The organism is Roseburia sp. AF15-21, from assembly GCF_003479505.1.
GTDB lineage: Bacteria > Bacillota > Clostridia > Lachnospirales > Lachnospiraceae > Roseburia_C > Roseburia_C amylophila.
The window spans coordinates 115343-346028 of sequence record NZ_QUHG01000002.1 but is presented as its reverse complement, the minus strand read 5'-3'; the positions used below and the strand labels follow the sequence as shown (position 1 = coordinate 346028).

Annotated in this window: 236 protein-coding genes, 1 other RNA gene and 4 pseudogenes (2 of these 241 cut by a window edge); 19 read left to right on the top strand and 222 right to left on the bottom strand. The window is 41.5% G+C overall.

Annotated features, from left to right (window positions below; all coding sequences use genetic code 11):
- From DWW33_RS04710 to truA, 12 genes are all read right to left on the bottom strand, one after another.
- Nucleotides 1–585 carry the 5' portion of a CPBP family intramembrane glutamic endopeptidase gene (locus DWW33_RS04710; protein ID WP_158577454.1) on the bottom strand. It extends 159 nt beyond the left edge of the window, so the window shows 585 of its 744 coding nt (coding positions 1–585); it begins with the start codon at nucleotides 583–585; its stop codon lies beyond the left edge, outside the window.
- A complete protein-coding gene (gene folK, locus DWW33_RS16200; RefSeq protein WP_330419796.1) occupies nucleotides 572–2035 on the bottom strand; it encodes a 2-amino-4-hydroxy-6-hydroxymethyldihydropteridine diphosphokinase in 1464 nt (487 codons plus the stop codon). Before folK ends, DWW33_RS04710 begins: the two co-directional genes overlap by 14 nt.
- On the bottom strand, nucleotides 2028–2846 hold the full coding sequence (gene folP, locus DWW33_RS04700) for a dihydropteroate synthase (protein WP_117840851.1): 819 nt from the start codon (nucleotides 2844–2846) through the stop codon (nucleotides 2028–2030). The genes folK and folP overlap by 8 nt, the downstream gene beginning before the upstream one ends.
- Nucleotides 2847–2912: 66 nt before the next feature.
- Nucleotides 2913–3419, bottom strand: a complete 507-nt coding sequence (locus tag DWW33_RS04695; RefSeq protein WP_118638948.1) for an HD domain-containing protein — start codon at nucleotides 3417–3419, stop codon at nucleotides 2913–2915.
- 13 nt (nucleotides 3420–3432) lie between these two features.
- The gene (gene folE / locus DWW33_RS04690; RefSeq protein WP_118638947.1) at nucleotides 3433–3987 is read right to left on the bottom strand and encodes a GTP cyclohydrolase I FolE; all 555 of its coding nucleotides are present in this window, start codon (nucleotides 3985–3987) and stop codon (nucleotides 3433–3435) included.
- Nucleotides 3977–5299 carry a bifunctional folylpolyglutamate synthase/dihydrofolate synthase gene (locus tag DWW33_RS04685; RefSeq protein WP_118638946.1) on the bottom strand — a complete coding sequence of 441 codons (1323 nt, stop codon included), beginning with the start codon at nucleotides 5297–5299 and terminating at the stop codon, nucleotides 3977–3979. Before DWW33_RS04685 ends, folE begins: the two co-directional genes overlap by 11 nt.
- A gap of 1 nt (nucleotide 5300) precedes the next feature.
- Nucleotides 5301–7538, bottom strand: coding sequence for a DNA gyrase/topoisomerase IV subunit A (locus DWW33_RS04680; protein ID WP_117698168.1), 2238 nt, complete (start codon nucleotides 7536–7538; stop codon nucleotides 5301–5303).
- A gap of 95 nt (nucleotides 7539–7633) precedes the next feature.
- The gene (locus DWW33_RS04675; RefSeq protein ID WP_117840847.1) at nucleotides 7634–9556 is read right to left on the bottom strand and encodes a DNA gyrase/topoisomerase IV subunit B; all 1923 of its coding nucleotides are present in this window, start codon (nucleotides 9554–9556) and stop codon (nucleotides 7634–7636) included.
- A 479-nt stretch (nucleotides 9557–10035) separates the two neighbouring features.
- Nucleotides 10036–11145 (bottom strand): DUF1002 domain-containing protein, encoded by a 1110-nt coding sequence (locus DWW33_RS04670; RefSeq protein WP_243088534.1) that lies wholly within the window; start codon nucleotides 11143–11145, stop codon nucleotides 10036–10038.
- Nucleotides 11146–11159: 14 nt separating this feature from the next.
- Nucleotides 11160–12098, bottom strand: coding sequence for an alpha/beta fold hydrolase (locus tag DWW33_RS04665; protein WP_118638944.1), 939 nt, complete (start codon nucleotides 12096–12098; stop codon nucleotides 11160–11162).
- A gap of 122 nt (nucleotides 12099–12220) precedes the next feature.
- On the bottom strand, nucleotides 12221–13981 hold the full coding sequence (gene recJ, locus DWW33_RS04660; protein WP_118638943.1) for a single-stranded-DNA-specific exonuclease RecJ: 1761 nt from the start codon (nucleotides 13979–13981) through the stop codon (nucleotides 12221–12223).
- Between the two features lie 19 nt (nucleotides 13982–14000).
- The gene (gene truA / locus DWW33_RS04655) at nucleotides 14001–14738 is read right to left on the bottom strand and encodes a tRNA pseudouridine(38-40) synthase TruA (protein ID WP_199650724.1); all 738 of its coding nucleotides are present in this window, start codon (nucleotides 14736–14738) and stop codon (nucleotides 14001–14003) included.
- A 92-nt stretch (nucleotides 14739–14830) separates the two neighbouring features.
- Here truA and DWW33_RS04650 point away from each other — a divergent pair, with 92 nt between their 5' ends.
- Nucleotides 14831–15778: a SpoIID/LytB domain-containing protein gene (locus DWW33_RS04650; protein WP_118638941.1), complete on the top strand. Its 948-nt coding sequence runs from the start codon at nucleotides 14831–14833 to the stop codon at nucleotides 15776–15778.
- A gap of 60 nt (nucleotides 15779–15838) precedes the next feature.
- Here DWW33_RS04650 and DWW33_RS04645 read toward each other — a convergent pair whose 3' ends face one another.
- From DWW33_RS04645 to DWW33_RS15630, 14 genes are all read right to left on the bottom strand, one after another.
- Nucleotides 15839–16018: a hypothetical protein gene (locus tag DWW33_RS04645; RefSeq protein ID WP_118638940.1), complete on the bottom strand. Its 180-nt coding sequence runs from the start codon at nucleotides 16016–16018 to the stop codon at nucleotides 15839–15841.
- A gap of 468 nt (nucleotides 16019–16486) precedes the next feature.
- On the bottom strand, nucleotides 16487–16717 hold the full coding sequence (locus DWW33_RS04640) for a hypothetical protein (protein WP_118638939.1): 231 nt from the start codon (nucleotides 16715–16717) through the stop codon (nucleotides 16487–16489).
- 34 nt (nucleotides 16718–16751) lie between these two features.
- A complete protein-coding gene (locus tag DWW33_RS16120; protein ID WP_256385583.1) occupies nucleotides 16752–16874 on the bottom strand; it encodes a hypothetical protein in 123 nt (40 codons plus the stop codon).
- A gap of 94 nt (nucleotides 16875–16968) precedes the next feature.
- Entirely contained in the window at nucleotides 16969–17211 is a 243-nt protein-coding gene (locus DWW33_RS04635; RefSeq protein ID WP_242994192.1) for a hypothetical protein, read from the bottom strand.
- Nucleotides 17212–17226: 15 nt separating this feature from the next.
- Complete coding sequence (locus DWW33_RS04630; RefSeq protein WP_118087314.1) at nucleotides 17227–17529, bottom strand: hypothetical protein; 303 nt, start codon at nucleotides 17527–17529, stop codon at nucleotides 17227–17229.
- Nucleotides 17530–17800: 271 nt separating this feature from the next.
- Nucleotides 17801–18034, bottom strand: coding sequence for a hypothetical protein (locus DWW33_RS04625; protein WP_118638938.1), 234 nt, complete (start codon nucleotides 18032–18034; stop codon nucleotides 17801–17803).
- A 199-nt stretch (nucleotides 18035–18233) separates the two neighbouring features.
- On the bottom strand, nucleotides 18234–18455 hold the full coding sequence (locus DWW33_RS04620; RefSeq protein WP_118172743.1) for a hypothetical protein: 222 nt from the start codon (nucleotides 18453–18455) through the stop codon (nucleotides 18234–18236).
- A 50-nt stretch (nucleotides 18456–18505) separates the two neighbouring features.
- Entirely contained in the window at nucleotides 18506–18808 is a 303-nt protein-coding gene (locus DWW33_RS04615) for a hypothetical protein (RefSeq protein ID WP_118638937.1), read from the bottom strand.
- A 157-nt stretch (nucleotides 18809–18965) separates the two neighbouring features.
- The gene (locus DWW33_RS04610; protein ID WP_243088532.1) at nucleotides 18966–19214 is read right to left on the bottom strand and encodes a hypothetical protein; all 249 of its coding nucleotides are present in this window, start codon (nucleotides 19212–19214) and stop codon (nucleotides 18966–18968) included.
- Between the two features lie 110 nt (nucleotides 19215–19324).
- Entirely contained in the window at nucleotides 19325–19552 is a 228-nt protein-coding gene (locus tag DWW33_RS04605) for a hypothetical protein (RefSeq protein ID WP_118638935.1), read from the bottom strand.
- Between the two features lie 113 nt (nucleotides 19553–19665).
- The gene (locus DWW33_RS04600; protein ID WP_118638934.1) at nucleotides 19666–19962 is read right to left on the bottom strand and encodes a Txe/YoeB family addiction module toxin; all 297 of its coding nucleotides are present in this window, start codon (nucleotides 19960–19962) and stop codon (nucleotides 19666–19668) included.
- A 4-nt stretch (nucleotides 19963–19966) separates the two neighbouring features.
- Nucleotides 19967–20215 carry a type II toxin-antitoxin system Phd/YefM family antitoxin gene (locus DWW33_RS04595; RefSeq protein ID WP_118087307.1) on the bottom strand — a complete coding sequence of 83 codons (249 nt, stop codon included), beginning with the start codon at nucleotides 20213–20215 and terminating at the stop codon, nucleotides 19967–19969.
- A 333-nt stretch (nucleotides 20216–20548) separates the two neighbouring features.
- Nucleotides 20549–20875 (bottom strand): hypothetical protein, encoded by a 327-nt coding sequence (locus DWW33_RS04590; RefSeq protein WP_118638933.1) that lies wholly within the window; start codon nucleotides 20873–20875, stop codon nucleotides 20549–20551.
- 159 nt (nucleotides 20876–21034) lie between these two features.
- Complete coding sequence (locus tag DWW33_RS15630; RefSeq protein WP_158577452.1) at nucleotides 21035–21181, bottom strand: hypothetical protein; 147 nt, start codon at nucleotides 21179–21181, stop codon at nucleotides 21035–21037.
- A 100-nt stretch (nucleotides 21182–21281) separates the two neighbouring features.
- On the opposite strand from DWW33_RS15630, the gene DWW33_RS04585 reads away from it, so the two are divergent.
- From DWW33_RS04585 to DWW33_RS04575, 3 genes and pseudogenes are all read left to right on the top strand, one after another.
- Nucleotides 21282–22790 (top strand): recombinase family protein, encoded by a 1509-nt coding sequence (locus tag DWW33_RS04585; RefSeq protein ID WP_243088530.1) that lies wholly within the window; start codon nucleotides 21282–21284, stop codon nucleotides 22788–22790.
- A 27-nt stretch (nucleotides 22791–22817) separates the two neighbouring features.
- A pseudogene (locus DWW33_RS04580) lies at nucleotides 22818–23231 on the top strand (peptidoglycan-binding protein); the annotation flags it as partial.
- Between the two features lie 110 nt (nucleotides 23232–23341).
- Nucleotides 23342–23848 (top strand): flavin reductase, encoded by a 507-nt coding sequence (locus DWW33_RS04575; RefSeq protein WP_118638932.1) that lies wholly within the window; start codon nucleotides 23342–23344, stop codon nucleotides 23846–23848.
- A 178-nt stretch (nucleotides 23849–24026) separates the two neighbouring features.
- Here DWW33_RS04575 and DWW33_RS04570 read toward each other — a convergent pair whose 3' ends face one another.
- From DWW33_RS04570 to nifJ, 50 genes are all read right to left on the bottom strand, one after another.
- Nucleotides 24027–24683 carry a FadR/GntR family transcriptional regulator gene (locus DWW33_RS04570; protein WP_118638931.1) on the bottom strand — a complete coding sequence of 219 codons (657 nt, stop codon included), beginning with the start codon at nucleotides 24681–24683 and terminating at the stop codon, nucleotides 24027–24029.
- A gap of 46 nt (nucleotides 24684–24729) precedes the next feature.
- Entirely contained in the window at nucleotides 24730–25422 is a 693-nt protein-coding gene (locus DWW33_RS04565) for an LrgB family protein (RefSeq protein WP_022242483.1), read from the bottom strand.
- Entirely contained in the window at nucleotides 25415–25780 is a 366-nt protein-coding gene (locus DWW33_RS04560; protein ID WP_117698178.1) for a CidA/LrgA family protein, read from the bottom strand. Before DWW33_RS04560 ends, DWW33_RS04565 begins: the two co-directional genes overlap by 8 nt.
- An 83-nt stretch (nucleotides 25781–25863) precedes the next feature.
- Nucleotides 25864–26694: a delta-lactam-biosynthetic de-N-acetylase gene (locus DWW33_RS04555; protein ID WP_118638930.1), complete on the bottom strand. Its 831-nt coding sequence runs from the start codon at nucleotides 26692–26694 to the stop codon at nucleotides 25864–25866.
- Nucleotides 26695–26774: 80 nt separating this feature from the next.
- Nucleotides 26775–28082, bottom strand: a complete 1308-nt coding sequence (locus DWW33_RS04550) for an O-acetylhomoserine aminocarboxypropyltransferase/cysteine synthase family protein (RefSeq protein WP_022242480.1) — start codon at nucleotides 28080–28082, stop codon at nucleotides 26775–26777.
- A gap of 74 nt (nucleotides 28083–28156) precedes the next feature.
- Nucleotides 28157–29089, bottom strand: a complete 933-nt coding sequence (gene cysK / locus DWW33_RS04545) for a cysteine synthase A (RefSeq protein WP_118172750.1) — start codon at nucleotides 29087–29089, stop codon at nucleotides 28157–28159.
- A gap of 154 nt (nucleotides 29090–29243) precedes the next feature.
- Nucleotides 29244–29678 carry an RrF2 family transcriptional regulator gene (locus tag DWW33_RS04540; RefSeq protein ID WP_117698181.1) on the bottom strand — a complete coding sequence of 145 codons (435 nt, stop codon included), beginning with the start codon at nucleotides 29676–29678 and terminating at the stop codon, nucleotides 29244–29246.
- A gap of 78 nt (nucleotides 29679–29756) precedes the next feature.
- Complete coding sequence (nifU, locus tag DWW33_RS04535; protein WP_022242477.1) at nucleotides 29757–30194, bottom strand: Fe-S cluster assembly scaffold protein NifU; 438 nt, start codon at nucleotides 30192–30194, stop codon at nucleotides 29757–29759.
- A 24-nt stretch (nucleotides 30195–30218) separates the two neighbouring features.
- Complete coding sequence (gene nifS / locus DWW33_RS04530) at nucleotides 30219–31397, bottom strand: cysteine desulfurase NifS (protein WP_118638929.1); 1179 nt, start codon at nucleotides 31395–31397, stop codon at nucleotides 30219–30221.
- Nucleotides 31398–31651: 254 nt separating this feature from the next.
- Nucleotides 31652–36226, bottom strand: a complete 4575-nt coding sequence (locus DWW33_RS04525) for an alpha-amylase family glycosyl hydrolase (protein ID WP_243088528.1) — start codon at nucleotides 36224–36226, stop codon at nucleotides 31652–31654.
- Between the two features lie 307 nt (nucleotides 36227–36533).
- On the bottom strand, nucleotides 36534–37604 hold the full coding sequence (locus DWW33_RS04520) for a PucR family transcriptional regulator (RefSeq protein ID WP_117840832.1): 1071 nt from the start codon (nucleotides 37602–37604) through the stop codon (nucleotides 36534–36536).
- Nucleotides 37605–37842: 238 nt separating this feature from the next.
- On the bottom strand, nucleotides 37843–38955 hold the full coding sequence (locus DWW33_RS04515) for an ABC transporter ATP-binding protein (RefSeq protein ID WP_117698184.1): 1113 nt from the start codon (nucleotides 38953–38955) through the stop codon (nucleotides 37843–37845).
- A 229-nt stretch (nucleotides 38956–39184) separates the two neighbouring features.
- Nucleotides 39185–39826: a phosphoribosyltransferase gene (locus DWW33_RS04510; protein ID WP_022242471.1), complete on the bottom strand. Its 642-nt coding sequence runs from the start codon at nucleotides 39824–39826 to the stop codon at nucleotides 39185–39187.
- 24 nt (nucleotides 39827–39850) lie between these two features.
- Nucleotides 39851–40285, bottom strand: a complete 435-nt coding sequence (locus tag DWW33_RS04505) for a dUTP diphosphatase (RefSeq protein ID WP_117698185.1) — start codon at nucleotides 40283–40285, stop codon at nucleotides 39851–39853.
- A gap of 22 nt (nucleotides 40286–40307) precedes the next feature.
- Nucleotides 40308–41318, bottom strand: a complete 1011-nt coding sequence (locus DWW33_RS04500; protein WP_118638928.1) for an NAD(P)H-dependent glycerol-3-phosphate dehydrogenase — start codon at nucleotides 41316–41318, stop codon at nucleotides 40308–40310.
- Between the two features lie 15 nt (nucleotides 41319–41333).
- A complete protein-coding gene (plsY, locus tag DWW33_RS04495) occupies nucleotides 41334–41990 on the bottom strand; it encodes a glycerol-3-phosphate 1-O-acyltransferase PlsY (protein ID WP_022242468.1) in 657 nt (218 codons plus the stop codon).
- A 4-nt stretch (nucleotides 41991–41994) separates the two neighbouring features.
- The gene (gene der, locus DWW33_RS04490; protein WP_118638927.1) at nucleotides 41995–43317 is read right to left on the bottom strand and encodes a ribosome biogenesis GTPase Der; all 1323 of its coding nucleotides are present in this window, start codon (nucleotides 43315–43317) and stop codon (nucleotides 41995–41997) included.
- A complete protein-coding gene (locus DWW33_RS04485; RefSeq protein WP_022242466.1) occupies nucleotides 43310–44638 on the bottom strand; it encodes a DUF512 domain-containing protein in 1329 nt (442 codons plus the stop codon). The genes der and DWW33_RS04485 overlap by 8 nt, the downstream gene beginning before the upstream one ends.
- Before the next feature lie 89 nt (nucleotides 44639–44727).
- Nucleotides 44728–46641 carry an ABC transporter permease gene (locus DWW33_RS04480; protein WP_118638926.1) on the bottom strand — a complete coding sequence of 638 codons (1914 nt, stop codon included), beginning with the start codon at nucleotides 46639–46641 and terminating at the stop codon, nucleotides 44728–44730.
- Nucleotides 46616–47515, bottom strand: a complete 900-nt coding sequence (locus DWW33_RS04475) for an ABC transporter ATP-binding protein (protein WP_117946676.1) — start codon at nucleotides 47513–47515, stop codon at nucleotides 46616–46618. Before DWW33_RS04475 ends, DWW33_RS04480 begins: the two co-directional genes overlap by 26 nt.
- On the bottom strand, nucleotides 47499–47885 hold the full coding sequence (locus DWW33_RS04470) for a GntR family transcriptional regulator (RefSeq protein ID WP_117840827.1): 387 nt from the start codon (nucleotides 47883–47885) through the stop codon (nucleotides 47499–47501). The genes DWW33_RS04475 and DWW33_RS04470 overlap by 17 nt, the downstream gene beginning before the upstream one ends.
- A gap of 250 nt (nucleotides 47886–48135) precedes the next feature.
- A complete protein-coding gene (locus tag DWW33_RS16115; protein WP_117840826.1) occupies nucleotides 48136–48717 on the bottom strand; it encodes a methyl-accepting chemotaxis protein in 582 nt (193 codons plus the stop codon).
- A gap of 85 nt (nucleotides 48718–48802) precedes the next feature.
- On the bottom strand, nucleotides 48803–49663 hold the full coding sequence (gene pgeF / locus DWW33_RS04460; protein WP_117840825.1) for a peptidoglycan editing factor PgeF: 861 nt from the start codon (nucleotides 49661–49663) through the stop codon (nucleotides 48803–48805).
- Between the two features lie 114 nt (nucleotides 49664–49777).
- On the bottom strand, nucleotides 49778–50137 hold the full coding sequence (locus DWW33_RS04455) for a YraN family protein (protein WP_022242460.1): 360 nt from the start codon (nucleotides 50135–50137) through the stop codon (nucleotides 49778–49780).
- An 83-nt stretch (nucleotides 50138–50220) separates the two neighbouring features.
- Nucleotides 50221–50547 carry an EscU/YscU/HrcU family type III secretion system export apparatus switch protein gene (locus DWW33_RS04450; RefSeq protein WP_117946678.1) on the bottom strand — a complete coding sequence of 109 codons (327 nt, stop codon included), beginning with the start codon at nucleotides 50545–50547 and terminating at the stop codon, nucleotides 50221–50223.
- A 3-nt stretch (nucleotides 50548–50550) separates the two neighbouring features.
- The gene (fliK, locus tag DWW33_RS04445; protein WP_158577451.1) at nucleotides 50551–52263 is read right to left on the bottom strand and encodes a flagellar hook-length control protein FliK; all 1713 of its coding nucleotides are present in this window, start codon (nucleotides 52261–52263) and stop codon (nucleotides 50551–50553) included.
- Between the two features lie 38 nt (nucleotides 52264–52301).
- The gene (locus DWW33_RS04440) at nucleotides 52302–53072 is read right to left on the bottom strand and encodes a ribonuclease HII (protein ID WP_118056879.1); all 771 of its coding nucleotides are present in this window, start codon (nucleotides 53070–53072) and stop codon (nucleotides 52302–52304) included.
- Nucleotides 53073–53107: 35 nt separating this feature from the next.
- Nucleotides 53108–53671: a signal peptidase I gene (lepB, locus tag DWW33_RS04435; protein WP_117840820.1), complete on the bottom strand. Its 564-nt coding sequence runs from the start codon at nucleotides 53669–53671 to the stop codon at nucleotides 53108–53110.
- Nucleotides 53672–53719: 48 nt separating this feature from the next.
- Nucleotides 53720–54571: a ribosome biogenesis GTPase YlqF gene (gene ylqF / locus DWW33_RS04430; RefSeq protein WP_022242455.1), complete on the bottom strand. Its 852-nt coding sequence runs from the start codon at nucleotides 54569–54571 to the stop codon at nucleotides 53720–53722.
- A 30-nt stretch (nucleotides 54572–54601) separates the two neighbouring features.
- Nucleotides 54602–55189 carry a signal peptidase I gene (gene lepB, locus DWW33_RS04425; RefSeq protein WP_199650041.1) on the bottom strand — a complete coding sequence of 196 codons (588 nt, stop codon included), beginning with the start codon at nucleotides 55187–55189 and terminating at the stop codon, nucleotides 54602–54604.
- A 225-nt stretch (nucleotides 55190–55414) separates the two neighbouring features.
- Nucleotides 55415–55768 (bottom strand): 50S ribosomal protein L19, encoded by a 354-nt coding sequence (gene rplS / locus DWW33_RS04420; RefSeq protein ID WP_118638924.1) that lies wholly within the window; start codon nucleotides 55766–55768, stop codon nucleotides 55415–55417.
- A gap of 115 nt (nucleotides 55769–55883) precedes the next feature.
- Nucleotides 55884–56939: a type IV pilus twitching motility protein PilT gene (locus DWW33_RS04415; protein ID WP_118056880.1), complete on the bottom strand. Its 1056-nt coding sequence runs from the start codon at nucleotides 56937–56939 to the stop codon at nucleotides 55884–55886.
- A 19-nt stretch (nucleotides 56940–56958) separates the two neighbouring features.
- Complete coding sequence (locus DWW33_RS04410) at nucleotides 56959–57450, bottom strand: hypothetical protein (RefSeq protein WP_117840816.1); 492 nt, start codon at nucleotides 57448–57450, stop codon at nucleotides 56959–56961.
- On the bottom strand, nucleotides 57443–57898 hold the full coding sequence (locus DWW33_RS04405; RefSeq protein WP_117698197.1) for a hypothetical protein: 456 nt from the start codon (nucleotides 57896–57898) through the stop codon (nucleotides 57443–57445). Before DWW33_RS04405 ends, DWW33_RS04410 begins: the two co-directional genes overlap by 8 nt.
- 10 nt (nucleotides 57899–57908) lie before the next feature.
- Nucleotides 57909–58397: a DUF4860 domain-containing protein gene (locus DWW33_RS04400; protein WP_158552059.1), complete on the bottom strand. Its 489-nt coding sequence runs from the start codon at nucleotides 58395–58397 to the stop codon at nucleotides 57909–57911.
- Between the two features lie 17 nt (nucleotides 58398–58414).
- Nucleotides 58415–58762 carry a hypothetical protein gene (locus DWW33_RS04395; protein WP_118087290.1) on the bottom strand — a complete coding sequence of 116 codons (348 nt, stop codon included), beginning with the start codon at nucleotides 58760–58762 and terminating at the stop codon, nucleotides 58415–58417.
- Nucleotides 58763–58775: 13 nt separating this feature from the next.
- Nucleotides 58776–59828 (bottom strand): type II secretion system F family protein, encoded by a 1053-nt coding sequence (locus DWW33_RS04390; RefSeq protein WP_118638923.1) that lies wholly within the window; start codon nucleotides 59826–59828, stop codon nucleotides 58776–58778.
- 15 nt (nucleotides 59829–59843) lie between these two features.
- Nucleotides 59844–60815, bottom strand: coding sequence for a transglutaminase-like domain-containing protein (locus DWW33_RS04385; RefSeq protein ID WP_242994184.1), 972 nt, complete (start codon nucleotides 60813–60815; stop codon nucleotides 59844–59846).
- Between the two features lie 10 nt (nucleotides 60816–60825).
- A complete protein-coding gene (locus tag DWW33_RS04380; RefSeq protein WP_242994182.1) occupies nucleotides 60826–61302 on the bottom strand; it encodes a signal peptidase I in 477 nt (158 codons plus the stop codon).
- Nucleotide 61303: 1 nt separating this feature from the next.
- A complete protein-coding gene (locus DWW33_RS04375) occupies nucleotides 61304–62383 on the bottom strand; it encodes a MucBP domain-containing protein (protein WP_199534924.1) in 1080 nt (359 codons plus the stop codon).
- Nucleotides 62384–62386: 3 nt separating this feature from the next.
- The gene (locus DWW33_RS04370) at nucleotides 62387–63145 is read right to left on the bottom strand and encodes a hypothetical protein (RefSeq protein WP_022242443.1); all 759 of its coding nucleotides are present in this window, start codon (nucleotides 63143–63145) and stop codon (nucleotides 62387–62389) included.
- A 13-nt stretch (nucleotides 63146–63158) separates the two neighbouring features.
- A complete protein-coding gene (locus tag DWW33_RS04365; protein ID WP_118638922.1) occupies nucleotides 63159–63938 on the bottom strand; it encodes a hypothetical protein in 780 nt (259 codons plus the stop codon).
- Nucleotides 63935–64459, bottom strand: coding sequence for a hypothetical protein (locus DWW33_RS04360; RefSeq protein WP_117698204.1), 525 nt, complete (start codon nucleotides 64457–64459; stop codon nucleotides 63935–63937). Before DWW33_RS04360 ends, DWW33_RS04365 begins: the two co-directional genes overlap by 4 nt.
- Nucleotides 64460–64477: 18 nt before the next feature.
- On the bottom strand, nucleotides 64478–65452 hold the full coding sequence (locus DWW33_RS04355) for a DUF5979 domain-containing protein (protein WP_117698205.1): 975 nt from the start codon (nucleotides 65450–65452) through the stop codon (nucleotides 64478–64480).
- The gene (locus DWW33_RS04350) at nucleotides 65449–66345 is read right to left on the bottom strand and encodes a class C sortase (protein WP_118638921.1); all 897 of its coding nucleotides are present in this window, start codon (nucleotides 66343–66345) and stop codon (nucleotides 65449–65451) included. Before DWW33_RS04350 ends, DWW33_RS04355 begins: the two co-directional genes overlap by 4 nt.
- A gap of 3 nt (nucleotides 66346–66348) precedes the next feature.
- The gene (locus tag DWW33_RS04345) at nucleotides 66349–67197 is read right to left on the bottom strand and encodes a class C sortase (protein WP_117840807.1); all 849 of its coding nucleotides are present in this window, start codon (nucleotides 67195–67197) and stop codon (nucleotides 66349–66351) included.
- 121 nt (nucleotides 67198–67318) lie between these two features.
- Complete coding sequence (locus DWW33_RS04340; RefSeq protein ID WP_118638920.1) at nucleotides 67319–68785, bottom strand: isopeptide-forming domain-containing fimbrial protein; 1467 nt, start codon at nucleotides 68783–68785, stop codon at nucleotides 67319–67321.
- Nucleotides 68786–68851: 66 nt separating this feature from the next.
- Nucleotides 68852–73870: an LPXTG cell wall anchor domain-containing protein gene (locus DWW33_RS04335; protein WP_118638919.1), complete on the bottom strand. Its 5019-nt coding sequence runs from the start codon at nucleotides 73868–73870 to the stop codon at nucleotides 68852–68854.
- A 14-nt stretch (nucleotides 73871–73884) separates the two neighbouring features.
- Complete coding sequence (gene lepB / locus DWW33_RS04330) at nucleotides 73885–74559, bottom strand: signal peptidase I (RefSeq protein ID WP_242995096.1); 675 nt, start codon at nucleotides 74557–74559, stop codon at nucleotides 73885–73887.
- 284 nt (nucleotides 74560–74843) lie between these two features.
- Nucleotides 74844–78389 carry a pyruvate:ferredoxin (flavodoxin) oxidoreductase gene (gene nifJ / locus DWW33_RS04325; protein ID WP_118638918.1) on the bottom strand — a complete coding sequence of 1182 codons (3546 nt, stop codon included), beginning with the start codon at nucleotides 78387–78389 and terminating at the stop codon, nucleotides 74844–74846.
- A 228-nt stretch (nucleotides 78390–78617) separates the two neighbouring features.
- Between nifJ and DWW33_RS04320 the strand changes: the two genes are divergently transcribed.
- Nucleotides 78618–80258: an ABC-F family ATP-binding cassette domain-containing protein gene (locus DWW33_RS04320; RefSeq protein WP_022242433.1), complete on the top strand. Its 1641-nt coding sequence runs from the start codon at nucleotides 78618–78620 to the stop codon at nucleotides 80256–80258.
- Nucleotides 80259–80423: 165 nt separating this feature from the next.
- On the opposite strand, the gene DWW33_RS04315 is transcribed toward DWW33_RS04320, so the two are convergent.
- The 27 genes from DWW33_RS04315 to DWW33_RS04185 all read right to left on the bottom strand — a co-directional run bounded on the left by DWW33_RS04315 (nucleotide 80424) and on the right by DWW33_RS04185 (nucleotide 107549).
- A complete protein-coding gene (locus tag DWW33_RS04315; RefSeq protein WP_118638917.1) occupies nucleotides 80424–81194 on the bottom strand; it encodes a flagellar filament capping protein FliD in 771 nt (256 codons plus the stop codon).
- Nucleotides 81195–82003: 809 nt separating this feature from the next.
- Complete coding sequence (locus tag DWW33_RS04310) at nucleotides 82004–82693, bottom strand: uracil-DNA glycosylase (protein WP_117946708.1); 690 nt, start codon at nucleotides 82691–82693, stop codon at nucleotides 82004–82006.
- A gap of 4 nt (nucleotides 82694–82697) precedes the next feature.
- On the bottom strand, nucleotides 82698–83459 hold the full coding sequence (gene hisF / locus DWW33_RS04305) for an imidazole glycerol phosphate synthase subunit HisF (protein WP_022242430.1): 762 nt from the start codon (nucleotides 83457–83459) through the stop codon (nucleotides 82698–82700).
- On the bottom strand, nucleotides 83459–84079 hold the full coding sequence (gene hisH, locus DWW33_RS04300; RefSeq protein WP_117698210.1) for an imidazole glycerol phosphate synthase subunit HisH: 621 nt from the start codon (nucleotides 84077–84079) through the stop codon (nucleotides 83459–83461). The genes hisF and hisH overlap by 1 nt, the downstream gene beginning before the upstream one ends.
- 148 nt (nucleotides 84080–84227) lie before the next feature.
- A complete protein-coding gene (locus DWW33_RS04295; protein WP_118638916.1) occupies nucleotides 84228–85469 on the bottom strand; it encodes a tyrosine-type recombinase/integrase in 1242 nt (413 codons plus the stop codon).
- Between the two features lie 80 nt (nucleotides 85470–85549).
- A complete protein-coding gene (locus DWW33_RS04290) occupies nucleotides 85550–85804 on the bottom strand; it encodes an excisionase (protein WP_158577450.1) in 255 nt (84 codons plus the stop codon).
- A 301-nt stretch (nucleotides 85805–86105) separates the two neighbouring features.
- Nucleotides 86106–91610: a phage tail tape measure protein gene (locus DWW33_RS04285; protein ID WP_118638914.1), complete on the bottom strand. Its 5505-nt coding sequence runs from the start codon at nucleotides 91608–91610 to the stop codon at nucleotides 86106–86108.
- Between the two features lie 16 nt (nucleotides 91611–91626).
- Nucleotides 91627–92088: a hypothetical protein gene (locus tag DWW33_RS04280; RefSeq protein ID WP_118638913.1), complete on the bottom strand. Its 462-nt coding sequence runs from the start codon at nucleotides 92086–92088 to the stop codon at nucleotides 91627–91629.
- On the bottom strand, nucleotides 92088–92588 hold the full coding sequence (locus tag DWW33_RS04275) for a hypothetical protein (RefSeq protein ID WP_118638912.1): 501 nt from the start codon (nucleotides 92586–92588) through the stop codon (nucleotides 92088–92090). Before DWW33_RS04275 ends, DWW33_RS04280 begins: the two co-directional genes overlap by 1 nt.
- On the bottom strand, nucleotides 92588–92770 hold the full coding sequence (locus tag DWW33_RS04270; protein WP_118638911.1) for a hypothetical protein: 183 nt from the start codon (nucleotides 92768–92770) through the stop codon (nucleotides 92588–92590). The genes DWW33_RS04275 and DWW33_RS04270 overlap by 1 nt, the downstream gene beginning before the upstream one ends.
- A 74-nt stretch (nucleotides 92771–92844) precedes the next feature.
- Complete coding sequence (locus DWW33_RS15785) at nucleotides 92845–93021, bottom strand: hypothetical protein (protein ID WP_199650701.1); 177 nt, start codon at nucleotides 93019–93021, stop codon at nucleotides 92845–92847.
- A 181-nt stretch (nucleotides 93022–93202) separates the two neighbouring features.
- Nucleotides 93203–93430 (bottom strand): hypothetical protein, encoded by a 228-nt coding sequence (locus DWW33_RS04265; RefSeq protein ID WP_118638910.1) that lies wholly within the window; start codon nucleotides 93428–93430, stop codon nucleotides 93203–93205.
- A complete protein-coding gene (locus DWW33_RS04260) occupies nucleotides 93431–94591 on the bottom strand; it encodes a hypothetical protein (RefSeq protein ID WP_118638909.1) in 1161 nt (386 codons plus the stop codon). It abuts the gene before it with no gap.
- Nucleotides 94592–94934: 343 nt separating this feature from the next.
- A complete protein-coding gene (locus DWW33_RS04255) occupies nucleotides 94935–95132 on the bottom strand; it encodes a hypothetical protein (RefSeq protein ID WP_118638908.1) in 198 nt (65 codons plus the stop codon).
- 150 nt (nucleotides 95133–95282) lie between these two features.
- The gene (locus DWW33_RS04250; RefSeq protein ID WP_158577449.1) at nucleotides 95283–98411 is read right to left on the bottom strand and encodes an RNA dependent RNA polymerase; all 3129 of its coding nucleotides are present in this window, start codon (nucleotides 98409–98411) and stop codon (nucleotides 95283–95285) included.
- A gap of 107 nt (nucleotides 98412–98518) precedes the next feature.
- Entirely contained in the window at nucleotides 98519–98968 is a 450-nt protein-coding gene (locus DWW33_RS04245) for a hypothetical protein (RefSeq protein ID WP_118638906.1), read from the bottom strand.
- 970 nt (nucleotides 98969–99938) lie between these two features.
- Nucleotides 99939–100265: a hypothetical protein gene (locus DWW33_RS04235; protein ID WP_147404701.1), complete on the bottom strand. Its 327-nt coding sequence runs from the start codon at nucleotides 100263–100265 to the stop codon at nucleotides 99939–99941.
- A gap of 157 nt (nucleotides 100266–100422) precedes the next feature.
- Nucleotides 100423–100731, bottom strand: coding sequence for a hypothetical protein (locus DWW33_RS04230; protein WP_118638903.1), 309 nt, complete (start codon nucleotides 100729–100731; stop codon nucleotides 100423–100425).
- Nucleotides 100732–100979: 248 nt separating this feature from the next.
- Nucleotides 100980–101324: a hypothetical protein gene (locus DWW33_RS04225; protein WP_118638902.1), complete on the bottom strand. Its 345-nt coding sequence runs from the start codon at nucleotides 101322–101324 to the stop codon at nucleotides 100980–100982.
- A gap of 178 nt (nucleotides 101325–101502) precedes the next feature.
- A complete protein-coding gene (locus tag DWW33_RS04220) occupies nucleotides 101503–103041 on the bottom strand; it encodes a hypothetical protein (RefSeq protein ID WP_118638901.1) in 1539 nt (512 codons plus the stop codon).
- A gap of 39 nt (nucleotides 103042–103080) precedes the next feature.
- The gene (locus tag DWW33_RS04215; RefSeq protein ID WP_118638900.1) at nucleotides 103081–103626 is read right to left on the bottom strand and encodes a hypothetical protein; all 546 of its coding nucleotides are present in this window, start codon (nucleotides 103624–103626) and stop codon (nucleotides 103081–103083) included.
- A gap of 26 nt (nucleotides 103627–103652) precedes the next feature.
- The gene (locus tag DWW33_RS04210; protein ID WP_118638899.1) at nucleotides 103653–104060 is read right to left on the bottom strand and encodes a hypothetical protein; all 408 of its coding nucleotides are present in this window, start codon (nucleotides 104058–104060) and stop codon (nucleotides 103653–103655) included.
- Nucleotides 104061–104241: 181 nt separating this feature from the next.
- Nucleotides 104242–104592 carry a hypothetical protein gene (locus DWW33_RS04205; RefSeq protein ID WP_147404700.1) on the bottom strand — a complete coding sequence of 117 codons (351 nt, stop codon included), beginning with the start codon at nucleotides 104590–104592 and terminating at the stop codon, nucleotides 104242–104244.
- Nucleotides 104593–104653: 61 nt separating this feature from the next.
- Nucleotides 104654–105166, bottom strand: coding sequence for a hypothetical protein (locus DWW33_RS04200; protein ID WP_118638897.1), 513 nt, complete (start codon nucleotides 105164–105166; stop codon nucleotides 104654–104656).
- Nucleotides 105167–105729: 563 nt separating this feature from the next.
- Nucleotides 105730–106146: a hypothetical protein gene (locus tag DWW33_RS04195; RefSeq protein WP_118638896.1), complete on the bottom strand. Its 417-nt coding sequence runs from the start codon at nucleotides 106144–106146 to the stop codon at nucleotides 105730–105732.
- 94 nt (nucleotides 106147–106240) lie between these two features.
- Nucleotides 106241–107290: a tubulin-like doman-containing protein gene (locus DWW33_RS04190; protein ID WP_118638895.1), complete on the bottom strand. Its 1050-nt coding sequence runs from the start codon at nucleotides 107288–107290 to the stop codon at nucleotides 106241–106243.
- On the bottom strand, nucleotides 107283–107549 hold the full coding sequence (locus DWW33_RS04185) for a hypothetical protein (RefSeq protein ID WP_118638894.1): 267 nt from the start codon (nucleotides 107547–107549) through the stop codon (nucleotides 107283–107285). The genes DWW33_RS04190 and DWW33_RS04185 overlap by 8 nt, the downstream gene beginning before the upstream one ends.
- A 557-nt stretch (nucleotides 107550–108106) precedes the next feature.
- Between DWW33_RS04185 and DWW33_RS04180 the strand changes: the two genes are divergently transcribed.
- Complete coding sequence (locus tag DWW33_RS04180) at nucleotides 108107–108775, top strand: helix-turn-helix domain-containing protein (RefSeq protein WP_118638893.1); 669 nt, start codon at nucleotides 108107–108109, stop codon at nucleotides 108773–108775.
- Between the two features lie 216 nt (nucleotides 108776–108991).
- On the opposite strand, the gene DWW33_RS04175 is transcribed toward DWW33_RS04180, so the two are convergent.
- The 12 genes from DWW33_RS04175 to DWW33_RS04115 form a co-directional block, all read right to left on the bottom strand.
- Entirely contained in the window at nucleotides 108992–109444 is a 453-nt protein-coding gene (locus tag DWW33_RS04175) for a hypothetical protein (protein ID WP_118638892.1), read from the bottom strand.
- A 493-nt stretch (nucleotides 109445–109937) separates the two neighbouring features.
- On the bottom strand, nucleotides 109938–110747 hold the full coding sequence (locus tag DWW33_RS04170; RefSeq protein ID WP_118638891.1) for a hypothetical protein: 810 nt from the start codon (nucleotides 110745–110747) through the stop codon (nucleotides 109938–109940).
- 827 nt (nucleotides 110748–111574) lie between these two features.
- Nucleotides 111575–111760 carry a hypothetical protein gene (locus DWW33_RS04165; protein WP_118638890.1) on the bottom strand — a complete coding sequence of 62 codons (186 nt, stop codon included), beginning with the start codon at nucleotides 111758–111760 and terminating at the stop codon, nucleotides 111575–111577.
- Nucleotides 111760–112134: a hypothetical protein gene (locus DWW33_RS04160; protein ID WP_118638889.1), complete on the bottom strand. Its 375-nt coding sequence runs from the start codon at nucleotides 112132–112134 to the stop codon at nucleotides 111760–111762. Before DWW33_RS04160 ends, DWW33_RS04165 begins: the two co-directional genes overlap by 1 nt.
- The gene (locus DWW33_RS04155) at nucleotides 112131–112352 is read right to left on the bottom strand and encodes a hypothetical protein (protein WP_118638888.1); all 222 of its coding nucleotides are present in this window, start codon (nucleotides 112350–112352) and stop codon (nucleotides 112131–112133) included. The genes DWW33_RS04160 and DWW33_RS04155 overlap by 4 nt, the downstream gene beginning before the upstream one ends.
- Before the next feature lie 29 nt (nucleotides 112353–112381).
- The gene (locus DWW33_RS04150) at nucleotides 112382–113044 is read right to left on the bottom strand and encodes a recombinase family protein (RefSeq protein WP_243088525.1); all 663 of its coding nucleotides are present in this window, start codon (nucleotides 113042–113044) and stop codon (nucleotides 112382–112384) included.
- Between the two features lie 873 nt (nucleotides 113045–113917).
- On the bottom strand, nucleotides 113918–114151 hold the full coding sequence (locus DWW33_RS04140) for a helix-turn-helix domain-containing protein (RefSeq protein ID WP_243088524.1): 234 nt from the start codon (nucleotides 114149–114151) through the stop codon (nucleotides 113918–113920).
- Between the two features lie 176 nt (nucleotides 114152–114327).
- Nucleotides 114328–114726 (bottom strand): DUF3846 domain-containing protein, encoded by a 399-nt coding sequence (locus DWW33_RS04135; RefSeq protein ID WP_147404699.1) that lies wholly within the window; start codon nucleotides 114724–114726, stop codon nucleotides 114328–114330.
- 16 nt (nucleotides 114727–114742) lie between these two features.
- A complete protein-coding gene (locus DWW33_RS04130; RefSeq protein ID WP_158577448.1) occupies nucleotides 114743–115279 on the bottom strand; it encodes an ECF-type sigma factor in 537 nt (178 codons plus the stop codon).
- 78 nt (nucleotides 115280–115357) lie between these two features.
- Nucleotides 115358–115756 carry a hypothetical protein gene (locus tag DWW33_RS04125; RefSeq protein ID WP_118638883.1) on the bottom strand — a complete coding sequence of 133 codons (399 nt, stop codon included), beginning with the start codon at nucleotides 115754–115756 and terminating at the stop codon, nucleotides 115358–115360.
- 52 nt (nucleotides 115757–115808) lie between these two features.
- On the bottom strand, nucleotides 115809–115994 hold the full coding sequence (locus DWW33_RS04120) for a hypothetical protein (RefSeq protein WP_118638882.1): 186 nt from the start codon (nucleotides 115992–115994) through the stop codon (nucleotides 115809–115811).
- 63 nt (nucleotides 115995–116057) lie between these two features.
- Nucleotides 116058–116339 (bottom strand): hypothetical protein, encoded by a 282-nt coding sequence (locus tag DWW33_RS04115; RefSeq protein WP_118638881.1) that lies wholly within the window; start codon nucleotides 116337–116339, stop codon nucleotides 116058–116060.
- A 315-nt stretch (nucleotides 116340–116654) separates the two neighbouring features.
- Here DWW33_RS04115 and DWW33_RS04110 point away from each other — a divergent pair, with 315 nt between their 5' ends.
- From DWW33_RS04110 to DWW33_RS04085, 6 genes are read left to right on the top strand one after another with little or no spacing between them, the layout of a single operon-like run.
- Nucleotides 116655–116903: a hypothetical protein gene (locus tag DWW33_RS04110; RefSeq protein WP_118638880.1), complete on the top strand. Its 249-nt coding sequence runs from the start codon at nucleotides 116655–116657 to the stop codon at nucleotides 116901–116903.
- A 15-nt stretch (nucleotides 116904–116918) separates the two neighbouring features.
- On the top strand, nucleotides 116919–117122 hold the full coding sequence (locus DWW33_RS04105; protein ID WP_118638879.1) for a hypothetical protein: 204 nt from the start codon (nucleotides 116919–116921) through the stop codon (nucleotides 117120–117122).
- A 2-nt stretch (nucleotides 117123–117124) separates the two neighbouring features.
- Nucleotides 117125–117349: a hypothetical protein gene (locus DWW33_RS04100; protein WP_118638878.1), complete on the top strand. Its 225-nt coding sequence runs from the start codon at nucleotides 117125–117127 to the stop codon at nucleotides 117347–117349.
- A gap of 22 nt (nucleotides 117350–117371) precedes the next feature.
- A complete protein-coding gene (locus DWW33_RS04095; protein ID WP_118638877.1) occupies nucleotides 117372–117593 on the top strand; it encodes a hypothetical protein in 222 nt (73 codons plus the stop codon).
- Nucleotides 117594–117612: 19 nt separating this feature from the next.
- Nucleotides 117613–117894: a hypothetical protein gene (locus DWW33_RS04090; RefSeq protein ID WP_118638876.1), complete on the top strand. Its 282-nt coding sequence runs from the start codon at nucleotides 117613–117615 to the stop codon at nucleotides 117892–117894.
- 15 nt (nucleotides 117895–117909) lie between these two features.
- Nucleotides 117910–118185, top strand: coding sequence for a helix-turn-helix transcriptional regulator (locus tag DWW33_RS04085; protein ID WP_118638875.1), 276 nt, complete (start codon nucleotides 117910–117912; stop codon nucleotides 118183–118185).
- A gap of 321 nt (nucleotides 118186–118506) precedes the next feature.
- On the opposite strand, the gene DWW33_RS04080 is transcribed toward DWW33_RS04085, so the two are convergent.
- The 25 genes from DWW33_RS04080 to DWW33_RS03960 form a co-directional block, all read right to left on the bottom strand.
- On the bottom strand, nucleotides 118507–119103 hold the full coding sequence (locus DWW33_RS04080) for a hypothetical protein (RefSeq protein WP_118638874.1): 597 nt from the start codon (nucleotides 119101–119103) through the stop codon (nucleotides 118507–118509).
- On the bottom strand, nucleotides 119103–119288 hold the full coding sequence (locus DWW33_RS04075; RefSeq protein WP_118638873.1) for a hypothetical protein: 186 nt from the start codon (nucleotides 119286–119288) through the stop codon (nucleotides 119103–119105). The genes DWW33_RS04080 and DWW33_RS04075 overlap by 1 nt, the downstream gene beginning before the upstream one ends.
- A 216-nt stretch (nucleotides 119289–119504) precedes the next feature.
- Nucleotides 119505–120782, bottom strand: coding sequence for a hypothetical protein (locus DWW33_RS04070; protein ID WP_118638872.1), 1278 nt, complete (start codon nucleotides 120780–120782; stop codon nucleotides 119505–119507).
- Between the two features lie 221 nt (nucleotides 120783–121003).
- The gene (locus DWW33_RS04065) at nucleotides 121004–121306 is read right to left on the bottom strand and encodes an HU family DNA-binding protein (protein WP_118638871.1); all 303 of its coding nucleotides are present in this window, start codon (nucleotides 121304–121306) and stop codon (nucleotides 121004–121006) included.
- Nucleotides 121303–121518, bottom strand: a complete 216-nt coding sequence (locus DWW33_RS04060) for a cold-shock protein (RefSeq protein WP_118638870.1) — start codon at nucleotides 121516–121518, stop codon at nucleotides 121303–121305. Before DWW33_RS04060 ends, DWW33_RS04065 begins: the two co-directional genes overlap by 4 nt.
- Nucleotides 121519–121901: 383 nt before the next feature.
- Entirely contained in the window at nucleotides 121902–123551 is a 1650-nt protein-coding gene (locus tag DWW33_RS04055) for a hypothetical protein (protein WP_117698211.1), read from the bottom strand.
- Between the two features lie 135 nt (nucleotides 123552–123686).
- Nucleotides 123687–124592 carry a chemotaxis protein gene (locus DWW33_RS04050; RefSeq protein ID WP_117698212.1) on the bottom strand — a complete coding sequence of 302 codons (906 nt, stop codon included), beginning with the start codon at nucleotides 124590–124592 and terminating at the stop codon, nucleotides 123687–123689.
- Between the two features lie 111 nt (nucleotides 124593–124703).
- Nucleotides 124704–125417, bottom strand: a complete 714-nt coding sequence (locus DWW33_RS04045; protein ID WP_117698213.1) for a DUF4352 domain-containing protein — start codon at nucleotides 125415–125417, stop codon at nucleotides 124704–124706.
- 51 nt (nucleotides 125418–125468) lie between these two features.
- The gene (locus tag DWW33_RS04040; protein WP_118638869.1) at nucleotides 125469–127007 is read right to left on the bottom strand and encodes a sensor histidine kinase; all 1539 of its coding nucleotides are present in this window, start codon (nucleotides 127005–127007) and stop codon (nucleotides 125469–125471) included.
- A 22-nt stretch (nucleotides 127008–127029) separates the two neighbouring features.
- Complete coding sequence (locus tag DWW33_RS04035; protein ID WP_118056893.1) at nucleotides 127030–127716, bottom strand: response regulator transcription factor; 687 nt, start codon at nucleotides 127714–127716, stop codon at nucleotides 127030–127032.
- A 68-nt stretch (nucleotides 127717–127784) separates the two neighbouring features.
- Nucleotides 127785–128372 carry a hypothetical protein gene (locus DWW33_RS04030; protein ID WP_022242423.1) on the bottom strand — a complete coding sequence of 196 codons (588 nt, stop codon included), beginning with the start codon at nucleotides 128370–128372 and terminating at the stop codon, nucleotides 127785–127787.
- Between the two features lie 15 nt (nucleotides 128373–128387).
- Nucleotides 128388–129713 carry an enhanced serine sensitivity protein SseB gene (locus DWW33_RS04025; RefSeq protein WP_118638868.1) on the bottom strand — a complete coding sequence of 442 codons (1326 nt, stop codon included), beginning with the start codon at nucleotides 129711–129713 and terminating at the stop codon, nucleotides 128388–128390.
- A 111-nt stretch (nucleotides 129714–129824) separates the two neighbouring features.
- Nucleotides 129825–130343 carry an anaerobic ribonucleoside-triphosphate reductase activating protein gene (gene nrdG / locus DWW33_RS04020; protein ID WP_117698216.1) on the bottom strand — a complete coding sequence of 173 codons (519 nt, stop codon included), beginning with the start codon at nucleotides 130341–130343 and terminating at the stop codon, nucleotides 129825–129827.
- Between the two features lie 18 nt (nucleotides 130344–130361).
- Nucleotides 130362–132524 carry an anaerobic ribonucleoside-triphosphate reductase gene (gene nrdD, locus DWW33_RS04015; protein ID WP_022242420.1) on the bottom strand — a complete coding sequence of 721 codons (2163 nt, stop codon included), beginning with the start codon at nucleotides 132522–132524 and terminating at the stop codon, nucleotides 130362–130364.
- Nucleotides 132525–132958: 434 nt separating this feature from the next.
- Nucleotides 132959–134176 (bottom strand): iron-containing alcohol dehydrogenase, encoded by a 1218-nt coding sequence (locus tag DWW33_RS04010; RefSeq protein WP_118638867.1) that lies wholly within the window; start codon nucleotides 134174–134176, stop codon nucleotides 132959–132961.
- A 131-nt stretch (nucleotides 134177–134307) separates the two neighbouring features.
- Complete coding sequence (locus tag DWW33_RS04005; RefSeq protein ID WP_243088522.1) at nucleotides 134308–135450, bottom strand: LCP family protein; 1143 nt, start codon at nucleotides 135448–135450, stop codon at nucleotides 134308–134310.
- A gap of 164 nt (nucleotides 135451–135614) precedes the next feature.
- The gene (locus DWW33_RS04000) at nucleotides 135615–136832 is read right to left on the bottom strand and encodes an RNA polymerase sigma factor (RefSeq protein WP_118638865.1); all 1218 of its coding nucleotides are present in this window, start codon (nucleotides 136830–136832) and stop codon (nucleotides 135615–135617) included.
- A gap of 222 nt (nucleotides 136833–137054) precedes the next feature.
- Nucleotides 137055–137957, bottom strand: coding sequence for a CAP domain-containing protein (locus DWW33_RS03995; protein WP_118638864.1), 903 nt, complete (start codon nucleotides 137955–137957; stop codon nucleotides 137055–137057).
- Nucleotides 137954–138094 (bottom strand): hypothetical protein, encoded by a 141-nt coding sequence (locus tag DWW33_RS15625; RefSeq protein ID WP_156454685.1) that lies wholly within the window; start codon nucleotides 138092–138094, stop codon nucleotides 137954–137956. Before DWW33_RS15625 ends, DWW33_RS03995 begins: the two co-directional genes overlap by 4 nt.
- 270 nt (nucleotides 138095–138364) lie before the next feature.
- On the bottom strand, nucleotides 138365–140038 hold the full coding sequence (locus tag DWW33_RS03990) for a recombinase family protein (RefSeq protein ID WP_002604471.1): 1674 nt from the start codon (nucleotides 140036–140038) through the stop codon (nucleotides 138365–138367).
- A 77-nt stretch (nucleotides 140039–140115) separates the two neighbouring features.
- A complete protein-coding gene (locus DWW33_RS03985) occupies nucleotides 140116–140289 on the bottom strand; it encodes a transposon-encoded TnpW family protein (protein ID WP_002604472.1) in 174 nt (57 codons plus the stop codon).
- Between the two features lie 458 nt (nucleotides 140290–140747).
- Nucleotides 140748–140990: a helix-turn-helix domain-containing protein gene (locus tag DWW33_RS03975; protein WP_002604473.1), complete on the bottom strand. Its 243-nt coding sequence runs from the start codon at nucleotides 140988–140990 to the stop codon at nucleotides 140748–140750.
- On the bottom strand, nucleotides 140974–141411 hold the full coding sequence (locus DWW33_RS03970) for a sigma-70 family RNA polymerase sigma factor (RefSeq protein WP_002604474.1): 438 nt from the start codon (nucleotides 141409–141411) through the stop codon (nucleotides 140974–140976). The genes DWW33_RS03975 and DWW33_RS03970 overlap by 17 nt, the downstream gene beginning before the upstream one ends.
- 473 nt (nucleotides 141412–141884) lie before the next feature.
- Complete coding sequence (gene rlmN / locus DWW33_RS03965; protein WP_002584956.1) at nucleotides 141885–142868, bottom strand: 23S rRNA (adenine(2503)-C(2))-methyltransferase RlmN; 984 nt, start codon at nucleotides 142866–142868, stop codon at nucleotides 141885–141887.
- 16 nt (nucleotides 142869–142884) lie between these two features.
- Nucleotides 142885–143070 carry a cysteine-rich KTR domain-containing protein gene (locus DWW33_RS03960; protein ID WP_003431289.1) on the bottom strand — a complete coding sequence of 62 codons (186 nt, stop codon included), beginning with the start codon at nucleotides 143068–143070 and terminating at the stop codon, nucleotides 142885–142887.
- Nucleotides 143071–143468: 398 nt separating this feature from the next.
- Here DWW33_RS03960 and DWW33_RS03955 point away from each other — a divergent pair, with 398 nt between their 5' ends.
- The 3 genes from DWW33_RS03955 (at nucleotide 143469) to DWW33_RS03945 (ending at nucleotide 145651) form a co-directional block, all read left to right on the top strand.
- Nucleotides 143469–143825, top strand: a complete 357-nt coding sequence (locus tag DWW33_RS03955) for a helix-turn-helix transcriptional regulator (RefSeq protein ID WP_002584957.1) — start codon at nucleotides 143469–143471, stop codon at nucleotides 143823–143825.
- 201 nt (nucleotides 143826–144026) lie between these two features.
- Entirely contained in the window at nucleotides 144027–144356 is a 330-nt protein-coding gene (locus DWW33_RS03950; protein ID WP_002584958.1) for a plasmid mobilization protein, read from the top strand.
- On the top strand, nucleotides 144317–145651 hold the full coding sequence (locus DWW33_RS03945; RefSeq protein ID WP_118638863.1) for a relaxase/mobilization nuclease domain-containing protein: 1335 nt from the start codon (nucleotides 144317–144319) through the stop codon (nucleotides 145649–145651). Before DWW33_RS03950 ends, DWW33_RS03945 begins: the two co-directional genes overlap by 40 nt.
- A gap of 201 nt (nucleotides 145652–145852) precedes the next feature.
- On the opposite strand, the gene DWW33_RS03940 is transcribed toward DWW33_RS03945, so the two are convergent.
- From DWW33_RS03940 to DWW33_RS03850, 18 genes and pseudogenes are all read right to left on the bottom strand, one after another.
- Nucleotides 145853–146062, bottom strand: coding sequence for a transposon-transfer assisting family protein (locus DWW33_RS03940; protein ID WP_002584960.1), 210 nt, complete (start codon nucleotides 146060–146062; stop codon nucleotides 145853–145855).
- 4 nt (nucleotides 146063–146066) lie between these two features.
- Nucleotides 146067–149417 carry a YodL domain-containing protein gene (locus tag DWW33_RS03935; RefSeq protein WP_117471272.1) on the bottom strand — a complete coding sequence of 1117 codons (3351 nt, stop codon included), beginning with the start codon at nucleotides 149415–149417 and terminating at the stop codon, nucleotides 146067–146069.
- 125 nt (nucleotides 149418–149542) lie between these two features.
- A complete protein-coding gene (locus tag DWW33_RS03930; RefSeq protein ID WP_002584962.1) occupies nucleotides 149543–149911 on the bottom strand; it encodes a cysteine-rich VLP domain-containing protein in 369 nt (122 codons plus the stop codon).
- Nucleotides 149908–150573: pseudogene (locus DWW33_RS03925) on the bottom strand (DNA topoisomerase); the annotation flags it as partial. The pseudogene DWW33_RS03925 and the gene DWW33_RS03930, both read right to left, overlap by 4 nt.
- Nucleotides 150574–150614: 41 nt before the next feature.
- Nucleotides 150615–150812 carry a hypothetical protein gene (locus DWW33_RS03920; protein WP_005335835.1) on the bottom strand — a complete coding sequence of 66 codons (198 nt, stop codon included), beginning with the start codon at nucleotides 150810–150812 and terminating at the stop codon, nucleotides 150615–150617.
- A 247-nt stretch (nucleotides 150813–151059) separates the two neighbouring features.
- A complete protein-coding gene (locus DWW33_RS03910; RefSeq protein ID WP_044930255.1) occupies nucleotides 151060–152436 on the bottom strand; it encodes a virulence-associated E family protein in 1377 nt (458 codons plus the stop codon).
- Nucleotides 152348–152986 (bottom strand): CHC2 zinc finger domain-containing protein, encoded by a 639-nt coding sequence (locus tag DWW33_RS03905; RefSeq protein WP_008371567.1) that lies wholly within the window; start codon nucleotides 152984–152986, stop codon nucleotides 152348–152350. The genes DWW33_RS03910 and DWW33_RS03905 overlap by 89 nt, the downstream gene beginning before the upstream one ends.
- Before the next feature lie 62 nt (nucleotides 152987–153048).
- The gene (locus DWW33_RS03900) at nucleotides 153049–154584 is read right to left on the bottom strand and encodes a serine/arginine repetitive matrix protein 2 (protein ID WP_178105369.1); all 1536 of its coding nucleotides are present in this window, start codon (nucleotides 154582–154584) and stop codon (nucleotides 153049–153051) included.
- 84 nt (nucleotides 154585–154668) lie between these two features.
- Nucleotides 154669–155418, bottom strand: a complete 750-nt coding sequence (locus DWW33_RS03895) for a hypothetical protein (RefSeq protein ID WP_019161659.1) — start codon at nucleotides 155416–155418, stop codon at nucleotides 154669–154671.
- Between the two features lie 283 nt (nucleotides 155419–155701).
- Nucleotides 155702–156271, bottom strand: a complete 570-nt coding sequence (locus DWW33_RS03890) for a DUF6560 family protein (protein ID WP_235837120.1) — start codon at nucleotides 156269–156271, stop codon at nucleotides 155702–155704.
- Nucleotides 156272–156661: 390 nt separating this feature from the next.
- Nucleotides 156662–157309 (bottom strand): hypothetical protein, encoded by a 648-nt coding sequence (locus tag DWW33_RS03885; protein ID WP_117460720.1) that lies wholly within the window; start codon nucleotides 157307–157309, stop codon nucleotides 156662–156664.
- A gap of 245 nt (nucleotides 157310–157554) precedes the next feature.
- A complete protein-coding gene (locus DWW33_RS03880; RefSeq protein WP_117460719.1) occupies nucleotides 157555–157845 on the bottom strand; it encodes a molecular chaperone in 291 nt (96 codons plus the stop codon).
- Nucleotides 157823–158071 (bottom strand): ferredoxin, encoded by a 249-nt coding sequence (locus DWW33_RS03875; protein WP_117460718.1) that lies wholly within the window; start codon nucleotides 158069–158071, stop codon nucleotides 157823–157825. The genes DWW33_RS03880 and DWW33_RS03875 overlap by 23 nt, the downstream gene beginning before the upstream one ends.
- Nucleotides 158072–158180: 109 nt before the next feature.
- Nucleotides 158181–158564, bottom strand: a complete 384-nt coding sequence (locus DWW33_RS03870) for a TnpV protein (RefSeq protein ID WP_003864567.1) — start codon at nucleotides 158562–158564, stop codon at nucleotides 158181–158183.
- Nucleotides 158561–160483, bottom strand: coding sequence for a recombinase family protein (locus DWW33_RS03865; RefSeq protein WP_117460717.1), 1923 nt, complete (start codon nucleotides 160481–160483; stop codon nucleotides 158561–158563). The genes DWW33_RS03870 and DWW33_RS03865 overlap by 4 nt, the downstream gene beginning before the upstream one ends.
- Nucleotides 160480–161949, bottom strand: a complete 1470-nt coding sequence (locus DWW33_RS03860) for a DNA topoisomerase (protein ID WP_330419801.1) — start codon at nucleotides 161947–161949, stop codon at nucleotides 160480–160482. The genes DWW33_RS03865 and DWW33_RS03860 overlap by 4 nt, the downstream gene beginning before the upstream one ends.
- 12 nt (nucleotides 161950–161961) lie before the next feature.
- A complete protein-coding gene (locus DWW33_RS03855; protein ID WP_081017347.1) occupies nucleotides 161962–162087 on the bottom strand; it encodes a DUF3789 domain-containing protein in 126 nt (41 codons plus the stop codon).
- A gap of 65 nt (nucleotides 162088–162152) precedes the next feature.
- Nucleotides 162153–162662, bottom strand: a complete 510-nt coding sequence (locus DWW33_RS03850; RefSeq protein ID WP_055158503.1) for an SLOG family protein — start codon at nucleotides 162660–162662, stop codon at nucleotides 162153–162155.
- A gap of 149 nt (nucleotides 162663–162811) precedes the next feature.
- On the opposite strand from DWW33_RS03850, the gene DWW33_RS03845 reads away from it, so the two are divergent.
- Complete coding sequence (locus tag DWW33_RS03845) at nucleotides 162812–163126, top strand: helix-turn-helix domain-containing protein (protein ID WP_005361112.1); 315 nt, start codon at nucleotides 162812–162814, stop codon at nucleotides 163124–163126.
- Between the two features lie 119 nt (nucleotides 163127–163245).
- On the opposite strand, the gene DWW33_RS03840 is transcribed toward DWW33_RS03845, so the two are convergent.
- From DWW33_RS03840 to DWW33_RS03710, 26 genes and pseudogenes are all read right to left on the bottom strand, one after another.
- The gene (locus DWW33_RS03840; RefSeq protein WP_055158506.1) at nucleotides 163246–163659 is read right to left on the bottom strand and encodes a dUTP diphosphatase; all 414 of its coding nucleotides are present in this window, start codon (nucleotides 163657–163659) and stop codon (nucleotides 163246–163248) included.
- Nucleotides 163656–164423 carry an FAD-dependent thymidylate synthase gene (locus DWW33_RS03835; protein ID WP_256385584.1) on the bottom strand — a complete coding sequence of 256 codons (768 nt, stop codon included), beginning with the start codon at nucleotides 164421–164423 and terminating at the stop codon, nucleotides 163656–163658. The genes DWW33_RS03840 and DWW33_RS03835 overlap by 4 nt, the downstream gene beginning before the upstream one ends.
- Nucleotides 164419–164736 (bottom strand): hypothetical protein, encoded by a 318-nt coding sequence (locus DWW33_RS03830; protein WP_055158538.1) that lies wholly within the window; start codon nucleotides 164734–164736, stop codon nucleotides 164419–164421. The genes DWW33_RS03835 and DWW33_RS03830 overlap by 5 nt, the downstream gene beginning before the upstream one ends.
- 83 nt (nucleotides 164737–164819) lie before the next feature.
- Complete coding sequence (locus tag DWW33_RS03825; protein ID WP_055158508.1) at nucleotides 164820–165818, bottom strand: nucleotidyl transferase AbiEii/AbiGii toxin family protein; 999 nt, start codon at nucleotides 165816–165818, stop codon at nucleotides 164820–164822.
- A complete protein-coding gene (locus DWW33_RS03820; protein WP_055158509.1) occupies nucleotides 165815–166432 on the bottom strand; it encodes a DUF6088 family protein in 618 nt (205 codons plus the stop codon). The genes DWW33_RS03825 and DWW33_RS03820 overlap by 4 nt, the downstream gene beginning before the upstream one ends.
- 181 nt (nucleotides 166433–166613) lie before the next feature.
- Entirely contained in the window at nucleotides 166614–167096 is a 483-nt protein-coding gene (locus DWW33_RS03815; RefSeq protein ID WP_015542949.1) for a hypothetical protein, read from the bottom strand.
- Between the two features lie 62 nt (nucleotides 167097–167158).
- A complete protein-coding gene (gene srtB, locus DWW33_RS03810) occupies nucleotides 167159–171967 on the bottom strand; it encodes a class B sortase (RefSeq protein ID WP_334294600.1) in 4809 nt (1602 codons plus the stop codon).
- 141 nt (nucleotides 171968–172108) lie between these two features.
- A complete protein-coding gene (locus DWW33_RS03805; RefSeq protein WP_055158513.1) occupies nucleotides 172109–173221 on the bottom strand; it encodes a DUF4366 domain-containing protein in 1113 nt (370 codons plus the stop codon).
- Complete coding sequence (locus DWW33_RS03800) at nucleotides 173211–173456, bottom strand: DUF4315 family protein (RefSeq protein ID WP_025577937.1); 246 nt, start codon at nucleotides 173454–173456, stop codon at nucleotides 173211–173213. The genes DWW33_RS03805 and DWW33_RS03800 overlap by 11 nt, the downstream gene beginning before the upstream one ends.
- 18 nt (nucleotides 173457–173474) lie before the next feature.
- The gene (locus DWW33_RS03795; protein WP_118375179.1) at nucleotides 173475–176153 is read right to left on the bottom strand and encodes a CD1108 family mobile element protein; all 2679 of its coding nucleotides are present in this window, start codon (nucleotides 176151–176153) and stop codon (nucleotides 173475–173477) included.
- A gap of 33 nt (nucleotides 176154–176186) precedes the next feature.
- On the bottom strand, nucleotides 176187–178622 hold the full coding sequence (locus tag DWW33_RS03790) for a VirB4-like conjugal transfer ATPase, CD1110 family (protein ID WP_373130278.1): 2436 nt from the start codon (nucleotides 178620–178622) through the stop codon (nucleotides 176187–176189).
- Nucleotides 178561–178995 carry a PrgI family protein gene (locus DWW33_RS03785; RefSeq protein WP_005361092.1) on the bottom strand — a complete coding sequence of 145 codons (435 nt, stop codon included), beginning with the start codon at nucleotides 178993–178995 and terminating at the stop codon, nucleotides 178561–178563. The genes DWW33_RS03790 and DWW33_RS03785 overlap by 62 nt, the downstream gene beginning before the upstream one ends.
- Before the next feature lie 36 nt (nucleotides 178996–179031).
- A complete protein-coding gene (locus tag DWW33_RS03780; protein WP_235695189.1) occupies nucleotides 179032–179772 on the bottom strand; it encodes a hypothetical protein in 741 nt (246 codons plus the stop codon).
- A 2-nt stretch (nucleotides 179773–179774) separates the two neighbouring features.
- Nucleotides 179775–180332 (bottom strand): MT-A70 family methyltransferase, encoded by a 558-nt coding sequence (locus tag DWW33_RS03775; protein WP_005361089.1) that lies wholly within the window; start codon nucleotides 180330–180332, stop codon nucleotides 179775–179777.
- The gene (locus DWW33_RS03770) at nucleotides 180332–180784 is read right to left on the bottom strand and encodes a SpoVG family protein (RefSeq protein WP_005361086.1); all 453 of its coding nucleotides are present in this window, start codon (nucleotides 180782–180784) and stop codon (nucleotides 180332–180334) included. The genes DWW33_RS03775 and DWW33_RS03770 overlap by 1 nt, the downstream gene beginning before the upstream one ends.
- A gap of 38 nt (nucleotides 180785–180822) precedes the next feature.
- A complete protein-coding gene (locus DWW33_RS03765; RefSeq protein ID WP_005361084.1) occupies nucleotides 180823–181686 on the bottom strand; it encodes a VirB6/TrbL-like conjugal transfer protein, CD1112 family in 864 nt (287 codons plus the stop codon).
- A gap of 10 nt (nucleotides 181687–181696) precedes the next feature.
- Nucleotides 181697–181780, bottom strand: a pseudogene (locus DWW33_RS03760) (Maff2 family mobile element protein); the annotation flags it as partial.
- Nucleotides 181781–181870: 90 nt separating this feature from the next.
- Nucleotides 181871–183541, bottom strand: a complete 1671-nt coding sequence (locus DWW33_RS03755; protein ID WP_118638861.1) for a recombinase family protein — start codon at nucleotides 183539–183541, stop codon at nucleotides 181871–181873.
- Nucleotides 183542–183739, bottom strand: coding sequence for a hypothetical protein (locus tag DWW33_RS03750; RefSeq protein ID WP_003020324.1), 198 nt, complete (start codon nucleotides 183737–183739; stop codon nucleotides 183542–183544).
- Between the two features lie 241 nt (nucleotides 183740–183980).
- Nucleotides 183981–185318: a virulence-associated E family protein gene (locus tag DWW33_RS03740; protein WP_003500111.1), complete on the bottom strand. Its 1338-nt coding sequence runs from the start codon at nucleotides 185316–185318 to the stop codon at nucleotides 183981–183983.
- Nucleotides 185287–185931, bottom strand: coding sequence for a CHC2 zinc finger domain-containing protein (locus DWW33_RS03735; protein WP_117452249.1), 645 nt, complete (start codon nucleotides 185929–185931; stop codon nucleotides 185287–185289). Before DWW33_RS03735 ends, DWW33_RS03740 begins: the two co-directional genes overlap by 32 nt.
- A gap of 64 nt (nucleotides 185932–185995) precedes the next feature.
- The gene (gene mobQ, locus DWW33_RS03730; protein ID WP_118638860.1) at nucleotides 185996–187570 is read right to left on the bottom strand and encodes a MobQ family relaxase; all 1575 of its coding nucleotides are present in this window, start codon (nucleotides 187568–187570) and stop codon (nucleotides 185996–185998) included.
- 186 nt (nucleotides 187571–187756) lie between these two features.
- Complete coding sequence (locus tag DWW33_RS03725) at nucleotides 187757–188095, bottom strand: helix-turn-helix domain-containing protein (protein WP_003509323.1); 339 nt, start codon at nucleotides 188093–188095, stop codon at nucleotides 187757–187759.
- Nucleotides 188096–188620: 525 nt separating this feature from the next.
- The gene (locus DWW33_RS03720; protein WP_005927679.1) at nucleotides 188621–188917 is read right to left on the bottom strand and encodes a DUF3847 domain-containing protein; all 297 of its coding nucleotides are present in this window, start codon (nucleotides 188915–188917) and stop codon (nucleotides 188621–188623) included.
- Complete coding sequence (locus tag DWW33_RS03715; RefSeq protein ID WP_005927681.1) at nucleotides 188910–189251, bottom strand: DeoR family transcriptional regulator; 342 nt, start codon at nucleotides 189249–189251, stop codon at nucleotides 188910–188912. Before DWW33_RS03715 ends, DWW33_RS03720 begins: the two co-directional genes overlap by 8 nt.
- Nucleotides 189248–189436, bottom strand: coding sequence for a hypothetical protein (locus DWW33_RS03710; RefSeq protein ID WP_005927683.1), 189 nt, complete (start codon nucleotides 189434–189436; stop codon nucleotides 189248–189250). Before DWW33_RS03710 ends, DWW33_RS03715 begins: the two co-directional genes overlap by 4 nt.
- A 483-nt stretch (nucleotides 189437–189919) precedes the next feature.
- Here DWW33_RS03710 and DWW33_RS03700 point away from each other — a divergent pair, with 483 nt between their 5' ends.
- Complete coding sequence (locus DWW33_RS03700; RefSeq protein ID WP_005924756.1) at nucleotides 189920–190726, top strand: helix-turn-helix domain-containing protein; 807 nt, start codon at nucleotides 189920–189922, stop codon at nucleotides 190724–190726.
- A gap of 61 nt (nucleotides 190727–190787) precedes the next feature.
- Here DWW33_RS03700 and DWW33_RS03695 read toward each other — a convergent pair whose 3' ends face one another.
- The 16 genes from DWW33_RS03695 to DWW33_RS03620 form a co-directional block, all read right to left on the bottom strand.
- Complete coding sequence (locus DWW33_RS03695) at nucleotides 190788–191750, bottom strand: DUF3658 domain-containing protein (protein ID WP_005927687.1); 963 nt, start codon at nucleotides 191748–191750, stop codon at nucleotides 190788–190790.
- 29 nt (nucleotides 191751–191779) lie between these two features.
- Nucleotides 191780–192157: a TnpV protein gene (locus tag DWW33_RS03690; protein WP_005927690.1), complete on the bottom strand. Its 378-nt coding sequence runs from the start codon at nucleotides 192155–192157 to the stop codon at nucleotides 191780–191782.
- A complete protein-coding gene (locus DWW33_RS03685) occupies nucleotides 192117–192389 on the bottom strand; it encodes a helix-turn-helix domain-containing protein (RefSeq protein WP_118638859.1) in 273 nt (90 codons plus the stop codon). Before DWW33_RS03685 ends, DWW33_RS03690 begins: the two co-directional genes overlap by 41 nt.
- 154 nt (nucleotides 192390–192543) lie before the next feature.
- Nucleotides 192544–192702: a Maff2 family mobile element protein gene (locus DWW33_RS03680; protein WP_055156893.1), complete on the bottom strand. Its 159-nt coding sequence runs from the start codon at nucleotides 192700–192702 to the stop codon at nucleotides 192544–192546.
- A 244-nt stretch (nucleotides 192703–192946) separates the two neighbouring features.
- The gene (locus tag DWW33_RS03675) at nucleotides 192947–194791 is read right to left on the bottom strand and encodes a VirD4-like conjugal transfer protein, CD1115 family (protein WP_005361076.1); all 1845 of its coding nucleotides are present in this window, start codon (nucleotides 194789–194791) and stop codon (nucleotides 192947–192949) included.
- The gene (locus DWW33_RS03670; RefSeq protein ID WP_005361074.1) at nucleotides 194788–195264 is read right to left on the bottom strand and encodes a PcfB family protein; all 477 of its coding nucleotides are present in this window, start codon (nucleotides 195262–195264) and stop codon (nucleotides 194788–194790) included. Before DWW33_RS03670 ends, DWW33_RS03675 begins: the two co-directional genes overlap by 4 nt.
- 45 nt (nucleotides 195265–195309) lie before the next feature.
- Entirely contained in the window at nucleotides 195310–196125 is an 816-nt protein-coding gene (locus DWW33_RS03665) for a hypothetical protein (protein WP_005361071.1), read from the bottom strand.
- A gap of 17 nt (nucleotides 196126–196142) precedes the next feature.
- A complete protein-coding gene (locus DWW33_RS03660; RefSeq protein ID WP_005361068.1) occupies nucleotides 196143–196559 on the bottom strand; it encodes a DUF3846 domain-containing protein in 417 nt (138 codons plus the stop codon).
- Nucleotides 196556–197386, bottom strand: a complete 831-nt coding sequence (locus DWW33_RS03655) for a hypothetical protein (RefSeq protein WP_118285559.1) — start codon at nucleotides 197384–197386, stop codon at nucleotides 196556–196558. The genes DWW33_RS03660 and DWW33_RS03655 overlap by 4 nt, the downstream gene beginning before the upstream one ends.
- 18 nt (nucleotides 197387–197404) lie before the next feature.
- Nucleotides 197405–199333 (bottom strand): LPD1 domain-containing protein, encoded by a 1929-nt coding sequence (locus tag DWW33_RS03650; RefSeq protein ID WP_243088541.1) that lies wholly within the window; start codon nucleotides 199331–199333, stop codon nucleotides 197405–197407.
- A 126-nt stretch (nucleotides 199334–199459) separates the two neighbouring features.
- Entirely contained in the window at nucleotides 199460–200362 is a 903-nt protein-coding gene (locus tag DWW33_RS03645) for a hypothetical protein (RefSeq protein WP_040446567.1), read from the bottom strand.
- 82 nt (nucleotides 200363–200444) lie between these two features.
- Complete coding sequence (locus DWW33_RS03640) at nucleotides 200445–200726, bottom strand: helix-turn-helix domain-containing protein (RefSeq protein WP_005361060.1); 282 nt, start codon at nucleotides 200724–200726, stop codon at nucleotides 200445–200447.
- Nucleotides 200727–200758: 32 nt separating this feature from the next.
- Complete coding sequence (locus DWW33_RS03635; protein WP_005361058.1) at nucleotides 200759–200983, bottom strand: hypothetical protein; 225 nt, start codon at nucleotides 200981–200983, stop codon at nucleotides 200759–200761.
- Nucleotides 200984–200996: 13 nt separating this feature from the next.
- Nucleotides 200997–201977, bottom strand: coding sequence for a DUF3991 domain-containing protein (locus DWW33_RS03630; protein WP_067536870.1), 981 nt, complete (start codon nucleotides 201975–201977; stop codon nucleotides 200997–200999).
- A gap of 77 nt (nucleotides 201978–202054) precedes the next feature.
- Nucleotides 202055–202927 (bottom strand): DUF6017 domain-containing protein, encoded by an 873-nt coding sequence (locus tag DWW33_RS03625; RefSeq protein ID WP_005361053.1) that lies wholly within the window; start codon nucleotides 202925–202927, stop codon nucleotides 202055–202057.
- A 29-nt stretch (nucleotides 202928–202956) separates the two neighbouring features.
- Nucleotides 202957–203478, bottom strand: coding sequence for a DUF5720 family protein (locus DWW33_RS03620; RefSeq protein WP_005361050.1), 522 nt, complete (start codon nucleotides 203476–203478; stop codon nucleotides 202957–202959).
- A gap of 257 nt (nucleotides 203479–203735) precedes the next feature.
- Here DWW33_RS03620 and DWW33_RS03615 point away from each other — a divergent pair.
- Nucleotides 203736–203906: pseudogene (locus DWW33_RS03615) on the top strand (tyrosine-type recombinase/integrase); the annotation flags it as partial.
- 293 nt (nucleotides 203907–204199) lie between these two features.
- Here DWW33_RS03615 and ssrA read toward each other — a convergent pair.
- The 19 genes from ssrA to gap form a co-directional block, all read right to left on the bottom strand.
- Nucleotides 204200–204543, bottom strand: a transfer-messenger RNA (tmRNA) gene (gene ssrA / locus DWW33_RS03610).
- A gap of 102 nt (nucleotides 204544–204645) precedes the next feature.
- Entirely contained in the window at nucleotides 204646–205113 is a 468-nt protein-coding gene (gene smpB / locus DWW33_RS03605; protein ID WP_022242388.1) for an SsrA-binding protein SmpB, read from the bottom strand.
- Nucleotides 205094–207259 carry a ribonuclease R gene (rnr, locus tag DWW33_RS03600; RefSeq protein WP_118638857.1) on the bottom strand — a complete coding sequence of 722 codons (2166 nt, stop codon included), beginning with the start codon at nucleotides 207257–207259 and terminating at the stop codon, nucleotides 205094–205096. Before rnr ends, smpB begins: the two co-directional genes overlap by 20 nt.
- Before the next feature lie 199 nt (nucleotides 207260–207458).
- Nucleotides 207459–207698, bottom strand: coding sequence for a preprotein translocase subunit SecG (secG, locus tag DWW33_RS03595; RefSeq protein WP_117696942.1), 240 nt, complete (start codon nucleotides 207696–207698; stop codon nucleotides 207459–207461).
- A gap of 113 nt (nucleotides 207699–207811) precedes the next feature.
- Nucleotides 207812–209077 carry a phosphopyruvate hydratase gene (eno, locus tag DWW33_RS03590; protein WP_118638856.1) on the bottom strand — a complete coding sequence of 422 codons (1266 nt, stop codon included), beginning with the start codon at nucleotides 209075–209077 and terminating at the stop codon, nucleotides 207812–207814.
- An 84-nt stretch (nucleotides 209078–209161) separates the two neighbouring features.
- Nucleotides 209162–210595, bottom strand: a complete 1434-nt coding sequence (purB, locus tag DWW33_RS03585) for an adenylosuccinate lyase (RefSeq protein WP_022242392.1) — start codon at nucleotides 210593–210595, stop codon at nucleotides 209162–209164.
- A gap of 180 nt (nucleotides 210596–210775) precedes the next feature.
- Complete coding sequence (gene purF / locus DWW33_RS03580) at nucleotides 210776–212221, bottom strand: amidophosphoribosyltransferase (RefSeq protein WP_117840787.1); 1446 nt, start codon at nucleotides 212219–212221, stop codon at nucleotides 210776–210778.
- A 21-nt stretch (nucleotides 212222–212242) separates the two neighbouring features.
- On the bottom strand, nucleotides 212243–213115 hold the full coding sequence (locus tag DWW33_RS03575; protein ID WP_117696937.1) for a phosphoribosylaminoimidazolesuccinocarboxamide synthase: 873 nt from the start codon (nucleotides 213113–213115) through the stop codon (nucleotides 212243–212245).
- A 379-nt stretch (nucleotides 213116–213494) separates the two neighbouring features.
- Nucleotides 213495–215036 carry a 2,3-bisphosphoglycerate-independent phosphoglycerate mutase gene (gene gpmI, locus DWW33_RS03570; protein WP_118638855.1) on the bottom strand — a complete coding sequence of 514 codons (1542 nt, stop codon included), beginning with the start codon at nucleotides 215034–215036 and terminating at the stop codon, nucleotides 213495–213497.
- Nucleotides 215037–215076: 40 nt separating this feature from the next.
- Nucleotides 215077–216519 carry a CapA family protein gene (locus tag DWW33_RS03565; RefSeq protein ID WP_118638854.1) on the bottom strand — a complete coding sequence of 481 codons (1443 nt, stop codon included), beginning with the start codon at nucleotides 216517–216519 and terminating at the stop codon, nucleotides 215077–215079.
- Nucleotides 216520–216877: 358 nt separating this feature from the next.
- A complete protein-coding gene (gene sufU / locus DWW33_RS03560; RefSeq protein ID WP_022242397.1) occupies nucleotides 216878–217306 on the bottom strand; it encodes a Fe-S cluster assembly sulfur transfer protein SufU in 429 nt (142 codons plus the stop codon).
- Complete coding sequence (locus DWW33_RS03555) at nucleotides 217296–218507, bottom strand: aminotransferase class V-fold PLP-dependent enzyme (RefSeq protein WP_118638853.1); 1212 nt, start codon at nucleotides 218505–218507, stop codon at nucleotides 217296–217298. Before DWW33_RS03555 ends, sufU begins: the two co-directional genes overlap by 11 nt.
- 1 nt (nucleotide 218508) lies before the next feature.
- A complete protein-coding gene (locus DWW33_RS03550; RefSeq protein WP_117840782.1) occupies nucleotides 218509–219585 on the bottom strand; it encodes a SufB/SufD family protein in 1077 nt (358 codons plus the stop codon).
- 21 nt (nucleotides 219586–219606) lie between these two features.
- On the bottom strand, nucleotides 219607–221013 hold the full coding sequence (gene sufB / locus DWW33_RS03545; protein WP_117840781.1) for a Fe-S cluster assembly protein SufB: 1407 nt from the start codon (nucleotides 221011–221013) through the stop codon (nucleotides 219607–219609).
- A 12-nt stretch (nucleotides 221014–221025) separates the two neighbouring features.
- Nucleotides 221026–221769, bottom strand: coding sequence for a Fe-S cluster assembly ATPase SufC (gene sufC / locus DWW33_RS03540; RefSeq protein WP_117840780.1), 744 nt, complete (start codon nucleotides 221767–221769; stop codon nucleotides 221026–221028).
- 17 nt (nucleotides 221770–221786) lie between these two features.
- Nucleotides 221787–222227 (bottom strand): RrF2 family transcriptional regulator, encoded by a 441-nt coding sequence (locus tag DWW33_RS03535; RefSeq protein ID WP_117696912.1) that lies wholly within the window; start codon nucleotides 222225–222227, stop codon nucleotides 221787–221789.
- A 203-nt stretch (nucleotides 222228–222430) separates the two neighbouring features.
- A complete protein-coding gene (tpiA, locus tag DWW33_RS03530; RefSeq protein WP_022242403.1) occupies nucleotides 222431–223183 on the bottom strand; it encodes a triose-phosphate isomerase in 753 nt (250 codons plus the stop codon).
- 66 nt (nucleotides 223184–223249) lie between these two features.
- Entirely contained in the window at nucleotides 223250–224461 is a 1212-nt protein-coding gene (locus DWW33_RS03525; protein WP_022242404.1) for a phosphoglycerate kinase, read from the bottom strand.
- 181 nt (nucleotides 224462–224642) lie between these two features.
- Nucleotides 224643–225659: a type I glyceraldehyde-3-phosphate dehydrogenase gene (gene gap, locus DWW33_RS03520; protein WP_022242405.1), complete on the bottom strand. Its 1017-nt coding sequence runs from the start codon at nucleotides 225657–225659 to the stop codon at nucleotides 224643–224645.
- Between the two features lie 850 nt (nucleotides 225660–226509).
- On the opposite strand from gap, the gene DWW33_RS03515 reads away from it, so the two are divergent.
- On the top strand, nucleotides 226510–227322 hold the full coding sequence (locus DWW33_RS03515; RefSeq protein WP_118638852.1) for a histidinol-phosphatase HisJ family protein: 813 nt from the start codon (nucleotides 226510–226512) through the stop codon (nucleotides 227320–227322).
- A gap of 219 nt (nucleotides 227323–227541) precedes the next feature.
- On the opposite strand, the gene DWW33_RS03510 is transcribed toward DWW33_RS03515, so the two are convergent.
- The 3 genes in view from DWW33_RS03510 to DWW33_RS03500 are tightly spaced (at most 19 nt apart) and all read right to left on the bottom strand, a layout consistent with a single transcriptional unit that may run on beyond the window.
- On the bottom strand, nucleotides 227542–228354 hold the full coding sequence (locus DWW33_RS03510) for an HAD family hydrolase (RefSeq protein WP_117840778.1): 813 nt from the start codon (nucleotides 228352–228354) through the stop codon (nucleotides 227542–227544).
- Nucleotides 228354–229967, bottom strand: coding sequence for a phosphoenolpyruvate--protein phosphotransferase (ptsP, locus tag DWW33_RS03505; protein WP_118639001.1), 1614 nt, complete (start codon nucleotides 229965–229967; stop codon nucleotides 228354–228356). Before ptsP ends, DWW33_RS03510 begins: the two co-directional genes overlap by 1 nt.
- A 19-nt stretch (nucleotides 229968–229986) precedes the next feature.
- Nucleotides 229987–230686, bottom strand: partial view of a glycoside hydrolase family 1 protein gene (locus DWW33_RS03500; protein WP_022242409.1) — the end only. The gene runs 737 nt beyond the window's last position; the window shows 700 of its 1437 coding nt (coding positions 738–1437); its start codon lies off the right edge, out of view; it ends in the stop codon at nucleotides 229987–229989.

Sequence of the window (230686 nt, the reverse complement as noted above, 5' to 3'; positions counted from 1 at the left end):
GGCTGCCATGGCTGCGCCAAGCCCTTCCTGTTCCATGATGACTGCCAGCAAGAGTCCTACCGCTGTGGCATATAAGAACTGCACCAGATTAAAATGCATGGCTCCAAATATTACTGCCGATAATACAATTGCTGTCTTCACTCCCAAAAGCGCTTTCAAACGCTGGTAAACGATGCCGCGGTAAAGAAGTTCCTCTAAGAACGGAATTATGATACAGGTTCCAAGTATTTCCAATGCCAGGCTGCTGCCGTAAAATGCAGCACTTACTTCCTGATAGCTCTGCGATGTTTCTTTTAAGCCGGTATATCCGATAAGATTATTTAACACTACACCAAATAAGCCTGCGGCTGCTGCAAATAAAAAGGTTCGTAGCAGATTTGCCATTTTCCCGCCATCCTCTTTCCGATAGAAAGCATAGATAAAGGGAAATGCTATCACCGTTGCAATAATCTGATAAATCATATAATTTTCATTGGTCATTGCATGGATGATATTTAACACAAACATCACAACGTTGGTTACTACAAAATAAATACCAATGGGATAAATCACTTCCCAGATGCGAAGTAGCTTATAATCTTTCAATATATTCTGCCGCCTCCTCAATACTGTCACAGATTGCTTTTGCACCAGCCTCCTGCAACTCTTCTTTCGTTCCGAATCCATAAGTGATGCCGATGCAGTCCATATGTGCTTCTTTGGCTCCTGATACATCAAATCTGGTATCTCCAATCAATACTGCCTCGGTAGTATCATAAATATGCATCCGCTTTATCGTTTCCTGCAACACCTCATATTTGCTGTCTATTCTGCCATCCATTGTGGCTCCCACCACTTCATCAAAATAGGAGAGGATGTGGAAATGCTCCAAAATACGCCGGCAGGATTCTTCCGGCTTGCTGGATGCCAGTCCGATACGATAGCCTTTTCGCTTGAGAGATTTCAAAGCATCCTCAACACCATCAAAAAGGCTGCATTCAAAGATACCGGTTGGATGATAGCGTTCCCGGTACTTGGCTACTGCCGCTACTGCGGTCTCTTCATCCATGCCATAATGTTCCATAAAAGTATTTTTAAGTGGCGGTCCGATAAAGAATTCAAGCTTATCTGCATCCGGTTCGTCAATACCATATGCCTTTAGGGCATACTGGGCACACTTTGTTATTCCTTCCTTGGAATTGGTAATGGTTCCATCCAAATCAAATAAAACAATGTCTTTTCTGCCCTTCAGTTCCTGTTTCATCTGAAGCACCGTCTTTTTTAACACCGGATGCCAGAGATATGGTGCGATTTCACATAGCGGTTCTAACACAAACAGGCGGTTTGCCATATCAATATGCGGAATCGTAAGTTCCGGGGTAGATATCACTTCATCATCATAAAATAAAATATCAAGGTCTATCGTTCTTGAGCCCCAGCGCATCTTACGCTCCCGGTTGCCATGAGCTTCTATGGCATGAAGCTTCTCCAATAATTCTTCCGGTGTATACAGGGTTCGAAGTTCCAGACATCCATTAAAAAATGCGCCTTCTGCCACGCCGCCATAAGGTTCTGTCTCGAGGATATCAGATACCTTTCCTACCTTGCAGTCTTCTAAATTCCGCAGTTCTTCAACGGCATCTTCAATATATTTTTTCCGGTCACCCATATTCGAGCCAAAGGCAAGATATACCTTATGCCAGCCCCGTTCTATTTCCACCGCCACATCTGATAAAGGCAGTCCCACCGGTGCCCATGGTTTATGTATGGAAAATTTTAATTTCTGAATCAATGGAAAATGCAATAACACTGCCCGTGCTGTCTGCTCTGCTGCAGCTTCAATCAGCTTATAGGTATGTGTCGTCAGAAATTCTGTTACAAAATGGCTGACTTCTCCATAATTTACCGATTCTGTCAAATCATCCGAATATCCTGCTTTTCTGGTTGGTAAATAAAGTTCCATATTGATTAGAAACTTCTGTCCAAGCTTTGTCTCCTCCGGGAACACTCCATGATTTGCAAATAGTTCAAGATTTTCTATGATAATCTTATCCATGTAATCCTCCATCCCTGATTGCTTCTGCCATCTTAATTGCCTCTGCATTGGCACGCACATTGTGTACGCGGACAAATCCGCAATGTGCCCATACGGCATAAGCACTGGTTACTGCTGTGGCTGTATCGCGTTCCTTTGCCGGAACATCCAGCGTCAGACCGATTACCGACTTCCGGGATGTGCCAAGCAGCACCGGATAGCCCAGTTCATTCAGTTCTCCCACGCATCGGATAGCTTCTAAATTATTCTCATAAGTCTTGCCAAATCCTACACCCGGGTCTGTCATAATACCATCTTCACGAATCCCCGCTTCCTTTGCAAGACGTAATGTTTCCCGTAAATCATTTTTCATATCTTCCATAAAGTTCTTATAATCTGCTTCGTTGCGGTTGTGCATCAGACAGCATGCGGCATCATATTTTGCAATCACGCCAGCCATTTTATCATCTGCTTTCAGTCCCCAGATGTCATTTAAAAGATGTGCTCCTGCCGCAAGGTTAGCCTCTGCCACCTTACTTTTATAGGTATCTACGGAAACCGGCACATCAAAACGGCTTACAATTGCTTCTACCACCGGAACAGTACGCTCAATTTCTTCTTCATCAGAAATCTTTGTATAACCCGGTCTTGTGGATTCTCCACCCACATCGATGATATCTGCTCCCTGTTCCATCATTTCTTCTACATGCTTTAATGCAAGGTCTAACTGGTTATAACTTCCCCCATCCGAAAAAGAATCCGGTGTTACATTTAAGATTCCCATTACATAAGTATGATTTGCTGTGTCAAATGTCCGATTGCCTATTCTCATTTTTCTTCTCCTTTTATGCTGTCTGTAGAACCTGCTACCAACAGCTTCTTGCGGATGCCTGGCAGCTTAAAACCAGGTCTCCGGTTTATTTTTCTCTTTTTCACTCCACTTGCAGCTGTCTGCTGCTTCACAGGCAAAGCACATACGGGATGCCTTATCCGCCCATTTCATAAGCTGTGTAAATGCTGTCTGCCATAATTTCTCCCCGTGCAGCTCACTGCAGGTCTCCCTGCGGTGAGCCAGAATTGCCTGGCAGATGATAGCTCCTTTTTCCTTCGGATAGCCTATAGTCGCAAAAATCTCTCCTGCAAATTCGGCAGATGCCGCTGCATGAGAGATTCCCTGTTCATATTCTTTCATACGACCGATATCATGAAGCAGGGCATAAAGATATATCATCTCTTCATCCAAACCAAGCTGCTCCTTTAAATTGCGAATCTGTGCCAGCCGTGCCACATCCATAAAATGTTCCATATTATGTCTGCAATAGATTCTGTCCGCTTCCAGACGGGCAATTTTCTTTACGTTTTCCCGGTATTGCTCCTGATGCAAAAGTCTTACTACATATTCCATTTCATCACCATATCTAACGCACCATCTGGAAAAATTTATTTACCAGACGCTCATCCTCATTAAAGATTCCACGGGTTACATATGTTACTGTTTTACTGCCCGGTTTCTTGATTCCGCGCATGGTCATGCACATATGCTCTGCTTCCATCATAACCATAACACCCTTCGGTTTTAACTGTTCCATCAGTGCATCTGCCACCTGTGCCGTAAGCTGCTCCTGAATCTGAAGCCGTCTTGCATAGATTTCCACGGTTCTTGCCAGCTTGCTGATGCCGACTACTTCTCCATTTGGAATATAAGCAACGTGGGCTTTTCCATAAAATGGCAGCATGTGGTGTTCACATGTGGAATAAAATGTAATATCTTTTTCCAGTACCATCTCATTGTTGCTGGCATGAAATCTTTTCTTTAAAGGCTCTGCGGCATCCATGTCCATTCCGCCAAAGATTTCTTCATACATCCGTGCAATACGATCCGGAGTCTCAAGTAAGCCCTCCCGGTTCACATCTTCGCCAATGCCTTCTAATATCAGCCGTACTCCTGCTTCCACTTTCTCTTTATCTATCATTCTTCTGTCCTTCCCGATACTGTATGACAGCCTGCTTTGCCTCTGCAAGATATGACAGGGAGCCAAATATCAGCACCACATCTTCTCTCGAGCTCTCAGCAATTGCATGTCTTACCGCATCTTCAATCAAAGGTTCTGTTATTACTGTTTGATAGCCTGCTGCCTTCGCTTCCTCCGCCAGCTTCTCTGCCGGAAGTGCCCTGCCATTATGCGGCGTTACCACATATACAGTTTCCGAATAAGGACGCATTATCTTTAAAATCTTCTCATGCGCCTTATCAGCAAGCACCCCTATTATATAGGTTATCTTACGATTTGTAAAACAGTTTTCCAGCGTTTTTGCAAGTTGCAGTGCTGCGCCCTCATTATGGGCACCATCCAGAATGCATAATGGTTCCTCTAAAACACGTTCAAAACGTCCATTCCAGCAGACCTTCTGAAAGCCATTTTGTATCACAGATAAGGTAAGCTGCGGAAATGTTTTCTCTTTCAATACTTCTATTACTTTAAGCGCACAGGCTGCATTGGCTGCCTGATAGGCTCCGGTCAGCGGAAGCTTTATCTTCCACTGTGAATTATTTTCTCTTACATAATCAAACTGCATTCCATTCATATCATACAAAAGATTTCTTATGGCATCCTTCCTCGGCTGGTACAGCTGTGCTTTAAGCCGCTCTGCCTCCTTGACAAGAACCTCTTTCACAACATCTTCCTGCCAGGCAGATACCACCGGGCAGTTCTCTTTTATGATTCCAGCCTTTGCAGATGCAATCTCTGATAACGTATTTCCCAGGAACTGCATATGATCCATGCTGATAGAAGTAATGACACTGCAAATGGGATGGGTAATCAGATTGGTTGCATCCTCTCTTCCCCCCATGCCGGTTTCCAATAACACCACATCACAGGCTTCTTCTTTAAAGTATAAAAACGCTGCTGCAGTCTCTACCTCAAAGGAGGTTGGATGCGGAAGTCCTTTTTCTGTCAGTGTAAGACAGGCTGTCTTTACTTTTTCCATCAAGGCAGCGTATGCTTCTTCGGAAACTGCTTTTCCGTTTATCTGCCAGATTTCCCGATAGGAAAAGACTGCCGGGGAACTATATCTGCCTACCTTTAAGCCGGCTTCTTCCAATACTGCCTGAAGCATTGCTCCAACGGAACCTTTTCCGTTAGTTCCTGCAATGTGAATAATAGATAAGTCTTCCTGCACATTGCCCAATTCTTTCATCAGTGCCCGGATACTGTCCAGTCCTAATATACTGCCATATTTTTTTGTTTCTTCTACAAATGCAAGTGCCTGCTGATATGTCAATTTATTTCTTTACTCCTTTGGTTGCACGGTTTCCAATATGAAGCCGGTTCAATGCAATTTCTTTATCTTTTACCATGACCACTGGCGGTTCTTCCTCACCCAGTGCATAGATGTTGGTCAGTTCATCCCCTGCTGCAAGCTTCATTCCGCAGACTCCGATTGCCCCCTTCTTCTTCTCAGGAATCGTATCTGCTGCGATCCTAAGGAACATGTCCTTTGCCGACTGCATAACAATAGTCATATTTTCTTCTACCGGTGCTACGAATATAACTGCATCATCATCTGCAAGCTTCGTGGCAGCTGTGGTACGTTTTGCTACGTCAAATTCTTTTCCATCCACCTGTTTTAACATGGCTGTCTTCGTTCCAAATAAAAGCTTCTGCGTACACAGTGCTGCCAGATCCGTGATATAAATCAACTGCTCTTTAGAGCTGTCATAATTACTTACATTATCAATCGGCTGTCCCTTGTCACGGAATTTTCCAAACGGCAAATCGACCACCTTCAGCAGATGCATCTGGCCGGTATTGGTAAAGATACAGATTTTTCCGGTATTCATACAATGAAGTACATAACGGTTCTCGCTGTCTGCTGCTTCTTTGTTACGCTCATAAGCCGCCACATCAATGGTCTTCGCATAGCCAAAACGATCCATCAAGAAGACTACTTCCATCTCTTCCATCTTCTTTTCTTCATAAACGGCAGCTTCCACATTGTCGATATGGGTACGGCGTTTTCTGGAATAGTTTTTCTTAAGACCATCCAATTCCTTCATAATTACCTTCGCCATTGTACTGCGGTTGGTAAGAATATCTTCGTATTCTGCGATATTCTTTAATGTGGTATTATGCTCATCCATCAATGCTTCCACTTCCAGACCAATCAGCTTATAGAGGCGCATCTCTAAAATTGCTGTTGCCTGACGTTCTGTAAAGTTTAACTTTGAAGCTTTCTTTTCGGATTCTTTTGTCTTGAATTTAATATTTTCTGTTACACCGTTCATCAGGCAGTTTTTCGCATCCTTGATATTACGGCTTCCTCTTAAGATTTCAATTATTAAATCAATAACATCGCAGGCACGGATTAAACCTTCCTGAATCTCTTTCTTGTCCAGTTCCTTTGCCAGTAATGTCTTATATTTTCTGGTAGCAAGCTCATACTGGAACTTTACATGGTGACGGATAATCGGAACCAGTCCCAGAGTCTCCGGTCTTCCGTCTGCTACTGCCAGCATATTGACTCCAAAAGTATCTTCTAATTTTGTCTTCTTATAAAGGAGATTGCAAAGATTCTGTGCATCTGCTCCTTTTCGAAGTTCGATAACAATGCGGATTCCCTCTTTGGATGACTGATTGGAAATATCCACAATATCATTTGTCTTCTTGGTCTCCACCAGACTGTAGACATCATTTAAAAATTTTCCAATATTGGCTCCAATCATGGTGTATGGAATTTCCGTAATAATCAGGCGCTCTTTTCCGCCTTTTACTGCTTCAATTTCTACTTTTCCACGAACCTTAATCTTACCGATTCCAGTCTCATAAATGGAAAGCAATTCGTCCTGGTTGGTCACAATTCCACCGGTCGGGAAATCCGGTCCCTTGATGTATTTCATCATCTCTTCCGTTGTAATATCCGGATTCTTCATATATGCTTTGACACCATCAATGACTTCACCAAAATTATGTGGTGGAATGCTGGTTGCCATACCAACGGCAATACCTTCTGCTCCATTTACCAAAAGGTTTGGCACCTTTACCGGAAGTACTTCCGGCTCTTTTTCTGTTTCGTCAAAGTTTGGCACAAAATCTACCACATCTTTATCCAGATCTGCCAGATATGCTTCCTGTGTTATCTTCTGCAGACGCGCCTCGGTATATCGCATCGCAGCCGCTCCGTCTCCTTCAATGGAACCAAAGTTACCATGACCATCTACCAGTGGCAGTCCCTTCTTAAATTCCTGTGCCATTACCACCAGTGCATCATAAATGGAGCTGTCACCATGCGGATGATATTTACCCATGGTATCTCCCACGATACGGGCACATTTACGATAAGGTTTATCATAACGGATGCCAAGTTCGTGCATATCATAAAGTGTTCTTCGCTGTACCGGCTTCAGACCATCTCTGACATCCGGCAATGCTCTTGCGATAATAACGCTCATGGCATAATCGATATAAGATTTCTGCATTACTTCCGAATACTCGGTGCGGATAATCTGTTCTTTCGTTTCCATAATCTATCCAATTCCTTCCTGATTTTCTGCTTCTATCATTTCCCATACATCCATAAAAATATGCTGTCAGCAATTCCTTACGGATTCATAGAAATTTATATGTCAAGTTCTGCGTCCTTTGCATTATCATAGATGAATTTACGACGCGGCGGTACATCTGTTCCCATCAGCATCTCTGTTACATCCGATGCCATTCTGGCATCTTCGATTTCTACCTGTTTTAACATTCTTGTTTCCGGATTTAAGGTTGTCTCCCAAAGCTGCTGTGCGTCCATCTCTCCAAGACCTTTGTAACGCTGCAGTGTAAAGGAGCCTTTGTGCGTCTTACGGTAGCGGGCAAGGGCGGCATCATCATAAAGATATTCCTCTTCTCCCTTAGTTGGCATCGCCTTATACAAAGGCGGCATCGCAATATAGACATGTCCTTCGTAAATCAGTTCCGGCATAAACCGGTAAAACAAAGTCAGAAGCAGCGTTGAAATATGTGCTCCATCCACATCCGCATCTGCCATGATAATTATCTTATCATAACGAAGCTTGCTGATATCAAAGTCATTTCCATATCCTTCGGAAAATCCGCAGCCAAATGCATAAATCATGGTTTTTATCTCTGCATTAGCCAATACTTTATCAATACTTGCTTTCTCTACATTTAATATCTTTCCACGAATCGGAAGAATCGCCTGGAACATTCGGTTTCTTGCAGTCTTAGCAGAACCACCCGCAGAATCTCCCTCAACGATAAAGATTTCACATTTGGAGGCATCACGGCTTTCGCAGTTGGCCAGTTTTCCATTGGAATCAAAGGAGAATTTCTGCTTGGTTAAAAGATTGGTTTTCGCTTTCTCTTCTGTCTTACGGATTTTTGCTGCTTTTTCTGCACATCCGATAATTGCCTTTAAAGTATCCAGGTTACGGTCAAAGTACATCTGAATTTCATCATTGGTTACTTTTCCGGTGGCTCTTGCCGCATCCTGGTTATCAAGCTTGGTTTTCGTCTGCCCCTCAAATCTTGGGTCCGGATGTTTCACAGAAATAACGGCAGTCATTCCATTTCTTACGTCTGTTCCGGTAAAGTTTGCATCCTTTTCTTTTAAGATGCCAAGCTCTCTTGCATAGGAATTAATCACCTGGGTAAAGGTTGTCTTAAAACCGGTCAGATGGGTTCCGCCCTCTGCATTGTAAATATTATTACAGAAGCCCAGCACATTCTCATGGAATTCTGTTGTATACTGGAATGCCACTTCAACAGAAATGCCCTCAGATTCTCCTTTATAATAAATGACATCATGGAGACATTCATTATTCTGATTCATCTCTTTTACAAATCCAATGATTCCATCCGGCTCATGATATTCAATATGTTCTACTTCTTCCCCACGTCTATCTTCATAAATAATAGTTAAAGCAGGATTTAAATATGCAGTCTCATGGAGACGGCTCTTTACTTCATCCTCTTTAAATCTTGTCTTTTCAAAGATTTCCGGATCCGGCAGGAAATTAATCTTTGTTCCGGTCTTTTTCGTCTTTCCAATTGTCGGCAGCAGTCCGTTTACCAGCTCTACCGTTGGCACGCCACGCTCATAGCGGTCATGATGCACATAACCATCTCTGCTTATTTCTACATCCATATAAGTAGAAAGTGCATTTACAACAGAGGAACCTACTCCATGAAGACCACCGCTGGTCTTATATGCTGCATTATCAAATTTTCCGCCGGCATGCAGAGTAGAAAATACCACACGGGCTGCCGATACGCCCTTCTTATGCATTCCCACCGGAATTCCCCGTCCGTTATCTTCTACGGTACAGGAGCCATCTGCCTCTAATGTAACACGGATGGTATCACATACACCAGCAAGATGCTCATCTACCGAGTTATCCACGATTTCATATATTAAATGGTTCAATCCTTTTCTTGAGACGCTTCCAATATACATTCCCGGTCTCTTCCGGACAGCTTCCAGTCCTTCCAGTACGGAAATACTGCTTGCATCATATGTTTCCTGTTTTGCCATTGTTCCATTCCTTTCTTTCTAAAAACTGCTTCAAAAGAAGCCCTGCGGCTAGTATAACACATGGAGATTTTTTTGGCAAACATGTGTTTTCTATTTTGTTTGATCAGGAAGGAAATGGGCTTCTCATATATTTTATTTGGCAAATTGGTCAAAAGCATATCTATTTGTTCCACTGTATGCAAATAAGATGTTCTAAATGTACCTGATTAAATATAGAAATATCACGCAACCGTCCTAAACGAGCCATCCGGGCTCTTTAGGACTCATTCTGACATTCATGTCAGAATGTTGCTGTATCATGGCAGGTACATTAAGAACTTCTAATTTGCTTCCAAAGTCACAAATAGATATGTTTTTGTACAATTTTGCCATATCCAAAATTTGATTTCTCCATTTGGCACCTGATCTTTCAAAAAAAACAACTACCGGGTGAACCGGTAGTTGTCTGAAATCTCTTTTATAAAATTGTCCTGTCTTATTTAATTGAACAGATTCTTAAAGAAATCTGCAATAGAGGAAAACAGGTTGGAGAAAAAGCTTCCTATCTTATCAAAGATGCCGTCTGCACCAAGGTTTTCAATCTTGTCATAAATGGATTTCGCCTGATTTACAAGACTGTCTACATCAAGATCCAGATTGCCAATCTTCTTTAACAGGTCTAATAACTGCTCTTTCTGCTCTTCTGTCAGTGCAACATCAAATTTATCTGCTGCTTCATCAATGGCATCACGGATACTTGCATCATCCGTAAGATTGTTTTCTGCCATCTGCTGTTTTAAGTATGCAACCAGTCCTTCTACGGATTCTGCATCTGCACCAGTGCTGCTCTCTAACTGTCCGGTTAAAACCAGCTCATTTAATGCAGTATCTACATTTTCCTGTGGAAGTTCTTTTCCGGTAATCTCCTGGTATGCCTTAAACACACCTACCAGAGCTGCTGTTCCGGAAATATTCTGTGGTCCTGCAACAATTATATCCGCATCTTCAATTCCGGCTGTTACCAGTGCATTCTTATACATACCAACTGTACAGTATGAAATATTCTTGGTGGAAATATTGATTCCATTTCCTTTATCTTTCTTTACGATTACTACAGAAGACCAGGATTTACTTCCAATCTGTGAAGATGGAATATATGCATCCAGATACTGGTGTTCTTCGGAATTGTTTACTGTAACTACATCATAATTATCAAGCTGTGCAGGATCAATGCCCATCAGACTTAATACTGTATTCTTCTGCTCCTCAGACAGATCAGCACCCAGTGCCAGATATGGTTTATCGCTTTCTTTGATCACGACATTGTCATCTGCCTTATCTTCTGCCGCTGCCGGATTATCTGCAGCTGCTCCACTTTCCGGAGTGCCGGCTGCTGCTCCACTTTCCGGAGTGCCGGCTGCTGCTCCATTATCTGTATTGGCTGCTGCATCGGAACCGTTGTTCTCTCCGCCTGCTGCAGTACCATTTTCCGATGATGTCTCTGTCGACAGTGTTCCTGTCACTTCTGCTGCGGATGCCTGAAATGGCACTCCAAGAAACAGCATACATGCCAATCCCATTCCCATTATTTTTTTGATATGTTTTTTCATTTTTTCCTCCTTTTTCAGGCAAGGTGAACATTCATCCATGCCAGAATATCATGATATACAACATCACGGTCTGTCTCATTTAAGATTTCGTGACGGTCGTTGTCATATAATTTCCAGGTAATATCCTCTTTGCCGGCTGCGTCAAATTTATTATATACCTTCTTTACGCCGCTACCGCAGCCTCCCACCGGATCCATTGCTCCCGATACAAAGAATAACGGAAGACTCTTTGGAACTGCTTCAATATTTTCCTGCTGGTTGTCAAAAAGAACTGCCTCAAACAGTCCCATATAAGCATTTACCGTAAATACAAACGTACATTTCGGGTCTGCATAATAGGTTTTTACTATTTCTTCATCCTTGGTCAGCCAGCTATTGGAAGCATCTTTTCCTGTCAGGTCAAACTGATGATAGTATTTATCATAAGATAATTTCTGCAATAATTTACTTCTGTGATGCCAGCCGAAAAATGCTGCCTGCAGCTTTGCAATAAACATGGCAAGCTTTGTGGTATTGTCCGGAATACAGCCGGTTCCCATAATTATAGCACCGGTAAGCCCCTCTCCATGTATCGCCAGATATTTCCGAAGCATATAAGAACCCATGCTGTGTCCTAACATAAAATAAGGCACACCCGGATGCTCTTTCCGTGTTATCTCCCTGAGTGTATGCATATCGGCAACCACCGTATCGCTGGGATGCTCTGCAAAATATCCCCATTCATCCTTAGATACAACGGATTCACCGTGTCCGATATGGTCATGTCCTACCACCAGAAAACCATTGTCATTTAAAAATTCTGCAAAAGCCCGGTAGCGCTCAATATATTCCACCATACCATGTGTTATCTGTAAAACTGCACGATACTTTCCATCTTCCGGAGTCCATCGTACTGCATGAACTGTGGTTCGTCCATCTGCGGAAGGGAAAGAAAATACTTCCTCTTTCGTCATATAATATACCCCCTGTATGTTATAAATCCCTTATATTTTACAATGATTCTGCACTTTTTACAACCGATGCGTCCTGCAAAAACCATAATACTCTATTAAATTTTTCTTAAATCCCTAAAGTTTTACCTAAAACGCCGTATTATTGCCTGTACACTTTCTCTTCCACTGTAAGTGTCCACTGCCGGCTCATAAACGGCTGCAAACTGTATGCTGTTTTCTTTTCCATGCATAGCTGCATCCACTTCTTCACTGCCAAACTTTTCACTGAGAAATGTAAGAAATTTTTCCACTTCTCCAAAATAGACTCCTGCCACCGGATTCCCCTTTGAATCCAACAAATGAAGCTTTAACACATTCCGGTTTACGCCCACTATACCGGCTCTTGTAATCTTAATATTACGGTCTGCAAATACCGGTCTGGTATTGGACTTTCCGCAAGGCTCCAGCACACTTAACTGCCGGATGGTATCTACCGTAAAATAGGACATCGGAAGCACCGCATCCAGCCTTACCACCTCTGCCATATCTTCTTCAGAAAGTTCTGCCTTCTGATTAAGCTGTTCCCGCAATTTATCAATATCTTCTTCCCGCATGGAAAGTCCTGCTGCCATAGGATGTCCGCCATATTTTGTAAACAGCTCCGCCACTTCCGTCATTTTATCAAACATGGAATAGGCTTCGATGGAACGACCGGAGCCTTTGACTCCTTCTTCTCCTCTGGTCAGTACAAATACCGGTCTCTGATAGGCTTCCCGGATTCTTCCGGCAATGATTCCCGCAAGACTCTCATGGCATTCCGGAAGGTAAACCACTAATACTTTATCTTTTTCCCGGCCTTCCTTTCCAATCTGTTCCAATGCCTTCTGTGTCTCCTGCTGTGTCATATATTTCCGGCTTTCGTTAAGCTCCACCAATTCGCCTGCCAGTGCAGAAGCCTTTACTTCATCCCGCTCAAGCAGCAGCTCCAGGGAACGTTTTGCCGTATCCAGTCTGCCGCTGGCATTGATACATGGTCCCAATACAAAGCCGATATGATATGCACTCAACGGCTTGTCAGAAAGCTTGTTTTTTGCAATCAACGCTTTCATTCCGGGATTCTTCGTATGCTCTAACGCTTTTAACCCAAGCTTTACCAAAATACGGTTCTCTCCGGTTAAGTCCATGACATCCCCCACCGTTGCAAAGCCTGCATTTTCAATAAAAATATCCGCTTCTTCCACCGGAATATCCATTCTCTCATAAAGCACCTGCACCAGCTTCCACGCCACTACTGCTCCGCAGATTCCTTTGCAGGGATACGGACAATCCGCCTGCTTGGGATTTACAATGGCATCCGCATTGCTCCGTAGAAATTCCTTTCCCTGTTCTGTATTACGATAAGGAATCTCATGGTGGTCTGTTACCACAACGGTCATTCCTTTTTCCTTTGCAAAATTAATCTCGTTGATTGCAGCAATTCCATTGTCACAGGTAATCAAAAGTTCTTTTCCATCGGACAATGCCTGCTCGATTAAATGCTCATTGATTCCATAACCATCTTTCATCCGGTCCGGGATTGCAGCATCCACATTGCCGCCGCACCGGCGGATTCCCTCTAACAAAATATAGGTTGCATTGACACCATCAATATCATAATCACCAATGATACGCATGGCCTTTTTCCCTGCAATGCCCTCTGCAATAATTTCTGCAGCTTTATCCACATCCTTTAATAAATGAGGATTATGTAATGCCTCTTTTCCACCATACAAATATTCTGTAATTTCTTTTTCATCTATTATATCCCGGTTTCTTATAATCCGGGCAATCAGTGGGTCAATTCCATATTTCTTTGCCATTTCCATGAAATTGCCGCCTTTTCTGATTTCAATCCATTTCTCCATGAAGCTTTCTCTGCCTTATCTATTCATATTCCACATTTATGAGCACCAGTCCCTTTGCTGCTGCCATTGGTCCTGCCAGACTGCGGTTTCTGCCCTCTAATATTTCTTTCATCTCACGAACTTCCCGCTTTCCCGTTCCAACTTCTAACAGTGTTCCGGTAAGGATTCGCACCATGTTCTGTAAAAATCCATTTCCGATAAAAGAAATGTCAAGTTCATCCTTTTTCTCTTCTATCCGAATCTCATAAATCGTCCGTACTGCCGATTTTTTGAAATGACGGTTGCCACAAAAAGAAGTAAAATCGTGGGTTCCAAGCAGCACTTCCGCCGCTGCCTTCATTTTGTTAATATTCAGGTTTTCTGCCACCGGTGTTACATATTTTCTCCGGAATACATCCGGCTTCTCTCCTAAAAAAATGCGGTAACAATAAGTCTTTTTTACAGCGTTTAATCTGCTGTGAAACCGGAGTGGTACTTCGGATACCTCCAATACCACAATATCCTCCGGCAGATACTGGTTGCAATACCTCTTTATCTCTTCCGGTTCATATGCACTCTGAAGTTTAAAATTTGCCACCTGTCCCATGGCATGCACGCCCGCATCCGTTCTTCCGGAGCCATGTATCTCTATTTCTTCCCCTGTCATTTTCTCCAATACCGACTGCAGCTTTCCCTGAATGGTCTGCTCTGTATTTCCCTGCACCTGCCATCCGCTGTATCTGCTGCCATCGTATTGCAATATCATTTTATAATTTATCATGTTTTCTCTCCATTCATTCTGCAACAGTATAACACGTTTTCCCGCTTTCCGGCATATACTTTATGGAATAAATATCATGAGGTTTCCATATGTCAAACCTTTCTTATATGCAAAAAGCCACGCACAGAGGACAACTGCAGATTCATGTCACCACAGAGCGTGGCTTTTTCCCCATTAAAGATGCCTCCATCCGTCTCTCCTATACGGGAAATCCTACTGAAATCATTGAAGAACTATCAACTGACATTTCCGGTCAGACTGCAGCAGTTGAACTGCCGGCTCCCCCCTTAGAATATAGTATGGAGCCTTCTGAATTCCAGCCTTACTCGGAATATACCATTCAGGTAAATGCGTCCGGCTACCGTCCCATCAATATTTCCGGTATCTCCGTTCTGCCGGATAAAACTTCCATCCAAAATGTCCGGATGGAAACTGCCACCGTGGAAAATCCTCCGGAACGAAATATTGTTATTACTGCCAACACTCTCTATGGGAATTTTCCGCCGAAAATCCCAGAGGATGAAATCAAGCCGATGAATGAAAGCGGCGAAATTGTCTTAAGCCGTGTTGTCATCCCGGAATATGTCATTGTCCATGACGGACCGCCAAGCGATTCTTCCGCCAACGACTACTATGTCCGCTACAGGGATTACATCAAAAATGTTGCCTCCAGCGAAATCTATGCTACCTGGCCGGATGCAGCTCTCCGTGCAAATATTTTAGCCATTATGTCCTTTACCCTGAACCGTGTATATACGGAGTGGTATCGGAACAAAGGCTATGATTTTACCATTACTTCTTCCACCGCCTTTGACCACAAATTTGTCTACGGCAGAAACATCTTTTCCAACATTTCCAATATCGTCGATGAGATGTTTAACAGCTACCTTTCCCGTCCGAACGTCCGCCAGCCGATTCTGACACAGTATTGTGACGGGCAGCGGGTAAGCTGCCCGAACTGGATGACCTTTTCGGTTTTGCGTAGGGAAGGAAAATTTGGGATGCGGGATAACTTCTTTCTCAACAATCTTCTTTGAAAACTTATCAACGCGCCACTTCTGATATAAAAATACCACCGACCTAAAGGCTAGTAGTATCTACTTCATTTCTTCTATTTTCCTCAATGCTTCTTCTTCGGTTATCTCCTCATAGCATTCAAACTCTGGCTCATCTGGTAAAAAATATCCAATTCCAAGCCCACGTCTTACCCATTCATCATCCTTATATTCATAAAATTTTCTTCCTTCCTGCTTAAATAACTGTTCCTCTATTATCATAATCTGTAAGAACTAAATATCTTGTATTATTTGACATTTCCAATCCTCTCTATCTGCTCTGGGATTTTCATAGTTGTATTAACACCATTACTCTTCTATCTTTTCTTCTCTAGATTTATACTTCGGCAGCCTTCTGACCGTTTTACTCAGCTTCATTCAGTCACCTCCATTTTTTATATTAAAAAATCTCATCCTTATTATTTTTCAAACATAAAAAGGATATACCGTTATGATATATCCTCTTGGTAGTCAACCGGAATTGAACCGATGCCTTGTCTATCAACCTGTTCTGCCAGCCTAAACTATCTTCTACCTTATGTAAGTCACCCGGAGTTGCACCGGGATTTCTACGGTTGTTCGGAAACGTCGTTCCGCCGCAGCGTTCTCCTTCTTGAACTATTGCCCTTGCACCTTAAATGTACCATATCCCATTTATAAATTCAATTTCTTTCGTTTACGTTCCCACTGCTATAATACATTATTTACCAACTTTTCTTCTTTTCCATACAATCCAGAATATATTCCATATTCATCATGTTCATATCCGTTATACGTGTGTAGCAATGCTCCAACATGTGTTCTTCCTTTTACATCAATCTGCCTTACCCTCTCCCTTTGTACATCATGAAATGTGATATATTTGATATCGTTAAACTTGTCTACTGTAGCATATACACGTCCTAGTACCATTATTTCCATTGGAGCCTTCTCTCCCCTTCATTGGCTCGGATTGCTATTTCATTTCCAAACTGTGCAATGGTTGTATACTCCGTACCATATCTCTTGCCAGTATTACTAATACCGCTACTTGCTCATCTTCTGCGCATTCTCTATCCGCAATTTCCTTCAGTGTCATTGGAACTGTATCCTTCACACTATTCCCATTTCCAATTCTCCTGTTTTTGGATATAAAAATACCGCCAGTGAAATACTGACGGTATTAATAATGTTTATTTAAGATTTTTCATAATATTTCCCAACTCTGTGGCTATTCCTTCTTTACCAGTCTGAATCTTATTCAGCAAATCATTAATCATTTTTCTTAATTGGCTAACATTCGTTGATAAATACCCATCCATTTGAGCTCCACTAAGTTCATATATCCTTCCACGTTCCAATTGATCTAACTTATTTCCAATATCATTAAGTTCATGGCTATATTCTTCAGATATTTTGTATCCCAGTTTGTCCACTATCACTTCCTCCGTTCACGGTTTTTCATCCAATGTCGTTTCTAAAACTGCTATAATGAAGGATGCCTTATAGCTATCTCCTACAATTGCTTTTGCTGCTTTCAAAATCCCATTTGCAATATCACTTGCCGTATCACTATCTTCATTTAATAATTTAAGTGTAAATATAACATATTTTATTTCTCTTTTGTTATAATCTAAAGCTTTGTCTACACATTCATTAAAAAACTCCAAATTGATATTTCCTGTTTCCTTGTTTTCATCATACATGTCTGATAATTTCTTATACAATTCGCTATCATTTACTAATTTACTCATGTTAGTGCCTCCCTTATATTTATTATAAGAGCATCATATCACTTTCTCCGTCAGTATTCAATTTTCATTATGCAAAAGTCAATTGTTATCGACAAATTAAATCTGCTTTATTCATTTTCCTCTCTTTCAATCAATTAAATCATCTTTCATTATGTAATATAAGCATAAACCATCTATATAATTACTTGTTTTTGTTATTAATATATAAAACTTAAGAGCTAGGTAAAAGTAGTTATTCCCTCTACTTATTTGTTAAGTAGAACTTTTTCTATCATTCATCTGCTTCCGGATCATGCTCCTCCCCCAGTAGTTCATCCAATATCTTTTCTTCCTTAATACAAATATCTACAATCCTGCTCCATTCTTTTATCGGCCAAGTATAAGACTCTGTATTTACTCCTTCCCCAAAATGTTTTTCATACCTTTCTACTGCAATTCCCATTTTTTCAACATCTGGATCTACCTTCATAGTTTTGTTTTCTCTTCTCAAAAAATCTGGTATCATTTCATTTTCTCCTATCATCTTTTGAATAGAACAAGAACCTTCAGAAAGATGTTTCTTTCCATCAATGCTTTTTCTTGGCGAACTTTCTCTTACTAAGTCCACATTCTAATTATTTTTACTATCCCCTCATACGCAATTCCATCCACTTCTACAGGCTCAGTGTAAAGTGTCTTATATACAAAAGTCGGCTACTAAAATTCTAGCACCAAGCCACTGTTCCATCTGTTTGTCCCCTTTTTATGCCATGCAATGCATGAATTGCATATATATTTTCAAAATCCTCTTCCGATTCTTTTATAACTTCCCTTAAATTGTTATCATAATCTATTACAACCAGACCAGCCGCAGTTCTATTTCCTTCTGGAAAATATGAATAGTAATATTTTGTTCCAACAACCTTTTCCAATAAAAATTTCAACATCATTCTCATCCTTTTAAATCTATATCAAATTAATTACCTATATAAAACTCCTATTTATCATCCATATCAAGTCTTCCATCTTCAAAAATTTTTTTCAACCTTTGAATTACTTTTTCATCATCCGCCTGAATATATGTTCCATAATCAATGTCATACACCAAGCAGAATGAAAAATCTGACCATTTGCATTTGTATAAGTCTTCCGACGGACCTATTTGTTTTCTGCCTATTTCAATTTCTTTACAACTTTCTAATTTTGCAAAAATATTTTGAAACAGAATTTCTTCCTCTATTCTATTATAATTAGTGAAATACAAACGCTTAGGTTCACTGTCTATCTGAAATGTTCTCATCCTTTTTCCTTTTCCTCATACATATATCAATACTGCATATAATATAAACATTTACTTTCATACTATCACCTCCAGTATATCATATGTTGGAGCACTTGTACTTCTTTGAAAATTAAAATTGATATAAAAATACCACTGACCTAAAGGCTAGTGGTATCTACTTCATTTCTTCTATTTTCTTCAATGCTTCTTCTTCGGTTATCTCTGTTATTCTATCAAGCATATTTAAATTTCCAAGCCTATATGTAGAATCTTCCGGTTCAGTGTCTTCATATCCTAATATTCTATCCATAAGAATATTAGATTGGTCTACGACCCACCCTTTTATCTTATCATAAATATAAGGGATGAACTCTTCCTCTTTTCCAACTTTGTTTAAATCTGATATATAATAATATGTACGCATAATTATTTTACCCTGCTTATATTATGAGGAATCTCATTTCTCTTATTTAACCATAATTTTTATTGCATCTGCATTATATCTCATATTTCTATAAGATACAATTACTCCTATCATTCATCTGCTTCCGGATTATGTTCCTCTCCCAGTAGTTCACCCAATGTCTTTTCTTCCTTAATACAAATATCCACAATCTTACACCATTCTTTTACCGACCATATATAAGATTCTGTATTTAATCCTTCCCCAAAATGTTTTTCATATTTTTCTATTGCAGCTCCAAATTTTTCCATCTCTGGATCTATGATTATATTTTCCGGTTTCAAAAAATCTGGTATCATTTTATTTTCTCCTATCATCTTTTGAATTCTTCAATTATCTCTGGAAATTTTAACTTTATTCCAAATAGAACAAGCACCTTCAGAAAGATGTTTCTTTCCGTCGATGCTTTTTCTTAGCGAACTTTCTCATAATGCGTCCACATTCTGATTATTTTTACCGTTCCCTCATATGCAATTCCATCCACTTCCACAGGCTCAGTATAAACCTGATAAACCAGCCTATGCTGGATATTGATTCTTCTTGAATAAACGCCTTCTAAATTTCCAACAAGTGCTTCATATGGTGGTGGATTTTGAAAAGGATTGTCTTTTATGACTTCAACCAATCTTTTTGCTTTTTGGTCGAGCCTGACACTCTTTAAATTTTTAATATCTTTCACAGCCTGCTTTTCATAGACAATTCTGTACATAAAATTACCATTCTACATCTTCTTCTGATACACAATCTTCTATCGGCGTTTCCATTCCTTTTTTTATAGATTCAACCATTCCAGGTATTGAATTAAGGTATACCGTTTCCTGAATTGCATTCCAATCATTTTCAGAAACAAGAACTGCATTCCCCTTCTTACTTACAATCAAAGTCGGTTCACTATAGAGATTGACTTCTTCTACCAGATTGTAGAGTTCCTTTCTTGCGTTTGTTATATTAATCGCTGACATAATAAATCTCCTTTTCTATTTCTGTATTTCCTTACACTAATTTTTCATCTAAATTTTTTTGTAAATTCCTTAGTAAAACTTCTCGAACATTCCTGTGTATCTATATCTGTATTTTGATTAGTACCGTATCCTAAATTTGTATCTTTTACACTGTAATATCATTTTCTTTATATTCTATATTATTATGAATGGACGAGATTTTTTATGTCATAATTATTATAGCGTACGCTTTTGCGTACGTCAAGTAAATATATTTAAAATATTCTAAAAATACTATCTCAAGTGTCTTATACATAGAAGTCGGCTATATCAAATTAATTACTTATATAAAACCTATTTATCATCCATAGCAAGTCTTCCATCTTCAAAAAATTTTTTCAACCTTTGAATTACTTTTTCATCATCCGCCTGAATATATGTTCCATAATCAATATCATACACCAAGCAGAATGACCAATCTGACCATTTGCATTTGTATAAGTCTTCCGACGGGCCTATTTGTTTTCTGCCTATTTCAATTTCTTTACAACTTTCTAATTTTGTCAAAATATTTTGAAACAGAATTTCTTCCTCTATCCTATTAGAATTGGCGAAATACAAACGCTTAAGTTCACTGCCTATCTGAAATGTTCTCATCCTTTTTCCCTTTTCCTCATACATATATTAATACTGCATATAATATAAACAGGAGGTATTCACATGATTGCTTGGTTTTGTTATTTATATCTAAAACTTAAGGGGTAGGCAAGCCTGAACTCTCTGGCTCGCCTACCGGCATATTGCATCCTGTTTTTTCTATTATTATATTGCATATTTTCTTCACATCGTCTTCGGTACTAAAACAATTCTGTCCGCTGCCTGCTGATTTAATTTATTTCCGACGCATTTCTTTTCGTCTACTGTTAATGTATTAACATTCCGATAATTCTCATCCTCACCAAATCGAATATAAACATTTACCTTCATACCGCCACCTCCAGTATATCATATGTTGCAGTACTTGTACTTCATTTCTTGATTTCATATTTATGTGCTTTTTTCATACACTTAACAAAGGAGTGATAACATGACCGACAACACCTCCATGCGTACCGGTGCCCTCTACATCCGGGTATCTACCGGCAAGCAGGAAGAACTATCCCCAGACGCTCAAAGGCGGATGCTCTTAGATTATGCTTCCAAGAACAATATCATTATCTCCAATCAGTATATTTATGAAGAAGATGGCATATCCGGACGTAAAGCGGATAAACGTCCGCAGTTCCAGGATATGATTGCCCATGCCAAATCAAAAGAACATCCCTTTGATGTAATTCTGGTATGGAAGTATTCGAGATTTGCCAGAAATCAGGAAGAATCCATTGTCTATAAGTCCATGCTCCGGAAAGACCATGTAGAAGTCATTTCCGTGTCCGAGCCACTGGTGGATGGTCCCTTTGGTTCCCTGATTGAGCGAATCATAGAATGGATGGATGAATATTATTCTATCCGTCTGTCCGGTGAGGTTGTGCGAGGTATGACTGAGAACGCTTTAAGAGGGCGAAATCAGGCTCGACCGCCTTTAGGCTATAAAGTACCGCATGCCAAAGAAACTCCCGTTATTGTGCCAGAAGAAGCTCTTATCATACATACGATATTCGATATGTATACCGAAGACGGTGCCAGTATGTTTGCAATTGCAAAACACTTAAATAACCTCGGCTATCTTACCTCACATAAGAAGCCATTTGAACGGCGGAGTATCGGCTACATTTTAAGCAATCCTACTTATATTGGGAAATCCGTCTGGAACCGTCATTCCAACGATAATAAAGCATTAAAGGATGAATCCGAATGGATTATAAGAGATGGCAGCCATGAGCCGATTATCAGTGCAGAACAGTATGAAAAGGCACAGCAGCGTATCAAGGCAGAATATGCACCCAAATATGCCAAGCCACCGGAACTGCACCGGCACTGGTTATCCGGCATGGTAAAGTGCCACACCTGTGGACGATCCCTCTCTACTTCCATTCATAAGGATAAACGGTACGGACGGACATACACGAATTTTCAATGCTATGGATATTTAAAGGGAAAATGCAGCGTGTCCCATCAGATTTCCGCCCGGAAACTAGAACCTGCCGTGTTGGAAGGTCTGAAAGAAATTATGGAAGGTGTGCGACCGCTCCAGTTTAAAATCATCAAGTCAGAAGAACCAGCCGCCCAGTCCGCCCATGCGATACTCACCGAAAGACTGCATGACATTGAGAAAAAAGAAGAACGTATCCGGCAGGCTTACCGGGATGGCATTGATACCATAGAAGAATACCGGGACAATAAAGCCATTCTTTTCAAAGAACGGGCAGAAATAGAAAGCCGGCTGGAAGAATTAACCCCTGCTCCTGTTCCATCTGAGACAGATACAAGGGAACTCATGCGCAACCGGCTTAAGAATGTATATGAGATATTTTCCAGTGAGGATGTCTCTACCGTAACCAAAAGCAATGCGCTAAAATCCATTGTAGATAAAATTGTCTATGACAGTGAAAAGAAAGAATTAAGCATCTATCTCTACTGCTCCGACACCCTCTAAACCCGCATAAAATAAGGCTTTAGACGTACTACATACGCAAATGGGAAAAGGTTGACTCAGTGGGGTTCGAAATACTTAGCCGACCAGGGATATTCCACCATTGAGATTCTGCGCTATTATTACGGCAGCAGTATGTATATCAACACGGCGGATGAAATCAGTGGTGTGCCTGCTTCCTGGCCGGGCAGCAACCTTGAGATTGGTTCTACCGGGGATAAGGTGCGGATGCTGCAGGAGCAGCTGAACCGGATTGCACGTAACTACCCTGCGCTTCCGACTATTGCCGTGGATGGCATTTATGGTTCTGCGACCAAAGCTGCCGTAGAAAAATTCCAGTCCATCTTTGGGCTTCCGGTTACCGGAATTGTAGATTTCCGTACCTGGTACCGTATTTCCGAAATTTATGTGGCTGTTTCAAGAATTGCAGAATTATATCAATAAATTTCATAACTTAAACCTTTTCTGGAATTCTTTTTCCACAAACCCATAGTAATTATGAAAATACAATGCTATACTAAATTCATATTACGAATTTACTGGAGGGAAAAATAATGCATACATTTCAACCATATCCAATTGACCTTATGGAAATGAATCCATTTACTAAAATCGGCAAAGAATGGATGTTAATCACAGCAGGTGATGCGAAGAAAGCAAATACAATGACTGCAAGCTGGGGCGGTGTTGGTGTCCTCTGGGGAAAAAATGTTGTCTACATCTTTGTAAGAGATACACGCTATACCAAAGAATTTATTGATAATGGAGAGACATTCTCACTGACCTTTTTAGATGAGTCCAATAAAGGAGCTTTAAAATATCTTGGAGCTGTTTCCGGACGTGATGAAAATAAAATTGAAAATGCAAGAATGCATCTTGATTACTGCAAGGACACACCTTATATTGACGAAGGAAATCTGGTATTTATCTGCCGTAAATTATCTGCTACAAAGATGACTCCGGACCAGTTTATTGATTCTTCTATCGAAAGCAGCTGGTATGCCGATGGCAACCTTCACACCATGTATGTAGGTGAAATCTTAGAAGTACTTGCCCGCTAAGCTACTCGCGTAACCATGGGAAACATGCTTTGCAAGTTTCTACAGTTATCGCGGTGCTCGCCAAATCTGCATATGCAGGCATGCGATTTTTCTCGCTACTCATGTAAAATACCCGGCGGCGGTTCTTTTCAGACTCATCTAAAAAGGAACCACTGCCGGGCATTTTTTTACCATCATTTTACTTATGAATAATATCATAATGTGCCTGTACGGCAGCATCGATTTTTCTCTGATCTCTCGTTTCGATTGCTTCTGCAATTTCTACATGAAGCTTCCACATTTTTTCAAATTTCTCGGCATCTGCATTTTCCCAGCCTTTTCGGATACTTTCCTTATAAATTTCTGAAAATACCTGCATAATCGTAATCATGAAACGGTTGCCGGAACCTAATATTAATTTCTGATGGAACTCCCGGTCAATCTCATAACTTCTCTGCTGGTCAGCATTCTGCATAGATTCTGCCAGTGCTTTTAACTCCACAATATCCTGTTTACTCATGTTTTTAGCTGCCAGAAGACCTATCGCATGTTCTAAAAGGCAGCGTGCCTCTGCAAGCTCATCCTTATCTATCTGCTGCAATAGCAGCATCATATTAATTACTTCTGAAAGGCTTTTTTCCATGTTGCAGCAGATATAATTGCCGGAGCCCTGCTGGCTTTCAATCAATCCGATATTCTCCATACTCTTTAATGCTTCCCGGATAGATGGACGTGACATACCAAGTGTTTCTGCCATTTCACGTTCTGTTGGCAGCTTGCTGCCTACCTGAAACTCCCCACTCCGTATTCCATCTTTTACGAATGCCATTACCCTCTTATACTCTCTGTCCTTCATCTGAATCTCCTTTCATCCCTTGCAAAAATATTGTATCATAAATACATCAATAAAAATTAGCAAATACAGTTGCTGCTGCTACTGTCAGAAGTCCTGCTACTGCAATGGCAAGGCTGCTCATTGCTCCTTCTACTTCTCCCATTTCCATGGCACGGGCGGTTCCGATTGCATGGGCGGAAGTACCGAGTGCCAGTCCCTTTGCCACCGGCTCTTCTATATGAAATACACGGCATACCACTTCTGCAATCATATTTCCCAAGACTCCGGTAATGATAATTACTGCCACCGTAATCGTTACGATTCCTCCAAGTTCTTCAGATACTCCCATTCCAATTGCTGTGGTAATGGATTTTGGCAGAAGGGTTACATATTCCTCATGATTCAGATGAAATATCACCGCAAAAAGAAGCACACTTCCCATACTTGCAATGACACCGGATATAATTCCTGCTACAATGGCACTTTTATGTTTTTTTAACAATTCCAGCTGCTCATACAACGGAACAGCAAGACATACCGTTGCCGGGGTTAAAAGATAGCTTAAATACTTTGCTCCTTCATAATAACTGTCATAGTCAATCCTGCCTACACTTAATACAACCATAACAAAAATAATAGAAATCAAAAGTGGATTAAACAGCGCCAGCTTTAATTTACGCTTTAACAGTGCTCCGATTTCATATCCAATGAGACTGATTACTACACCAAAGAAAAGGGTATCTCCTGCAAAATTATTCATTTTCTTCTTTCTCCCTTCCCTTTCGTATCACATTCTGTGTCACTCTTCCGGTCACGACCATAACAATAATCGTCGTAAGTACTGTAATGACAATCACCGGCACAATAGTCGGACGCAGAACGCTCCAGGAGTCCAGAAGTCCTACTGCTGCCGGAATAAACATCACCGGCATAATTTCAATTAAGAATATCGCAGTGTCCTTCACCTGTTCTATCTTAACGATACCCGTTACCAGAGCAAGCAGCATTAACACCAGTCCGTAAATGCTTGCAGGAACCGGTAATGGCAGCACCATATGCAGAATTTCTCCAGCAAAAGAAATTGCCAAAATTAAAAAAAACTGTCTAAAATACTTCATTTCTAAATCCTCCGATTGGTATTACCAATCAAAGAGTATAATACAAAAGAAGTAAAAAGACAAGTTTTATTTAAGAATTTTTTCTAAGAATTAGAACCAGCGATTAACTCATCCAGAGTACCAAAATGGTAGCCCATCTCTTCCCACTTTGTAAGTAGTTCATCTAATATTTCACCATTGGTCTTTGAAGTATTGTGCAGCAGCACTATAGCTCCCGGATGAATACGTCCGGTGAGTTTTTCAAAGGCCTCTTCTTTTGTTGGCTGATTATCCGGGTCCCAGTCCACATAGGCAAGACTCCAGAAAAAAGTATAATAACCTAATTCTTTTGCCATTTTCAGATTTGATTCACTGTATTTCCCCTGAGGCGGCCGGTAAAATTTAACCATCTCCTTGTCTGTAATCTCTTCATAAAGTAACTTGACATCTTCAACTTCCTTTTGAAATGACGATACATCTGCAATTTCTGACATATCCGGATGATGATAAGTATGGTTTCCTACGGTATGACCTTCTTCCACCATTTTCCTTACCAGATCCGGACTGGTCTCTAAGAAATGCCCTACTACAAAGAAGGTCGCCTTTACATCATGCTTTTTCAATGCTTCCAGTATCTTCTCCGTATTTCCATTCTCATAGCCGCAGTCAAAGGTCAGGTAAATCACCTTATCATCGCCATTACCAATAAAATATGTATTATATTTCCGCAATTCTTCCGGTGTGGCATTTCCGGTTGGCTGTGTCCCCGATTCACCAAATCCAAGTCCCCAGTTCTCTGTTGTAGATGCCACTGCATTTACTCCCAGTAAGCCACCATTCTGCCAGTTTTTTACCAGCACTGCGCTCCCACGGCCTGCACAAAATACCAATGCCAGCATTACCGCCACTGCCAGTATCCTTTTCCATTTTTTCATAAAAAAAGCCTCATATACTCTTTCTAAAGTATATGAGACTTCTTTTATCTCATGCTTTTCATTTTAGTTCTTTCTGGCATTTACTCTACTGCCTTGAATGCTTCCTCTAAGTCTTCAATAATATCGTCAATATTTTCTGTTCCGATAGAAAGGCGGATGGTATTCGGTTTGATTCCCTGCTCTTCTAATTCTTCTGCACTAAGCTGGGAATGCGTGGTTGATGCTGGATGAATCACCAGAGATTTTACATCTGCAACATTTGCCAGTAAGGAGAAGATTTCCAGATTGTCGATGAAATCTTTTGCCTTTCTGTCATCACCTTTGATTTCAAAGGTAAAGATAGAACCGCCACCATTCGGGAAGTATTTCTTATATAATTCCTGCTGCTTTGGATCTGTACTTACTGCAGGATGATTTACACGCTCCACCTGTGGATGGTTATTTAAGAACTCTACTACCTTCAATGCATTCTGTACATGACGTTCTACTCTTAAGGATAATGTCTCTAATCCCTGTAAGAAGATAAATGCATGGAACGGAGATAAAGTTGCTCCGGTATCACGAAGTAAGATTGCACGAATCTTGGTTACAAATGCTGCCGGTCCTACTGCCTTGGTAAAGCTGATGCCATGATAACTTGGATTTGGCTCAGTTAAAGATGCAAATTTTCCACTTGCCTCCCAGTCAAATTTTCCGCTGTCTACGATAACTCCACCAATTGTTGTTCCGTGTCCACCAATGAATTTTGTTGCAGAATGTACCACGATGTCTGCGCCATACTCAATCGGACGAACCAGATAAGGTGTTGCAAAAGTGTTATCTACGACTAATGGAATCTTGTGTGCATGTGCTACTTTTGCGATGGCTTCAATATCAGCTACGTCTGAGTTAGGATTTCCTAATGTCTCAATATATAATGCTTTTGTATTGTCTTTGATTGCTGCTTCAAATGCTTCCGGCTCCGGCTCAACAAAGGTTGTTGTAATGCCGTACTGTGGAAGTGTATGCTCCAACAGGTTATAAGAACCACCATAGATATTCTTTGCAGCTACAATATGGTCACCATTCTGTGCAAGATTTTCAATCGTATAAGTAATTGCTGCTGCTCCGGATGCTACTGCCAACGCTGCAACTCCACCCTCTAATGCTGCAATTCTCTTCTCAAATACATCTTCTGTCGGATTCGTAAGTCTTCCATAAATATTTCCTGCATCTGCAAGGCCAAATCTTGCTTCCGCATGGTCGCTGTTGCGGAATACATAGGATGATGTCTGATAAATAGGTACTGCTCTTGCATCTGTCACCGGATCCGGATTTTCCTGTCCTACATGTAACTGTAAAGTTTCAAATTTTAAATTACGTTCTGCTCTGCTTTTCTTTGTGCTCATCTTCTTTTTCTCCGTTCTGTTATTTATTTCTGTCACTCTGATGTTACATCAGATTTTTTCCATTCTACTGCAAATTACTCTGTAAATAAAGCTGTTGAATAATATCTGTCTCCATTGTCCGGTAATAAAGCTACAATTGTTTTTCCTTTATTTTCAGGTCTCTTTGCCAGTTCAATTGCTGCATAAGCTGCTGCTCCGGAAGAAATTCCTACTAATACACCCTCTTTGTGTGCGATTTCTTTTGCAACACGGAAAGCATCTTCGTTCTCTACCGGAAATACCTCATCATATACTTTGGTGTTTAATACATCTGGCACAAATCCGGCACCGATACCCTGTATCTTGTGTGCTCCACTCTTTCCTTCGGATAATACCGGTGAAGATGCCGGCTCTACTGCTACAACTTTAACATCTGCTTTCTGCTCTTTTAAGTATTCACCGGTTCCTGTTACGGTTCCACCTGTACCAACTCCTGCTACGAAGATGTCTACTGCTCCGTCCGTATCTTTCCAGATTTCCGGTCCTGTTGTCTCTTTGTGTACTTTTGGATTCGCAGGGTTTACAAACTGTCCAGGGATAAAGCTGTTTGGAATCTCTTTTGCAAGTTCATCCGCTTTTGCAATTGCACCTTTCATTCCTTTGCTTGCTTCTGTCAGAACAATTTCTGCACCGTAAGCCTTTAAGATGTTTCTACGTTCAACACTCATGGATTCCGGCATAGTAAGAATGATACGGTATCCCTTGGCTGCTGCGAGTGCTGCAAGACCAATTCCTGTATTTCCGGATGTCGGCTCGATGATAACAGAACCTTCTTTTAACTGTCCTTTTACTTCTGCATCTTCAATCATTGCTTTTGCAATACGGTCCTTTACGCTTCCTGCCGGATTGAAATATTCGAGTTTGAAAAGTAATTTTGCTTCTAAGTTATATGCCTTTTCTAAATTAACTGCCTCGATTAATGGTGTATTTCCAATCAGTCCTAATGTTCCTTTATAAATGTTTGCCATGATAATAATCTCCTTTTCCCTAAATTCATATATTTCCTATCTGTTTGATATGGATTAAGTATAATATAAAACGATGTGTACCAATTGTCAAGACTTTTTTCAAATAAATTATTTAAAATATTTTGTTTCATTGGTACACATCGACCTCGTCCATTTAAATGACATAATCGCTGCTGATATCCTGCTGCCATTCCATCAAATCCTCTAACGTATACTTGTCTACTACACTCTTAATCGCATCGTTTAATTCTTTCCAGATACGAAGTGTTACACATTCTGACTGACGCTCACAGGTGTTCACATCATCCTCAAGACACGATACCGGTGCAAGACTTCCTTCTACCTGACGTAATATCATCCCTATCGTATATTCCTTCGGTGTCTTTGATAAACGATATCCTCCCTGGGGGCCTCTGATGCTCTTAACAAACCCTGCCCGTACCAGTGTAGAAATAATCTGTTCCAAGTATTTCATGGAAATATCCTGACGTTCCGCAACATCTTTAAGACGTACCGGTTCAACTTCATCATTCATTGCTATATCAAGAAGAAGTCGGACAGCATAACGTCCCTTTGTTGAAATCTTCATACTGTACCTCCATTTCTATTTGTCTATGGGTACAGTATATTCCTTTTTTCCTACTATGTCAATAGGGATATGTTGTTTTTAATATTCTTCCTCTTCTTCACCCTCAGAGATGTCGTTCTTCGGCTTCTTTAAGCCTTCAATGACAATGCCATTCTTCTCAGCATAATCCCAAAGTGCAGCATGAATACCTTCTTCTGCCAGAAGGGAACAATGCACTTTAACCGGTGGAAGTCCGTCTAATGCTTCCATTACTGCTTTATTGGTTACAAGTAATGCTTCCTGTACGGTCTTTCCCTTTACCAGTTCTGTTGCCATACTGCTGGTTGCAACTGCAGCACCACAGCCAAAGGTCTTAAACTTGCAGTCCTGAATCACACCATTATCATCAATATCAAGATAGATTCGCATGATATCACCGCATTTTGCATTTCCTACTGTTCCTACTCCGCTGGCATTTTCAATCTCCCCTACATTTCTCGGATTCTGAAAATGATCCATAACTTTTTCACTATACATAATCGTTACTCCTTTTCTTCTCTATTACTGCTGGTTCTTTACAAAATCTTCGTATAACGGTGACATGCTGCGTAAATGTGCAACAATCTCTTTGATTGCGTCTACCGTGGTGTCAATCTGCTCTTTGGTGGTATCTGCGCCTAAAGTCAGGCGGAGTGAGCCATGTGCAATCTCATGTGGCAGACCAATTGCCAGCAATACATGAGACGGGTCTAAGGAACCGGAAGTACATGCTGAACCGGAGGATGCACAAATCCCCTTCATATCTAACATAATCAGCATGGATTCTCCCTCCACAAAACGGAAGCATGCATTGACATTATTGGCAAGACGATGCTCTCTGTCTCCATTGATTTTCACATATGGGATTTCCTTTTCAAAACGGGAAATCATATAATCTCTCAATTCTCTTTCTCTTGCAGTACGCTCTTCCATGGAAGCAAATGCCAGTTCTGCAGCTTTACCGAAGCCTACGATTCCCGGTACATTTTCCGTTCCAGCTCTTCTCTTTCTCTCCTGTGCACCACCATGTACAAAGGAGCGGATTTTTACACCTTTTCTGATATAGAGGAAACCGATTCCCTTTGGTCCATTTAATTTATGGCCACTGCTGCTTAACATATCAATATTCATTTCATCTACCTGGATTGGCTCCTGACCAAATGCCTGTACTGCATCAGTATGGAATAAAACTCCATGTGCCTTGGCAATTGCACCAATCTCTGCAATCGGCTCGATGGTGCCAATCTCATTGTTGGCAAACATAATAGAAATCAGAATGGTATCCGGACGGATTGCTGCTTCTACATCTGCCGGATTGATACGTCCATTCTCATCCACATCAAGATAAGTCACCTCAAAACCCTGTCTTTCCAACCATTCACAGGTATGAAGAATTGCATGATGCTCAATCTTACTGGTGATGATATGTTTTCCTTTTTCTTTATAAGCTTCTGCTGTTGCTTTCAGTGCCCAGTTATCAGATTCACTTCCACCTGCCGTAAAATATATTTCTTCCGGTTTCGCACCGATTCCTGCTGCAATAATATCTCTGGCCCTTGTTACTGCCTTGCGGCTTTCCTCACCCAATGCATAAATGGTAGATGCATTTCCATAATACCGGGTAAAATAAGGAAGCATTGCCTCCACTACCCGCTCGTCCGTTCTTGTTGTTGCCGCATTGTCCAGATAGATTAATTCCATCGGTTTTCCTCCTTTATCAATTTGCTTTATCAGCTATTTTCGTCCTATTTCCAAGTAATTCAGTCGGAACTAAGAATAACACCTTAGGAATAGTATGTCAATCTTCTGCCTGGATTTATTCCTTTTGTTCTTTTATTTATCCAAGAGGGTTAAAAGGGGAAAGGGCAGCTTTCGCTGCCCTTTCCATCTATCCTCTTATTTCAGACGATATACATTATAAAAACTAAACTCTCCTGTTTGCAGTTTTGCTCTGCTTAGACTCTTTTACGTCTTCTGTAAAGTACAACTACCGCTGCTCCTGCAACGAATAACAATACTACCATGCAGGCAATCGGAGTATTATCTCCTGTCTTAACCTGCTTCTCTGCTGTTACAACAGGTGTTGCATTCGGAGTTGTAGATGCTGCTGGTTTCATATCTGTATTACTAAGTACAATAACATACTCAGATGCATGTGAGAATTTGAAATCAACGGTTCCGTCTGCATTTACCTTTACAGCCTGAACATATTCTAATGCTCCGGTCTTTTCATTGTAATAGTAAAGGTTTGCATATTTTCCACTGTTCTCTGCACCAACGTTGACACGAAGTGTAGCATCAAATCCAAATGCTCCGTCATGTGCCAGTGAAAGTTCAATAGTCTTGTTGTCTCCAGCTAATGCTTTAATCTTATCAGCCGGGATGCTGCTCTTACCTACGGTTACGCCGAGGTCTATTGCATCTTTTAATTTACTTACAATGTTCTTTCCGTTTACAATCCAGCTTACGTTGTCGTTCAGCTTGAAGGTAATGGTAATATCTTTTCCAATCATGCCATTGAATACTTCTGCCGGAACTTTTGTGGTATCTGGCATTGTAACATTAATCTTTGCTGTATCTCCCACAGCATCAATGGTATCAATTACTTCCTGGAAATCTTTACCCGGAACAGTAATGTCAAGATTAATCTTTTTATCTGCTCTCAGCACTACAGTACCGCCATCCTTTGCTGCCGGAATGGTAACTGTTACTGTCTTATCAGAAGAAACAGTATATGTTTTACCATCATAAAGATTTACAACTGTATTTCCTGCATATGCATTAACCGGAACTTTTACTTCTTTTGCGGTATCCTTGATATTCATACCAACATATAAGGTTGTTCCTCCATAGGATCTTGAAACTACATCATAACCTTCCTCATCAGAACTTGCCACAACCTTTCTGCTTCCTCTTGCAAATACATCTGTGTATGCATTACGGATGCTCAGCAGATTCTTATAATGCTGATAAGTTACATTGTCCTCTGTTGCCAGAGAGAAATCCATGTCATATCTATTAGTCTGGTATGGATAATTATTTAATCCGCTTAAACCAACTTCTTCACCATAATAGATCACCGGAATACCCTTTGCAGTAAGCTGTAAGGTAGCTGCAACTAACGCTGCTGATGTTGCCTCATCCTCGGTATATCCTTTTCCGTTCATTAAGGACGCCTTAAATCCATCTTCATCATGACTGCTTAAGAACTGACCTGTCATGTATGCGTTATTAAGTGCTGTATTTCTGGAAGAAAGGAAGCTTTCTACAGAAGAAATATTACCACTGACAAAGCTTGTTGCCTGGTCATTAAAATCAAAATCAAGGTCTGCATCCATCTGACCGGTACCTAAGGTACTACCATTTGACGCATATCCTGCGCCATAATATTCTCCAATCATCTTGAAGGATGGATTTACTTCTGTTGTAGAATTTTTAAGTGCTGCCCATGTTGTACTGTCAACATGCTTTACTGTATCTACACGGAAATAGTCAACACCATAATCCTTCATCCATGATGTCTGCCATTCTACTAATTTTGCTCTGACATCTGCCTTCTCTGTTGCAAAATCCGGCAAGCCAGACTGCCATGATTTAATATCTCCTTCACTGACACTCTTATCCCTTAGCATATCAGCAAATGTTGATTCTGTACCATATCCAGCATGGTTTACAACAATATCAACCATAATACGCATGCCACGATTATGTGCTTCGCTAATCATAGTTTCAAATTCTTCTGTTGTACCAAGTGTAGGATTCAATTTTGTAAAATCACTTGCCCAGTATCCATGGTATGCTGCATTATAAGGAACATCTTCTGAACCTTCATCTGTTACAGCTACACCTTTCACATTCTCTACTATTGGTGTAATCCAGATTGTATTTACACCTAAATCCTGTAAGTAATCTAACTTAGCTGTTACACCTGCAAAATCTCCACCATGATACAGTCCCGGATTGTCTCCATATGTATCTGCACCACTTGCTGTATTATTAGATTCATTACCATCAAAGAAACGGTCTGTCACCATAAAGTAGACAACAGATTCATCCCAGTCGAAATCATTTTTGTTTTCCTTCACACGGTCTGTAATTTCAACATCCACTGTAGTACTGAATTTATTACCGTACTGGTCTGTTACAGTAATTGGTAATGTCTTAATTCCTAATGTTGTATCTGTTGTAGCAGAAATGGTAACTGCCTGCAATTCCGGTTCAATCGGCATTGCATTGCTTCCGCCAAGGGAAGAAACATCGATACTAGCACTAGCTACTTCTAATGTTTTCGTATCTGAACTATCCTGTTCAACCTTAAACTTAACAACATCATTTTCGTTGTAGTTAAAGGATTTATTCATAACTTCTGCTGTAACTGTTGCATTTAATTTATAGTATTCAAAATATGAGTAATCTGCTTTCTTGTACTCTTCACTGTTTGAATTGAATGCATCTACAGCATAAGTTCCATTTGCTTTGTAACGATAATGTGTTTTACCATCTGTCAAGCCGCTCTTTACATACTCAAAACGCTTTGTTGTATCATTGTATGTCATTGGATACTCTGTTCCGTCTACATCAACAGATACTGTCATATCCTTTAAGGTGCCATCTACAAATGCTGCATCATCACGATAGTAATATGATACCTGTTGATTTTCTGCATCTACTTCATAGCCAGTATTATATGGCATAGCAATTTCCGGCTCACTGCCGGCTTTCATGCTGGCATAGATAACCTTCTGGTCAGAAGGGAATGTAACGGAATGGTCTCCACCATCTTTAATCCATGGGTCACCTGTTGAATCTAATGCAATACAAAAATCAACCTTTGTGCAGGATGGTTTTGCAGGAATTGTTATTGTCCATTTATCTCCACCTACGTATGTAAAATCGGTTAATGCTGAAGCATATCCTGATGACCATGTATAGAACTGTGGTGTAATTCCTTTTTCTTTTAATCCTGGATTCTCATAATCCAATACAAGGTATCTCTTTTCCATTGGTACGATTACAGGTTTCTCATGAACCGGATCTGAACCATCCACATAATATAATACCTCATTCTCATCACCGCTTATTGTAAAAGAACGGTCTGCGGTATCAGAGCCGCCATCCCATCCTTGTGTTATGTCATAACGTGCCTTTAATCCTACTGTTTTTCCCACATTACTGCCGGCAACTGTAATGGTCTTTTTAAACCATGTCACATTATTTGCAGCATCATATTCTGTTTCATCAAAAACATATGATCCATTTAATCCGGCATTCCACATCCACATATCAACTTTTCCCATGTCTGTGTCTGTTGATAAATCTTCATTGTAATAATACATTGTAAATGTATGGTCTGGAACCGGTGCCTCCCAGCTGTCCGGTGCTGTTTTATATACGGTTGTATCACCACCAGCTTTGGTTCCGGTAACCCAGAGTTCAGTACTTGTTGATGTTACAGAGACATCAATATTATCCGTCTGTGCCCCACTGTTATTATTAAAAATGCAGCTGAAATTCTGTTTTACATCCTGTGTATATACTACATCATACCATCCGGAATGGTCAGCATTTTCTGAAATCTGTCCGCCCGGCCATTCTTTTCCAACACCTGCTCCTGTTGCAGAGGCATCTGCTCCCCACATATGATTGTAAATAGTGCTTCCCATTCCTGATGCAAGATAATGAATGGTTGTAACATATTTCCAATCAGCAGGTTTTGTCTCTGACAAAGAACCATCGAACCAGTACTCTGCTTCTGCCTTTCCTTTTGTAGAAAGTGTTACTCCGTCTAACTGGTTTCCATGTCCATCATCATTTAAAATGAGATCATAATCTGTGCTGTTATCTAATGTCAGATGCATTGTATACCAGCCTTCATGACCTTCTGCTGCAGTCATGGTTTTTCCCGGCCATTCACCTGCCGGCTTATTGGTCTCATGATATATATATGCAGCAACATCATTGCCTAATGTGCTCTTATAATTAATAGTCAGATCACATTCTGTTGGTACAGACTCTGGAATCAATGTTTCATTCTTTGAAGAATCCTTATACCACTGATATTTTCCCTTATCATCCAATAAACAATAAATGCTTGTATCAGAAGTAAAAGTCTTAATCTGCTCAATTGCAGCTCCTTCTGTCTTTATCTCCGGTGCAGCCTTCTCAGTAGAACCTGCATCAACAAACTGAAAACCTGTCCACTCACTGCTCTGTACATCTACATAATAGAGTCCAGAACTTTCCTCATATGCAAGCTTTGGTTTTTCCTGATCCCCCCATTGTGAAATGGCGGCATTCCCTGCGCCATGGTTATCTACCGTAGCACCGGCAGCCCAGACATTGACAACCGGTGTATTCCATGTACTTGGTTTGTCCAGGTACAACCGGATTGTCGGGCTCGCAGCATATGCAGTGGTTGCACCACCGATTGCCGGAACCATGGTCACAATCATGGCAAGTGCAAGTATCATACTGAAGATTCTGCTTACAATACCATGTTTCCTGTGAAAGCGTTCTTTTAACTTTCTCATCTTTCCCTCTCCTTTTCATCGTTTCATTTTATACTTTCCTGCGATTACGTTTTCCCTCTGAATACGTTTTCGCAGTTTTTCGATAATTAATTATATTCTAATTTTTTTACTTTCGCTATCCGCAAATAAACTAAAAAAGAAATTCTTTTTTATGCATTTTAACTAATTTCTGTCTTGAAGCTCATTTTTACAATTCATTTTACACAATTTCCGCATGATAATTTTTTCGAAAAAAGGACAGCACCGATTGGTACTGTCCCATATAATTTACATAATTGAATTTTCATAGTTCTGCAAAACAAGGCCGCTAATTCTGGTAATCCATATGTGCAATGACCATCATAGCAATCTTAAAAGTCATGGCATCCTCGAATTTGCGGATATCAAGTCCAATCATCTTTTCCAGGCGTTCTAAACGGTATACCAAAGTATTCCGGTGGATGTATAGCTGCCTTGCTGTTTCTGAAATATTCAGGCTGTTCTCAAAAAATTTCTGGATTGTCACCATCGTTTCATCATCTAAATCAATATTCCGCTCACCAAAAATCTCTTTGATAAACATTTCGCAAAGGCTCATCGGAAGCTGGTAAATCAGTCTGCCGATGCCAAGCTTTCCGTAGGAAATGGTTTCCTCTTCTACATTAAAGATTCTTCCTACTTCCAGTGCCATCTTGGCTTCCTGATAAGATTTCGCAATATCCTGCAGGGTATTTACCGTATTGCCATAACCCACACGGACACGCACCATCGCTTCTGCATGCAGATTGTCTACAATTGTTTTCGCCAGATTCAATGCATCCTCTTCTGTTTTCAAATCTGTTGCATCCTTAATCAGGATAATGTTCTGCTCGTCTAACTCTGTTACAAAATCCCGGTTGCGGTCTGCAAAAAGATTCTTCACCATTTCTACAATAACAGAATCTTTTCTGCCATCCACTTCTATGACATAAACCAGACGCTTTGCCTGCTCAATATGCAGCTTCTTTGCCTTATTATACATATCTACAACCAGCATATTTCCAAGAAGGATATTCTGCATAAAGTTGTTCTTATCCGACTGTTCCCGGTTAGAGGCAATCAGATTCCGAATCTGGCATACTGCAAGTCTTCCCACCATATATGCTTCATCATTAGTGGAACGTGCCAGAAGAATATATTCTACTTCCTGTTCTGCAATTACTTTAAAGAAATGATAGCCCGTCAACATCTGGCTTTCTGCCATGGATGCTGCAAAATTCACAACCTCTGCACGCATATCTGTTTCAATCTGAAATGTTGCTGCAACCTGCTTCCCGTTTTCGTCATAAAGGGCAAGTCCGATTTTGGATATATCACTGATTTCTTCTAATGTTGTCTGTAGCTTATGATTTGAAAGCATTCTGCGCACTCCTTACTTATATATAATGTGAGAAAAAACTTTTACTGAGAACAAAGAATGTGCCTTGGCACATTCTCGCGCCTGCGGCGGTCGCTTGCGACATCTACCTTATACGCCGCAGTGCGCATCCTCGCGGAGCGTGTTTTACTTTACAGGAAATTACTTTCCTGTAAAGTAAAACACCCGGATGCATATAGCACCCGGGTTATTGCACTATATTCAGTTCGATTGTACCGAATTAGTTAGTAATTGTCAATTCAGTCTCTTTGTCGAATACATGAACCTTCTCAGGATCGATAGCAAGTTTGATATGATCACCTAAACGAGCCGGTGTTCTGGAATCAACCTTAGCTGTCATCTGAGTTCCTGCAGCTTCGAAGTATAATAATACTTCAGAACCAAGTAACTCATATCCAGTTACATCTGTCTCAATGATGCTGTCTTTGAAGGTTTCAATTGTAATCTGGGAATCATCGATATCTTCTGGTCTGACACCCATAACAACTGTTTTTCCGTTGTAGTTGCCTTCGATTAATTTCTTAGCTTTTGCTGGTGGTAATACAACAGTTGTATTGTCAAATGTAAGGGAAACTTTCTCTCCTTCAATATTACATTTAGCATCTACGAAGTTCATCTGTGGGGATCCGATGAATCCAGCTACAAATAAGTTATCTGGCTCATTGTATAATTTCTGTGGAGAATCAACCTGCATGATAACACCATCTTTTAATACAACGATTCTGGTTCCTAATGTCATAGCCTCTGTCTGGTCATGTGTTACATAGATGATTGTAGCACCTAATCTATGATGCAGAGCAGAAATCTCAGAACGCATCTGTACTCTTAATTTTGCATCCAGGTTGGATAACGGCTCGTCCATAAGGAATACCTTAGGATTACGAACGATTGCACGACCCATAGCAACACGCTGTCTCTGTCCACCGGAAAGAGCCTTTGGTTTACGATCTAATAATTTTTCAAGGTCAAGAATCTTAGCTGCTTCTTCAACTTTTTTCTTAATTTCATCCTTCGGAACTTTTCTTAATTTTAATCCGAATGCCATATTGTCAAATACGGTCATATGTGGATACAGAGCGTAGTTCTGGAATACCATTGCGATATCTCTGTCTTTTGGTTCTACGTCGTTAACGAGTTTTCCGTCGATGTATAATTCTCCGGAAGAAATCTCCTCAAGACCTGCAATCATACGAAGTGTAGTAGATTTACCACATCCAGATGGTCCTACGAAGATGATGAATTCCTTATCTTCTACTTCAAGGTTGAAATCCTTAACAGCTTCAAAGCCGTTTGGATAAACTTTACAAATGTTTTTTAATGATAAACTTGCCATTGGTTTAACCTCCTAATGTTTTGTTCGTTTTTAACTGTCCTTATCATACAGGATATTGCGCACTTTGGCTATGCGAGGATTCCACAAAGATTTTTCTTTTTTTTGTATGTTCTGACTGATATTCTGTGCATTTTTTTATCTCTTCGTCAGAGTGACGAAAACCCATCTCTTTCTTGTACAATCCGACGAAAGAAATGGGTTTTCACTTTAGAAAATGTTTATCTTTTCTTTATAATTTAGAGTATCCGTAACCATTTACCATGGCCTCTAACTTCATGCCTTTTGCACAATACGGACAGTCATGCTGCTCATATGCCTGATAGCCTGGTACATCTTTCTCGGTAAAGAGACTTTCTACTCTGTGACCGTCTACTTCCTTAACAGTGGAGAAGATTGCTACTACATCTTCAATAATTCCACCGTAATACCGGATGCACTCTAAGCATCTTCTGATTGTCTCACCGGTTGTTGTTGTATCCAGCAAAAGCACGATATGTTTTCCGGTAATCATATTTTTGGTATTATCACGGAAAATCATCTGACCGCTGCTGTTCATCTCCGGAGAAATAACATAAATAGTCTCATGCAGATTGGTTGACATAAAATCTCCCTGTTCAAAACGCTCTGCTAAAAATCCGCCAATCATTTCTGTTCTGTCCATACATACAACGGTATCTACATAGGATGGATTACCGGTCTTCTGGTAAAGCACTTTTGCAGCTTCTTTTGCCTCTTTCACGCGGGCTTTCATACTGGTTACATCAATATAGTAATTGATGTGCGAATGACTGGTGGCAAAATGCCCCGGTATTGCATGTAATGCAAGATTGTTGTTTTCCTTTGAATAAAATTTGACCATACGTTCTTCCATTTGATTTACCCCCTGTTTGATAATTTACTGGATTCCGGTACTTCCGAAACCACCTCTGTCCTGGTTGCCCAGGCTTTCTACTTCTTCAAAATGAATCTGCGGCTGATTCTCTACAATACGGAACTGTGCGATACGGTCATTAACATGAATCACGGTATCACGCATTGCAATTGCAGGCAGTCTCCACATATCATTGTCTCCACAGTAGGAACCGTCTACGATTCCGCAGCTGTTTGCCTGAATAATTCCGAAATTCTTATAAGTAGAACTTCTTGGCATAATGTGTGCTTCATATCCCTTTGGCAGCTCCATTGCCACACCAAGAGGAATCAGTTTAAATTCTCCTGCTTTCATTTCGACTTCTTCGGATGCACGAAGATCAATCCAGTCGGATTTGCCATCGATATATGTAAGCTTTTCGATTTTATCTGTAAAATATTTGATACGAATCTTTTCCATTCTGCTAAAAACTCCTTTTCTCCTACTGCCATTCCAGGTCGTCATGCTCTACCTTTTTATCTCTGAGCATCAGTTCTTTTACTGCATCTTTCGCAGGTTTATCTTCAAATAATACTTCATTGACCTGTTCAATAATCGGCATGTCTACATGATATTTCTTTGCTAAAGCAATTGCTGCTTTGGCAGAATAGACACCCTCAACTACCATCTTTACTTCATCCATTGCCTGCTGCATGGTATATCCCTGCCCCATCAGATATCCGGCACGACGGTTTCTGCTGTGCTTGCTGGCACAGGTTACGATTAAATCACCCATTCCGGTCAGTCCGCTTAAGGTCTCATATTTCGCTCCCATGGCAAGGGCAAGTCTTCCCATCTCTGAAATTCCACGGGTAATCAGTGCTGCCTTGGTATTATCTCCATAACCAAGTCCGTCTGCCATACCTGCTGCCAGTGCAATGACATTCTTTAAGGATGCTCCGATTTCCATCCCCAGTACATCCGGGCTGGTATAAACACGTAATACTTCACTCATAAAGGTGTTCTGGACCAGTTCTGCTGTGGCACGCTTCTTTGCTCCTGCTACCAGACTGGTCGGAATTTCTTTTCCTACTTCTTCCGCATGGCTTGGTCCACATAAAACCGCCACCTCACATTGTGGAATCTCTTCCATAATAATTTCAGATAAAGTCATTAACGTATTCTCTTCAATTCCCTTTGCCACGCTGACAATAAGCTGTCCCTCTGCTACGAACGGGCTCATTGCTTTTGCTGTGCTTCTGGTAAATGGAGAAGGCACTGCTAAGACGAGCATGTCTTTTCCCTCGATTGCTTCTTTTAAATCTGTTGTGAACATAATATCATCCGGTAAAATAACGCCCGGAAGTTTTTCTGCCTGCTCATGCTTTTCCTTTAACATTTCAATTTCCGGTGCAAGTGCAGACCAGATTGTAATCTTATGACCGTTTTTATGTAATACCACCGATAAAGCAGTTCCCCAGCTTCCGGCTCCAATGATACTGATATCAGACATTTGTTTTTTCCTTTCCTATGCTTCCTGTTTCTTTGAATGGAAACTGAATTTGTTCTCGGTTCCCTTAAGAAGTCTTCCGATGTTGGCATGATGTAAAATGATTGCCAGTCCCGCCACAAAACCGAATACAATATACACCTCCGTCAGATACTGCTCCGGTACGGAAAGCAGTCCCATCTGGCCAAATACGATAATCTGTATTTCAAGACTGATTACACCAAGTATGGAACCCAGGGAAACATACCGTGTGATTGCTACCACGAGAATAAAAATTCCAAGGCTTATTGGCACTGCCAGCGGACAGAAGCCAATCAGTAGACCACCGGTACAGGCAATTCCCTTTCCGCCTTTAAATTTCATATAAGCCGGAAAATCGTGACCTAAGATGCAGCCCACACCAGCATAAAGCTCTAAGACCTTCACACTGTCCGGATAACGGTTCCGGAAAATGAGCCATACAATGACCATTGCCATAAATACCTTGCACACATCACCGATCAAGGTAAGAATGCCTGCCTTCACGCCGAGGTTACGCATGGTGTTGGTAGTTCCTACATTTCCACTGCCCACCTTACGTAAATCCACATTTTCTTTCTTTCCATATAAGAAGCCGGATAAAAACATACCGCATAAATATCCGATTCCTACTGATATTACACGTCCGAATAACATTTTATTAATCTTCCTTTCTTTCCCTTATAATGAATTTCAGGGAAGTACCCTTAAAGCCAAATGCTTCCCGAATCTTATTTTCCAGATATCTTGTATAGGAAAAATGCATCAGGTTCTTGTCATTTACAAAGATAACAAAAGTTGGCGGTTTTACCGCTGCCTGTGTAATATAATATAATTTTAAGCGTTTTCCCTTATCGGTCGGCGGCTGCTGCATGGCAACTGCCTCTGCCATAATCTCATTTAATACACCGGTTGCCACACGCATGCTGTTATTTTCAAGCACTACATCAATGGTCTCAAAAATCCTGCCGGTACGCTGTCCGGTCTTGGCTGAAATAAATAAAATCTCTGCATATGGCATGAAGCTTAAAATCTGACGAATTTTCTCTGTATGCTTGTAAATGGTCTTATCATCCTTTTCAATGGCATCCCATTTATTCACTGCAATGATAATTCCTTTGCCTCTTTCATGGGCAATTCCAGCAATCTTGGCATCCTGCTCCGTTACGCCTTCTATAGCATCAATTACAACAATGACCACATCTGCACGTTCCACTGCTGTTACTGCCCGGATGATACTGTAACGCTCTAATTCTTCTTTAATCTTATTCTTTCTCCGGAGTCCTGCCGTATCAATAAATACATATTCTCTGCCATTATATTTTATATCGGTATCAATGGCATCTCTTGTAGTTCCGGCAATATCAGAAACAATCACACGGTTTTCACCCGTCAGCTTGTTAATCAGTGATGACTTACCTACGTTCGGCTTACCTACAATGGCAATACGCGGTCTGTCATCTTCTGCTTCTTCTAACATTTCCTGGGTAAAATGCTTTGCCACTTCATCTAACAAATCACCGATTCCAAGTCTGGATGCTGCAGATACCGGAACCGGGTCACCAATTCCAAGATTATAAAATTCATAAACATCCGGCATATATTTCTTAAAATCATCTACTTTATTTACGGCAAGAATAACCGGCTTCCTGGAACGGCGCAGCATGTCAGCTACTTTCTGGTCTGCATCTACAAGCCCCTGTCTTACATCCGTAATAAAAATAATGACATCTGCGGTATCAATGGCTATCTGTGCCTGCTCCCGCATCTGGGATAAAATAATATCTCCGCTGTCCGGCTCAATACCGCCGGTATCAATTAAGGTAAAGTTATAGTCAAGCCAGGATACTTCGGCATATATACGGTCACGGGTTACCCCCGGTGTATCCTGTACGATAGAAATTCTTTCACCTGCCAACACGTTAAAAAGTGTTGATTTTCCTACGTTTGGTCTGCCTACAATAGCTACTACTGGTTTACTCATTCTGTCTCCTTCCAAGGACTGCATTCAGCAAATCCTGCCCGCTTGATTTTACAATATCTGCCTGTACTTGTAAAGTTCTTTTCAGCTCCGTCAATGTGATGTCATCTAAGAAAACATCTTCTCCCATACGCAATACATTGCATGGCAGCAGTATCTCATCTCCCAAATCTTCGTCCTTAAGCTGTGCGATAATATCCTGTCCGGTCAGAAGTCCTGCAACGGTAATCCGTTCTCCGAAGAAATCGTTTCGGATCACGCGGACCCGTATCTTTACATTTGGAAACTTCTCCTTCATTTCTCCTGTCAGTTCCTCCAAAATCGGTCCTGCCAGCTTTCCGGTTACCAGCGTAACTGTCCTTTTCAGATTGGCATCACCTTTTTCTGCTGCAAGTGCCTCCCGGAATTCATCCCGCAGCAGTGTAATCATTCCCACGCCATTTTCCAGCTGGATATATCCATCATAATTTTCTGCGGACGGAAGAGGCTGCTCTGCCAGAAGATACCACTCGTCTCCTCCATGCACAAAGTGTGTACCGAAATGCTCCATGCAATAATCCTGCCAGCGGTGAATCTGCTCTAAGACTTTTCCTGCATCCTCTTTTTCAAAAGCTTCCAAGGGATATAAGCCCTCCCGGTATTTTGTCAGGCCGACCGGTACAATAGAAAGACTCTGCATGTTTGGAATATACTCTGTCAGGTCACGGATAGTCCGCTCTAACTCTTCGCCATCATTGACGCCCTTGCAGAGTACAACCTGTCCATTCATTTCAATTCCGGCATCTGATAAGCGTTTGATTTTCTTTAAGGCTTCTCCAGCGAAACGGTTGTGCAACATGGTACAGCGAAGCTTCGGATTCGTGGTATGCACCGACACATTAATCGGTCCAAGATTGTAGTATATGATACGTTCAATATCCTTATCCTTCATATTGGTCAGCGTTACATAATTCCCCTGTAAGAAGGAAAGTCTGGAGTCATCATCTTTAAAATAAAGTGTCTCACGCATGCCCGGCGGCATCTGGTCAATAAAACAGAACATACACTTATTGGAACAGGATTTGTAATCGTCCATCAGTCCGTTTTCAAATTCGATTCCAAGGTCTTCATCATAATCTTTTTCAATTTCCAGTTCCCACTCTTCGCCATTATTCTTTCTTACTACCACCAGAAGATACTCGTCCTCTGTCAGGAACTGATAGTCAAATACATCTTCTATTTCTTTGCCATTAATGGAAATCAGCTCATCTCCCGGCTCCAGCTCAAGCTCCATGGCAATGCTGTCCGGCTTAACTCCACTGATGACATGTTTCTTTGTATGCATAAATTATTTTCTCAATCTTTCTATATTATAATACCTCTTTAGTTTACAATAAAAAGGGCAGAATAACAACAGTTATTCCACCCTTCCATTTATTCCTGCTCCATGCTCATGTTTCTGTCTTCCATTTCCTGTAATGTCATCAGTTCATCCTCTGACTCAATGATATGTAACTCCAGCAGTTTGTTAATCGTGTATACACAACGATCATTCAAATTCAAATTGAAATAATAATCTTTACTGTTTTCCATTCCCCACATCCGTTGTTCTCTCCTGGTAAGCTGGATTCCCTGACTGTTATAGACATGCAGATACAGTCCATTGATATACGTATGTTTATAGTAGTTATCATTTACTGTATTCAGATAAATATGTCCTGCCCGGATGTCCTTAAGATAAGCATCATATATTTCCTGTGCCCGCTCATCATTTATATTAATGCTGTCATATTCCAAATTCTGGTCATAGGCATCAAACTCCATTGAAATAATATGATTATTCGGATCATCATAATTCACCATCAGATTCCCCTTGAGATAATTCTCCGGATCCATAGACATAGCATAAATTCTTGAAACAACCGAATCTGCATTTTCATAATAATTTTTAGCAGCCGGTACATCATAGCTTCTCACCATAATGCTTCCGTCTGCAAGCTGATAATCAATCTCTACCCACTGCAATGCCTTATCTAAATCAGACGAGCCCTGATATGCCTGAAATTCCTTCTTCGAATCAATAATTTGCTGATGAATACTCATAATTTCATCAATTCCGCTTTCTGAATTTTCTTCTATTTCAAAATAGCAGTTAATATTTGCTGCGACAATTTCCTTCTTATCCGGGATTTTATTTTCCAGTCCGAACGCATTCCATTTGATACAAAGAAGAAATACGACTGAAATTCCTAACATGACGCCGCATTCTAATAATCTCTTTTTGGTCACTACACGCAGCTTCTTCGTCAAAATCATTTCCGCAATGAAAAATGCCAGAAAACCTGCAATCAATGTTGTAAATAAAACCATCAGGAAATTGCCCAGTGATGTATGTACCAGCACGCCAAACAGTCCGCTCAGCAGAATTGCAGTAAGAAAAGCCACACAAAAAGCCATTCCCCAGCGGAACACCGGGCGGGTTGCCGGAATTGTAAGCACATCTCCCGTGGTTTCCAGTTTACGTTTCTGATAAAGCAGACAGGATATCACTATCAGCACCACACCCACCAGCACATAGATCCCTACAACCGAAAGGCCAAACATATGGTATTCTATCCTGTCCTCTAAATAGTCATACTCTACCCCCACCTTATTTGAAAGATATATCACCGGTGATAAAATACTATTCATACGGTCAGCATAAGAATTCGCCATACCATAGCCAATTGTACTAATCATACATGTAATCACATAGCGGCATCCTATATATAATACGTTCAGAATAATCGTAAATACCGGCATTGCCAATAACTGACCGGTAAACATGCCAACGAAAATTGCCATACTGTAGAAGAAAAAGCCCTCTCCCGTCAACATCAGTGCCCACGCCAGCAGATACTGCAGACTTGTAATTCCCTGCATAATGCAGCATACTGTTCCAATAATAAACGCCAATAGTACAGGAACCACAATCATGCAGAATCCTGACAGGAAATTACTGATAAAAAGTTCTGTTCTTTTCAATGGCAGTGAATGAAACAGATGTGAGCTTCTGTTATTATAAAGATAATAAAATACTGCCATTGCTACAATAATTCCAATTGCCAGACTAAGGAGTGCAATAAGCGCACCGCTTCCATCTGAAAACAGAATCTGCATAAAATTATTCATTTTTATTTCTTTAATTTCCTGTGCTGAATAACCTTCATAAGAAATCCCAGAATTCACTAACAGCCGCAGAGGAACCATACATAGCAGCAATATCGTATAAATCAGCCAGACAGGCCAGAAATGCGTAATATTTTTCCAAAATACCGTCTTATTAAAGTAAGATGTCTTTGACCGCATAATCCGCACCTCCTAATTCGTAAATAAAAATTTCTTCCAATGTCAGAGGCAGCACATCAATCAGCATCGGCGAAGTCTGTTCTAACCGCAGCTTTGCCTCTTTGGGATTGCCTTTTACAATCATGGTATATACCCTTCCTGTACTGGACATATGTAACACTTCAAAATCAGCCGGAAGCTTCGGCATTCTTTCCTGATATGCCACCTGAATCTTACAGACACTTCCCTGTAGTTCGCTTAAGGAACGTTCTAACATTACTTTTCCATGATGCATAATGCCCACATGGTCACAGACATCCTCCAGCTCTCTTAAGTTATGGGAAGATACTAACACCGTAGTTCCATGTTCTGCCACATCAGACATGATAATGCTCCAGATCTGCCTTCTCATTACCGGGTCTAGTCCATCTACCGGCTCATCTAAAATCATAAGCTCCGGTCTGCAGCTGATTGCCAGCCAGAAAGCCGCCTGCTTCTGCATTCCCTTTGACATTCTCCGAATGGTCATCTTCGGATCAATGTTGGAAAATGCATCCCGGATCCGGAAAAACAAATCTTCATCAAAAGTCTTATAGATTCCCTTATAAAAGCGTTTCATTTCCATGACATCTGCCTGCTGGAAATAGAAAAGATCATCCGGAATATATGCAAATCTGGCCTTTGCCTGAGGATTCTCATACACCGGCATCCCGGCTATTTCTATGTTGCCGGCATCCGGCTTATAGATTCCGGTAATATGTCTTATTATCGTAGATTTCCCGGCTCCGTTTGGTCCTACCAGTCCATAAATTGCCCCATCCTTTACATGCAGGTTTACACCGTCTAACGCCCGGAAATCTCCAAATGTTTTCACTACATTATTTACCCGTATCATGAATATATTCTCCTCCTTCCAGTTCCGTTATCCGATGTTTTAACTGCTCCGGCTCTACTGCCAGATACAGTAATTCTGATACGATTTCATCAAAATGTCCTTTTAATTCCACAGTTCTTGCATCCTTTACATGCTTCTGGGCAGCCACAAATGTGCCTTTCCCGGAAATGGTATAGACATATCCTTCTTTCTCCAGATCACGGTACGCCCGCTGGATGGTATTCGGATTAATTGCCAGTGTTGCTGCCAGTTCACGCACAGATGGCAGTTTTTCATCCGCTGTCAATGCATTGGAAATCACAAGATGACGCATTCCATCTTTAATCTGTTCGTAAATAGGCTTTGCATCCCTGTAATTAAGCTGTATCACTTCGCTTCCTCCTTTTGGAATATCGTAGGTGTATTATCCGTATTACTTCAATTGATACGCACACTATAACATCCCAGCAAATGAGACACAAGAAAAATATCTGTATGATTTTATTAATAATTCCTTAATGCTGCTCGCGGAGCGTTTTTTACTTTACAGAAAAGCAATTTTCTGTAAAGCAAAAAAACGAAACCAGTTTGCACTGATTCCGTCTTTTTACACGATTCTATCTTCCTTTCATCAGGAAATATTATTCACATTTTTCAATTGCTGCAATTACTTCATTTAACTTCTGTAATTCATCTTTGATTTCGCGGTTGTTATTACCAAAGTCTGTTGCCAGTGCAGATACATTGGTTGCAACAATTGCGAATCCTTTTCCAGCCTCTCCTGCACGAGCAGCCTCAATAGAAGCGTTTAATGCAAGAATCTTCTGGTTCTTTTCAATCTTGTCCAGCTGTTTGGTAATATCATTAATCTTCTGGATGTATTCTGAGGTCTTCTGTACATTCTCATGAATATCAGAATTCTTCTTCTCTTCATCCATTCTCTTCTCTTCAGATGCTGCAAGCTGTGTCAGAACGATAGTCAGAGCTGCTATCTTAGATTTAGCTTCGTTTTCATCCTCTGCGTCTTCCTTCTTCGCATAAGAAAGATATCCAGCAATTTCAATTCCGGCTTTGATCACATCTCTGTATTCAGATGCTTCACCTTCCCCGATTGCTACACTTCCATCAGAATCCAGAAGTAATGGTTTTACTCCTGTTACGTTTTCCCATTGTGCAAAAAGTACCTCTATATCTTCTGCATTAAATATCTCATTCAACTGCATATTTCTGCCCTCCTAAATTATTTATCCTAATTATATCACATGTTTGCTTTGTGAACAAAAAAATTTTTCATTTTTTGACATTTTTCTATTTAATGCACAAAAATGCCCCAAGATTTCCTCTTCTTCCATGGCTTGCTCTGTGCGAAAACAACAGTTCACTGTTACAACAGGTACACACATTCGGCAAGATTAGTTTTTCCGGCAGGATTCCCGCATCTAAAAGCACTCTTTCATTGGCTTTCCAGAGATTTAACTGATACTTTCCATTTTCTTTCCGGTACATAATTTCACTGCCATGACCGGAAAACTCCTGCTCAAATTCCAGTGCCACATCTTCACTTACTTCATAACAGTCCTGGCAGATAGATGGGCCTATCGCACACCATACATCCTCCGGTACTGTTCCATATGCTTCTGCCATTGCTTTCAGCGTGGCTCTTCCCATTCTGTTAACCGTGCCCCTCCAGCCGGAATGGCTCAGTCCGATTGCCCTATGCTTTGTATCCACAAAATAAAGCGGCACACAGTCTGCATAAAAGGTTGCAAGCATCAGCCCCGGCACATCGGTAATCAATCCATCCACATCATGATACGGCCGTTCCTTTGTCAGTCCGCTTCCTGCATCCTCTGCTGTTACTTTTCTTACATTGGTGGTATGGGTCTGGTCAGAGCAGACAATCTGCCCTGCCGGAACTTCCATTGCCTCAGCTACCCTGCGGAAATTTTCCTTTACTGCCTCTATGTCATCTCCACGGTTAAAGCTTAAATCCAGCGAAGAAAATTCATTCTTACTTACTCCACCCATTCTTGTGGTAAAGCAGTGTTTTACCATATCAAGTGCTTGCAACTGTGGATACTGCAGCAGCACTAATTCTTTTTTCCCCGCATGGGAAAATACGGACGGTATCATGGTTCGTCCATCCTCTTTTATCTGAAATTCTGTCATTTTTCTTTTCCTGTTCTTATTTTTCCAGTTCCAACTCCATGCTGTAACGGATTCCATGCTGTAACTGGTTCAATTCTCCAGCATTCTTTTTCCTGTATCAAGTCTCAGCTGTCACTAATAAGGCTCTATATAGGGGAAAGCATCCTTCAGCCACTGTATGTCCTCTCCTAATATTGCTATCACATCAAACCTGCAGGGCAGTCCCATCATATGTTTACACATCAGGTAATAATCTGCCACTCTTGATATTTTCCTTTGCTTGCGGTAATCTACCGCTTCCTGTGGAAGTCCCTTTCCGGTATCACTGCGGTATTTTACTTCTGCAAAAACAAGATATTTTCCATCTCTTGCAATCATATCAATTTCTCCAAACCTGCAGCGGTAATTCATCTCACAGATGCTGCAGCCGGATGCCTTTAAATACTCTGCCGCCTTTTTTTCATACTCACTGCCCATGCTGCGTTTATTTTCCATCCCTGCTCCCCTTTCTGTTATTCCTGTTATTCGGATTCCTGCTATTTGGATTTCCACTATCCTTTTTGCCGTTACAGCTATTTTTATTCCAATTTACTGCGCAGCTTATCCATATCATCGACAAAGACAAGTATCTCTGCCACTACTTCATATAATTCCGGCGGAATCATATCTCCAATTTCAAGCCTGGATAAGGTATTTGCCAGCTGATTATCCTGATACAGCGGAACGTCTTCCTCTTTGGCTTTCTCAATAATTTTATCCGCAAGATACCCCTTGCCGGTTGCCAGTATCTTTGGTGCCCTCTCTCCCGGCTCATATGCGATAGCAACTGCTGTTTTTTCTTTTGTTTTCTCTTCTCCGGCATTTTTCCCATCAAAGTCTGCCGGATGCCAGATTCCATTTTTCATAAATTACGCCCTCATATCAAAGGAATACCGATGCAGGATTCCGGCTGACGGATGCTCCTGCTGCATAAAATCTTCAACCAGATTTTTCTTTCCGGACTGGTTCTCCACCTGTACCGTACAGGAATATCCTTTCTCCTGCAGCCGCTGCATCAGCTCAGCCATATGTTCTTCGATTAAATCATAGGATTTCTCATCCTCCAGATAAAAATTCGTATGCACCTTTCTATCCTTCATCCGCACAGACACATCCGTTGCACCAAGGTTATCCATATCAAGATGCAAAAAGGCACTCAGTTCGCCATCCAGTCTGTCCACACCACTCTTATTAGTATAGACAAATAAATCTCCGTGGGCATTCTGATTTGACATCCGAAGGGGAATCTGCACATAATGATAGGCATTATTAATCTGATTCATAAATTCAATATTCCCCTGCAGATTACTTACTGCTTTCGCAAGGGAAGTATTGCTCTGACCGGATTCCTGCACCAGCTCCTGCATCTTCTGCATCTGATTTTCCATCTTCTCATAAAGATGCCTGACAGCATCCCCTTTGATTTCTTCCGGTTTTAGTGTCCACTGCTGTTTTACCTCATATTCCAGCACTTTCTGATACTCTTTACTGGAAAACAGTTTCTTTGCAGAACCTCCGGTTAAACCCATTATCTCATCCAGTGCCTGATGCAGTTCTTTTAGAAATGCACCCGTAGAAAGATTTCCATTTAAAGCCCCCTCTGCGGTAAATAATTTACTGCCTGCAAGCTGTGGAAATTCTTTCAGAAGATTTGAAAAATCCTTCATCTGCCCCTCTGTAAACAATGCACCGACACTGCCCCTGGCATAATACTGCACGCCATCTAATGTTTCTTCTATGGATCCTGCTATCGTTTCAGTTTCTGCTAATTCCGTTCCTGTGATTTCTGTGGCAGCAAATTCTGACGCTCCTTCCAGTATGGCTCCTTCCTGAAGTTCCACCGGACTCCAGCTTCCTTTCTGTACTCCCTCTTTTACAATTACAGACATATCCAAAGAACCATCCTGCTTCAACACCTGATAGATTCGGCTTCCCAGTTCCAATGCCTCTGTCTCGGAAAGGTTTTCGTTCTGATATAATTTTCCGATGCTTTCCAAGACATCATCAAACTGTGAAGTGATTGCCGCCTGATCAGATTTATAATTTTCAAACTGCCGGATAAATTCTTCTGACATCGGAATGTCAAGCTTATGCATCAATACCAGTGACTTAATATCCGCATCCGGATATGCAGAAATACTGCGTGCCATATCCATCAGGCTTTCCCTGCCAATGGACATCTGCTCTTCCATCATGGAATTGACCATATCTATCATTCTTGGTTCTGCCGGAATGCCTGCTGCATCCAGTGCCTTTAACAACGTCGGATTATTGAGATTTCCATTGGTATAAGGTCGAATTTCAACGGTAGTTCCATCATTGGATTTCACCTGGAAAAACATCGCCTGACCAACGGCTAACTGTACGCCTGCTGCTATTCTCGCCTGAACAGTCTGACCATTTGCCAGTCCAAGCGTAACCGTTCCGTTTTTGATATCATTTACGGTTCCTTCAAATACATTTCCTACCGTCATTTCCCGTACGGCTGATACCAGCTGCTGAACCCCTTGCTGCGGGGCTGTTGCTGTAGCTCCGGTAGCCGAACTTCTGTTGTATTGTGCTAACATGTCTGAAATCTGCATATCAATCACTCCACTCTGCATTGCCAATTTCTTTGGAATTATTCACTGTAAAAATTCTTAATAAAGGTTCTCCGGTGAATTGGTGTTGGTCCATATTCTTTGATTGCTGCAATATGGGCTGCGGAGCCATAACCCTTGTTATCCGCAAATCCATATTCCGGCATAATTTTCGCATATTCTTCCATCATGCGATCCCTTGTTACCTTTGCAATGATACTGGCTGCTCCAATGGAAATGCTCTTTGCATCTCCTTTGATAATCGGAACCTGACGGATATCTACTCCCGGTATTGTCACCGCATCATTTAATAATATATCGGGTTTTACTTTCAAATTCGTTATAGCCTGCCGCATAGCTTCATAAGTAGCCTGCAAAATATTAATTTCATCAATCCGCCCCGGACCTGCCATTCCAATTCCTGTTGCCACTGCCTTCTCCATAATTTCATCATAGAGTTTTTCACGCATGGATGCACTGAGTTTCTTGGAATCATTGATATATAAAATGTCACAATCCTTTGGCAGAATCACAGCTCCTGCCACAACCGGCCCCGCCAGCGGACCTCTTCCCACTTCATCTATACCGCAGATATAACCGGCATCCGCATATTCTTTTTCATACTTTTTCAGATTTTCAATCCGGGCATACTCTGTCTCAAGCTTCTGTATCCGCTTTCGTGCTTTTTCCACAAGGGTCTTTACGCCGCTTCGTTCATCTTTTTCATATCTTGCTATAAAATCAGGCAGCATACTGTCTTCTGCTGCCTGTAACTCTTCTTTGATTGCTCCGATTTTCTTCTCTTCTGCCATAATCACTTTATCCTCTGACTGCTCTTTCGTTTTTATTACTGATGCCGGATAAATCCAATTTTATCAAATGGATAGATTCTAAGCCATGCTTTTCCTATGATATCCGCCCGCTTGATATTTCCAACATCCGGGAACCTGCTGTCCTTGCTGTAATTGCGGTTATCTCCCATCACAAAATATTCATCCTCACCTAATGTAATCGGGTCTGATGCAAGTCCCGGGTCTTTAATAACCTCTCTTCCATAAGATTCTACCAGTTCTTCTCCGTTAATCAATATCTCTCCCTTATCGGTAATCTGTACCGTTTCTCCCGGCATTCCGATAATCCGTTTGATAAAATAAGTGTCTTCCTTATACTGATACGGAAATACAATAATATCAAAACGTTCCGGTTCATGAAACCGATAGGATATCTTATCTACAATCAGATTATCTCCATTGGTAAGGGTATTTTCCATGGACGAACCATCCACTCTGGTCCGCTGTCCAACATAACGTATCATCAAAAATGTCAGTACCACAATCACAATGAGATATAGTATGAAACTGACACTTTCCCTTACCGCCTTTCCTCTTTTGCCGTGTTCTTCTTCCTTCATATCTCCGTCTTGCTCCAACTCTTTTTGATTCCTGCTCTTATTTTTATCTTATGCTTCCACTTCTGGTTTTTCAAGTGAAATTTTACCGAGCTTTCCGGTACGGAATTCATCCAGCACCAGTGCAGCGGCTTTGGCATAATCTACTTCATTTCCTTTTTTGATACAGCCACGGTTTAAGGCAATTTTCTCCAACATCTCTGCCGGTGTTCCCTCTTCTTCCATTCCATATCTTTCCTTTAATACACCCGGATACTCTTCCCGCAGAATCTGAATCAGTTCCAGTGAAAGTTCATCAATATTTAAAATATCATCTTTGATAGAACCTATCAGTGCCAGTCTTAACCCAACGCTCTGGTCTTCAAACTTTGGCCATAAAATACCCGGTGTATCCAAAAGTTCTACATTCTTATTCAGGCGAATCCACTGCTTGCCCTTGGTTACACCCGGCTTATTTCCGGTCTTGGCGCAGGCTTTTCCCGCAAAAGTATTGATAAAGGTGGATTTTCCCACATTTGGGATTCCCACTACCATAGCCCTCACCGGACGGTTCTTGATTCCTCTTCGTAAATCACGCTCCGCCTTTTCCTTGCAGGCTTCTGCTATAATTGCAGACACCTGTTTCATGCTTCCTTTATTTCTGGCATCCATGCGCACTACATAATAGCCCTTTTTCTTAAAAAACTCTGTCCAGCCTTCATTTTTTCTTTCATCTGCAAGGTCAGATTTGTTCAACAAAATCAGACGGGCTTTCCCTTTTCCCAGGGTATCTATGTCCGGATTTCTGCTGCTTACCGGAATTCTGGCATCCACCAGCTCTATTACTAAATCTACCAGTTTTATATCTTCCTGCATCTGACGTTTTGCTTTTGTCATATGTCCCGGATACCATTGAAACTGCATCTTATTTTCCTCTCTTCCCTTACTGTCCTTCTATTTGATAAAACCGATTTTCCGGAGTGGCGAAATCCGGAACCATGCTTTTCCTACAATATATTCCCGTTTTACATTCCCAATGTTGGCATAACGGCTGTCCTCACTGCTGTTGCGGTTATCTCCCAATACAAAATACTCATCTTCCCCTACCGTAATCTCTTCGGATGCCAGTCCTGCATCTTCAATGGCAGCTGTATCTACTTTTTCATCAAACAGCTCTCCATTTACATAGACTGCTCCATTCTTTATCTGTATCTTATCTCCCGGTACTCCAATGACACGCTTTACATAATAATGCGACTTTTCATTTCCATTTGGGAGAAATACAATAACATCATTTGCTTTTGGTTTCTTCAGTTTATAAACAAAACGATTAACCAGAATCTCTTCTCCGTTCTCTATCGTAGGGTTCATGGACTGTCCTACCACAGTGGTCCGAAGTCCGATAAAATATACAAATACAAATGAAATCACCAGGACAATTGCAATCTCAATGACCCAGGTGCCGATTTCCTTCAGCAGTGGTACATTTATTTTCTTTCTACGTCTGCCAAAATTCAGACCACGAACGCTGCCTCTACGCATAATCTTATGTTCTCCTTCTTACCTAAATATCATTCGATCTATCTACAGAAACTGCCACCGGCAGCTTCTTACGAATACGTGGTAACTACGAGAAACACGCTTTGCGAGTTTCTCGAGTTATCGCGGTGCTCGCCAAATCTGCATGCAAGCATGCGATTTCTCTCGCTACTCGCGCAAATACAACAAGAGGGACGATACACATTGGCACGTCCCTCTGACAGATTCTTATTTTACTAACTCTTTTACTTTTGCTTTCTTACCGATACGACCTCTTAAGTAATTCAGCTTAGCTCTTCTTACTTTACCAGCTCTTACTACTTCAACCTTCTCTACGTTAGGAGAATGTAATGGCCAGGTCTTCTCTACGCCAACACCATTAGATAATTTACGAACGGTAAATGTCTCACGGTTGCTTCCGCCCTGTTTCTTTAATACAACACCTTCGAAAACCTGAATTCTTTCACGGTTTCCCTCTTTGATTTTCGCATAAACCTTAACGGTATCTCCTACACGAAACTCTGGTGCATCTGCCTTTAACTGCTCTGCTTCAATGTTCTTAATAATTTCACTTGCGTTCATTTTGTGACCTCCTGTATATTTTGATGTTCTTAATGCATTCATTTGCAACAGAGGACCATCGCCTATTCACAACTGTTGTATTGTATCATGTTCTCTATGCCTCGTCAAGCTATTTTTATAAGCGTTTCTGTAACATTTCCGGATTGGATGCATAAACCAGTGCTGTCTCTTTTGTAATCTTTCCTTCCTGATACAATTTCAAAAGACTGCTGTCCATGGATATCATATCTTCCCGGTTCGAGGAATATACAACGCCGTCAATCTGTGGCACTTTATTCTCACGAATCATATTGCGGATTGCCGGTGTCACAGTCATAATTTCAAATGCCGGGATCACATTGCCATTCACATCCGGCACAAGCTGCTGGGAAACAATCGCCTGCAGCACCATGGAAAGCTGTACTGCAATCTGCCGCTGCTGATTTGCCGGGAACACATCAATGATACGGTCAATGGTATTAGCCGCTCCTATGGTATGTAAGGTGGATATAATAAGATGACCTGTCTCTGCTGCCGTCATAGCAACACCAATCGTCTCGTAATCACGCATTTCTCCAAGAAGGATCACATCCGGACTCTGCCGCAGGGATGCACGCAATGCCGTTACATAATTTTCAGTATCTACATTTATTTCACGCTGGCTGATAATTCCATGCTGATGGCTGTGCAGATATTCAATCGGATCCTCTAACGTAATAATATGCTTGGCACACCGGCGGTTCAGTGCATCTACCATGCAGGCTAACGTGGTAGACTTACCACTTCCTGCCGGTCCTGTTACTAATACCATTCCCTTTGGCTGCAGACCAAGGTCAATGATATTCTGTGGAATTCCAATGTCCTCCGGCTTCGGCAAATCAAAGGTAATCACACGAACCACTGCTGATAAAGCACCTCTTTGCTTATAAGCACTGACACGGAATCTTGACAGTCCCTGCACCGCAAAAGAGAAATCATCATCCCCATGCTTTAACAACCGGTCAATATCACGATGATCCGCCAGTTCATATATCTGCTCTAAATAATTTTCTGTCTCAGGAGGCATCAACCGCTCTCCCTCTTCTTTTATAATTACATTATTCGAACGATATGATATCGGAAGTCCGGCTACAATAAATATATCCGATGCGTGTTCCTCTACTGCTTTTCGTAATACTTCTTTTACATCCATAATTTTCCCACCAATCTCTTTATTTCTGCTGCTCCATCAACGGAAGCCTTGTTTCCTCCTGTCTTACATCAGTAGCAGTTTCTTTCCATTCTAATATGCTCCATTCCAGCATTTCTCCTGTCTCTCCATCCGTCTCTTCCGTAATAGAAAGCTTTACACGTAACTCCTGTGTGTCTGTCTCCGGCACACAAAAGCTTATGGTATCAGCTGCATCCTTCACCTCCGGCAATCCGGAAATTTCCTGCAACGCCATTTCTTTATTTTCGGATTCTTCCAGAATAGCATCTATCTCTGCTAAGACATCATTTGCCTTGTTACATGCTTCATAATAGGCACTCATCTTATCTGCCGCCCGTTTACTGTATTTATAATCCCGCAGGGACGAAGATAATGACAACACTGCGAATAATAAAAAAGTCAGAATCAATACTACCACTAACAAAAAAGAGTATCCAAAAGGACTGGCTATACGCGGTCTGCGTTTTTCTTCGTATAATGCACTCTTACTCATCTTCTGCCGCCTCTCTCTGACTGATTACTCTCTTTAGTTCCACTTCATAAATAATCTTATCTTTCTCCCCGTCCTTCTGCTTTACTGCAAAATGACCGACCATCCGCTGCTTCGCTTCACCCAGTGTAATCCACAGGGTATATTCCGCATCTTTCGTCTTACAGTTCTCCCAGTCAGCAGCAAAGGATACCAAAAATGTATTATCCTCTTTCTCATAATAAGAATACTCTTCCTTCAGATAATCTTCCATATCTGTTCCGGAGCGGAATACTTCTGCTGCCGCTGCAGCCTTATGTACTGCCATATTCATATTTCCTGCATCTTCACTGATGCAATGGGATTTTACAAATAGCTGCAATCCCACCGCTGCAGCAATACAGAAAAATAAAATCGATATCATAAGTTCCAGTAAAAATACCCCGGAACGTCTTGCCTGCCCTTCTATCATATGCCTTCCTCTATTCCTGCCTTCTGCCGACAACAGCCACCACAGTATCCATTTTTCTCCCATCTTCCGACGTACAGGAAAAATGCAATAATCCATTTTCCAAAGCTTCCATCTTAAAATCTTCAACCGGAATGACTGCCTTTCCATCCGCTGTACTTACAGCAGTTCCGGACCGGACAAAAAGCTCTTTCAACATGCCATCCTCTTCAAAAATATAGGTGCAATATTCTTCTCCATCATAATCCTGACGGATAATAAGACTGTCTGTTCCATCTACCGAACCAATAGTAACTGTCCCATTATCATTCTGATGAATCTTCTCCGTAAGATAAGACAATACTGTTCTGCTTTCATAATTTTCATCTGCCATAGTCGTCGTATCCTGATAAATATCTGCTGCCAGGATAAGCACCAGAAGTCCGCAGATTGCCAGCAGCCCAAACAATGCCCATGGAAATAATATATCAATTGTATGTTTTCTGGCGGTACTCTCTGCCATATTCATCCCTCTTCACTCTAATTCTTGCGCTCAATTACTGTCACATCCGGCATAATGTTTGCTCCAAGCAGCTGGTAGTCCACAAAAAACTGCTCCTTATCATAGGAAAAACCATACTGTTCTTCCAGATACGAAAGACTGTCCGGGTAATGTCCTTCCAGCACATAACACTGCACGATTTCTCTCTGCAGAGCCTCTTCTAAAGAACGTTTTTCCTCCTCTTTACTATCCGCCATCAATCGGTTCAATCCATGGCAGGTCAATAAAATAATACAACTGGAAATGGCCACCGTAAATAATATCTTTGCCCAGACAGAATGCCTTTTTTCATGAAAAAAAAGCCTCTTTCGACGAAATCCTTCCATATGCATCTCCTTCTTACAGTCCTGCCATAATTCCCATCAACGGAAGAATCACGGATAACAGTATCATTCCGACAATAACAGACAAAATAATTACAAGTGTCGGTTCTAATATTGCAATATAAGAAGACATTCTCTGATCAATTTCTCTTTCATACTGTCTTGCTATCGTCTCTAATGTTTCATCGGTCTCTCCGGTTTTCCCGGAAATCACCAGCATCCTCTCATACAAGCCCTCAAATATTCCGGCACCGCCTACTGCTGCTGCAAAATCCTCGCCCTCTTCCATTTTCTGGCTACATTTCTTAATCTTCTTTGAAAAATTCTTATCTGCAATCAATTCGTCTGCAAATTCCAGTCCCTTTTGCGGATTTTGTCCACTCTTTAAAGTCAGATACAGGCTGTCTGCGAAACGACATGCTGCGATTTTATCGTATAAGCCATGAAACAAGTGCATTTTTCTGCTAAAACCAGCAAACGCTCTTCGTCCTCTGCTGCTCTTTACAAAATAAACAAATACTCCAACGATTACCGCCGCTATTGTAATGAATACAATTGCATAATTTGAAATTGTTTTTCCCAATGCAAGCATGCCACCGGAAAATCCGGTCATCTGTCTGCCTAACTGGCGAAATACCTGTTCAAATACCGGCATTACTTTTGTTAAAAGTATCACAATTACAGCTATCATCATAGCAACCATAATCAAAGGATATGTAAGTGCGCTTTTAATACTCTTCTCGATCTCATCCTCACGCTCGTAATGGTGAGTCAGCCCATTCATAACATCATCCAGTGTACCTGTTTCTTCTCCTATCTTAACCATCTGAAGAAGATAATCCGGAAATACACTGGTCTTTTCCAGTGCCGGATATAACAGTCCTGTATTTATCATTTCATCATACATTACCTGAAGTATTGCCTTTTCCTGCACATCTTTTGCATCTTCCAGTAATAATGACACCCCCTCAACTGCCGGAAAGCCTGCATGCAGAACCATTGTCATCTGGCTGCAAAAAGATGCACATTCAAGATTTGACAGCTTTTGCTGTTTTTTACTTTTTCCCATACTTTTCTTCCTCTCTTAATATGTGTACTTTATAATATAACGGCTTCCGTCGCCAATATAATCTTTTACGGTATCATCATCATTATTGGCTGCCAGGGTCGGGTCCATAAGAGACCAGTCCTTTCCGTCAAAAGATATCATATTATCTACCCAGCCTATCTCATCCACATAACAGCTGATCCACGCATGATAAGCCTCACCCGCATATCCTACCTGAAGTTTGGTTGGAATTCTCTGCGAGCGAAGCATCGCTGCCATCAATGCTGCATAATCAAAACAGATTCCTTTTCCGGACGAAAGTGTTTCATCTACATCCGGCACATATCCATATGCAACATTCTCTGCTTTTTCTTCATCATATGTAATGTTTTCAATTACATAATGATAAATGTTGGTTACTACATCAAGGTCACTGCCGCAGCCTGCTGCCAGTTCTTCCCCTTTCTTTACCGTCTTGGAATTCTCATCAAAATCCACATAACAGTTAGGTGCCAGAAATGGGACAAATTCATCCGTAATGGTAACATCAATACTCTGGGTAAATGCTGTTGCATACAAATTTTCTTCTACTGATGCAGCTTCATATAAGGTCAACTGGTAAGTACCGCTTCCCTGTGTCAGCGGATATACAATATACGTTCCATTCTTTGTCACCAGATAGGTATATGCTTCCCCTTCCGGTGTCTCTATCTGGAATTTCACTTTTTCATTGGTTCCGGTATAATTAAGCATCACATAACCATCGGATGCATGCGATGCATCAATAGCAATCTGATCTGTCCCATAAGTCACTTCTCCGGAAGCCTCCGGATGTAATACTTCTGCTGTCGCATCGCGATTTCCCTTTGCGGTATCATTGCTGCTTTGCTCCGGAGAATTCTTCTCTCCGCCACAGCCTCCCAATGCACCGCTCATCAGCAATATCCCTGCGGCCATCCATATTATCAGGTAATATTTCTTACTGTGCCGGCTCTTCTGCCTCTGCATGACAACACACCTATTCCTTTTCCTGTATATTCCTGCTATCTGTACCTATATATAATAAAATTGCCGCCAGTAATACAACTGAGACGATTACAATTTTACCGTAAAAGGTTACCATAGCTGCAAATATCCCTCCTAATACCGGAATGGTCAGGGTTACTTTTCCAATTACCTGTGCATAGGAAACCGGGGAAATATCCTCCGCTTCATTTGCATCTCCTTTGGTAATCAGCTGACCGGACACCACCTGATTCTTCACCACACGATGGGTAATGATAATTCCCACATCTGTATCGCTCCGATATGCCACAACTTCACCTTCCATAAGTTCTGCCGGTGCTTCTTCCCTGACATAAATAAGACTTCCTACCGGAATCGCCGGTTCCATGCTTCCGGTTACAACTGTATAAATATCAAACCCTGTAAGCCTTGGTAATGTCAATGGTATGCAAATCAGAATCACCAATATCAGAAGAGATACTCCTATCATACTACAGATTCTGGCTATTGTCCTCTTTTTTCTTTTTGTTTTTCCCATTCGTTAATGCCTCTGCTCTGACATTCATTTTCTTTCTTCGTAATGCAAAAGCAGTAAGAGCCACAAGTCCTGCAACTGCCGCTGATGCTACACCAATCAGCAATGGCATATTTCCTGCCGGTCTTTTGGTCTTCTCATCCTTTTGCTGCATATCTGCTAACGGAGTTTCCTCATCATCAAGATTTACCAGTTCCTGCGGAGTCTCTTCATCCGGAATATTTACATTTCCATCTGCCCCTTGATTATTATCCGCATTGGCATCATCTGCTGCATTCGCATTGTTTGCTGCATTTGCATTGTTTGCCGCATTTGCATTGTTTGCTGCATTTGCATTGTTTGCCGCATTTGCATCATTTCCGGCATTTGCACTGTTTGCCGCACTCTGTGTATCCGTCGTGTATACAAACGTAAAAATGTTTTCTGCTTCATTGCTGCTTAAGGTTTTCGTCAGATTATATGCCTGCGGACGATAATTTTCAAAATATTTAAACGCCACCACCGGCTGGTCACCCACTGCACCATAGAAGGTCTCACTGTCTGAAAGTGCATTTCCATTGGCATCCTGATAATTCACAGTATATGCTACCATATTTCCCGCAATTGCATATGCCGCTACATACTCCTGATCAGATTCTACCACAAAGGCAGATTTTCCAACAGTATTATTATCCCTTCCGCTCTCCCGGATTCCACCAATATAATATTTTCCATCTTCCTTTAGCTGAATACAGGACTGTGCCCGAACCATAACCCGGTCACCATATTTCAGTCCACTGATTTTTATTTTTTCTCCCTGGCTTTCCTTTTCAATCTGATAAGAAGAACCTGTTATATGATTGTCTACTGTAATTCCATTCGTATCTGAAAAATATCCCTGATTTCCAGAGCATAACGTTACTGTATAGGTATATTCTGTTTCATTTCCACCAACTTTTGCCCATGCCTGTACCGGAAATGCCAGTGTAAGTAATGTTGTAAATAAAATACTTCCGTGAAGAATACGTTCCATTCTTTCTTTTATTTTATTCTTCATCCCTTACTCCTCCTTTTCCAACCGATTTTCAGCTGCCTCATCTTCTTTTCGTGTCCTCTTCACTCTCACAACAAAAAGGACGACTAAAACAAGTCCTGCCGCCAGAGCAAGTGCTGAAAAAAGAAGCACCTGATTATTATCACCCGTTTTAATAACGACATGATTCGACAATGGTGTTGAACCACTGGATAATAATTCTACCGCAAAATTCATCTGCAATTTTGCCAGGGTATCCTGATAGGTATTTCCCTGTGTCTCACCTTCCAGCTTTACGGTTAGTGCAATCTCTGCTTTTTCACCTTTCGCAAGCTCATCCAGATAGAAATAATCTTTCATTGCATTGGTTGCCTGGTGAAGACCTTCACCACTTTCTCCTACCGTATCTCCACCTACATTTTCACTGCTGTATAAAATACGGTTACTTCCATCCGGAGCCGTAAAAGAAAGTATGTACGAATACGCTCCTCCGGAAGCCACACTCTGTGAATCCTCAAGGCTCTGTAATACCTGATTTGTCATATACCACTGCGTATCCCCATCATAGGTATTCTTTAACTCCAGTCTGATATTTACTGTATCTCCTGGCTGAAGCTGATATATCGCATCATCAATATCTGCATTTTTAAATGTGCTGTTTAATTTTTCTCCATCAAACGTTACGTTCCAGTCATCACCGCCGGAAAACTCTTCTGCCTGTACCTGAACAGGGGCTGCTGCAACCAGAGCCAGAGCTGCCATGATACCAATCCATTTTCTCTTCATCTCAGTCTCCTCCTTACTGCAGTAATGTCAGATTTCCATTGGAATCAACAGAAACATCAACTCCCCAGGCACTCTTAATCGCATCCTGCGCATTGTGTGTCTGTACGGCATCCACTTCTGCCTCTACATGAAAGGAAACCCCATTATAATTAAATGTTGTAGTAGTGGTCTTAAGTCCATTTTCCTCCGTTGTATGCTCCGTTACCTTTGACGTTATGGAATTATCAATCTTTAAAGTATCAGAAAATGCCGGTGTACTCTCACCCACCTTCAATACCGATGGCCAGTAAAGAACAGTTCTCTCCTCCGTAGTTGCATTTTCATCCACAATCCAGCCATTCTGGGTCAGGTTTAATTCAATCAAACTCGGAGCAAGTGTTGTTTCCTTGCTTCCATCCTCACTCTTCCAGCTCTTATAAATTCTCACACGGACATATTCATCAATATTGCCACTGTTTTTTACGGAAAGTGCTTCCTTATAATTTCTTCCGGCTACCAGCTTTCCATCTGTCTCATCAAGCATATCTGTAAGAAGTGCTCCCTGATTTTGCTTCCAGGCATCATCACTTCCTGCATAATCACGGCTGCTGATATTCTTAGAACCCTTGACAGATTCTTCCACCAGAGTCACTCCGATATCATACATTTCCATCTGTGCAGTATAATTCTCACTATAGTAAGTAAGTGCTGCTCTCGCACTTCCAACCGCACTTCCTGCCAGAAGAAGTACTGCTGCACCCAATAATAAAAAGGTTCCTTTTCTTCCCTTCATTACTTTTTTCAATCGGCTCATTCTTCACCAGCCTCCCTTGCATCTGCAGTTCCTATATCTGTCCTGGTATCTGCAATCCGGTTCCAGTCTGCATATGGTGTTCCATCCTCTTCATAGAGAACCGGTGTACACTCCTGAACGACCACTACATTAAAACTCTCTTTATATTCCTCCGGTATTGCTATTTTGGCTAAAAGTTCTTCTGTATTGCCACTTACCGGAACAATATCACTATAATACCAATAGCCATCTTCGCCCTGATTCCATGACAAGCCGGACATAGTTAATGTAATCTGACTTCCTGCGAATACCTTTACTCTGACAAAGCAATCACTTTCTCCTGTATTTGTAAGTACGATATGCTTCTCCATATTTTCAACTTTTTCTTCTATTGTAGTTTCATTACCAAGTGTAATCGGATATCCTCCTTCCGCTTCCACATAAGTTGTAAAATACGCCATTGCCGGTGGCACTGCTGCCCCTGCAAGGAATACCAATGCTGCTGCAGTCAGCCAGAACACTTTTGTTTTTTTCTTCATCATCTTATATTCCAGCCTCCTTTATTCTTCCTTTACACTATTATCCGGTAATTGTGTCCACTGCCATCCCTCATCTTCATCATAATCGAAATGATTGGTTACTCCGTAACCCGGATTCAATCCATGGTCATATGTATTATCAAACTCCACTGTTACGATTTCATCCGCACTGATTTCTGCTGTCTGCTGTGGCTCACTTACCAGTCTATAACCAGCCCCACTATATACCTCTGTCACAGTAACTTTTGCACCTGCCGGAATATGATCTGCAATTGCCGCTTTCGTTCCTGCCGATGAATGTGTGGTCGATACTACATTACTGTATACCGTATTACCATTTTCATCTACTGCTTCTATCGAAAATACAAAGGTTACCTCTTTCATTGTCTCATTATAGTTATCAAGATTTTTCTGTATAAGAAGACTTCCATACCGTGGAGAACGTTCCGGTTTTAGATTTGCTGTAACCTCATAAATCCATTTGTTTTCTGCGCCTGCAGAATGAAATGCCTGATTATCCGGCAACGCAATCAGACCTGGATTAAAATTATACTCATAAAAACCGGTTGATGCAGATTCAACCACAACAAGATATATCCCAGAATTCAGTTCTTTCTCTCCTGTTCCATCCGTAATCGTGCATTCTGTATCCGGGGTTTTATCCGAAGCGAGCTCCGCTGCCTTCGCTGTCATCTCTTCCCATGTAACATCTCCATTTACCGCATCTTTTAAAGAGAGGGATTTAAATTCTGATGTTTCGCTGTACTCTCCTGCTGCATCCACAGTCGCTACCTGATATATTTTAGCATGCAGTTCCATCCCATTCAGTTCTTCCGTATATTCTTCGCCCTTCGGCACAGATAAAGTCAAAGTACAAGGTTCTGCCGGATCTATTACATTGGTGGCATATGCAGATGCCACATGTAATCCTGCCGCTGCCAAAAACAACGTCAGTAATCCCGCAATATACCCTTTCTTTATTTTTAACTTTTTCATTTTCCACCCTCCTTAGAACCTCTTGAAGCTTTTCTATCTCGAATAATCTTTATCAAAACTGTAATCAGAATTGCTGCTGCAACTGCCAGTATTGCATATAACATATAATAATCTTTCACCGTCTGAAGCATAGATTCATTGGCTATTGCCTTCTCATCATCCTCTCCATTATACGGGACACTGTGACCACGCACCAGCAGTCTATGGCTGTTTACACCATATGGGGTGCAGGTGAAAAGTGTTACATAATCTTCCCCTTCGACATTCTTCATTGCATCTGTCAAAGTATCCGTATCATCCTTTTCTACCATCGGCAGAATCTGATCCACTTCATATGCAAGCACCTTATCCAATACATGCACATAGAATTTATCACCTTTTACAAGCTGGTCAATATCGGTAAAAAGTTTCGCACTTGGCAGTCCGCGGTGTGCTGCCAGTACACTATGTTTTCCCTCACCACCAACCGGAAGACTGGTTCCGGACATATGACCTGCGCCAATCTGTAATACTGCCTCCGAAGTTCCATGATAAATCGGAAGTCTCTGTTCTATTTTCGGGATGGAAATATATCCCATTATCCCATTATCTCCCGGATTTACTACGGACCAGTATTTACTTCCTCTCATATTCTGTTCTTCCTGCGAAAACGCATCCCCATCGAAGGTATTATTACCTATCTGGGAATTATATTCCTCTGCCATCTCCCAAAGCTTCTGATAGTCTACTTCATCCATATCTGCAACAGTTTCTTCATAACTGGCAATCGCCCTGCTCTGATGGTATTTATTCCATTGATCTGCCACAGTCGGATATGCAAAGATTCCCAGTCCGACCAGGAAAACCAGTCCAAGCAGAATTCCAGGTAATTTCTGCTTCCATTTCTGTTTCATTCCCTACTCCTTTTTCCTCTTCCAACTAAACCGCTGCCAAATCAAAAGTCCCAGTAAAATCCAGAACAGTAATATAATCGCAACTACAATTGCAACTGCAGAAGTATTAACAAGATATCCATCTGCCGTCACAAAGTTACCGCTTTCCTCCTGTGAAATCCGCTCACCCCTTACCAGCAGCCGATGAGAATTGATTCCATATGGAGTGCAGGTCATTAATGTACAATAATCTTTTCCATCTTCAATTGTAAGATTATTAATTTCCTGTGGTTCTACAATTTTAATCTGATTCACCTGATAAGTCAGTTTACGATCCAATACGGTAACGGTAAAGGTATCTCCTGCTTCCATTTTATCCAGATTTGTAAAAAGTCTTGCAGACGGAAGTCCTCTGTGTGCAGAAAGAACACTATGTGTGCCTTCTCCTCCAACCGGCAAACTACTGCCCTCTAAATGGCCTGCTGCAACCTGTAATACTCCTTCCGAAGTTCCATGATAAATCGGGAGTTCCACACCTAACTTTTCAATTGTAACATAACCCATGATGCCGGTGCCGGAAATATCAAGAATGCTGTTATAATCGCCAGCCTCTGCATAATTCAGAAATGGCCGGTTCACATCCTTTAATTTTTCATTGTAGGTATCAGCTTTTTTTAACATTGTGTCTTTTTCTTCTTCTGTCAGTGATTTTACGGCATTACTATAAGACGCAACGGCTCTTGACTGGACTTTTGAATTCCAGTAAGAACTAATTGGCGGATACAGCATCACGGAGAGACCTATGATAAAAACAAACACTAACATTACATTCAGTTTATCTTTCTTAAATAATTTCTTTAATGTCCTCTTCATAGATTTCTCCCTAATGCTGTCAAAGTCCCAGCGAGCGGGAATTTTCTTCCAGTCTCGTTCGTGTATAAACCGGCGGTTCACCGGAAATTCCCGGTGAATTACCGCCGTTCATCTTAAAATTCTAGTTTTTTGCAGTACGTTTTCTTGCGATTAACAATACAGCTGCTACAATCATGATAATTGCACCTACGGTATAGAAAATCTTAGTACCGATACCACCGGTTGCAGGAAGTTCAGTTCCACTTAAGTTCTGTACATCCGTGGATACAGCACCTGTTCTTAAAGTTGCTGTAAAGATTGCTTCTGTTCCTTCTGAAACAACCTTTCCAGAAGCATCCTTTACTACTAATGTCTTTAATTCCGGATTATCTGATGTTGTATCATAGGTTGCTTCTACTGAAAATACAAGATCATCTGCTTTATTGTATCCTGCCGGAACAGTTGTCTCAACCAATTTATACTGGCCTGCATCTACACCTTTGAAATAGAAGGTTGTTACTCCTGTAATCTCATTTCCAACTGCAACATAATCACCTGTAGTGCTGTCTAATTTGTAAAGGGTAAATCCTGCACCCTCAAGAGGAGCATTGTTACCGTCTACCTTATTTGCAATTAAATTATATGTAAATACAATAACTTTATCTTCCGGAGTTACACCTGTGCCATCCCCATAAGGATTGTTGCTGTATTCCAGTTTGGATACGTTGGTGTTTCCACCTTCACCGATTACTGCATTTTCATTCAGTTTTGCGGTGTAATTTACAACTACTTTACTTCCAGCTTTTACTGCTTTGATATTCTTTAAATCTGCAAAACGAACTTCAAAAGTGCAGCTATCATCTAAATCTTCTGTAACTACTTCATAGCCGGTTGTTACTGCTGTTCCGTCCACTGTTACAGTTACAGAATCTGCATTGAAAGTAAGTCCGTCAGACATGGTATCATGGAATGCATAATAATAGCTTCCATAGTTATCGTATTTTGCATCTACAGTACCGGTTAACTGGAACGGTACATCATCTCCGATATCGTAATCTGCTGCATCCTGCCAGTCACTTTCTGCACCGGTAGAGTCATTTTTCTCTTTTACTTTCTTTTCAAGTTCCGGTCTGTCTTCCTTTGTTGTTACAGTTACGCTGTCATTTCCAGCTGTGTCTAACATAACAAGGGAATAGGTATCACCTTCATCACCTGTTTTTGTTTCTGCAATCAGGTAATAACCCTGATCAACACCGCTAAATTTATCATCGGATGTTTTTGCTTCCGGCTCTAATGTCTTGATTTTTGCAAATACTGCATCTGCAAATGCACGGATGCCATCTGCATCAAGTTCTGAAATATAACTAATAACTTCTTTATCATCTGTTTTTCCTGTTACTTCTTTTAATGCTGATGCATACTTATCATTTAATGTGTATGCAAATTTTCCGTCGCCACCATCTGTAGCATTCAACAGCTTATAAGCTGCATACTCAGAACCGTTTGCACCGTTCGTAATTGTAATATCTGCTGCATAAACAGTAACACCCATTGCGAATGCCATAACCATTGCAACCATTGCTGCAAAAAATTTTTTCAATTTTTTCATTTTTGTTCTCCTTCTCTAACTTTTAATTATATTTGATACCTGAAACGGATTTTCTCAAAAGGGGACTTATACGCCTGCCCCCCCTTCTCTTTTCCGTCGCATCCGGTATCCATACAATAGGAATGCCGCCAGCATAATTGCTGCACCGCCTATAGTATAAACAGTAGTACCAGTTCCTCCCGTTGCCGGAAGTTCATAACCATATTCCTGATTCTTAACCTGAATCGAAATACTATCAAGATTATCATAATAGGTAAAGGTATATTTATTTTCTTTGCTTAATTCTGTACCCTTCTGACCTATTCCAACTAACTCATAACCATTTACCAGTTTTTCTTTTACCGTGTAGACCTGACCATCTTCCAACGCCTTATTGCCATTCTGGTCTGTAATGGTCTTCAATGCAACCGATCCACCCTGGCATACGGTAAATTCTGTAATATAATCAGATTCCTCCATTGAATCACCCTTATATAATGCAAAAGTAAAGGTTTTTGTCTGATCATACGGAAGTTCATTTCCATACGCATCCAGAACGTCTTTCTCAATTACCGGTTTCTTATAAATCTTTACTCCGACCTTTGGAGGCTCTGCCCGCAGTGTTTTTTCATTTCCGTTTACTTCTGCCGTATACTGGTATGCGAAGCTGTTCCATGCAGTCTCACCCGGGTTTGCATTCTCTCCTACTACTCCATTATATTTCATGGTAAGAATACAGCCCTTCTTTAATACAAAGGTATCTGCCATCTTTATACGGAAGGACACATCATCTGACTGCCAGAAGGAATGCCACTGTTCTGTTGAAGTACCCGACATATCAGCTTCAGTAAAGCTTACCAGATTTGAAAATTCCACAAAATAATCCACGCCTTCTTCCAGCTGCCGTTTTGTGCCGCTCTCCTCCGTTACCAAGAGTTCCAGTCCTTCGGCATATGCAACAGAGAATTCACTTCCTCGTTTTTCTTTCTGGTTCAGTACTCCGGTATCATTTATATGTGGCATACTGTCTACAATAACCATCTGTGTAAAGGAGTTATTGCTGACATTTTCAATATTGTTGGTGTAAATCACATCTTTTCCATCTTCATCCAGATAAATGTAATTCTTTCCTTCCAGTCCAAGATAGCCGCTTCCCCGGTTATCTGAATTACCGGTTTCCTCTACCGTTTTCCATGAGAATGAACCGTAATCACCCAATGCATAAACGCAATCAGAAGCTTTTACTCCAATATATTTTCCACTGTCATCCGTCACCAGTTCTCCCGTTTTTACACTGTTATCATCAAACGGATCATCCGGCAGGAGATATGCAGTATTTTCATAAATCCTGTTCTCATATACTGTATTTCTGGTATATACCGTAAACTCCGCTTTTCCACCTGCAGGAATCTGATATTCTTTTCCCTCCAGATATAGTGAAAACTCGTGGGTCGCATTATCCGGTATCAGCTTCCATACTTCTTCAGACAAATCATACTTATGAAGTACATTATCATCCTCATCATAAATGGTCAGTACAAAAGCATTTTTGTCAAGTCCCAGGTGAAGGGTTTTATTGGTTGCCTCTTCTTTCGACAATATATGGAACGGAGACTGAACAGAATCTTTAATTGTATAATCGCAGATCGGAATGGTTCCATCGTTGCGTAACTCCAACAGCCACTTTGTCGTTACATTCGGCTGTATATTGTCCTTCTCTTCCAATTCAACAGCATCTTCCACATTTTTACCAGATGGTATATAGGACACTGCTTTCTTGGTAATTCCCGGAACAATTACATCCTTCGGTGTTATCATTACAGATGACGAAATAACACGCTTTTCTCCTACAATTCCTTTATCTTCCGATGTGCCGTTATTCTGTCTGGAATCATCTCTGGTTCCTCTCATTGTAATGTCATTCGGATTCTCACGATATTCCACATCCTTATCTACCAGTAAATCCACGGTATTGGTAATTGGAACATCTAATTCCACGTCTTTACTTACCTTGCACATCACAAAGAATGAAAGATTCTTTCCTGCCGGCAAATCATAACCTTTGCCATCGTCTCCAATCGTAAAGGTAACCATATGGTTTTCCTTATCATCATTGGTCATTGCAATGGTAACATCCCTTACCAGACTTCTGCCATCGATATTGGTTACCTGCGCCATGTTCCAGTCGTTTGACTTAATCGGTTCACTATAGCTCTTTTCAATCTGAACCGGAAGCGTATATCCCAGGCCCGGACGTATTCCAATATATTCCAACCCATCCGCCATATGATCTTCCAATGTATCAATATGAACCGGATCTTCTCCTGTATTTGTTACTGTAATATTGTAAATCACATAATTTCCGAGATAATTTCCTTCATTTACACTCTTAGAGAATATGGACTTATCTTTTAACTGGCTGGTCTTCCACTGATGGAACTGATCCAGAATTGCCCACACACTCTTCTGCACATCTACCGCCTGATCCAGCTCCTTTTTCCCTTCCGGTTTCCCTTTTACCGTTACTGTATCCTTCATTCCGTTTACGGTTGCACTATTGGTATAAGTAAAAGTTCCCGTCTGTTCATTCTCTTTATCATCCATATAAATGTAAGCATTGAATTCTTTTTCAATTACTTCACCCGGTGACATGGTGCCAATCTTCCAGATTAAACGGATTCCTTTATGTGCACTGATATTCATTCCATTGCTCTTGCCAATCCAGTATCTCCTTATCTGCACATATTCACCATTTATCTTTGTATAATAAGTTCCCCAGTCAGATGTATTTTCTACATACTCTTTCCAGCTGATACCAGCCTCTACCAGTTCCTCATCATTTTTAGGATATCTGGAATTTAACGTTCCTGCCTGCTTTGCCTTATAAATCTTGTATTCATCCGAAGGAAAAACATGATATGGCATATCATCTGTCAATGACAGTCCGTCTTTCTTATATGCGGCATCTCCATCAGCGTTTGTAATCGTTATGCTGTATTTAAATAATTCCTCTGCTTTAAAGGTTTCTCCACCTTCCCCGCCATTTACCTTCTTATCTACTGTAATCGGATTTTCAGTCTCAATTACAATTTCAGAATTCTCACCGGTTGAAGTACTCTTTACATAATTCTTAAAATGATAATCAGAAGCCTCCGGCAGTTCATTAACATCAACCTTACATACATACTTAATGGTTACCTTCTCCTTTGCATTCAGCCTGCCAAGAGAAAATGTCAATATTTTATCATTTATCTTTAAGCCAACCTTGCGGCATCCACCGGTCGCATTGGTTGACTCTGCCACAAAATCCGTCTCGCCCTCCGGAACCTGTGCTCCATTCTTATCTATAACATACTGGAAAATAAGTCCTTTTGGCAGAGTATCTTCTAACGTCTGCTCAATGGTTTTATAATCTTCCATATTTTCAATCGTTATCGTATAAGTAACTAAATCACCATTTTTTACATTCTTCTTATCACCGCTCTTTTCAATAATGAGTTCCGGCTTTTTATAAATAACCGTTATTGTTGAACTCTTATCTTTATAAGAAGCTTTATTATGAATGGAAGTATTATTTTTATACTTTGCCATTTCTTCCTGGCTTTTTACATTAGCTGCAAAAGTAAATGAGACCTTTTCACCGGCTTTTAATGTACCAGGTGTAAAACTTATTGTTCTGGCTGCTTCGTCATACTCTGCTCCTTTATCACGGATTTCCTGTATCTGCTCCGATGTCAACGTCAGATGCTCTGGTAATTTATCTGTCACCTTATAAACGCTTCCATCTGAAGCTTCTCCCTTAATCGGATTGTTTCCCGTATTTTCTAGCGTAATCGTATAATTAATGGTATCTCCGGCAATTACTTCTTTCTTATCCGCCGTCTTAACAATTCTAAAGTCCTCTTTTATTTCCGGTCTTGACTTTACATCTGCAGACAATTTTGTGTGTTCATATTCTTTATAGGGAACAGATTCAAAATCAACATGATTTGTAATTACATCTTCCTTAACTTTTTCTGCGGCTGTTGTAATATAATTATCTGTTAATACTAATTTTGATACATCCAGACTTGCGCTTACATTCAGATGCTCCTGTTCTCTTGTTGGCACACCATCTGTCATATGCTGGTTCGGCACACTAATCTTATATGTAACTGTTTTTCCATCCAATGTCAGGCTTGTAACGGTTCCTCCCTGAAGATCAGTAAACTGGAAAATCACATTTCCATTGCTATCCACAATGGAAGCACCATCTTCACTGACCCTGGTTCCTTCCGGAAAACTGATTCCATCCGGTAATGTCAATACATCACTCAGTTCTACATGATCTGTCCAGATTGCTCCCGTATCACCAACTCCGCATGGATTCATACTGTTTGCAGTGATTCTATAATCCAATGTTCCTTCCAGCTTATTGGTCTTTCCATTCACCGGAATAATTTCCTTGCTGACAGTTTTTTTCAAATCCTGCCAGAGATTCGTTCCATGCCAGATTAATTCTGCCGGTTCAGAAATCACATCATTGTCTTTCTGATCCGGAATCTCCGGTGTCAATGTGACCTTGGAATCTTTTTCCATAATTCCATTTAAAGAATTAAACTGCAAGTCGAAGGAAACAGTTGAACCTGCAGGTGGCTCAAACTCTATGTAAGTCTCATCATCTTCTTCTACCAGTTTTACTTCCAGTGTTTCTTCTGTTGTTTCACTGACCGCTTTATAAGTAACCTGCATAACATCACTTTCTTCAAAACCGGTCAATGTAACTCCTTCCGGCAAATCACTAATCCGGATACGAACCGGTACCAGCTCTGTATCTGTCGGATTTGAGTTGGTTGCACTAACAGTTGCATATAAAGTCTGTCCATTTTTCCCATCATCCGGACTCTTCTGTGAAACACTCAAGTTAATACGCTCACTAATCGTGCCTCCGGCTGACGTCTGCTCTGTTTCCTTATTTCCTGTTGCTGCAAGTCCCGGAAGAATCAGTCCCCAGACTACACCTACTGCCACAAGAACGCAGCATATTCCCAGTAAAATTTTTGTTCTTCTGCGGATTTTTCTCTTTTCTTCTGCTTTCTTTACATGTTTTCTTACATTTTCCTGCATATCCCTATCTCTCCCTATTTAAGGAATCCCATTTTACTCAATGGCCAGAATCGAAAAGCCACCTTTCCAATTATCTGATCTTCTGCCACACACCCAATAGCTGAACTCCGGCTGTCAACCGATACCGAACGATGGTCTCCCATCACAAAATATTTGCCTTCCGGCACCTGATAAGGAAAATCAATATCACATTCCCCTAAATCTTTCTTTATTGCATATGGTTCATCTAATTTTTCACCATTTACATATACATTGCCGTCTTCGTCTATATCTATGTAATCACCTGCAGTTCCTATGACCCTTTTTACAAGAATCTTACTCTGATAGTAAAAGCCGATGATATCTCCCTGTTTGATTTTTGTAGTCTTCTTTATTACTACCAGTTCACCATTCTCTAATGCCGGTTCCATGCTCTTGCCCGAAACCTGCAATACCGGTACTAATCTCGTTGCAATCAATACTGAAATTGCTGCCACCACAAGCAGTATTCCAATCGCACTGAAAAGATGCTGCTTCTTCTCTCTGCGTTTGTGCTCCGCCTGTATACTTTGAAGTGCCACATCTAATTCTATTTTCTTGTCCTTATTCCCGCCATTTTCTTCTGCAGTTCCCTGTGAATCCTTCTGGAGTCCCTCTATAATTTCAATCAACTCCCAGCGCTTCAGCTTGCGGAAATCCTTATCTGCCACAAACTGCACCCCCTGTTATTCTTTTGCTTCCCTTATTATGACCTTCCCCTGTCTTTTTATGCATGTGATTTTTCTTTTGTGTTGAATGTAAGTATATATTTTTTTTGTATAGAATTATGTCATATTCTGGCATATAGATTTGATTTTTTCTAACGAAATAATCAGACTAATTTAATTTGATATCGTTCTTATAAAGTAAAAAAAGAGACGTAACTTACACTTCTGTAAATTACATCTCTTTTATTTTACCTAATCGTCAGATTCTTCTGTCCAATCAGCTAATCTTATTTATAAAGCTCAACTAATCTTAACAGATGTTCATAACGAGCCTTTGCAGCTTCCTCAGATGCTTTGAACAGTTTTTCTGCTCTGTCTGGGAAGGAACGTGTTAATCTGCTGTAACGTGTCTCGTTATTTAAGAAATCCTGGTAAGATCCATCACCTGGCTTAGAAGTCAATGTGAATGGGTTCTTTCCTTCTGCTTTCAATGCCGGGTTGTATGAGAATAAGTTCCAGTAACCTGCTGCTACTGCTTTCTTCATCTCATCCTGGCAGTGGTTCATTCCACCCTTAACACCATGTAACTCACATGGAGCATATCCGATGATAAGTGAAGGTCCGTTGTATGCTTCTGCTTCAGCAATTACTTTAACAGCATTTGCCATATTTGCACCAAGAGCGATCTGTGCTACATATACATAGCCGTAGCTCATAGCGATTTCTGCAAGGCTCTTCTTGCCAACTTCTTTACCAGAAGCAGCGAACTGACAAACCTCACCGATGTTAGAAGCTTTAGAAGCCTGTCCACCTGTATTAGAGTACATCTCTGTATCGAATACCATTACGTTTACGTTCTCACCGGAAGCAAGTACATGGTCTAATCCGCCGAAGCCGATATCGTAAGCCCATCCATCACCACCGAAGATCCATACAGACTTCTTAGCAAGGTAATTCTTCTTATCTAATGCTTCCTTAGCATCCGGGCATCCTGCTGCTGCAGCTTTCTCTAACTCAGCAACTAATGCTTCTGTTGCAGGTGTATTAGCTTTTGTATCATTCTTAGTCTCTTCGAACTTGTCAAATGCAGCCTTTAATTCTGCGCTTGCTTTATCAGACTCAGCACATTTCTTAGCGCTTGCAATTGCCTGCTCACGAAGAACTTTCTGTCCGATTTCCATACCAAAACCATGCTCAGCGTTATCCTCGAATAAGGAGTTTGCCCAAGCCGGACCTTTCTTGGAATCTTTGTTTACTGTATATGGTGATGTTGCTGCAGGACCGCCCCAGATAGAAGAACATCCTGTTGCATTGGAAATATACATATGCTCACCAAATAACTGAGTAATCAAACGAGCGTAAGATGTCTCTGCACAACCTGCACAAGAGCCTGAGAACTCAAGCAATGGCTGATTGAACTGGGAACCTTTAACGGTATTGTCTGCCGGCATACCAGGTTTCTTTCCAACGTTTGCTACTAAGTAATCGAATACTGGCTGCTGATCTGCCTGTGATTCCTGAGGAACCATTTCGATTGCGCCTACTGGACATACCGTAATACACTCGCCACATCCCATACAGTCTAATGGGGATACGCTCATTGTATATTTGTACTCGCCAGCCTTTGGCTTTGTATCAGCAAGTTTTGTCTGCTCTGGAGCAGCTTTTACTTCTGCTTCGTCTAACATGAATGGACGAATGGTTGCATGTGAACATACGAAAGCACACTGGTTACACTGAATACATTTCTCAGCATCCCATGTAGGAACGGTTACGGCTGTACCACGTTTCTCATATGCTGCTGCGCCATGTTCGAACTGTCCATCCGGATTCTTTGCAAATGCAGATACTGGAAGGCTGTCTCCGTCCATCTTGGAGATTGGCTCCATTAAGTCTCTTACCATCTTAACAGTCTCAGGACGTCCGGTTAATTCCTTCGGAGCTGGATCTGCTTCTGGGTTAGACCAGGATGCTGGAACTTCAACCTTATGTACTGCGTCTACACCAGCGTCGATAGCTTTGTAGTTCATTTCTACGACAGCATCACCCTTCTTACCGTAGGATTTCTTAGCTGCTGCTTTCATGAATTCTACTGCATCGTCGATAGGCATAACGTTTGCAAGTTTGAAGAATGCAGACTGTAAAATTGTGTTGGTACGTTTACCCATACCAATTTCAATTGCTTTGTCAATTGCATTGATTGTATATAACTGAATGTTGTTATCAGCAATGTATTTCTTTGCTTCAGCATTCAGATGATGAGCTAACTCTTCGTCTGACCACTGGCAGTTAATCATGAATACTCCGCCTGGTTTAACATCCTGGGCCATCTTGAATCCTTTGGTTACATAAGATGGGTTGTGGCATGCTACGAAGTCAGCCTGGTTGATGTAATATGGGCTCTTGATTGGCTTGTCACCGAATCTTAAGTGGGAAATTGTTACACCACCGGTCTTCTTAGAGTCATACTGGAAGTATGCCTGGATGTATTTATCTGTGTGGTCACCGATAATCTTAGTAGAGTTCTTGTTAGCACCTACAGTACCGTCTCCACCAAGACCCCAGAACTTACACTCTACAGTTCCTTCTGCAGATGTGATAGGTGCTGGCTTAACCTCTGGTAAGCTTAAGTTTGTAACGTCATCTACGATACCTACTGTAAATCTGCTCTTTGGAGCATCTTTTTCCAGTTCTTTGTAGATAGCGAATACAGATGAAGGAGGAGTATCCTTAGATCCTAATCCGTAACGGCCGCCACATAATACAACGTCGTTTAATCCTGCTTCACGTAATGTTGTAGCTACGTCTAAGTATAATGGGTCGCCTAATGCTCCTGGCTCTTTTGTTCTGTCAAGAACAGCAACTTTCTTTGCAGTCTTTGGAAGAACTTTTAATAAGGAAGCAGATACCCAAGGACGATACAGACGAACTTTGATTAATCCGACTTTCTCTCCTGCTGCTGTTAAGTAGTCGATTACTTCTTCTGCTACGTCACAGATAGATCCCATTGCTACGATAACACGGTCTGCATCTGCTGCTCCATAGTAGTTGAATAAGTCATAATCTGTACCAAGTTTTTCATTGATTTTGCCCATGTATTTCTCAACGATAGCCGGTAACTCATTGTAAGCTGTATTACAAGCTTCACGATGCTGGAAGAAAACGTCTCCGTTTTCATGAGAACCACGCATTGCTGGATGCTCTGGGTTTAATGCATGCTCACGGAATGCTTTTACAGCGTCCATGTTGCACATTTCTTTCAAATCTGCGTAATCCCATTTCTCGATTTTCTGAATCTCATGAGATGTACGGAATCCATCGAAGAAGTTGATGAATGGAACTTTTCCTTCAATTGTTGCAAGATGAGCAACTGGGCTTAAGTCCATAACTTCCTGTGGGTTTGTCTCACATAACATAGCGAAACCTGTCTGACGACAAGCATATACGTCACTGTGATCACCGAAAATATTTAAGGACTGGGTTGCAACGGTACGTGCTGATACATCAAATACACATGGAAGCTGCTCTCCAGCGATTTTGTACATATTAGGGATCATTAATAAAAGACCCTGGGATGCGGTAAATGTAGTGGTTAAAGCACCTGCTGCAAGAGAACCATGTACGGCACCTGCTGCTCCTGCCTCTGATTCCATTTCTACGACTTTAACCTGATTTCCAAAGATATTCTCCTGACCTGCTGCGGACCACTGGTCTACGGAGTCAGCCATTGGACTGGACGGGGTAATAGGATAAATAGCTGCAACGTCTGTGTATGCATAAGCTACATGAGCTGCTGCTGTATTACCGTCCATTGATTGTTTTGCTCTGGACATTATTTATTCCTCCTTATTTAAATAAAAAACTTATGTCTTATCGACCTAAATCACATTTTAGCATTTTATTTGTCGATTATCAAGATTATGGACTGTACGAAATGAAGAACAATCACGAATTTCTTCTATAAGAAGTTTTAGTTGCTTTTCCACTGTTTTTCTAGTATGATACGAATTGGTGCATAAGCATGAAAGCACCGTAAATTCAAAGAGTCAGGAGATTTGATTATGATAAGTGCAAACAATGTAACTTTACGAATCGGGAAGAAAGCCTTGTTTGAAGATGTAAATATTAAATTCACGGAAGGCAACTGCTACGGTCTGATTGGTGCCAATGGTGCCGGTAAATCTACTTTCTTAAAAATTTTATCCGGACAATTAGACTCCACCAGCGGCGATGTGGTTATTACACCGGGACAACGTCTTTCCTTCCTGCAGCAGGACCACTTCAAATATGATGAGTACTCCGTTTTAGATACCGTTATCATGGGAAACAAACGTCTCTATGATATCATGAAGGAGAAGGATGCTATCTATGCAAAAGAGGATTTTTCCGATGAAGATGGTATCCGTGCCAGTGAACTGGAAGGCGAATTTGCTGAAATGGACGGCTGGAATGCAGAATCCGATGCTGCCATGTTATTAAATGGTCTTGGCATCCCGACAGAAGACCACTACACCACTATGCGTGACCTTCCGGGTGCTACCAAGGTTAAGGTGCTTTTAGCCCAAGCATTATTCGGTAATCCGGACATTCTGCTCTTAGACGAGCCGACCAACCACTTAGACTTAGATGCCATTGCATGGCTGGAAGAATTCTTAATTAACTTTAACAACACTGTAATCGTCGTATCCCACGACCGTTACTTCTTAAATAAGGTATGTACTCATATTGCCGATATCGATTATGGCAAGATTCAGTTATATGCCGGTAACTACGATTTCTGGTATGAGTCCAGCCAGCTTCTTGTTAAGCAGATGAAAGAAGCCAATAAAAAGAAGGAAGAAAAGATTAAAGAGTTACAGGAGTTCATTTCCCGTTTCTCTGCGAATGCTTCCAAATCCAAACAGGCAACTTCCAGAAAACGTGCCCTTGAAAAAATCGAGCTGGATGAAATCAAACCTTCCAGCCGTAAATATCCTTACATTGATTTCCGCCCACAGCGTGAAATCGGTAATGAGGTTCTTACCGTAGAGGGGCTAAGCAAAACTATCGATGGCGTAAAAGTATTAGACAATGTATCCTTTATCTTAGGACATGATGATAAAGTAGCTTTTGTCGGAAGCAACGAGCTTGCCAAGACTACCCTCTTTAAGATTCTTGCCGGTGAAATGGAGCCGGATGAAGGAACTTACAAATGGGGTGTTACGACTTCCCAGTCCTATTTTCCGAAGGACAATACCGAAATCTTTGATACTGACCTTGTTATCACAGACTGGCTGACCCAGTATTCCGAAATCAAAGATGCTACTTATGTACGTGGTTTCTTAGGAAGAATGCTTTTCGCCGGTGAAGACGGCATGAAGAAAATGAGAGTCCTTTCCGGAGGAGAAAAAGTGCGTGTACTGCTCTCCCGTATGATGATTCAGGCTTCCAATGTCTTAATCTTAGATGAGCCTACCGACCACTTAGACATGGAGTCCATTACCGCATTAAACAACGGTCTGATTAAATTCCCGGGTGTTGTACTCTTCGCTTCCCGAGACCACCAGTTCACACAGACCACTGCCAACCGCATTATGGAGCTTCTTCCAAATGGCGGACTCATTGATAAGATTACCACTTACGATGAATACTTAGAAAGTGATGAAATGGCAAGAAAACGTCAGGTTTACTCCATGAGTGAAGAAGACGAGAATGATAACTAAAAATAGCTTTTAAGATAGAAAGCAGGTGTTCCAATCGGAACACCTGCTTTTTTTGCTTTACCGAAAATTGCTTTCCTGCAACACACGTTTCTTGTTATTTGCATATATTATTTATACCTGACATTTACACCGTCATTATGCGAATCATAATTATTAACCGGTCACTCAGGTTGTCGTATTATAAATCTCTCCGGTATTATAATTGTAGGTATATGTACCTGTATTACCATATGTATTGCCCCTGGATGCTTCCCGTTCTGCATAATAATCTGCTAAAGATGCTTTTGCAGATACCTGATATCCATAGGAACCATTTCCATTGAACAAAGATTTTACCAAAGACATATCTGCCTTCTTAAATGTATCCTCATCAATACTGAGTTTGTTATCTACACCAACGGTAATTCCAACCTTAGAAAGTAACTTTTCATTGGAATCCGTAGTCCGAACCATGGAAGAAACTGCATTGAGAATTCCATTGGTATTGGAATCTTCTGATTTCTTCAGCAGGTTATTGTAGCTGTCTACGAAAGCACTTACTTTCTTATAAATTGCGTCTTTATCATAATCTGTTGTGGTATTACCCTTTGCATCGGTTGTTGTTACTTTGTTAAATACAGACTTCTTGGTCTTATCCAGTAAAGCATCGGATGCACCCTTCAACTCTTCCGCAGCATCTTCAATTTTTGCTAATGTCTTAGTATCATCCTTTGCAGTAGACGTTGAAGTCTTCTTGTTTGTCTCTACAATCTTGCTGGCAGAATCATTTCCACCATAATATGCCTTCATCAGTTTAAAATAGGAACCGGTACGAATTGCAGAATAATCAGCAATATTAATTCCTAACAAACCGCTGTTTGAAGTTCTGCTTCCATTTGATAATCCGGAAAACAATGTGTTAATTGAATTCGAATCATAATTTGAAATGCCTATCATATAATCACTCCTTTGATATCTGATGTGTAACATCCTTGTCCCACGTCTGCCTATTGTTAATGCTATTATAGCATTTTAGGCACAGGATTGCAACATTGTGTAAAATTCACAACTTTTTATGTGATTTTTTTCATCTATTGTAACTTTTCACAAAGTTTTTATGGTTTGTTCATAGTTTTGTCATATTTATAGCATACTATAGAATCATCAAAAGAAACTCATGTTTTTAGATATATTTTTTCATAATAGCCTCGGCATCCGAAAGATGTCGGGGCACTCCTCATTTTAGGAATAATTTTTTATGTTGGCTGGATACCATGTTGGCAATTCGAAGAATAACAGGATTTCATGGGGTTCTATGTTGATTCGACATGAAATACCTGCAGTTCTTAGCACATATTTTTCTTGATTACAAAATGTCTTTCCGTTGCTTTGACTGACTATCCGCACTGTCCGCCAAAGACGGATGTTACACAAGATTTATAAGGGGCACTAAGAATTTCGAAACATATTGTATTTTGCCCGGCAACCGGTGCAAATTCACATCCATGTTCAGATTGCACCTCGCCGGCACATCCTGTGCCGGCGTTGCCGGTTGCAATACGAAATTCTAAGTGCCCCTAATAAATTGTGTCATACATCCGTCCTTTTGACGAACCGTGCGGATAGTTTGTCAAACATTGGAAAGACACTTTATATTGTAAAAAGAAAAATATGTAATTTAGAACTGCGGTATTTTATGCCTGACATAGAAACCTATTAAATCCTGCAATGCTTTGTTATTTAACATTATTGGTATCAAGTCAACATTAAAATCCATCCTGCAAATTCTCAATCTGCCAGTCTATCGGTGCTACTCCATGCTCTTCTAAAAATGCATTCGCCTGTGAGAAATGTTTGCATCCGAAGAAACCACGGTATGCCGAAAGCGGGCTTGGATGAGGTGCTTTTAATATCAGATGCTTCGGATTGGTAAGCATCGGAATTTTGCTCTGTGCCGGTCTGCCCCACAGCATATAGACAACTGGTCGATCCTGGGCATTGACCGCCTGGATAATGGCATCCGTAAAATGCTCCCAGCCTTTGCCCTGATGGGAATTCGCCTGATGTGCACGGACGGTCAGAACCGTGTTCAATAATAATACACCCTGCTTTGCCCATTTTTCCAGATAACCATTGTCAGGGATATAGCAGCCAAGGTCATCCTGTAGTTCTTTATAGATGTTCTGTAAAGATGGTGGAATCTCTTTCTGATCCGGCAGTACGGAAAAACTAAGACCATGTGCCTGATGTTCATTATGGTATGGATCCTGTCCCAAAATCAGCACCTTTACTTCTGAAAGCGGTGTTAAGTGCAAGGCATTAAAGATATCATCTGCCGGTGGATATACCACATGGGTGCTGTATTCTTTTTTTACAAAATCATATAAATCTCTGTAATATGGCTTTTTAAACTCGGCAGATACACTGTCCAGCCAGTCATTGGTAATCATTGCCATAGTTTTATCTCCTTACTGATACCCCGCGACCTGCAAGATAATTCTTAAGGTCCATAATTTCAAGTTCTTTATAATGGAATAATGATGCTGCCAGTGCTGCATCTGCTTTACCTTCTGTCAAAGCTTCATAGAAATGCTCTTTCGTTCCGGCTCCACCGGAAGCAATGACCGGGATAGATACATTTTCTGCAATCTGTCTGGTCAGTTCCAAATCGTAACCGGCTTTCGTGCCATCACAGTCCATACTGGTCAAAAGAATTTCTCCGGCTCCAAGCTTCTCGACTTTCATTGCCCATTCTACCGCATCAATACCTACATCAATTCTTCCGCCATTTTTATAAATGTTCCAGCCGCTGCCATCTTCTCTTCTTCTCGCATCAATGGCAACAACCACACACTGGCTTCCGAATTTGTCTGCCGCATCACTGATTAACTGTGGTGTATTAATTGCAGAAGAATTAATGGAAATCTTGTCTGCGCCTTCCCTAAGCAGCACTTTAAAATCTTCTACACAGCGGATTCCTCCGCCTACGGTAAATGGAATAAATACATTTTCCGCTACACGTCTTACCATATCTACTACTGTATTACGGTTATCCGAAGATGCTGTAATATCCAGAAATACCACTTCATCTGCTCCGGCTTTATCATAGGCTGCCGCAATTTCCACCGGGTCACCGGCATCTCTTAAATTCACAAAGTTCACACCTTTTACAACTCTTCCATCATTGACATCCAGACATGGAATAATTCTCTTGGTAAACATTATTTCACACCTCCCTGTAATGACGCAAAGTTCTTAAGTATCTTCAGTCCAACGGAGCTGCTCTTCTCCGGATGGAACTGGCAGGCAAAGATGTTGTCCTGCTCCACAGATGCATGAATAGTGACTCCATATTCTGTAGTTGCTTTTACAATTTCTTCATACTTTGCCTGTAAATAATAAGAATGCACGAAATATACATAGGCATCCATCGGCACATCCTGAAATAGTCTTCCATTATTCTGTAAATGCAGGGAATTCCAACCGATATGCGGAATTTTCAGTCCATAGGTATCCGGAATCCGTACAATCTTTCCCTCTAAAAGTCCAAGTCCTTCTACTCCTTCTGACTCTTCGCTTCCTTCAAACATCAGCTGAAGTCCGAGGCAGATTCCAAGGAATGGCACTTTTCTTTCGCATACTTCATGGATGACCTTGTCCAGTTCATAGCGTTTCAGATTATCCATTGCCACACCAAAAGAACCAACGCCCGGTAAAATCACCTTATCTGCCTGTTCAATGGTATGAAAATCTCTTGTAATTACGCTTTCCTCGCCCAGATATGCTAATGCTTTTTCCACACTCTTTAAGTTTCCTGCATCATAGTCAATAATTGCTATCATTCTGTCAAATCCTTTCAAATCAAGCATTTTCTCAATGCTTGTGCACATTTCCAACAGTTCTTACTGTCATTTCATTACATTTTTGTATGTTTTGTTACATCTCATTACACATTGTAATTAGTAAATATTTAGTATGCTAAAATTCATACTAATTAGCATTTAATTGCTTTGCTATTGCATTGATTTGCATACGTTGTTCAACTCCCGGCCTAACATCCACATAGTTGTCCATCGTTGTAGATATATTGCCATGTCCCAATATGTACTGCAATGTCTTTGGTGGTAAATATTGCATATTCGTAGCAAACGTATGTCTGCAAATATGCGGTTCAAATTTACGAATAGGATTTTCTGGATTCGCATTGTTAAACCTTTTAATACAATTCTGTAGATATTCCTCTACATGACCTCTTACAATAGTTCTTCTGCTTCTTGTTGCAAGAAATACAAATCCTTCATATGCATTGCCTTGCTCATCGTAACATACAGGCTCTATATAGCCTTTTAAATAGCGATTCTTAATAATACGCCGGAAACTTTCATACACACCATCTGTCATAGGAATAGTTCTTACACCATTCATTGTTTTTGTAGGCAATACAACATGAGTGTGGTTGATGCATTGTAACTGTTTATCAACAGTAATCATTCGCTTGTCCATATCAATGTTATCAAGAGTAAGTCCACATAATTCTGACGCTCTTAATCCACTCCAAAACAATACATATAGCATATCATAGCAATGTGAACTATGCGTGTCTTTTGAGCAGAAATCAAGAAATCTGTTCATATCCTCTACAGAAAGAGCGTCCATCTTCTTACTGTCGCTCCTGTCTGTTGTAATACGTCTGAATGGGTTCTTTGCCACATAATCATAATCTAAAGCATATTCAAAAGTTCTCTTAATAAGACTAATTTGTGTCTGAATAGATGAACCTCTATACTTTTTCTTCATATCAGCAAGCCACTCTTCACAATGTTCTGGTCTAATTTTTCCAATCTCTATATAACCTAGCTTATATTGTTTCAGCGTATTCACTGTAACATTGTAACCAACTTTGGTATTGTGTGCCAACTTCTTCCTATTATATAGAGAATTGAGGTATCTATCTACAACCTCTAACAAAGTAAGTTTTGCTCCATCAATATCAATGTCATTTTCAAGATATGCGTTAAGTTCTTCCTCCTTTTCACGCAAACTCTTTGTTGACCTCTTACCTTTTGGTAATTGGTCTGTCATTTCAAGCCTATATGAACTAATAACCCTTTCTTTTCCCAAACAATCTTTATAGTGATATTCGTACCTCTTTGTTTTTGGATTGTAATATTCATTAGGTCTTAGTTTTTTTCTTGCAGGCTTGTTCTTTTCTGACGTAGTTTTATTTGCCATTCTTTAGCCTCCTTATATCAGAGTGCCTCGAATGCATACCATATTGAATTGTAGCACATTCCAAGCACATTGTCTATTTCTTAAATCTGTTCGACATTACCTATAAACTCTTCAAACTGTTTTCTTTTAATCTTGATAGTTCTCCCCAGCATCAAATGATATTTGTTTCCATAATCTTCACGAACTATTTCTCTAAGTCTATGCTGTCCAATTCCAAACAAATCGGATGCTTCTTTTATATTCAATAAAACTTTATTATCTAATGAAATTACTGCACTTTCTATAATAATCACGCTCCTATTATAAAAGGCAGAAGTCATTACAACCTCTGCCATAAAATTCATATATTCTATTATCAATCTTTTGTAAAGCTAACTGCGAATAGATAAGCAAAACTGCTTACTATTGCCATACTATAAATGTATTTAACAATTTCTTTTTGGTATGTGGTATCGATTTTTCATCTTTATCTTCCATATCCAATAAAAACTATACTATAATAACTTAATGCAACACTCTCCATAAATAAGCTCCTTTAATTCCGTCTATTCGCAAACTGGTAAGCGTCAAGTTTAAGTCTGTTTAATTCTCTTGTCAGGTTTTCATAACCAGAGTTATTAGTAACATTCGGTAATGTTATATTTCACTCTGAGTAACCATAACAGGATTATTATTAGTCTTTAAACTAGACAGCATCTTTGTATAATCAGGTACTGTACGCAAAGTAGCAGCGGTTGGAATACTTCTTAATGCTTCGCCAAGATTCTTGATTTGTTCCTGATTCATGACAGCTTCGCCTTGTTTTAAAATTGCCGGTACTTCATATTTCTTAAGACCATATTTCTGAACAAGGTCAAAGTTGGAATCTTTCTTGCTAAAATCAACAAGACCATTTTCAAGACCATCATGATAGTATTTTACTAAGAATCTTCCGGCAGGACTTAAATGTTTTTTGATATAGTCATCTGCCTCTGATTTGCTACCAAAACTTAGATTTGAATAATCTTCTTCTTTGTAAACATACCATTTTCCATCTTTATACTTATAGACACCTTTACCATTAAAGCTACTTATTTTACTTGAAGCTTCTCCACTTGTAGAATAACCACCTACAAGGTGTAATACATGATATGCCTTTTGGTTTTGAATAGGAGTAAAGCCACCTCCACCTCCTGAACTACCGCCAGAACCACCAGTACCACCAGATGTTTGAGATACATTTTCTTCTGCTGCTTTAATCGCATTTAAAGCACTTATTTGTGCATTTGCAGATTGCCAAGCCATATCAGAAATAGCTTTTTGTATATCATTATACTTATTTCTAAAGTCATCAAGAGTATCTATACGTCCACTAAGAACCTGAGATTCCCAATCTGCACCAAGCAATTGTTTCGCATACATATCATCAACACTATTGCTATATTCGTCAGAAATTGAAGACCACTGATCTTTTAGTTTCTCATAATAATCTTTCTTTTCTTCAAAACTTTTTATCAACTCTTCATTATCGTTGATCTGTGATTGAATTTTCAAATACCTATTTTTAAAATTCTCAATATCAACAATATTGTTGTTCAAAATAAGTTTCTGATATTCTGAGCCAAGTAATGCAGTAGCATTCATCTCATCAATAGATTTCTGATAAGCATCCTGTATATCTTGCCATTTCTGCTTAAACTCTTCAAGTGTATCAATCTGCTTCTGTAACTCATTTGTTTTTACATCTAATTCTGCATCATCATACGTTTTTTGTGCATCACGAACTTTGTCATAGTCAAGTTCATATATATATCCTTTTTCTTCTGTATAGATTTTCTTTACTCGTTGACTATATGCCCGTTCTAATTCGTATTTTGCTTTTTCCAATGCAATCGTTCTTTCACACTCATCGTTAGCATCCTTTAAACCGTCTATAATACCTTGGATTCTATCAATTTCTGTGTCATACACTCTTGTAATAGCATCAATAGCAGAATCCATGTCATCCTTTTGGTCGTTTAAAGAATCATTCTGGTCATTTAACTCATCAATTTTTGATTGCCAAGCATCAATTTCCTTTTCGAGCCTTCTAGTAATAGCAGATAATGCCCTGTCATACAAATCTTTTTGTTTATTAAGCATTGTCTGTGTATAATCATACCAATCTTTATCAGAAATCTTACCAGAATTATGCATATCGGCAAGCATTTTACTTACTGCGTCACAATATTCTTTATAAGAAATTTTGTTTGCATCCAAGGATTTCTCATAATAATCCATCATATTATCGCAATATGATTTATAATATGCTTTTAATCCTTTATAAACTTCTTCTTCATATTTGCGGTATTCATCAAGATATTTTTCTTTTCCTACAAAATATTTCTCGTTTAAAGTTTGAACACCATTATAATACTGTTCCTCAGTAATATATCCCATTTCAAGATTATGCTTAAGCAGATTATATTCCTTTTCAAAAGCTGTCTTATATGCGTCTTTTGATGATGAAGACGATTTGGATTTAGAAGTTTTGTTAGAAGAATCTCCACCAGTATAATTGAATTTGAAATTTATCGTTCCAGTAGAAGATAAGTTCGCAATCTTTTCTTTGTAACTATCAATCTGGCTTTGATATGCTGCAAGAGGAGCACCAGCATCTACTGCCGCAAGCGTTGATTTAAGACCAGTAACATATTTATACATTTCACCAGTGACACCTAATTTATCACAAAGATTTTCAAGTGCCAATACATCAGAAGATGTATTTAAAGGTTGCTGCGACAATTGTTTTTGAATTAGATAGTTTGTAAGGTATTGTTTTGCTGTGTCAGATGCTTTTGCTTGGTTCAAAAATGCAACGGCTTCATCTTCTGTAATACTTTCAAGGTCATATCCGGCATTTGTAACTTCTTTGATGACACCAAGATATCCTTGAATAATTTCTTCAGCATTGGAAATACCCATATTTTTCAACATAGATTCTGCTACATTAGCATTTTCTTCTGTTAAGCCTTCTAATATACCTTTTGAATTAATCCATGCAGAAGCTAATTCATTAAACGCATCCTGACACCCCTTTAAGTCATTCGGAGACGCAGATACGGTTTCAATGAATTTTTCATATTCAGGTTCAAGTCCTGAAAAAGCTTCTTGAAACTTTTTCGTATTAAGATTTGTAAAATCAAATACATCACCATCTTTTACATCTTTATATACTTTGTCTAAAATATCGAAACCATCTGACATATCATTAATGGTATCTATCATTTCTGATTTAGTTTTTGCGAGAGATTTTTGACCATCATCTGATACGTCATCAAGTATAATTCCAAGACTCTTTAAAATAGAAATAACATCCTGTGCTTCTAATCCAAACTCTTTTGCACTATTTACAAGCTTGTCAAATGCATCTCCGTTATCCCCGTCATCAATCATTGACTGAATGTCTGTTTCGGACAATCCTTTTAATTCATCTGCTAAATCGCCAATACCGTCTTTATTTTCCTTTAAATCTTCGTAAAAAGCATATGAATCAGAATCTGCTTCATCAAATGTTTTATCTATGATATCCTTGTAATTATCCCAATCGGAATCATCAGAAATCTCACCTTTTATTTTCTGAAGATTATCATATGCAGATTTTACATTTTCATCTTCATATGGATTGTCAGAATTAGCAACGGCATCATTATATTTTTGAACAGCAGATGTTACTTTGCTATATGCAGAAGACAATTTATCAGAAGAAGCTATCTCAGCCAATTGCTTTTCTTGATATTTTTCACCGTATTCATCAATTATGCTATTAGCATCTGTTAGAGCTTCGCTTGAGTTATCTAATAAGCCTTCAAAAATATTATCCAAAACATCAGATGTTTCACCTGTACTTTCTAATTCTTTTTGAAGATTTGATACAGATGTCATAAAATTATTTATTGCTTCTGTTGCTTCTTCCGCATTTCCTGTAAATTGGAATCCACCCATATCAGAAAATTGAATGTTATTATCTGCAGCAAACTTTTTAATTTTATCAAGTGTACCAAGTTCATCTGCTTTTGTAAGACCATCCAAATTTCCAAGCATATAAACATTATCATCAGTCATTTTGTCTTCTGCTCTATTAAGCTCAGTACGATTTTCATTTAACAGAGTATTAGCAGCTTCTTTATTATAAGCTTTAATAGCTTCTGTGTGATCCTTGTATGCATCAGTAACAAGGTTAATATTTCCATACTCTTCGCCAAACTGTTCATTCAACTGTTTCTGTAAGTCTAATAATTGAGACTTAACACTTGCGGTTTCTTCTTCATTTCCTTTGGCGGCTAATAATTGCTGATGTAATTCTTTATATTTTGTAACTGCATCATCAATAGAAGAGGACTGTTCTTTATAAGTATTTGCTGCCTCAGATGCTTTTTGACTTGCTTCTTCTTGTGCCTGCTTATATTTCTGCCATGCAGATACACCAATTGCAATCGCTGATGTAATTAATATTAATGGATTAGCCTTTAATGTAAGCCATAATCCTTTGAATGCATTACTCACTGATGTTGTAGATGCTGAAAGCCCATTATTTGCAACAGACATCTTCCAAGCCTGCAAGGTTGCAATCGCCTCTTCTTTACTAAGTCCAGATGACATTAACAATTGCTTCTTTTGTGCTACTGTTAATGAATTCGTTGTTAATATAAGTTTCATTTGTTTCTTAGATAATCCATCTGAAAGTAACAAAAGCTTATTATATTCCGCAGTAGAAATTTCTGTACTGTTTGCGATTTTTACTGCATTTGTAAACTTATTTAATTCAATATATGCTTCTGTTGCCCCTGTTTTTATACTCATAAATGCCTTGATACCAGCAAATGCTGCAACCCCTATAAGCGCACCCTTAAGAATTTTCGTCTCATCAACAAATTTTACAAGTGCTGTTGTAGCATCTAAGATACTACTATAAACTTCATTCATATCTGAATTCATAATCATAGATTCAAAAGATGCTTGCAACGTATTTGTTTTAGCCTCTAGGCTTTCTTTATAAGATGAATTAAATTTCTCTATTGCAGTGCCGGCTGATTCAGCACTCGTTTTTGTATAGTCTAGTGCCTTACTATAGTTATTAAATAATGCAATTAATTTGTTATATTGATATGATCCTGCCATTGCCGTTGCAACTGCTCTCTGCGTCACACTATCAAAATCGCTCCATTTTTCACCGACCTCATCCATGATCTTTTCGCTACTGATAAACTGACCATTAGCATTACGCATTGCAATACCAACTTTATTAAGTACCTTTTCAGTATCATTCAGGCTTTCTCCATTTTCTAAGTCTACAAATTTACCTGCCTTAATCTGATTCATACGTGAAAATACAGACTTAAACATATTACCGACAGACTCATCGCTGTCTTGTGTGACTTCTTTAACAGTAGCAATCATTCCAATCAGTTTGTCCATACTGACTCCTGCCATATCAGCAGCGGAAGCTGTTTTAGACATTGACTCAGCAAGTCCACCGGCATCTGATGCCGATTCCATATCAACAGCCGTTAATTTATCTACTATATTAATTGCTTCAGATGCACTTTTTTTGTATCCATTAAGAGCTGAAGTTAAATATGTACTTGCATCTGCACTCTCAATCTGTCCTAATTTCGACAGTATCATAGAATCATATACAAGTTCTCCTGTTTCTTTTACAGACTTTCCCTGTCTAAGCCATGAATCTGCCGAATCAGCCACTTCTTTTGTTGTTGCCCCCATATCTTGAGCTTGTTGATTTAACTGTTTTAGATATTCTGCCGCTGCATTACGTCCTTGTCCCATTGCAACTGATAAATCCGTAATGGACTTATCAAGATCAGTAATCTCTTGCCTTGTATTACTAGCCGCTTTTCTAATTTCATTCAATACAGCTAAATATGCTGTAAAGGCTATATTTTTTCCAGAAAACAAATTTCCCATAGTATTTTTTAGCTTTTCAAAAACAGTTTGAGAATGTTTTGTTGTGTATGCAAGCTCACTGATTTTCTTAGTAGTCTTATCAGCTCCATCGCTATTAATATCCACATCAACCTTATATTTTCCATTCTCAATATCTTTTAATTTTTTCTTTGCTTCTTCATCCCGCAAATTTACATCAACATTTATTTTCTTCGCCATTACTTCACTTCCTTTTCTAAATCATCGTATTTCCACGTTTCTTCATTCCATCTTCAAATGCAAAGTCTACTCGTTCTGACCTTTCAACCTCTTCTACTGCATTATCAATAAATGGTCTTGGTGCATTGTATACGCCAGGAAAATCGTAGTAAAATCCATTTCTACTATCTCCGTCATTAATCAACTGCGGCAGTCCATAACCATGATTATAGGTACCGTAATCATCGTTAAATTGTGCTTCATTAACCACTGATAAGTGCATCCTTTTCTCATATCCAACTATATTTCTAGGATCATCAATACCACCATTAGATCTTCTTTCATAAATTTTAGGAGTATATTGACTAAATACATCGGTTTGAATATGTTCCATTTCAATATCCCGAACCTCGTCAAATACTTCCTTGGAGAGCACATCATCAACATCAGATTTAATGTCGTTCATCAAATCATCCCATTCATCAAATTCCTTCTTCATTACTCAATCCTATACTGATGATTACAGCCAATACCAGTGCTGATAAGTCTATCAAAATATTTACTCACACCGAATATCCGATCTAAAATCCTTAATGTTGCATCAGTGTTAATGCATCTTTTCATGTCAGAACTCAAAATTTCACAACACTTCTTCTGAAAATCTCCATTATTCATCAGATTCAAAACAACATCTTTCTTATCATCTTCTTTTAAATCATCGTATTTTTCAGAGATAGTATTTTTATCAATCACACCAGCTACGTTATATTCGCCTGTAATAAGTTTTGTTTTTAATTCAACTAAATGCGCTTCCAAAAGCTGATATCGAGCAATACAATCGTCTATATTCTTTAATACTGCTTCAAACGCTTCTTTCGAATTTAACATGTTTAATAGTTGAGACAAATCTATACTTTCGATTAAAAACTCTTTCTTTATCCCATCCATACTATTAAGCACATTGAACACATCTTCATATGTAAATCTATTTTCTTCCATTAATTAACCTTCTTTCCCAGAAACTCCACATCTCTATATGTTTTATAAACTTCACTGATTTCATAGTCATAATTTGTTGTGCCATCTTCTATCGCACGCAAATAAACGGTTGACCATATAACTGCCACAACCGCATAAAAAGAATCATCATACTTGATTCTGTCATCCTTATTAAGTTTCATAGATTTTCCTCTTGAAATATTTGATTGAATAATCAGATTCTGGCTTTTCGCCTTAGATAAATTTGAATTGAATTTTATGAATTTAATAGATAGTTCCCCAGCTTTGCGAATAATGCCGGATATAAATTGATTTTATTGTTTTTGAATTTGCTAAGTATAGCTCCATCAATACCGGTAACTTTAGAAATATATGTCTGTTTTTCTTTTTCTAAACGTTCATTATATAATTCTCGTAACTCTTCCTGCGTCATCTGCTCACCCCCCCCTTTCCTTATTCTATTAAGTGTCAAATATATTTGACCAAAAAGAATAACCAGTACAAAATCAATCACACTGGTTTTTATATCAATTTCGTATTAAAATTGTTTTACATAGCTATATCTAATCAATACACTCTTCTTTAATCAGTGCATATAGTAAAAGAGCAGGAGATTAGTCCTGCTCTTTGTTGCATTGTCCTTCTTCAATTATAAATTCTTTCTTAAAATACTTTTCTTCTTTTTTTTGTAGTTGTATATAATTGGAAATAACATTATTTTTTTTATCTTGATTTTGAGAGCGATTTATAATTTTGAATATATCGTTAGCAATTTGAGTTTTGTCACAATCAATATATTCTACCATAGTTGTAAAAGCATTTAACTTAGATATTTTTGACATTTATTCATTACCCCCATATATTATGTATTCCAAATTATATTTATTATTCAGTATTTCTATTTTTTCCTGCAAGTATTCTTCAAAAAAAGCGATATAATTTAAAAAATAAAACAATTTTTTGTATCTAATTTCGTTCTTTAATGAAATACCAAATGATAAATATGGAATATTTTCTGTTTTTAAATTATAAAATGTATATGTTAAATAATCTTTCCAAATAGCATTGTTATCACTTTTATAGTCATAAGAACAATTTATGCTTTTTATCAATGCTCGTTTACATTCATATGATTTATTAATCATATTTTCTTTATCATATGGAATAAATGTCATGTCTTGAACAAAGATTTGGTTTCCTTTAATTGCAGCCAATTTTACATAACCACATTTATCCTTATCATAATATCGAAAATGTATTCGTATATCGCCAGAATTATTATTAAAAATATTAGAAGATATTGCTGTAGACAAAGCATACAAATACGATTTTATATTATTTATATCCATATTTTCTGTATTAACTATACTTAAATACTCTTGTTCTAATGTATTCATCTCAGAAATACACCTAACGACATCTTTAAAATAAGATGGCATTAAATCAACAAATTCTTTAGTTAGAGTTATATTAGACTTTTCTGGCAATTTTAAATGAACTTTTTTATTGCCAATTTGTTCTATTCGCTCTATTTCTTCGTCTATAAATCTTTTTTTTGTTTCAATCTCTTGTTCTTGACGTTTTATTGTTTCTTCTTTTTGTCTTAGTTTGTTATAGTCTAATACATCATCAATCTCTTTCATTCGTTTATCACGAAATTCTTTAACCCACGATGTCTGACCTACGATAATATCTCTTAATCGTATGATTTGAAGTTTATCATTTTCTTTATCTTTTATCATGTTAGCAAATATTATAACAAATATAATCGTTGCAATAATAAATGAAAAGAAACATGATGCCATAGAGAACAAGTTTACAGTAGTATCTTCAATTTTAAATGTTCTATATAAAACAAAAATAGCACCTGCATTTCCACCTAATCCTAATAATATTTCAAAAAATATCTTTGCCTTTCCATTTCCGTTAACATAATAGATAACGAAAAATAATGCCAGAACTATTCCTAAACCTGCATGAGCCAATATGCTTGCTATTAGCACAATTATTACCTCCCCCAATCATCAGTATTTAATATTACCATTATATACCAATAATCGACAGAATACTACCTTTTTCTGATTTCGCAGACAGACCTAATTTGAATCAGCCTGTCCGCTTAATTATTCATTGTTTTGAATACACTCGGTACTCCGTTGATATACTGCTGTTTTAAAACAGTATATCAACTAATTGGTTAAATTGCCTAGATTTAACTTTTATAATAGAAATCATCACTTGCTGAAGGTGACAAGCATTATTATCGTTTTGTCGGGCAGGAAGTCCTATCTCCCTGCCTATAATATGATATTCAATATATAATAATCATCCTGCCGGATGTTATTACTAAATTGATGTTGGAATCTGTACCAACGATAAGTATTTTTCAAGCTTGTCTGCATCAGCAGGAATAAGATACATTTTACCCTGTTTATATTTTGCCAAGCTTTCATACGAAATTTTAGTATGATCTGCAATAGCTCTGGCATTAAGACCAGAATCAACTATTGAAATCAATTTATTCCTTAATTCTTCTTGATTCATAGTCCTTCTCCAATTCTTTAAATAAATAATTGGAGAGAAATAATGCTATTCCTCTCCCTATTACAAATCGGCGTTTTTGTGCAACAACAACAAAATTTCTTTATTTTTAAGACCTTATCACTGTTACATTTTAACAACAAATTATCCAAATTATTTGTATCCAAGTTTGCGATCCATAGCTAACTGTTCTCTGCAAACTGTATTCTGACAAGTTTTCATATTGCCAACCTTAATGTATTTTTTATGACAGTATGGACATTCAGCAATCATTCTTTCCTTATTGTGTTCATAGAATGAAACAATCGGATTTTTCTGTGTACCCTCTATGCCATATGCGATTTTAGGCTCATTAACTTCTGGAGCATTTACTACAATCTCCATATCTTTTCCATGCATTATAATAGAAAGGACTCCCATATTTTGTAAACGCTTTATGCCCTTTTTTGCGATACTAACTCCATCACCAATCATCTTATCAAGTCCATTACAGGTTAGCGCAGTCCTCTTATTGGCATATACCCAAACTTTCCCAGATTTGCTTCTCTTCTGCTGCACCATCAAGATAAATAATAACTCTCTATCATTACTACAGTTTTTCCTGTACGGAAGATTATCTATCCATTCTAATTCATCCTTGTATATTGTAACTGTAGAAACCTCTTCAATGTCTTTATTGATTTTTTCTATAACACTTTTACCAATTTCATGTACCTCTCTATTTTTCTTTCCACTGCCCTTTTTCTTATAGTGTGATTTTCTTTCAGGTATACCAGCAGGATTTCCAACATTGGCTTTAATATTTTCAAGAATAATATCTCCATAGCAATTCCACAAGATATTTTTACCACTATCACAATTTTCCCTCTGTAAATACTCAAAATCTGTGAGATATGCTGTCGCACGTTTTCTGTCTCCGTCAAAAATACAGAGTATCATTTTATCACACATTGTATAAAACACATCATATTTACTTATCTTCTCTCGCATTGCATCAGATTTGTCCAACTGTTCTATCTCATTATTGATTCTAAACGTCAATGACTGTTCTTTACGTTTCAAATCAAACATAAGTTGCTCTAACCTTCTATACGATTCATCCATTGTATCTACTTTGATAGCTTCATCAAAAAGTACACCAACCTTAAATGGATTATCTGTTTTCCAGGTATATCTCTTATTGCTGGTTTCCTTATGAATGTATGCACATATACGATCACAGTTACTATTAGAAAGCGGCTTGCAGTTTTCACGTTTTTTATCTTTAGCATACTGAAAGAAATATGGTGGTTTTTCATTGATAAGCTGATTATACTTTTCCTCGTATTCACCCAAGGAAATATTCTGCTGTGTTTTCGGAAAATCTATTGTCAAATTATTATAGCAGCACATAACCTTATTAAACTCGTCATCAATTTCTTCATTATTATAATTCTTGGTCATAGCATTAGAAATATCACCAATATTTGAATTATCCATACTCGCAACCAAGGCATTATAAATTGCTTCTTTAGTAATTTGTGGCTTGTCTGCATCAAAACCTGTATAATACAAAATATTTTTGTCTGTCGGCACACACTCTATCATAGTCTTATTTGGTGTGACTAAAGCATGATCTCCGTCAACATCAAACTGAAGGATACGACATAATAAATCATGACTACTTACAACAAGATCATTTCCTATAAACCAATCCTTGCATTGTTCCAATTCATCGCCTTTTACAAGATTCCTTATTCCATGCTCCATATATAAATGTGGAGATCTTAAACAATCAACGACATCATATTTGTTGTATGGTTCATCATTGTAGAAGCTACAGTACACATGATTCCTTGGTATAATACCTTTAGGATTTTCAATACCACAAAACAGCCATTCACAAAATGTATACAAATCCGGGCAAATATAAGCATATAATGAATCTTCCAGTATAAGCTTATTCCCACAAGCATCTTTTCTCTCACTTCTGAATTTGTTTTCCAATTTCTTTTGAATATATTTATCTTGGATTAACTCAGGATATGCCGTTATTGCATCAGAAAGATATGGTTCACTCAAAATTTCAGCAATTTTACCAGCATCAGTTTTCATGTCCTTAAGCTTTTTCAATGTATTCTCACAAAGTTCCTTCAGCTTATCATTAGTAAATTTTCCACGGTCTAACGTATGAAGATATTGATAACTAGTCTTTTCCCATCCTTTTGGTTCTTCGGCAAAATTGTTTATTGCAATTTTCTTGCCACAAGCATTGTATGTTTCCTTTAATTCTTCCCATGAATCATAGTATTTCCACATTTTTACTTGTGAAGCAGTCAATATAATTTTGATGTTTTCCTTGATTACATCATGTTTGTCACCCCATGCATCAGAAATAACAGAACTTGGTTTTATTCCCTCGACTTCATCTAACTGCAAGAATTTTCTAAAATCTAACGGGAATATACAACCTTTAATATGTCCACACCGAATTTGAGCAGAGCTTGGTAACACACCTGGAAGGAACATTCCGGCACCATCAGTTTGCGGAATCTTAACATTTTCATTTCTTGCCTCTATGCCAGTAATACTATTATCATCATGGTCAATACATTCCACCTTTTCATTTATAATAGTTTCAAAGTCTGGAACTACTAAACACTCATCAAGCGTAAGTTCATATCCTTCTGGTATAAATGATGTTGACAGCAGCAGTCCATTATAAGCTAATCTCTTTCCTATATTACAACCGTCTTTTGCATTTACTACCTCATCAGTCAGACCAAGTGTAATCTCCTGTTCATGTGCTTTATAAAAATTCTCTTTTAAAAGAATACACTCTCCACGCTTCATCTGATTTGTTGTGCTGGAATAGAAAATATAATGCTGACCATCAATATCCAAGCCTCTATCTACAATCTGATGCAATACCTCATTAAGCTTCGACGTTTTAAGATATACAATTTCTATTACAAGTGGATCTTTCTCTGAAAAATCTGTAGCCATTCTTGCCATTTCACTTTCAGCCAATGCAACTTGCTTGTCAAAGTTCTCTCGTTCTGATTCTTCTATGATTTCTCCATTCTCGTCATAATCATATATATACAGACGATTTCTGTCTATCTTTCTGACACCTTCAAATGATGCAATTAAATTGTCTCTCTGTTCCTTTAAAAACACCTTTTCCTTTTTTGCATCTTTATAAGCCATGTGGAATTTACGTTCATCATCAGTAAGTGCATCAAATGTACTCAGCTTATATATTCTAAATCGTCTAGGTTCAAATTTTTTCTTATTACTCATATACACATTTCCTCCAATCGTGTTTCTTCTATATGCAATATTCTCCGTTCTGTTTCTGATTTTGTGCAAAAAAATACCAACCATCGTAATTGATGGTTGGTAAATAATCATCCAATAGGAAATCCATTTCTAAAAATATACTTTTTCTTGGATATATCATATACACTAATCACTATCTTCTTATTTAAATCAATCATATTTTCTTCTATGTATTCCTGTCTATCAAATATTTCAATACTACATTTTGCCATTTCCTCTGGTTTTACATATATATTTGAACCAGTATACATACCTAAAACTAAATTTGAATTATCCATTATAGCAATGTGTTCTATCCCCGTTTCCACATGTCCACAATTAATAATTATTATATCCAGCATCATTTTTCCTTTCACTTTATAAGGTTCTGGAATAATTCTTAATTTTCTTTCATAAGGCATTTTCCCTATTTTTAAAGATATTACTATTGCTACAACACTCAAAATAATTGTCATTAATGAAAGTACAAACGATAAAAAGCCTTGATTTAAATTACACCATGAAATAAATTCACTCATTCATGTTCCCCCTTTAATATTTTTATGAGAAAAATTATACCATCATTAAATCATTTATTCAATTTATATGTCTACTTTTTCAAGCCTCAGTGATCATCTCCAACCGTCAGACTATTTCGCTGCACATAGGGTTTTTATAGTGGCTACCCACCACTTTATTTAACTAGATTCATGGAATTTTGAAACGATTGTTTCATTGGAATTTTTATACTATATATAGTCCTGTATCGCCCTATATCATACTATATCTTGCGTTTATTTTTCTTTCTCACGCTAAAATCAACAATATCTGCCATCCCGCCATTATTTATTAGCTTAATTTTGAATTCCTTCAGATCATCCAAGTCGAATATCACATTTTGCGGAACAGGTGTAGCAGTTGTTGTCTCTACTGCACGAATGGTCATATCTACAAATGATATGTCTGTAACCTGGTATAACTTTTCTACCACTTTGATATATTTGATCTGTGTTATATTGTCTGTTATTATAATCACCTCCGTTTCTATAGCGTCCCCAAATAAGGAAATGCTTTATGGCTTTTGGACAAATCTGTCCATACATGTTCCCCGTGGAGAATCGGCTTGATTCGTCCGATTAGAAGAACCATTCGTTTTAAAGCGAACGTATGAACGTCTGGTTCAAACCAACCGCCCGATGTGGCTAATCATGTGTTTCCAGAATTGAAAACGTCCACAATTTCGTGGTCACTGACAGTTACCTTGAATCAGGGAATAGAACATACCTCACCTATACCAGCTTGTTTTTAAGCTCGTTATCACAACTGGACAACTTTTCGGCACAAGTGTAGAATTAAATAAAGATTCAATCTTACAATATGAGCGTTTGAAATAGATCAGTAAATATTTTCGTACACATGTGTGCGAAAGATATATAACGTTTCGTTACATACCTACATCCTGTCAGATTGAAAGATCTTGTAAAAATAACATTCCCATTTCTGGTCACGCTACATCATAAATCTTGTACTTTCTACCGTTTTAAAATAATCATCTGGATTTTCACCAACAGCAGCTAATTCTTCTCTTGATTCCTCTATAAGCCTATTGATTTCATCTTCCGATACATTAAGTGCTTTCGCCATATCGGAACTTGTACAATAAAATTCTTCACCTGCTAACTGTGATAACTGAGCCTTTAACGTCAGATAAATCAAATCATATGTAAGACCTTGCTCTTTTCCGCTATCTACCATTGACTCGACTTCTTCTTTTGAGATGTACTGCCCATAGTTGGTTAAAATGTTCTGAATAACTGTTTCTCTGTTCATGTTCATACCCCTTTCTATATTCCCCACACGGCTTTTAAATTGTTCAAACGTTTCATCATTTCCGCATTACCTGTCTTTTTATGATCAGGATGATATGTATTAGCAAGTACACGGTAAAACTGTTTCAAGATAACCTTATCTTCATCTGTATACGTTAGATTTTTTAATTTGTTAATTGCTTTTTCATAAGTTCATCCCATGTAACTTGCTGATATTCTTTTTTGTCATAATTAGCTTCATCCAAATAGACAAAAATGCAGCAGTTCTTAATACTATCATCAATAATCTTTCCATCAATCGGAATACTTAGCTTATATGCTTTCTCCCATTTCATAGAACTTATTACTTCAAAACTCTGTGTTGTAATCCAGATACCAAATGGAATATTTAATAATCCGTTATAGTCCTTATCTGTATTTGAAAATGTTTTACCAACTCTGTAATATTTTTTCTCTGTAATTGCTTTACTCATATATATAATTCTCCTTCTATCAAGTGAAAAATTGTAAACTTATTATTCAGATAAATAGAGGGTGCTTATTTCGGATGCCGATAGGCAGCCGACATACTCTCTCTTTATCGAAAAGAATAATCAGTTTAATTCATATTTTGAACCATTCAAGGTACGCTCAAATCAAGTATCTATAAAATATATTCTCTCGTTGAAAGATTTGTGTAGCCATGCGGAACAAATCTTTTTGTTTCTGGAACAGAAACCCACTATTCAAGAAAGTAACATCCATTAGTAATAATCCCTCTTACCTGGTCACATACGGCATTGGTAGGAATATTTTTATCCTTTACATCTTGCAATGCAATTTTAATATCCTCCAATGACATTCTGTACTCTTTCATAAGAATATCAATAAAAGGTTGTCTGTATTCAATCAGCTTATCCAGTTCCAACTTATGATTATTGTAATTGGATGCTTTGTACTGCTTTTCCTTATAAGCAAGGTCATTGATTTTCTTCTCATGCTTTGCTATGCAATTTAATATGTACTCTTTTGTAAGAGTATTTGTATTCAATTTATCTTCCATTTTTAATCTATAACTTCTATCCATGTCTTATCTCCTTAATGGGTGTCTGCGTGGCAGCCACAAATGATGTTTGTTCCGTTCCTTGCGTCACTACACAAAATCATTGAATCTCGTATGATTTTTATGTATTTTCAAAAATTGGCACTTTATATTCGTAATATAGGGTTATGTTTATTGTTACGATTTTAAAGTGCCAACTTTTTCACTTTACAAAATCGAATATACTATCTAACTCATTATTGCTTTCAAGAAAATCTTCTGTCGAAAATACCATATCCTTATGACCTATCTGTATAAGTTCATTTTTTAATATGCTTTGTGCTCCTAAATAAGTTTCTTCATCTATATGCTCTGGCATAAACGGCTTTCTTGGTCTTGGAATTATTTTTCCATTCTCAACCCATGTTCTTGATGCTATTTCATCTTTCCACTGTTGATAATCTGTCTGCCATTTCTGAAATGTGTTTTTAGCATTTTCATCTACTACCTCGCATATTTTTTCATTCAATAATTCTTTTTGTAATTTTGCTTCAAGTTCTGGGTATGCTTCACGAACTCCTTCGGGAGTATAGATAATTTTGATTTGCTTGTAGCAGTGATCCCAACCATAATATTCATACAGTAAATCATTTACTTTTTGATAATATTCTTGCTGTTGGAATTTCAAAAAGACCTGTACCATCTTTTCATATTTCATAACATTGTGGAGTACATAATGCTCAACTTCCAATATCTGTTTTTTCTGATTGTCCGTAGCTTCAAAATATTCATCGCAACGCTTTTGTGGATTCCACTTTACAATCATTGTCTGAATCTCATATGTAATGAGTTTTCTGCTCCTTAAACTGTTCAATGCAGAAAATAAAATCTCTTCCAATTTCTTATTACATCTTTGATAAAAATGTTTTACTTCCCACGGAGTAACCTTGTAATCCAAATTGGTTAGTTCCTTCTCAGACTTCTTTCCGTATTGCTCATTTACAATCCCCAACATTTCCCACCAGTTACGTTTTGTAAATGTCTTTGTAAATCCTTGCTGTTTTGATAGATATTGCAACAGAATCACTTCTATATATTTAACGTAAATCGAATTATTTCCTAATTTTCTCTTATCCTCTTTGGTCAAAGGTGTATCATAAACATCCGTTATAATAAATTTCTGTCCCGACTTTTCCCAATCAAAATATCTTTTCCAATCTTCCAACTGTAATTTTTTTGACTTACCATTTTTTACTTCTTGTTCTAATAATTCACATAGCATTTTATAATTTTTAACAGTCATTCCAATTACAAGTTTTGATGTATCAATTCCATCAATAATCTGTGGTATAGATGGTGTATCTTCTCCTTTTTTGAAGTCTGTTTTTAATTCTTCTATTGAAGTAATCCAAACATTTTTTAATTGCTCATTATCTTTATATTGGCTCTGTCTATTCAAAATATCTGCAATATTGATAGCAAGTATCTTGTCAAGTAATGGATCTAAATCACAAGTATATTTTTTCAATATATCCTCGTCTAAATCCATATCTTTATATTTTCCAGCATTTAAGATAATATCTCTCGCATACGATATTGCTCTGTCTGAATCTGATTTTACTTCTTCCTGTGTCGGTAATTTTGTTATTCTTTCTGCTTCATCTGGTATAACAGATATGTACTCTCTCCCATTTGAGACATAAAAGAATCTTTCCAATACCTTTGCTGTCTGATTTTTATTGCATGGATTCAGATAATCCATATAGTCGATTCTTTCTTCTATACTAATAGTTCATTCCTCCTAATCTAACTCGATAAAATCAATCTTGAAATGTTCCGTCTCAAAATATCTCTTATCTTTCATATCCTTTGTTACATGGTTTCTCAAACCTTCCACCCACCATTGAATAAATGTAATCATTTCTCCGATAGGATCTTTGATTGCTTCTGCATCATATTTTTGCATTTCACTTAATAAAGCAAGCACATATTCAGCCTTACTATATTTACATTCTCCACTTGCAAGCTGTTCTGCAAGATTTTTATATGCCTGTTCTATATCCTCATTTGTGAATTTTCCCAAATAGACCACTACACGATTTGTCTCATATAGATAGCTCTGATTGAAGCTTTGTGATAATGTTTTTACATCCAGTTTGTCCAAGGTTAAAATATTTTGTACTGGTAAAAATTCATAATCACAGAAAAAATCTGCTTCTCCATTTTCTAACCCAATACAATATCCTGCGCCTCCTGGTGCTGGTGATACTAATATTCCTTTTCTTCTGAAATATCTACTATCTTTATTAACAATCTCAACCTCTGTTCCAAAAGGATTTTGTACCACTTAAATTTCATAGTTGGTCTCCTAACCTATTCCATTACGGTCTGATAGAAATTATCCTCTAATTCAATCATTATTCCATAATGTTCTAATTCATATGTTTTTGTAACCAGTTCACCGACTGATAAATACTGCCACTCTTTTGGAGCATCTTTGAAAGCATAACTTCTATAACCGCATAATAATGTAGGTTTTTCTTTATGTGAAAATCCAACTAAAACAGTATTATCTTTTCTTATCACCACTACTCCACATGGATATTTACCACTCTCACATACCAAATGGCAGAGACTATCTTGCAACTCTTTTGTGTTGTCACATTTCATAAGACCATATGCATCACAGCCACATTCACATTTGGATGGATTAAGAAAATTCTTCTTTATATCCAATCCAAAATCTTTAAATTTTAATTCCGATAATTTTACTGACTTCATACCTTTGTGCCTCCGTATTCAATTTTTATCATGGCGCACCGCCCACAAAAGCAATGTGCCTATATTTAATAAAAGGGGAATTTGTAAATCCGTTCTGAAATGTTGTAACTGTTCGCTTCAACAGTCGTTTGCATCATCTCACTGCAACAATAATCTCTGTCATTTATAATATTCTCCATTTCTATGCAGATAAAATATCGAATATCGTCTCTCTAAGCTGCTTCTCTACCTGCTCCATCGTTATGCCATCACATAATTTCAATGTGGCTATAATACAATGCTGACAATAACAACTCATATAACCTACCTGAATCTGTAAAAAATCTTTACCTGTGACCGCAAATTTGAAATCCAATGAATCTGAAAAGATACCTGATTCCACATAAAAATTCAAATCTGTCATAAACTGCTCTGCTGTAATGGTCTGAACCTCATCTGTATCTTTACACTCTGTCTGCGCATTTACGACTGTGACCAGATTATTTTTTATTGCTTTTTGAAGGTTCTTCGCTGTTGTATTTTTTGTATTCATATACTTTTCTCCCATTATAAGCAGCATACGGTAATATACCGTATACCGCTTATCTATATTTTTACTCTGCAAATACTACTGCAAGGATGTCCACTAATTCTTTACCTAATTGTAATGATTTTCTTCCACAATAATTTGTATATGGCATTAACACAACTTCCATATAATCATCATATTCGCTTAAGGAAAGATGATATTTTCTTTCAATCGCATCAGTTAAAGTCAAATGATTTTCTGCGATATATAAGGTAAATTGCCTTGCCTCTTCTTTTGAAATATCTAAAACATGATATACTGCATCCATTACTTTTATAATTGTCTTGCAATCCTGTGGTGCATAACCTTCTTTTTCAAATGACTTAGCGTATACTTCTTTGTCCTTATCCGACAAATGATATTTTTCATCAACGATATCAGGATCAGAATCTGTAAACATTTCAGGAACAATTCTCAGATGATGCGATTTTAAATAACTAACTGCATATTTAAACTTTTCGATAAGCTGTTCCACAGAATAATCCTTCTCTTCATCCAATAAATACTGTTTCCATTCGTCTTTTACTTTTTTACTCATTTTATTTGTCCTCCAAATTTTTAATAGGTGAGAATCAGCCTTTCGCTGATCCTCTATGTTGATGTTTTGGTGGAATAGGAACATACCCTATCAGGACTCCCACCTATTATTAATATTCTCCGTTAGGAGAATGATTTTTACCTATTCTTCACTGATAGAAAAGCCGGCATATTCAGCAAGTTTTTCAAATGTCATGCCCTATTCTGAGCTTTAAATGATGTTATTTTCGGCAATTACCAAATATGAATTGTTTCCAATCTTTTTAAGAGGCAAATGCTCATCCTCCAATAATTTCTTTATCATCTGCGTTGTAAGAATTGGTTGTACCTTCTTTACACTTATTAAAAAATTTAACAGTTCCTTTCATCATTAAAATCCTCCTTATTTTCTGTTAATTTTATTAGTTTTATCTTTCAATCAACGTATAGAGCCATCTTTATTGATGGGAATTTCTACACGTTGCCTGAATCAAATTCCAAAACCATTGATAACTTGCCGTTATCTTCTCTGATCAACACTCTTTCCATAACTATTCCCTCCTATATACATTCTCTGTTTATTACTCAACAAAGCCGAAAGCCGACAGTTATAATATTTCTGTGTCCATCCACGTTGTTATTTTCTGGAAACATATAAAGATTGATAACTCTTGATGATGGAAACATAAACCAGTCTTTGAAATCCTCCACATTCTCAACCAATTCAATTTTTGTAATGTCAATGAACAGATTGCTATTAATCTCTATTGGGTAAAGTGGTGTTTCTTTATAGAATTTTATTGGTTCTTTTTTATCATTAGAAAAGGATAAAAATGTTGTATTTTTTAGTAACTTACAATTTGTGAAATATAAATCACCAAATTCAACATCAGTATTGTGTTGACTCCTTTTATCAAGATTTCCACTATTCAAATGAATCTGAAAACCTTTGCCACTCTCATTCTGTTCTTTTAAAAATTTTGATAACTCTGTAAGTTCCATGTAATTAATCCTCCGTTTCCTTGCATAAACTTTTCTGTATGTTTGACAAAATCATTTTTGCCTACTATATAATTCTCCCTTCTCTGATGAACTTTTATAAAAATTCATTCAGAATGTCGATTCCTGACCGTTCCTTCTTCTTTTGTATTGGCTTTTCATCATCAAACGCGCCTAAGAAGTCCAAAGAGTCATCAAACAGACTATTTTTTGATGCATCAATTCCTTTTTTGATAATCTCCATATTTGTCTGCGCTGCCTCTTTTATTTGATTCAAGCGAGTTTTTGGCAATGTTAATCCACTAACCATACAAACATTTGCAGAAGCATTTGTTCCGATATATGTATCAATTGGAGTACCTATCTGTGAATAAAGCTCACTTGTATCTACACGATCATTGCAGCTCATAATTCCGACATATCGAACAACTTTGTTCTGTTCTATTGGTGCATAGATATTGTTACTTATAATAGAAGAAACAATTTTATCTGAATTGTCTTTTCCAAGTTTTGACATAATAGCCATACCAGGCGTACTTAACAGCTTATCAATTTCACTTCTATCTAAGCACCCATAATCACCGCCATTTTCATTTGAAAGAAATGCACTCAAATGTGTGTAGAAAATTTCATTAATTTTCATTTTGTCGTTATGCTTTGAATTATCTAAAATGAATGTTGCTCCTATGCAATCAAGTTTTTCAATTTCTTGAAACAACTCAACTGTATTGGCATATGACTGAAAATTTTCAGATGCATCAGGCAAAATTGTTACAAGGCAAATATTTATTTCCAACTGATTTGATAGAATTTTTGCAACTGCTGCCAACATTCCAGAACCAGTTCCACCAGATGATGATGCACATATAAATAATGTAGTGATTGCTGACATCTTGGATCTCACTTCATCAATTAGCATTTCTAAGTTCTGTTTTAAAAGTTGTTTTGACATCTTTCTATTCTTATGACATCCAGTTCCATTTCTAAAATGAAGCTTATTTTTTGCATTCCTAGTGGCTAAATCCTCTATTGAACTGTTAGCCACTACACACGGAAATCCTTCATCCTCAAAATTTTTGGTCAAATTACCGCCTGCCTGTCCAAGAGATAAAAAACCATAAAGCGATAAATACTCTTTTCTATGCATCTTCGTTGTCCTCCTTTTTAATAGGTAATAATGCAAGTCCCGATTCTGTAATAAAGTATGTTTTGGCTCGTCCGGCTTTTACACCTTCATTAACATATCCTAGTGACTGCATTTCTTTGATTCTTTTATGTATGGTGTTTGGTCTACTTATACGCTCTAATGCATTAATTTCTGCGATTGTTACACCATGCACTTTGTCTGTTGCTTTCTTTGTGCGTAGGATTCCAAGAATTGTATACGCACATCGGTTTAATTCCATATACGTTCACCTACCTTTTCTGTTGTATGCATAAGTTGTTATTTTCTTTCCCATAACTTTCTAAACTTTGATATGAATGGTAAAAAATTTTAGGCATTTAAGCCTACTTATTCATTCTCTCTTTGCATCACTCCCATTTACAATTGTCATTGTGTGAACTTACGTTCTATTATTAGGATAATAAAACTCTTGCGGATTTCTCCACGATATAAAAATAAAGTTTGGAAATTGTCAGGTGATCTACCTGAAAGACTTTTTATTTGAAATATTCAAATGTATCTGTTATAATATGTCTGTCTAATTACATATGTACAGATGTAAGTCTGTGCAATTTCTATGGATGTTGGTAGCATCCATATATTGAAGTCGGTGTTGGTATCATCGGCTTCTTTTTCATTTTGTAGCTTCTGTTTTTTCTTCTTATTTCTGTTTTTCTAGAAATAACTCTATCATGTATGTATTATAAAGTCAATACTATATTTCTGTTTTTTAAAATTTTGTTTACAAATTCAGAAATGCATAGTAAAATATGTATATTATATAGTGGAGGCATTATTATGGCTATATCATATGAACCATTATGGATTTTCCTAAATAAATTGCATATATCGAAAATGGATTTTGCTAAAAGAGTTGATATATCAAATGCAACACTTGCTAAAATGGGGAAAAATGAACCCGTTACTTTGACAGTAATAGAAAAAATTTGCACAGAATTTAATTGTAATATAAAAGATGTTGTAACCCATATTTCCGAAAAAAAGCCAACTGTTCCACCAAATCTTCTTAAGCCTGGAACAATTGTAAATTCCCAGTGTCCAGTAATATGTGGCTCTGCGATACCTCGTATTAATAAAGCATATCATGCGGCATCATTGCCTCGATATTGTGTTATATTAAAAGAAACTCCGAAAGAACTAATAGGAAATGAACCTAAATACCTCATAGCTCCTATTTTACTTGAATTTGATCCTGAGTGTATTTTTGACATTCCATTTTCTAATGCTCAGATTAACGAAGAATCTAAAAATGGATATATTCAATTATCTAAAATGGGAATTACTGCATTAAAACATATAGATAATGTAATTGGAGAAATTCCAAAAACTGTTATTGATTCAATTAATTCTCAGTTATTGTTAGATTTAGTAAATATTACCCTTAAATATAACTTGGCTTCAGAAATTCCATTTTATAATATGGGGTTTGATACTTCTATAAAATAATCATTAAAAGCCACCAGAGTTTAATCGCTCCGATAAAAATGTCAACAATAACCCCATGTGCTAGAATGATTAATGTAATCATTTATAGCATGAACGCTATCTTCTTTGGTATCCTCAGACCATTGAAAATGCCGTTTTTGTTTAATATTAATTTGTTTTTCCTATTATAAAAGCCACCAGATTAATCTCTGATGGCTTTCTTATTTACTTTTCAATTTATGCATGACTGGAATCTTCATTTAATGTTTTAATAACTATATCCCTCGCTTTGTCATAATCCGCACTCATCAAATATTTTTCTAAATATTCTTGCATAGAAATTTCTTTCTGATTTATTTCAATAGAAATATCTGGCTCACAAACAGAATTCTTTCTTCTTGCCAAATAATTAACCATCATAAATAAAGCTGCTTTATCGGTATCATTTGCTTTATCAAAAATATCCGATACTTCTAATATTTTGGCAGCTCGTTCTCCTGTCCTTGATTCTAATTCTTTTTGGAATTCCGCCTCCGTTTTATATATGGTATCTTCTTTCTGCATCTGTTTCTTTTGACTTCGCATAAGCTGTAACTTATATGCTTCCTGAAATAATCTCTCTTGATATTCTTCGTCAAGTTCTGAATATATTAGCATCAACTCTTTTATTTTATCTGGATTAATATTCATGTGGAATCGTCTCCTTTAAGCAGTGATAATGTATATGGGGAATTTGGAGTTATTTTACTTATTATAACATATCTTTCACTTACACATTATGTTATTTCCCGGTATTTCCGAACATAAAAATTCATTATTTTCACTATTTCTTCATAATGCAACTTCACAACCTCCTTATAAAATAAGGCTTTTTTGCATTTGATTTACATAATATTGTTCGAGTAATAGTTCGAAAATTATATTTATTTTCTACCATTTCAGTATGGTTTATTGTTTTCTAATTGTGAAAAAATATCACATAATCTTCGTTTTTGCTTATATTTCCTACAATTTTACGAAGTTTACATAATATTCCTTTCCTTATAACATTCAGATACATAGCATAATCAACAAAACATATGTATTTTCTACTATTTCTCTCATTCTATGAATTTTTCTTCGAACTTCTTTTATTAAAAGAAAAGTCATGTCCATTACAGTCATAGCTTTTCAATGAATATCATTAAAGTAAATTCTCAACTATTTTTGAACCATATCGTTTCGTTAATATATTTTTTATCTCCGCATCACATTTATTTCCTACTATTATTTTTGAAATACTTAATCCAAATTCCGAATATGGTTTGCTAATTCCTTTATAGCTTAATTCTTCTTTAATATTCGCATCAACCTTCCCATTATTGATATCTTTATCATCATATGGACTAAATAAAATCCTAACCTCTTTCTCATCTGTAGAGTTTAGACTGGCTGTTTCATTATATGGATTTTTTATCACCCACGGCAATATAGCAAACTCCAATGATTCACCCCGCAAAGCATTAATTAACATATTATTAAAATCAATCTCTCCTTTGTTTACATATTCTACTGGGAACAAATAATCATAATCTTCAATATTATATTCTATACAAATTCCATTTCCATCTGATGCATAATTTTTCCACATTTTCGGGCTATATTCATATGTAAGCGAATAAATATCATATATTTCCATCATACAATCTACAATAAAACGTATATACGCTTCATCACATCCAATTACTTTTGCTATTTTTCGTGCATTATAATTTATTTGAAATTCTGTTTGATCATTTAATATTTTGTATTGCGAAAACCATATATTTCCTTTCAACAAAGTATTTATCTTCTGTTCATTCTTATCAGGTGTGTCATTTAATCCGATAAATTTGTACACTTTGTCATTTTTTATTATCTGTTTTAGATAATTTATTTTATAATTTGTTTCCTCTTCTGTTGATCCATCTTTTAATAAATTCATTCTCTTTACATATTCAGGATAAAAAGCCATATATATTCCTCCATTAAATAATGACATCAATGTTACAGTGACAGACAATATTTTTTCTAACCAACTCCCTCACCATTTATATATTTTCATCCATTTAAGTATACAAAAAACACCAAGTCTACCACTTCTTTGGTAACTTGATGTTTTATCTTTAGTAGTTTGGTTTTTTTATCCTTTATTGATACAATAATGCTACACTATTACATCAGATATTGTCAATAACATTTTTATTTTAATCGACAGAAAAGGCATCCTTTTCAGGACACCTCTCTGCAACAAATCAAAATCTATAAGGTAACAACCAAATGATTTCAAACAAATTATAGCATATACTTTTATTTGATACCAATTTCTTTTCTCGAAAACCCATATCAACTTGAAACATCATCAAATGTCTTTAGAAGCATTTCTTCCCTAAATTTCTGCTTGATTCTGCTTTTATATCTATCAAAATATATTTTCTTTCTTATATAAAGTTATGATACTAACCAACCTTTAACATTGGCTGCCTTTTGTAATTATCCAATTCTGTTTAATACAATGTGACCTAATTCATTGAAGAAATACTTCTTTGCTCTTCCATAGTAAATGTAAATCTTCAAATCTGTATTTTGGCTGTTCCATAATTTTAACCTCTTCCTTTCTTAATCTTTTCTTCAATTATCCCCTTACCTATTGTAAAAAATAATAAATTGCTAGTGGTATGAATATCAAAAGCATTTCCATTACTATATTTCAATAATCATAAATGCGACTAAACCGTACATCCACAAGATCATCCCTATATAGAATCCATATGTAAAGATTTTTTATTTTCTCTTCATTATTTAATACCTCTCGTTCTTCCTGAACTTCTCTATTTTTTCCTTCTTCTGATTTTTATATCTTACCCTTGCTCTCGGTTCATATTTATTACAGTGTTGGAAATAATGAGCGTGATCTGCTTTTCTACCCTTTGTGCAAAGTCCAGCACAAACATAATATAAGCAAGGTGGCCGCCTATCCGTTGCCATTATCTGAGTCCTCCTTGTCCATTTTCAAAATTTACTTTATACCACATTTCAAATTCCTCTTCACTCATATTATTAACAGTAACATTATGATAATGTAGTCTATCCCATATTGTTGTAAATCTGTTAATATACATTATCAAAGGGTGAGTATAATCATACTTTGTAATATAATGAAAAATCTTCTTATATAAATAACACTCTTGATAACAGTTATGTCCGTAAAATAGCAGATTGTCAAATCCTTTAGGTTTATCTCCTAACAGATTATGCCATTCCCAATTATTCAAAGTATGTTCAACTTCTAACTTCTGCTCCAAGGATAAACTATTAATTCTTACTTTTATATCATTGCTCAATCCGCAAAAATTTCTCATGCTTTGTCCTCTATATCGTCCATAACATCCCTAAGGTTCTGAATATCCGACTTCACAAAATAAGCTTTGCCCTTGATTACAACTGGATTTCCATTTTCACAAGCGAGCAGCAGTCGTTCTTTCATCAAACGAATTCCCATTTGTGTTCCATCTGCAACGCCCTTCTGATACTGTGCCTGTAACATTGTTTCTAAGTCCTTTTCGTTAATAAGTAGCATTGTATACCTCCATTCTGAATGAGTTTCTTCTATAATAATGTGTCTGCTTTTGTTCTTTTCTCTTTCAAAAGATTCACATACTTATAAAAGGTGCTGACTGCAATCCCTTGCAGCTTTGCAAACTGTACAACCGATATATTTCCATATTCCCCTGATTGAAATTTGTTATATTCCTTTACAAAGTCTTTGGGGACACCGGTTGCCGGTCTGCCTAACTTCTTACCCTTTTTCTTAGCAGTATTCAATCCTTGCATTACTCTGTCGTGAATCTTTTCCCTTTCCTGTTGTGCTATATGCGCCTTAAGTGTGACAAAAATATCAATAATCATCTTTGACAAACTATCATCATTCATTTTCTGCCAATCATTCAGAAACGGAACATCCAATGCAACAATGCGGATTCCTTTAGATTGGAGATTCTTTATCTCGATAATAACATCGTCTGCGTCTCTTCCAAGACGATCAATGTCTGATACGATCACTGTATCTCCACTTCGCAACCGATTCTTCATGTCAATAAATCCTGGTCTATTTTTCGCTTTTGTTCCACCTGTGATAATATCTGAAAAGAAATCGTCTATCTCGAATCCATTCTTTATAGAATACTCAATGATAGTCTGTTGCTGTCTGTCGATTTTCTGAGTCTTATGATTAGTTGATATTCTCATATAGGCAAATATTTTATTTTCCATTCAATCCTCCACAAAATCCATAACTATTTTCATGTATGTTTTTTGATAGTGCAGCAGTTCCTAAACACATATATTTTCCATTCCATAAAAACAACTGTTTTCATATAAGGTCAAGTCACGAAAAAACATTGTCTTTTCTGTTGCTCCACTTTATAATATCAATGTAATAAAAAACTTTTTCATTTCTCCACACTTCAATCAATTTTCCAAAAAATTCTAAGGAGTGATATATATAAATATTGAAATTTCGAAGCAGAACCGCTTCAAAGATTTTTTCCATAAGGTTTATGACCGATTGGAAGATATGATGTTTTGCACCATACAAAAGATTCCTAATCGATTTATTCCACAATGGCTTATGTCTTGGTTAGAACATTACACAAATAATCGCATAGCACAATTAAAACAGCAAATTATCCGTGACCGATGGCACAGTGTAGAGCTTGAGAAAGTTGTAGATCAACTTGATTCCAAATAAAATAAACACCTTCAGAAAGACTTTTCTTTCCGTTGGTGTTTTTTTGTTATTGAACATATGTTTGTACTATGTTATAATTTTCTTGTATAATTGAATAGAAAGCAGGATGTGATTTTCCGATGTGTTATGCCCTCTAGTATTACGAAAGAGGGATGATGCCAATGAACACAATGGAAGTGCTTACGCTCTTACTGGTTGTTTTTGCGGCTCTATCTTACATAGATAACCATAACGACAAAAAGAAATAGCATCCCAACCGCCTAAAGTTAGATGCTATTTCAGAGTCTCAACTGAGGGCAAATCGGACTCACATCCGATTACCTTTCTAAGTAGATTATACATGAGGGTGCTTGATTTTTCAAGTACCCTTTTCTATTGCCTTGAGATTGGTATTTTTACATGATTACAAACTTCTCCCCATCATTAACAGTCGCTTTTTTATCAATGAAAGCAATTTCCATATCCAAAAGCTCTGCTATCTTTACTAATTCATCTGGCGAAAACGTGTTCCTTTGAATTTTATTACTAAAATTTTGTTTACTGATTCCCAAGGCATCTGCCATTTCTTGATTAGTAACTTTTCGAGAATCTTTTATATTCTTAAATGTATCTTTTAATGCCACCATCATACCCTCTCTTTCCCTATATATATCGGATATATATAGTATACCATAAAAGTAATAAATGAAAATCGTTTATTTTTCAAGGTAGTGTAAATTTACTGTAGGAAATTAATAGACAGAGTATCCCTAAGATCTGTTTTAGAACTAAAGATGTTTCCATCATTATAATCTTTTATTTTGGATTATAAACACCAAATATGATTCTTTATCGCTGCTATCTTTTTCACTTGTGCGTAAGGAATACTATACACTGGCAAATCTGCCAATGCTCCTAGTTTTTTACGGTTTTTCTTTTCCATCCGAAGCATTTCTGTTGCTGAATATATTACTTCGTCCGCTCCACCGCATACAATCAGATTTCCAACAAACGTAACTCTGCCCAAATCGTCAATAACTGAAATTAACGGAGCATCTGAAAAAGTTCCTTCATCATCACAAATAATGTCATATCTCTTTCCATTGATTCCTCTGTTCACTATATCAATCGTTGTACAATGGAGCAACTTATAATAATCTTCCAATCCATTTACATCTACAGTTTCAACTTTATTTTCCAATACATTTACTAAAAGTGCTTCCATTTCCGTTTCATCCTGATTAAGCAATTAAATTTTCCAATACCTTTTTGATCCGGTTTATTTCCTTATAGAAAGTTGATGATGGAATTTCCAATATTAAAAATGTTTCTGTATTACTGTATCCTTCCATTTTTAAACATATGATTTTTCGTTGTATCTCTGTCAAATTTTCCATTATGCAATCCATACAGAAATTTTCCATCACATCGGCTTCCACAGATTTTCCACCAATCATATTGTAAATATTTTCCTTCTCTTCATTGTCTGCATCCAAACTCAGAATATTTTCTGTTGTGGTTCTCTTCTTGCTACAAGCCATTCTGATATAATTTCCAATTTCTGACTGCATATATTTCCAAGCAATTACCGAGAACTTATATTTTCCATTCAAATCTTTCCGTCTATGATATACCTGTACCGACTTTAAAAATCCAAAAACAGCAATATTGTAATATTCTTCTATACTTAATTCCTTCTGATGCAAAAATTCATAAATCAAATTATGGTTTTCTTCTGCAAATTTCCGTTCTGTATCTGTTAATTTTTCCAATTTCATACTGTAGCACCTCCGATATTTTCCAATAGGTAGGGATTCCGAAGAACCCCATACCTTAACAAATTTTCCATCCATTGATTAGAAGAATTTATCAATCATGGCTTTAATGATTAGCTTCTTGATTTCCTCTGTATGTTCCGACAAATCCACTTTAAGATTAAATCCTGTTTCAATAAAATCATTTTCCTTATCCTCGATATTGAAACAAAGTTCGTATGAAATATGACCACTTTCAATAATGATATGTAGCTCCTGAAATGAAAGACTAGCTCCTGCGTCACTCCACTTCATAGCCCTGCAATCTAAATATTCATGCTGATATTTTTCTTTAGCCGTCTTAATACTTTCCTCAATGGTAGCTCGTAAATTTTCTGATACTGTCAATATTGGAATAAAGATTTCCATACAGTCTGTGATAATATCTATCTCTGCAAGGTTAATTGTTCCAATGTTTGTTGTCATTATTTTATTTTTCATGATGTTTATATCTCCTACTCTTTTTTAATGGTTAAGTGAACATTTTTGGTTGCTATTTTTCTATGGGTAACTGACTGGAATCTATTGATGATTTTTTGTGGATTAGCTTAGAATCATCAAACCACTTTGTTTTTCTTCCGTCATACTGAATTGATGAATGATATATTGAGCTATTACCGACTTTCTGAATAACTCCATTTTTTACTACTGTTGCTAATTGTATTGTCTGTTTCTGCATGGTTTTGCTCTCCTTTTTATTTTGTACAGGCTTGGGGAACTTCTCCCCTTGCCTATTAATTATTTATTTCACCCGTAAAACCATATAATTTGTTGTTTTTTCAAATGGTTTTAAGTCATCTCCCAAGATTTCCGTAAGCTTTTTTTTATCTAGTGTCGTTCTGCTTTGTTCCTTATAAGTAATCCTTCCCGTATCAGTAATTTCGGTGTCGGTTTCATTCTCTTTCATATAAGAAATGATTTCACGCTCAACCGCTTCGATTCCGTCCTCTGTCTCTTCTTTTAACGCTTTGAGGCTTCTTAACTCCTGTACTTTTTTTTCAAGTTCTTTTTTACTAATACACATATAACGCGTACCTCCTTATAAAAAATGATTTGTTTGTTGTGGTCTTGTTTTCTTGACCTTATAATTGCATTATACACGAATCAGTGTACTTTATCTATTCGCATAATATACAATAATTCACGTTTTCGTGTACTTTGTTTTATTTATTTTGTACACGTTATAGTGAACTTTCACAATTTCAAATATACTATTTCGTGTACTTTTACCATTGTGTCAGTACACGTTTTCGTGTATTATAATCTTAACAAATCAATTGCTTTTTAAGAAATGAAAAATTTTATAGAAGGAAAATAAAAATATTCAGGAGGTAGCAACATGAAAAAATTAACATTTACAGGAAAATTGATCGACTACGAAAGAAGAAATAGCAGCCAATACGGGAACCCTAAATATTATGGAGTTTTTGAAAATGAAAAAGGAGAAACATTAGAGGCAACAACCGCAACGGATGCAAGTTGTGCTTATGGTTTTCTCAATTATGAAAAAAACGAAAGAACTATTACATATCATGTAACAAAAACAGGAAATTGTATTATTGACTATATCGACATCCATAGAAATTAGAAGGAGGTTTTAACCATGAAAAACTTTAGATCTTTAGAAATGAAAAAGGCATATGAAAAAGGTGGTTTCCGCGAACGCTTTGCAATGGAAAACGGGAACCGCTCAATCGTATTTATAGACAGTCACAAGTGTTACAAGTTTACATACAGTAAAAACAAAGAATATCAGGATGCAAACGGTGCATTATATGACACTGAAACAAAATCATGGAGGGATTAAAAATGACAGAAAAAGAACTTGAAACTATCAAAGATAATTTAAACGCTTATAAAGCGAATTTTGATTACATATCTATAGAAAAAGAAAATTTTGGAAAAGGGTATTATATTTTTACTACTAAAGAAAGAAAAGAATTCGGAAATTATACCCAATATTGTTATAACATTGATTATTTAAATGGATGGCTATACGGATGTGTACAGGCTATACATGGAATGTGTAAATAAACTCAGAAGGAGGAAAATAACAATGTTTAAATTTAGGATAATAACAACAGCAGAAGGAATACAGGTAATAGATCAAAACTTGCTAACTCCGTATGAATCACTCACACCGCTTCAGATGTTGGAATATATCAAAGTGGATAATTCACTTTATTATATGAAGAAATTGGAACGGAAGCAGAAAAAAGAAGCTCAACATAAAAACAAGTGGTATATAAAATTTACTGGACTTTTTAAATTAATCTAACCAATAGAGGAATAAAATCATGACTAAATTAGAAAAAGCGGAAAAAATAGAGGAAATGAGAAATACTATTAGCGATCAGGTGGATTTATTAACAGAGTTTTTTGCACTCCTGAGTACAGAAAGCAATAATGACTATGAATATTGGAAAGACAGTACAATTGATGGCATTATTGAGGCGGTAAATCGTGATTTGACAACGATAGAAAAACGTATAGAAGGAATCAGAGAATTAACAGAAGATCTAAAGGGTTTAAAAGATCTAGAAAAAGAATTGAAAACTTTGGAAAATAAAGAAGCATAGAAAGAAAGTTATAATATGCAAAAAGAGAAAATCACACGAACAAAAAAGGAAATAATTGCTATAAAGCAATTTATCACATCACACGGCTTTAAAAATACGGCAGAATTTGCAAGGGTTATCAATATGGAACGTCAAAATCTTTCTGCTAGAATCCTTGGAAAATGTAATCCCGATATTAGAATGCTGCTAAAATGGGCGGCAGTTCTAAAATGCGATGTTTTAGAACTAATTGAATTGTTTTATACAGAAGAATATCGACAGTATAAGCGGACACTGGATAATAAAAAATGATTATAGAAGTAAGGAACTTTTAAAAAATGCAAAAATAAGGCTAGGAAAAAGTAATCTCTTAGCCTTATTCTATGTTATTTTTTGATATTGTGTAGCATACCCCGGTAGGTTTACATTTTAGAAAAAATCGTGTTTGTCAGAAAAGGCTATAGTACATCCATTCACATGACAATCACCAAAATCCATTCTTTCGAACCCACAGGGGGTAGGTGCATAAACATTCTAAAATTTTAAGTACCTACTATATAATCATCCCCCTTTCTGAAAAAATGTAAAAAAATAGGGCAAACCAAGTATTTCTACCTGATATGCCCATCTATTTTATTCATCTATACCAAAAATATTATAAATATCATCTTGAATCATTAAACACATTGGAATACATTTTCCTAACGGATCATCTTCTTCATATGGAATGATATATTTTGTAGCATCAACAAACTTTTTCCTTCTGTACAATTTTTCTCCTTTTCCATTCGCCCTCAAAAAAATTGCTTGAAAACCTATCGTTTTTGTTGACATTTCATACAAATCTGTTAATAACCATTCAAAAAATATTGTACTATAATGTTTACTAGAATCAATTAAATATGCTGTTTGCCCATGAAACTTTTTAGCTATTGCAAAATATCTAATTTCTACTCCTGAAATACTATATACCTTATCTTCATTTTTAATATCATAATATTGTAATGATGTTGATTGTATTGTAGCAAATGCAAATATTGTTGATATTTTTTTATTATCATAATCGTCTTTATCAACTAATATATATGTAACCCCATCACCATTATCACTATATTTGACAGCATCATCAACCAAAAAATTATTAAAGTCAGGATGACCGCAATTAAATTTTTGCAATACATCCTGACTCACACATGCACTACTCAGTTCAACATATTGGAACTCTGACATTATTCTTCTCCATTGCACATTTCTTTCAATTTATCCATATTAGAAGAAGAGATGCTTTTCTTCGTACTCAAACATTCATTCCAATAAACTTTTGAACGCTTTTGAGATACTAACAAATCAATAAATGCTTTTGTCATTCCTTGTGTAATCATCATGGCTTCTTGTGGTTTGTTAATTGCTTCCATTATCTCATCCTCCTTCTCATATTTCTTTTCTTTACTCACATTATACCACCCCAACTACCAATTTTCAATAGCTGAGCATTTTAAGGCTGTCTTCCATAGAATCTTCTATATAAAAATCTATCACATGCTCAGTCACAAATCAAGCTTTTATTTTAATTATATGCAATAACGAAACAAATATACTTTTATTTCTTAGCATTTTACTATGATATAGTATCAATCCGTAATCTCAACTTTCCAATTCAACATAGCTTTGTATACTTTCTGTGGTATTTGTTTCCTATACTGCTCTGCTATATCCTTAACAAAATCTTCCTTATCTTCCTTATATCTTGCAAACGCTTCATCTGCTGTATCAAATGTGCCGAGTTTTATACTTCGTCCCATAAAAGCCATATTTGCCCTATATTTACCTTTCTCAGTATCATAATAAACACCTACAGGTAATTCACCACGACAAGCCTTGCCATTTACAAATAAAGTGTTTATTTCATGTGGCACAAAAGCACATGTTTCAGGGCTATATACCTTATTTCCTTTAAAAAGAATATCTTTGTCAAGATCAACCTTATAGTTTGGTTTATGTTTATCCCACCATAGTTTAAAATTGCTATAATTCTTCCATTCCTGGCAGACTTCACATCCTATATACTGAGGACTTCTTTCATGCAATTTTTTGTTATAACATCTTTGAAGCATATCACTCCAACGCAAATAGGATTCTGACTTACAGTCAACATCGTCTCTGCCCCAATATCCGACTCCTGTAACGGTTGGAATCATGCATCTGGAACTCCAATTATCAGGCTTAAAACGAATATCATTGATTACGTTCAAAATAAACTGTTCTGAATCATCACCAGTTTTATTAAAATGATTTTTTACAATGCGGTATTGTTCCTTATTCAATGGATAAAGATTTCTATAATAATTATCCTCTTTATCAGCTCCACTATGCCAAACATAAATGTTATTTGCCTTATCTGGATTTACAATAAACTCTTCCACAACCACTTTTTGTGCATATACCACGTCAATTTTATATTTCCACTCACCGTCAATATAAACACTTTTACTGAGCGTATATCTTAAAGTCCCATTTGCATCACAACTACCTTGCATAAGATGATATCTGCTACCAGAATATTTAATTATTCTCCCATAATTGGATAACCATGCATCTTTATAATCCATCAGTTTCACAAATATTTCATCTGTACCAATTGGAAGAATATCTAAAGAATCAATATCAAGTATTCTCTCTGGTATGATATTCTTATACTGAATTTCAACCAGATGTTCCAAGTTGTCCACATATTCAATTTTATTTTTTTCTTCTAAATATCCTCTCTGATAGAGGTATTCACATTCTTTACACTGACCAAGATAATAAGGATTGTAATATTTTCCTTGTACCAATCTGAACTTGCTTAATGGAAGTTCCCTCCCACATTTTTTACATATTTTTGTTTCGTTATTTTTTTCAACTGTCATAATCCTCCTTCGTTATAACCAGACATCAAGAATCGATGTACCAAATCAGACGCATCTTAATAAACTGCTAAGTGCAGCCAGGCGTATTATTCAATTTTTATATTGGAAAATGTGCAGAATTAGCACAAAAGATATTCTTGATTTCTGATACAGACTTTCTTTTACTTCCTGTCTGTTGGGAAATATCCATCAATTGTTTTGAATCGGTGTATGTCTGCCGATTACTCTTTTTGTTCTGATTTTTCATCATTATTCAAATACTGTTTTACAACTACACTCTGGTCAAATTTCAACCTCCTATGTGCTGGAACTGAAATCATTTCTTTTGGATTTCTCGGATTTGACGTAGTATATTTATCATAATCCTGAATATAAAATCTTCCGAATCCATACAACGATACATAATCGCCTGATTCTAACACTTCCATCAATGTTTCAATAAATGCATTATAAAATATTCTTGCTTTATACTTTGGCATTCCAGCATTATCTGCCACCAACCTTATAAAATCTCTTCTTGTCATCGTCTTTTCCTTTCTGTTGCTTCAATTACAGTTACATCTTTTGCATTGTTATCTCTTCCATTGTTACTAAATGATCTAAAGAACACATAATATCCTCGTTCTATGTGTTCCCCATTCAACTTGGATGAATGAATAAAGTATGACTGTCCATCTTCCCCTCGGATAAAACCATATCCCTTATTGCTAAAATATTTAATTACAGTTCCAAACATTAATTTTCCTCCTGTTACGTTATTTTTTTCGCATGAAATTCCTCTTTCAATTTTCATATCATTATTGATTTACAATGCTCCTGCGTCACTGTATTTGCCACATATAGACGCTTTATTGCTATATATGAGAAAAACCTTGGCTTTATGGTTTAAGGCACTAAAATAAGCCCACATACTCATCATAAATACAAGTATATGGACTTATTTAGATGTCCTAATGTTCTATTCGATTTTAATTTTGGTATGCATTTAAGGCATTGTAATTAGTAAATAATTAGTATAATCAGAAGATTTTTTCACCATGCACCTTATAATGCTATATTTTCAGTAGATTTGAGAAGATAATCGCAATCATAGTCAATAATTGCTATCATAATGTTCTCCTATTCCAGTCCTGCTGCTGCAAGTATCTCCTGAATTGCCTTTGTATAATCTGTTCTCTTTGTCATGGCATGCAATTCTGCTGCTTTTTCCTCTGATACACCAAAATGGTCTGATAACTGCTGCAAAATCTGATTCTTCAGTCCTGCCATTTCATCTGTTATCTCATATTCCTGAGCCAGGTCTGCACCATCTACGCATCTGCCATATCCACGAATCAACGCATCCAAAGCCATTTCATTTTCATTGATTCCGCTTAAGCTCTCATAAGACTGATATTCGCTCTGTATGGAAGCCAGCACCTGTGCTTTCTTATAGAAATTCTCGTCTTTTCCCTTTACAGAAGAACCGGCTACGGTCTGGAATGCTGTTACATAGGAGCCGCTTGCAAAATCATCCTTTGCCTGCTGCATATCCTGTCCATACTGTAAATTGGAGCTTCCCAGCAAAATCAAGATTAGAAGGGAAAGTGCCATAATAAAAATCAGAATAACCGGCTTCTTCGGAAGAGGCGGCGTACGGTCTATTTCTTTTGGAGGCTTCTCTTTCTTTACCTTTGGCGCCTTCTCCTTCTTCGCCTTTTCCTTCTTTTCTTTTTTCTCTTTCTTTTTCTTCTCTTTCTTTCCCTTCTTACCGGCTCCCTCGTCTGCATCCATCTCTTTTAAGATTTCTCTATTTTCGGATGAAATGCTGCCAAGGCTGTCATCTTCTGCAATCTTTGTATCATCCTCTTCTTCATCCGGTCCAAATAAAACGGACATAATTTTACTGAAGAATCCCTGTTTTTTTCTCTTTTCCTTTGCTTCCTTTAAATCCTTTAATTCTTCGATACTTCCAAGGCGTTCAAATTCATCCTGGACCTCACTGTCCTCATCTTCTGAATGCTCTAATTCTTCTCCATTTTCATCTGCTTTCAGCAAATCGCCGATATCGGATAAGTCAGCATCTCCGGATAACATATCCATAAGATTAATGGCATCATCATCTTCTGAAAGAAGTGGTTCCTCTTCCTCAGATTCTGTCTTTGATGCTTCTGGTATCTCTGCCGCCGAATCTTCATCCAGCGTATCAAAAAAGCCCAGAGGCTCTTCTTCCTCGGAAGCATCATCTTCCGGTGTTTTCGACGTATCCATATGTTCTTCCTCTCCGGAATCGCCCACTTTCTTCCGGACAGCGTCCATGATGTCATCCACATCTTCCATCATATCTGACGGTGCAGACCCATCTGTTGCCATATCTGTGCCCTCTGATGAGACTGGCTCTGAAGCATCCCGCAGCTGATTGGTTTCTTCTGACTGGTTTGCTGCTTCCGGCTGTTTTGTTGCAAAAGCTGCCTCCATATCGGATGTCTGGTCTTCATTGACATCAATATCTGCCTGATTTGATGCCTCTTCGTCTAATTCCATTTCGAATTCCTGCAGGAAATCATCTGCTGCTCCTGTTGCCAGCTCCTGTTCAAATTCATGCAGGAAACCTGTGCCGGAGTAATCCTCGTGTTTCTTCTCTACCGTTTTTTTCTCCCGCTCTCTTGGCTTTGCAGCTTCTTCATTCATTGATTGAATCAAATTCTCGATATCCTTCTTATTATTTCTTCTGTTAGCATCTGAAACTGAATTCAGCAAATCGTCCAGATAATCTTCACTCTTACTCAAATTTATACCTCCATGTATCCAAGTTGCCTGTATATCTGCTTACAGGGTCTGCCACAACATCTCCCAGCAGATGCCGGACAGCGTAAAGGAAAGGGATGTGATGTAACATCACACCCCTTTGTCTGCGTTCTTTCCTTACTTTCCAGTCTGGTCAATCAGTCTGTCGATAGCCTGTACCAGACTTCCAATCTCCGGTTTAGTCAATTGGGCGTCTGCTCCGAGTGATTCACCTTTTCTTCTCATTTCATCATTTACCAGGGAAGAGAAAATGATTACCGGAATATCATGCATGTTATCGTTCTCTTTTACCAGTTTTGTTAACCGGTGTCCGTCCATCAATGGCATCTCGATATCAGTAATAATACAATGTACTTTATCTTTTACATTGCCAGCTTTCTCATAAGCACAAAGCTTGTCCCATGCTTCCTGTCCGTTCATATTGACATTCAGGTTGGTATAACCTGCTTTCTTCAGACAATCTGTAATCAATTTACTTAATAAGGGGGAATCCTCTGCAATCATAATCGGGGAATCATTACGGTTACGATTTTCCAGATGCTCTACATCAGATACCTTAAGTCCTGTTTCCGGGCTGATATCAGAAATAATTTTTTCAAAGTCAAGAATAACAATCAACTGTCCATCCAGTTTAATGACTCCGGTTGATACACCCTTGTCCTGGACATTAATCGTTGCATCCGGTTTGATAATCTCTGACCAGGAGACACGATGAATTCCAATAACCTGATCTACATGGAATGCAATATTTAATTTATTAAAGTTTGTGATAATAAACAAACCTTTTCCTTCTTCATCCTGCATACCCAGACATCTTCTCAGGCTGATTACCGTCAGCATGGTATCTCGTGGCATAAAGATTCCTTCCACACTCGGATGTGCATTTGGTACCGGGGTTACCGGCTGATAGGATAAAATCTCACGAATCTTCGCTACGTTAATTCCGTAATGATTATCCCCTAAAGTAAACTCCAGCACTTCCAGTTCGTTCGTACCATTTTCTAACAGAATATTTGTCTCCATTTATGTTTTCCTCCCAAGGTCATTTCTTAGAATATTTCTATTTCAAATTATAACATAATATTACATAAAAATGCACCGTTTTTTTACAATTCTTTAGATATTTTTACTATTTTATAGATTACAGGTCTTATGTACCGTGTTTTCGACTACTTCCAGAGAGATTTTACTCAAATCTTCCGGTGTACCTTCCGGCACCTCAAAGAGTAAAACCGTATCTGTGCCACTTCCTGCTTCAATAGTCCCCTGATATGTGCCAAGGTCATTTAACAGAATTGAGACCTGTGCAACAGCTTCCACGCTGTCATTTAATGTCATGCGGAATGACACCTTGCGGCTTAACATATCACAATCAACTGCTTCGGTTCCGGCATTGTTTAAATGAAAATGTAAAACCAGATACTTATTTCCAGCGGTCGGCTCTACGATATAAGACGAATCCTGCTGATAGACGGAAGCAAATTCTGCCCCAGTATACTGCACATCAATGCCCGGTATTGCCACTGCATCGTTTAAGGACACACTGTTGTCCGATGCCGCATTCTCCGGAGTTCCTGTTGCATCTCCACCTTCTGATGGCATCTGCTCAGTGGAATCCGGCTGTTCCACAGCCTCGGTATCTGCAGTCTCTGTTGTCTCTTCACTCTTCGATAGTCTTACAATTCCATCCTGCTGCTTTATATTATACTTTGATACTACATGTGCTGCATAATCTACAATTGTCTGTTCTTCCTGCTCTGTTAATTCAATCGGCTGCTCTCCGCATCCGCCTAATAATAACGCAGCCAACAGCACACATGCCGTTGTTTTTATCTTTCTGTCTCTCATAGGCACTCCTTAACTTATCAATCTATTCCCATGTTAGCATTTTTCCGGCTTTCAGGCAATAGTTATTTCACGTTCTTCCTCGTTATCATCGCGATTGCTGGTGTCTAATTCTATCCAGAATTCCACACCATCCTCATGGTTAATGACTCCGCACTGCTGATGCATGGAATCCATAATTGCTTTTACAATGGACAGACCAATTCCGCTGCCTCCATAAGCTCTGGTTCTTGCTTTATCTACCTTATAGAATTTAATCCAGATATTATCAATGTCTTCTTCCGGAATCGGCTTTCCGGTATTAAACACGCTGACTCTTACTACATCCTGCTTACATTCATAAGAAATTTTAATCCGGTTTTCACCTTCCAAATGGTTGATTGCATTGCTCAGATAATTGGTTATAACTTCTTCTATCTTAAATTCATCCGCCCATACAAAAAACGGCTGCTCGTCAAATTCCAGAATAGCTCCCTTCTGTTCTAAGATAATGGCATTACTGGCAGTTACTCCACGTATCAGTTCGGTGATATCAAACCGTTCCATCACAATAGCATCATTCCCAAATTCCAGCTGATTCAAAGTAAGAAGTTTCTTTACCATGCGGTTCATCTTCTCTGCTTCATCTGTAATGACCTCACAATAGAAATTTCTGCTCTCCGGATCGTCCTGCACACATTCCTGTAAGCCTTCTGCATAACCCTGAATCAGTGCCAGAGGTGTCTTTAACTCATGTGAAACATTTGACAGAAAATCTTTTCTCATCTCGTCAATCTGTTCCTTCTTTTCGATATCTATCTTCAATTCATTATTGGCACTCTTTAATTCCGATATGGTCCGCTCTAAGATTTCCGATAGCTGATTCATATGCTCGCCCAACTGTTCAATCTCATTATCTCCCTTGACCTCATACTTCGCATCAAAGTCGAATTCTGCCATTTTCTTGGATATATCTGTAAGCCGCAGAATTGGGTTAGTAATACGGCGGGGAACAAAAAAAATGATAATACCACTCACTATTACCGCAACAACTCCTACATCCATCAGCAGACGATTAGACACCTGCGCACTTTCCTTGATACTTTCCAATGGAGTTCTCGCCAGCAAAAGATTACCATCTGCCAGGGTTCCCCAGAGAATCAGATAATCCGATTCCAGCCTGGTATCCTCTTTTTCTCCCATGACATAATTGTCGTTTGCTTTCAGTACTTTCATATTAAGATGCATATCATCATTCTGCACACTTGCCATGATAATTTCCATAAACTGCATCCTGAGATTTTCCACACCATTGGTAGAAGAACGCACTACTGTACCATCAGATGTAATGATTAAAATCGTCAGGTTACCATTGGAACAGATTTTTTCAAAATCTATATCATAATCTGATGTATTTAAGATTCCCTGTTCACTGGCCGCATTAATCTGCTGAAACCCATTTTCCAGCACTTCCTGTTTATAGCGGGTATAATAGCCTTCCAGCAGGGTAACATTAAGAAGCCAGCACAGTAATACCGTGCCGGCCACTAATCCAACGATAGTCAATGTAATCTGCGTTGTAATGGAATGCTGTTTTTTCTTATTCTTTGCCATATATCTTCCACCTTATCACATTCTATTGCGGTGCATCAATGTCCAGCTTATAGCCCATACCCCAGATTGTCTTGATATAATCCCCTTTTTCGCCCATCTTGCTACGCAGCTTTTTCACATGGGTATCGATGGTTCTGGCATCACCGAAATAATCATAATTCCATACATGATTCAGAATTTTCTCACGGGATAAAGCAATTCCCTTATTCTCCATAAAATATGCCAGAAGTTCAAATTCTTTATAGCTCAAATCAATATTTTTACCGTCAATCGTTACCATGTGGGCAGCCTTGTCCATTACAATGCCACCTACTTCCAGCACATCATCTTCTGTATAATTGCCGGTTCTCCGCAAAATTGCCTCTACCCTTGCCACCAGGATCTTCGGGCTGAATGGTTTACTGATATATTCATCCACACCAAGTTCAAATCCTAAAAGTTCATCACTTTCTTCACTCTTGGCTGTCAGCATGATAATCGGTGTCCTGGAACTTTCCCTGATTTCCCGGCATACATCCCAGCCATTCATCTTCGGCATCATAACATCCAGAATAATCAATGCAATATCTTTATTTTTATAAAATACGTCTAAGGCTTCTTCTCCGTCTCCTGCCTCTAACACTTCAAAGTTCTGTTTTACCAGGAAATCCCGCACCAGCTTACGCATACGGCTTTCATCGTCTACCACCAGAATTTTACGTTTTTCCATATTTGCTTCCCTCTTCTTTTTTCTATAGTTTAACGGATAAATATGTCAAATTTGTGTTCTTCTGCGATTTAATTCTGTTTTTCCAAAGCATCCAGTGCTGCTTCTCTTTCATCCAGTTCCTGTTCCCACTCTTCATATTTATTAATGATTTTCGTCTCATAATTTAAGATTGTGGTACTGCCACTGGTAAGGCTGATGGCAAACATGGCAATAACAATAATAATCAGCACAATATTCACAGAAAGTAAGATGCGGCAGCGCTTCTGTAATTTCGTTTCCTGTTGTTCCTCTGAATTTTTATCAGCATTTTCATTCTGGTGCTCACCAGATTTTTCTTTGCCAGCTACATGGTCAAGGTCTAAGCCCATATCTTTCACAGGAATACCTGGTATTTCGGATGCATCCACCCCGGGCAGTCCTTTCAGATAATCCTGCAGTTCTTTTAGATAGGCATATCCTATCGGTGTATGGAACAATTCCTGAGCCATGATTCTCTGGTAGATTTCCTGTACCATCTGTGGATTATCCATGTTCATATTATCATGTATGTACTGGATTCCTTCCACTTCCTTTTTTGCCAATTTTGCCTGTTCTTCATTTTCAAATACGAATCCACTTACTTCCCAGACTTTGCCATCTAATTCTTTTTGTTCCATATTTCCTCCTGCAATTTACAATCCCAGAAAAGTCTTTTTATAAAATGGTGCAACCTCACCAATCAGCTCCATTGCCTTTTCGTCTGCTTCATGCATATCAAGACGCATATAGCCAAGGGACGGCTTTACAGCTTCAGCAATTCCTTCAAAGACGCTCTTTCTCTCACCCTTAAACTCTACAACCAGCAAATAACTAATGTCATCCTTACGTTCAATCTTCGTTACCAGATATGCTTTCTTGATATTCTTCTGTTTCTTCATATATTCACTGAGTATCTGTTTCAGTTCATCCACCTCCGCAATTGGCTCACCAACAAATACACCCGTTTTCTTTTCAACAAGATTGCCAGATGCCATCTCAGCTTCCTGCCTCTTATATCGTTTGAAATAACCTATAATAATTTTCTTCCGGTTCTCTTCTACCCGAAGTTCCATACTGCCCGGATTGATTACAAAATCTCGCTCTCCTGCAATCTTCATCAGCTGGTCAAAACTGACTTTCTGTCCCTTCCATTCCTTTACATTATAAATCTTCTGAAAACTCTGCCAGTCTGTATACACCGGCATCCACTGTGCTCCATTGCTATCCTGTAACAATGCAAACTGAAGGGCTGTTCCCTTTTTTCCGTCTGCATCCTTTTCTTCCTTCGGGTCCTCTACCACTTTTACCGGACATAAGAATTCCCCGCGGACTACCTCTTTTAACATACGGTCACATAAGAACTGCTCCGCACGTTTCCACTGTTCATCTTTCTTTTCTTCAAATAAAATCTGTCTGTGTCTTGCCATTGCAAGAATCAGAGCCGGATTTACAACCGGAATCTGTGCTTTGGAAAGCTCGGAAAAATCCGGTGGTGGAAGCAAATCATCTCTTTTTAATCTGCAGGAATAGCTTCCCACATCCAGTATCAGATCTTCCATACCCCACCAGTGGAGGTTTGCCCAGAAGAACATCTGCTTGTCTCCTCTGATTCCTTTTAATTCCAGTTCTACATTCTGCTCTTTATAATGTTCTATTGCTCTTTGAGCAAATTCTTTTGTTGAAAAGATTAATACACTTCCGTCCCCCATAACACGCGGGTAACCGGTATGCTTGTCCCATGCGCAGTAAAGCTCTTTGCATCCCTTTATTTTATCTGCCAGAATCTTGTTAAACACTTCTATCTTCTTTAAAAAGTTATCTGCCACAAAGGTTTTCTTCTTATGATGTACTTCTGCAGAACGAATCAGAAATTCCAGCTCCTCTAAAGTAAGCTTTGCAAGTTCCTGTTCATCCGGCATTTCATAATTCAAAAGATGGGTCTCTAATAATTCTTCTTTACGCTCTTTACTAATTTCCATGTTCTTCTCCTATATCTTTCCTTAAAACAATCACGTTATTTCTATTTTAATATAAAAACACTATAAAGTAAAATAGAATCCTTCCGGATTCTACTTTATCTTTCACGCAGTTTACATCAGTTCTTCAATGACTCCTGTTTCATTGTATTTTCTGCAGTCAATGACACGCTGATTGGAAGAACCTTTGAATTTTAATGTAATATCATATAGCTCTGCCACATAAGGGCCATCCACCAGCACATCGATTAAGGATAATAATTCTTTCGTATCCTCGGTATATCTTCTTCCCTCCGGTACCAAATCCTTATCCAGTACATATCCGGTATATGCCCATATGTCTTTTTCCGGATGTTCCGTCCGCACCCGCTTGATAAATGGAAGCAGTGCATGCTGGTTTTCCGGTTCAAAAGGGTCTCCTCCCAAAAGAGTCAGTCCCTTGATATAGGGAGATTCCAAAGATGCAAGAATTTCATCTTCTACTTCTTTTGTAAATTCCTCTCCATTTTTAAAGTCCCATGTTTCCGGCTGAAAACACTCTTTACAGTGGTTCCGGCAGCCGGATACAAACAGCACCGTTCTTACACCGGTGCCGTTCGCAATATCATTATATTTAATCGCTGAATAATGCATTTTCTTTTCACTTTCTTTTTATAAGTGAAGTACACGCTCCTTGATTTCCTGGGTTCTTCCCTGATTCCAGAACTGGGAACCAATATAACCACAGGTACGTCTTGCCACGTTCATCTTATCCTGGTCACGGTTGTGGCAATGCGGGCACTCCCATACTAATTTTCCATCATCATCTTTTACAATCTGAATCTCACCATCATAGCCACATACCTGGCAGTAATCGCTCTTGGTATTTAACTCTGCATACATGATATTCTCATAGATGAATTTCATTACAGATAAAACAGCATCCAGATTATCCTGCATGTTCGGAACTTCCACATAGCTGATTGCTCCACCCGGTGAAAGTGCCTGGAACTGGGATTCGAATTTCAGTTTGGTAAATGCATCGATATTTTCGGTTACATGCACATGATAACTGTTGGTAATGTAATTCTTATCGGTAACACCCGGAATAACTCCGAAACGTTTCTGTAAACATTTTGCAAATTTATAGGTGGTAGACTCAAGCGGTGTTCCATATACGGAGAAATCAATATTTTCTTTCTCTTTCCACTCCTTGCAGGCATCATTTAACCGCTGCATTACCTTTAAGGCAAATGGTGTTGCTGCCGGGTCGGTATGTGGTTTTCCAGTCATATATCTGGTACATTCGCAAAGTCCTGCATAGCCCAGTGAAATAGTAGAATATCCACCATATAAAAGCTTGTCTATGGTCTCGCCCTTTTTCAGACGGGCAAGTGCTCCGTACTGCCAGAGAATCGGTGCCACATCAGAAGGTGTTCCCTTCAGGCGGTTATGACGCGCCATCAATGCACGGTAGCAAAGGTCCAAACGCTCATCAAATAGCTTCCAGAATTTTTCAAAATCTCCGCCGGAAGAGCACGCCAGATCTACCAGATTCAAGGTTACCACGCCTTGATTGAAACGACCGTAGAACTTTGGCTTGCCATCTTCATCATGATATACGGTAAGGAAGGAACGGCAGCCCATACAGGTATAGCAGTTGCCATCTTTTAATTCCTTCATTTTCTTCTCAGAAATATAATCCGGAACCATACGCTTTGCAGTACATTTTGCTGCTTTCTTGGTCAGATAATAGTATTCCGAATCCTCATGGATATTATCCTCTTCCAATACATAAATCAACTTTGGAAATGCCGGTGTAATCCATACGCCATCCTCATTCTTAACACCCTGATAACGCTGGTCTAGCACTTCCTCTATAATCATGGCAAGGTCTTTTTTCTCCTGCTCATTCTTTGCTTCGTTCAGATACATGAACACGGTTACGAATGGGGACTGTCCGTTGGTAGTCATCAGGGTTACTACCTGATACTGGATAACCTGTACGCCCCGCTCGATTTCCGCATGAAGTCTTCTTTCCACAATGCTGTTAATCTTCTCTTCGCTCAGCTCCACATCGCTCTCTTTTAATGTCTGCACCAGCTCTGCATGAATTTTCTCGCGGCTGATCTGGACAAATGGTACTAAATGTGCCAGTGAAATACTCTGTCCGCCATACTGGGAACTTGCCACCTGAGCAATAATCTGGGTTGCAATATTACACGCTGTAGAGAAGGAATGTGGCTTGTCAATTCTGGTTCCGCTGATAACGGTTCCGTTCTGTAACATATCCTCTAAATTTACCAGATCACAGTTATGCATATGCTGTGCAAAATAATCTGCATCATGGAAATGGATAATTCCCTGTTCATGTGCCTCTACAATATCCTCCGGGAGAAGGAATCTTCTGGTAATATCCTTACTCACCTCACCAGCCATATAGTCACGCTGCACGCTGTTTACGGTTGAATCCTTATTGGAATTCTCCTGTTTTACTTCTTCATTATTACATTCAATCAGACTTAAAATCTGTTCATCCGTAGAGTTGGATTTACGTACCAGGGCACGTTTATAGCGGTAAGTAATGTATTTCCGGGCAACAGAAAAAGCCCTCTTGTCCATTAACTGATCCTCCACTAAGTCCTGAATATCTTCTACATTCAGGGCATGGTTGGCATCCTTACAGGAATCCTCTATATATTGTGCAATCTCCTTAATCTGGTCTGCAGTCAATCGTTCCGCTTCCACCACCTCATGGTTCGCTTTATTGATTGCAATAATAATTTTTGAAATGTCAAAAACAGCCTCTGCGCCGCTTCTTTTAATGATTTTCATTGAAATCCTCTCCCATAAAAAAATAGTCTATTCGCATAAAATCGACACAAAACTGTACTAGATTTTGTGTCGAATCTCTTCAACGCATATACAGTATACCATATCTTGTGTTTTACGCAAGGGAAATATACAAGATTCGTGAATTTTTTTCAGAAAAATTTTTTTAGAATTTAACGCTTTTTTCATAATCTGGACAATTATTTTTCACAAAATCCGGGTATACTACAAATATCAATAGAGAACAGGTTCATCCCCCAATGTCTTGTCTCTCTATTTGATAAAACTTTTTTCATAAATTTTCATAACTCCCCTTTGTACCCCCGCAGTGCTGTGGGGGTATTACCTTTGTAAAACCATTTTTCAGACTGTAAAAACCCCGTCTCAAATATCAATGCGATATCGAAACGGGGCTTACTTCATTTTTAATCTATTTTTTAGAAATCTACTTCTGTGTCATAGTAACAGCATTTCAGCAGTTTTTCCATTTCTTCCTGACTTGGCTGTCTTGGGTTGGAGCCGGTGCAGGCATCCAAAATTGCATTGGCTGCAATCTCAGGCAGTCTCTCTAAGAATACTTCTTCCGGTACAAAGCCCTGCTCAGCCGGATAGCTGTCCGGTCCATAGTTCTTAATACAGTGCGGAATATTCAAGTCATCATTCATCTTACGCAGGTACTGGATTAAAAGTGCGACTTTCTCGTCCAGTGTCTCTCCGCCAAGCTTCATAAAATCTGCAATCACGCCATAACGTTTCTTTGCAGTCTCATCCTTTGCATTAAATGCAATAACCTTCGGCAGATACATGGCATTAGCTGCGCCATGAATAATATGTGCACCGTAGTCGGCAAATGCGGCACCGGTCTTATGTGCCATAGAATGTACGATTCCAAGCAGTGCATTGGAAAATGCCATTCCAGCCAGACACTGGGCATTGTGCATGGCATCACGTTTTGCCATATCTCCGTTATAGGAATCAATCAGATCATGCTGAATCATCTCAATGGCATGGAGTGCCAGCGGGTCTGTAAAATCACTGTTTGCAGTTGAAACATATGCTTCGATTGCATGTGTCATCGCATCCATTCCGGTGTGGGCTACCAGTTTCTGCGGCATGGTCTCTGCCAGTTCCGGGTCAACGATTGCTACGTCCGGTGTAATTTCAAAATCCGCAATCGGATATTTGATTCCCTTCTCATAATCCGTAATAATGGAAAATGCAGTTACTTCTGTTGCAGTTCCTGAGGTAGAAGAAATTGCACAGAAATGTGCTTTCTTTCTTAATTTCGGAATTCCGAATACTTTACACATGTCTTCAAAGGTAATATCCGGATATTCATATTTAATCCACATTGCTTTCGCAGCATCAATTGGAGAACCACCACCGATTGCTACAATCCAGTCCGGCTTGAACTTCTCCATAGCGGCGGCACCCTTCATCACGGTCTCAACAGATGGATCCGGTTCAATTCCTTCAAACAGTTCCACTTCCATACCTGCTTCTTTCAGATATGCCTCTGCTTTATCCAGGAAACCAAACCGTTTCATGGAGCCTCCACCAACACAGATCATTGCGCGCTTTCCTTCGAAGTTCTTCAGTGCCTCCAATGCACCTTTGCCGTGGTATAAATCTCTTGGTAATGTAAATCTCTGCATTCGTAATACCTCCTTGCTAATCATTGTATGTTTACTGATATATTTTTATCATAACACAATAATATACAAAAGGTAACTGGATTTTTCTTATTTTTTGTGAAATTTTTATAAAATTTGGTTATATTTTCCTTTTACTCTGTTGTTTCAGCAGCAGCCGCATCCTGCACCAGCGGATTCGTATCCCGGGTGGTATCTGCTGCCGTCTTTCCTGTCCTGTTGCTTACTGCCTTGCTGATTTCTTTCACCTTATCTGTCGTTTCATAATCCTCTACATCAAATAAATAGCGGTGCAGCAAATCTACATTAGTCTCCAAATCCGTTGGTACAACTACTGCTCCGATGGATTTTTCCATCATCTTGGTGTCTAACTGGAATGGCCAGCCCTGGGTATCTGCAAGCTCATACTCTTTGACATGGGCTGCAAGTCCCAATATTTCTGTGGTAGAAAGGCTGGTAGAAATGTCCGGAAACAGCTTGTCTACCAAATCATTTAAAGTAAGGATGTCTGCCTGCTTTGCTTTTTCTACAATCTTTCCTACTACAATACGCTGGCGCTCGGTCCGGCGGAAATCGTCTCCGCCGCTCATTCGGTCGCGGCAATAGGCAAGTGCCTGTATTCCATTGACCTGCTGCACGCCCGGTCCGGAAACCGGCTTGCCATGGGTTCCCATGACTTCATTCATTTCATCAATCCAGATGTGCATATTGCTGGCTTCTTCCTTGGTAATATCCAACTCTATTCCACCTAATGCATCCACAACTTCCATTACCGCATTGAAGTCTACGGATACATATTCGGTAATATTCAAATCCAGATTCTTATTTAACGCCGCTACTGCACCGGTCGGTCCTCCCTTGGCATAAGCTGCATTCAGTTTCCGCAGGCTGTCTTTATCATCTACTGCCAGAAAGGAATCCCGGTATACGGATACAAGCTTCACTTCCTTGGTATCATCGTTGATACTGGCAATCATGATACAGTCGCTGTTTCCGCTTTCATAATTTCCACTGCTCCGGTTGTCAATTCCAAAGATAGCTATATTGGTATAATTATCTAACACTTCCTGGGTCTCGCTGTCTATATTAATATTCAGCTTCTTCGCGTCTAAGGAACCGGTATTATTGATTTTATTCAGCTTACTCATTACATAAAATACTACCAGCAAAATGAGTATCACTAATACTTCTACAATAAAAAGTATCAGTTTTCTCTTTCTTCTCTGCTTTTTTCCAACCTTCTTTTTCGGACCTGTCTTCGCCTTCTGCTTTTCCATGCCCATAGTTCCTCCTTACTTTGATATACTTATACTCCTTAATCCGGACTGTTTTTCCGCAGCCCATTAATTCAAATATATCTTACTGGAATTGGTTGGTCAATGTCTCACAGACAACCTTAAGAATCGGTTCCATAAATTTAACGAAATCTTAAGTTTTCGTATTAATCGAAGGCAGAACTCTTTCCATTATACCAATGATCCCACATTGCATCATTTACCACAACATACTGTCCGTTATAAATTGCAATGGCATGGGTACCGCCATCCAGTGTACAGCCAATAATAAGAAGCTCATCCTCATAGCCATCTACGTCATAGGTAACTTCTTTAATAATCTGTGTTTTATCCCAGTCTGCATAAATCGTTCCCTTGACACCGTCAATCCAGCAGGTTGCCTTTACCGGCTCGTCCCAGAATTCAAAATAGTCTTTATCATTACGCACGGAACTTGGAAGCACAGATTCCGGAATATCAGCATATTTTTCACTTCCATTTTCATCCTCTGGTGCATCCGTTGTCTCTGTATCCTCACCCACGCCATCTATTGGCTGGTCTGCATTTACCGGAACTTCTTCTACTGCCGGAACATTTTCCTGTGCGGTCGTATTTTTATCATTTGATTTATTGTAGCTGATGACACCAACTGTCATCGCACTTGCTATAGATGCCGTTGCCACGATTCCAATTACCGCTTTTCCAGCTGCAGTTGACAAAAATGATATCTTTCTTGCTGTGCCTGCGGCTTTTACCGCTGTTGAGGCTGCAGTTTTTCCTGCACCATATGTACTCTTTGCTATACTTTTTCTACATTCACCTAATAAAAGCTGGGTGGATGGCTCTGCCGCAGATACAACCATTTCCTTTTTCAACAGATACAGCAGTAACGGCATTGGTGCAACACTGTAAAGCTTGTATCCCCTCTTCTGCAGTTCCTCTGCCTTTGTCTTGATATTATTCCTGCCATAACGCAGTCTTGATTTCACTGTAGCTTCCGGGCAGCCCAGCTGTTCTGCAATTTCTTTTGTGGTAAGTCCCTCTAATTCAAAGGCAATTACAACCAGACGCTGCTCGTCAGACAATGCATCGATCAGCTCATGCACCAGCTGTCTGGTCTCTTCTTTCGTATATTCTAATTCCGGCTCATTTTCCCAGACGCTTACTGCCTGGTCCATGATTTCTGCATCTTCTTCCTCACCACTTTCCATGCGTAAATCTAGCGGTGTATGATTGCGTTTTTCCAGTTCATTTTTTGCTGTATTTACCACAATCTGTGCTAACCAGGAATCAAATTTTTCCGGTTCTTTTAGTTTATCCAGATTTTTCCACGCCCGTATGTATGCTTCCTGCAAAACATCTTTTGCTGCCTCTTCATCTTTCACTTATTTTAAAGCCAGATAATATTTATTATTTTTTGTTGTATCATAAAGAAATTCAAATCCCGTCGAATCTCCATTACATGCTTTTTCAACTGCCTGTGTATATGTCATTTTCTTTTCCTTCCTTCTTCCTTATTTCTCATGTGTTTTTCCTATAACGCCTGATTTCTTAAAATTTTAACAGAAACAGCTCTTCCACCGCAAGCACATTTCCATCTTCTATTCTCACCAGTCATGACTGTCAATATACTCATTTAAAGCTGCTTCTGCCTCCGGTCCATAGGCATTGCAGGATAACGTTCCACCACTGTTTTCACTTTCTTCCAGTGCAAAATTCTCCACTGCATACCAGACACCCTGATATACATATATGGCACAGGCACCTTTTATATAGGAAGATAACATATAGTTATTGTGATGACCGGTTGAGTAAAACCACTGCATGTGGATTCTATATGCGCTTCCCGCAGAATTTAATGCTATGTTTTCTCCATAATTGCCACAGCCATTATGGGAAAAATCTGATACAATTGCCTGTGCTCTCTGGCATGCAAAATTGTATATGTCCTCATCCCAGGTAAGTGCATTGAGGCCTGCTGCTGTTCTCTCTGCATTCACATAAGACCACACCTCTTCGGCCGCACTTCTGTCAAAACCATCCGGATGAACCTCCGGCATATCAATCCATGTTCCTTCATTGACATCATATATCATTCCGTCATGTGGCGGCTTATTTGAATCGGTTGTATCTGCTACTGTTGTATTCTTTTTCTTACCGCTTTTATTTTTATCTGACTGTTCTGTCTCCCCAGTCTTTCCTTGCTCTGTTCCTGTCTCATTTTCTCCCTCTGTGTTTTCTTCCGCTGTATCTTCTTCTACCCCAAGTTCCGGTTCTAAATTTTCAGTTTCTTCTGTCTTCTGCGCCAATCTGACTGTTTCAATAGCTGTTTCTGCAGCATTTTCTACTATAACTTTTACCCTCTTCTGTGGTGTTTTCTCTGCTACTTTTTCTTTTTCCGTAGTCGGACTTCCCTTTGCTTCTGTCACATTGCTACATCCTGTTAAAGCGATTGTTGCTACCATCAGGACAGCAAGTGCAATATATCCAGGTTTTCTCATTTTCATCATAATCTTTCACCTTCCTTTTTGCGATTTGTTCTGTTCATAATCTGTTTGCGAACCGAGCAATCCGTATCCTCGTTCATTTCAAAATTCTGCATATCCTTATGCATCAGCAGCACAAACCATTTTATTATGTTTTTCATCTGTCCTTCCTCCCTTCTATTAAGTAAGACAGGAGGGGTTAGAAAAAAGATTTAAATTTTTCAAAAATTTTTCAAAAAAAAAAATAAGAGCAGTCTGTGAAACTACTCTTATTTCTATAACATTTTATTTTGCACTTCTTTTCGTATAACCGCAGTCGCAATACGGTCCACCCGAAGCGATTGTATATTCCCTGACAAAATTACTGACACAATCTGCTTCACTCATTGTATAGTCAAGGCGGCACATTGCAGGTATCAGCTTTGCTGGGGTTAGATAGCGATACTTTTTACATCTACCATGTTGCGGCGGTCATGGTTGACAACTTGCGTCGGCTCCTGCTCGGTATCAACCTGTCCGACAAAGCTATAATGGATTTCGATTTTCCGGGTGTTGGTTTCCCGGTCTAATTCATGTATCAAAATACGGTCGATAAACTCATGGACGTTTTCATAGGTCAATTCCTGTATGTCGCTGTATTTCCCGACAATCTGAATAAACCTTGATATATCCCTTTTTCGCTCGGTAACGGTTGCGATCTGCTGTTGTAACTCGTCTATCCTTGCGGCAAGGGATTTCTTTTCGTCCTCATAGCCGGAAGTTAGAAACACAAACCGTTCATCTGTCAGTCTGCCTAATGCGTTGTCCTCATACAGCTTGCGGAAAAGCGTGTCAAGTTCGGTCATACGCGCCTGTGCTTTGAAAAGTTCCTTTTGCTGCTGCGCTAATGCCTTTCTCGCTTCCATGTCGCCGTACTCGGTAGCTTTACAGATAAAGTCCTGTTCGTGTTCCTTAACATACCGCAAAACCCGCCGCATATCTTCCAGCACTAAATCAAGAAGTACGTTTTTGCGGATATAATGAGAGGTACACTCGCTGCCTGTCCTTGCCCTGTTGCGCCATGCGCCGCAAGAATAGGAAAACTTGCGCGGCTCGATATTTACGCCCTGTTGGTAATACATCTTATGTCTGCAACCAGCGCAAAACAGCAAGCCGGAAAAAATATCAATCTCCGCTGCTTTTGTCGGGCGGTGGCGGGTAGCAATCCGCTTTTGCGCAAGTTCAAAGGTTTCCTCGTCAACAAGCGGCTCATGGGTGTTTGGGAAGAAATAGCGTTGTTCTTCTTCGTTCTTCCGGGTCTTTTTCGACTTGTAGGATACCTTGTGAGTTTTCGCGGTTATGGTATGCCCTAAATATTCCTGCCTTGCTAATATGTCATAGAGCGTTTTGTCCGGCCAAGTATAGGGGGCGATCATTGCCCGCTGATACCGCGCCTGTCCTGTACGCTGATAGCGCAACGCTCCAATCGTCAAGACTTTGTTTTCCGCAAGCCATTTTTGGATTTCGCACATACGCACGCCGCTAACAAACATAGCGAAAACCTGTTTGACAATCGGCGCGGTTTCCGGGTCGGGTATAAGGTGGTGGCGGTTGTTCGGGTCTGGGATATAGCCGTATGGATATTCCCCGTTGACGCGCTCGCCTTTTTGCGCCTGTGCCTGTTTAACTGCGCGGATTTTCTTGCTTGTGTCGCGGGCGTAAAACTCGTTAAACCAGTTCCGCAAGGGGGTAAACTCGTTATCCTCCCGCGCTGTGTCAACTCCGTCGTTGATCGCGATATAGCGTACTCCGTTTTCGGGAAATACAATCTCTATGAGTTCGCCCGTTTTCAGATAGTTTCTGCCAAGACGGGAAAGGTCTTTGGTAATGACCGTCGCCACTCGTCCGGCTTCCACTTCCTGCAACATCGCTTGCAGCCCCTCGCGCTCAAAACTCACGCCGGAAAATCCGTCGTCCACAAAAAACTTTGTGTTCAAAAAATGGTGTTCGTCCGCATAGCGTTGAAGTATCATTTTTTGGTGCTGTATGCTTCCGCTTTCTCCGGCTTGCATATCCTCTTGACTTAAACGGCAGTAAAGGGCGGTGATTTTATTCGACTGTAACATTAGTCCTCCTTTCCGACAGCCGAATAAACAGGTATAATGTGTTGCTATCATTATACCATATCCCGCCGCCTAATGCACTACTCGGACGCTAAAAATCCCGGATTTCCGGGCTTTTTCTGCAAATCCTTTACAATGAGTTTCTCAATCTTTTTATGGATTGTATCGGTTGCCTTTTCACTCGGCAACGCTTGAACAAGATAGGTGATTTTCCCTATTTTGCGTTCGGTTGTAATTGTCTGTTTTTTATCCATTAGAAAAACCTCCTTTTCCTGTATGGATAAACTATATTCGTCAAAAGGCAAAAACGGGCGGTTGTTAGCTGCAACCTCACGGGAGTTTCACCCCGGCCCATGCTTATGGGTGCGCCGCGCAATACTTTGAGGGTGTTCAACGCGGGAGTATCATTGTGCCGCCTTGTATGTCGTCGCCCACAAGCTGCTAAACCTGTTTTACGGCGCGGTAGTTCTCGCTCGGCTTTTCCCCTATGGGGAAAAGCTGTCATGGCGTACCCGCCGACTGGCTCGGTACAGACGGAATGTACCCGTTTGCCTGTTATGCTGCGCACCAAAGGCCGCTTTCTTTGTCAAAGAACAATAGGCTTTGTCGGCCTGCAAAAGCACATCAACAGCGGATATGCTTTTGCGGAACGACAAATAGCCCATAACGGGAAGCGTGGAAAGGGGACACGCTCCCCGCATGGGCTAAAAGATTATCCTACATGAAAAGCAAGGGTGCGGGTAATAAGGCGCACTTGCAGCCTGTTACGCATTTCCTCGTCCACATAGGAATAGGTATTGCCCGCGTCGTCTTTCAGCGTGCGGGTACAAAGTTTCGCTATGTAACCCTCGTAGTGCTTCAAGATCGCGCACATGGCGGTTGTGTCGCCGTTTGCCGCTGCGGAAATGACAGGGAACGGCAACAGATTTTCAGACTTCCTAACGGTATTCATCATCTGCTTTTCCCTCCAAATACTGTTTGATTTTCGCAAGCGCGGATTTCCTGTGCCGGAAAACCGTCGTGCGTACAACATTCAGCAGTTCGCCAATTTCCGCGTCGCTCATATCCAAGAAGTAGGACAAAAGGATAATGTCGCGTTTCCTTTCGGGCAAAGCGTTAAGGGCTTCGGCAAGCAGTTCATTTTTGACGAGTACATCAAAGCCGGACACTTGAAAACGGAAATAATCGCTTTCGTATTCGTCCGTTGTGAAAAGCTGCGCGAGTTCGCTTTCGCTCAAATCCGAAAAAGTAACTTCGCGTGCTGCGCGTTTCGCAAGAGTGCGGCGGTGGCTTTTCGCTTCGCCGACCAAAGTTTTCTTTGCTAATGCGTCGTACTGATGTTGTATTCTTTCCTTGTCGGAAGAAGATAGCTCCATAGAGTTCACCTCCTTCCCGCGTGGAGTAGAGGACGGGAGTTAAGGGCTTGTCCTCTCTGCCCCTTTCGCTCCGTACCCGTTCGGGAGATGGCTCTTGAGTGCGCTTTTCAGAAAAAAGTTGAAAAAAGCAAAATGCGCCCGTCCGCAAGACGCGGACGGGCGCAAAGGAAATGTAAGCAGTAGCTAAATGTATTGACAGTTCACATTCATAGCCGGAATATCCCGCTTGCGGAGCATAGCTTTTTTTGACCGCAAAGCATTAGGCGGGTTACAGTAAATAAAAATGGACACGGCGATACCTCCCCGATACCGCCGTATCCTTAAAAAAGGGCGACTTTAATACACTACCCGCAATCCATTCTATAATAGGGAACAGCGGCTTTTGCGCAATATTAAATAAAAAAGCCGATAACACATAGGTTTTTTGACCTAATGCGTTATCGGCTCTGCGTCTATGCGTCTGGCACTTTTAATCATTTTTTTTTGAATTTATTATATGTGTTAGCTAACTGTCCACAAGCCGCGTTAATCTCTCTGCCATGAGAAACTCTCATAGTAACTTCAAGTCCTGCTTGCTCTAATTGATGTTTGAATGCAACTATTTCCCGTTTCTGTGGTGCTTTAATTCTTGAATTGCTTGTTGGGTTGTATTGTAACACGTTAATCATAACTTTTTTGCCCCGAAACCATTTTGCAAGTTGTCTTACATCTGAGGGCCGGTCATTTATACCCGGTAAAAGCAAATACGCAAAGACAATTTTGCGATTATGCCTTTCAGAATAGGATAAGGCTTGCTTAACAACATCTTCAATAGCATATATGCGCATGTGAGGAATAATACGATTTCTTGCAGATTGTGTTGCTGCGTGTAAAGATATTGTCAACTGAATTTTAAGATGTTCCTCGCGCAATTTTTTTAATTGATCGACCGGACCAACTGTTGATATGGTAATGCCGTCGGTTGGAAAGTTGAGCCCATATCTATCTCGGAGAATATGGATTGCTTTTATCAAGTTGTCATAATTGAATAAAGGCTCTCCCATACCCATAAAAACGATACGGTTTACTTTTCGACGCAACAATATAATCTGTTGTACGATTTCTGACGATGTTAGATTACGAACAAAGCCATTTCGCCCGGACTCACAAAAAATACAACCAACAGGACAACCGACTTGTGTGCTCACGCAAACAGTTCCACCATCTCGCCGCTTGATAAAAACCGTTTCAATGTATTTGTTGTCTTTCAGTTCGTAAACATACTTTTCAGTATCACTGCTTTTGCAAATATTTTTTACCAACATTGATAGATTTTTTTTGCGTGGTAATTGCTTATATAATTCTTCATATAAGGCTTTTGCTTCATTCTCGCCAATAACTTCCGACATTTCTTTGTAAGTAAATCCGTATGGATCATTCCGTACTTCCGCAGGCGTATATTTAGGTAAACGTTTCATTTTTATATCCTTTCTTCTAAATAATAAAAGTTTGTTTTTCTGTATTTTTGATTACAATCTCTAATTTTTCTACATCAATGATATGCGTCAATTTGCATTTAGGGCAGAAAAGAGGAAAATCTTTTAATACAGTATTATGAAATACTTGAACTCTCGTCTTTCCGTTACAAATCGGACATTTTATCCAATATTTTTTAAGCATTATATTTCACTCGTCCTTTTTACACAAAAAAATGCAGGTCAATCCTCAACATGAGCATTGACCTGCATTTATAATGCACAGAGCAGTACAACAAAACTAAGGCATAGCTTGCACTATGTCTATACTATATCTATACGTCGTTAGTTTTTTGTATAGCATCCGCAAAATAAGCATGACAAAAAAGCCCATGTTGAAAATGGGAAAATCCTTTTTTTCAATGCTTATCTAATACGCATGCTATGCAACATAAACGCCGCCTCCTTTTACATAAATTTTATTTTATCAGAAAATCAGTCTACTGTCAATACACAACAGGAAGTATTTAACCTAATGATATGAATTGTGTGGACATATCCAAAAAGAAAGGTGAACTGTAAAATGTAACAGGGTGAATGAAAATGGCAAAAAGACCCGTACCATTGTACGACTTTAAGGCTTTCGGGGCAGCTATAAAAGCCGCGAGAAATGAATACGGCGAGAGCCGCAAAAAGGTAAGCGACGAGTTATATATTTCCCCGCGCTACCTTGCGAATATCGAGAACAAGGGACAACAGCCGAGTTTACAGGTATTCTATGACCTTGTAACCCGGTATCATATTTCGGTAGATCAATTTTTCTTCCCGAACAGCAATGCGGAGAAATCCACCGGGCGGCGGCAGCTTGACGCGCTGCTGGACGGTATGAGCGATAAAGGCATACGGATTGTAACCGCAACAGCAAGGGAGATAACGGAAGTCGAAAAAGCAGAGGATTAACCTCACAATATGAGAAATCGGGAGATTGCAGCGCATGGCGGCTGCAATCTTTTTTTGCGTCCAAAATCAAAGGAACGCGCAACAAATACCGCCTTTCGGTGGGGGTATGGAGTAGATAGCAAGCACAGCAAACGAGTACCCGTTTGCGGAAAATGCTTGTTGGGATAATCCCAAACCCTTATACCGAAAGGCGGTGCGGAAATGGAAAACCGAAAGAGAAATATACAGATGAAGTTTTACGTTACGGAAGAAGAAAAGCGGCTGATCGACGAGAAGATGAAGCAGCTTCCCATAAAGCAGTATGGGGCATACTTCCGTAAAATGGCGATAGACGGGTATATTCTTGTCGTTGACCGAAGCGACACAAAAGCATATATCCGGGAACTGCAAGCGGTGAGCCGGAACATCAACCAAATTGCAAAACGCGCCAATGCGACGGGGACGGTTTACAGGCAGGATATAGAGGACATTAAAAAGGCGGTGGACGAGATATGGCGGTTACAAAGACGCACCCTATTAAATCAACCTTAAAGGCTGCGATAGACTATATCTTAAATCCCGAAAAGACAGACGGGAAGCTGCTTGCGTCCTCTTTCGGCTGCGGGCTGGAAACCGCCGATATTGAGTTTGCATGGACGCGGGAAGCTGCCGGAGATCGCGGCACACATTTAGGGCGGCACTTGATACAATCCTTTGCGGTGGGAGAAACCACACCGGAAGAAGCGCACAAAATCGGCATGGAACTTGCCGGGGCGGTATTAGGCGGCAAGTATGAGTTTGTTTTGACAACTCACGTCGATAAAGACCATCTGCATAATCACTTGATTTTTAACTCGGTCAGCTTCGTTGACTACAAAAAGTACCATTCCAACAAACAAAGCTATTACCATATCCGGCGCACCAGCGACAGGATATGTAAAGAGCATGGGCTATCCGTCGTCGTGCCGGGACAGGACAGAGGGAAAAGCTATGCGGAATATACCGCCGAAAAGCAAGGTACAAGCTATAAAGCCAAGCTGAAAACGGCGATAGATAACCTCATTCCCCGAGTGAAAGATTTTGACGAACTGCTGCGCCGCTTGCAGGAAATGGGATATGAAATCAAACAGGGCAAATACATTTCTTTCCGCGCCGCCGGACAGGAACGGTTTACCCGCACAAAGACGCTCGGCGCGGCCTATACGGAAGAAGCGATAAAGGAGCGTATCAAGGGCGTGTATGTTGCCAAAACAAAAACGCTGCGGGAAGATAAAAAAATCCGGCTTGTCGTTGATCTTGAAAACAGTATCAAAGCCCAACAGTCGGCGGGCTATGAACGGTGGGCGAAAATCCATAATCTGAAACAGGCTGCTAAAAGCATGAACTTCCTAACCGAAAATAAGATTGAGTATTACAGCGAACTTGAAAGCAAAATCGCGGATATTATGACCGCCCATGACGCGGCGGCAAAGGCGGTTAAGGAAGTGGAACAGCGTATGTCTGATTTGTCGCTGCTTATCAAGCACACCACCACATACCGACAGTTAAAACCGATTTACGATGAATACCGAAAATCGCCGGACAAGGAAAAGTATCTGCAGGGACATGAAAGCGAAATTATCCTGTTTGAAGCTGCGGCAAGGGCATTAAAGGAAATGCAGATAAAGAAGCTGCCCGATCTCGCCGCGCTGCGCAAGGAGTATAGAAGCTTAAACGACAGGAAAACCAAATTGTATGAAGATTATCGGCAAGCCAAGAAGCAAATGCAGGAATACGGCGTTGTCAAAAAGAACGTCGATAGTATTCTTTACCCGTCCCAAAGCAGGGCGCGGGAGCAGGAGCGATAAGGCGCAAAACATGGGGTGGCAAGTGGAATGTTAAGGGCTGAAAACGCCTGTGTTTCTGCGGCTTCCAGCGCATGAAAACGACATAGACGATAAAGTATATTCAAACCCGCAAAAACGGCTTTCTAATTGTCCACGCAAGGACAAAAAAAGAACAGGGGCGCGGTGCCGGAAATCGGCAACCGCGCCCCTGTTCTCTATGGGCTATTCCTCGTCGGTCAAGATAAACTCCCTTTCGGAAAACTCGCTGTCCGTCATGGCTTGCAGCTTGTTCACCGCTGCGGCGGCAAGCTGGCGCATATCCTCGTCCATGTAGGGCATGGCGGCAAGGATATTTTCAAGCGTTGTTTCCCGGCTGTCCTCGGCGTAGATCGCAACAATGTTTTCTTCCTCAATGGTAAAGCGGGTATTCATGCTATCAAACCTCCAAATCCTTTTTATGCTCTTTCTGTTTATCTTTCGGCTGCTGCGCCGCCTGTTTCTTGTATTCGTCCAGCTTCTTCAAAATGGACGGTTTTTTCTGCGGCTGTTCCCGTTTCTCGGCTTTTACCGCTTTTGCAAGGTCGGTAACGGAAATCGCTTCCCCCGCCTTTGCCCGCTGCTCAAAATCCGCGACGGTGGGCGTTTGCGGCGTATTATTGATAAGCCCGTCAAAATTGTTGTCGTTCTGCTCTATGGTGTCCTCGACGTGCTTTAAGGGATTATCCCGCTGCGGCTGCTCGGCGGCTATGGCATAAGCCTGTGTGCCATTTCCCATAATGAGATACTTCCCGTCCTCCGACGCATGATGAAAACCAAAGCCCGCCGCTTCGATCTGTTCACGGCTCATATCGGTAATATGAAAATTGCCCCTCGGCGTTCTAACGGTTTCACCCGTCAAAAGGCTGTCGGGGGTCGCTTCCGGCTGCTGCTTTTCAAGCTGCCCGTCCTTGTAGGAATATCCTTGCGCCGCGATTGCTTCAAGGGTCTTGCCCGTAACGTCGCCATAAATCCGCTTGTCTGCGTCAACCAGCATTTGCAAAGTGTCTTGTACGGTGTCGGACAAGGCTTGCTGCTGTTCGGGCGGCAGCTTGTCAAATACGGGGGTCTGCTGCTCCTGCAAAAACTCCGGCACTTGCTGAAAACCGATACTGTCTACATAGTGGGCGGTGTCCTCGTCGTTCTGATGAAGCACAACAATGTCGGAAACGGAAAGGCTATGCCCCTTAAAGTCGGCGGGGTGGTCGATATTAAACCTTTCCCAAATGTCGCCCAGCGTCATATCCTTTGTAAGCGGTGCAGTATAGACGAGTTCATAATTTACCCGGTCAATGGTAAGTCCAGCCGCTTGCAGACGGTCATAAGGCTCAAAGCGCAAGTCCCTTGTTTCGTCCCCGCGCTTTAACTGATAAATGGAAAAGGTATCGCCCTGCTCCTGCTCGGCTTGCCGCTGCTGCTGCAACTCGGTAAAATGCCCCTCAATCTCGGTAATGAGTTCCTTTGCGGTGGTCTGTATTGTTTCAAGGGACGCTTTTAACTCGGTCATTTCCTTGCCGCTGCTCCAACCAGCCACATAGCCGAAAGAGTAATCGGAAGTATCAAGGCCGAAATGCTGGCAAACCGTATAAGCGACGCTTTCCGCTTCTACCTCGCAGGTATGGCGGTCAACGCGGTTTTGCTGCTCCGGCGGGGCGTTTAAGTCTACGTCGTGCAGCTTCGCATGGGCGATTTCGTGAATGGCGGTCTTTACCGCCTGTAATTCACTCACGCCCTCTTTGATTGCAATACGCTTGTCGGTCAAACTGAAATACCCATTTGCGCCGTTTGTGATCTGCTCAAATGCAATCGGGACGGGGGACGCTTTTTCAAGGGCGGCGAAAAAATCCTCGTACTGCTCCACATCGGCAAGCAGCGGTTTAACGGAAAGGTCGGGAAACTCCTTGCCCTCGGTCTGCGAAATATCAAAGACGGTTATAACCTTAAAGGCGGGGACGGTGATTTCCTTTTCTTCCTTTACCACTTTTCCCTCGCGGTCAAGCATGGGCTTTCTCGTTTCGGGGTCGATTTTATCAACCAGCTTTTTCACCTTGTAGGGCGCGGGGGCAAAGATTTTAATGCCTTTCTCGCCTTTCTTTACATGGCGGTCAAACTCCTTTTCCCATTGACGGAAGCCCATTACCAAATTGCCGCCCTGCATAGCAATTAGGATAGTGTTATTCAAACTATAATCATGGAACTTTGACATAGCGGTTAGAAACTCTTTGTAGCGGTCGCTGTCAAAAATCGCCTGTACGCCCTGTTCCAAACGCGCGGTGATCTCCTTTACCTTTTCGGCGGGCTTTTCGGAAGTAAGGATAATGGGGACGACGGGGCGGGGCTGCTGCGGCTCTGCGGCCTGTGCGTCTGCTTGCTGCGTTTCGGCTGCGTCCATATAGGCTTTGTCCTGTTCGCCGCGCTCCGGCTGCGGGTAACTCATAATGCGGTATTCTTCCGGCACTTCGCGCCCCTCAAACTGCCGTTCCCACTCGTCGCCGCTTTCCACGATATAGCCGTACTCGGTAAACGCGCCTTTTTCCTGCGCGGCAGCGTTCCTGCCAAAAGTAGAAAGGTCAATGCCGCCTTTCCATTCTTCGGGCATTTGTACCATGCCGGATTGATTTAAGTAATAGTCGCCCAAATCGTGGTAGTTATGTACTTCGGGGATATGGACGTAAAAATCCACGTTGTAGGTGAAGTCAATTACCTGTCCAATATTTGCAAGCCCGTTTTTCTGCTGCAAAGCTGCGTTCAGCTTGCCAACCTCGGCGGGGTCAAGCTGTTCGAGCCGCGCCGCAAGAAAATTGAGTTCGTCCACGTCGGCGGCGCATACCATTTCATAAGGCAAGGCAATATGTTTCTCCGGGTCGTCGGAATAGCCGCGAATGGAAAAATCCTGCGGGTTGTCGGCGGTAATGCCGACGTTCCGCATAGCTTCGTGCAACTGCTCCTTTGTGGCGGGCATATCCAACCAATAGCCGCCGGGGTCGCCCGCGTCAAAGCGGCTGCGGTTGCCTATCATAATAGAAAACTGTTCGCTCATGTGTTCACGCTCCTTTTCCTGCCCGGTATTTTCGGGGATAGCTGCCGCCTGTTGCTGCTGCGGGGGTTCTTCGCCCTCTATGGTGTAGTCCGGCATGAGCATACCGTTTACTTTGAAATAGTCGGCGTACTCCTGCGGGATAGGCGGGGAGATTTCCGTAAACAAGCGGTCATACGCTTTGATACGCCCATTCAGATACTTTTCCATAGCTGCCTTGTCGGTGAAAACCTTTCTATCTTGTCCGGCAATCTTCGCTTGCCCGTTCCTGTTCGGGCTGTTGGTATAAACGCCCCATGTGAGAGAATAGGAGTAAGGGACGCTTTGCTGCTTCTCCCTGTCGTAACGGGTGTTTTCGTAAATGTGGTAATTCATCTGATATACCCGGTTGCTGCGAATATGGCGGTTATGCTCGGTGGTCTGCCACTCGTTAGCGGTGTGCTGGACGTGCGGCGTTCTCACATATTCAAGTGTTTTATCCAGCAAAAGCGTTCTTCCCGCCTGTTCTTCCCATGCGGCGGCGCGTTCTTTAAGGTCGTCAAAAATCGCCTGTTCTGCCGCCGCGCTTTCGCTGCGCATGGAAAGTAGCTGCGCAATCGGCAAGGAAGCATAAGGGGCAATCTCCCTGTCCTTTGCTTCAAAATATATCCGGCGTTCTATCCGCATGGTTTCGGCGGCTTCTAATTTGTCATGGTCGTATGAGGAATACGGCATATTCTTTCATCACGTCCTTTCTCGGTCATATAAGGGTTTGGGACTATCCCAACAAGCAAAATGCCCGCGCTCTCTATGGGAAGCGCGGGCATTTCTCGCAAACGGGTACTCGTTTGCTGTGCTTGCTATGTAGTTGTTTTTATCCGTAAACGCCTGTTTCTCTCGCTTTGGGCTTTCTGTCTGCGGCGTATCTTTGCCGCGCAATCGGGGCAGTATTTCGCCCGGTTGCTGCCCGCCGCAAACGTGCTGCCGCATACCGCGCAACGCTTCAAATCGGTTTCCCCGCTGCGGGTGATCTGTTCGCAAAGCTGCCTGTCGGCGGGTAATACCGCTTCGCGGAAATAGCGGCATAGCAGCGAATAGCTGATACTCTGCACACAAACGCAAGTTTCCCCGTCGTCCAGCAGCAGACAATTCCCGCAATCGTTGTTTGCACAAGCGGCGCGGGTCATTTTCTTTACGGCGCGGTATTGCTTTTCATCAAGCCTTATCATTTTCGGTTCTGCTCGACGCGGAAGTTTACATACTTGCCGCCTGTGTCGGCAAGCAGCACAACTCCGTCAAAGGTCTTTCCCGTCTTGGTCGAGTACATACCTTTGATTTTTACCTTTCCGTCTTTCAAAAGGGCGGCGGCAATCGCCTTTGTGAAAGCCTTTTTGCGCTGCTCAAAAAAGCGGTCATTCTTCCACATCACAAAGCTGCAAGCCCTGTCGGAGCAGTAAAAGTTTTTCTTGCCCTCGTAAACCGCCGCGCCGCAACGGGGGCAAGTGCCGATTGCTTCCCGCTGCGGGGTAAACAGCTTCGCTTTATCCTCGGAAATCGCGGAATAGGTCTTGACAAGCCCCGCTGTCATTTCCTCAATCCCGCGCATGAAGTCGGCGGGGCTGTCGCTGCCCTTTGCAATCCCGGTAAGGCGCGTTTCCCATTCTGCCGTAAGCTGCGGGGACGTAAGGCTGTCGGGCAGAATAGCGACAAGGTTATACCCGTCCTTTGTGGGGATTAGCTTTTTGCCCTTGCGCTCGGCAAAGCCCGCGCTAATGAGTTTTTCAATGATACCCGCCCGCGTCGCGGTGGTGCCTAACCCTTTGCGCTCCGCGTCCTCCGGCGTGTCCTCCTTTCCCGCACTCTCCATAGCCGAAAGTAACGTATCTTCTGAAAGCTTTTGTCAAGGGGGTGCGTGGATATTTTTCATATTACTTACGCAGATTCTCTCTCTGCTTCTGCCTGAATAATGCGTTTCAACCTGTCCTCCGCAGTCAAACCGCTACTATGGTCAAAAAACACTTTGACTTTATAATTTGTTTTGCCTTGCTTAATCACAAAAACTCCATCCGGTTTGTTTTTCTCCGAATGGTTATTTGGGGTGGGTAGTGTACTGTTCACAATATTTGTCATACGATATTCCTCCTTGAATGAAAAAGCCCGACAAGGAAAGGTCTGACAACGAAGTTCCGACAACGGACATCAGAAAACCTTTTTTCTTTATCGGGCGATACTATCTTTTTACTATTTCCTTTTTCTTTATAATATTGGTTGTCATGGTTGTCAGAGAGGGAAAAGTGCCGCAATATCAAGGCTTTCGGGATTTTTGCCCGACAACCAGACCGACAACCGGCTCGACAACCGAAGCGACAACGGGCTTTTATTTTTGCTTCAACCATTCTTCCGGAAGTCCTAACTGTTCCATTTCCTCTGTCGGGATTTCTTGAAAACCATCCATGCTGTTGTCAGGCTCGTTGTCATTCCTGATACGCTCCCAGCCCTTTTGTCGGCGGTAAGGCTCTGGAAAATACCTCGGATTGCTGAACGCCCTCCAGCCTGTGACAGCGTTATTCATAATGTCGTTGATCTCTCGCAGCTCCCATTGTTTCGGTTCGTCATAATCATGCCCCAGTGCTTCCTTGTAAAGCTGCTTAGAGCAGACTATGCTGCCGGAATAGCGTTCCAAATAGTCTAAAATCTGTCCTGCCTTTGTGTCCTCCGGCATAAAGTCCTTTTGGTGGGCTTTCAGATAAGCGTTCATAGCCGGACTGAATCTCAGACGGAAATTGCCACTTCTGTAAATCTCCATAGCTTCTGCCCACATCTGATTGATATACTCTCTGGAAGCCTGTTCATCTGCCAAAATATGAACCTCAGCCCTTTCAGGATAGACCATAACCGGAACGAAGCGGCGGTTGCCTGTTCGGTCAAGGGGAAGAAAGTCAAGGGTATTAGAAGAACCTCCAAACACACATTGTCTTTTTCTGTCTGCCGGATGTGTTTCATAGGGTATCTTATAGGTTTCCTTTTGGCGGCTCAGAAAGGACTTGATTTCTTCAATGCTCTTAGCGTTGGCGGTTGCAATCATTTCCGACATTTCAATAATCCAATGCCCCTGCATTTTGCGGTACACATTTTCATCATCCAGCTTTTTCAAGTCATCAGAGAACCAGTCATCATTGACCGCAAGCAAACGGAAGAAAGAGGACTTTCCGGCTCCCTGACCGCCCACAAGACAGAGCATAACCTCAAATTTGCACCCCGGCTTAAAAGCTCGTGAGATAGCACCCAGCAGAAACAACTTCAATGCTTCATAGGTGTAATCATCTGTATCAGAACCGAGAAAGCGGTGCAGACAGAAGCGTATGCGCTCTGTTCCGTCCCATTGCAAGGCATTGAGAAAATCACAGACAGGGTGGTAACGATTTTCATTGGCAATAACCGCAACTGCGTCTATGATTTTCTTCTCTACGGTCAATCCATAGTTTTCTTCAAAATATAGGAGCAGATATTTCACATCCACATCCGTCAATGTCGGGCTGTCACGATACCAACCGAGGGGCTTCACAATGTCGATTCTTTCGGTCAGAAGATTTTTTCGGATAGCCCCTTTCAAAAGTGGGTCATATTGCAGAACACGCTTATAATTTGCGGCAGTATTATAAACCTTACCTTTCTCGCTCTGCTCTAAGCTGTTTCGGATTTCTTCTACTGTGCATGGTTCTGTCTGCTGACAGTTCTGCAATTCGCTGTTCAAGTTTTAACACCTCCTTTCTCTGTTCTGCCACAAGTGCTTTTCGTTCCTCCAATGAACCATACAGAAGAATATCAAGTAGATATTCGATATAGTTCTTCTTATACAGTGCTTCTGCAAACAGGGGATTCCATTCCTCATCCGGCTGTTTAGGAGCGTATTTCTTTTCCCATTCTCTAAGAAGATGAAAATAATCCGTCAGCACCTTGTAGCAATGATTTTCTTCTTTTTGATACTTCTGTTCCGGTGTCGGCTCACGAATACGAGGGCGAATACTGGGCTTTTGTCGGCTGTCATAGTTAAGACCAAAATCTTCAGCAAGTTTGACAGCAGCTTCCCTCAGCCCGATACCGAATAGCTTCGCTGTCAGATCAACAGCGTCTCCAGTTGCTCCGCAGCCAAAACAGTAATAGCGTTCATCCAGCTTCATACTGGGGGACTTATCCGAGTGAAACGGACAGCACGCCATACCAGTGCGACCCACTTTCAAGCCATAGGCTTCTGCGGCTTGTCGGGCAGTAACATTTTCTTTTACAACTTCAAATACATTCATGTGACTCCTTTCCAGAAACGAAAAAAGCACCTGTCATTTTCAAAACGAAAATAGCAAGTGCCTTAAAGTTCCATATCCTGTTTTTTGCTTTTCGCCGGAATTGTCCGGCTGACTTCACGCTCTGCCATTTCCTTCTTCTTGCGGCTCAACTGCTCTATAATGGAACTTTTGGCTTTCTTCTTGATTTGCTCCGTTCCGGCTTTTTTGACCTCCGGTTTCATCAGCGTAGTTTGGATTTTCTGAATAGTTGATTTCATAGCATTTGTGATTCTGCCAATCACGCCATCCAATCGTTTCACTGCATACTCAACTTCTTTCTTTGAAGCCTTACGCTCAGGGGAGAGAACCCACGCCTTAGACTGCTCCACCAGCTTAATATCCTCCTTGTGCGTTTCCAGTTTTACAGTATCAGCAACGACCTCAACCGCCTTGTCATAGGCAATATCGGCAACCTCGTCCACCAAAGCTTCCACATCTTCAATCTTCATCGTGAGTTCTTCCAACTTTTGCTCCTGTGCTGCCAGTTGCTCCTTTTGCTTGAAAAGAATATAGTCCTGTTTTTCCAGATATGCACGACCACCATATTCCGGTTCTTCTTCCAGTTGTAAGCCATGCTTTTTCGCCACATCAAACAGCAGCACTCGGCAAGCTGAATCGAAAGTCATCTTGCGGTTGTTTTTTCTTCCGACTGGCTTCTCCGGTTCCGGCAGTTCAAACCCCAATGCTTCCAAAGCCTTTTCCTGTTGTGGGGCAATCTCTCCATATTGATTTTCACAGTCGAACACATGACGCTCGTGAATATGAGGGGTGCTTTCATCCAAGTGCAGCGCCCAATTCAGGATATGGACATGAGAGCCGAAACGCTCATTTGCGATTTCCATAAATTCTGTGACGATCTCAATGAGCAATTCCGGCGGAACATGATTGTCAAGCGTTCCAATCTGATAGACCGTTTCCTCTGGACAGGTCTTTTTGCTTTTGAGTAAATCTCCAGTTTCCTTATTTCTTTCAGGGTGTCGGTTCTTCACATTTCTTTCATTCTGTCCTGTTACAAAATCATGATACCGCTGACGATAAAAAAGCTGTTCCACATCTTCAAAAGTGGCAGACAGCTCATTTTCCTTTTCGGGATTTTTGAAATTGCGAAAGCCATTGTAACAGTCCCAATAGAGATTTTGTTTGGCTCGTTCTTCGTCAATGTGTTCGCTGTTGGCAATGTCAAAACTGCGGTCATTGTGCTTCGGGTTATAAACGCCATTCTTTCCGGCTCGTCCATTGTGTCTTGTTAATTTCACATGAGTTCCTCCTTTTCTTTTTGATTTCCCCGACAGGGGAGAAGGGCAGCGAAGCTGATTCCTTGCGGCTTTCTGCGTCAAGTAATACCCAGTATTAAGTGGCGAAACGCCACTTAACTGGGCAAGGCTGCCGCCCTTGACCTGCACAGGGATATTGCATTCCCTGTACCCATGCACAAAGGGTTGCACCCTCCGTACTCCCGCCCGAACAAACTGACTTCGCCCCGTCCCAAGCTCTGTCAGTTCCTTCGGTTTTACAAAACAGTCCACCGGACTATTTTGCAAAAAGAAAAACCGACGCATGATCGCTTTACGCTCAATACATCGGTTTCTTCATCTGACCTTGACGGTCATATTCAGTTGTGGCAGATTAGCCAATTTGAAAAATTACTCTGGCACATCTACTGAGTAGCTCAGACAATCGCCTCTTTTATTGCTTTTCAAATCGTTATAATACCACATATACATCGTTCTACCATATTCTTCATATTCTATAATCCCATCTGGCTTTTGACCTTCTACTTCTAATGAGTAAATTTCTTTATCATGTGCATAGCCAAAAACGAATCTGGTATCCGGATAATTTGGATTTAAGTCTTGTTGAATATCACTTATTGTTAAAGATAAATGGATAAATTTTTTGAAGTCTCCCCCATAAGTGGTATCTGGTGTAGTGGTAGCTGGTGTAGCATTTACAAACGCATATTGTGTACTTTCATTTTCTATCTTTTTTTTGCAGCGTACAATCACAAAACCTTGAACGGGATCGTTATCACTTCCTGCCCGATAGAAAACCGTATCATACTGTTTGCCATTCCATATATGCAATATTTCATCAACATGATTAAGAAAATCTTCTGGAGCTGATAAATTTTCATGTTCTGCTTTTAAGGGGGAATTCAAAATAGCTTCTTCGATAGAGTTATAATATGTAAGTTTAGAATCGTCTTTGCCATTATCTGTCAACTTAAACTCAATATACTCATTTCCTTTGTTTTCTTCTTCCGGAACATAAGTATAACGACCATTTTCAATATGGTCATCATAATCAACAAACAGTCCAATACATATCAGCGCTGCAAAAATTAAAAAAACTATTCCTATAATGATTAGCAATATTTTCAAAAATTTTTTCATACAAAAGTCCACCTTCTTGCTTCATTTCAGTAAATTATATCATACCGACATGAACAATTCAATTCACACTCTATCAAGTAGTTTTTTACTTACCCGTAACGCGCATTTATGCAAAATCCATAGTCACCGATACTTTCCTCACGGGTGATATACAGTCGGAATTCTGTCAGCTCATGTAAGAAAAACCGACGCATGATCGCTTTACGCTCAATACATCGGTTTCTTCATCTGACCTTGACGGTCATATTCAGTTGTTTAACATCGTACTGTTATAAAATCTATGTCATTTACGATTTTTCTTATGCTGATTTGCCCAGTAAGATTTTACAGGGATTCTTCTTCTCTCTATATCCTCCATAAATTCACTATCATCAACACCGCTGTCAATAGTGAATAATTTTTTGCCATTGACATATACACGAATAGAATTTCCCTTCATCTCGCAATATGTAATATCTTCAAAGCGAAAAGTTCTCTTTCTTCCAAAAGTTGAACGCCATGTGATTTCATCTCCGTTCACTTCCAATTTCCACATAATCATGTTCAATGAGCCGATTAAAGAAACAATAAAGAAAATACTAAAACCAATTGGTGGCAATAAATCATCTTGTTGAATAGCACTGGCTACCGTAGCTCCCCCAAAAAGAAACACCGCCAATACAAAAAACATAGTAAGTACTTTTTCGGTTTTTATTATATAATGCGTCCTAATTATTCCCTTTTTCTGTTCTTCCTCTCGTTCTTTAGCTCTCTTTTGTTGAAGATTTACAAGATATTTCAAAAGAAGAAGTACAACTAAATAGGGACCTATTTGTGTAATTATATTAAAACACATTCGTAAAAAATCATTCATTTTGCCCTCCATAGTTCCAGATATATAAAAATGATTGTTTGAAATCGAGCATTAAAAACCTCAATTTTTCATATTTCATTATACTTCATCAACTTAACGAATGGAAGAAAAATTTGTGTGCAGAGTTCCTGTTCAAGCCTTGTAACGCACATTTCCTCAAAACCCATAGTCCTCGATACTTTCCTCACGGGTGATATACAGTCGGAATTCTGTCAGCTCATGAAATAAGAAAAACCGACGCATGATCGCTTTACGCTCAATACATCGGTTTCTTCATCTGACCTTAATGGTCATATTCAGTTGTGGCAGATTACAAATAGTCTGTAAATGGATAAACAAAAACGACCAACTATGCAGCTGATTATCATTTATGTGGAATATAAAGATTATTTATTCATTCGGTTTTAGCTTATATTTTTTTATCAAAAAGTACTTCACGAAAAAAAATATACTCATTAAACATAGTAACGAAAGAACATAAAATCCCAAACCTGCTATCCTAATCATGGATATATATGGTATTTTAGAACTCATTATTTTAGCGACGGATATTCCGAGCATTCCAAAACAAACGAAACTCCAACCTCCCATAACTTTTTTATTAGAATCTGAATTATATATATCCTTTTTTATGAGAAACATAACTAAACATGTATATGCTATCGCACTTATTATATATACAATCAATAAAATAGCCATATAAGAACTATAATCTTCCTTTTCTAATGTTGAAAATATGAGAATAGTTCCAAACCAACCGAACAAAATGCCCATTCCTAAACCTTGAATGCCATGAATCCAAAAAGTTTTTTCGCCAGTCACATCTGATTTTGAAAATGTAGCAATTACGAAAACAACATAGAATAGTATTAAAAAAATTCTGTAAAAAGAGGGCGACGGAGTTGAATCTGCTATAAACATTGCTAAAAAACAGAGAAAAAGTATTGCTCCATCAAATTTATAAATCTCTTTCCTCTCTATTTTATTTTCAACACCATATAGTATGAAATTTTTGGTTTTTTCACTAAGTTTCATCATATAAAAATTACCCTTTCGTCATTATTTATTGCTATTCTAACATATCTCCATACCTTAAATCTACAAATAAGTGTTAATAATTCCGAAGTGGCATTAAATTTTCACAGCTTTTTATCTTGCTACCCGTAACGCACATTTCTGCAAATTTCATAGTCCCCGATACTTTCCTCACAGGCGATAGGCAACGGTCAAAACATCAGGTCTGCACCTGACATTTTAACCGCATATCAGCCCTGATTATCACACTATCCCTGCTGACTGTTCAGCCCATACTTTTTCGCATATTCGCTGGCTTTCTGTCTGCGTTCCTCACTGTAAGGCGGCAGGAAGCGGATAGACAGACGGGACTTTGCCAGCTCATAAGAAACACCGCCTTGAACATTGGATTTTTCCAGTCTGCAAAGGTCAGGGTACTTCTTAGCAAAAGCAGCCAACCTCTTTTTCAATCCGGCGTTGTGGGTGTAGATATTTGCCTTGTCCTCGCCCTCATTAAAGAGAACGATTGTTTCTTTCTCAATCTTCGTCAGTCTCTCCATAGCAGCCCTCCCTATGGTTTTTCAACACACGCAGCTTGCAGTAAAAGCAGCAATACCACCTTTCAACACCCTCAGCACTCAGCTTGACGGAAAGCATATAAAACAGCTTCTTCGCCACTGGATCGGGTGCAAGGGCAGCTACCATACGCAAACGCTTGACAGTTGCTTTCAGGTTCGGACAGCCAAAGGCATAAAGGGCTTCCATTTCATTCCGGTTCATCTTCATTGTGTTTTCCTCCTTAAAGTTTGATAAATGAAAAGCGACAGACACTTCATAAGGAAATACCTGTCGTTTCGTTGACGATATAAATTTGTTGGTTTTGGACTTGATAAAATCAGCAGTAAATCATTTCCTGTCTGATGATTTCTTCGGCTCGGTTACGGATAGAGTTCATGGACTGTACCCACAACATCTGATTGTCTGCTTTCATGGTTTCGGTCACACCCTCGGCTTGTTTCATCTGCTCAATGATAAGGCTGCACCTTTCTGCTGCCTGTTCGTTCAGGTCAGCAAGGTAAGTATGCAGTTCGCCGGATAAACAGAGGGCAGATAACCTTGCAGGGCGGTACTGCTCCAAATATGTCCTGTGCAGTCTGCCCCACATACCGATAGGGCGATGTTCCTCCGGTAGCTTCAAGTCCGGCACATAGTAATCGCCCACAAGAACATAGTCCAGACCGTTACATTCATCATGGATTCGTGGTTTCAATTCTGTCATGCTATTTTTTCTCCTTTCACTTTTTGCCGATTTGATTTGCTTGTGGCGTTCTGTTCAACACACACATTGCTATCAGAGCTTTTTTCTTCTGCTATACGCTCATGCTCCGCAAATTCTTTTGATTTCTCACGAATCTTTTTCATATACTTACGATTGGATTCTCGTTTTCTGCGAAGTCGTTCCGCCTCTTTTTCAGCAGCAATCCTTTCTTCCTCTGTTGGTTCATGCTGCTCCACAGGTACTTGAAATTGCCCGACATAGTTAAGATATATCTCCACCTCTGTGGTGCGGTCTGCACCTTTTCCTTGTGGCTCGTGAACCAGTATTTTGTCGATAAATTCATTTATCATGGCAGGAGTAAGTTCTGTAATGTTCTCATACTTTTTGACCAGCTTCAGAAAACGCTCCACATTATTTTGACCGCCTATAATCCGTTGCATATCAGCGGTGTCAGTCTCAATAATCTTGTTCAGCTCGTTCTGCTCATTTTCATAATCAGTAAGCATACTCTGAAAAAGTCTGTCCGGCAATCTTCCAATCACATTATCTTCATAGATTTTCCTGATAAGCATATCCAGTTCGTGAACTCGCTTCTGATTTCTTTCAATGCGGTTTTTTACAGTTTCAGAAACAGCAATATCTTTCATCGCCGATTCTTCTTGCAGAGAATAGACAAACTCCTGCTCATTCAAAGAAACATAATGGCAAGTCTCTTGTATAGTTTTCAGAATGATGCTTTTAAGTGCTTTTGTTGAAATATGGTGGCAAGTACAGTGACGATCATACTTCTGATAAGCAAGATTATAAGTGGAACATTCATAACAATCTGCCGGATTGGAATAACTTGTCCTTTTTTCGCCTTTGGCAGTATAGTATATTCTTTCTCGCCCTTTCCGCTGCCTGTGATTATACATCGGCGCACCACAATCAGCACAGTAAATCTTTCCGGTCAGAACATTAGGCTCGCCCATAGGATCTGCTTTTCTTACATTCTGTCTTAACTTTTGAGCAAGCAGCCATGTTTCTTCATCGACAATAGGCTCTTGTGTATCATCAAAAACCACCCAATCTTCCTTGTCTGCCCTTTTCGTCTTTTTGTCCTTATAGGAATTTTTGAATGTCCTGAAGTTGACAGTCTTTCCGATATACTCTGGTCGGGCAATCAGAGTAGTAACCTGATTTCCTCGCCACATATACGGATTTTCTTTGTCATAGTTGCTTGCATGATTTCCAAGTCCCTTTTTTCCAAGATAATAAGACGGTCTTTCTATTTTTTCTTCTGAAAGTTCTCTTGCTATCTGATAAGGTCCTTTTCCCTCAATAGTCATGCGATAAATTCTGCGGACTACTTCAGCAGCTTCTTCATCAATAATCCAATGGTCGGGGTTTTCGGGGTCTTTCAAATAGCCGTATGGTGGGATATTACTTGTATGAGCGTTGCCGGAAGAACCTCTGGATTTCAGTACAGCTTTAATTTTCTTACTTGTGTCCCTGACAAACCACTCATTCATGATATTCAGAAAAGGGGCAAACTCACTGGTTTCTTGACGGTCACTGTCAATACCATTATTGATTGCTATAAATCGAACTTCCTTTTCTCTAAACAGAATGTCAGTGAAAAAACCCACTTGCAAATGGTCTCTGCCGATTCTGGACATATCTTTGCAGATACAGGCAGTGATTTCTCCGTTTTTAACACCTTCAACAAGTCTGTTCCATGAAGGTCTGTCAAAGGTCGCTCCACTCCAACCATCATCGGTAAAATGAACAAGATTCGTAAAACCATGTTTTATAGCATAATCTTCAAGCATTTGCTTTTGATGAATGATACTGTTACTCTCTCCAGCATTATCGTCATCACGAGACAGTCTTTCATACAAAGCAGTAATGCCATTGCTTCTATCTTTTTTTCTTCTCATGCTGAACTCCTTTCTTCAATTCCTATCCACTCCTTACGCTCACAAAATATCACATCCGTATAGTGTTTCGGCGGTGAAGTTTTCCCTTCACGGAGACTTGCTGATACAGCTTCAAAAGTCTGTCCTTCCTGCAGCACAGGGAGAGCGACAGCTTCATTTTCTTTGTGTTCCGTTTCACTCTGCCTGATACTCATACGGTGAATCCGTTCCACCTCTTTCCAGCCGGACTGTAAAATAGTCTTTCCTTTTGCCGTAAAAGTATATCCCTGGCAGTCCAATATAGCGGTGACCGCTTCAAATCGGTGTACCTGCGTTGTGGCACAAAGCAGTCTGACGGCAAGCAGGGTAAGCACATCCCGCTCCCCGGAAGGAAGCTCCGACAGGTCTGTCCGTGCAATCTCCACAGTTGGGATGATGGCATGGTGGTCGGTCACTTTGCTGTCGTCTGTTACCCGGTCAATGTCCGGCTCTCCGGCGCAGCCTTTTCCAAAGGGCATATTGTCACGCAGCCATAGGATCAGGGAAGCGGCGGTTGCCTGCATGTCCTTCGTCAAATACTGGCTGTCCGTTCTCGGATAGGTTGCCAGCTTCTTTTCATAGAGAGATTGCACATAATCAAGGGTCTGTTGAGCCGTATAGCCATAAATACGGTTACATTCCCTTTGCAGAGTTGTAAGGTCATAAAGGCGGGGAGGCTGTATAGTTTTTACCTGCTTTTCCGCAGAACGCACAAAAGCGGAGTTGTGGTCACAGTCCATACGGATTTTTTCAGCCTCGGATCGTTCCGTCATTTTTTCGCCGGAAGCAGTAAAACCTCCGCAGGTGATTTCCGGCACATAAAAAGGCTTGCTGATGAAGGATTCAATATCCGACTCACGCTGTACCAAAAGTGCCAGCGTCGGTGACATAACACGGCCGACATTTAGTGTGACACCATACAGGACAGAAAAAAGCCGGGTGGCATTGATCCCGATCAGCCAGTCGGCTCCTGCCCGGCATACTGCCGCATCATAGAGTTTATCGTAATCACTGCCGGGACGGAGATGGTCAAAACCCTCACGGATCGCCGCATCCTCCATACTGGAAATCCAAAGGCGTTCCATAGGCTTATTACATCCGGCATATTCATAGACCAGACGGAAGATCAGTTCTCCTTCACGCCCGGCATCCGTAGCGCATACCACGGAATCCACCCGTTTGTCCTTCATCAACCGGCACAAAAGGGCAAGCTGCGTTTTCTTATCCTTTGGCACTTCATATTTCCAGTTTTCCGGTAGGATCGGAAGATCCTCATACCGCCATTTGGCGTACTGTTCTTTGTAAGCCTCCGGCTGTGCCAGTTCCAAAAGATGTCCCACGCACCAGCTCACCAGATAGCCGGAACCTTCGAGATAACCGTCTTTTCTTTCCGTTGCGCCTAATACTGCTGCCAGTGACATAGCAACAGAGGGCTTTTCTGCAATCACAAGTTTCAATTTTTATTCCTCCTTCATAGTTTCAAATTCTTTATCCGCAAGTTTTCCGGTTTGCATAAGACACATCAACATAACGCCGGAAGCCATTCCTCCGGCAAAGGTAAGGAAATGTGAAATCAGGTTCCACATAAGCATTCCTCCTAAAAATGGGTAAAGAAAAACGCCCACTTCAAAGTGAGCGCATCAACAGGTATCTATTTTGTTTTTGGTTTCAAGTGATCCGGCAGGACGATCTCTCCAACCGGGATTTCCCGCAGTTCCTTTTTCATCCGATGGGTGAAGCGGATCGTCTTTGCCGTACCGCCGGTTTCCCGTCCGTCATATACAGCGATCACTCGGTCGGAGTGCTCCACCATATAGCGGTTTCTGTGGGAGTAGACGCTTGGGAGATATTTTTCCTGTATGACAACAACATCCGCACAAGCCTCCAGCAGTTCACGGGTTCTTGTTTTCTTATTCAGGCTGTCCAGACGTTTGCGGTAAGGGATCACTGCGATCAGCTCCAGCGCCGGATTAGTCTGCTTTCTTTCCAACACCAGCTCTGCAAAATACTGATCCACGCCATCTGCAAAGCCACTCATAAAACAGGTAAATCCATCTGTAACGGCAGCATCGATCTCATGTTCCAAAGCGGCTTTTATTTTGTTGATCTCATTCTGCGGCAAATCCCTGTGTCCGGTAACACAGCAAGTCTTTCCTTTCATCGGTCATCCCTCCATCTGATAGGTAAATTTCTTCACTTTTCACATAGTAATAGATTTTATTTAGCAAGTCAACGATAATACCCTTTTTCTCTTTGCGGATAATAAAGGGGTGTAAGGTACAATCTATTACAGAATGGGAGGTGAAGGCGATGTATGAAGATTTTGTCCCGGAACGATTAGCGAAGCTGCGGACACAGAAAGGAGTTTCCGCACGCGATATGTCTTTATCGTTAGGTCAGGCAAACAACTACATCAATAATATTGAGAATAAAAAGTCACTTCCCGCTATGCAGTCTTTTTTCTACATCTGCGAATATCTGGGTGTGACTCCGCAGGAATTCTTTGACGAAGGAAATACTTACCCGGAAACCTTGAAGGAATTCATTGCAGAGGCAAGACAGCTTGATCCTCAATCCATGCAATATATCCTTGGTATTATGAAAGAACTCAATAGCAGAAAGTAGGCGGTCACGGTAATGGCCGCTTTTTTCGTGACTTTCTTTATTATATTTTATAATGTTCTCGAAATGTCCGCTCCCTATACCGATAAGTATTCAAAAACTGTTCCCCAAACAGCCTTTTTCTATTCGCCGGTACTGCCAAAGCTGCCGGTTCCTCGCTCTGTTCCCAGATCTGTTACAAAATCCGCAATGACAGTCGGCGTGATCACAAGCTGCCCGATACGGGCTCCCTTAAAAAGAGACTGCGCCTGATTGCTTACATTGCTGATGATCGCATGGATCTCTCCTCGGTAGCCGGAATCCACAGGCGGCAGTTCACAGACCAGACCTTTTACCGCCATACTGGTACGGGGAAAGATATATCCCGCATACCCATCCGGTATTTCCAGTCCAAAGCCAAGAGGAATTTTGGCGATTTCTCCGGGCTGTAAGGTGCAGTCATAGGGCAGATAAACATCTGCTCCGGCATCATTGCCATGAGGACGGTAAGGACGCTGGTGCTCCGGCACGCCAAAATCGATTAGTTTTATTTTCATCGGCAGCCTCCTTCCCAAAGAGCGGGATAGTCTTTTTCTAAAATATCCTCTGGCGTCATATCTGCCTGCAGTTTTCGCCCGCAGGTCATTTTCCCTTCCAGACATCGATCCAACTGACAGAAAGGCCCGGTCAGTGACGGGGCAAACAAGGCAGGGCTTAGGTCATAAAGTTCTTTCCAGACCTTTAACAGCACGATCCTTGTTTCATCTGTATTTCTTCGGCATACCCGCTGGCCGATGATATGTTTCCACTGATAAGGGGTGGCGCTGATGAGCAGTACATTCCGTAATCCCTGGGGCGTGGCATAGCCGGCCGCATCGTGCCCGCTTCCGGCAGTGCACAGGGCTTCATAACATTTCATGCTTTCATTACAACTTTTTAAGTACAGCTCCTGTACCACAGCCGGAGCCGTCATAATAGAATACGGGACAGCGAAATCCGCCTGTCCCGTATAGTTGCTGTACTGCAGCGATGCACTCATAAATTTTACTTCGTTCTGGTGGCGGGTGATCTGCGCCAGAAAACGCCTGCTGGCGCCGACAATGGCTACCGTGATCACCGTAAATTTCTGGATGGTAGGATGGGGAAGCGCCCCCATAGCTGCTACTGTCTGAACGCTGAATGATTTTTCGTAGAGCTCCATCAGGTCGTCCATTGAGGCAATCTTATGTCCCTGCTGGGTAAGTCTTGCCGCAAAGACCATGTTTTTTTCTGCTTCCGCTACCGCCTGGCAGTTCAAAATTTTTACTTCAATCTGTTTAATTGGTATGTCCCTCCTTTACAATCGCTTTCAGTAAGAACAGATAGTTAAGACTGTCTGTGATCTTTTCGTCCCATGTGTCCATCGGATAAACTGTTTCCTCGGCAAAGCACATATCGTATAGAGAAACAATATGCTTTGCCAGCATACCGGCAAGGGCACGCTGGGGCGTTGTGTGCTGTAAAGTTGCCGCTGCCTTAAATGCACCCAGCCGGTCCGGATCATCCCCGGTGTATTCTTTGGTTTTCCGTTTCAAGGTATCAGCACAGAGCCGCACCTGTTCGTCAAAAACGGCATTGACTTCATTTTGCGTAATATAGCATCCCTCCTTTGAAAACAAGAAACCGGCTATTCTAAAGCATCTTAGAATAGCCGGCAAATAAATGGATATGTAATTGTTTATAGTGTATTGATCTCTTTTTCCAGTTCCTGGACCGCTGCTATGACTGTCTCAAATGTCGGAATATCCCCATACAACATATCCTGCATAGAGTTATAGTCCGTTTCCAATGCTGCGAACCGATATTCCGGCGGGAGTAATTTTAATGTGCCCGGCACAGCCTCCGGGTACTTCGCCCATGCTCTGGGATAGAATTTCATTTTGAAATCTACAACTTTCTTCAGGAGATCCAGCCTGGAAAAAGCAGCTTCTTTGACCGGTGTTGCAGCCATGCGGTAGAGATCATAATAATGTCTGGAATACCGCTGCGGCATTTCCAAATGTTCCGGTCTGTTCGCTTCATGGTGCAGGATTGTGGCTTTTTCCCAGAAGGTCCGTTCCGGGGCAACGGTAAGGATTGCGGTTTCTTTTTGCTCAAAAATCTTCGGATAATATTTTGCCGCGTATGGTTCGATCAGCGCTGTTTTTGCAGGAGTCCACGCTGCCAGCGCACCAATCTCTAAACGGATCACCTGTAAAGTCGCCGTATTCGTAAAAAGGTGCGGATAGGCGAAAATGACCGTCTGTTTATCCTTTTCATCTATGTAGACATTTGCTTCACAACCGATTTCCTGGGATAAGCCGGCTTTGACTGCCGGGCAGAATGTTTCGGACAGAAATACCTCTGCACGCACATTGGCTTCTTTGTTAAAAGCATCCTGTTTTGTATTGGAACGTTTCTCCCATGGTTCATCTTTGCCATATCCCAATACACGCCAGTCCAGAATCAAATCAATATCTTCTGAAAACCGGCTGATCAGGTGAAAGGCTTTTGAAAGGCTGGTACCTCCCTTAAAGGTGATGGACTCTTTCCATGGTGAGCGGTGAAATAAATAATCCAGCGTAAAACATACCCAAAAGTCTTTTTCCACGATGGCATCATTCAGCCCCATTTTATCTGCTGTATTTCTGAACAGCTCCCTGCGGTCGTTATCTGAAAGTCTTGCTATATTTCTCATTGTACCTTTTCACCTCCACAAATCTGCCGTATCGTATCGTAAACCCAATCCGTAGACTCGGTTGCTTCCTTCAAACAAGCCTGTTTATCCTTGTCTGTCAGTTTTTCGGAAAGCATCTGTATGACTTCTGGCGTAACATTCGATCTGCCAAGCGTTTTTAATGCCTGTATAACCAAACTTGTCATATAGGACAATCCGGTAATCTCCTTATTGGTCCGGTGCTTAAATTCCAGCTTTGTAGAGTTCCACTCGTAGGTCTTATATGGACCATCGCTGATATAGGACCATACTGCTGTTACCTGTGTTGAAAGACCTAACAGGTTCAATGCTGTATTCCCACATGGGGCAATCGTCCAGTGATAACTTCGTGCCAATGCGTTCGCCACCGCTTCCGGGTCTGCCGCCACATATTCATCCAGAAGTTTGCTATATTTTGGTTTTTCATAAACTCCTTTCAAAATACGGCGCAATGTTCCTGATTGCACTAAACGGCTTAAACTTTGACGAATAGTGGATGTATCTGCAATATCCGCAAAATCAGACATCACAAAAACAGTTCCATCTTCAAGAGAAAGAACACGCTCTCGTATTCGTTTTGTATATCCGTTGTCCACAATACCGCCTCCCTTCATGTCACGAATATTATATATTATTCGTGACATGATTGCAATAGGTCCTATTCCTCTTATTTTGAGTGTTCCCATTAAAAATCTGATTTATACATCAAAAATCAAAAATTTTGCAAGGCAGTACAGTTTTCATATATGTCACATATTTTATATATTATTCGTGACATCAGGCAGTTGGCAGGTAGATCCAGTCGTGCATCAGGCACACGCTGGGTTCATCCTCCCTGGGAACCAGACGGTAGGTACATTCCCCATAGACCGTGCGTTTGTCCTCGATCTCCATGCCATAGGCTTTATAAAAGCGGTATTCCAGATTGGAGATAATACAGCGCAGGGTTTGCAGAGCCTCCCTTTGAGCTGATACGATCAGGTCACGGTCAATGCTGCGCTTCAAAAACAGCAGCGATTTGTAAAGCTGTACCTCTGTGCGGTAAGGGCGGCAGTCTTTCGTTTCCAGCCATCCGCAAAAAGCGACCGGTCCGCTCTGGATCACACTGCGGTCCGGGTGATAATACTCATAGCAGTCCAGGTTTGCCGTATTCAGAAGATAGAGCATTTCCCGGACTTCATTTTCCGGCATGTCGTAAAACCGCAAAAGCGAGCGGTAAAGATGGACATAGCCGGGAATGGAAATCATGGTATTTACCATAAAATAAAATCCTCCTTGTAAACAGCAGGTGCGGGAGCTTTTGCCCCCGCACCGTCTAAAATCTATATTTCGTTATCTACTTTCACGAGTTTTCCCATGACAAGAAAGCGTCCTGTGCCGCCCGGCGTACAGGTAGAAAGGGTCAGTACCTTATCGCTGCAGGTCACAGTCACATCACTTTCCACCGCAGAACGTTCCTTCATAGCTGTAAGCCAGGTAGTATAAGCACCGTCATCCTTCCAGGAAAGCTGCCAGGGAGAAGTTTTACTGCCGGATTCTTCCGGTTTTGCTGCAAATGCCGTAAAGATCTCCATGACATAACCCCCCTTCGGAGTAACGAGATACATCTGCCTGTGAGTATCAAAGTAACTTTGTTCATCGTACCGGTTCAGCAAGGCAAACATGGAACCATCCCGCATATTATGACCGTAAATGATCGTATTGCGGTCTGAAAAATCTGCCCGGTTTTCATAGTCGGCAAACAGGCAGCCAACCTTGTTATAGGTCCCGTCATAAAGATGGTTCAGGTAATACTCGTTGTTGTCGGTATGCGTCACCGGATAATTGAGCACCGTATCAGGAAGAGAAAGCCATCCGATGATGTCCGGTCCATTTTCACGGAGCGTTTCAAAGTCTACCGAAGGCAGGACAATATCGGCATCGTCCCGTTTTGGTTCTGTCGGATCGGGTGCCGACTCCGGGGAAGCTGTCTGCTCCGGTACTTCCACATATCCGGCAAGATCTCGATAGGCATCTTTACTCTCAGCATACTGGTTCAAGTCACGGAACACCAAAAAACCGCTGCCAAGAGCCACCAGAACGCAGAGTGAAAGGACAGAAACCCCGACAGCCGTTCTTTTCGGGGAAGTCCTGCTGTATTTTCCCTTTTTGAAATAATACACAGCAAATACGCTGCCACCGATCAGTACGGCTGCCAGCAGTCCGCCATACAGGAAAATATACGGATCATCCCCGGTCTGCGGTACCGGCTTTTGAGGGGTGGAAGGATTGGAGGGAACAGAAGGCTTTTCCGGGTTCTTTGGGTTATCCGGCTTTTCCGGTTTTTCATTAAAGAACTGGACTGTAGATGTCTGATCTGCCTTGATCTCCACCGTAGCGGCATCAGGAATGATGTAATCCTTGCTTGCCCGGTTTGCAACTTCTGTTACGGTATAAATACCGACACGAAGGCCCTTAACTTCAATCACGCCGGATTTTGGAGTGGTGAATGTCTCGCAGTAGGAGCCGTCCGCACTCTTAACCTCGATGGCAAAACCATCTTTGCGCCCGTCGCTGGAATCCTTTGTGATCTTTAAGTTGCCGCGGTAAGCCTCATTGGTAAACCCGTGCCCGGCTTCTCCATTTTCCACAACTGCGACCTGTCCATCTTCTGTGATGGAAAAATAGTAAGCGTTTGAGTCAGGCTGATAGCCCTCCGGCGCTTTGCTTTCTTTGATAAAGTAGCCGCCAGCCAGAAGGTTTTCCGCCGTATGATAGCCTGCATCGGTTTCTTTCAGCGTACCGATCTTTTGATCGTCAGGATCATATTCCTGGTTGGCGTTGGAATCCGCATACAGGTCGAACACTGCACCGGGCAGGAAGCGCAGGAAAGAATTCTTGTCTTTCTTATCCTCCTTTTCCACAGGGGACGGTTCCTCCACAGCTTCGGTTTTAGTTACCTGCACACTGCCGCGGATCAGGGTGTTTTCCACACGGATCTCGATATGCTGTCCGTCTGCACCGATATATACATGGTGCTGCTGCGGGCTTACCGTATAAAGGTCAGGGGCAGAGATCTCCTTGACGATCCAGTGTCCGTAAGGAATGTTCTCAAAGGAAAAACTGCCGTCTTTTCCGGTAATAGCAGTAAGCAGCGCATTTTCTTCAGTAAATTCTTCGGTATCAGGTCTAAACAGACCCATGAGCGCACCGGCAAGCGTGACATCCTCGCCGCCTTCCGGGTTTTCCCCGACTTTTACACCGTCTACACGCCCACGGAGAAGTTCATTGGAAACAGCCTCGCCTTCATTGACAAGGATCTGTACCAGGGCGGTTTCCTGACCAGCATACTCAAAGACAACCGGATATTCCTGATCCGAAAGGATATAGGCGCCGTTGGTTGTGCGTTCCTTGACATAATAGCTGCCAAAAGGCAGGTCGGAAGCGAAGGAAGCGCTGTAACCGCCGGATTCCTCAGACGAAACAGAGACCACTTCCAGAAGTCCACCTGCCGGGATTACGCTGCCATCTGCCGCCGTCAGGTCTGCGGAAGCATAAAGTCCAAAGGAAATATCCTTATATTCCTCGTTCATGCCAAGACCGAACAGGTCATCGGTCTCCATTGCCTTGAAAAGTGTGACATCCACTTTCTGGCGTTCGTCATAAAGACCGGCCGCTGTCTGTGTAACCTCTATGGTCTCACCCGCATAGGTCAGTTCCACATATTCCGGTTGAGGATTCAACACACAGCCGGAAGGCGCCTGACGTTCCTCCAGACGATAACGGCCAAGATAGAGAGACCCGCTTTTCGCTGTGCCGTCCTCGCCGGTCGTAAGTGTTTCCACAACCGTATCTTTTTCTGCCCGCAAGGTACCGTCACCGGTATAAATATCTTCATCTGCGATCACATCATAGACCGCTCCAGGAAGTCCGGCAACCTCATATACCGGTTGGTACAGTCCGTCGTTTTCCTGGACAGAAGCAAATACTTCTCCGGTCTTTGTGATGGTAAGCTGGCCTTTCTGCGGCATATTGTACTGCGTGACCGTCACAACCGCCTCGCTGCCGTCAATGGTAAACGGTACCGGCTGGTCGGAAAGCACATAGCCGTAAGGAGCAGCTACCTCATAAAGTTCATAATCCCCGGCGGCCAAAGGCTCCGGCAGCATCAGCCAGCCCTCGTCAGAAACATAGAAGGTATTCAGTGTTTCCGGGTTCGGATAGTAGACGGTCTGGGTGATAAATTCCCCGGTGGAAAGATCCTTGATCTGAAAACCGGTTCCGGTCACAGGGATAATCTTTCCGGTCTCTGCGTCACATTTTTCAACTTTCAGACGGGCTGTGATGGTGCGGTTGTTCAGGATATAGCTGTAAGTCTTTCCGTCAGAGGAAATGAATACCGTAAAGTCCGGGACAAAGGCTTTGCCTTCCTCGCCTGCGATTTGATGGACCGTATAATGCCCATACGGAAGCGGTTTACTGGAAGCAAAACCATCCGCATCCGTGGTAAGAAGGTCGCGTTCACTTTCCTTTGCCGCGTCATAGCTTCCGGCTGCCTTTAAGTAAATTTCAAAGACTGCGCCTGCTTCCGGGCGTTCGATGATACCGGCATTGGGATCGTCGGTATTTTCGCCCTCAGGCACATCCGGGTCCAGGTCATCGGTGTGCTTGACAAGCTGGATATTTCCGTAAATAACCGTTTCCGTCACCTGATTTTCTGTGGTATTGAGTTCCACTTCATACAGGGAAGGGGATGCACCCACTTCATAAACGGTTTCATTCAGAAGATACCCGGTGCTCGGTTCGATCTCCCGGATCGTCCAGTTATCCCCGCACACATAATAGCGAGTCATAAAGCTGCCATCCGGCCCGGTAGTATAAGTGTCGATCAGTTCGCCATCACGGAAGATCCCATAGGTCGCCCCTGCAAGCGTGGCGTCCCCCTGGGCATTTCCGGTATCAGCGTCGCTCTTTACCACATGGACGCGGAACTTCTTCAGGATATTGCTGAAATGTACCGAAGAAGTTTGCCCGCTTTCAATGGTCACGTACTGTGCGGAAGGGGTCACATAGCGGTCCACCGGCAGCTCTTTTACCAGATAGGTTCCCGGCAGGAGCTTCTTTTCAATCTGGCCGTTTTCTCCGGTCGTGACTTCCTCATTGACTTCATTTCCCAAAATGTCCGTACCGGAAATATGGAAGGTGATACCGGAAACAATGCCGTCCTCACTGGTCTTGACAAGTTTTGCAGTACCGTAAGTTTCCGTTTTGATCTTTACAAAGAAGGAAACCGGATCGCTGGCGCCGGTCATCATGGTCTGGTAGCCTGGTCTGCCCCAGATCAGCATGTCATTTGCCACCGGGATATTCTTTCGGAATTCAAACAGCACCGGGTCCATCATCATCTGCCTGCTGGTAAAGGTGTATTCATTTCCGTTTCTTGTCACAGAAACGCCGCTGCCTTTCAAAGCCTCCAGGTCGATCTTCAAGTTGTTGGTATCTGTGACCGTCAGGGTATAGACCTTTTTTTCTACATCCCATTTCAGTTCCAGTTCCGGTGCTTCGCTTTTCTTAGAAGAAGTAAAGGAAGGGACTGTGGAATGGGAAGCGACCTGTGCCAGAATCCAGTCATAGGCTTTTTCAGCCGGTCGTCCGGCGATCACGCTGAAATACTGGTCACCATCTGCGTGGCCGTTTCCGTGGCGGTTGTACGGATCGCTTCTAAGCTGCTGCTGGTATTCCCAAAGGATGATCTGGGTTGCCATCTTATAGTCATCCTCGTTGATCCCGGAAACAGGGAGCGTCGCACCGGGTTTCCAGCCATAGATCGCAGTCAGGGTGATCCCCCTCCTTGCCTCGGCAGGAAGCAGGTTCAGGTATTGGCTGTTGGTCCCGCTTTCTGAAACATAGGTGTTTTCCGAAGTATGGTAAGGAATCCCGCTCTCCACACAGTAAACCTGATGGCTGATCCCGTCAGAATCCGTCAGCATATAGTGCCGGTAAGCATTGCCCCCGGAACTGGTGTGTACGTCGATGGTTCCGTCTGCATGGTAGGCAAGATAGGTGTAAGGTGCCGGGGCGCGGTAGTGGTTTCCATCAGAGCCCACATACTGGTCGCCCAGCCAGGAGCTTGCCGTTTGTCCGACAGACATGGCAAAAGCCTGAGCCGGAAGAAGCCCCAAAATGCTTGCCATACAAAGCAAAAACGCCAACAGCTTGCGAAAGCCGCGGCGCCTGGTTATGATATGTTCCATGAAAAAATCCTCACTTTCATAAAATCTAAAAGGACAGCCTTATTTGCTGTCCTTGTCGTCAAAATCATCCTCGGAAAGATATTCCGGTTCCCCGTATGCCTCATCCGGGTCAAAGCCTTCTCCATAACCGTCATCCTCAAATTCCGCATCGTCCTCGGCCTGCTGTTTCGGACGCACGATTTTTACATAGTAACCGATCCCGCCGACCGCAAGTAAGGCAGCAAGGATAAACAGGATCGTGCCGACACTGCCGGTCTCTTTCTTCGGCTTTTCCGGTTCAGCCGGTTTTTCGGTTTCCGTCGGCTTTTCTTTTCCTTTGCAGCCACTCAAGTCATTTTTGCAGACCGGACAGCCGGTATTGACTTTTCCTGCCTCACATTTTTCGGTGCAGTTGCAGCTTTCTTCCTGGGGAATCATGCTCATGCTGCCATTGTTCTTTTCTGCAAGCGCCATCAGGTCGGACTCTGTGACGCCGTTTAAGAAGTAGACATTGTTATCTTCCCGTTTCCCGTCGATCACCAGATAAAAGACATTGCCCGCGTCCGTAGTGATGGTGTAAAACTGTTTTTCCCCATCCGTACCGCTGATGTTGTCCTGTACCGTTCCGGTGCCTTCCGGGGTAAATGCACCTTCCGGGATCGCAGAAGTATTTTCCTGCTGTCCGGTACTGTTATCTGAACCGGAAGAATTTCCGCCGCCGGAAGGGGTTGCAGCGTTTGAGCCGGAAGGTTTTTCTTCCTTAGGCGGTTTTGTCTGTGTACCGGACGGACTCTGGGGTGCTGCCGCAGCAGGTTTCTTTTCAGGAGCCGGTTCTTTGTAATACGGATTATCCAGCTTTACCACATCAGAACGGTTGCCGGCATAATCTTTTGCGTATATGCTTACCTGTTTTTCTGTTCCTGCATAATCTTTTAGTGCAACCGACGCTTTCCCATCGGTGAGGGAGTTGATACGGTTTTCATCAACAAAGACCGCCTCCACGCCGGATAGATCGTCACTGCTTTCTATTTTCAGGGCATCGCCCTCCAGGGAAGCAGTCAGCGTTGGCGGTGTGGTGTCTTTGGAACCGCCGGCATGAGCCGTTACAGGTAATGCGCTGACACTTACAAGAAGCGTAAGCGCCAGCAGCAGGGAAAGTTTTTTAAGCCTCATGCACATCCTCCTTCTCCTGCGGTAAAACAGTTTCCGAAGGGGCTGCCTGCTGTGATTTCAAAAAATCCGCAAGCTGCTGGGGCGTCAGTTTGAAACTGCGCGCCACCGCCACATAATCGGTATTTTCCAGTTCTGTTTTCTGTTCCTCCAGCTTATGGAGCTTTGCCTGCATTTCCGCAATCTTTGTTTTGGTCTTTTCAATTTCCTTTTCCAGTTTTTCAATTTTAGGATTCAATTTATTACCTCCAATCTGTTAAGGCAGACGCCCAAATGTATAAAAATGCTGCTGCCAGTAGCTTGTATTGATGTTTGCATAAGAAATCGGGTCTCCACAGTGGATCATCATTCCATTTCCCACATAGATCCCTACATGGCTTGCGCCGCTGGTGTTGTAGGTCCCCTGGAAGAAGATCAGGTCGCCCGGTTTTGCATCCGCACTTGATACCGGCGTACATACACCTAAAAGACCATCCGCGGTCAGCCTTCCGAAATTCCAGCCAACGCCGCAGTTGTTGATCACCCAGGACACATAGCCGGAACAGTCAAAGGAAGTGGAAGGGCTTGCGCCTCCCCATACATACGGATAGCCAAGATATTTTTCCGCCTCGGCCATCATTGCGGCAAACTGTTCATCCGCAAGGGCTTCCGGTGGAATGTCATAATCGAAGTAGTTTCCTGTGCCGCCTGAACCAACTTCCGGCAGGTGCCGTTCGCTGGTATCGCCGGTATCGGCAAAATACAGGGGATTCAAATACTGGCCGTCAACCAGGACTTCTAAGTGCAGGTGGGCCCCGGTAGAATTTCCGGTATTCCCGACCTTTGCAATCACATCCCCGGCTTTGACCTCCTGCCCGGCAGAAACAAGGATCTGGGAACAGTGCCCGTATTTGGTCGTCAGGGTATGTCCTTCGTATGCCTCGCCTTCAATAGCGACACACAAGCCATAACCGCCGACATTTCCCGCAAGGGTGACCGTTCCGTCATGCCCGGCAAGGATCTCTGTGCCCTCCGGCATCCCGATGTCCACACCGGTGTGATAGTTCTTTTCCCCACTGATGGGATGTACCCGGTAGCCGTAATAACTGGTCACATAAGGGAGCCAGTTGGTGCCAAAGACATTTTTGACATACTGGCGGTTTCCTTTTGTCTGCAGCAGGATCTCGCAGATCTCTTTCTGGTCTGCGTTCATCCGGGAAACGACCAGGTTTTCTAGAGGTGTGACTGTGAGCTTGACATTTAAGATGCGCCATTCATAAGGCACTTCCTCCTGGGTTTCTTCCCCGGTTTCCGGATCAACGGAAGTTTCGGTGCGGTAACGGATCTCGGTTTCTTCTGAAAAGGACAGGGTATATTGTTCCTGGAAAAGCTGCCGCAGCACGCTTTCCACTTCATCGTAAGTAAATCCCTGATAAGCAGAAGTCAGATACCCCATCAGCACATACGGGTCATGCTCGATTGCGCCCAGGTTATACTGGTATTCGTCATAGCCGGGGCGGTCTGATTCCACCCGGTCTATTTCCATTTGCAGATCCGTTTCCCATTCGGTATAGGTAAGCTCCGCCTGGTTGATGTCCTGATCATCTGCAAGATAGGTAGAAGCAGCCAGACTTCCCAAACCGCCGGTCCCGATATTGGAGAACGTGGAAAACAGGGATGTGATCAGGAAAATTACCAAAAGGAGAAGCAGGAGGACAAGGCAGATTACAGGGTGCCGTTTGACCGCATGGACAATACCGACGCTGACCCTCTCTGTTGTGACTGCGGCATTTTTTGCCTGTTTCCCGGCTTCACGGGCAGCCTTGGCATACTGCCTTTTCAGTTTTTGTTTCTGCCATATCCGGGCAATCGCATGTTTCTTCAGCTCCGGGTGGTCGCTAAGAGCCTGCCGGTAAGCAAGTCTTGCGTTGGCCTTTGCTGATTTTTGCTGTAATTTCGCTGCCTTTCGGTAGGGGGCAGTTTTATGCCGGTGATATGCCGTGCGAAGCCCTGCCTCGCCCACAAGTTCAGAGCGGTGGGATGCCTTGATCCCCACATTTTCATCCTCTGCCTCATAAATCTTTTTATGGGCGTAACCAATGGCAGTATTGGCGCCCGCCTTGACCGGACGCAGTGGTACAGGCCCTTTTACATGGGCCTTTTGTGATTTGACCTCCTTTTCAAATTTTAAGTGTTTTTTGGCTTTTCCGGTCTCCGGGTCGGAAACCGTCTCCATGCGCAGTTTCTTCCGGGCCGGCAGACGATTTTGTGCCTGCTCTGCTTTTTGTGCAGTACGTTCGGCCTTCCGCCTTGCATGGGTGAGCTTTTTATCCTCTGTCTGCGGCGGCAGTTCATCCGCAGTAAATTCCAGCTTGGATGTTTTTGGCGGTTCGCTATCCACACCCTTTTCCTTCTGCGCTGCCTGTTCCTCCGCCTGTGCCGCTTCCTGAAAACGCTGTTGATATTTGTTCCCATGCTGATGTGTCCGGTAACGGTGTTCCTGACTGGATCTGTCTGTGCTGTCCGGTGTGGCTGAGCCTTCGGAAGAAGGAGCATATTTTCCGGTATCATGGTCTGTCGCATTCTCTGTTACAAGAAAACGTCTGGAAGCCTCCTGCCGGAAATTGCTTCGCACGTTGTCCTGTATCGGGGGCGCTGTCCTGGCAGCATCCGGTGTCTCAAAGTGTTCCGAAAAACCATCCAAAGCGGTTGCATACGCTTCGCCCTGTTCCAACAAGGACTCCGGTGTTTCCGGTGACAGATGGGAAAATTCCGTCTGTACAGGGATGTCCTGCCTGTGTGTCTTGCCGTTGACAGAAGAAGGGGTGTCCCGTGCCCTGCGCAGGTCAAAATCCTGTTCGGTCTGCCTGGCTGCCGGCTGATCCTCCCCGTGGGAATCACGCACCGGCATCCGGGTATCTTTACGCTTCCTTTGAAATTCCCTGTCGTGTGCCATTGTTCTCACCTCCGATCCATTTTAATTTTTGCCTCATGCTTTGGTCCCCGCCACTTCATCCGGTCTTGTGGTAAGCACGCTGTACAAGAGTGTGTCCTTCGGGAAGTGGTCCACAAAGGGGATGATCACATTTCCAAAGAACAAAAGCCCCTCGCCGGGACCGGAATGGGTCACATACGAAAGTTGGTGCGGGGAGATCCCCAACTGCTTTGCCAAAATCTGACGGTCTCCCTGGGCCTGGTTGAGCATATAGATAAAGTCCGAGTTCTCAAAAATATTTTCGATCTCACGGGAAGCCAGAAGGTCCTTGACATTCTGCGTTAAACCTGATGGGATTCCGCCCCATTTACGGAAGCGTTTCCAGATCTCCACGCTGAAACTTCCTGTCTGCCCTTTCAAAAGAAGATGGAATTCGTCGATATAGAACCAGGTTGTTTTATGTTTGGAGCGATTGGCCGTGACACGGTTCCACACCGCATCCTGCATGATCAAAAGCCCGATTTCCTTTAAGGCTTTTCCCAGTGACTTAAGCTGGAAACACAGTACCCGGTGTTGATCCATCTGGATATTGGAACGGTGGTTGAACACGTTAAGGGAACCATTGACATAGATTTCCAGTGCCGTTGCGATATTCTGTGCTTCCGGTTCAGACTGTTTCAAAAGCAGCTCGTAAAGATCGCCTAAGATCGGCATATTTTCCGGGCATGGGTTCTGCAGGTATTCCCGGTACACCAGTCTGGTACAACGGTCGATGATCGTCCTTTCAATAGGGGAAAGCCCTTCTTTGCCGCCGATGATAAGGTCGCACAGCGACAGGATAAAATCACTTTTCAAAGTAATTGGGTTTTCATCATCGGAATAGTCCAGATTGATGTCCATCGGGTTGATGTAGTTCGTGGAAGTAGGAGAAATATCAATGACCTGCCCCTGGGAACCGAACTGCTGTACCAGCGGCCCATACTCATTTTCCGGGTCAGCGATAATGATGTCGTCCTCCGTCAGAAGAAACACATTGACGATCTCACGCTTGGCAGAGAAAGATTTACCGCTTCCTGGGGTACCGAGAAACAGCCCATTGGGATTTTTCAGCGTTTTTCTGTTCGCCATGATCAGGTTATTGGAAAGGGCGTTCAGACCGTAATACAACGCCTCGCCCTCCTGGAACAATTCACAGGTGGTAAACGGTACAAAGATCGCTGTGCTGCTGGTCGTAAGCCCGCGCTCAATTTCAATCTGGTTCGTGCCAAGAGCAAGCGAGGACATAAGCCCCTGTTCCTGTTGGTAATCCAGCCGTTTTAAGGCACAGTTGTATTTCTGTGCCACACCCGAAGCGGCAAAAATATCATTAAACAGCTTCTGACGTTTGGCAGCGATATTTTCCACCAGTACCGTCACAAGGAACATGCGCTCATTGCGGCTCTGTAAATCCTGCAAAAGATTTTTGGCTTCCTCTCCATAGGTGGCAAGGTCGGTGGGAATGATGTCCATGTCATACCCGGATCGGACCGCTTTCTTTTGTTCCTCAATGGTCATTTTCTGCAGGTCCGACATTTTACGCTTGATGTTTCGGATCGCCTGCGCCTGGTCGATAGACTGGATATGCAGGTTGACGGTCACGGCGTCGTTTAAGTCAAGAAGATCCGCTAAAAGCCGGTCGGTAAGCTCCGGCGCCAAAATCTGCAAAAAGGAGACAGCACCGGAATGGTCGCCTACCCGGAATGTCTTTCCATCCTTTGAAAAAGACAGCCCGGATGGGGAAATGAAGTCTTTGGTAGAAAGACCAGTCTTAGGCAGATCCGACCACTGGAAATGAAACTTTTCCTGACCGTCCGGGTGAAGCTGGCTGTGAAGAAGTTCCAGACGTTCCAGTCCGTTTAAGGATCTCGCCTGAACTCCCAGGGTCTTGAAATTTGCCAGCACATCCGTTTCAATGCGTTCCAGACGCATTTTCGCAGTACGCAGGTCATCTGCCTCGATTCCAAAGGTAATGTATTTGCGTTTGGTGAGACCGTTATTTCCTTTCTGCAACTGGTTCTTTAACATATCCCCGTATTCCCTGCGGATTCCGTCATACTCGTCGCCGCGGGGAGGGATGTCAATGCTTCTGGTAAAATCCTGCATATTGGCCCGCTGGTTGATAAAGGTAAGCTGCACATGGATCGAGGCATCGAAGTAATTTAAGAAATCGCAGTAACCCTCGAAGATCTGTGCTTTATCATCTGCCTGTGCAAGCTGATAGTTAATATCAAAAAACTGCACCGTTTTGGTGTAAAGGGTATCAGTCAGCCGGCAGATCCCATCCCGGTACATTTCACGGTAGGGGATGCTCTGCTGGACCGTCTGCGGGGCATCTGCTTTCAGCCCGGCAAAAAAGCCGCCTTTTTTAGACGGCTTGGAACGGGCAGACTTAGTTTTGCCCTGCTTTGCATCGGCTCTGGTCTTTTTGGCCTGCCTGATATTTTTTTGCAGACGCTTTTCCTGAGCTTCCTGCTGCTTGTTTTTTGGCAATCTTTGTAACCTCCTTCTTTGACATAGATTTATACAGGTTATCCGTCCTGTATGGACGGTCCTTCGGCCAGAGCTTATAACGGAGCCGGTTCTTCAAGATCTTTTCTGCCGGCTGCCCGTCACGCTCATACATGGCGAAGAAGAAAAAGGGCATCATCAGCCCGATCATCAAAAGTACAGCCGCCGAATTGCCGATCGCCCCGCGGGTAAAGAAATACACCGGAAGGCCGACAAGTCCGGCAAGGCTGAAACAAATAAGCTGGCGCTTCGTCAGATTGAAGGCCAGCTTAGTCTTAACTTTGGTTAAATCCTTTGGTACAGGTACATAAGGCATCTATACACCTCCCATCGTAATATAATTTCCGGCCCATTACCGTGCACCGAAATCGCGTACCGGTTTCTCCGCAGCCGGACATTCCCGCACTTCCTGAGCCGCATTTTGCAGCCGTGCCAGGACAGAAACAGCCGGCTCTCTCTGACACAGGTATTCCTGGCTGTCTCGGATTCCGGCAATATTTTCCCGAATATCCATATCCACGTCGAACACATCTGAAACCGGCATAAGCCAACGGTCTGCAAAGTATTTCAAAGGATTCTCAAGCGCCAGCACATCATCCAGCATTTCATCCCTGAACTCAAACTTTGTTGTCAGATAGGAATACGCCTCCTGCATGGCTGTAATTTCAGCAGCTTTTTCAATTAAGGATTCCTTATCTCTTGACATAAGGCTTTCCCTGTAAGCAAAGTAATTCTGTCCCAGCCGTTTCATCAGGAGCGTATATTTGTCCTGTGCGGAAGGTTCGCTTGTGAAATGTTCAAATTTTTGCTCTGCATCAATTTCTTTGAGAAGATCGCAGATCGGGAAACTGTGTTCATGGTTATTTTCTTCCCAGCACCATCGGGCTACATCCAACGGGTCCTGAAAAGAAAGAAGTGCCTCTACTTCCGCCGGAGTAAATACATGCTCAACCTTCAGATAATAGTGGAGTTCCGAAAATCCCTGCAACTCGTAAATGCTGCCGATGTTCTGTGCATCCAGCATATCCGCATGAACCTTCAAACACTCGTCCAGCCGTTCCATAAGCAGCCGCTTTGCATCTTGTTCTATCAAAATCACCCCTTTCGCTCCGGCATAGTCAGCGTACAGTTCACTTCATTGCCCCATACATCCCAGCCGGGAGTCTTTTGTCTTGCAAACAGTTCCACTCTGGGCTGATCGCCCATGAGTTTTACGATCTTATCCCGCACCTCGTCCGGTTTCTTGCTGTGCTGCTCAATATGGGAGATCACAAACTGATGGATTCCCGCACACTGGCGTTTCGGACGGCCTCTGGTTGCCAGCAGGCAGACCTCCGCGTTTGAGCGGGTCCAAAAGCCCATGCCATAAAACCAGCTATCCGCTTTCCGGTTCTGTTTGAGCCATAGAAAAGCTAGCGTTTTATATTTGAACCCCCAGGCGTCGATCACCCGGAAGGCTTCATTAAGCTGCGGAAAGGTTGCCCACAGAAAGAGGGCGCTGTCTTTTGCGGCAAGTTCCGATACCGGCAGGGCACAGATTTCTTCAATGCTCATTGTGGGGTAATGGTTTTCCGCAACGCCGCTTCCATGTTTCCTGTCATAATGCCAGGGCGGATCGGCATAGATAATGCCGTACTGTTTCGTTTCCGGCATTAGCGAGCCTGCTCATTCTTAGATGGGGCAGGTTTAGTCGGCTGTTCTTTGACCTTACCGGCATTTTCCTTCAATGTACCGGTCAGGGAAGGTTTTTCCGCAGCTCCCTTTGTCGCTTCAAGAGTCGCCTGCAAATTTTCAATAGCCTGGCCGTACCCATCAATGAGAGCATCGTTGAGCTGCTTGCGGAACTCTGCCGTAACCGGCCAGCAGACATCTTTCCAGTTGCCGCCCTTATCCTGGGTTGCGGGCATATTGACATACAGCCCCTTTTCACTGGAACAGATACGGAAACCGTCAATCTTAAAGCATCCGCCAATCGTAACATTGGCAAACGCCAGCAGGTTTCCCATTGGAGCAATCGGACGCACGCGGACATCCAGCTTCATGCCGTTTGCCATTTCCGGCGTCTGTGTTTCCGGCGCCATTTTTTCTGTATTGGTTTTACTCATATATAAAATCCTCCTTTTTAGAATTGGTTTTGTTCATGCTATCTTGCATTAAATATGGATTTGGATAACGAACCTGTCTTAAACAGGGCAAAAGCCAGCAGTACCGTATAACCCGCCGTTCCCCAGATCGCGCCGTGCACGTCGCCGGACGATGGGATAGACTGGACCAGCACTGCATAAATGGCAACACAGATCAGGATCAAAAAACCCTGAAAACCCAGGGCAAAAAGGGAACGCAGATACCCGGTTCCCATTTGTCCCCATTCCCGGTTTGCCATTGTGGAAAACGGGATCGGTGCAAGGCTCACGGTTAAATAAATCTCGATCATACGGCCATATACAATGACAAAGATCACGATGGACAGTACCCACATACACAGATTGATGATGTTGGTTTCCAGCCACAATCCAATCAGTTCCCACATTCCCATTGCTTCAAGCTGGGTTTCCAGGTCAGACAATGCCGCCTGCACATCCAGGTTCCCGTTTATGACACCGGCACTTTGCGACACCACATTTTGGGCCACATCAAAGACCGCCATCACAATCGTAAAACAGTTGGTGAGCAGGTAAGTGGCAACAAAAGTCTTGAAAATCCACTTGAAGATGTTGAATGTATCGAATTCGTGCATGTTGTTCTTTTCGAGAATCATCTGGATCAGTTCATACACCAGAACAAAGGTAAGGATCATGCCCGCAATGGGAATGACGACGGTTTCCGAAAGATTCTGGATCATGGAAAACACGCCGCCATTCCAGCCCTGCGGGGTCTGTCCTACCTGATTTGCCACATCCGCAACCTGGTTGTTGACGGAGTTGAAAATACTGGTGTACTGTCCGGTGATCGCATCGATCAGGCCCTCTTTAATCCAGTCTGTTATCCATTCAAACAGACTGCCCATAAGTCAGCCCTTAACCGAACAGGCCGGAAAGCAGCGGGATCAGCGTTGCACCAACCAGAGCGATACCTCCGCCTGCCATAAGCTGTTTTATCCCCAATTAGGTGTAAAACTCTGCTCGATGGCGGGCGGCGGCGTACAAAAAATCTATATGGTGTTTTTAAGAGAACCGTCCCGGTAGGACAGGTCAGGCAGTGACCTGTTCCACCTCTGGGATGGGTTTGAGATTAAAATGAATTTCGATAGAAATGTGTCTTGTTTTATCGTCGTCAATGCGCTCATGCACGACGATTTCTTTGATTAAGCGGTTAAGGGTGGCTGCGTCCAGCTCTGTGATGTTGGCATATTCCTGAATGGCTTCCACCCATTGTTTTGCGTCATTGGCAAGCTGGGCTTCATCGGACAGCCGCTTCCTGCCCTCGGACACTTTTGCTTTAAGCTCCGTCTGCTCGGTCTGTGTCTTTTCCAGCATGGTGTTGAAATTCTGCTCACTGATACGCCCTGCAATCATATCCTCATAAAGCCGCATGACCATTTTATCCAGAACCTCAATCCGTTCCTCGTCCCTTGTAAGGGAGCGTTCCATTGCTTCCCGCTGTTCCCGCTGCTCGGCTTCACAGGTATTAGTCAGGCGGTCGGCAACCGCTTTCCCGTCCATCAGGGCAGCTCTGGCACATTCCCGGATTTTCCGCAGCACATGGCTGTAAAGGGTGTCATAGTCAATCCGGTGCTGGGTGCAGTGGTTCTTTCCAAAGGCATTGTAGGTCTTGCAGGAATAAATCTGCTGGGGATGTTTTGCGTTTGTGTAGCGTATCGTCAGCGACTTCCCACACTCGCCGCATTTTATCAGTCCGGCAAACAGGCTGATTTCATTGGTCTGCCCCGGACGCTGGCGGGATTTCAGCTTGTTCTGCACAATGTCAAAGCTCATGCGGTCAATCAGCGGTTCATGCTGTCCCTCCACCACAATCCAGTCCTCCGGCTTCTTTTCTCCAATCGTGCCGATTTTGAAACGGTAGTCTTTTTTCTGGGAAGCAATCGCCCCGGTGTAGACGGGATTCATCAAGAGGGCTTTGATAACGGAGAAGTCCCACATATACCGTCCGTTTTCTGGGTCTTTCTTTTCCCATTTGGTGCGGGTATTGCGAAGCCCCCGTTCCCGGTTCCACCATGTGGGGCAGGGGATTTTTTCTTCCTCCAGCCGTCTGCGGATATAGTTCGGACCATGACCGTTCAGGGCATATCCGAAAATCAGCCGCACAATCGGGGCGGTTTCCTCGTCAATGAGCAGATGGTTTCTGTCCTCTGGGTCTTTCCGATACCCAAAGGGGGCAAGACACCCGGTAAACTGTCCTTTCTGCGCTTTCAGAAGATAAGAGGAATGGACTTTCTTGGAAATATCCTTGCTGTACATCTCGTTCAGGATATTCTTGAACGGGGCAATATCGTTGTTATCCCGCAGGGTGTCGATACCGTCATTCATGGCGATATAGCGGACACCGTTTCTTGGGAAAAAGTCCTCAATCAAATGCCCGGTTTGCAGATAGTTACGCCCCAGTCGGCTGAGGTCTTTCGTGATGACAAGGTTGATTTGCCTGCGCTCAATGGCTCTCAACATTCTCTGTAAATCAGGACGCTCCATATTAAGACCTGTGAAGCCATCGTCCTGATAGACTGCCACAACCTCCCATCCCTGCTTTTCGCAGTATTTTTCCAGCATATCACGCTGGTTTGCGATACTGGCACTTTCGCCTTGCAGGTCATCGTCCTTTGACAGCCTGCAATAGACCGCTGCACGATACCCTCCGGCAAGTGCCGAACCGATTGTTCTGTATTCCATTTCGTTCATCATAGCCATTTACCCACACAATCCAGACGGTATCTGGCTCTTTTGAACCTCATCTTCATTATAGCTCATATCTTTCCTTTTAGCAAGATATTCTTTCGTATTTGTCTTACCGTATTTCTGGGAAATCAGGCTGACGAACACATCGGTTGCGTCCAGTTCCCCGTCAAATACCGTTGTAACATGAATCTCTGTTTTGTTTTTTGCCATAGGCAGTTATCCTCCATACATGAAAATAGCCAGACAGAGGGTGTCGGCAACGAAGTCCGGCAACGGGCTTCAAAAGACCTTGCAAACAATCTCAATCTGGCGATGGTTACTATTTATACTTTTCTTTTATTTTTCTGTTGTTTTGGTTGTCATAGGGGAGAAAAGCCGATAGTTTCGGGATTTTCCCCGGCAACCGGCTCGGCAACGGGATAGCAACAGGGGGTGCAACGGGCTGCCATTTTCAGAACGGAAGCTCCATCTGTTCTGTGACCTCCACAAAACCGTCCATCGTTTTTTCAGACGGGTTGCCGGAGTCCGTTGCCGGGTTTTCACGCTCCCAGCCCTTTTGTCTGCCATATTCGGAAAACATTCTTGGGTTCGGGAAGTACCGCCAGCCAGAAATGCACTGGTTCATAATCTCGTTGATTTCCCGGATTTCCCATTGCTTCGGCTCGTCAAAGGCATGGTTCAAGGCTTCCTTATAGAGCTGCTTGGAGCAGACCATGCTCCCGGTGTACTTATCAAGATACGCCTGTATCATCCCGGCTTTGGTGTCCTCCGGCATAAAATCCCGCTGGTGTTCTTTGAGATACCGCTGCATGGCAGGGCTGAAAGCCAGCTTGAACCTGCCGCTTCTGTAAATTTCCATCGCTTCTGCCCACATCTGCTCGATATAGGCTCTGGAAGCGGCTTCGTCCTCCAAAATGTGAACCTCGGCTTGCTCCGGGTACACCATGACGGGGATAAAGCGGCGGTTGCCGGAACGGTCAAGGGGCAGGAAGTCAAGGGCATTGGAAGTGCCGCCAAACACGCACTGACGGGGGCGGTCTGCTGGGTGGGTTTCATAGGGTATCTTGTAAACCTCTTTCTGTCGGCTTAAAAATGACTTGATTTCCTCAATGCTCTTGGCGTTTGCGGTTGCCATCATTTCCGACATTTCGATAATCCAGTGACCTTGCAGCTTACGGTACACATTGTCATCGTCCAGCTTCCGCAAATCATCGGAGAACCACTCGTCCCGGACTGCCAGCAGACGGAAGAAGGTGGACTTTCCAGCCCCCTGACCGCCTACCAGACAAAGCATGATTTCAAACTTGCACCCCGGCTGAAAGGCTCGTGAGATTGCACCCAGCAGGAACAGCTTCAACGCTTCATAGGTGTAATCGTCTGCGTCAGCCCCCAGAAAGTGCCGCAGACAGAAACGGATTCGTTCTGTACCGTCCCACACAAGGGCGCTTAAATAGTCCCGGATGGGATGGTACTTGTTTTCATTCGCCACAATCCCGATGGCATTATCAATCTTTTTCTCATTGGTAAGCCCGTAGGTTTCTTCCAGATAAAGAAGCAGATACTTCATGTCCGTATCGTTCAGGGCGGTGCTTTCCCTGTGAAAACCGATGGGCTTTATGATGTCCTTGCGGTCAGTCAGGATGTTGTATGCGATAGCCCCGGAAAGCAGCGGGTCACGCTGGAATACGGTCAGGCAGTTCCGTATGCTCTGACGGACACCGCCTTTCTCGGTGGTTTCCAGCCCCGCCTTGATTTCCTCAATGCTCTGGGGCGGCTGCATGGCGTTCATGGTGTTTTTTAGTTCTTGCTGCGGCTGCGGCTGCAAGTTCTGCCATTCGCTGTTCAAGCTGTATCACATCCTTTCCGTAGTCCGTAATCAAAGCCGCTTTTTCCTCCGTTTCCCCAAAGAGCAGCACATCCAGCAGATATTCCACTTGGTCTTGCTTCTGTAAGGCTTCCACAAACCGGGGATGAAAGGCTTCCTCCGGGGAGTGCGGGGCATATTCCTTTCTCCATGCCCGGAGCAGGTGGAGATAATCGGCAAGGATACGGAAGCAACGGTTTTTTGCTTCCTGAAACTGTTCCTCCGGGGATTTCTGCCGGGGCTTGGGCTTTTTTGCCTTTCCCGGCGGTTTCCAGTCCTCATAGGAAAGCCCGAAGTCCTGTGCCAGTTGTACGGCGGCTTCTTTCTTTCCCAGCCCATACAGGGCGGCGGTAAAATCAATCACATCCCCATCAGCACCGCAGCCGAAGCAGTGGTAACGCCGATCCAGCTTCATGCTTGGGGTTTTATCGTTATGGAACGGGCAGCAAGCCATCCCGTTCCGACCTACATGGATTCCATAATGCTCCGCAGCCTGTCTTGTTGTGACGGACTGCTTCACAGCTTCAAATACATTCAAATCTATCCCTCCTTGAAAACAAAAAAGCACCTGACATTCTCTGATTGAAAATGGCAAGTGCCTGTTAAAGTTCCATATCCTGTTGTTTGTGTTTCGTCTGTGCCGGGACAGTTCTTTGTGCTTTTTTCTCGTCAGCCTTATCCTGCAAGACTTCCTTGATAGGCTGCTTCTTGGGCGGCTCTTTGCTTTCTTCTGTGCCGGGTGTAGCTTTCCGTACCCAGTAGCGGATGTCCCGCAGCTTCTTCAAATCTTCCTGCACCTCGGTCAACGGTACTTTCAAGTCTGCGATTTCGCCCACAAGCTTCGCCTGTTCCTGCAAAAGCTCCTTTTTCGTGCTGTCCTTATCATCCGGGTGCTTGGCAAGGTAGGCACTGGCTTTCTCAAACCGGGCAACCTCCGGGTGTTCCAGCTTGAATTTTTCCTTAGTTTTCTTGAAAAATATCTTCTGGTATTTCTCATAAACGGGCTTACATTCCTTACAGTCCGTCCGGGCGGCAAGGATAGCGTCAATCACGTTGCTGCGGGTTTCCTTTGGCTTCATCTGCTTTCGGTAGTCGGCGGCAGATTTCCCGGACGTTTCTATAAAGTTTTCCAAATCCTCCACGGTGGAAAGTCCCTTTCTCTGAAGATAGGACAGGGCTTCGCTGACTGCCTTTAAGTCTTTGGAAGTTCCACGGTTTTGTCCCGCCCGTGTCCAGTCGCTCCGTTCTGCCTTTCGTACCTCCATGTACTTCATCAACAGATTGGGAAGAAATACCGCTTCCTCCGCAGCTTTTTCCGCAAGCAGTTCTTTTCGTTTTTCACTAAGCTCGATAATCCAGCCTTTGAGATTTTTAATAAGCTGCCGGATAGACTTCATCAGGCTGTTGGCGGCTTTGATTTCCCGGTTCAGATTTCCGATGTTGGTCTGAATCCCTCGCTTTTCCATCTGCCGGACAGCAGCACCCTCATGGACGGTAGGGATAATATCAAGCCCCTGTCTTTCATAAGAACGGAGATCCACCCGCTCCGGGCGGTTGTTGGCTTCCAGATAGCGGTTCTGGATGATCTCCCATTCATGCCGCCAGATTTCACAATACTTGCGGTCGTTCCAGTCAACCGTATCTTCCTTGTGACTTTTCCATCTGCCGGACGGAAGTTTTATCCGTTCCCCGTTCTCGTCAAGGTCATAAACCTTGCGGCTCTTGGGAAGCCATTTCCCATGTTCATCCATTGCCCGCATAGTCAGCATGACATGAGCGTGAGGGTTTCCGTCCCCTTTGTCATGGATGGCAAAATCCACGCACATTCCTTTGGAAACAAACTGCTGATTGCAGAAATCCCGGACAAGGGCGGCGTACTGGTCGGGCGGTATCTCTCTGGGGATGGTAAGCACCCACCGCCTTGCAAGCTGGGAATTCCATTGCTTCTCCACCGCTTCGGCGGCGTTCCATAAAGTATTGCGGTCTGCATACGACCGTGGGGCATTTGCCGGAAGCAAGATTTCATTGTGGACGATACCACGCTTTTCCGGGTAGTGCTTCACTTCCTGATCGTATCCACAGAACAGCTTTTCGCCGCTCTGGTAGGCAGCGGCGGCAACCGCAGACTGCTGTTGGCTTCGCTGCACAATCGAGATTTCGTTGTGTGGACAGGGCATTTCGTGTCCCTCCTTTCGGTAATTGGTGGATGGGGTGGCGTTTTACCACCTCATTTGGGGCAGAAAAAAAGCAGGAGACCTTTTCAGATTTCCTGCTCGGTGGTGCCGCCGGTGGGCGGCTGGTATTCAGTTTTGAAAGTTCGGGTCAGGGTGGCCCGATGATGAAATAAAATATCTGCATGAAGATTATTCAACTTCTTTTAGTAATTCTTCAACAGAAATACCGTAAAGTTTTGCAAGTGCAAAAAGATTTGATGTGGAAGGGTCGGATGTTCCATTTTCCCATTTTGAAACAGCCTGCCTGCTAACACCAATCGTTTCAGCAACAAATTCCTGCGTCATTTTGCACTGTGTTCTGTGTACTTTGAGTGCTTCACCCAACGATTTCCTCACTACGGATTTTTCCTGCCGTACATCTTTTGAATGGATATATTTGAGTAATGCACGAACAATAAGGGTAAGCAAACCAACAAAGATACATAAGAAAATTATTCCAACGATTATCATAAATACGGTTACTTTCATTTGACCACCTCCTAATGTTGCTGTTGGCTTCATTTCTCTGTACGGATATATTTAAGCAATGCACGAATAACAAGGATAAGCAAGCCGACAAAGATACATGAGAAAACTATTCCGACTACAATCATAATGATGTTTACTAACATTTGGATGACCTCCTTTCTTTGTTGGCTTTATTCTATCTGAATTACCGTGTTGCTACCACCAACTATCAAGCAATTATCAGTTGCATATCGGTTACACAATGATAGCGTTCTGTTTTTTGACCTTATTATACTAAATTACCGTAGATAAGGATAGCTCGACTGATAAAACTTGCTGGACGGGAACAGCTTGCAGCGCAAGGTGTTTCCGGGCGGCAAGTCCACAAAAGGGTAGCTGGCGACAGCCAGCGCAGGGGAAGCGTAGCGTCCCCTGTATGATTTGGAGCAGACCATGACTGCGGAAAATCACAGCCCTCCGGCGAGGAGCCTTCGGAGAACGCAATGCACCAACCTTTGGGTGGTGTATAATTGCGCCCTTAGTAAACTAAGGGGGTTCCGGCATCTCCCGTTCCAGCAGTTTTTTCAATAGTTCCTGCGTGTCCTGTCTGTGAAAAATGAGTTTCAACAACAGCATGACATCATCATCTGTCAGGCGTTCCGGCTCTTGCAGAAAACTTTCCAGCATACCGCCACGGGTACAGAGCCGGTGCGTCCGTTCCTTTCGGGTAAGCTGTTTCAACTGGTGCTGCAATGCCTTTTCATCATTGATGGCTTTCCGCAGTTTCTTTTCGCTTTTTTCCAACTCCCGATTGAGTTTTTCCAGCTTTGAGGTATCAGGCAAGGGCAGCGTCCTCCTTTCCCGGTATCAGCACATAAATCCGGTTTGGTTCTCCAATGCCCTGACGCACCCGCATGATAAGTCCGGCAGTTTCCAGTTCATTCAGAGAACGCTTGACCGTCATGGAGCTGCGGGACAGGACTGCGGCAATGGCTGTGACAGGGAAGCAGACAAAGAGGATTCCGTTCTCGTCCTCCTGCCCTTTGGAGAGCATAGCGTCCAGCATCCGGCAGTACATGACCTTTGCGGTGCTGCTGACTGGAAATCCTGTCAACGCTCTGGGAAAAGGCATACAGGGCGGCAATGGTGTGTCTATCGTCATAAATTCAAAATTCATTCTGTGTGTTCCTCCTTTTTCTTTGCTCGTTTGGATAAATAACAGGGGCAGTCAATCACAACCGCCCGGAAGCTCTGCTTGCACCCATGCTGGCATTTCCGGCATAATTCGTTGTAAGTGACACGCCCCCGGTCATTGAGGTAAAAGGAAAGCTCATACTTCCTCTTTTTGCTCATTCTCGGCATATTGCGCTTCCTCCCGTTTTAGTGTATGGTTTCGGGGCGATTTTCGGTAAAATTACAGCCATAGAGCCGCTTAAAATCTCCCGAAGTATCAGCGATAGGGTAGACTGTCCCCCTATCAGATTGTTGTGTTTCGGTATCATTTCGGTGTCAGTTCGCCAGTTCTCCCCGGTGTCGTTCCTCCCCTGAATCTCACAGCGGCGTATCGCTCCCTTTGGTACGCTCGTTTTGGTCAGGGTTCCTCCATATCCCTGCCAAAATTCATGGCGCTACATCGCCGGGGAAGCATATCCCACACAGGCTGGTCATTCGATTGGAATAATCCATCGATGAACTACCTGTATCATAGAACATTTTTGTGCCCTGTGCCGTATGTCCACAAAGTAGGAATTAAGGGTAAAAATCAGAAATTTCCACGATTACGGAAAGTGTGATATAATCCAGATAAGCGGCAGCAATGAAACCGTTGGAAAGGAGCGTGTGCCCATGAAAGGAGCAACAAGCATACAGGAACGCCTTTGGGAACTCCGCAAGGACAAAGGCTTAAATCTGGAAGAACTATCAAAACTAACGGGTATTTCTAAATCAGCCCTTGGCAGTTATGAAAAAGAAGATTTTAAGGAAATCAATCATGGCAACCTTATCACGCTGGCAGACTTCTATGGGGTTTCCGTCGATTATCTGCTGTGCCGGACAGAGAACAGGGAGCAGATCAACACGCCACTGACGGAGCTGCATTTGAACGATGAAATGGTTGCACTTCTGAAAAGCGGTCGGATCAACAACCGTCTGCTCTGCGAACTTGCCACCCATAAGGACTTTATCAAGTTTCTTGCGGACATTGAGATTTATGTGGATGGGATTGCCACCATGCAGATTCAAAACCTCAACACCCTTGTCGATACTGTCCGACATGAAATCATAGAACGGTATCGCCCTGGCGAAGATGACCCACATTTGAAAGTGCTGCAAGCCGCCCATATCAGTGATGATGAATATTTCAGCCACATGGTTCTGGATGACCTAAACCTGATTATCCGGGATATTCGGGAAACCCATAAAAAGGATAGTGAGAGTGCGCCCCAGACCACTGTTGCCAATGAACTGAAAGAAAATCTGGAAGCGGTCGAAAATTTCAAGGGCAGCCGTTTGGAAAAACTGGCAGTGCTTTACTGCAAGCAGCTCGGTATCAACTATAAAAATCTGTCAGATGAAGAATTTCGCTGGCTTATTCGGATTCTCCAAAAATCAAAGAAAACGGGAACGCCTATCAACCAGAGGAAAAAACGGTAAAGGAAAACCGCTGTTGCATGGTTTGTTGGATTCCATGTAGCAGCGGTTTGTGCTGTGGTTATTACTTCATTCGTTTTCTTAATATTCGGCGATAATTTGTTTCTCCCTTTGGTGCGTCCTGTATAATTTCCAACACACCATCTTCAAGCATTTTATCAATGCGATTGGAAATCCATACATCACTAATTCCAAGTTGATATTTTCCTAAAACATTACCTATGACAATAGCCATTTTGAATTGCTCTGGCTGTTCCGCAATTTCACGAAGAATGAAACTATCATATATATCTTCTGAAACGCTTTGCAATTTACCATTTAACATTGCACGCAAAGGTGCATTTTCATTTTGAAGTTGATTCCATTTCATAGCACAAGCTGAAAGAAATACAGGATTAGCTTTCTCTTGTAGAGTTATATAGTTTCCCCATTCGCCAGGAGAGACCTCGCCCCATGCTATTTTGGATGTCATAGTATTTTCTTTTCCATATTCCCATGTAGGTAACTTAACCAAATAAATTGTTGTCTGGCAGTTTAAGGGTTGAAGTTGTTTCATAAGCCAATACATACCACAAAGCTCATCTGGATTATAGCTATACCAAATGCGAATTTCTTCCCCAGCTACATATCGTTCAATCACTGAGGTCAATGTAGTTTTAATTTTCTGTATTTTTTCTTCAACCTGATAATCTAAATCCTCTACAAAGCAGACAGACAGCATTTTCTTGAAAACATTTTTCCGCTGTTCGCCAATTCCATTATCAGAAATATCTCCCACACTAAGAGCCATATCAAAACAATAAACATCACAGCTCTTGCCTCCCAATGGAATAGCATTCTCCCAAGCAATGCGTTCTTGTTCCTGTGCTTGAAGCTGTGCTTTTTTCATTTCATCTGAAGATGGAACACTCCCGTCTTCATGCCTCATAAATATTGAAACAGCACTTCCTCTATACTTTCCCTTGCCGTAAGTTTGGGCAATTTTCAAACTTCCACAGGCACTTTCACCAAATACAATTTCAATCATCTTATATACCTCCGATTTAATTGCTCCCGTTATGAATAAATCATCTCATGCAAAACAATTTCTTCTGCCCGGTTATGAATGTTATTGCAACGCTGCACCCATTCCATTTGGTGGGTACGCTTCAATTCCTCGGTTACGCCCTCGGCAGTTTTCATCTGCTCCATGATGGTGTCTAACCGTTCCTGTGCCTGTTCGTTCAGGTCTGCAAGATATGTCCACAATTCCCCGGTCAGTATCAATGTATTCAATCTGGCTGGGTGGACTTCCCTTAAATATTCCCGGTGCATCCGTCCGTACTTTCCGATAGGGCGGTGTTCCTCCGGCAGTTTCAAGTCCGGGATGTAATAATCTCCGACAAGGATATAATCAATTCCGTTTTCCGTTATTCTTGGTTTCAATTCGCTCATGCTCCTTACCTCCTGTGGAAGCAGGCTCGTCTGATACTAACTCAATCACATCGGTAATCTCACAATTCAGCGTTTCGCAGATACGGGCTAATGTATCCATGCTGATGTGCTTTCCCTCTTTGCTCATGTTGGCAATCATATTCGTTGTCATACCAGCAGCAAGCCTTAAATCTTCTTTTCTCATATCACGCTCTAACAGTGCATGCCAGAGTGGTTTATAGCTGATGTGCATATTGCTTTCCCGCCTTCCTATCCATACCACCGGGGCGGCTGCCCCGGCAGGAACTTTTCTCTTATTATAGCATCAATCTTGTGAAATCACAATTTATTCTTGTAGCCTGCCGCTGATACCGTCTGGATTGGTTTTTCCTTTCTTTTTGTTCCCTTTAATTAGCCATGAACTGCTTGATCCCCTGGGATTTTGCACCTGGGTTATCATTTCCGTAACCTTCGAGAAGGTTTACAACACCCCATGCGCCCAGACCTGCGCCCAGGGCGATCACAAGGATCTTCAAAGTATCAATCGCGCTTGCAAAAAATGCCATAATGTTCCTCCTTTAATTTCAGAAATTTTAATTTGTGATATGGCCGTATCAGGCCGGAAACAAAAAAAGCCGCCGCACTGTTTTTAGAAAAAATCTGTTTCAAACAGCACGGCGGCATGGGGCAGGAAAAATCCTGCGGTTATTTACTTTTCAGGGAGAATCACGAATCCTCAAAAAATCCTCCTTTCATCGTGACAAAAACAAAGCCTGCCAGGGCGTCATGCTTTGACAGGCAGGAACAACTTTATAAAGTCTGGGAAGCCAGATCTTCGGCTGTGACTTCATAATTGCGGTATCGTTCACCGGGACGCATCGGCATCCGGGTAGAAAGAAACTTTTCGATATTAAAAGCGTTCTTCTCATTAAAATCGGAAAGCAGTTTGTAATTTGGGTGTTTGGTTATATCGTATTTCCGGGAGAGGAACGGCCGCACACCCCTGATCTGCAACAGACATTTACCCCCGTCCATGACTGCCAGTTCATCCACCGACATCAGATCCTTTCCCAGCTTTTGAAAATTTTGTCCGTGGGATTCCTGATTGCCCTTTGTGACACTGGTGTTATACAGGTCGATGGTCTCTTTCCCCAATAGGGAGTTCCAGCTTTTTAAGGTGGTTTCTTCTTTGCCTCCTAAGAAAAGGGAGGCGTCACAGTTACCGATGATGGTGTCCATGTTGTCTTTATACAGGGCTTTGAGCTGGCTTTGCGCCTGCAGCACCAGGCAGGCAGAGATCTCACGGCTTCGGATGGTCGCCATAAGACGCTCCAGGTTCGGGATCTGCCCGATATTTGCCGCCTCGTCGATCAGGCAGCGCACATGGATGGGAAGCCTTCCACCATATACATCATCCGCCCGCTCACACAAGCGGTTAAACAAAATGGAATAGATCAGACTGATCAAAAATGCAAAGGTCCCGTCCGTATCACTCATAATAAGGAAAAGAGCAGTCCGTTCATCTCCCAGCATATCCAGATCCAGTTCGTCATACATGGTAATTTCCCTGACTTCTTTAATGTCAAAAGGAGCCAGTCTGGAAGCACAGGAAATAAGGATCGACTTGGCTGTTTTTCCGGCAGCGAGCTTATATTTCTTATATTGACGCAGGGCAAAATGATCCGGGTCTTTCTGTTCCAGCGCGTCAAAGAGAAGGTCAACGGCATTTTTGAACGACTCATCATCCTCACGGACTTCCATTGCGTTCAGCATTTCTACCAGTGTGGCAAAATTCTGTTCGTTTGCCGGAGCCTCATAATAGATATATCCGATCAGTGCCGTATAGAGCAGGGTTTCTGCCTTGACCCAGAAATCGTCTCCGGCTTTTCCTTCGCCTTTGGTATTGGCGATTAGGGTAGTGACGATCTTCAGAATATCTTTCTCGGAATGAATGTAGGCGAACGGGTTAAAGTGCATACTTTTCTGGAAATTGATCGTATTGAATACCCGTATTTTATAGGACTCATAGATGATCTTTCCTTTTTCATTACGCACAGGCTTTCCGTCCTTGTCCAGCTTTGGTGTGCCTCGCTGCAACATCTTTCCGCATTCCACAAGGACTGTACCTTTCGGATCGGTGACGACGTAGGAACTGTGCATTTGCATCAGATTGGGCTTGATGAAAAAGCGCGTTTTTCCCGAACCTGATCCTCCGACTACCAGTACATTTTTATTTCTTGCATTGGCCGGATTTTTGGGCCTTCCGTTTAACATCAGTCCTTCACTTTGGGTAAGAATGATATTGTTTTCCGGATTTGGGTCCATAAACGGGGCAATATCGGCTTTATTTCCCCATCTTGCAGAACCATATTCCACATTTTTGCGGTATTTCTTAGCGTCTTTCCCTCTAAGATAGACTGCCAGCCGCATAATGGCTGCACCGCAGAAACCGATCAGCCAGTCCATTGCCGCCCCCGGCCACATACTCTGAAACGCAAGGGCAAAGCCTTCGGACAGTCCTAACAGCTTTTGGGAAGCGTCTGCTCCGGGAGCCAGCCGCACCGCTTCGCCCAGCTTGGCAAATACCAGAAGGAACAGAACATAAGGCAGATGGAGAATGACCTGTTTTTTCAATGTTTCTGCATCAATCTTCATCGTTCCGGTCCTCCGTGTTCTTTGTTCTTTACACGGTCACGGCCAAGCGACTGTGCCAGTTCTTTGAACTTATGAAGCTGTATAAGCAGCGACGGTCTGGTGCTGCGTGTAAGGTCTTTCTTTGTATATTCCTTAAAAGCTGCCGTCAGTGCATCCGCCTGGTTTGCCTTGAAATATACCGTCCATTTTGGGGGATCGGTCCCAAGTTCCTTTTCTATATGGTAGCGTACCTGATGTTTTCTGGCATACCGTTCAAAAGAGCGGATTCGCCCTGAAACTTCAATGGTATTGGCTCCGGGGTCTTTATAAGTCAGCCGCTTCATGCTGTTGCGCCCGACTTTTGGCATTGTGCGTTCCTGTTCCATCTTTTGGAGTACCGCAGCAATAGCCGCACGCAGTACCCGCCCTGACAGTTTTGCTGCCTGTATAGAAACAGAAACCGTTCGTTGTTCGAGTTCTTCCTGCAAGAGCATCCTCCTTTCTGATAAAATCGGTATTTATAATATGGAAATAACTTTTTACCGGCTTTCCCCAAGAACCTGCTGTCGGGAAGCGTGTTCAAAGGCTTTTGCTGCCTGATCGACCTGAATTTTAGCATGTTTCAAAAGCGTCTTGATGATCGTAGCCGGGCGTTCCTGTTCCTCCAGATGATCGACCATCCCTTTGCACTCATCCGGGAGGTATGCCGCCATATCTTTCAACACATCGGAAAAGTTACCCATAAAGCCCCAGCAGCTATCCGACAGCTCCCCGTTTTTATAAAGCTCAAACCCATAACATTCGCCACGCAGATAGGAATCATAAGCGGCGACTTCGCTGCGCATCAGTGCGTCCGCTTTCTGCCGGATGGCGCCGGTCATCTTGTCAGCGTCAAATTCCTTTAGGGCATCTTCTTTGGAAACATAGATCCAGCCGACCTGTCCGCTGTCCCATTCTGCATGAGGAGCCCTGCCTGAGAAACTTTCTGTACTCATGGCAAGACCTGAGTGGTCGTAGAGATAGAGGGGGAGCATCAGATACTTTTCCGAAATTACTTTCTGCATTGCTTCATCGATCGCCCGTTCCTCTGTCTTTGGTCCATGCCGGAAACGGCTGCTTACAATGTTTACCATCCGTTCATAGCGTTTCATGCCGGCTTCATCATGTCCTACGGTATCTAAATACATTTCCCGCAGGAAGTCATCTTTGTCCATATGGTTGTGATGGTCGCCCAGCGCATAGCGGGGATGAAAGCATACCATCGTCCCAAAATGTTCATCTACCTCACGGGGAGAGATCAGAATATCGTCCGGCTGCACCATAAGGGCATAAGGTTCATTTACTGCCATTAACATAATTGGCTCCTTTCTTTCTACAAATCCGGGCCGGAATGGTGCATCATCGGTTTTTCCCGGTGCTCATTGGTTGCAGGCTGCTTGACTGCAATGATCTCGCCGGCAAGCCTTGCAAATTTTTCAGGGTACTTGAATTGCTCCCCATATTTCTCCATCAGATCCGGGGAAAGGTCTGTAAAATTTTCCTCGCCAAGACCAACGATCAGAAAATTCCCGGACACAATATCATAGATGTGGCCGTCATCGTCAAAGAGAGCTCGGTTCAAAGGCAGCCCCATCAGCTTGCCTTCTTCATTGCAGATCAGAGCCACCGGGTCCTCATACGGATAGACCGCCTGAATATCTCCGCCCACTGCCGCCTGCAAGGATTTCAGACCACTTTCGATCTCCGCAGCATAAGGGGACTTGCCCGGCTCTACCATTAACACTTTCATAATTGTATATCCTCCTTCTTTTTCATTGCCGTACCGGGAGTGGTTGGCGTTTTTTCCTGAGTTTTTGCCACAGAGAGCTTCCCCAGGACGGAAGGCTTCTCCTGGTTTTCGGGTGTAAAAATACCGCCCTCCGAAACCTCGGTGGCGGCATGTTCCGTTTTGGCCTGTTCCAGTCCTTCAACCGTATAGCCAGGTAAAAGAGTACCGTGAACCATAAAATGGTGCTCATATTCTTTCGGGATCGGCGGGGAAATTTCCGTGAATAAATGGGAATAGGCTTTCTTTCGCCCGTCCAGGTATTTTATGGCTGCGTTCTTATCTGTATATCGTTTCTGGTTTTGTCCGGCAATCTTTGCTCCATATCCCTGCTTCGGGGAATGAATACGGACTTCCCATGTCACATACCAGGCAATCGGAACACTCTGTTTGGTTTCTCTGTCATATTTCGTATCTTCCCAAATACTGCAGGTCATCTGATAGACCCGGTTGCTGATTTTCTGATCCGCCCTCCAGTTATCGGTGTCTTTCCACTGGTTGCCGGTATGTTCGATCTCCGGTGTACGAAGATATTCCAAAGCCCGGTTGATCGTCTGTGTTGCCGCTGCCTGCTGTTCCCACTGTTTTGCAGCAGCCACCACGATTTCATAGGCTTTCTGCTCCCCGTCAATACTTCCCTGGCGCATGGCTTCCAGGCTATCGGTTCCCATTGTGATCAGAGTAGAAATATCCACATTTTCACAAACTACGCTGTGTTCAATTTTAAGCTCTGATCCCGGCGTCAAGTGGTCGCCATACCGGTAGGCATGGTAATCCCTGTTTTCTTCCAAAATGCTGTTCACCTCCTGCTATATTTCCGGCTCATGGTTTTTTCTGAAAATCGTCTGTGCCGGTGATTTTTTATCTGCCGGTCTGTTTGCCGCAAGCTGATCCATCACGGAAGGACGGCCGACGCCGAACATGGATAGCTGACCGTCCGCTGCCTCACGAAGTTCAGAAACAGAGAGAGGAAGCGTTACATCGGCATGGGTCAATAGCTGTTCCCGTTTCAAATCCTGAATGATCTCGTCAAAAACAGCGTTGATCGCACGGCGTTCTTCCCCCACAGGAAAGGCTTTCAATACCTCCATTTCTCCGTCTTTACCGGAAACCAGGGTAAGGGCACAGTCGGCATGGCCTGCCAGATAATCCGATGTGTAGGGCAGTTTGTCCTTGATATAACAGGCAAAGGCTCTGGCTGTCATTTCCACATTGCTGTCCCAATAACCGCCGTCTTTTTCACATTCTTTTCCCATGCGTACCGAATTACGGTAAAAATCAGTTTCCGTCCGTCCAATCTGCGGAGCTTCCTGCGCCTGCATCCTGGAAAGCATACGCTCAAAAATTTCCAGCCGTTCCCGTTCACTTTTGGGAATTACCCGGCCGGTAACATTCTTCTTAAATGCGCTGATCTGTCCCACAGAGCCGGGTTCGCCGGACAAAAATGCTTCCCGCAAGACTGCGTAGGTTTCCATCTGTTCCTCATTGCCATACCGTTTCAGAGAGGCAAGAACCGAGGAATCCAGCCAGCTTGCCGCATTTTTCCGGGTGCGTTCTGTTTGTGCTTCCGTGCGCTTTGCTGCCTGTTCCGGTGTTTCCGGTTTATACTTCATGGTGTCAATGAGTTTTTGGAACGGCGCATAGAGGCGGGGCTGTTCTGACAGCATCCCTTTTGCGCCCATCTTTGTACCAAGATAATCGTCAAGTCCATGCCACCATTCATGTGCCAGCGAACCGGCCCCGTGCATTTTCGTAAGATTGATGACTGTACGCAAAGGTTCATAATGAGCCGCAGCATTGCCGCTGCCTCTTGCACCAAAAGCGATAGCAAGCGTTCCCTGATAAGCAATATCTTTATCGCTGATCTTAAGGGCTGACGCCAGATCCTTTAGTGCTTCAAATCCCATGTTAAGGGAGGTCTGACGGTCGTTCTGGTTCATCCAGTTTCCAAACTCGCCGCCGCGGAATCCAAATGTATCAAGATAATGCTGTCCGGTGATCTCCACGCCATTCCGATAATCCGGGCCGGTACGTTTGACATGGGCGAGCTGGGGAGGGACAAACCGGATCTTCCCATTTTTGTTCCTGCCTTTGGCAAGTTCCTGCACCCATTTCAGGGCAGCTTCTTTGGTCTCAAAATTGGTCCGCAGGATCGAATAGCCTTTTGTCACATAGTAGGTACCGGGTTTCCAGTCCTCATTTTTAGAATAGGTATGTTTCCCGTCGTTGAAGTGGATCGCATAACCTTTCGGTATTTTCTGCTCTTTGGAAACACAAAACTGTTCCTTTTTTGCTTTCTGAGTAAAGTTGCGCTCAAAATATTCAGCCGAGCGGATCAGCATAGTATTGGATAATTTGTTTGTAATCACGGGATTGTCCTGACCCTTTTTCGTTGCCCGGTAATGGATTCCGCTTACCCAGCCCTGTACCTTTTCTAAATATCCATTGTCAACGAAAAAGCGGTCATAGGCTCTCATGGCATCCTCCACAGTACGGACATCTGAAAGCACTGTCTGCAATTCCCGGACTGTTTTTATATACTCCTTTTGCCTCGCAGTCCGTTTTTCCGGGGTGTCATCCGTGCGGTAATACTGAGGAGAGGCGTTTAAGCCGTCCCTTACTTTTTTGATAAAATAGACCACGCCAAGAGGAATCCCTTCCTCCAGCATGGCTGCATAGTCCGGCTTTTTCCAGACATTATCCTTTTTCACAAATTTTTCGGCTTCGCGCTCATTCATGGCTTCCAGATCATCCGCATACAGCCCGCGGTCTTTCCACAGGTCTTTTTTCGCACCGCCGATCTTTTCACCGAAATCTTCATGCACTCCTGCCAATCTTCATCACCTCCAGTCAGTGTAAAATTCTTATCGCTCCGGGGCAGGGCGACGTTCTTCGTTTTTGTGAAGTTGTGGGAGGTTTCCTGTGAGCCGGTCAGTTTCCCTGCGGATCAGTTTGTCCAGAGCGCCTAAATCCTCCGGTGCAATGGCAAACTCCCGGTAATTTTCATACCACAGGCCCGTAGAGATTGCCGCGATGGGCGCAATTTTCTCCGAACCGGATGGAAGAAGGCGATACACAGGGGCTTCGTCATAAAGAAGCATCTGCTTTGCCGTTCCCTGTGGTATGCGGTACTTATCCATATCCGGGTTCTGGGCTGCCTCCATATATTGCATATTCAGGCGTTCTTCTAAATCCTGGGGCATATAACGAAATGCCTGATCCATCCACTGTCTGAACATCGTGGAATAGTGGTACTGCCATTCCGTAACTTGATTCGGGGCATAAGAAAACCCCCAACTTTTCAGAGCATCTTTTTCGTAAAGCTCCATTTCAGTCCATTCTTTCAGGCTGACCGTAGCCGCTGAACCATCTTTGCGTTCGATATTGACGCCGCAGGGATAGAGGATATTTCTTTTTATATCCTGCCGCAGCGTGTCTAAATCCATCATCAGGACATCTCCGTACAAGTGACCGCCCTCGCTCCGATCCGTATGAAACAGGAAAGCCCTCGCTCCGATGAACTCCGTTGTTAAGATCATTTGATGAAGATCCGCCGTAGAACAATAAGCAAATAAGGCGTCGGAAAGCCACATGTGATTTTTCCCCATGATGGCAATGGAATCAGCCCCGGTATTTGTTGCCAGAGAACGCATATTGAATTCGCATTCTCTAAGAAAATCTCCGGCAAAAATATGGAGTTCATACGCAAAGACGGATAAGTCTGTATCGCGGATCAAATGAATCTGCGGTAGTGGTTCCTGATTCAATCAAATTCCTCCTTTCATGTGAAGCAGCTCTTTGACCTGCTCATTTTCCGCAAACGGCTGGCTATCTGTCCCCGCCATTTAATCAATCCCTCCCATCTGCCGGTAGCTGCCCGCCGGCAATCTTGCCGACAATCTCCGGACCGGTTTCATAAATCTGCATGAGGCGTTTTGCTGTGCCGCAAGGCTGTGCAGCTCCGCTGGTCCAAAGACGCACTGTGGATGGGGCAACATTCATCAAAAGCGCAAAGCCCTTTTCGTTCATGTCCAGCTTTTTCATCAGCGATTTAACCATATCGGGGCCGTAGTCTGGACACCGGGAAGCCTCGGCAATCATCTGCAAAGCGGTATTTTCAATTTTTTTCATTTTCAAATCCTCCTGTTATTTGTTTTCCAGCCTTATGCCGGGGCAAAGCTGATCTGGTTGTGTTTCATCCTTTTGGCAAAGTCCGGCATCGAATAATTTACCCCGTCAATTTCTGCATGGGTGTCATCCAGACGATGACAAACAGCAAAGTGCCTGTCCCCGTTTCCATAGAACAGGCAGAGTAAACCATTGTCGGGAATGGAAAACAGCGCTTTTCCGGCGCTGTCTGTAAAGCAGATATGTTGAGATCCATTCATGTTGAAATCCTCCCTAAATTGAAACAGCCGCCTCTTTTGGGCGGCGTTGGTGCTGGCTGGTTTGCAGTTGTTCCCGAACCAGCAGCAATTTCTCATTGTAATCTTTTCCCATCCGGGGAGGGTTGACACTTACCCGGATATGACGGAAACGTTTATCCTCGTGAAGCATGGTCTTGATTTTCCGGGCATTGACAAATCCGGCAAGGTCGTGGTCCATATAAAGGGTAACACGCCGTATCTCCGGGTGGCGTTCCAGGAAAGAAGTCAGCGCCACATGGGAAGTACCGCCCAAAGACAAGCGATAACCATTCCATTTCCATCCCTCCAGCTCTTGAAGTGTCGCATGGGAAAGCGCATCAATAGGAGCTTCAAAGACTGCCACATGCCGGCTGCCCGGACTTTGCGGGGGATAACAAAAGTTATATCCTTTGTCGCTGCCATAGACATCCTTTTTGAGATTGCCGCTGATACTGCGCATACAGGCAAACTTCGCTTTCCCGGAATCATCTTTCCCAACAAACACACAAACCGGTTCTCCATGATACCGGGCTTCGTAAAAAATCCCGGCTTGTAAACACTGGCGAATGACTTCTGAGCTGATCCCCCGTTTCTGCAAATAGAAGACCGCAGCGGTCGCGCAACGTCTGGCCCAGGGGAGAGCGAATGTTTTCTTTTCCGGCTCTTTTGATACCTGTATTTCTGCCGTACTTCGGTAAGCCGGTTCCTGTGGGATTTCGCCACCTACCAGAGCATGAACCGCATCCACAAGACCATATCCCCGAATCTGGATCAGGTAGTCCAGCGCATTGATACTCCGTCCGCGGCTGTTCCAGTACCAGTACCTTTTCCCGGTCACATATACCAGACTGTCATGCTCCTTATGCCGGAAATTAGGTCCATCCTGTTTCAGCACGCCGGGTTCATGGAATTGCAGGTAAGTAAACAAGTCAGCTTCCCGCGCTGCCTGAATCTGTTCTTTGGTTACGCCGGGCATAGTACCGGCACAGTGTTTCTTTTCATTGTGCTTTGCCTCCTTCCTGTGATGAAATGAAAAAAGACACCCAAAGGTGCCTAACAGCCGTACAGGTCGTGATTGACCTCGGCACGGTAATAGCTGTCCATTGTAGCCGGGGCATTATACAGCGCCGCCAGCAGATACGCTTTGATGTTTCCGACCTTCGTTGTGTTCTTGTCGATACAGTCAAAGACATACTCTAAGTGGCCGGAATTGATCTTCAGGAACCGGCTCTTGACGATTTCCCTCGGAAAATCATCTCCGGCAATGCGAATGTAAGGGCGTTTCGACAAAATCACTTCAAGCATAAGTTCAAGGGCTTCATCCAAACGTTCCCTGCCATACCGTAAGACCAGTAAGTCATATTCAATATTTTCTTTGATGATTTCACGATAGGCTTCTATCAGCTCTATCCGATCCATCCCATCCGTGCGGTTTGCCGCTTCCGGCTCTGCCGGATAGATTGATGGATAAGTTATTGATTTATCTTTTTTTGATTTTTTTGTTTTTAATGGATTAGTATTTAATTGTGCCGGATTTTCCTGTTCAGGTTCCGCCTGTTTAGGTTTTGCCTGTTCTGGTTTTACCTGTCTTGGATTTTCCCGTTTAGGTGAAAGCCCTGTGTTTTCGGTACTTACAGGCTGCTCATGGATCGTATATTCAATGTCTCCCAACTGCCCGTTATCATAGCGGAGGCGCTGTCTGGTGAGATAACCATGCCGCTCCAGTTCCTTCAGGGCAGTAGTGATAGAATCCACACCATCCTTGCAGATATGGGCGAGTCCCTTTGTGGTATAATCCCAATCTTCCGGCAGCGACAACATAAGTGATAAAAGCCCCTTTGCCTTTAAGGACAACTCCGTATTGCGCAGATGGTGATTGCTCATTATCGTAAAGTCCTTTGTTTTCTCTACACGGAATACTGCCATTGTACCGCCTCCTTTCTTCGACTATTCCGTTACAAGGCATGATCCCTGCGGTCATAATGGAGATGACCGTCAGAGACCTTCGCATGGTTTTTCAGTTTCACTTCGCCCCGTTCCTGGCTCTCTAAAAATTTCTGATAGCCGGCATCTGTAAGGAACAAGCGCATCTTATCGCCTTTGTCGCCAACAGGGGAATCGTAAGACAATACATCAAAGACGATCATGTGCTTTACTTCTGGATCAAAGCGTTCAAGTGCCATGATGTCATGCCCCTTCAATTTTTCTGCCCCTGATTGTTGTCTGGCCTCGGCGATCTTTTCTCCAATCGTCCGGGCTGGATAGGGCAGACGGTAATTCTTCTGGATATCTTTTACCAAGTCCATGCACTCTGCATTTGACAGAACACGAAGTTTTGCCATAAGACCTTCTGCCGCCTCCCGCTGTTCGGAATTATTTGAATACCGCACGGTCATATAAAGTTCATTCAGGATCTTTGTCTGATAATCGCCCTCCACTTGAAAGAGCAGCTTTTTTTCCATTTCGTTTAATTCCATGTGGATCTCCTTTCTCTCGAAAATGAGTATGAAAAAAGGGCGTCCACCTATAAAAGTGAAACGCCCACGGCAACCAGCGGTCAGACATAAAGCCGGACCGCTGGCACTATTAAATTTTGTCGTTAATAAAACAGCCTCCTTTTTTCTTTATAGTTTTCGTCAATTTTCAACTTGGAAAAGGAATTGAATAAAAGACGACAAACGCTCAAACCCCTTGAAAATAAAGGCTTTTTCTGTTTGTCGTTATTATACCGTAACGGCACACCTATACCAGCAACCTGCTCTCCAACGGGGCGGCTCCGAAAGATGTACAGGAACTGTTAGGACATTCTGATGTCAGTACCACAATGAATATTTACGCTCACTCAACAAGAAAAGCAAAACGGGATTCCGCAAGACTTCTTGATAAAGTAGCGAGCAACGCTTAAACAAAAATTTCCCTTATTTCCCTTACGGATTCCGCATAAGGGCAAAAATAAGGGAAAATACATATCATTTCACTATCTAATGGGCTGAAAAGCCTGTAAAATAAGGAAAGTTCAGGAAATCTCTCCACAAATCCCGATTTTTCAAATTCATATCCGAATTATATCATAAAAATAACGACACTGTATATCACTTTCGCAACCATACAATGCCGTTACTTTTATTTTCTTTAATGCACCAAACCAAACATATTCCTGTATACGATAAATATCATATACAGGGTTCGACTCAGTTTTAGTGGACTAGACGGGAGTCGAACCCGTGTCCAAAAACCAATCCCCTGTCCTTCTACGAGCGTAGTTCATAATTTGACATTCCCTCTGCAATTCCGGTATGAACACCGTAACTGTTTCAGTAGCTTCATCATACGCCCACGGGTTCAAAGCTTTGCCCGTGTCGTTTCTCACATAGTCGAAGCCTGGTTCCTAAAGTGTGAGTGCTCTAGGTCAGACTGCTGCCATTAGGCAGCGTAAGCTAATTTATTATCGTTAGCGTTTAATTTTAAGTTTGGAATTTAACGCATCACCCTGCGGCTCGCTTCTCCAGCTTCATAATCCCTGTCGAAACCTTTACTAGCCCTTATATATTTATTCTATTATAACCTGCCTCCGCTATTCCTGCAAGAGGCAAAGATAGAACCACTGTTTGTATTGCCATTAACTGACAATTTTTATCCGCCTATTAACCAAGATTTCTTACTTTGAAATCCCGCTCTGCTTCACGGCGCATATCTTTCTTTGCAATATCATTCCGCTTATCATAAAGCTTCTTACCTTTTGCAAGCGCAATCTGGACTTTTACCAGACTTCCCTTGAAATATACTTCCACCGGAACAATGGTATAACCTTTTTCCTTAATCTTCTGCTCTAATTTACGAATCTCGTTTTTGTGCATCAGAAGCTTCTTCGGGCGAAGCGGATCACGGTTAAAAATGTTTCCCTTTTCATATGGGCTGATATGCATACCATATATGATGACTTCCCCATGTTCAATGTGTATGAAAGACTCCTTGATACTGCATTTTCCCATACGGAGTGATTTTACTTCTGTTCCATGCAGGCTGATTCCTGCCTCATAAAGTTCTTCCAAGAAATAATCATGTCTTGCCTTCTTATTATTGGCAATCATCTTAATCGATTCTTTTCCCATTCTTCATTTCTCCTGTTCCTGTTGCCTCTGTCAATTCAAAATCGATGGTTCTTACAATCTCATCCACACCGATTACCCGGATATATACTTTCTGTCCCAGCTTATAATGGCGGTTCGTTACTTCGCCAACCAGTTCAAAAGTGTCTTCAAAATACTGATAGTAATCATCGGTAAGACTGGTTACATGCACAAGACCCTCTACCGTATTTGGCAGCTCGACATACATTCCATAGGATGCCACCCCGGAAATAACGCCTTCATAAACTTCTCCAATATGCTCTGCCATATACTGTGCTTTTTTCAGTTTCTCCGTCTCGCGCTCTGCCTCATCTGCCCGGCGTTCTGTCTCGCTGGAATGTTTGGCTACTTCCGGCAGAATCGTTTCGTAATGTGTCATCCGCTTATGATTCATCCTGCCCCGCAAGGTTTCTTTGATAATGCGGTGTATCTGCAAATCCGGATAACGACGGATTGGTGAAGTAAAATGGCAATAACAGCTTGCTGCCAGTCCGAAATGTCCGGTGTTTTCTGTGGTATATTTTGCCTGTTTCATGGAACGGAGGGTCAGCCGGCTGATTAATGCTTCCTCCGGTGTTCCTTCGATTTTTCCTAACAGCTTCTGCAATTCCTTCGGGTGAATTTCCTCCTGGCTGATATGCAGTGTATATCCGAAATTTCCAATTAGTGTTGCAAGTTTTCGGATTTTTTCTTCGTCCGGTGTCTCATGGGTACGATAGAGAAATGGTATCTCCTGCCAGAAAAATTCCTGCGCCACCGTCTCATTGGCAATCAGCATGAAATCTTCAATTAATTTTGTAGCTGTATTTCTGTCGTATGGCTTGATTTCCAATGGTCTTCCATTTTTATCCAAAAGGATTTTCGTTTCCGGGAAATCAAAATCAATCGAGCCGCGTTTCATACGATTTCCTCGAAGCAGTGCTGCCAGCTCTCCCATTTTTTCAAACATCGGAACCAGTTCTCGATATGCTGCAATTGTTTCTTCGTTATGGTCTTCTAAAATTTCTTTTACCGCTGTATAAGTCATTCTGCGGTCAATTTTTACCACAGACTCTACAATTTTATGGTCAATGACCTTGCCCTTCGGGTTAATGGTCATGATGCAGCTCAATGCCAGCCGGTTCTCTCCTGCATTCAGGGAACAGATTCCATTGGACAATGCATGGGGCAGCATAGGAATCACGCGGTCAACGAGATATACACTGGTTCCGCGGTTCAATGCCTCCACATCCAGTGCACTGTGCTCCTGCACATAGTTGGACACATCTGCAATATGCACACCCAGAATATAATTTTCTCCATCCATAGTAAGGGATACCGCATCATCCAAATCTTTGGAGTCTTCTCCGTCGATTGTCACCATCTGCCAGTCCCGCAAATCTTCCCTGCCTGCCATATCAGCCTCACTGACTTCTTTGGCTACATTTTCCACCTGTTTCATAATCTTCGGTGCAAATTCTGTCGGCAGGTCAAAGCCTCTTACAATGGATAAAATATCTGTTCCCGGGTCATTGATATGACCAAGTATTTCAACAATTTTTCCTTCCGGTTTCTTACCGTTTTTACCATAATCAGTAATCTCAACGACAACTTTGTGTCCATCTACTGCTCCTTTGGAGCGTTCGATTGGAATAAAAATATCCTGCGCCAGCTTCTGATTATCCGGCACCACAAATCCGAAGTTCTTACTGCTCTGATAAGTTCCGACAATCTGATGCAGACCTCTGGATATAATTTTTATAATTCTGCCTTCCCGGCGTTTTCCGGTCTTCTGCGGATTTACTGCAACAGATACAGTGTCCATATGCATGGCTCCGTTGGTATTCTCCTCCGGGATATAGATATCTTCCTCTTCACCCTCTACCGTCACAAAGCCAAAGCCTCTGCTGTTTCCGGTATAAACACCGGTTAAGAATCTTCCGGAAGCCTTTACATATTTGCCCTTCTGGGTCAGCTCTACCTTGCCTTCTTCCAGCAAAGCATCCAAAACCGCATGCAACTCTTCCCGCTGCTCTTTGGATACCTGCAGAATCATTGCAATCTCTTTGGCTTTCATCGGGACATATAAGTCATCACAGATAAACTCATATACAATTTTCTTTCTTTTTTCCAGTGCTTCTCTATCCATTCTTTTCTTTCCTATTTTTTCTCGCTGCTCACATAACTTCAAGAAACTGCTTTACACTTTTCTCGTGCCTGCGGCGGTCGCTTGCGGCATCTACCTTATACACCGCAGTGTGCATCTTCGCGGAGCTTTTTTTACTTTACAGGAAAGCAATTCCTGTAAAGTAAAAAAAGCTGTCGTTCACACGACAGCTCTTTGGTTCTTAGAAACTTCCAATATTCAGTACGATGGAAATTAACAGGAATAAGATTACCAGTACTCTGGTTACCTTTACCAACATTCCTTCCATAGAACGACCTTTATTCTTGCCCCAATAAGTATCAGCTGCTCCGCTGATTGCTCCAAGTCCTGCAGACTTACCTTCCTGAAGAAGAATAATTACTGTCAATGCGATAGATATAATAATAAATACAACTGTTAAAACCGTTTTTAAAACTGCCACGAATGACACCTCCTGTGGATTTATAATACTCGTAACTTTGACAGTATATCATACACAAGGACAAATTACAACCACTTATTTCGCATTTGTATTGAAATTTTTGCTGATATCTATTACGATTCTTCGATCCGAATCAGACGATTATATTTTGCCGTCCGCTCGCCACGGCACGGTGCTCCGGTTTTAATCAGATCACTGCCAAGCCCTACTGACAAATCCGCTATGGTCGTATCCTCGGTCTCGCCGCTCCGATGGGACATGATGGTCTCATAACCATGTTCTTTTGCCATGCGGATGGCTTCCATAGTTTCTGAGAGCGTTCCAATCTGGTTTGGCTTAATCAAAATCGCATTACCGCATCCCATGGAAATTCCTTTATTCAGGCGCACCGGATTCGTGACAAATAAATCATCGCCTACCAGAATCACTTTATCTCCCACTTTTTCTGTCAGACGTTTCCAGCCATCCCAATCCTCTTCGTCCAACGGGTCTTCAATGGAATAAATCGGGAAACGGCGAATCATCTTTTCCCAGTGCACAATCAGTTCATCCGTGGTATAACGTTTGCCGGATTTTGGCAGATAATATTCTCCCGGTGCATTACCTTTCCATTCGCTGGCAGCCGCATCCAGAGAAATCATAAACTGTTTGCCTCTGCCACAGCTGTATCCTGCTTTGGTAATGGCTTCCATGATAAGCTGGATGGCTTCTTCCTCATTTGCAATGTTTGGGGCAAAACCGCCTTCATCTCCCACTGCCACAGACAACCCACGGTTCTTTAATAATTTTTTCAAATGATGATAGACTTCTGCACACCAGCGGATTCCTTCGGTAATGCTGTCAGCACCAATTGGAAGTATCATAAATTCCTGAACATCCAGATTGTTATCGGAATGTGCACCGCCATTTAAAATATTCATCATCGGTACCGGAATCGTCACTGCATTTACACCGCCCACATAACGGTAAAGCGGCATCTGCAATGCTTTTGCTGCTGCTTTGGCGCAAGCTAAGGACACACTTAAGATTGCATTGGCACCAAGCTTTCCTTTATTTTCTGTTCCATCCAGTTCCAGCATCAGCGCATCCAAATTTTCCTGACGCAATACGTTTCTGCCTAACAGTGCTTTTGCAATTCTTGTGTTTACATTTTCCACCGCCTGCTGCACACCATTTCCACCATAACGCTCGCCGCCGTCTCTTAATTCAATGGCTTCAAATTCTCCGGTGCTGGCTCCGGAAGGTGCTGCCGCCCGGGCAGTCGACTTCTTTCCGGTTGTCTCTGTCTCCACAGTTACTTCTGTTTCTATTGTGGGATTTCCTCTGGAATCTAATATTTCTCTTGCATGAATTCGTGTAATCGTCATTTTTACAGCCATAAAAAAATCTCCTTTTGAAAATATTCTGAATTAATAGTTCAGTATCTCCAAAAGAAGATTTTTTATTCTTTCGAAATAATTTGATTATACGTTAATCTCGGCTGTCATACCAAGAATCTCTTTGTTGTCATCCAAAATCGGCTGTACCACATTCTTTAAGAAGGCATCTACCTGAATTGGTGCTCTTCCTACATATTTTGCAGGGTCCATATTCTGCTTCAGCTCTTCTAAGGTTGTATGGAATGCAGGTTCTGCTGCAATCAGCTCAAGAAGGTTGTTCTCTTTACCCTCCTGTTTTACATTTTTGCCTGCTTCCATGGAAAGTACACGAATCTTCTCATGTAATTCCTGACGGTCACCACCAGCTTTTACAGCATCCATCATAATATTTTCGGTTGCCATAAATGGAAGCTCGCTCATCATGTGTTTGTAAATAACTTTTTCATATACAACAAGTCCGTCTACTACATTTAAGCAAAGGTCTAAGATTCCGTCGATTGCAAGGAAGCCTTCCGGAATGGAAAGACGCTTGTTTGCAGAGTCATCAAGAGTTCTCTCAAACCACTGGGTTGCGGATGTAATTGCCGGGTTTAATGCATCAATCATGACATAGCGGGAAAGGGATGCAATACGTTCACTACGCATTGGATTTCTCTTATATGCCATTGCAGAGGAACCAATCTGGCTCTTCTCAAACGGTTCTTCCACTTCTTTCAGGTGCTGCAGAAGACGGATGTCATTGGACATCTTATGTGCACTTGCTGCGATGCCTGCTAAAATGTTGGCAACTCTGGTATCTACTTTTCTGGAATAGGTCTGTCCGGATACTGCATAGCACTCCTTGAAGCCCATTTTCTGTGCAATCATCGGATCAATCTTATCGATGGTTTCCTGATCTCCGTCAAAAAGCTCCTGAAAGCTTGCCTGTGTTCCTGTGGTTCCCTTGGAACCTAAAAGTTTCAGGCTGCCTAATACATAATCTAAGTCTTCCAAATCCATAATAAATTCCTGGCACCACAGTGTTGCACGTTTTCCAACGGTAGTTGGCTGTGCCGGCTGGAAATGAGTAAATGCCAGTGTCGGCTGATTCTTATATTTATCTGCAAATTTTGCCAGTTCTGCAATGACATTTACTAATTTCTTACGAACCAGTTTTAATGCCTCTGACATAATGATGATATCGGTATTATCTCCAACGTAGCAGGAGGTTGCTCCTAAATGGATGATTCCTTTTGCTTTCGGACACTGTACGCCGTAAGCATATACATGGGACATAACATCATGACGGACTTCTTTTTCTCTTGCCTTTGCCACATCATAGTTGATGTCATCCTTATGTGCCTTTAATTCATCAATCTGTTCCTGTGTAATATCAAGTCCAAGTTCTTTCTCGGTTTCTGCCAGTGCAATCCAAAGTCTTCTCCAGGTACGGAATTTCATATCCGGGGAAAAGATGTACTGCATTTCTTTGCTGGCATAACGCTCTGATAATGGGCTGTTATATCTATCGGTACTCATATGTGTGCTCCTTTTTATTTTTTATATTCATAATTGCAGACTCAGCTCCACTCGGAAGCTTCGCTTCCTCGTTGTCCGTTGCACCTTTGTGCACCGTACAATCCTTACAACCATACCGGCTGGTTCATGCAAGCATGACAGCCGGTACGGTTGTAAGGATTAGCCGCTGTGTCAGTCTGCTTATCGCTCATATTCGCCACGGATATCCTCTTTTGGCGGCTCCATCGGATATTTTCCGGTAAAGCATCCTTTACAGATTGGAAGTCCTCCTACCAGCTGTTCCAGACGCTCTATTTTTAAGTATCCCAAAGAATCTGCACCTATTATTTTCCGGATATCTTCGATGGTTCTGTTATAGGCAATCAACTGCTCCCTCTCCGGAATATCGGTTCCAAAATAACATGGCCATAAGAATGGAGGGGAACTGATTCTTACATGCACTTCTGTGGCACCGGCTTCTTTTAACATATTTACAATACGGTCAGATGTGGTTCCACGCACGATGGAATCGTCAATCATAATAACACGCTTGCCACGGACTGATTCTGCCAGTACATTTAATTTTACTCTTACGCTGGATTCTCTGCTGCTCTGCTTCGGTTTGATGAAGGTTCGTCCCACATAACCATTTTTTACAAAAGCAGTTCCATATGGAATTCCGGACTGCAGGGCATAACCCTGAGCTGCTGCATTTCCGGACTCCGGTACTCCTACTACCAGGTCTGCATCTACCGGTGAATCCATTGCAAGGAAACGTCCTGCCTGGATACGGGATGCATAAACGCTGACCCCGTCAATATGGCTGTCCGGTCTCGCAAAATATATGTATTCAAAAATACAACGTGCTTCCTGTTCTTTTGGAAGACACATAGTCATATCAGACTGAATGCCGCCTTCCGGTGAAATTGTTACCACTTCTCCCGGCAATACGTCTCTGACATACTCTGCATCAATGGTCTCCAAGGCACAGGTCTCAGAAGTAATGATATAAGCATTGTCACGTTTTCCGATCACAAGGGGTTTGAAGCCATATGGGTCTCTTGCGCCAATCAGCTTACGAGGGCTGGCTACAACCAGAGCATAAGCTCCTTTTAACTTCTGGCAGGCTCTGCGTACTGCTTCCTCGGCTGTCTTGGAATTCAGACGCTCTCTTGCAATGTGGTAAGCAATTACCTCAGAATCAATGGTGGTCTGGAAAATTGCTCCGGTATATTCCAAATCTTTGCGAAGCTCCTTCGCATTGATGAGGTTTCCGTTGTGTGCCAATGCCAGCGTACCTTTTACATAATTTAATACCAGCGGCTGTGCATTCTCACGGGTGGAAGAACCTGCAGTGGAATAGCGGACATGACCAACTCCGATATCACCTTTCATTGCTTCTAACTGTTTTCCGGTAAATACTTCGTTTACCAGTCCCATATCTTTATAGGAAGTAACTTTTCCCTTCGGTCCGTTTGTCTCACTTACTGCAATACCACAGCTCTCCTGTCCTCTGTGCTGTAATGCAAACAGACCATAATAAATACTGGAAGCCACATCATTTCCGTCAAAATCATACATGCCGAAGACGCCACATTCTTCATGCAGTCCGTCCCATGGGCTTTCCTTTAATTCATTGTTATTCATAGGGTTCTCCTGACTATATTTTTAAGCAAATTTCTTACCGGTCAGTAATTCAAATGCTTCTTCGTATTTCTCAATTGTCTTCTCGATTACTTCATCCGGAAGGAGATAATCACTGTCTGGATTTGCTTTTAACCAGTCTCTTACAAACTGTTTGTCATAAGAAGGCTGTCCCTGTCCCGGTTTATATCCTTCTAATGGCCAGAAACGGGAGCTGTCCGGTGTCAGCATCTCATCACCTAAAACTACATTTCCATTCTCATCGAGACCAAATTCAAACTTGGTATCTGCAATGATGATTCCTTTGCTTAATGCGTATTCTGCACATTTCTTGTAAAGTGCGATGGTATATTCTTTAATCTTTTCTGCGTACTCAGCACCCTTGCCCGGGAATGCTTTCTCTAATACGTCAATACTCTGTTCAAAAGAAATATTCTCGTCATGGTCACCAATCTCAGCTTTGGTACTTGGTGTGTAAATCGGCTCAGGTAATTTATCGGATTCTACAAGTCCTTCCGGTAATTTGATTCCGCAGACGGTTCCGTTCTCTTTGTAGCTTGCCCAGCCACTTCCGGTAATATATCCACGAACAATACATTCGATTGGAATCATTTCCAGTTTCTTGCACATCATGCTGTTGCCATCATATTTCTCATTCTGGAAAAATTCCGGCATATCTTTTACATCAACGGAAAGCATATGGTTTGGCACGATATCCTTTGTAAAATCGAACCAGAATCTGGACATCTGTGTCAGAATTGCGCCCTTATTGGTAACCTTATTCTTTAAAATATGGTCAAACGCTGAAATTCTGTCTGTTGCAACAATGATAAGGCTTTCTCCATTATCATATACTTCTCTTACTTTTCCTTCTTTAAATGGTTTAAATTCCTGCATACTGCTTTTGTCCTCCATTTTATGCTTTCGCAAATTTTTGTTGTGATAAAAAACACTACTGGAAAATTATAATACAGTGCCTTTTAGAAAGTCAATGAATTTGGGCGAAGTGCGCCTTTTGCCCCATATAGAAAAATGAGCGAAATTTATTAGTTTTTTTGTCTAATATTTTCTATTTATAAGTATTATTAATATATGTGCCGGAAAATACTTATCTATAGCAAAAGATTCTGTACCTTACACTTGAGATACAGAATCTTTTTATTTACGCGAGCAGCGAGATAAATTACATGCTTGCATGCAGATTTGCCAAGCACTGCGATAACTTGAGAAACTCGCAAAGCGTGTTTCTCGTAGTTAGTATTTCGCCCTTACGGTCTTATTTTTTGATTAACAAAGATTTCCCTGTCATTTCTTTTGGCTGTTCCATTCCCATCAGCTCGATTAATGTAGGAGCGATATCTGCAAGACATCCACCCTCTCTTAAACCGTATGCAGGGTCTGCATTTACCAGAATGAATGGTACCGGATTGGTAGTATGTGCTGTAAATGGTTCGCCTGTTTCATAATCGATTAACTGCTCTGCATTTCCGTGGTCTGCGCAGATGAACATCTGTCCGTCAACCTCTTTTAATGCTGCAACAGCTTTGCCTACGCACTCATCAACTGCTTCTACTGCCTTGATTGCTGCAGCCTGAACTCCGGTATGTCCAACCATATCCGGGTTAGCAAAGTTGATTACGATTACATCATATTTTTCAGATTTGATGGCATCTACTAATTTATCACATACTTCGTATGCACTCATTTCCGGTTTCAAATCATAGGTTGCTACCTTTGGAGATTTTACCAGAATTCTTTCTTCGCCTTTGTTTGGCTCCTCTACACCGCCGTTGAAGAAGAAGGTTACATGAGCATATTTCTCAGTCTCAGCGATTCTTGCCTGAGTCTTGCCATTGTCTGCAAGGAACTGTCCAAATGTATTGGTAAGTTCTACCTTGTGGAATGCAACGGTTTTGTTTGGAATGGTTCCATCGTATTCTGTGAAACATACATAAGTTACGTTCTTTCTTGTGCCTCTGTCAAATCCGTCGAACTCATCTGCGCAGAATGCTCTGGTAATCTCTCTTGCACGGTCAGGGCGGAAGTTAAAGAAGATAATGGTATCGTTATCCTGTACGGTTGCAGTTGGAGCACCATTTTTCATAATTACAGTCGGAACTACGAACTCGTCTGTTACATCTTTTGCATAAGATGCATCAATTGCTGCAACAGCGCTGTCTGCTGTCTCGCCAACACCTTCTGTAATTGCTTTATATGCTTTTTCTACACGATCCCAACGGTTGTCACGGTCCATTGCATAGTAACGTCCGTTGATGGTTGCGATTTCACCAACACCGATTTCTTTCATTTTTGCTTCCAGCTCTTCGATAAATCCTTTTCCGGAAGTAGGTGCGGTATCACGGCCGTCTAAAAAGCAGTGTACATATACTTTGTCTAAGCCTTCTTTTTTTGCCATTTCCAGAAGTCCGAATAAATGTGTAATGTGGCTGTGAACTCCACCATCGGATAACAATCCATATAAATGAAGTGCAGAACCGTTGTCTTTTACATTTTTCATGCCGGCAAGCAATGCTTCGTTTTTAAAGAAATCTCCATCTTCGATTTCTTTGGTAATTCTGGTTAATTCCTGGTATACAATTCTTCCTGCACCCATGTTCATATGTCCTACTTCGGAGTTACCCATCTGTCCGTCCGGAAGTCCTACGGCAAGTCCGCTGGCATTTCCTTTTACCCATGGATAATCTTTCATCAGTGCATCAATGTTTGGCTTGTTTGCCTGAGCTACTGCATTACCCTCAGTTTTGTCATTCAGACCAAAACCATCTAAAATCATCAATACGGTTGGTTTTTTACTCATGTTTTTTCCTCTTTTCTTTAAAATCTTCTATTGAAACGGATTACTCCGTTGCTGTCACATAACCATCATCATCTATGGTAATTCCCACGGAAAGGGATTCCATAAAATCAAAAATACGTCTTTTCTCACTTTCATCTGTCACCAGTGAGGTCTTGTAATTCTTCTGTATACACGGCAGAAACCGGAAATCAATAGTTCCGTCATCCCGGATGATTACCTGGGATAAACCGGTATCTAATGTTGAAGCTGAAAACCAGAAATTGCCAAGGCTATAGATAATCGGCACGCCATCCATATATTCCATGCCCTGCAGGCAATGGGTATGTCCGCCGATAATGACATCCACACCGGCTTCCACAAACTGTTTTGCAAGAGCCACCTGGTCGGAACCAAAATAGTTATTTCCTTCTGTTCCCCAGTGTACAAAAGCAATCACATAATCGCTGTTGTCTCTTGCTTCTTCTATTACTTTCAGAAACTTGTCCGGATTTAAGGTCTTTAACACGCCCGGTGTCGTCTCAGTTGCTTCCTTCGTATAATTTAAAGAGCGTTCAATCTGTGTAGCTGATACAATTGCTATTTTCTTTCCATTTGCCACAAAATATACCGGACGCATGGCATCCTTTAAATCTTTTCCTGCTCCTACATACGGAATTCCTGCCTCTTCCAGTGTATCTATGGTATCAATCAATGCAGCTTCGCCATAGTCATAGACATGATTATTGGCAAGACTGACAATATCTGTTCCAAATGTTTCTAACAAGTCGACACGCTTTGGATCTGCCCGGAAAGTATAATCCTTGCCAGCTAAAGGTTCCCCCCTTGTACTGTAGGTGAACTCATTGTTTATCATCATTATGTCAGCGTCATTCATTTCCTGTAACAAATCAGCAGAAAAACAGTCATAGATTCCATTTGGCTGCCCGTCCATATGCTCTGTCGTGCCCCAGCCTTCTGCGAAATTAATATCGCCGGTAAAATCCAGCACGATCTCATCTGGCGAATTGCATGTTTTCCAGTAAACCTGCTGCAGATCCTCTTCATTCATTCCTGTTGCCTGACAATAAAGAAGCCACAACACATGTATGGAATTTCTGGTCTCTTTATACCAGATATTTACATCCTGTTCTTCCTGGGACTCCTGTGCAATATTTAATACTGCTTCTTTTCCGTAATTGGCATAAACCCAGTTTAAGAAACTTTCGTCAATCCGATAATCCCCGATAAATTCTTTGCTGCAGGAATCCAGCAGTGCTTCGTATGCATCATCCAAATCTTCTATCACCAGCTTCTTCGTCTCTGTAGAGACTTCTTCTGTTTCCGTCACTGCATATTCTATTTTCTCGCTGCTTTCCGGTTCTGCATTTACCTGCGCTTTCCTGTCACATCCACTGCAAACCATTCCAAACAACAATATTCCTATCCCTGCCATCTGCAAAGCTTTTCTTCTCAAATCGGTATCCTCGCTCAACTCCTCTTTCATCTCTTGTGTCCTGCTTTATTGCCGATAACATTATACACTATCTTTCTTTTTCTAACAATCCTTATTTTAGGCAAATAGCGTATTCTGTTATCGGATAAACTATCCGTGCGAATCATTCGTCGGCAAGACCACATAAGGGCAGAAAGGGGTACTGGGAATTTCCACTATACGCCTTTTCTTCCCGCAACCGGTGCATATTCACATCCATGCTCAAATGCACCTCGCAGACACATCCCTGTGCCTGCGTTGCTAACTTTATATAGGAAATTCCAAGTACCCCTAACAGCCCTTACAAGGCTTGCCGGCGAATGACCTGCACAGATAGTTTGCCGTATATCAGAATCACACTTCTTTTATATCAAACCTCATCATTTAACATTTCTTCTAAGGTATGCCAGCCTAATACGGCGCACTTTACTCTTGCCGGCATATGGGAAATATCCTTTAATGCCGAAGCTTCTTCCAGCTCGTCAATTTCTTCATCCGAAGCTTCTCCTTTTATCATTTTTAAGAATAATTCTCCTAAATGCAGCGCTTCCTCTTTCTTCTTTCCGACAATCATGCCCAGCATAATATCGGCAGATGCCTGGGAAATAGCACAGCCATCTCCTACAAATGCACCGTCTACGATTTCATCACCATCTAATTTTAATTTTAAAAAGATATCATCTCCGCAGTTTGGATTCACGCCTTCCAACACCAAATCGGCATCCGGAAGGTCATGCTTGAACTCCGGGTGAATATTGTGTTCGGTAAGGATTTCATTATAAAAACTTCTACTCTCCATATCCCATTCTCCTTCTGACTCCTGCCACGCTTTTTACCAGTGCATCGACTTCTTCTTCTGTATTGTAAAACATCAGGCTTGCTCTTGTAGCGGAGCGGACGCCCAGATACTCTAACAGCGGCTGTGCACAATGATGACCTGCACGGACAGCCACACCGTCGGATTCCAATACCGCACTGACATCATGCGGATGCACGTCTTCAATAGTAAATGTCAGGATTCCGGTATGCTCTTCTGCCAGTTCAGAGCCCAGCACATGAACCTTTGGAATTGCTTTCAGTCCTTCCAAGGCTCTTTTCGTAAGTGTAAGTTCCCGCTCCTGCATGGTTTCAAAACCGATTTTGTTAATATAATCAATGGCGGCAGCCAGTCCCACTGCGCCTGCTGCATTGACGGTTCCTGCCTCAAACTTGTGAGGAAGCTCTGCATATTTTGCACCGTCTCTTGTTACAGAATCTATCATTTCTCCGCCGGTAAGGAATGGTGGCATTGCCTTTAAAAGTTTTTTCTTTCCATATAAGACACCGATTCCCATCGGTCCCATTAACTTGTGACCGGAAAATGCCAGAAAATCCACATCCAGCTTCTGCACATCAATCGGCATATGTGGGGAGCTCTGGGCTGCATCCAGCACGACTACCGCATTGCTCTTTCTTGCTCTTCGCACAATTTCCTCTACCGGAGTCGGACGTCCCAGCACATTGGACACCTGTGTGATTGCCACCAGTCTTGTTTTATCAGAAAAAGCTTCGTCTAACTTTGCTTCGCTTAAACTACCGTCCTTTTCACATTCCAGATAAATAAGCTTTGCGCCGGTCTGTCTTGCCACCATCTGCCACGGCAGCATATTGCTGTGATGTTCCATAATGGAAACCACAATTTCGTCCTCCGGACAAAGATTATTTAAGCCATAGCTGTACGCTACTAAATTCAGGCCCTCTGTGGTATTTCTGGTAAATATAATTTCTGTCTCAGATGCAGCATGGATAAACTGCTGAACTGTTTTTCTCGCTGCCTCATAGGCATCGGTTGCTTCCAGGCTCAAAGGATAGAATCCACGCATCGGATTGGCATTATGTTTTTCATAAAATTCCTTTTCCGCTTCAATGACGCATGTCGGCTTCTGTGCGGTTGCTGCATTGTCAAGATAGATAACATCCCGGTCTTTAAAAAGAGGAAAATCCTTCTTAAAATTGTACATCCTAAATCACCTCTTCCAGCGCTTCCTTCGCAATTTTTTCTGCTGCTTCATCCTTCATCAAATCACAGATATGCTCCAATTTTGCACCTGTCACAATACGTTCTGCAGCTTCTTTATCAATACCTCTTGCTCCAAAATAGAACATGGTATCTTCATCTAATTCTCCAATGGTTGCTCCGTGATTTCCCTTTACGTCTTCCTGTGCACATAAAATCAGCGGAATGGTCTTATTTTCCACATCATCACCCAGCAGAAGTACGCTTTCCTCTTCCTGTCCTTCTGCGCCGGAGGAACCACGTTTAAAATCAATGGTTCCGCGGAAAACTTTATGTGCCTGTCCGCGAAGAGCTCCGTCAGAATTAATATAGCTCATGGTTTTCTCGCCAAAATGATTGGCTACCATATTATAGTCTAAAATCTGCTGTGCCTGGCCAAGATATCCGGTCTCTGTGGCAAACTTACTTTCTTTTCCATTCAAATCCATGCGGCATCCGGAATAGAGATTTCCTTTTCCAAGGAACAACTGGATATATTCCACCTTTGCTCCTTCGCCAATTAAATTGCCGCCTATATCACTTAATAAAGTCTCATGCTCCTGCGGCATCTGAACCTGAACTAATCTTACAGATGCACCGCTTTCGACTTTCATCTTGACACGGACTGCCAGAGATGCTTCTGCGGTACTGTCTTCCTCTTTTGTGGCATCCGGAGCCACACGGCTGTCCATCACAACAGTAAGTGTACTGTTTTCTTTTGCAACTATCTCTACACAGCCTGCCGTATGTGCATCTTTTTTGCCGGAAATGTGCAGTCTTACGGTTTTATCCTGTCCTGCATTATCTGCAAGAATCTGATATTTTGCAGTATTTTCTGTTGCAAAGATTGCATCTGCTTCTCTTCCGGCACCGGTTTCAATGTCCGAAAGCTGCTCTGTTTCAGTAGATACTGCATCTCCCTCTGCTGCAATCTCACAAGGTTCTATCTTATTGCTCCATTTTATTGGAGTTTCATTTACCTTCAGCCAGTTCCAGGTAGGAGAAGGCAATTCATTGATTTTCATACTTACATTTTGTTCCATGCTCTTTCCACATCCCTTCTGCTATCCTATGCTGCCCTTCATCTCAAGGCGAATCAAATTGTTCATTTCCAATGCGTACTCTAAAGGCAGTTCCTTGGAAACATTATCCGCAAATCCGCTGACGATGCAGGCTCTTGCGTCCTCTTCACTCATGCCTCTTGACATCAGATAGAAAATTGCTTCATCACTGATGCTTCCAATCTGGGCTTCATGTCCCACATTGGCATCCTTGGTACGGATGTCCATTGCCGGAATGGTATCGGAACGGGACTCAGAATCTAACATCAGAGACTGACAGGATACTGCTGACTTCGTGCCTTTCGCTTCCTTCGTTACCACAACGGAACTACGGAAAGTACTGATACCACCATCCTTGGAAATGGAACGGGTATTCATATAGGAGCTGGTGTCCGGTGCGCAGTGTACCACTTTGGCTCCGGTATCAAGGTTCTGTCCTTTTCCTGCAAAAGTTACACCGGTAAATTCCATGCGGGCACCCTTTCCTTTTAAGACACTCATCGGATACAGATAAGATACATGGGAACCGAAGGAACCGGATACCCATTCAATGGTTCCGCCCTCTTCTACCAGTGCCCGCTTGGTATTTAAGTTATACATATTCTTTGACCAGTTCTCGATGGTGGAATAACGAAGTTTTGCATTCTTGCCAACATACAATTCCACGCATCCTGCATGCAGATTGGCCACATTATATTTTGGTGCAGAACATCCTTCGATGAAATGAAGAGATGCTCCCTCATCTACGATAATCAATGTGTGTTCAAACTGTCCGGCACCTTTTGCATTCAGTCGGAAATAGGACTGCAGCGGAATCTCTACGTCCACACCCTTTGGCACATAAACGAAAGAACCGCCGGACCAGACTGCACCGTGCAATGCTGCAAATTTGTGGTCATTTGGTTTTACCAGCTTCATAAAGTGCTTCTGTATCATATCTGCATATTCACCATGCATTGCACTTTCCAAATCCGTATAAATAACGCCCTGTGCGGCAACTTCTTCTCTTACATTATGATAAACCAGTTCGGAATCATACTGTGCGCCAACACCTGCCAGTGACTTTCTCTCTGCCTGTGGGATTCCAAGACGTTCAAAGGTATCTTTAATGTCCTTTGGCACCTCAGACCATTTTCCCTTCATCTTTGTGTTTGGGCGGACATAGGTTACGATATGCTCCATATCCAGTCCTTCAATCGATGGTCCCCAGTCTGGCACTTCCATTTCATTGTAAATCTGTAAAGACTGTAAACGGAAATTCTGCATCCAGACGGGGTCATTTTTCTCTTTTGATATCTGCTCTACGATTTCAGGAGTAAGACCTTCTTTCAGCTTATAAGCATCCTTCTCATCATCCCGGATATCATATATGCTTCTGTCGATATCTTCTACATAGCTTTTCTCTTCCATTCCTTACACTCCTTACTCGTATTTTGCAAAACCATTCTCGTTTACTTCATCAATCAGGGATGCATCTGCGGTCTTAACAATGTGTCCCTCCACCATGATGTGTGTGAAATCTACGTGTAATGCCTCTAAAATCTTGGTGCTGTGTGTAATAATCAAAAGGCTTCCCTTACTGCTCTTCTGGTATTCTTCGATTCCTTTTGATACGGTTCTTACCGCATCTACATCCAGCCCGGAATCGGTTTCATCCAGAATCGCAAGCTCCGGCTTTAACATCAACATCTGTAAAATTTCAGCTTTCTTTTTTTCGCCGCCGGAAAATCCTACATTCAAATCACGTTCTGCATAAGACGGATCCATCTGTAAAAGTTCCATTTTCTCTGCCAGTTCTTTCTTAAAATCATAGAAACGGACTCTCTTTCCAGTCTTCTGTTCCAATGCACTACGGATAAAGGAACTTAAGGTAACGCCCGGTACTTCCAGTGGGTTCTGGAAAGATAAGAACATGCCGCTCTTTGCGCGTTCATTCACCGGCTCTCCGGTAATATTTTTTCCCTGGAAAAAGATTTCTCCGCTCTCTACCTGATAACGTGGATTACCAACCAGTGTATAACCCAGTGTGGATTTACCGGTTCCGTTTGGTCCCATCAGTACGTGTGTCTCATGTCTTCCTATTTCAAGATTTACGTCATGTAAAATATGTTTTTCTTCTACACTGACATTCAGATTTTTAACCTCTAAAAGTAATTCTTTGCTCATTTTTCTTCCTCCTGCATCTATTGTTTCTTCTTCGCTGCTTTCTTCTCCGCTTCCTGCTTCGACTGCAGAACATCCGCCAGCGTCATTTCATCAAAATATTTATCTATCAAATCTGCCAGTCCCTTCCAGATTGGAAGTGTACAGCAGGAATCTGATTTCTCACATGGCTCCTGGTCTTCTCTCAAGCAGGATACCGGTGCAAGCGTTCCTTCTGTCAGCCGCAGGATATCACCAACCCTGTATTCTTCCGGTTTCCGCTTCAGACGATAACCGCCCTTCTTGCCGCTGACTCCTTCTATCATATGTCCCTTGGAAAGAATGGCCGAAATACTCTCTAAATATTTCTGGGAAATATTCAGTTTCTCGGCAATTCCTTTTAACGGAATATATTCTTCCGCATCATGCTCCGCCAGCTCGACCATGACCTTTAATGCATACCTTCCTTTAGTTGAAATCATGCTCTGCATTCCTCCTTTTCTGGTTCATTCGCATCATATACCCATTCGCCTACTATGTCAATGGGTGAATCGGTTTTCGTTTGTTCTTTTCGGGGAACAAAAAAACGCCACCAAATGCATTTCACCGGTAAATACTACCAATGTCATAATGCATTTCGTGACGTTTCTTCTTTCTTATGAAAATATTCTATTTTCCGAAAAGCTTATTTATTGTAATTTACAATTTTTCCGAAGTCAGCCTTTAAGGAAGCTCCTCCTACCAGACCACCATCGATATCAGCTTTTGCGAACAGCTCTGCTGCATTTCCTGCATTTACAGATCCACCGTACTGGATACGGATAGACTCAGCTGTTGCTTCATCATATACTTCACGGATGCAGGCACGGATTGCGCCACAAACTTCTTCTGCCTGATCAGAAGTAGCTGTTTCACCAGTTCCGATTGCCCAGATTGGCTCGTAAGCAATAACTGCTGTTGCAGCCTGCTCTGCTGTTACGTTCTGGAATGCAATCTTAATCTGCATACGGATCCAGTCAAGGTAGATACCCTGTTTTCTCTGTGTTAAAGTCTCTCCACAGCAGATGATTGGTGTAATACCATGTTCGAAAGCTTTTAATACTTTCTTATTTACAGTCTCATCTGTCTCTGCGAAGTATTCTCTTCTCTCAGAATGTCCTAATACAACGTATTTTACGCCAGCGTCTGTAAGCATTGCCGGAGAGATTTCTCCTGTGTATGCTCCGCTCTCTTCAAAATACATGTTTTCTGCACCGATGCAGATGTTAGAACCTTTTGCTGCTTCCATTGCTGGAATAATATCAATTGCTGGTACGCAGAATACTACATCTACGTCTTCGTTTGCTACTAATGGTTTTAATTCATTTACCAGCGCAACTGCCTCGCTAGGAGTTTTGTTCATTTTCCAGTTGCCGGCAATAATTTTTTTTCTTGCCATTTTAAAATGTCCTTCTTTCTTAAATATATAAGCTTTTGCCTGCATACAGGCATGTGCTTTGATTACTTATTTATCATTTGCTGCTGCAACGCCTGGAAGCTCTTTACCCTCTAAGAACTCTAAGGATGCTCCACCACCTGTTGAGATATGGCTCATTTTGTCACCGAATCCAAGCTGGTTAACTGCTGCTGCAGAATCTCCACCACCGATGATGGTTGTTGCATCTGTATCAGCTAAAGCTTTTGCTACAGCAATAGTACCTGCTGCAAGAGTTGGGTTCTCGAATACACCCATAGGTCCGTTCCAAACAACAGTCTTAGCAGTCTTAACAGCATCTGCGAAAAGTGTCTGTGTCTTAGGTCCGATATCACAGCCTTCTCTGTCTGCCGGCATCTTGTCTGCATCATAAGTTTCTACTTCAACTGGAGCATCGATAGGATTTGGGAAATCTTTGATTGTTACAGCATCTACCGGAAGAAGAAGTTTCTTTCCAAGTTTCTCTGCCTTTGCCATCATTTCTTTACAATAATCGATCTTAGTATCATCTACTAAAGAGATTCCGATTTCATATCCTTTTGCTTTTAAGAATGTGTAAGCCATACCACCACCGATGATTAAGGTATCACATTTCTCAAGTAAGTTGTTGATTACATTTAATTTATCAGCAACTTTTGCACCACCAAGAATTGCAACGAATGGTCTTACCGGATTCTCTACTGCATTTCCAAGGAAGTCGATTTCTTTCTGCATTAAGTATCCAACTACTGCAGTGTCAACTAACTGTGCAACACCTACGTTAGAACAATGTGCTCTGTGAGCTGTTCCGAATGCATCATTTACAAATACATCACAGATAGAAGCAAGGTCTTTAGAGAAAGCTTCTCCGTTCTTTGTCTCTTCTGGTCTGAAACGTGTATTCTCAAGTAAGATAACATCGCCATCGTTCATAGCTGCTACTGCTGCTCTTACGTTCTCACCAACAACTTCAGGGTCAACAACGAATTTAACTTCCTGTCCTAATAACTCTGTAAGTCTTGCTGCTACTGGTGCAAGAGTTTTGGTCTGTTTGTCTTCTTCTGTTTTTACTTTTCCTAAATGGGAGCAAAGGATAACCTTTCCACCATCAGCGATTAATTTCTTGATTGTAGGAAGTGCTGCAACCAGACGGTTCTCGTCTGTAATCTTTCCTTCTTTTAATGGTACGTTGAAATCACATCTGCAAAGAACGCGAAGTCCTTTTACATTAATATCATCTATAGATTTTTTATTTAATGACATATTAAGTAGTCTCCTTTAAATTTTATTTCTAATAGCAAGAAAGAGCCCGGTCCTAAAAGACCGGACCCTTTTCCTGAGTCTTATCTGCACTCTGGCAGCCTGTCGCTTAAAAAAGTAGTCTACCGTGCAGTGATTGTTCGTTAAACTACGGGAAACACGCTTTGCGGGTTTCTCTCGTAAATTATGCTAACTCGCTGAAGTATTTGATTGTACGAACCATCTGAGATGTGTAGCTGTTCTCGTTATCATACCAAGAAACAACCTGTACTTCGTACAGATCATCAGATACCTGGTTAACCATGGTCTGTGTTGCATCGAACAGAGAACCGAATCTCATTCCAACGATATCAGAAGATACGATTTCGTCTTCATTGTATCCGAAGGACTCGTTAGCTGCTGCTTTCATAGCTGCATTGATATCTTCTTTTGTAACGCCAGCTTTCTTAACAACTGCTGTTAAGATTGTTGTAGATCCTGTAGGGGTTGGAACACGCTGAGCAGATCCGATTAATTTTCCGTTCAGTTCTGGGATAACAAGTCCGATAGCTTTTGCTGCACCAGTGCTGTTTGGAACGATGTTAACTGCTGCTGCACGAGATCTTCTTAAATCACCTTTTCTCTGTGGTCCATCAAGAGTCATCTGATCACCTGTGTAAGCATGGATTGTTACCATGATACCAGACTGGATTGGAGCATATTTATTTAATGCATCAGCCATAGGTGCTAAGCAGTTTGTTGTACAAGAAGCTGCTGAAATGATTGTATCAGATGCTTTTAATGTCTCATGGTTTGTGTTGTATACGATTGTAGGAAGGTCATTACCTGCTGGAGCAGAAATAACAACTTTACGAGCACCTGCATTGATGTGTGCCTGTGCTTTTTCTTTGCTTGTATAGAAACCTGAACACTCTAATACAACGTCAACTTTTAATTCACCCCATGGGCAGTTGTTTGCATCTGGGAATGCATAGATTTTGATTTCTTTTCCACATACGATGATAGAATCATCTGTGCAGGATACTTCATCAGCATGCTCATATTTACCCTGAGAAGAATCATATTTTAACAAGTGTGCTAACATTTTAGGGCTTGTTAAATCGTTGATTGCTACTACTTCGTATCCTTCAGCACCAAACATCTGTCTGAATGCCAGACGACCAATACGGCCGAATCCATTAATTGCTACTCTTACTGCCATTATTAATTCCTCCTAGAAATTTAATATAAAATATCTTTATTTGGGATTGTACCCAATCTGGTATTATTCTAACCAATTTTTGTCGAAAGTTCAAGTAGTTCCCATCACTTTGTTAATTTTTTCACTATTTTTATTTCTTCTTTCTCATTTTCAAACAAATGTTACAATAGCTTTTCCATTTTTCATACTGTCTTTTGACAGATTGTCAAATTTCTATTATAGTATTCTGTGTATTATATACAAAGATTTTACTATACTTGTGAAAATGTAACATTTTTCTTAGTAGAAATGTGTAAACACCGGGTAAGGTTTGTGCAATATGTAGGCGAAAGGAATAGGAAAGCTTCTCCCCGAAAACACTGGAACAGTTATGATGTGAGAATCCGCAGCACTTCACGGGCAGTATTTTTCTTGAAATTAGGCTGTCTTTCCGGCTGCTTTGACCGGATACTGCTTTTGTCTGCCAGCAGCGGATACCACACTTTGTCTGAAGGGACTCTAAGAATTCCTGCAAAGATATTTGATTTGCGGCAACCGGCACAAATTCATATCCATATTCAGATTGTGCCTCGCTGGTACATCCATGTACCAGCGTTGCCGGGTTGCAAAAGGAATTCTACGAGCCCCTAACAGACGCTGTTCACGGTATCCGCACGCCGGCAGACAAAATGCAGTATACTGTCAAACATTGGAAAGACTGCTTATTATAAAAGAAAGAAAAATACTGCAGGTTGAAGTGCCGGCTTCTTACATACAAACGTTCCGGTGCTTTTGGGAAGAAGCTTTCTCATCCAGTTCCCCACCTGCACAACCTTACCCGCCATACACCACCCACAGAAAGGAACACACTATGCTTTGGGACACACATATGCACACTGCTTTTTCTACCGACAGTGAGACCTCACCGGAATCCATGATTAAAGCCTCTATCGAACTGGGACTTGGCGGAATCTGCATTACCGACCATATGGATTATGATTATCCAAAAGAACATCCGGAGGATGAACCGGAATTTATCTTAGACACTCCGGTCTACTTCCCAACTATCCAGAAGCTGGGACAGCAATACAAAGATAAAATAAAAGTGCTGACCGGCATTGAGCTTGGATTGCAGCCTCATCTTGCAGCGAAACATCAGGAACTGATAAGCCGGTATGACTTTGATTTTGTCATCGGCTCTTCCCATGTAATCCACGGCAAAGACCCTTACTACTCCCGCTTTTTTGAAGGAAAAACCGAACAGCAGGCTTATCTGGAATATTTTGAATCTATCCTGGAAAATCTTGCGGTATTTGATCATTTTGATGTATATGGACATATCGATTATGTGGTACGCTACGGTCCAAACCGAAACCTTGAATATTCTTATCAGAAATATGCCGATGTCATTGATGCAATTTTAGAAAAGCTCATTGATATGGGAAAAGGAATTGAAATCAATACCGGTGGTTTCAAATATGGTCTGGGACATCCGAATCCAACAGAAGATATTATAAAACGTTATCACGAACTAGGCGGTGAAATCATTACCATCGGTGCCGACGCCCACAAACCGGAGCATGTTGCATTTGATTTTGCAAAAGTACCGGATATTTTAAAGGCCGCAGGCTTTCAGTATTTTACTGTATTCGAAAAGAGAAAACCGGCTTTTCTTCCGTTGTAAACTATGGGAATCACGCTTTACGAATTTCTCTTCTTATTGCGGTGTTCACCAAATCTGTATGCAGGCATGCGATTTTTCCTGTGTATGCAAAAGTAACGGTGCGGTTCGTCAACTTAAGAGAGGCATGATAAGTGCCCCTAACTGTACTTATCATGTCTCCTAAGTTGACGAACCACACCTCCTTTTTCTATCATAAGAAAATTGTTTTTACTTCAAATCCTACCCCAGCAGATGCAGCCGTTCGAATGCATGATACAGTCCGTCTTCATCAATCTTATCCGTAACCATATCCGCATACTGTTTTACTGCCGGAATCGCATTTCCCATTGCCACTCCTGTTCCTGCAAATTGCAGCATTTCCACATCATTTGGTCCATCACCAAAAGCAATGGTATCTTCCCTGCCTATCTTTAACTCATCCATAAGCCGCTGCATTCCGGTTGCCTTGTTGACTCCCATCTTCGTCATTTCACCGGACATCTGACGATCCTTGCCAAAGCTTGCTCCGGTTATCTTGATATAATTTCCGACTTCCTTCTGCATCACATCCACCGGAATATCGGCATCAAAATACATTCCACTTTCAAGAGCCGGCATCTGTTCCGGATGTTCAACAAGCGTCAATCCGTTTAAAGCACCGTCGATGTCAAGTCCAAGCCGCATACAGCGTTCTCTCATTTTCTTTGCATTCTCTTCATCCACATAACGTCCGTTGATTCCCTGCAGCATAAAGCATGCACCGTGCTCCTTCAGCACCTCTACCATATCCTGCACCTTATCATTTGCCAGAACGCTATGGTAAATTACCTTATCATTTGCAGACACATAAGCACCTGCCGAAGCCACAATGGCATCAAATCCAAACTCTAAAAGCCATGGATACACATTCGTTACAGTTCTTCCGGTACATAACGAAATCAGATGTCCCCGCTTTCTGGCAATGCTTAATGCTTCCCTGGCAGATTCCGGCATGTGCATGGTGAAATCCACCAGGGTTCCGTCTACATCCAAAAAAATCAGTTTACGGCTCATTATTCTGCGTCCCGAATCGCTTTTCGAACCGGAAGAACACAGCCAGGAGAAACAGATAATTCATCTACCCCCATCTCTAAGAAACGCTGGGTCAGAGTTGTATCTGCCCCAAGTTCTCCACATATTCCTGCCCAGATGCCTGCCTTGTGTGCATTTTCCACGGTCATCTGAATCAGCCGGAGCACTGCTTCATGATGCGGATTATAGAAGCTGTCAAGCTTTGCATTCTGACGGTCAATTGCCAGTGTATACTGGGTCAGGTCGTTGGTTCCGATACTGAAGAAATCAACCTCTTTTGCCAGTTCATCACTCATTACTGCTGCTGCAGGAGTTTCAATCATGATACCCTGCTCCACATTCCCAAAAGGAATCCCTTCCTTCGTAAGTTCTTCTTTCACTTCTTCTGAAATTGCTTTAATCTTACGCACTTCATCTACCGAAATAATCATCGGATACATAATTGCAATATTTCCGTAATTGCTTGCGCGGAATAAAGCACGAAGCTGGGTCTTAAAAATTTCCGGCCGGGTCAGGCAGATCCGGATAGCACGATATCCCATTGCCGGATTGTCTTCTTTGTCAAGGTTAAAGTAGTCCACCTGCTTATCGGCCCCGATATCCAGGGTACGGATAATGACCTTCTTCCCTGCCATGGTCTCTGCGACCTGCTTATAGGCTGCAAACTGTTCTTCCTCTGTTGGGAAGGTATCTTTTTCAAGATAAAGGAATTCACTACGGAAAAGTCCGATTCCACCGGCATCATTCTTAAGCACAGCCGCTAAGTCAGAGACATTTCCGATGTTGGCATAAAGGTTGATTTTCTGACCACTCTTTGTCACATTTTCTTTTCCCTTTAAAGTCAGCAGTAATTCCTTCTGCTTTGCATCCTCTTCTGCCTTTTTCTTATATTCTGCCAAAGTTGTTTCATCCGGTTCAACGATAAGAGTTCCGGTATAGCCATCCACAATTGCCTGTTTTCCGTTCCACTCTTCCTTGATTTCCACACCAATCAGTGCCGGGATGCCCATGGTTCTTGCTAAAATTGCAGTATGGGAATTCGTAGAACCTAGCTGTGTTACAAATGCCAGCAGCTTACTTTTATCCATCTGTACGGTTTCACTCGGAGCTAAATCCTTTGCCACAATAATAACCGGTTCATCTCCAAGATCGCCGCCCATGTCATTTCCACATAATACATTGATAACACGCTCAGAAATATCCTTCATATCAATGGAACGGGCTTTGAAATACTCGTCATCCATATTTGCAAATACTTCTGCAAAGTTATCTCCGGTAACACCTACCGCATACTCTGCATTTACACTCTGGCTCTCAATAAGATTGTGAACAGAATCATTATAATCTCCATCCTCTAACATCATGGCATGCACATCAAAAATCTGTGCATTTACTTCACCCACTTCTTTTAATGCTTTCTTGTAAAGCTTGTGGAGCTGTTCAATTGCAGTCTGCTTTGCTGCTTCATAGCGGGCAATCTCTGCTGCCGGGTCTTCTATTCTCTTTCTTACCACCTGATTTTCAGCTTTTAAAAGGAGTTTTACCTTTCCAATTGCAATACCGCTGAATACCTTTTTTCCATTAAACTTTTCCATAGTCCATACCTTCTTTCTTTTATAAGTTTTCTCCATTTGAAGCAATTACTTCTTTATACCAGTCGAAGGATTTTTTCTTTCTTCTTGCAAGAGTTCCGGTTCCATCATCATATTTTTCTACATAGATGAAGCCATATCTCTTTGCCATTTCTCCGGTGGATGCACTTACTAAATCAATGCAGCCCCATGGTGTATATCCCATCAGGTCAACGCCATCTTTTACCGCTTCTTTCATCTCTTTGATATGATCCCGCAGATAATCGATACGGTAATCATCCTGAATGCTTCCATCTTCTTCTAATTTGTCATAAGCGCCAAGGCCATTTTCTACTACCATAACCGGAATCTGATAACGGTCATAAATTTCATTTAAGGAATAATGTAAGCCCTGTGGGTCAATCTGCCAGCCCCAGTCACTTGCCTTAAGATATGGATTTTTAAGACCGGCAATCAGGTTTCCATCCGTCTGCTCGCCATTTGGATCTTTTGATACACAACTGCTCATATAATAGCTGAGGGTATAGAAATCCACACAGCCTTCCCGCAGAATTTCTTCATCGCCCGGTTCCATTTTAACATGAATATTATTTTCTTCAAAATACCGCTCCATATACGCCGGATATTCTCCTCTTACCTGCACATCGGAACAGAACCAGTTCATAATCCGCATTTCCTTCTGTGTTGCTAACACATCCTCCGGATTGCAGGTAAATGGATAC

What these genes read in the sequence shown, in the direction of transcription:
- DWW33_RS04035 (WP_118056893.1), bottom strand. Translation starts at nt 127,716, where the DNA reads ATGGAAAAACGTAAAATTCTGGTGGTAGACGATGAAAGCCGTATGCGT.
- DWW33_RS03675 (WP_005361076.1), bottom strand. Translation starts at nt 194,791, where the DNA reads ATGAAGATTGATGCAGAAACATTGAAAAAACAGGTCATTCTCCATCTG.
- DWW33_RS03970 (WP_002604474.1), bottom strand. Translation starts at nt 141,411, where the DNA reads ATGGAGCTATCTTCTTCCGACAAGGAAAGAATACAACATCAGTACGAC.
- DWW33_RS15630 (WP_158577452.1), bottom strand. Translation starts at nt 21,181, where the DNA reads ATGAAGGTAAATGTTTATATTCGATTTGGTGAGGATGAGAATTATCGG.
- DWW33_RS03985 (WP_002604472.1), bottom strand. Translation starts at nt 140,289, where the DNA reads ATGGATAAAAAACAGACAATTACAACCGAACGCAAAATAGGGAAAATC.
- DWW33_RS04350 (WP_118638921.1), bottom strand. Translation starts at nt 66,345, where the DNA reads ATGAAACAGAAATGGAAGCAGAAATTACCTGGAATTCTGCTTGGACTG.
- DWW33_RS04190 (WP_118638895.1), bottom strand. Translation starts at nt 107,290, where the DNA reads ATGCATAGAAAAGAGTATTTATCGCTTTATGGTTTTTTATCTCTTGGA.
- DWW33_RS04620 (WP_118172743.1), bottom strand. Translation starts at nt 18,455, where the DNA reads ATGTTGAAATTTTTATTGGAAAAGGTTGTTGGAACAAAATATTACTAT.
- DWW33_RS04440 (WP_118056879.1), bottom strand. Translation starts at nt 53,072, where the DNA reads ATGGCAGAAGAGAAGAAAATCGGAGCAATCAAAGAAGAGTTACAGGCA.
- DWW33_RS04220 (WP_118638901.1), bottom strand. Translation starts at nt 103,041, where the DNA reads ATGGATTATCTGAATCCATGCAATAAAAATCAGACAGCAAAGGTATTG.
- DWW33_RS04085 (WP_118638875.1), top strand. Translation starts at nt 117,910, where the DNA reads ATGCAAAAAGAGAAAATCACACGAACAAAAAAGGAAATAATTGCTATA.
- DWW33_RS04665 (WP_118638944.1), bottom strand. Translation starts at nt 12,098, where the DNA reads ATGACGAAAGAGGAAGTATTTTCTTTCCCTTCCGCAGATGGACGAACC.
- DWW33_RS04565 (WP_022242483.1), bottom strand. Translation starts at nt 25,422, where the DNA reads ATGAATAATTTTGCAGGAGATACCCTTTTCTTTGGTGTAGTAATCAGT.
- DWW33_RS03710 (WP_005927683.1), bottom strand. Translation starts at nt 189,436, where the DNA reads ATGCCGAGAATGAGCAAAAAGAGGAAGTATGAGCTTTCCTTTTACCTC.
- DWW33_RS04500 (WP_118638928.1), bottom strand. Translation starts at nt 41,318, where the DNA reads ATGTCTGATATCAGTATCATTGGAGCCGGAAGCTGGGGAACTGCTTTA.
- DWW33_RS04455 (WP_022242460.1), bottom strand. Translation starts at nt 50,137, where the DNA reads ATGGAAAATAAACGCAGCATGGGCAGTGAGTATGAAAAAAAGGCGGCA.
- DWW33_RS04410 (WP_117840816.1), bottom strand. Translation starts at nt 57,450, where the DNA reads ATGAGTAAGAGTGCATTATACGAAGAAAAACGCAGACCGCGTATAGCC.
- DWW33_RS04450 (WP_117946678.1), bottom strand. Translation starts at nt 50,547, where the DNA reads ATGAAAAATGGAATCTGGCATCCGGCAGACTTTGATGGGAAAAATGCC.
- DWW33_RS04480 (WP_118638926.1), bottom strand. Translation starts at nt 46,641, where the DNA reads ATGCGGTCAAAGACATCTTACTTTAATAAGACGGTATTTTGGAAAAAT.
- DWW33_RS03750 (WP_003020324.1), bottom strand. Translation starts at nt 183,739, where the DNA reads ATGGCAAAAAACAAAACAGAGATTCATGTTACAACGGTATTTGACGGG.
- DWW33_RS04200 (WP_118638897.1), bottom strand. Translation starts at nt 105,166, where the DNA reads ATGAGTAAAAAAGTAAAAGACGAATGGAAACAGTATTTATTGGATGAA.
- ylqF (WP_022242455.1), bottom strand. Translation starts at nt 54,571, where the DNA reads ATGCAGTTTCAATGGTATCCGGGACATATGACAAAAGCAAAACGTCAG.
- DWW33_RS03785 (WP_005361092.1), bottom strand. Translation starts at nt 178,995, where the DNA reads ATGCCTTATGTACCTGTACCAAAGGATTTAACCAAAGTTAAGACTAAG.
- DWW33_RS03930 (WP_002584962.1), bottom strand. Translation starts at nt 149,911, where the DNA reads ATGATAAGGCTTGATGAAAAGCAATACCGCGCCGTAAAGAAAATGACC.
- DWW33_RS03880 (WP_117460719.1), bottom strand. Translation starts at nt 157,845, where the DNA reads ATGGAGAGACTGACGAAGATTGAGAAAGAAACAATCGTTCTCTTTAAT.
- tpiA (WP_022242403.1), bottom strand. Translation starts at nt 223,183, where the DNA reads ATGGCAAGAAAAAAAATTATTGCCGGCAACTGGAAAATGAACAAAACT.
- sufU (WP_022242397.1), bottom strand. Translation starts at nt 217,306, where the DNA reads ATGGAGAGTAGAAGTTTTTATAATGAAATCCTTACCGAACACAATATT.
- DWW33_RS04315 (WP_118638917.1), bottom strand. Translation starts at nt 81,194, where the DNA reads ATGATAGGCATTTCAAATTATGATTCGAATTCAATTAACACATTGTTT.
- DWW33_RS04270 (WP_118638911.1), bottom strand. Translation starts at nt 92,770, where the DNA reads ATGAAACTTAATAAGGATGACAGAATCAAGTATGATGATTCTTTTTAT.
- DWW33_RS04475 (WP_117946676.1), bottom strand. Translation starts at nt 47,515, where the DNA reads ATGATACGGGTAAATAATGTAGTGAAAACATTTGGAGATTTCCGGGCG.
- der (WP_118638927.1), bottom strand. Translation starts at nt 43,317, where the DNA reads ATGAGTAAACCAGTAGTAGCTATTGTAGGCAGACCAAACGTAGGAAAA.
- DWW33_RS04100 (WP_118638878.1), top strand. Translation starts at nt 117,125, where the DNA reads ATGACAGAAAAAGAACTTGAAACTATCAAAGATAATTTAAACGCTTAT.
- DWW33_RS03685 (WP_118638859.1), bottom strand. Translation starts at nt 192,389, where the DNA reads ATGCACATCAGCTATAAACCACTCTGGCATGCACTGTTAGAGCGTGAT.
- purB (WP_022242392.1), bottom strand. Translation starts at nt 210,595, where the DNA reads ATGAGTACCGATAGATATAACAGCCCATTATCAGAGCGTTATGCCAGC.
- DWW33_RS03840 (WP_055158506.1), bottom strand. Translation starts at nt 163,659, where the DNA reads ATGAAAATAAAACTAATCGATTTTGGCGTGCCGGAGCACCAGCGTCCT.
- DWW33_RS03845 (WP_005361112.1), top strand. Translation starts at nt 162,812, where the DNA reads ATGTATGAAGATTTTGTCCCGGAACGATTAGCGAAGCTGCGGACACAG.
- DWW33_RS03870 (WP_003864567.1), bottom strand. Translation starts at nt 158,564, where the DNA reads ATGACAGAATTGAAACCACGAATCCATGATGAATGTAACGGTCTGGAC.
- DWW33_RS04560 (WP_117698178.1), bottom strand. Translation starts at nt 25,780, where the DNA reads ATGAAGTATTTTAGACAGTTTTTTTTAATTTTGGCAATTTCTTTTGCT.
- DWW33_RS04355 (WP_117698205.1), bottom strand. Translation starts at nt 65,452, where the DNA reads ATGAAAAAGTTAAAAATAAAGAAAGGGTATATTGCGGGATTACTGACG.
- DWW33_RS04030 (WP_022242423.1), bottom strand. Translation starts at nt 128,372, where the DNA reads ATGGAACAAAAAGAATTAGATGGCAAAGTCTGGGAAGTAAGTGGATTC.
- DWW33_RS03865 (WP_117460717.1), bottom strand. Translation starts at nt 160,483, where the DNA reads ATGAGAAGAAAAAAAGATAGAAGCAATGGCATTACTGCTTTGTATGAA.
- pgeF (WP_117840825.1), bottom strand. Translation starts at nt 49,663, where the DNA reads ATGACAGAATTTCAGATAAAAGAGGATGGACGAACCATGATACCGTCC.
- DWW33_RS04615 (WP_118638937.1), bottom strand. Translation starts at nt 18,808, where the DNA reads ATGAGAACATTTCAGATAGACAGTGAACCTAAGCGTTTGTATTTCACT.
- DWW33_RS04670 (WP_243088534.1), bottom strand. Translation starts at nt 11,145, where the DNA reads ATGAAAAAACATATCAAAAAAATAATGGGAATGGGATTGGCATGTATG.
- DWW33_RS03620 (WP_005361050.1), bottom strand. Translation starts at nt 203,478, where the DNA reads ATGGAATTAAACGAAATGGAAAAAAAGCTGCTCTTTCAAGTGGAGGGC.
- DWW33_RS03640 (WP_005361060.1), bottom strand. Translation starts at nt 200,726, where the DNA reads ATGAAAAAAATTGAAAATACCGCTTTGCAGATGATTGCCGAGGCTTCC.
- DWW33_RS04385 (WP_242994184.1), bottom strand. Translation starts at nt 60,815, where the DNA reads ATGCAGAGGCAGAAGAGCCGGCACAGTAAGAAATATTACCTGATAATA.
- DWW33_RS03770 (WP_005361086.1), bottom strand. Translation starts at nt 180,784, where the DNA reads ATGAGTAAAACCAATACAGAAAAAATGGCGCCGGAAACACAGACGCCG.
- DWW33_RS04040 (WP_118638869.1), bottom strand. Translation starts at nt 127,007, where the DNA reads ATGGCAAAGAATAAGAAAAAACAGCATTCCATTACAACGCAGATTACA.
- DWW33_RS04335 (WP_118638919.1), bottom strand. Translation starts at nt 73,870, where the DNA reads ATGCAGGAAAATGTAAGAAAACATGTAAAGAAAGCAGAAGAAAAGAGA.
- DWW33_RS03900 (WP_178105369.1), bottom strand. Translation starts at nt 154,584, where the DNA reads ATGCGTCGGTTTTTCTTTTTGCAAAATAGTCCGGTGGACTGTTTTGTA.
- ptsP (WP_118639001.1), bottom strand. Translation starts at nt 229,967, where the DNA reads ATGGAAAAGTTTAATGGAAAAAAGGTATTCAGCGGTATTGCAATTGGA.
- nrdG (WP_117698216.1), bottom strand. Translation starts at nt 130,343, where the DNA reads ATGCATTATTCAGCGATTAAATATAATGATATTGCGAACGGCACCGGT.
- DWW33_RS04275 (WP_118638912.1), bottom strand. Translation starts at nt 92,588, where the DNA reads ATGGAAGAAAATAGATTTACATATGAAGATGTGTTCAATGTGCTTAAT.
- DWW33_RS04120 (WP_118638882.1), bottom strand. Translation starts at nt 115,994, where the DNA reads ATGCAGAAACAGACAATACAATTAGCAACAGTAGTAAAAAATGGAGTT.
- DWW33_RS04525 (WP_243088528.1), bottom strand. Translation starts at nt 36,226, where the DNA reads ATGAGAAAGTTAAAAGAACGCTTTCACAGGAAACATGGTATTGTAAGC.
- folE (WP_118638947.1), bottom strand. Translation starts at nt 3,987, where the DNA reads ATGATAGATAAAGAGAAAGTGGAAGCAGGAGTACGGCTGATATTAGAA.
- rnr (WP_118638857.1), bottom strand. Translation starts at nt 207,259, where the DNA reads ATGGATAGAGAAGCACTGGAAAAAAGAAAGAAAATTGTATATGAGTTT.
- DWW33_RS03895 (WP_019161659.1), bottom strand. Translation starts at nt 155,418, where the DNA reads ATGAAAAAATTTTTGAAAATATTGCTAATCATTATAGGAATAGTTTTT.
- DWW33_RS04105 (WP_118638879.1), top strand. Translation starts at nt 116,919, where the DNA reads ATGAAAAACTTTAGATCTTTAGAAATGAAAAAGGCATATGAAAAAGGT.
- folK (WP_330419796.1), bottom strand. Translation starts at nt 2,035, where the DNA reads ATGGATAAGATTATCATAGAAAATCTTGAACTATTTGCAAATCATGGA.
- DWW33_RS04125 (WP_118638883.1), bottom strand. Translation starts at nt 115,756, where the DNA reads ATGAAAAATAAAATAATGACAACAAACATTGGAACAATTAACCTTGCA.
- DWW33_RS03960 (WP_003431289.1), bottom strand. Translation starts at nt 143,070, where the DNA reads ATGCTTAAAAAATATTGGATAAAATGTCCGATTTGTAACGGAAAGACG.
- DWW33_RS04360 (WP_117698204.1), bottom strand. Translation starts at nt 64,459, where the DNA reads ATGATGAAGAAAAAAACAAAAGTGTTCTGGCTGACTGCAGCAGCATTG.
- DWW33_RS04570 (WP_118638931.1), bottom strand. Translation starts at nt 24,683, where the DNA reads ATGAAGGACAGAGAGTATAAGAGGGTAATGGCATTCGTAAAAGATGGA.
- rlmN (WP_002584956.1), bottom strand. Translation starts at nt 142,868, where the DNA reads ATGAAACGTTTACCTAAATATACGCCTGCGGAAGTACGGAATGATCCA.
- nifS (WP_118638929.1), bottom strand. Translation starts at nt 31,397, where the DNA reads ATGGAATTAATCTATCTGGACAATGCGGCAACAACAAGAACGGACGAG.
- DWW33_RS04165 (WP_118638890.1), bottom strand. Translation starts at nt 111,760, where the DNA reads ATGGCAACGGATAGGCGGCCACCTTGCTTATATTATGTTTGTGCTGGA.
- nifU (WP_022242477.1), bottom strand. Translation starts at nt 30,194, where the DNA reads ATGTATAGTGAAAAAGTTATGGATCATTTTCAGAATCCGAGAAATGTA.
- DWW33_RS03680 (WP_055156893.1), bottom strand. Translation starts at nt 192,702, where the DNA reads ATGGCATTTTTTGCAAGCGCGATTGATACTTTGAAGATCCTTGTGATC.
- DWW33_RS04310 (WP_117946708.1), bottom strand. Translation starts at nt 82,693, where the DNA reads ATGGCAATGATTACCAATGACTGGCTGGACAGTGTATCTGCCGAGTTT.
- DWW33_RS04250 (WP_158577449.1), bottom strand. Translation starts at nt 98,411, where the DNA reads ATGAGTAATAAGAAAAAATTTGAACCTAGACGATTTAGAATATATAAG.
- DWW33_RS04135 (WP_147404699.1), bottom strand. Translation starts at nt 114,726, where the DNA reads ATGGAAGCACTTTTAGTAAATGTATTGGAAAATAAAGTTGAAACTGTA.
- DWW33_RS04210 (WP_118638899.1), bottom strand. Translation starts at nt 104,060, where the DNA reads ATGAAGTCAGTAAAATTATCGGAATTAAAATTTAAAGATTTTGGATTG.
- DWW33_RS04255 (WP_118638908.1), bottom strand. Translation starts at nt 95,132, where the DNA reads ATGAATCAAGAAGAATTAAGGAATAAATTGATTTCAATAGTTGATTCT.
- nifJ (WP_118638918.1), bottom strand. Translation starts at nt 78,389, where the DNA reads ATGTCCAGAGCAAAACAATCAATGGACGGTAATACAGCAGCAGCTCAT.
- DWW33_RS04280 (WP_118638913.1), bottom strand. Translation starts at nt 92,088, where the DNA reads ATGAAGAAGGAATTTGATGAATGGGATGATTTGATGAACGACATTAAA.
- DWW33_RS03990 (WP_002604471.1), bottom strand. Translation starts at nt 140,038, where the DNA reads ATGTTACAGTCGAATAAAATCACCGCCCTTTACTGCCGTTTAAGTCAA.
- DWW33_RS04010 (WP_118638867.1), bottom strand. Translation starts at nt 134,176, where the DNA reads ATGCAGAGATTTACATTACCAAGAGATTTATACCACGGCAAAGGTGCA.
- sufC (WP_117840780.1), bottom strand. Translation starts at nt 221,769, where the DNA reads ATGAGCAAAGAATTACTTTTAGAGGTTAAAAATCTGAATGTCAGTGTA.
- DWW33_RS04075 (WP_118638873.1), bottom strand. Translation starts at nt 119,288, where the DNA reads ATGGAAGCAATTAACAAACCACAAGAAGCCATGATGATTACACAAGGA.
- DWW33_RS03665 (WP_005361071.1), bottom strand. Translation starts at nt 196,125, where the DNA reads ATGTTAATGGCAGTAAATGAACCTTATGCCCTTATGGTGCAGCCGGAC.
- DWW33_RS03995 (WP_118638864.1), bottom strand. Translation starts at nt 137,957, where the DNA reads ATGATGAAAATGAGAAAACCTGGATATATTGCACTTGCTGTCCTGATG.
- DWW33_RS04680 (WP_117698168.1), bottom strand. Translation starts at nt 7,538, where the DNA reads ATGGAAACGAAAGAACAGATTATCCGCACCGAGTATTCGGAAGTAATG.
- DWW33_RS04140 (WP_243088524.1), bottom strand. Translation starts at nt 114,151, where the DNA reads ATGATGGTGGCATTAAAAGATACATTTAAGAATATAAAAGATTCTCGA.
- DWW33_RS04485 (WP_022242466.1), bottom strand. Translation starts at nt 44,638, where the DNA reads ATGCATACAAAGAAACATGTCATCAGTGGAGTTAAGCCGGACAGCATT.
- DWW33_RS03565 (WP_118638854.1), bottom strand. Translation starts at nt 216,519, where the DNA reads ATGAAAGAGGAGTTGAGCGAGGATACCGATTTGAGAAGAAAAGCTTTG.
- DWW33_RS03795 (WP_118375179.1), bottom strand. Translation starts at nt 176,153, where the DNA reads ATGGCACACGACAGGGAATTTCAAAGGAAGCGTAAAGATACCCGGATG.
- DWW33_RS04575 (WP_118638932.1), top strand. Translation starts at nt 23,342, where the DNA reads ATGCATACATTTCAACCATATCCAATTGACCTTATGGAAATGAATCCA.
- DWW33_RS15785 (WP_199650701.1), bottom strand. Translation starts at nt 93,021, where the DNA reads ATGACGCAGGAAGAGTTACGAGAATTATATAATGAACGTTTAGAAAAA.
- DWW33_RS03515 (WP_118638852.1), top strand. Translation starts at nt 226,510, where the DNA reads ATGCTTTGGGACACACATATGCACACTGCTTTTTCTACCGACAGTGAG.
- DWW33_RS04005 (WP_243088522.1), bottom strand. Translation starts at nt 135,450, where the DNA reads ATGGAAAAGCAGAAGGCGAAGACAGGTCCGAAAAAGAAGGTTGGAAAA.
- DWW33_RS03885 (WP_117460720.1), bottom strand. Translation starts at nt 157,309, where the DNA reads ATGATGAAACTTAGTGAAAAAACCAAAAATTTCATACTATATGGTGTT.
- DWW33_RS04070 (WP_118638872.1), bottom strand. Translation starts at nt 120,782, where the DNA reads ATGACAGTTGAAAAAAATAACGAAACAAAAATATGTAAAAAATGTGGG.
- DWW33_RS03625 (WP_005361053.1), bottom strand. Translation starts at nt 202,927, where the DNA reads ATGGCAGTATTCCGTGTAGAGAAAACAAAGGACTTTACGATAATGAGC.
- DWW33_RS03920 (WP_005335835.1), bottom strand. Translation starts at nt 150,812, where the DNA reads ATGACAAATATTGTGAACAGTACACTACCCACCCCAAATAACCATTCG.
- DWW33_RS03755 (WP_118638861.1), bottom strand. Translation starts at nt 183,541, where the DNA reads ATGGCTATGATGAACGAAATGGAATACAGAACAATCGGTTCGGCACTT.
- DWW33_RS04175 (WP_118638892.1), bottom strand. Translation starts at nt 109,444, where the DNA reads ATGAATATTAATCCAGATAAAATAAAAGAGTTGATGCTAATATATTCA.
- DWW33_RS04395 (WP_118087290.1), bottom strand. Translation starts at nt 58,762, where the DNA reads ATGGAAGGATTTCGTCGAAAGAGGCTTTTTTTTCATGAAAAAAGGCAT.
- DWW33_RS04155 (WP_118638888.1), bottom strand. Translation starts at nt 112,352, where the DNA reads ATGCTACTTATTAACGAAAAGGACTTAGAAACAATGTTACAGGCACAG.
- smpB (WP_022242388.1), bottom strand. Translation starts at nt 205,113, where the DNA reads ATGGGAAAAGAATCGATTAAGATGATTGCCAATAATAAGAAGGCAAGA.
- DWW33_RS04185 (WP_118638894.1), bottom strand. Translation starts at nt 107,549, where the DNA reads ATGGAATTAAACCGATGTGCGTATACAATTCTTGGAATCCTACGCACA.
- DWW33_RS04640 (WP_118638939.1), bottom strand. Translation starts at nt 16,717, where the DNA reads ATGGAAATAATGGTACTAGGACGTGTATATGCTACAGTAGACAAGTTT.
- DWW33_RS04160 (WP_118638889.1), bottom strand. Translation starts at nt 112,134, where the DNA reads ATGAGAAATTTTTGCGGATTGAGCAATGATATAAAAGTAAGAATTAAT.
- DWW33_RS04130 (WP_158577448.1), bottom strand. Translation starts at nt 115,279, where the DNA reads ATGAAATTGGAAAAATTAACAGATACAGAACGGAAATTTGCAGAAGAA.
- DWW33_RS03510 (WP_117840778.1), bottom strand. Translation starts at nt 228,354, where the DNA reads ATGAGCCGTAAACTGATTTTTTTGGATGTAGACGGAACCCTGGTGGAT.
- DWW33_RS03775 (WP_005361089.1), bottom strand. Translation starts at nt 180,332, where the DNA reads ATGCCGGAAACGAAACAGTACGGCATTATCTATGCCGATCCGCCCTGG.
- DWW33_RS04170 (WP_118638891.1), bottom strand. Translation starts at nt 110,747, where the DNA reads ATGGCTTTTTATCCTGAATATGTAAAGAGAATGAATTTATTAAAAGAT.
- DWW33_RS04195 (WP_118638896.1), bottom strand. Translation starts at nt 106,146, where the DNA reads ATGGAACTTACAGAGTTATCAAAATTTTTAAAAGAACAGAATGAGAGT.
- DWW33_RS04090 (WP_118638876.1), top strand. Translation starts at nt 117,613, where the DNA reads ATGACTAAATTAGAAAAAGCGGAAAAAATAGAGGAAATGAGAAATACT.
- DWW33_RS03825 (WP_055158508.1), bottom strand. Translation starts at nt 165,818, where the DNA reads ATGAGAAATATAGCAAGACTTTCAGATAACGACCGCAGGGAGCTGTTC.
- DWW33_RS04285 (WP_118638914.1), bottom strand. Translation starts at nt 91,610, where the DNA reads ATGGCGAAGAAAATAAATGTTGATGTAAATTTGCGGGATGAAGAAGCA.
- DWW33_RS04380 (WP_242994182.1), bottom strand. Translation starts at nt 61,302, where the DNA reads ATGATAGGAGTATCTCTTCTGATATTGGTGATTCTGATTTGCATACCA.
- DWW33_RS03805 (WP_055158513.1), bottom strand. Translation starts at nt 173,221, where the DNA reads ATGAGGCTTAAAAAACTTTCCCTGCTGCTGGCGCTTACGCTTCTTGTA.
- DWW33_RS03815 (WP_015542949.1), bottom strand. Translation starts at nt 167,096, where the DNA reads ATGGTAAATACCATGATTTCCATTCCCGGCTATGTCCATCTTTACCGC.
- DWW33_RS03575 (WP_117696937.1), bottom strand. Translation starts at nt 213,115, where the DNA reads ATGCAGGAATTTAAACCATTTAAAGAAGGAAAAGTAAGAGAAGTATAT.
- lepB (WP_199650041.1), bottom strand. Translation starts at nt 55,189, where the DNA reads ATGCGTAGAGGCAGCGTTCGTGGTCTGAATTTTGGCAGACGTAGAAAG.
- DWW33_RS03630 (WP_067536870.1), bottom strand. Translation starts at nt 201,977, where the DNA reads ATGCCCGGCGTAACCAAAGAACAGATTCAGGCAGCGCGGGAAGCTGAC.
- DWW33_RS03555 (WP_118638853.1), bottom strand. Translation starts at nt 218,507, where the DNA reads ATGTACAATTTTAAGAAGGATTTTCCTCTTTTTAAAGACCGGGATGTT.
- DWW33_RS03715 (WP_005927681.1), bottom strand. Translation starts at nt 189,251, where the DNA reads ATGAATTTTGAATTTATGACGATAGACACACCATTGCCGCCCTGTATG.
- mobQ (WP_118638860.1), bottom strand. Translation starts at nt 187,570, where the DNA reads ATGCCCTGTCCACACAACGAAATCTCGATTGTGCAGCGAAGCCAACAG.
- DWW33_RS03700 (WP_005924756.1), top strand. Translation starts at nt 189,920, where the DNA reads ATGAAAGGAGCAACAAGCATACAGGAACGCCTTTGGGAACTCCGCAAG.
- DWW33_RS03945 (WP_118638863.1), top strand. Translation starts at nt 144,317, where the DNA reads ATGGCGGTTACAAAGACGCACCCTATTAAATCAACCTTAAAGGCTGCG.
- DWW33_RS04595 (WP_118087307.1), bottom strand. Translation starts at nt 20,215, where the DNA reads ATGTCAGCGATTAATATAACAAACGCAAGAAAGGAACTCTACAATCTG.
- hisH (WP_117698210.1), bottom strand. Translation starts at nt 84,079, where the DNA reads ATGATAGCAATTATTGACTATGATGCAGGAAACTTAAAGAGTGTGGAA.
- DWW33_RS03695 (WP_005927687.1), bottom strand. Translation starts at nt 191,750, where the DNA reads ATGATTGAAATTGTATTTGGTGAAAGTGCCTGTGGAAGTTTGAAAATT.
- DWW33_RS04610 (WP_243088532.1), bottom strand. Translation starts at nt 19,214, where the DNA reads ATGCGTACATATTATTATATATCAGATTTAAACAAAGTTGGAAAAGAG.
- DWW33_RS03955 (WP_002584957.1), top strand. Translation starts at nt 143,469, where the DNA reads ATGGCAAAAAGACCCGTACCATTGTACGACTTTAAGGCTTTCGGGGCA.
- DWW33_RS04365 (WP_118638922.1), bottom strand. Translation starts at nt 63,938, where the DNA reads ATGAGCCGATTGAAAAAAGTAATGAAGGGAAGAAAAGGAACCTTTTTA.
- sufB (WP_117840781.1), bottom strand. Translation starts at nt 221,013, where the DNA reads ATGGAAGAGAAAAGCTATGTAGAAGATATCGACAGAAGCATATATGAT.
- plsY (WP_022242468.1), bottom strand. Translation starts at nt 41,990, where the DNA reads ATGTTATTCGGACGTGTAATATCAGTAGGAATCGGATATTTATGCGGT.
- DWW33_RS03740 (WP_003500111.1), bottom strand. Translation starts at nt 185,318, where the DNA reads ATGAACGCCATGCAGCCGCCCCAGAGCATTGAGGAAATCAAGGCGGGG.
- DWW33_RS03690 (WP_005927690.1), bottom strand. Translation starts at nt 192,157, where the DNA reads ATGAGCGAATTGAAACCAAGAATAACGGAAAACGGAATTGATTATATC.
- DWW33_RS04205 (WP_147404700.1), bottom strand. Translation starts at nt 104,592, where the DNA reads ATGAATACAAAAAATACAACAGCGAAGAACCTTCAAAAAGCAATAAAA.
- DWW33_RS04065 (WP_118638871.1), bottom strand. Translation starts at nt 121,306, where the DNA reads ATGACAAGAAGAGATTTTATAAGGTTGGTGGCAGATAATGCTGGAATG.
- DWW33_RS04345 (WP_117840807.1), bottom strand. Translation starts at nt 67,197, where the DNA reads ATGAAGAGGACATTAAAGAAATTATTTAAGAAAGATAAACTGAATGTA.
- DWW33_RS03935 (WP_117471272.1), bottom strand. Translation starts at nt 149,417, where the DNA reads ATGCCGTATTCCTCATACGACCATGACAAATTAGAAGCCGCCGAAACC.
- DWW33_RS04625 (WP_118638938.1), bottom strand. Translation starts at nt 18,034, where the DNA reads ATGATACCAGATTTTTTGAGAAGAGAAAACAAAACTATGAAGGTAGAT.
- DWW33_RS03905 (WP_008371567.1), bottom strand. Translation starts at nt 152,986, where the DNA reads ATGAATGTATTTGAAGTTGTAAAAGAAAATGTTACTGCCCGACAAGCC.
- DWW33_RS04245 (WP_118638906.1), bottom strand. Translation starts at nt 98,968, where the DNA reads ATGAGTGAATTTATTTCATGGTGTAATTTAAATCAAGGCTTTTTATCG.
- lepB (WP_117840820.1), bottom strand. Translation starts at nt 53,671, where the DNA reads ATGAAGGAAGAAGAACACGGCAAAAGAGGAAAGGCGGTAAGGGAAAGT.
- DWW33_RS04605 (WP_118638935.1), bottom strand. Translation starts at nt 19,552, where the DNA reads ATGATACCAGATTTTTTGAAACCGGAAAATATAATCATAGATCCAGAG.
- DWW33_RS04510 (WP_022242471.1), bottom strand. Translation starts at nt 39,826, where the DNA reads ATGGAAGAACGTATGGTCAAATTTTATTCAAAGGAAAACAACAATCTT.
- srtB (WP_334294600.1), bottom strand. Translation starts at nt 171,967, where the DNA reads ATGTCTGTCGGACAAACGGCAAGCTCCTGGCTGGGCGACCAGTATGTG.
- DWW33_RS04695 (WP_118638948.1), bottom strand. Translation starts at nt 3,419, where the DNA reads ATGGAATATGTAGTAAGACTTTTGCATCAGGAGCAATACCGGGAAAAC.
- DWW33_RS04230 (WP_118638903.1), bottom strand. Translation starts at nt 100,731, where the DNA reads ATGAGTAAAGCAATTACAGAGAAAAAATATTACAGAGTTGGTAAAACA.
- DWW33_RS04540 (WP_117698181.1), bottom strand. Translation starts at nt 29,678, where the DNA reads ATGAAGATTTCAACAAAGGGACGTTATGCTGTCCGACTTCTTCTTGAT.
- DWW33_RS03950 (WP_002584958.1), top strand. Translation starts at nt 144,027, where the DNA reads ATGGAAAACCGAAAGAGAAATATACAGATGAAGTTTTACGTTACGGAA.
- DWW33_RS03975 (WP_002604473.1), bottom strand. Translation starts at nt 140,990, where the DNA reads ATGATGAATACCGTTAGGAAGTCTGAAAATCTGTTGCCGTTCCCTGTC.
- DWW33_RS15625 (WP_156454685.1), bottom strand. Translation starts at nt 138,094, where the DNA reads ATGAAAAACATAATAAAATGGTTTGTGCTGCTGATGCATAAGGATATG.
- DWW33_RS04375 (WP_199534924.1), bottom strand. Translation starts at nt 62,383, where the DNA reads ATGAAGAATAAAATAAAAGAAAGAATGGAACGTATTCTTCACGGAAGT.
- DWW33_RS04225 (WP_118638902.1), bottom strand. Translation starts at nt 101,324, where the DNA reads ATGGATAGAAGTTATAGATTAAAAATGGAAGATAAATTGAATACAAAT.
- DWW33_RS03535 (WP_117696912.1), bottom strand. Translation starts at nt 222,227, where the DNA reads ATGATTTCAACTAAAGGAAGGTATGCATTAAAGGTCATGGTCGAGCTG.
- DWW33_RS04555 (WP_118638930.1), bottom strand. Translation starts at nt 26,694, where the DNA reads ATGAAAAAATGGAAAAGGATACTGGCAGTGGCGGTAATGCTGGCATTG.
- DWW33_RS03550 (WP_117840782.1), bottom strand. Translation starts at nt 219,585, where the DNA reads ATGGAACAAAATGTAAGTATGAAAATCAATGAATTGCCTTCTCCTACC.
- DWW33_RS04590 (WP_118638933.1), bottom strand. Translation starts at nt 20,875, where the DNA reads ATGTATGAGGAAAAGGGAAAAAGGATGAGAACATTTCAGATAGGCAGT.
- DWW33_RS04115 (WP_118638881.1), bottom strand. Translation starts at nt 116,339, where the DNA reads ATGTGTATTAGTAAAAAAGAACTTGAAAAAAAAGTACAGGAGTTAAGA.
- DWW33_RS03525 (WP_022242404.1), bottom strand. Translation starts at nt 224,461, where the DNA reads ATGTCATTAAATAAAAAATCTATAGATGATATTAATGTAAAAGGACTT.
- DWW33_RS04585 (WP_243088530.1), top strand. Translation starts at nt 21,282, where the DNA reads ATGACCGACAACACCTCCATGCGTACCGGTGCCCTCTACATCCGGGTA.
- DWW33_RS03855 (WP_081017347.1), bottom strand. Translation starts at nt 162,087, where the DNA reads ATGTGGAACCTGATTTCACATTTCCTTACCTTTGCCGGAGGAATGGCT.
- DWW33_RS04650 (WP_118638941.1), top strand. Translation starts at nt 14,831, where the DNA reads ATGTCAAACCTTTCTTATATGCAAAAAGCCACGCACAGAGGACAACTG.
- DWW33_RS04320 (WP_022242433.1), top strand. Translation starts at nt 78,618, where the DNA reads ATGATAAGTGCAAACAATGTAACTTTACGAATCGGGAAGAAAGCCTTG.
- DWW33_RS16115 (WP_117840826.1), bottom strand. Translation starts at nt 48,717, where the DNA reads ATGCAGTTGAATGAGATATTTAATGCAGAAGATATAGAGGTACTTTTT.
- DWW33_RS03765 (WP_005361084.1), bottom strand. Translation starts at nt 181,686, where the DNA reads ATGGGCAGTCTGTTTGAATGGATAACAGACTGGATTAAAGAGGGCCTG.
- DWW33_RS04265 (WP_118638910.1), bottom strand. Translation starts at nt 93,430, where the DNA reads ATGTCAAAAATATCTAAGTTAAATGCTTTTACAACTATGGTAGAATAT.
- DWW33_RS04050 (WP_117698212.1), bottom strand. Translation starts at nt 124,592, where the DNA reads ATGGAGACAAATATTCTGTTAGAAAATGGTACGAACGAACTGGAAGTG.
- cysK (WP_118172750.1), bottom strand. Translation starts at nt 29,089, where the DNA reads ATGGCAAACATTTATAAAGGAACATTAGGACTGATTGGAAATACACCA.
- DWW33_RS03850 (WP_055158503.1), bottom strand. Translation starts at nt 162,662, where the DNA reads ATGAAAGGAAAGACTTGCTGTGTTACCGGACACAGGGATTTGCCGCAG.
- DWW33_RS04550 (WP_022242480.1), bottom strand. Translation starts at nt 28,082, where the DNA reads ATGAGCACAAAGAAAAGCAGAGCAGAACGTAATTTAAAATTTGAAACT.
- DWW33_RS03940 (WP_002584960.1), bottom strand. Translation starts at nt 146,062, where the DNA reads ATGAATACCCGCTTTACCATTGAGGAAGAAAACATTGTTGCGATCTAC.
- DWW33_RS03660 (WP_005361068.1), bottom strand. Translation starts at nt 196,559, where the DNA reads ATGAAAGTGTTAATGGTAGAGCCGGGCAAGTCCCCTTATGCTGCGGAG.
- fliK (WP_158577451.1), bottom strand. Translation starts at nt 52,263, where the DNA reads ATGCAGATTTCAGACATGTTAGCACAATACAACAGAAGTTCGGCTACC.
- DWW33_RS03650 (WP_243088541.1), bottom strand. Translation starts at nt 199,333, where the DNA reads ATGAATGAGCGCGAAGCCGAAAAATTTGTGAAAAAGGATAATGTCTGG.
- DWW33_RS03635 (WP_005361058.1), bottom strand. Translation starts at nt 200,983, where the DNA reads ATGAATGGATCTCAACATATCTGCTTTACAGACAGCGCCGGAAAAGCG.
- DWW33_RS03875 (WP_117460718.1), bottom strand. Translation starts at nt 158,071, where the DNA reads ATGAAGATGAACCGGAATGAAATGGAAGCCCTTTATGCCTTTGGCTGT.
- purF (WP_117840787.1), bottom strand. Translation starts at nt 212,221, where the DNA reads ATGAATAACAATGAATTAAAGGAAAGCCCATGGGACGGACTGCATGAA.
- DWW33_RS04095 (WP_118638877.1), top strand. Translation starts at nt 117,372, where the DNA reads ATGTTTAAATTTAGGATAATAACAACAGCAGAAGGAATACAGGTAATA.
- DWW33_RS04340 (WP_118638920.1), bottom strand. Translation starts at nt 68,785, where the DNA reads ATGAAAAAATTGAAAAAATTTTTTGCAGCAATGGTTGCAATGGTTATG.
- DWW33_RS04645 (WP_118638940.1), bottom strand. Translation starts at nt 16,018, where the DNA reads ATGATAATAGAGGAACAGTTATTTAAGCAGGAAGGAAGAAAATTTTAT.
- DWW33_RS04515 (WP_117698184.1), bottom strand. Translation starts at nt 38,955, where the DNA reads ATGGCAAGTTTATCATTAAAAAACATTTGTAAAGTTTATCCAAACGGC.
- DWW33_RS04110 (WP_118638880.1), top strand. Translation starts at nt 116,655, where the DNA reads ATGAAAAAATTAACATTTACAGGAAAATTGATCGACTACGAAAGAAGA.
- DWW33_RS04150 (WP_243088525.1), bottom strand. Translation starts at nt 113,044, where the DNA reads ATGGAAAATAAAATATTTGCCTATATGAGAATATCAACTAATCATAAG.
- DWW33_RS03725 (WP_003509323.1), bottom strand. Translation starts at nt 188,095, where the DNA reads ATGAAAGTAACCGTATTTATGATAATCGTTGGAATAATTTTCTTATGT.
- DWW33_RS04520 (WP_117840832.1), bottom strand. Translation starts at nt 37,604, where the DNA reads ATGCTTTCAAATCATAAGCTACAGACAACATTAGAAGAAATCAGTGAT.
- DWW33_RS04295 (WP_118638916.1), bottom strand. Translation starts at nt 85,469, where the DNA reads ATGGCAAATAAAACTACGTCAGAAAAGAACAAGCCTGCAAGAAAAAAA.
- hisF (WP_022242430.1), bottom strand. Translation starts at nt 83,459, where the DNA reads ATGTTTACCAAGAGAATTATTCCATGTCTGGATGTCAATGATGGAAGA.
- DWW33_RS04290 (WP_158577450.1), bottom strand. Translation starts at nt 85,804, where the DNA reads ATGGCAGAGGTTGTAATGACTTCTGCCTTTTATAATAGGAGCGTGATT.
- DWW33_RS04630 (WP_118087314.1), bottom strand. Translation starts at nt 17,529, where the DNA reads ATGAGTAAATTAGTAAATGATAGCGAATTGTATAAGAAATTATCAGAC.
- rplS (WP_118638924.1), bottom strand. Translation starts at nt 55,768, where the DNA reads ATGAACGCAAGTGAAATTATTAAGAACATTGAAGCAGAGCAGTTAAAG.
- DWW33_RS03890 (WP_235837120.1), bottom strand. Translation starts at nt 156,271, where the DNA reads ATGAATGATTTTTTACGAATGTGTTTTAATATAATTACACAAATAGGT.
- DWW33_RS04180 (WP_118638893.1), top strand. Translation starts at nt 108,107, where the DNA reads ATGGCTATATCATATGAACCATTATGGATTTTCCTAAATAAATTGCAT.
- folP (WP_117840851.1), bottom strand. Translation starts at nt 2,846, where the DNA reads ATGAGAATAGGCAATCGGACATTTGACACAGCAAATCATACTTATGTA.
- eno (WP_118638856.1), bottom strand. Translation starts at nt 209,077, where the DNA reads ATGGCTGTAAAAATGACGATTACACGAATTCATGCAAGAGAAATATTA.
- DWW33_RS04415 (WP_118056880.1), bottom strand. Translation starts at nt 56,939, where the DNA reads ATGGATGTAAAAGAAGTATTACGAAAAGCAGTAGAGGAACACGCATCG.
- DWW33_RS04400 (WP_158552059.1), bottom strand. Translation starts at nt 58,397, where the DNA reads ATGGCAGAGAGTACCGCCAGAAAACATACAATTGATATATTATTTCCA.
- gap (WP_022242405.1), bottom strand. Translation starts at nt 225,659, where the DNA reads ATGGCAGTAAGAGTAGCAATTAATGGATTCGGCCGTATTGGTCGTCTG.
- gpmI (WP_118638855.1), bottom strand. Translation starts at nt 215,036, where the DNA reads ATGAGTAAAAAACCAACCGTATTGATGATTTTAGATGGTTTTGGTCTG.
- DWW33_RS04390 (WP_118638923.1), bottom strand. Translation starts at nt 59,828, where the DNA reads ATGGGAAAAAGTAAAAAACAGCAAAAGCTGTCAAATCTTGAATGTGCA.
- DWW33_RS04505 (WP_117698185.1), bottom strand. Translation starts at nt 40,285, where the DNA reads ATGGAAAAGATTCGTATCAAATATTTTACAGATAAAATCGAAAAGCTT.
- nrdD (WP_022242420.1), bottom strand. Translation starts at nt 132,524, where the DNA reads ATGAAAATCATTAAAAGAAGCGGCGCAGAGGCTGTTTTTGACATTTCA.
- DWW33_RS04060 (WP_118638870.1), bottom strand. Translation starts at nt 121,518, where the DNA reads ATGTTTGGAACTGTAATTAAATATTTTAGCAATAAGGGATATGGTTTT.
- DWW33_RS04080 (WP_118638874.1), bottom strand. Translation starts at nt 119,103, where the DNA reads ATGTCAGAGTTCCAATATGTTGAACTGAGTAGTGCATGTGTGAGTCAG.
- DWW33_RS04235 (WP_147404701.1), bottom strand. Translation starts at nt 100,265, where the DNA reads ATGAACATGAACAGAGAAACAGTTATTCAGAACATTTTAACCAACTAT.
- DWW33_RS04025 (WP_118638868.1), bottom strand. Translation starts at nt 129,713, where the DNA reads ATGGAAATTAGTAAAGAGCGTAAAGAAGAATTATTAGAGACCCATCTT.
- DWW33_RS04370 (WP_022242443.1), bottom strand. Translation starts at nt 63,145, where the DNA reads ATGAAGAGAAAATGGATTGGTATCATGGCAGCTCTGGCTCTGGTTGCA.
- DWW33_RS04405 (WP_117698197.1), bottom strand. Translation starts at nt 57,898, where the DNA reads ATGATAGAAGGGCAGGCAAGACGTTCCGGGGTATTTTTACTGGAACTT.
- DWW33_RS03670 (WP_005361074.1), bottom strand. Translation starts at nt 195,264, where the DNA reads ATGCTCTTGCAGGAAGAACTCGAACAACGAACGGTTTCTGTTTCTATA.
- DWW33_RS04675 (WP_117840847.1), bottom strand. Translation starts at nt 9,556, where the DNA reads ATGGCAAAACAGGAAACATATGATGCAAGCAGTATTTCCGTACTGGAA.
- DWW33_RS04045 (WP_117698213.1), bottom strand. Translation starts at nt 125,417, where the DNA reads ATGAGAGACAGAAAGATAAAAACAACGGCATGTGTGCTGTTGGCTGCG.
- recJ (WP_118638943.1), bottom strand. Translation starts at nt 13,981, where the DNA reads ATGGAGAAATGGATTGAAATCAGAAAAGGCGGCAATTTCATGGAAATG.
- DWW33_RS16120 (WP_256385583.1), bottom strand. Translation starts at nt 16,874, where the DNA reads ATGACACTGAAGGAAATTGCGGATAGAGAATGCGCAGAAGATGAGCAA.
- DWW33_RS04600 (WP_118638934.1), bottom strand. Translation starts at nt 19,962, where the DNA reads ATGTACAGAATTGTCTATGAAAAGCAGGCTGTGAAAGATATTAAAAAT.